191 protein-coding genes, 2 tRNA genes, 2 pseudogenes and 1 riboswitch (1 of these 196 cut by a window edge) are annotated in these 230686 nt (G+C 36.6%); of the genes and pseudogenes, 87 read left to right on the top strand and 108 right to left on the bottom strand.

The features are described from left to right. Positions 1-1793, top strand: the 3' portion of a protein-coding gene (locus Q0983_RS18340) for a hybrid sensor histidine kinase/response regulator transcription factor (RefSeq protein ID WP_299556339.1). Its footprint begins 2266 nt before the window's first position; 1793 of the gene's 4059 nt are visible here — the last part of the coding sequence; its start codon lies beyond the left edge, outside the window; its stop codon occupies positions 1791-1793. Positions 1794-1905: 112 nt separating this feature from the next. Here the strand turns inward: Q0983_RS18340 and Q0983_RS18335 are convergent, their stop codons facing one another. From Q0983_RS18335 to Q0983_RS18165, 35 genes and pseudogenes are all read right to left on the bottom strand, one after another. Continuing rightward, positions 1906-4164 (bottom strand): family 43 glycosylhydrolase, encoded by a 2259-nt coding sequence (locus Q0983_RS18335; RefSeq protein WP_299556337.1) that lies wholly within the window; start codon positions 4162-4164, stop codon positions 1906-1908. 633 nt (positions 4165-4797) lie between these two features. Then, on the bottom strand, positions 4798-7062 hold the full coding sequence (locus Q0983_RS18330; RefSeq protein ID WP_299556335.1) for a prolyl oligopeptidase family serine peptidase: 2265 nt from the start codon (positions 7060-7062) through the stop codon (positions 4798-4800). Between the two features lie 72 nt (positions 7063-7134). Continuing rightward, positions 7135-8868, bottom strand: coding sequence for a DUF885 family protein (locus Q0983_RS18325; RefSeq protein ID WP_299556334.1), 1734 nt, complete (start codon positions 8866-8868; stop codon positions 7135-7137). Positions 8869-8994: 126 nt separating this feature from the next. Beyond that, complete coding sequence (locus tag Q0983_RS18320) at positions 8995-9924, bottom strand: dihydrodipicolinate synthase family protein (RefSeq protein WP_299556333.1); 930 nt, start codon at positions 9922-9924, stop codon at positions 8995-8997. Positions 9925-10359: 435 nt separating this feature from the next. Then, the gene (locus Q0983_RS18315) at positions 10360-11946 is read right to left on the bottom strand and encodes a glycoside hydrolase family 43 protein (RefSeq protein ID WP_299556332.1); all 1587 of its coding nucleotides are present in this window, start codon (positions 11944-11946) and stop codon (positions 10360-10362) included. Beyond that, positions 11946-13493 carry a sugar porter family MFS transporter gene (locus tag Q0983_RS18310; RefSeq protein ID WP_299556331.1) on the bottom strand — a complete coding sequence of 516 codons (1548 nt, stop codon included), beginning with the start codon at positions 13491-13493 and terminating at the stop codon, positions 11946-11948. Before Q0983_RS18310 ends, Q0983_RS18315 begins: the two co-directional genes overlap by 1 nt. Positions 13494-13510: 17 nt before the next feature. Continuing rightward, positions 13511-14935, bottom strand: coding sequence for a D-xylose transporter XylE (xylE, locus tag Q0983_RS18305; protein ID WP_299556330.1), 1425 nt, complete (start codon positions 14933-14935; stop codon positions 13511-13513). 74 nt (positions 14936-15009) lie between these two features. Then, positions 15010-16398 (bottom strand): sialate O-acetylesterase, encoded by a 1389-nt coding sequence (locus Q0983_RS18300; protein ID WP_299556329.1) that lies wholly within the window; start codon positions 16396-16398, stop codon positions 15010-15012. 11 nt (positions 16399-16409) lie between these two features. Further along, complete coding sequence (locus Q0983_RS18295) at positions 16410-18134, bottom strand: family 43 glycosylhydrolase (RefSeq protein WP_299556328.1); 1725 nt, start codon at positions 18132-18134, stop codon at positions 16410-16412. A gap of 44 nt (positions 18135-18178) precedes the next feature. After that, positions 18179-19846 (bottom strand): glucoamylase family protein, encoded by a 1668-nt coding sequence (locus tag Q0983_RS18290; protein WP_299556327.1) that lies wholly within the window; start codon positions 19844-19846, stop codon positions 18179-18181. A gap of 16 nt (positions 19847-19862) precedes the next feature. Next, complete coding sequence (locus Q0983_RS18285) at positions 19863-21893, bottom strand: glucoamylase family protein (protein WP_299556326.1); 2031 nt, start codon at positions 21891-21893, stop codon at positions 19863-19865. A gap of 143 nt (positions 21894-22036) precedes the next feature. Next, on the bottom strand, positions 22037-23323 hold the full coding sequence (locus Q0983_RS18280; RefSeq protein WP_299556325.1) for a LamG-like jellyroll fold domain-containing protein: 1287 nt from the start codon (positions 23321-23323) through the stop codon (positions 22037-22039). Positions 23324-23448: 125 nt separating this feature from the next. Then, a complete protein-coding gene (locus Q0983_RS18275; RefSeq protein WP_299556324.1) occupies positions 23449-24951 on the bottom strand; it encodes a RagB/SusD family nutrient uptake outer membrane protein in 1503 nt (500 codons plus the stop codon). A gap of 10 nt (positions 24952-24961) precedes the next feature. Next, entirely contained in the window at positions 24962-27949 is a 2988-nt protein-coding gene (locus Q0983_RS18270) for a TonB-dependent receptor (RefSeq protein WP_299556323.1), read from the bottom strand. Between the two features lie 175 nt (positions 27950-28124). Beyond that, on the bottom strand, positions 28125-30854 hold the full coding sequence (locus Q0983_RS18265) for a hypothetical protein (protein WP_299556322.1): 2730 nt from the start codon (positions 30852-30854) through the stop codon (positions 28125-28127). A 505-nt stretch (positions 30855-31359) separates the two neighbouring features. Then, positions 31360-31650: pseudogene (locus tag Q0983_RS18260) on the bottom strand (acetyl-coenzyme A synthetase N-terminal domain-containing protein); the annotation flags it as partial. A gap of 169 nt (positions 31651-31819) precedes the next feature. Continuing rightward, entirely contained in the window at positions 31820-33259 is a 1440-nt protein-coding gene (locus Q0983_RS18255; protein ID WP_299556321.1) for a RagB/SusD family nutrient uptake outer membrane protein, read from the bottom strand. 10 nt (positions 33260-33269) lie between these two features. Next, positions 33270-36302: a TonB-dependent receptor gene (locus Q0983_RS18250; protein ID WP_299556320.1), complete on the bottom strand. Its 3033-nt coding sequence runs from the start codon at positions 36300-36302 to the stop codon at positions 33270-33272. A gap of 18 nt (positions 36303-36320) precedes the next feature. Continuing rightward, positions 36321-37817 carry a GEVED domain-containing protein gene (locus Q0983_RS18245; RefSeq protein ID WP_299556319.1) on the bottom strand — a complete coding sequence of 499 codons (1497 nt, stop codon included), beginning with the start codon at positions 37815-37817 and terminating at the stop codon, positions 36321-36323. A 205-nt stretch (positions 37818-38022) separates the two neighbouring features. Beyond that, positions 38023-42081 (bottom strand): two-component regulator propeller domain-containing protein, encoded by a 4059-nt coding sequence (locus Q0983_RS18240; RefSeq protein WP_299556318.1) that lies wholly within the window; start codon positions 42079-42081, stop codon positions 38023-38025. Positions 42082-42161: 80 nt separating this feature from the next. Beyond that, a complete protein-coding gene (gene glmM, locus Q0983_RS18235; RefSeq protein ID WP_299556317.1) occupies positions 42162-43547 on the bottom strand; it encodes a phosphoglucosamine mutase in 1386 nt (461 codons plus the stop codon). A 20-nt stretch (positions 43548-43567) separates the two neighbouring features. Then, entirely contained in the window at positions 43568-43903 is a 336-nt protein-coding gene (locus Q0983_RS18230) for a hypothetical protein (protein ID WP_299556316.1), read from the bottom strand. Between the two features lie 147 nt (positions 43904-44050). After that, positions 44051-45979: a glucosamine-6-phosphate deaminase gene (gene nagB, locus Q0983_RS18225; protein WP_299556315.1), complete on the bottom strand. Its 1929-nt coding sequence runs from the start codon at positions 45977-45979 to the stop codon at positions 44051-44053. Between the two features lie 24 nt (positions 45980-46003). Beyond that, a complete protein-coding gene (locus Q0983_RS18220; RefSeq protein ID WP_299556314.1) occupies positions 46004-47263 on the bottom strand; it encodes a sugar MFS transporter in 1260 nt (419 codons plus the stop codon). Positions 47264-47324: 61 nt separating this feature from the next. Continuing rightward, entirely contained in the window at positions 47325-48263 is a 939-nt protein-coding gene (locus tag Q0983_RS18215; protein ID WP_299556313.1) for an SDR family oxidoreductase, read from the bottom strand. A 4-nt stretch (positions 48264-48267) separates the two neighbouring features. Continuing rightward, entirely contained in the window at positions 48268-49338 is a 1071-nt protein-coding gene (locus Q0983_RS18210; protein ID WP_299556312.1) for an aminoglycoside phosphotransferase family protein, read from the bottom strand. Position 49339: 1 nt separating this feature from the next. Further along, positions 49340-50248: a sugar phosphate nucleotidyltransferase gene (locus Q0983_RS18205; RefSeq protein ID WP_299556311.1), complete on the bottom strand. Its 909-nt coding sequence runs from the start codon at positions 50246-50248 to the stop codon at positions 49340-49342. Positions 50249-50438: 190 nt separating this feature from the next. Beyond that, positions 50439-51089, bottom strand: a complete 651-nt coding sequence (locus Q0983_RS18200) for a sugar-binding protein (protein ID WP_299556310.1) — start codon at positions 51087-51089, stop codon at positions 50439-50441. Between the two features lie 86 nt (positions 51090-51175). After that, positions 51176-54595: a glycoside hydrolase domain-containing protein gene (locus Q0983_RS18195; RefSeq protein ID WP_299556309.1), complete on the bottom strand. Its 3420-nt coding sequence runs from the start codon at positions 54593-54595 to the stop codon at positions 51176-51178. Between the two features lie 127 nt (positions 54596-54722). Then, positions 54723-56717: a DUF4091 domain-containing protein gene (locus Q0983_RS18190; protein ID WP_299556308.1), complete on the bottom strand. Its 1995-nt coding sequence runs from the start codon at positions 56715-56717 to the stop codon at positions 54723-54725. Positions 56718-56868: 151 nt separating this feature from the next. Beyond that, positions 56869-57708: a T9SS type A sorting domain-containing protein gene (locus Q0983_RS18185; RefSeq protein ID WP_299556307.1), complete on the bottom strand. Its 840-nt coding sequence runs from the start codon at positions 57706-57708 to the stop codon at positions 56869-56871. Between the two features lie 142 nt (positions 57709-57850). Continuing rightward, entirely contained in the window at positions 57851-58561 is a 711-nt protein-coding gene (locus Q0983_RS18180) for a GDSL-type esterase/lipase family protein (RefSeq protein WP_299556306.1), read from the bottom strand. Then, positions 58545-60524: a glycoside hydrolase domain-containing protein gene (locus Q0983_RS18175; protein WP_299556305.1), complete on the bottom strand. Its 1980-nt coding sequence runs from the start codon at positions 60522-60524 to the stop codon at positions 58545-58547. The genes Q0983_RS18180 and Q0983_RS18175 overlap by 17 nt, the downstream gene beginning before the upstream one ends. A gap of 20 nt (positions 60525-60544) precedes the next feature. Further along, entirely contained in the window at positions 60545-62473 is a 1929-nt protein-coding gene (locus Q0983_RS18170; RefSeq protein WP_299556304.1) for a glycoside hydrolase domain-containing protein, read from the bottom strand. A 516-nt stretch (positions 62474-62989) separates the two neighbouring features. Then, positions 62990-63063: transfer RNA gene (locus Q0983_RS18165), tRNA-Arg, on the bottom strand. Positions 63064-63145: 82 nt separating this feature from the next. Here Q0983_RS18165 and Q0983_RS18160 point away from each other — a divergent pair. From Q0983_RS18160 to Q0983_RS18140, 5 genes are all read left to right on the top strand, one after another. Next, entirely contained in the window at positions 63146-63781 is a 636-nt protein-coding gene (locus Q0983_RS18160) for a Crp/Fnr family transcriptional regulator (RefSeq protein WP_299556303.1), read from the top strand. 60 nt (positions 63782-63841) lie between these two features. Then, positions 63842-64399: a YeeE/YedE thiosulfate transporter family protein gene (locus tag Q0983_RS18155; RefSeq protein ID WP_299556302.1), complete on the top strand. Its 558-nt coding sequence runs from the start codon at positions 63842-63844 to the stop codon at positions 64397-64399. A 3-nt stretch (positions 64400-64402) separates the two neighbouring features. Next, entirely contained in the window at positions 64403-64816 is a 414-nt protein-coding gene (locus Q0983_RS18150) for a DUF6691 family protein (RefSeq protein ID WP_299556301.1), read from the top strand. Continuing rightward, positions 64817-65611 carry a sulfite exporter TauE/SafE family protein gene (locus Q0983_RS18145; RefSeq protein WP_299556300.1) on the top strand — a complete coding sequence of 265 codons (795 nt, stop codon included), beginning with the start codon at positions 64817-64819 and terminating at the stop codon, positions 65609-65611. Between the two features lie 202 nt (positions 65612-65813). Further along, positions 65814-67223, top strand: a complete 1410-nt coding sequence (locus Q0983_RS18140; protein WP_299556299.1) for a rhodanese-like domain-containing protein — start codon at positions 65814-65816, stop codon at positions 67221-67223. 11 nt (positions 67224-67234) lie between these two features. On the opposite strand, the gene Q0983_RS18135 is transcribed toward Q0983_RS18140, so the two are convergent. After that, positions 67235-70246, bottom strand: a complete 3012-nt coding sequence (locus tag Q0983_RS18135; RefSeq protein ID WP_299556298.1) for a PHP domain-containing protein — start codon at positions 70244-70246, stop codon at positions 67235-67237. A 5-nt stretch (positions 70247-70251) separates the two neighbouring features. Further along, complete coding sequence (dinB, locus tag Q0983_RS18130) at positions 70252-71472, bottom strand: DNA polymerase IV (protein ID WP_299556297.1); 1221 nt, start codon at positions 71470-71472, stop codon at positions 70252-70254. A 122-nt stretch (positions 71473-71594) separates the two neighbouring features. On the opposite strand from dinB, the gene Q0983_RS18125 reads away from it, so the two are divergent. After that, positions 71595-72194: a S24 family peptidase gene (locus Q0983_RS18125; protein WP_299556296.1), complete on the top strand. Its 600-nt coding sequence runs from the start codon at positions 71595-71597 to the stop codon at positions 72192-72194. A gap of 62 nt (positions 72195-72256) precedes the next feature. Further along, positions 72257-72526 carry a heavy metal-associated domain-containing protein gene (locus Q0983_RS18120; RefSeq protein ID WP_299556295.1) on the top strand — a complete coding sequence of 90 codons (270 nt, stop codon included), beginning with the start codon at positions 72257-72259 and terminating at the stop codon, positions 72524-72526. Between the two features lies 1 nt (position 72527). Here the strand turns inward: Q0983_RS18120 and Q0983_RS18115 are convergent, their stop codons facing one another. From Q0983_RS18115 to Q0983_RS18060, 12 genes are all read right to left on the bottom strand, one after another. After that, the gene (locus tag Q0983_RS18115; protein WP_299556576.1) at positions 72528-72803 is read right to left on the bottom strand and encodes an ATP-dependent Clp protease adaptor ClpS; all 276 of its coding nucleotides are present in this window, start codon (positions 72801-72803) and stop codon (positions 72528-72530) included. A 33-nt stretch (positions 72804-72836) separates the two neighbouring features. Then, on the bottom strand, positions 72837-73877 hold the full coding sequence (locus Q0983_RS18110; protein WP_299556294.1) for a lactonase family protein: 1041 nt from the start codon (positions 73875-73877) through the stop codon (positions 72837-72839). Positions 73878-73880: 3 nt separating this feature from the next. Continuing rightward, on the bottom strand, positions 73881-74714 hold the full coding sequence (gene prmA / locus Q0983_RS18105) for a 50S ribosomal protein L11 methyltransferase (RefSeq protein WP_299556293.1): 834 nt from the start codon (positions 74712-74714) through the stop codon (positions 73881-73883). Between the two features lie 37 nt (positions 74715-74751). Beyond that, the gene (locus Q0983_RS18100) at positions 74752-75387 is read right to left on the bottom strand and encodes a response regulator transcription factor (RefSeq protein ID WP_299556292.1); all 636 of its coding nucleotides are present in this window, start codon (positions 75385-75387) and stop codon (positions 74752-74754) included. Then, on the bottom strand, positions 75384-77252 hold the full coding sequence (locus Q0983_RS18095) for a tetratricopeptide repeat protein (protein WP_299556291.1): 1869 nt from the start codon (positions 77250-77252) through the stop codon (positions 75384-75386). The genes Q0983_RS18100 and Q0983_RS18095 overlap by 4 nt, the downstream gene beginning before the upstream one ends. A 108-nt stretch (positions 77253-77360) precedes the next feature. Next, positions 77361-78776 (bottom strand): T9SS type A sorting domain-containing protein, encoded by a 1416-nt coding sequence (locus Q0983_RS18090; RefSeq protein ID WP_299556290.1) that lies wholly within the window; start codon positions 78774-78776, stop codon positions 77361-77363. An 11-nt stretch (positions 78777-78787) separates the two neighbouring features. After that, the gene (locus Q0983_RS18085; protein WP_299556289.1) at positions 78788-79873 is read right to left on the bottom strand and encodes a hypothetical protein; all 1086 of its coding nucleotides are present in this window, start codon (positions 79871-79873) and stop codon (positions 78788-78790) included. A 217-nt stretch (positions 79874-80090) separates the two neighbouring features. Beyond that, positions 80091-80840 carry a triose-phosphate isomerase gene (gene tpiA / locus Q0983_RS18080; RefSeq protein WP_299556288.1) on the bottom strand — a complete coding sequence of 250 codons (750 nt, stop codon included), beginning with the start codon at positions 80838-80840 and terminating at the stop codon, positions 80091-80093. Positions 80841-80890: 50 nt separating this feature from the next. After that, entirely contained in the window at positions 80891-81370 is a 480-nt protein-coding gene (locus Q0983_RS18075) for a TlpA disulfide reductase family protein (RefSeq protein ID WP_299556287.1), read from the bottom strand. Positions 81371-81425: 55 nt separating this feature from the next. After that, positions 81426-82502, bottom strand: a complete 1077-nt coding sequence (locus Q0983_RS18070; protein ID WP_299556286.1) for an ABC transporter permease — start codon at positions 82500-82502, stop codon at positions 81426-81428. 45 nt (positions 82503-82547) lie between these two features. After that, positions 82548-83642, bottom strand: a complete 1095-nt coding sequence (locus Q0983_RS18065; protein WP_299556285.1) for a BT_3928 family protein — start codon at positions 83640-83642, stop codon at positions 82548-82550. A 91-nt stretch (positions 83643-83733) separates the two neighbouring features. Continuing rightward, complete coding sequence (locus Q0983_RS18060) at positions 83734-84273, bottom strand: DUF1599 domain-containing protein (RefSeq protein ID WP_299556284.1); 540 nt, start codon at positions 84271-84273, stop codon at positions 83734-83736. 247 nt (positions 84274-84520) lie between these two features. On the opposite strand from Q0983_RS18060, the gene folP reads away from it, so the two are divergent. Genes folP through Q0983_RS18040 form a run of 4 tightly spaced genes read left to right on the top strand, consistent with a single transcriptional unit; the run spans position 84521 to position 87708 of the window. After that, positions 84521-85300: a dihydropteroate synthase gene (gene folP / locus Q0983_RS18055; RefSeq protein ID WP_299556283.1), complete on the top strand. Its 780-nt coding sequence runs from the start codon at positions 84521-84523 to the stop codon at positions 85298-85300. A gap of 54 nt (positions 85301-85354) precedes the next feature. Next, the gene (locus tag Q0983_RS18050; RefSeq protein WP_299556282.1) at positions 85355-86074 is read left to right on the top strand and encodes a hypothetical protein; all 720 of its coding nucleotides are present in this window, start codon (positions 85355-85357) and stop codon (positions 86072-86074) included. A 36-nt stretch (positions 86075-86110) separates the two neighbouring features. Continuing rightward, complete coding sequence (locus Q0983_RS18045; protein WP_299556281.1) at positions 86111-86896, top strand: diadenylate cyclase; 786 nt, start codon at positions 86111-86113, stop codon at positions 86894-86896. Further along, on the top strand, positions 86896-87708 hold the full coding sequence (locus Q0983_RS18040) for a DUF3667 domain-containing protein (protein WP_299556280.1): 813 nt from the start codon (positions 86896-86898) through the stop codon (positions 87706-87708). Before Q0983_RS18045 ends, Q0983_RS18040 begins: the two co-directional genes overlap by 1 nt. Here the strand turns inward: Q0983_RS18040 and Q0983_RS18035 are convergent. The 3 genes from Q0983_RS18035 to Q0983_RS18025 form a co-directional block, all read right to left on the bottom strand. Next, positions 87705-89474: an ABC transporter ATP-binding protein gene (locus Q0983_RS18035; protein ID WP_299556279.1), complete on the bottom strand. Its 1770-nt coding sequence runs from the start codon at positions 89472-89474 to the stop codon at positions 87705-87707. The genes Q0983_RS18040 and Q0983_RS18035 overlap by 4 nt on opposite strands. Beyond that, positions 89467-90216, bottom strand: a complete 750-nt coding sequence (gene truA, locus Q0983_RS18030; RefSeq protein WP_299556278.1) for a tRNA pseudouridine(38-40) synthase TruA — start codon at positions 90214-90216, stop codon at positions 89467-89469. Before truA ends, Q0983_RS18035 begins: the two co-directional genes overlap by 8 nt. A gap of 186 nt (positions 90217-90402) precedes the next feature. Beyond that, positions 90403-91194 (bottom strand): hypothetical protein, encoded by a 792-nt coding sequence (locus Q0983_RS18025; protein ID WP_299556277.1) that lies wholly within the window; start codon positions 91192-91194, stop codon positions 90403-90405. Positions 91195-91321: 127 nt separating this feature from the next. Between Q0983_RS18025 and Q0983_RS18020 the strand changes: the two genes are divergently transcribed. Then, positions 91322-91816: a metallophosphoesterase family protein gene (locus Q0983_RS18020; protein ID WP_299556276.1), complete on the top strand. Its 495-nt coding sequence runs from the start codon at positions 91322-91324 to the stop codon at positions 91814-91816. A gap of 302 nt (positions 91817-92118) precedes the next feature. On the opposite strand, the gene Q0983_RS18015 is transcribed toward Q0983_RS18020, so the two are convergent. Continuing rightward, on the bottom strand, positions 92119-92529 hold the full coding sequence (locus Q0983_RS18015) for a DUF4293 domain-containing protein (RefSeq protein WP_299556275.1): 411 nt from the start codon (positions 92527-92529) through the stop codon (positions 92119-92121). Positions 92530-92730: 201 nt separating this feature from the next. Here Q0983_RS18015 and rho point away from each other — a divergent pair, with 201 nt between their 5' ends. The 3 genes from rho (at position 92731) to Q0983_RS18000 (ending at position 96556) form a co-directional block, all read left to right on the top strand. Beyond that, positions 92731-94323, top strand: coding sequence for a transcription termination factor Rho (gene rho, locus Q0983_RS18010; protein WP_299556274.1), 1593 nt, complete (start codon positions 92731-92733; stop codon positions 94321-94323). Positions 94324-94620: 297 nt separating this feature from the next. Continuing rightward, positions 94621-95862, top strand: a complete 1242-nt coding sequence (locus Q0983_RS18005; RefSeq protein ID WP_299556273.1) for a DUF481 domain-containing protein — start codon at positions 94621-94623, stop codon at positions 95860-95862. A gap of 163 nt (positions 95863-96025) precedes the next feature. Further along, entirely contained in the window at positions 96026-96556 is a 531-nt protein-coding gene (locus Q0983_RS18000; RefSeq protein ID WP_299556272.1) for a GNAT family N-acetyltransferase, read from the top strand. 60 nt (positions 96557-96616) lie between these two features. Here the strand turns inward: Q0983_RS18000 and rpsT are convergent, their stop codons facing one another. The 3 genes from rpsT to proS form a co-directional block, all read right to left on the bottom strand. Further along, positions 96617-96868 (bottom strand): 30S ribosomal protein S20, encoded by a 252-nt coding sequence (rpsT, locus tag Q0983_RS17995; RefSeq protein WP_299556271.1) that lies wholly within the window; start codon positions 96866-96868, stop codon positions 96617-96619. A gap of 26 nt (positions 96869-96894) precedes the next feature. Continuing rightward, positions 96895-96966 (bottom strand) — tRNA-Glu (locus Q0983_RS17990). Positions 96967-97080: 114 nt separating this feature from the next. Further along, entirely contained in the window at positions 97081-98559 is a 1479-nt protein-coding gene (gene proS / locus Q0983_RS17985) for a proline--tRNA ligase (protein WP_299556270.1), read from the bottom strand. A gap of 99 nt (positions 98560-98658) precedes the next feature. On the opposite strand from proS, the gene Q0983_RS17980 reads away from it, so the two are divergent. The 6 genes from Q0983_RS17980 to Q0983_RS17955 all read left to right on the top strand — a co-directional run bounded on the left by Q0983_RS17980 (position 98659) and on the right by Q0983_RS17955 (position 106025). Beyond that, positions 98659-99888 (top strand): hypothetical protein, encoded by a 1230-nt coding sequence (locus Q0983_RS17980; RefSeq protein ID WP_299556269.1) that lies wholly within the window; start codon positions 98659-98661, stop codon positions 99886-99888. A gap of 131 nt (positions 99889-100019) precedes the next feature. After that, a complete protein-coding gene (locus tag Q0983_RS17975; protein WP_299556268.1) occupies positions 100020-101552 on the top strand; it encodes an outer membrane protein transport protein in 1533 nt (510 codons plus the stop codon). Positions 101553-101727: 175 nt separating this feature from the next. Next, positions 101728-102405: a GTP cyclohydrolase I FolE gene (folE, locus tag Q0983_RS17970; protein WP_299556267.1), complete on the top strand. Its 678-nt coding sequence runs from the start codon at positions 101728-101730 to the stop codon at positions 102403-102405. Between the two features lie 35 nt (positions 102406-102440). Beyond that, the gene (gene cysS / locus Q0983_RS17965) at positions 102441-103922 is read left to right on the top strand and encodes a cysteine--tRNA ligase (protein WP_299556266.1); all 1482 of its coding nucleotides are present in this window, start codon (positions 102441-102443) and stop codon (positions 103920-103922) included. Between the two features lie 89 nt (positions 103923-104011). Further along, positions 104012-104236: a membrane protein insertion efficiency factor YidD gene (gene yidD / locus Q0983_RS17960; protein WP_299556265.1), complete on the top strand. Its 225-nt coding sequence runs from the start codon at positions 104012-104014 to the stop codon at positions 104234-104236. Positions 104237-104297: 61 nt separating this feature from the next. Further along, entirely contained in the window at positions 104298-106025 is a 1728-nt protein-coding gene (locus Q0983_RS17955; protein WP_299556264.1) for an amidohydrolase, read from the top strand. Between the two features lie 2 nt (positions 106026-106027). Here the strand turns inward: Q0983_RS17955 and Q0983_RS17950 are convergent, their stop codons facing one another. Then, on the bottom strand, positions 106028-107488 hold the full coding sequence (locus tag Q0983_RS17950; protein WP_299556263.1) for an aminoacyl-histidine dipeptidase: 1461 nt from the start codon (positions 107486-107488) through the stop codon (positions 106028-106030). A 73-nt stretch (positions 107489-107561) separates the two neighbouring features. Between Q0983_RS17950 and Q0983_RS17945 the strand changes: the two genes are divergently transcribed. The 4 genes and pseudogenes from Q0983_RS17945 (at position 107562) to Q0983_RS17930 (ending at position 111102) form a co-directional block, all read left to right on the top strand. Beyond that, a complete protein-coding gene (locus Q0983_RS17945) occupies positions 107562-108632 on the top strand; it encodes a DUF3810 domain-containing protein (protein WP_299556262.1) in 1071 nt (356 codons plus the stop codon). A gap of 9 nt (positions 108633-108641) precedes the next feature. After that, a pseudogene (locus Q0983_RS17940) lies at positions 108642-109397 on the top strand (RNA methyltransferase); the annotation flags it as partial. A gap of 94 nt (positions 109398-109491) precedes the next feature. Further along, the gene (locus tag Q0983_RS17935) at positions 109492-109830 is read left to right on the top strand and encodes a GIY-YIG nuclease family protein (RefSeq protein WP_299556261.1); all 339 of its coding nucleotides are present in this window, start codon (positions 109492-109494) and stop codon (positions 109828-109830) included. Positions 109831-109869: 39 nt separating this feature from the next. After that, positions 109870-111102: a M48 family metallopeptidase gene (locus tag Q0983_RS17930; protein ID WP_299556260.1), complete on the top strand. Its 1233-nt coding sequence runs from the start codon at positions 109870-109872 to the stop codon at positions 111100-111102. 57 nt (positions 111103-111159) lie between these two features. Here the strand turns inward: Q0983_RS17930 and Q0983_RS17925 are convergent, their stop codons facing one another. Then, positions 111160-111609, bottom strand: a complete 450-nt coding sequence (locus Q0983_RS17925) for an SRPBCC domain-containing protein (RefSeq protein WP_299556259.1) — start codon at positions 111607-111609, stop codon at positions 111160-111162. Beyond that, positions 111602-111934, bottom strand: coding sequence for a metalloregulator ArsR/SmtB family transcription factor (locus Q0983_RS17920; protein ID WP_299556258.1), 333 nt, complete (start codon positions 111932-111934; stop codon positions 111602-111604). Before Q0983_RS17920 ends, Q0983_RS17925 begins: the two co-directional genes overlap by 8 nt. A 330-nt stretch (positions 111935-112264) precedes the next feature. On the opposite strand from Q0983_RS17920, the gene Q0983_RS17915 reads away from it, so the two are divergent. Continuing rightward, positions 112265-114022: a DEAD/DEAH box helicase gene (locus tag Q0983_RS17915; protein WP_299556257.1), complete on the top strand. Its 1758-nt coding sequence runs from the start codon at positions 112265-112267 to the stop codon at positions 114020-114022. A 193-nt stretch (positions 114023-114215) separates the two neighbouring features. Next, complete coding sequence (locus tag Q0983_RS17910; RefSeq protein ID WP_299556256.1) at positions 114216-114989, top strand: carboxypeptidase-like regulatory domain-containing protein; 774 nt, start codon at positions 114216-114218, stop codon at positions 114987-114989. A gap of 4 nt (positions 114990-114993) precedes the next feature. Here the strand turns inward: Q0983_RS17910 and Q0983_RS17905 are convergent, their stop codons facing one another. From Q0983_RS17905 to Q0983_RS17890, 4 genes are all read right to left on the bottom strand, one after another. After that, complete coding sequence (locus Q0983_RS17905; RefSeq protein ID WP_299556255.1) at positions 114994-115416, bottom strand: VOC family protein; 423 nt, start codon at positions 115414-115416, stop codon at positions 114994-114996. Between the two features lie 60 nt (positions 115417-115476). Further along, positions 115477-115851: a VOC family protein gene (locus Q0983_RS17900; protein ID WP_299556254.1), complete on the bottom strand. Its 375-nt coding sequence runs from the start codon at positions 115849-115851 to the stop codon at positions 115477-115479. A gap of 6 nt (positions 115852-115857) precedes the next feature. After that, entirely contained in the window at positions 115858-116385 is a 528-nt protein-coding gene (locus Q0983_RS17895; protein ID WP_299556253.1) for an SRPBCC family protein, read from the bottom strand. A 123-nt stretch (positions 116386-116508) separates the two neighbouring features. Then, positions 116509-117168 carry an RNA methyltransferase gene (locus tag Q0983_RS17890; protein ID WP_299556252.1) on the bottom strand — a complete coding sequence of 220 codons (660 nt, stop codon included), beginning with the start codon at positions 117166-117168 and terminating at the stop codon, positions 116509-116511. Positions 117169-117240: 72 nt separating this feature from the next. On the opposite strand from Q0983_RS17890, the gene Q0983_RS17885 reads away from it, so the two are divergent. Continuing rightward, positions 117241-117918, top strand: coding sequence for an NAD-dependent deacylase (locus Q0983_RS17885; protein WP_299556251.1), 678 nt, complete (start codon positions 117241-117243; stop codon positions 117916-117918). A gap of 12 nt (positions 117919-117930) precedes the next feature. Here the strand turns inward: Q0983_RS17885 and Q0983_RS17880 are convergent, their stop codons facing one another. The 9 genes from Q0983_RS17880 to Q0983_RS17840 form a co-directional block, all read right to left on the bottom strand. Next, a complete protein-coding gene (locus Q0983_RS17880) occupies positions 117931-118680 on the bottom strand; it encodes an alpha/beta hydrolase (protein ID WP_299556250.1) in 750 nt (249 codons plus the stop codon). A gap of 70 nt (positions 118681-118750) precedes the next feature. After that, positions 118751-120217, bottom strand: coding sequence for a sodium:solute symporter family protein (locus Q0983_RS17875; RefSeq protein WP_299556249.1), 1467 nt, complete (start codon positions 120215-120217; stop codon positions 118751-118753). After that, on the bottom strand, positions 120217-120393 hold the full coding sequence (locus Q0983_RS17870; protein ID WP_299556248.1) for a hypothetical protein: 177 nt from the start codon (positions 120391-120393) through the stop codon (positions 120217-120219). The genes Q0983_RS17875 and Q0983_RS17870 overlap by 1 nt, the downstream gene beginning before the upstream one ends. A 68-nt stretch (positions 120394-120461) precedes the next feature. After that, positions 120462-121940, bottom strand: a complete 1479-nt coding sequence (locus Q0983_RS17865) for a sulfatase (RefSeq protein WP_299556247.1) — start codon at positions 121938-121940, stop codon at positions 120462-120464. A gap of 12 nt (positions 121941-121952) precedes the next feature. Then, positions 121953-122372, bottom strand: coding sequence for a cupin domain-containing protein (locus Q0983_RS17860; RefSeq protein WP_299556246.1), 420 nt, complete (start codon positions 122370-122372; stop codon positions 121953-121955). After that, positions 122362-122982, bottom strand: coding sequence for an alpha-ketoglutarate-dependent dioxygenase AlkB (locus Q0983_RS17855; RefSeq protein ID WP_299556245.1), 621 nt, complete (start codon positions 122980-122982; stop codon positions 122362-122364). Before Q0983_RS17855 ends, Q0983_RS17860 begins: the two co-directional genes overlap by 11 nt. Positions 122983-123014: 32 nt before the next feature. Continuing rightward, positions 123015-126323, bottom strand: a complete 3309-nt coding sequence (locus Q0983_RS17850; protein ID WP_299556244.1) for a T9SS type B sorting domain-containing protein — start codon at positions 126321-126323, stop codon at positions 123015-123017. A 72-nt stretch (positions 126324-126395) separates the two neighbouring features. Next, a complete protein-coding gene (locus Q0983_RS17845; RefSeq protein ID WP_299556243.1) occupies positions 126396-127637 on the bottom strand; it encodes a glycosyltransferase in 1242 nt (413 codons plus the stop codon). 72 nt (positions 127638-127709) lie between these two features. After that, positions 127710-128183 (bottom strand): heme-binding domain-containing protein, encoded by a 474-nt coding sequence (locus Q0983_RS17840; protein WP_299556242.1) that lies wholly within the window; start codon positions 128181-128183, stop codon positions 127710-127712. Between the two features lie 38 nt (positions 128184-128221). On the opposite strand from Q0983_RS17840, the gene Q0983_RS17835 reads away from it, so the two are divergent. The 3 genes from Q0983_RS17835 (at position 128222) to Q0983_RS17825 (ending at position 130453) form a co-directional block, all read left to right on the top strand. Beyond that, the gene (locus tag Q0983_RS17835) at positions 128222-128788 is read left to right on the top strand and encodes an adenylosuccinate lyase (RefSeq protein ID WP_299556241.1); all 567 of its coding nucleotides are present in this window, start codon (positions 128222-128224) and stop codon (positions 128786-128788) included. A gap of 122 nt (positions 128789-128910) precedes the next feature. Then, positions 128911-130254 (top strand): adenylosuccinate lyase, encoded by a 1344-nt coding sequence (gene purB / locus Q0983_RS17830; protein WP_299556240.1) that lies wholly within the window; start codon positions 128911-128913, stop codon positions 130252-130254. A 10-nt stretch (positions 130255-130264) separates the two neighbouring features. Continuing rightward, complete coding sequence (locus tag Q0983_RS17825) at positions 130265-130453, top strand: hypothetical protein (protein ID WP_299556239.1); 189 nt, start codon at positions 130265-130267, stop codon at positions 130451-130453. 6 nt (positions 130454-130459) lie between these two features. Here Q0983_RS17825 and Q0983_RS17820 read toward each other — a convergent pair whose 3' ends face one another. From Q0983_RS17820 to Q0983_RS17800, 5 genes are all read right to left on the bottom strand, one after another. After that, complete coding sequence (locus Q0983_RS17820; RefSeq protein WP_299556238.1) at positions 130460-131575, bottom strand: DUF6569 family protein; 1116 nt, start codon at positions 131573-131575, stop codon at positions 130460-130462. Positions 131576-131776: 201 nt separating this feature from the next. After that, positions 131777-132319 (bottom strand): DUF4252 domain-containing protein, encoded by a 543-nt coding sequence (locus Q0983_RS17815; RefSeq protein ID WP_299556237.1) that lies wholly within the window; start codon positions 132317-132319, stop codon positions 131777-131779. A gap of 14 nt (positions 132320-132333) precedes the next feature. Further along, the gene (locus tag Q0983_RS17810; RefSeq protein WP_299556236.1) at positions 132334-132924 is read right to left on the bottom strand and encodes a DUF4252 domain-containing protein; all 591 of its coding nucleotides are present in this window, start codon (positions 132922-132924) and stop codon (positions 132334-132336) included. A 19-nt stretch (positions 132925-132943) separates the two neighbouring features. Continuing rightward, the gene (locus Q0983_RS17805) at positions 132944-133423 is read right to left on the bottom strand and encodes a hypothetical protein (protein WP_299556235.1); all 480 of its coding nucleotides are present in this window, start codon (positions 133421-133423) and stop codon (positions 132944-132946) included. After that, positions 133410-133919, bottom strand: coding sequence for an RNA polymerase sigma factor (locus tag Q0983_RS17800; RefSeq protein WP_299556234.1), 510 nt, complete (start codon positions 133917-133919; stop codon positions 133410-133412). The genes Q0983_RS17805 and Q0983_RS17800 overlap by 14 nt, the downstream gene beginning before the upstream one ends. A 255-nt stretch (positions 133920-134174) precedes the next feature. On the opposite strand from Q0983_RS17800, the gene Q0983_RS17795 reads away from it, so the two are divergent. From Q0983_RS17795 to Q0983_RS17785, 3 genes are all read left to right on the top strand, one after another. After that, positions 134175-135614: a S41 family peptidase gene (locus Q0983_RS17795; RefSeq protein ID WP_299556233.1), complete on the top strand. Its 1440-nt coding sequence runs from the start codon at positions 134175-134177 to the stop codon at positions 135612-135614. Between the two features lie 82 nt (positions 135615-135696). Further along, positions 135697-137013, top strand: coding sequence for a CARDB domain-containing protein (locus tag Q0983_RS17790; protein WP_299556232.1), 1317 nt, complete (start codon positions 135697-135699; stop codon positions 137011-137013). A 56-nt stretch (positions 137014-137069) separates the two neighbouring features. After that, positions 137070-137783 (top strand): adenine nucleotide alpha hydrolase, encoded by a 714-nt coding sequence (locus tag Q0983_RS17785; protein ID WP_299556231.1) that lies wholly within the window; start codon positions 137070-137072, stop codon positions 137781-137783. A 78-nt stretch (positions 137784-137861) separates the two neighbouring features. On the opposite strand, the gene Q0983_RS17780 is transcribed toward Q0983_RS17785, so the two are convergent. After that, positions 137862-139724: a TonB-dependent receptor gene (locus Q0983_RS17780; RefSeq protein WP_299556230.1), complete on the bottom strand. Its 1863-nt coding sequence runs from the start codon at positions 139722-139724 to the stop codon at positions 137862-137864. Positions 139725-139789: 65 nt separating this feature from the next. After that, positions 139790-140006, bottom strand: a riboswitch (cobalamin riboswitch). Between the two features lie 124 nt (positions 140007-140130). Here Q0983_RS17780 and Q0983_RS17775 point away from each other — a divergent pair. The 4 genes from Q0983_RS17775 to cobC all read left to right on the top strand — a co-directional run bounded on the left by Q0983_RS17775 (position 140131) and on the right by cobC (position 143076). Then, positions 140131-140634, top strand: a complete 504-nt coding sequence (locus Q0983_RS17775) for a bifunctional adenosylcobinamide kinase/adenosylcobinamide-phosphate guanylyltransferase (protein WP_299556229.1) — start codon at positions 140131-140133, stop codon at positions 140632-140634. Between the two features lie 5 nt (positions 140635-140639). Further along, positions 140640-141659: a nicotinate-nucleotide--dimethylbenzimidazole phosphoribosyltransferase gene (gene cobT / locus Q0983_RS17770; RefSeq protein ID WP_299556228.1), complete on the top strand. Its 1020-nt coding sequence runs from the start codon at positions 140640-140642 to the stop codon at positions 141657-141659. Between the two features lie 98 nt (positions 141660-141757). After that, complete coding sequence (locus tag Q0983_RS17765) at positions 141758-142519, top strand: adenosylcobinamide-GDP ribazoletransferase (protein WP_299556227.1); 762 nt, start codon at positions 141758-141760, stop codon at positions 142517-142519. Further along, positions 142504-143076, top strand: a complete 573-nt coding sequence (gene cobC / locus Q0983_RS17760; protein ID WP_299556226.1) for an alpha-ribazole phosphatase — start codon at positions 142504-142506, stop codon at positions 143074-143076. Before Q0983_RS17765 ends, cobC begins: the two co-directional genes overlap by 16 nt. 11 nt (positions 143077-143087) lie before the next feature. Here the strand turns inward: cobC and Q0983_RS17755 are convergent, their stop codons facing one another. Together Q0983_RS17755 and Q0983_RS17750 are read right to left on the bottom strand one after the other, a co-directional pair. Beyond that, entirely contained in the window at positions 143088-144572 is a 1485-nt protein-coding gene (locus Q0983_RS17755) for an acyl-CoA synthetase (RefSeq protein WP_299556225.1), read from the bottom strand. Between the two features lies 1 nt (position 144573). Continuing rightward, positions 144574-145224 (bottom strand): diphthine--ammonia ligase, encoded by a 651-nt coding sequence (locus Q0983_RS17750; RefSeq protein WP_299556224.1) that lies wholly within the window; start codon positions 145222-145224, stop codon positions 144574-144576. A gap of 95 nt (positions 145225-145319) precedes the next feature. On the opposite strand from Q0983_RS17750, the gene Q0983_RS17745 reads away from it, so the two are divergent. The 8 genes from Q0983_RS17745 to Q0983_RS17710 all read left to right on the top strand — a co-directional run bounded on the left by Q0983_RS17745 (position 145320) and on the right by Q0983_RS17710 (position 153619). After that, a complete protein-coding gene (locus Q0983_RS17745) occupies positions 145320-146465 on the top strand; it encodes an ABC transporter substrate-binding protein (RefSeq protein WP_299556223.1) in 1146 nt (381 codons plus the stop codon). Beyond that, positions 146466-147497 (top strand): iron ABC transporter permease, encoded by a 1032-nt coding sequence (locus Q0983_RS17740; protein WP_299556222.1) that lies wholly within the window; start codon positions 146466-146468, stop codon positions 147495-147497. Beyond that, complete coding sequence (locus tag Q0983_RS17735) at positions 147497-148291, top strand: ABC transporter ATP-binding protein (protein WP_299556221.1); 795 nt, start codon at positions 147497-147499, stop codon at positions 148289-148291. The genes Q0983_RS17740 and Q0983_RS17735 overlap by 1 nt, the downstream gene beginning before the upstream one ends. Positions 148292-148408: 117 nt before the next feature. Continuing rightward, positions 148409-150139 carry a tetratricopeptide repeat protein gene (locus Q0983_RS17730; RefSeq protein ID WP_299556220.1) on the top strand — a complete coding sequence of 577 codons (1731 nt, stop codon included), beginning with the start codon at positions 148409-148411 and terminating at the stop codon, positions 150137-150139. A gap of 204 nt (positions 150140-150343) precedes the next feature. After that, positions 150344-151663 carry a DNA recombination protein RmuC gene (gene rmuC / locus Q0983_RS17725; protein WP_299556219.1) on the top strand — a complete coding sequence of 440 codons (1320 nt, stop codon included), beginning with the start codon at positions 150344-150346 and terminating at the stop codon, positions 151661-151663. A gap of 105 nt (positions 151664-151768) precedes the next feature. Continuing rightward, entirely contained in the window at positions 151769-152377 is a 609-nt protein-coding gene (locus Q0983_RS17720; RefSeq protein ID WP_299556218.1) for a transcriptional regulator, read from the top strand. Further along, positions 152374-153078 carry a DUF3307 domain-containing protein gene (locus tag Q0983_RS17715; protein WP_299556217.1) on the top strand — a complete coding sequence of 235 codons (705 nt, stop codon included), beginning with the start codon at positions 152374-152376 and terminating at the stop codon, positions 153076-153078. Before Q0983_RS17720 ends, Q0983_RS17715 begins: the two co-directional genes overlap by 4 nt. A 4-nt stretch (positions 153079-153082) precedes the next feature. After that, positions 153083-153619, top strand: a complete 537-nt coding sequence (locus Q0983_RS17710; RefSeq protein WP_299556216.1) for an acyl-CoA thioesterase — start codon at positions 153083-153085, stop codon at positions 153617-153619. Here the strand turns inward: Q0983_RS17710 and Q0983_RS17705 are convergent. The 3 genes from Q0983_RS17705 to Q0983_RS17695 are packed head-to-tail and all read right to left on the bottom strand — an operon-like array spanning position 153616 to position 157605. After that, complete coding sequence (locus Q0983_RS17705; RefSeq protein WP_299556215.1) at positions 153616-156141, bottom strand: TonB-dependent receptor; 2526 nt, start codon at positions 156139-156141, stop codon at positions 153616-153618. The two genes, Q0983_RS17710 and Q0983_RS17705, sit on opposite strands and share 4 nt — an antisense overlap. Next, positions 156125-157033 carry a FecR family protein gene (locus Q0983_RS17700; RefSeq protein WP_299556214.1) on the bottom strand — a complete coding sequence of 303 codons (909 nt, stop codon included), beginning with the start codon at positions 157031-157033 and terminating at the stop codon, positions 156125-156127. The genes Q0983_RS17705 and Q0983_RS17700 overlap by 17 nt, the downstream gene beginning before the upstream one ends. A gap of 47 nt (positions 157034-157080) precedes the next feature. Continuing rightward, positions 157081-157605 (bottom strand): RNA polymerase sigma factor, encoded by a 525-nt coding sequence (locus Q0983_RS17695; protein ID WP_299556213.1) that lies wholly within the window; start codon positions 157603-157605, stop codon positions 157081-157083. Positions 157606-157741: 136 nt separating this feature from the next. Here Q0983_RS17695 and Q0983_RS17690 point away from each other — a divergent pair, with 136 nt between their 5' ends. From Q0983_RS17690 to Q0983_RS17660, 7 genes are all read left to right on the top strand, one after another. Further along, complete coding sequence (locus Q0983_RS17690; protein WP_299556212.1) at positions 157742-158779, top strand: hypothetical protein; 1038 nt, start codon at positions 157742-157744, stop codon at positions 158777-158779. Positions 158780-158919: 140 nt separating this feature from the next. Then, a complete protein-coding gene (locus Q0983_RS17685; protein WP_299556211.1) occupies positions 158920-159306 on the top strand; it encodes a hypothetical protein in 387 nt (128 codons plus the stop codon). Positions 159307-159308: 2 nt separating this feature from the next. Next, positions 159309-159824, top strand: a complete 516-nt coding sequence (locus Q0983_RS17680; RefSeq protein ID WP_299556210.1) for an ankyrin repeat domain-containing protein — start codon at positions 159309-159311, stop codon at positions 159822-159824. A 4-nt stretch (positions 159825-159828) separates the two neighbouring features. Further along, on the top strand, positions 159829-160599 hold the full coding sequence (locus tag Q0983_RS17675; protein ID WP_299556209.1) for a T9SS type A sorting domain-containing protein: 771 nt from the start codon (positions 159829-159831) through the stop codon (positions 160597-160599). 33 nt (positions 160600-160632) lie between these two features. Further along, a complete protein-coding gene (locus Q0983_RS17670) occupies positions 160633-161481 on the top strand; it encodes a DUF5777 family beta-barrel protein (protein WP_299556208.1) in 849 nt (282 codons plus the stop codon). Positions 161482-161506: 25 nt separating this feature from the next. After that, positions 161507-161863: a hypothetical protein gene (locus Q0983_RS17665; RefSeq protein ID WP_299556207.1), complete on the top strand. Its 357-nt coding sequence runs from the start codon at positions 161507-161509 to the stop codon at positions 161861-161863. A 2-nt stretch (positions 161864-161865) separates the two neighbouring features. Beyond that, positions 161866-162408: a YceI family protein gene (locus Q0983_RS17660; protein WP_299556206.1), complete on the top strand. Its 543-nt coding sequence runs from the start codon at positions 161866-161868 to the stop codon at positions 162406-162408. Between the two features lie 50 nt (positions 162409-162458). On the opposite strand, the gene carB is transcribed toward Q0983_RS17660, so the two are convergent. After that, the gene (gene carB / locus Q0983_RS17655; protein ID WP_299556205.1) at positions 162459-165311 is read right to left on the bottom strand and encodes a carbamoyl-phosphate synthase large subunit; all 2853 of its coding nucleotides are present in this window, start codon (positions 165309-165311) and stop codon (positions 162459-162461) included. A gap of 111 nt (positions 165312-165422) precedes the next feature. Next, positions 165423-165584 carry a 50S ribosomal protein L34 gene (rpmH, locus tag Q0983_RS17650; RefSeq protein WP_027878648.1) on the bottom strand — a complete coding sequence of 54 codons (162 nt, stop codon included), beginning with the start codon at positions 165582-165584 and terminating at the stop codon, positions 165423-165425. 209 nt (positions 165585-165793) lie between these two features. On the opposite strand from rpmH, the gene Q0983_RS17645 reads away from it, so the two are divergent. Next, entirely contained in the window at positions 165794-166372 is a 579-nt protein-coding gene (locus tag Q0983_RS17645; RefSeq protein ID WP_299556204.1) for a DUF2892 domain-containing protein, read from the top strand. Positions 166373-166478: 106 nt separating this feature from the next. Here the strand turns inward: Q0983_RS17645 and Q0983_RS17640 are convergent, their stop codons facing one another. Beyond that, on the bottom strand, positions 166479-167408 hold the full coding sequence (locus tag Q0983_RS17640; RefSeq protein WP_299556572.1) for a lytic transglycosylase domain-containing protein: 930 nt from the start codon (positions 167406-167408) through the stop codon (positions 166479-166481). Positions 167409-167443: 35 nt separating this feature from the next. Then, positions 167444-168109, bottom strand: a complete 666-nt coding sequence (locus Q0983_RS17635) for an alpha/beta hydrolase (protein WP_299556203.1) — start codon at positions 168107-168109, stop codon at positions 167444-167446. A 121-nt stretch (positions 168110-168230) separates the two neighbouring features. Here Q0983_RS17635 and Q0983_RS17630 point away from each other — a divergent pair, with 121 nt between their 5' ends. Further along, positions 168231-168527 (top strand): N-acetyltransferase, encoded by a 297-nt coding sequence (locus Q0983_RS17630; protein ID WP_299556202.1) that lies wholly within the window; start codon positions 168231-168233, stop codon positions 168525-168527. 19 nt (positions 168528-168546) lie between these two features. Here Q0983_RS17630 and Q0983_RS17625 read toward each other — a convergent pair whose 3' ends face one another. Then, positions 168547-169065, bottom strand: coding sequence for a hypothetical protein (locus Q0983_RS17625; protein WP_299556201.1), 519 nt, complete (start codon positions 169063-169065; stop codon positions 168547-168549). A 96-nt stretch (positions 169066-169161) separates the two neighbouring features. Next, on the bottom strand, positions 169162-170484 hold the full coding sequence (gene mtaB / locus Q0983_RS17620) for a tRNA (N(6)-L-threonylcarbamoyladenosine(37)-C(2))-methylthiotransferase MtaB (protein ID WP_299556200.1): 1323 nt from the start codon (positions 170482-170484) through the stop codon (positions 169162-169164). Positions 170485-170619: 135 nt separating this feature from the next. Between mtaB and Q0983_RS17615 the strand changes: the two genes are divergently transcribed. Further along, positions 170620-172257, top strand: coding sequence for an ABC transporter substrate-binding protein (locus Q0983_RS17615; protein ID WP_299556199.1), 1638 nt, complete (start codon positions 170620-170622; stop codon positions 172255-172257). Continuing rightward, a complete protein-coding gene (locus Q0983_RS17610; RefSeq protein WP_299556198.1) occupies positions 172247-172789 on the top strand; it encodes a GNAT family N-acetyltransferase in 543 nt (180 codons plus the stop codon). Before Q0983_RS17615 ends, Q0983_RS17610 begins: the two co-directional genes overlap by 11 nt. Positions 172790-172792: 3 nt before the next feature. Here the strand turns inward: Q0983_RS17610 and Q0983_RS17605 are convergent, their stop codons facing one another. From Q0983_RS17605 to Q0983_RS17590, 4 genes are all read right to left on the bottom strand, one after another. Beyond that, positions 172793-173128 carry a hypothetical protein gene (locus Q0983_RS17605; RefSeq protein WP_299556197.1) on the bottom strand — a complete coding sequence of 112 codons (336 nt, stop codon included), beginning with the start codon at positions 173126-173128 and terminating at the stop codon, positions 172793-172795. Positions 173129-173133: 5 nt separating this feature from the next. Then, complete coding sequence (locus Q0983_RS17600; RefSeq protein ID WP_299556196.1) at positions 173134-174048, bottom strand: hypothetical protein; 915 nt, start codon at positions 174046-174048, stop codon at positions 173134-173136. 34 nt (positions 174049-174082) lie between these two features. Beyond that, positions 174083-175258: a GlmU family protein gene (locus tag Q0983_RS17595; protein ID WP_299556195.1), complete on the bottom strand. Its 1176-nt coding sequence runs from the start codon at positions 175256-175258 to the stop codon at positions 174083-174085. A 150-nt stretch (positions 175259-175408) separates the two neighbouring features. Next, a complete protein-coding gene (locus tag Q0983_RS17590) occupies positions 175409-175660 on the bottom strand; it encodes a type B 50S ribosomal protein L31 (protein ID WP_116524757.1) in 252 nt (83 codons plus the stop codon). A 157-nt stretch (positions 175661-175817) separates the two neighbouring features. On the opposite strand from Q0983_RS17590, the gene Q0983_RS17585 reads away from it, so the two are divergent. The 7 genes from Q0983_RS17585 (at position 175818) to Q0983_RS17555 (ending at position 182865) form a co-directional block, all read left to right on the top strand. Next, a complete protein-coding gene (locus tag Q0983_RS17585; RefSeq protein WP_299556194.1) occupies positions 175818-176351 on the top strand; it encodes a DUF4199 domain-containing protein in 534 nt (177 codons plus the stop codon). Positions 176352-176392: 41 nt separating this feature from the next. Next, positions 176393-177340 (top strand): glycosyltransferase family 2 protein, encoded by a 948-nt coding sequence (locus Q0983_RS17580; RefSeq protein ID WP_299556193.1) that lies wholly within the window; start codon positions 176393-176395, stop codon positions 177338-177340. A gap of 113 nt (positions 177341-177453) precedes the next feature. Beyond that, on the top strand, positions 177454-179184 hold the full coding sequence (locus Q0983_RS17575; protein ID WP_299556192.1) for a phospho-sugar mutase: 1731 nt from the start codon (positions 177454-177456) through the stop codon (positions 179182-179184). Beyond that, positions 179184-181025, top strand: coding sequence for an ABC transporter ATP-binding protein (locus Q0983_RS17570; protein WP_299556191.1), 1842 nt, complete (start codon positions 179184-179186; stop codon positions 181023-181025). Before Q0983_RS17575 ends, Q0983_RS17570 begins: the two co-directional genes overlap by 1 nt. 296 nt (positions 181026-181321) lie before the next feature. Beyond that, positions 181322-181864: an RNA polymerase sigma factor gene (locus Q0983_RS17565; RefSeq protein ID WP_299556190.1), complete on the top strand. Its 543-nt coding sequence runs from the start codon at positions 181322-181324 to the stop codon at positions 181862-181864. A gap of 33 nt (positions 181865-181897) precedes the next feature. Then, positions 181898-182392, top strand: coding sequence for a hypothetical protein (locus Q0983_RS17560; protein ID WP_299556189.1), 495 nt, complete (start codon positions 181898-181900; stop codon positions 182390-182392). Positions 182393-182406: 14 nt separating this feature from the next. Next, the gene (locus tag Q0983_RS17555; RefSeq protein WP_299556188.1) at positions 182407-182865 is read left to right on the top strand and encodes a sensor of ECF-type sigma factor; all 459 of its coding nucleotides are present in this window, start codon (positions 182407-182409) and stop codon (positions 182863-182865) included. Positions 182866-182896: 31 nt separating this feature from the next. Here the strand turns inward: Q0983_RS17555 and Q0983_RS17550 are convergent, their stop codons facing one another. The 7 genes from Q0983_RS17550 to Q0983_RS17520 all read right to left on the bottom strand — a co-directional run bounded on the left by Q0983_RS17550 (position 182897) and on the right by Q0983_RS17520 (position 187983). After that, positions 182897-183934 carry an oxidoreductase gene (locus tag Q0983_RS17550; RefSeq protein WP_299556187.1) on the bottom strand — a complete coding sequence of 346 codons (1038 nt, stop codon included), beginning with the start codon at positions 183932-183934 and terminating at the stop codon, positions 182897-182899. An 84-nt stretch (positions 183935-184018) separates the two neighbouring features. Continuing rightward, positions 184019-184648 carry an SCO family protein gene (locus Q0983_RS17545; protein WP_299556186.1) on the bottom strand — a complete coding sequence of 210 codons (630 nt, stop codon included), beginning with the start codon at positions 184646-184648 and terminating at the stop codon, positions 184019-184021. Between the two features lie 68 nt (positions 184649-184716). Next, entirely contained in the window at positions 184717-185271 is a 555-nt protein-coding gene (locus tag Q0983_RS17540) for a hypothetical protein (protein ID WP_299556185.1), read from the bottom strand. A 12-nt stretch (positions 185272-185283) separates the two neighbouring features. Then, positions 185284-186066, bottom strand: coding sequence for a YHYH protein (locus Q0983_RS17535; RefSeq protein ID WP_299556184.1), 783 nt, complete (start codon positions 186064-186066; stop codon positions 185284-185286). Between the two features lie 482 nt (positions 186067-186548). After that, positions 186549-187049: a hypothetical protein gene (locus Q0983_RS17530; protein WP_299556183.1), complete on the bottom strand. Its 501-nt coding sequence runs from the start codon at positions 187047-187049 to the stop codon at positions 186549-186551. A 6-nt stretch (positions 187050-187055) separates the two neighbouring features. Continuing rightward, positions 187056-187364 carry a hypothetical protein gene (locus tag Q0983_RS17525; RefSeq protein ID WP_299556182.1) on the bottom strand — a complete coding sequence of 103 codons (309 nt, stop codon included), beginning with the start codon at positions 187362-187364 and terminating at the stop codon, positions 187056-187058. Between the two features lie 40 nt (positions 187365-187404). Further along, positions 187405-187983, bottom strand: a complete 579-nt coding sequence (locus tag Q0983_RS17520) for an RNA polymerase sigma factor (protein ID WP_299556181.1) — start codon at positions 187981-187983, stop codon at positions 187405-187407. Between the two features lie 77 nt (positions 187984-188060). On the opposite strand from Q0983_RS17520, the gene Q0983_RS17515 reads away from it, so the two are divergent. The 6 genes from Q0983_RS17515 (at position 188061) to purL (ending at position 196308) form a co-directional block, all read left to right on the top strand. Then, on the top strand, positions 188061-189275 hold the full coding sequence (locus Q0983_RS17515; protein ID WP_299556180.1) for an RsmB/NOP family class I SAM-dependent RNA methyltransferase: 1215 nt from the start codon (positions 188061-188063) through the stop codon (positions 189273-189275). Between the two features lie 52 nt (positions 189276-189327). Further along, positions 189328-189867 carry a dihydrofolate reductase family protein gene (locus Q0983_RS17510; RefSeq protein WP_299556179.1) on the top strand — a complete coding sequence of 180 codons (540 nt, stop codon included), beginning with the start codon at positions 189328-189330 and terminating at the stop codon, positions 189865-189867. 10 nt (positions 189868-189877) lie between these two features. Further along, a complete protein-coding gene (locus tag Q0983_RS17505; RefSeq protein WP_299556178.1) occupies positions 189878-190735 on the top strand; it encodes a fructosamine kinase family protein in 858 nt (285 codons plus the stop codon). A 237-nt stretch (positions 190736-190972) separates the two neighbouring features. Next, on the top strand, positions 190973-191542 hold the full coding sequence (locus Q0983_RS17500) for a Crp/Fnr family transcriptional regulator (protein ID WP_299556177.1): 570 nt from the start codon (positions 190973-190975) through the stop codon (positions 191540-191542). Between the two features lie 90 nt (positions 191543-191632). After that, on the top strand, positions 191633-192370 hold the full coding sequence (locus tag Q0983_RS17495) for an SDR family oxidoreductase (protein ID WP_299556176.1): 738 nt from the start codon (positions 191633-191635) through the stop codon (positions 192368-192370). Between the two features lie 212 nt (positions 192371-192582). Continuing rightward, positions 192583-196308, top strand: a complete 3726-nt coding sequence (gene purL, locus Q0983_RS17490) for a phosphoribosylformylglycinamidine synthase (protein WP_299556175.1) — start codon at positions 192583-192585, stop codon at positions 196306-196308. Between the two features lie 288 nt (positions 196309-196596). Here the strand turns inward: purL and ppdK are convergent, their stop codons facing one another. The 4 genes from ppdK to pflB form a co-directional block, all read right to left on the bottom strand. Continuing rightward, positions 196597-199326: a pyruvate, phosphate dikinase gene (ppdK, locus tag Q0983_RS17485; RefSeq protein ID WP_299556174.1), complete on the bottom strand. Its 2730-nt coding sequence runs from the start codon at positions 199324-199326 to the stop codon at positions 196597-196599. Positions 199327-199538: 212 nt separating this feature from the next. Beyond that, a complete protein-coding gene (locus Q0983_RS17480) occupies positions 199539-200795 on the bottom strand; it encodes an OFA family MFS transporter (protein WP_299556173.1) in 1257 nt (418 codons plus the stop codon). Between the two features lie 29 nt (positions 200796-200824). Further along, positions 200825-201538 (bottom strand): pyruvate formate-lyase-activating protein, encoded by a 714-nt coding sequence (pflA, locus tag Q0983_RS17475; RefSeq protein WP_299556570.1) that lies wholly within the window; start codon positions 201536-201538, stop codon positions 200825-200827. Positions 201539-201645: 107 nt separating this feature from the next. Next, entirely contained in the window at positions 201646-203871 is a 2226-nt protein-coding gene (gene pflB / locus Q0983_RS17470) for a formate C-acetyltransferase (RefSeq protein ID WP_299556172.1), read from the bottom strand. Between the two features lie 458 nt (positions 203872-204329). Here pflB and Q0983_RS17465 point away from each other — a divergent pair, with 458 nt between their 5' ends. From Q0983_RS17465 to Q0983_RS17415, 11 genes are all read left to right on the top strand, one after another. Continuing rightward, the gene (locus tag Q0983_RS17465) at positions 204330-206099 is read left to right on the top strand and encodes a long-chain fatty acid--CoA ligase (protein WP_299556568.1); all 1770 of its coding nucleotides are present in this window, start codon (positions 204330-204332) and stop codon (positions 206097-206099) included. A gap of 140 nt (positions 206100-206239) precedes the next feature. Beyond that, the gene (locus Q0983_RS17460) at positions 206240-206632 is read left to right on the top strand and encodes a DUF1761 family protein (RefSeq protein ID WP_299556171.1); all 393 of its coding nucleotides are present in this window, start codon (positions 206240-206242) and stop codon (positions 206630-206632) included. A gap of 140 nt (positions 206633-206772) precedes the next feature. Further along, the gene (locus tag Q0983_RS17455; RefSeq protein ID WP_299556566.1) at positions 206773-207207 is read left to right on the top strand and encodes a MarR family transcriptional regulator; all 435 of its coding nucleotides are present in this window, start codon (positions 206773-206775) and stop codon (positions 207205-207207) included. 21 nt (positions 207208-207228) lie between these two features. Next, complete coding sequence (locus Q0983_RS17450; RefSeq protein ID WP_299556170.1) at positions 207229-209637, top strand: 3-hydroxyacyl-CoA dehydrogenase/enoyl-CoA hydratase family protein; 2409 nt, start codon at positions 207229-207231, stop codon at positions 209635-209637. A 136-nt stretch (positions 209638-209773) separates the two neighbouring features. Then, complete coding sequence (locus tag Q0983_RS17445; protein WP_299556169.1) at positions 209774-210964, top strand: acetyl-CoA C-acyltransferase; 1191 nt, start codon at positions 209774-209776, stop codon at positions 210962-210964. A gap of 37 nt (positions 210965-211001) precedes the next feature. Next, a complete protein-coding gene (locus Q0983_RS17440; RefSeq protein ID WP_299556168.1) occupies positions 211002-211364 on the top strand; it encodes a four helix bundle protein in 363 nt (120 codons plus the stop codon). Between the two features lie 55 nt (positions 211365-211419). Then, entirely contained in the window at positions 211420-213225 is a 1806-nt protein-coding gene (locus tag Q0983_RS17435) for an acyl-CoA dehydrogenase family protein (RefSeq protein WP_299556167.1), read from the top strand. 308 nt (positions 213226-213533) lie between these two features. Next, positions 213534-214016, top strand: coding sequence for a DUF6265 family protein (locus Q0983_RS17430; protein ID WP_299556166.1), 483 nt, complete (start codon positions 213534-213536; stop codon positions 214014-214016). Then, positions 214017-215351 (top strand): M28 family metallopeptidase, encoded by a 1335-nt coding sequence (locus Q0983_RS17425; protein WP_299556165.1) that lies wholly within the window; start codon positions 214017-214019, stop codon positions 215349-215351. A 62-nt stretch (positions 215352-215413) separates the two neighbouring features. Beyond that, positions 215414-217054, top strand: a complete 1641-nt coding sequence (locus tag Q0983_RS17420; RefSeq protein WP_299556164.1) for a M1 family metallopeptidase — start codon at positions 215414-215416, stop codon at positions 217052-217054. A 4-nt stretch (positions 217055-217058) separates the two neighbouring features. Then, the gene (locus Q0983_RS17415) at positions 217059-217634 is read left to right on the top strand and encodes a YdeI/OmpD-associated family protein (RefSeq protein WP_299556163.1); all 576 of its coding nucleotides are present in this window, start codon (positions 217059-217061) and stop codon (positions 217632-217634) included. Here the strand turns inward: Q0983_RS17415 and Q0983_RS17410 are convergent, their stop codons facing one another. From Q0983_RS17410 to Q0983_RS17400, 3 genes are all read right to left on the bottom strand, one after another. Then, complete coding sequence (locus Q0983_RS17410; protein ID WP_299556162.1) at positions 217635-219095, bottom strand: magnesium chelatase; 1461 nt, start codon at positions 219093-219095, stop codon at positions 217635-217637. 218 nt (positions 219096-219313) lie between these two features. Further along, positions 219314-219673: an endonuclease domain-containing protein gene (locus tag Q0983_RS17405; protein ID WP_299556161.1), complete on the bottom strand. Its 360-nt coding sequence runs from the start codon at positions 219671-219673 to the stop codon at positions 219314-219316. A 308-nt stretch (positions 219674-219981) separates the two neighbouring features. Beyond that, the gene (locus Q0983_RS17400; protein ID WP_299556160.1) at positions 219982-221109 is read right to left on the bottom strand and encodes a VWA domain-containing protein; all 1128 of its coding nucleotides are present in this window, start codon (positions 221107-221109) and stop codon (positions 219982-219984) included. 105 nt (positions 221110-221214) lie between these two features. Between Q0983_RS17400 and Q0983_RS17395 the strand changes: the two genes are divergently transcribed. Then, positions 221215-224427 carry a hypothetical protein gene (locus Q0983_RS17395; RefSeq protein WP_299556159.1) on the top strand — a complete coding sequence of 1071 codons (3213 nt, stop codon included), beginning with the start codon at positions 221215-221217 and terminating at the stop codon, positions 224425-224427. Between the two features lie 149 nt (positions 224428-224576). On the opposite strand, the gene Q0983_RS17390 is transcribed toward Q0983_RS17395, so the two are convergent. After that, positions 224577-225254: a Crp/Fnr family transcriptional regulator gene (locus Q0983_RS17390; RefSeq protein WP_299556158.1), complete on the bottom strand. Its 678-nt coding sequence runs from the start codon at positions 225252-225254 to the stop codon at positions 224577-224579. 107 nt (positions 225255-225361) lie between these two features. Here Q0983_RS17390 and Q0983_RS17385 point away from each other — a divergent pair, with 107 nt between their 5' ends. From Q0983_RS17385 to Q0983_RS17370, 4 genes are all read left to right on the top strand, one after another. Beyond that, a complete protein-coding gene (locus Q0983_RS17385; RefSeq protein WP_299556157.1) occupies positions 225362-227737 on the top strand; it encodes a heavy metal translocating P-type ATPase metal-binding domain-containing protein in 2376 nt (791 codons plus the stop codon). Positions 227738-228025: 288 nt separating this feature from the next. After that, entirely contained in the window at positions 228026-228211 is a 186-nt protein-coding gene (ccoS, locus tag Q0983_RS17380; protein WP_299556156.1) for a cbb3-type cytochrome oxidase assembly protein CcoS, read from the top strand. A 9-nt stretch (positions 228212-228220) separates the two neighbouring features. After that, positions 228221-230413 carry a cytochrome-c oxidase, cbb3-type subunit I gene (gene ccoN / locus Q0983_RS17375; protein WP_299556155.1) on the top strand — a complete coding sequence of 731 codons (2193 nt, stop codon included), beginning with the start codon at positions 228221-228223 and terminating at the stop codon, positions 230411-230413. Positions 230414-230431: 18 nt separating this feature from the next. Next, on the top strand, positions 230432-230617 hold the full coding sequence (locus Q0983_RS17370) for a CcoQ/FixQ family Cbb3-type cytochrome c oxidase assembly chaperone (protein WP_299556154.1): 186 nt from the start codon (positions 230432-230434) through the stop codon (positions 230615-230617). The last annotated feature ends 69 nt before the right edge of the window (positions 230618-230686 follow it).

Here is a 230686-nt window from a genome sequence, read left to right as displayed (position 1 = left end):
TTAAAGGAAATGACTATTCCACTGAATCTGCTATTTATCAAAGACAACTTTTTATAACCATTCTGGCTCCTTTTTGGAAAACTAATTGGGCATACACTTTTTATTCAATTTTAATATTAGTTAGCATTTATCTGATCTACAAGGCGAATAAATTCATTCAGAACAAAAACCTCCTCCTGGAACTAGAAAAAGTGGAAAAAGAAAAATTAAAAGAAATAAACAGGCATAAATTAAACTTTTTCACCTTTATCTCTCATGAATTCAAAACACCTCTCACGTTAATAATTGCGTCAATTGAGAGATTATACCAGAATTCCAGGTCTTTAACGGAAATTGAAGAATTAATCCCTATCAAAAAAAATGCCCAAAAACTACATCATCTTGTTCAACAACTGCTTCAGTTTAGAAAGATTGAAACAGATCATGCCAGGTTGAAGTTGAAAAAAGGAGATATTGTTCTTTTTTTAAAAGACACTTTTAATGCTTTTACCCCCCTGTTTAATCATAAAAATCAAAAATCGAAATTTGAATGCGATGTCAGTCATTTATTTTGCTTTTTTGATGCTGAAAAAGTAGAATCCATCATCATGAACTTGCTGTCTAATGCTATCAAAAACACGGATTACAATGGCCGGATAAGTATGACAGTCTCTGCTAATACCAAACACCTAAATGAATTACTCATTATTATAGAAGATGACGGAAAAGGGTTTTCTATGGAAGATCAAAAGAATTTCGCCATTCCTTTTTATCAAAATGAAAACAGCTCAAATTTGGGTTCAGGCATTGGCTTAACCCTAGTTCAGAGCCTGGTGGATTTCCTAAAAGGCTCGTTGACTTTCAACAGCACAAAAGAAGAGGGCTCTACATGCCGTATCACATTGCCTATATTGTTTGATTTAAATTACAAAGCGGAGGTCGTTCAAATTGACGGGAACAAAAATATTGAAATATCCCCCGATTTGGTTATGGAAACGGCACCTAACTTAATTGACGACAACTTGTTGAAGAAAAACCATGATTTATGCATTTTAATAGTTGAAGACAATAAAGAGTTAATTACCTTTCTGCACAGGCACTTTTCATCAAACTTCAAAGTGATGATGGCAAAAGATGGAAAAGATGCCTTAGCCAAAATAGAAAAACGAATACCGGACATGATCATTTCTGACATAAAAATGCCCAAAATGGATGGTTTAAGATTATGTAAGATAATTAAGGAAAAAGACAACACGAAACATATTCCAATACTTTTACTTACCGGACAGAATGATGAGGAAAATAAACTTTATGGCCTGGAAGTTGGTGCCAATGCCATTATGAATAAACCGTTCAATATAAAAGAATTAGATCTCATGGTAAGAAATTTATTAGAATCTAATAAAAGTCTGCAGCAACATTTTACTTATGTTTCCCATAATGACTCTTTAGATTTACCTAATAACAATCAAAAAAGGGACTTTCTAATAAAAATCACATCTTTGATAGAAGCTAACTATAATGATATTGATTTCACCATTGAAAGACTATCAAAACTGGCTGGTATTAGTCGCTCTCTTTTACATTTAAAAATAAAAAGTATAACCGGTAAAAGCACCTCTGAACTTATTAAAGAAATAAAAATGAATAAAGCATTGACTTTACTTGAAGAAGGCTATTCTGTTTCAGAAACTGCTTATAAAGTTGGATACATACCTAGTTACTTTAGTAAAGTATTCAAAAAACACTTTAATGTGCCTCCTTCTAAATATGTTAATACGGAGAAAACACAATTCCAAAAATCAATAACATGAATAATGCCCCTCTTGTTATAAATTTTATTTTCTCAATAGCATGGTATAAACTTACATCAAGCCTAAATCCGTTTAATTCCTTAAGAACTCTCTCTAATAGTATTAATACTGTTTAAAATTTCTGAAATTCATCCGGACCGGGTGTTCCATACTCAGACGGTATAGCTCTAATAATTAATTCGTTTTTTTCATCAACATAAACATCAAGCGGCACTATAGTTGTCCCTCTTTGATTTATGGTATAAGCAGTATAACCCAAGTTTCTGTCTTCTACATTCTTTGAGGAAATTGGGGGAACATTGGCGTTGTAAAATGCTGTACACCACCACTTACCATCTCTTGTTTTAAAGGGTGTCCCGTGCCCCAAAAATCGCCCAACAAATTTCCGTTCGCTGTATGGACCTTCAATTTTGTCTGCTGTTGCATAGTATAGATTATAGGACCCTCTTCTCATTTTTGTTGTGGACCACCCTGTACCAAACAATACATACTTTCCTTTAATTTTCATCATTAAACACCCTTCGTGTCCCATACTTTTTGTTTTTCCACTTGGGCTAATGTCTATTGGTTTTGAATCAAAATCGGTTAAATCCGGTCTAATCTTTGCTATTTGTGTTGCTCCCCAAACCATCCATAAAGTCCCATCATCATCTTTAAACAAAGAAGGGTCATGACGCTTTTTTATTTTTGCTCCCATTGGATTAGTCCAGCCTGATAATTCCATTCCTTTTGAAATGGAAAAGTTAGCACCATTAACAGGAAAAGGGCTTGTATGCACCAATGCCCATTTATCACCTAACCAGTGTAATTCCGGCGCCCAAAGTAGCCATTCATTTTTATCATCTCCTTTAAAGCGCTCAGGCTTAACTTCATCCCAAATACCATCATACAAATCATAAGGAGTACTTAAACTCTCCCAGGATATTAAATCCTTACTTTTCCAAACCTGGACTTTCCACCCAACATAAGATTGCTGCCCCAAACCAAGATTATACGGATCAATCTTTTCTGTGGGTTCATTAGGTAAAGGTGTTGTTCCGGTTAAATAATAATTCCCATCCGGACCTTTAGCAATATAAGGGTCTCTTATCCAACCATCTTTTATATACAAAGCTTTATCTCTAGATTTTAATCCTGCTGCTATATCTTCTTTATTGAAAGGAATTGCAACTTCCGGAACATTTTTGTAAAGTGTATTAGGCCTTGAGCTAAATTCCTGTATTAGTTTGATCTCATTTTCGTTAAAAGGTTCTCCATTTTCCCTAAAAACATCATGAAACCAAAGCTCTGGTTCTTTATCAAACTTTGTTTTCCAGGAACTCCAAGGATAAATTGTTTGGGATTTACCACTAAACAAGCCCCAGTTTATTGCAGCTACTCGATTATCGTAAAAAACGGGCATAATACCTTCAAAAGTTGAACCTGCTGAACGCGCCATGTATTCGGTACAAAATATAGGGCGGTTATACTTCTGTAAACTTTTAATCATCTTAGATGTGCTTTCAGAATCTTTATAGGAATGAAAGGAAATAACATCTGACTCCTGCAGACTTAATGTTTCAATATCATCCGGGTTATCAATCCATGTAGGTTTGCCCCACACACCCGCAGTAAGCGGTTGAATTGGATTAATCTCTCTCACCCATTTAAATGTTTTCTCCAATAATTCCAAAGCTCTTTTTCTCTTCTCATCTCCTTCTAAGTCTGGTTCTTCGCTATCTCCACCAAAATTTCCTGCATTGCCATTATCGGGCTCATTAAATAAGTCCCAAATCAAAACCCTCTTGTCATTCCTATATCTGGAAACCACGGCTTGAACATAGTCTTTCAAGCCATCTTGCTTTTTTGAATCCTCAAGTATTTCCCTACCAGGAGATTGTACCCAACCGGAATTATGAACATGAGGCGCTGGCTCTGGTTGTTTTCCTATTTTTGGGTAGGGGTTCCAAACACCATCAAAAATAACAAACATCGTGTAAATACCATTTTTTGAAGCTATCTCTAAATACTTATCTACATTTTTAAAAAATCCCTCGGGATCTTGTTTCCAGGCTAAATCGTGCAAAAACACACGCATTATATTAAACCCATTTTTAGAAGCGATTTCTAATTCAAAATTAATTCGCTCAGCATCAAACGTATCATTTTGCCACATTTCCAATTGGTTAATGGAAGTAGCAGGCACATAATTAGCTCCAACGGGATAAGGAATGGTATCATACCATGCATTAGCTTGCTTTTCGGCCCAGCGCTCTCCTGTACTTAAAATATAATCACTTGAAACCTTATTTATCTTAGCTTTTTTACAAGAATTATATCCTAAAGTAACTACTAACAATAAAATGAAGATGGGTTTTGATTTTGAAAACATAGCTCTCTATTTAGTTTAACACTTAGCAAGTACGTTTATTTCTTTTTTGGTCGTCAAGTACTTTTATTAAAATAGTAGCATTTTTGTTGAAAACCCCTAAATAGCCTGTCTTATTTCACTCCTAACAGGTAAATATTAATCGTTGTTTATAGTCGTCTATATAATTTTTTGTAACAAACCTCCATTCAGTTTTTGTAATCGAACCAAGGATTTTCTAATCTTATTCCCTATTTGGAATGAATTACCTTAAAAAATTAAAATGTTCTATCCGGGTGAAAGGAGCTAAATTTAAGAACACTTTTTTATCAGATATATTTTCGGAAACTATTTTACCGGTGACAGGTACCAAACGCTACTTTTGTTTCACTAAATTATGTGAAAAAATCATGTCTGAAACAATAAGAAAGCGTTAAGTGTTTAATTACAGGTAACGAGCCTGCAGATATACAGCTGCTATTTATGCTGCAAGAGAAATAAAGTGGCTAAATGTAATATAACCCGCATCGATTTAAGATGCACCTTCTGAAAATTTAGACTTATCCATAACGGTAACCTGACACCCTTTTCTTTATGAAGATTAATAAGCAGACGATAAACCAATAATACCTCCACCTATAAGAATGACGTCTTTGCTCATTTACTATTTAAACTAAAATCCCAAATAGGCTTTTCGCCCAAAAGGTGCTCAACAAAATAATTCCAACGTTTTTTTATGAAATAATCCCGGTGTTTCCCAACATATCCATGACGTTGGCTAGGGAGGATAAGCAAATCAAACTCTTTGTCTGCATTTATTAAAGCTTCTGCAAATTTAAAGGTAGCCGAGGGGTTTACATTATCATCCAACCCGCCATGGACCAAAAGTAACTTTCCCTTTAAGTTTTTGGCATTGGTTATATTTGAAACATTCTCATAGGTTTCATCAATTGGCCAACCCTGATACATTTCCGGCCACCAAGCCTTTTCCATTCTAAAATCATGATCTCCCGAACTGGCTACCCCAACTTTATAAAAGTCCGGGAAAGCGGTCATAGCTCTTCCAGTATCATATCCCCCTGCAGAATGCCCAAATATACCTACCCTATCAATATCAATCCAGCTGTTTTTTTCACCTAAATGTTTAATTGCTAAAACATGGTCTTCCAAATTATTTCCCATGTTTTTATAAGAATGATTATGAAACGCTTTTGAACGGCCTGAAGACCCCAACCCGTCAACCTGCATCACAATAAAACCAAGCTCGGATAAGCTCTGATTGTAAAATGCCACATCAAAAGATTTTGGAAAACGCTGGGTATGTGGCCCCGTATAAGTAGCATCTATTATGGGGTAGGAGTTTGAAGCGTTAAAGTTTGAAGGTTTCCAAATAGCACCATAAATGGTCGTTTTTCCATCTTTGGCTATGAGTTGAAAAGGCTCTGGCGCCAACCACCCTTTTTCTTCTACTTCTGACGCATCAGCCTCTGTTAGATGTACCAAAATCTCACCGTTCTTTGATGCCCTTAAAACTGTTTTAGTAGGGACATTGACTGCAGAAAAATTATCCACAAAATAAGCACCGTCCTTTGAAAACGATACCTGGTGATGCAGCTTCTCTGAAGTAAGCAACGTTGTTTTTCCTTTTAAAGTAACTTTGTACAACTGCTGATGGTATGGATTGTTTTCCTCCTCTTTTCCCGAAGCCAGAAAGTAAACTATACCATCATCTTCATCAATATGACTAATATCGTTTATGTAATAATTCCCGTTGGTGAGTGGTATGATCTCTTCTGTTTTTAAGTCTAAACTATAAAGTTGTCGCCACCCACTTCTTTCCGAGAGAAATATAATTTTCTCTTTGTCTTTGATAGTCCAAAATCTAAAGTTATCAACATTGGTATCACTTATTTCCTGAATTAAAGTGCGCTCTGTAGCCGTATTTAAATCAACTTCTTTAACAAATTCGTTTTTAAAACCACGGGGTCTGTAATTTGCTAAAATAACTCCAGATTTATCTGTCCATTGTATAGAAACCGAATTGATATGCGTGTTTTTAGGAAGTTGAGTTTTTACCTCCTGCTTTTTTTCAATATTATAAAATACAGGTTTTACATGCACCATTGTAGTATCTCCCGGTGAACCACGATAATAGGACAATAATTTTGGTTTATACAGGGAATCAATACTCCAATCCAGTAAATACATTTTTTCAGCATTTTGCAAATCTATCAGATTTGTTGCCAGCCATTTTGAATCCTGGGACCAATTGACAGAAAAATGTTTTGGACGTTCACCTCTTTCGCCTTCCATTTTATCGTACCAACCATAGTAACTGGCATATTCATAATTCTTTTTTCCATCAAAACTTAATTGATGTACTTCACTTGTTACTGTAGATTTTATAAAAAGATTGTAGTCTTTGGTATAAGCAATCCATTTACCGTTTGGTGATTTTATTTCAAATTTTTTGGCATCTGCCTTTTTTTCTTCTTCTCTTAATTGAATTTGATAAGACTCTAAAAGCAGTGTAAATTGTTTTCCAAAAGTGTTGAAAACCAATGTTCTTTCATTTTCGTATTCAATATTAGAAAGCTTCAAATTATTCGGTTCAACTTCTTTATCTAAAAAATCAGCTAAAGCATTTGCTAATTTTTCATGATTGAACAAGGAAACTACTTTTAAGTTATTAAATTTTACTTCCTTATAGACTTTTCCTCTTTTTGAATAATCAATAAACCAAAAGCCTTTACCATTTTCAAACCAATTAGCCTTTGTGTTAAGATTAAAAACTGCTTTGTTGTAGATGTTCCCATGAGTAAAACTCACGGCTCTATTATAATCTTCTAAAGTTAAGTTTTGGGCATTTCCTGTAGAAATGACTAAACACAAAGCACCTATTAAGCAACTTATATATTTCATCTATTTTTTTTAATAAGCGGGAAACAGTGAGCATAAAGATTCTTTTGGTCATCAATACAAACAAAAGTATTTTCACTCATTCTTTGCTCGCCGTATATATTTATTGATTCTTTTTTCTAAAATTGGCAGGGTAACGGTACCATGTTCCAAAATAATTTCATGAAACTGGCGAATATCAAATTTCTGTCCTAATTCCTGTTCGGCTTTTTTACGAAGCTCTCTAATTTTTAATTCGCCCATTTTGTAAGACAAAGCTTGGCCTGGCCATGCAATATAACGGTCTGTTTCGGTGTTTATCTCCAAAATTGACAACGCCGTATTTGAGGCCATATATTCCACTACCTGTTCCCTTGTCCACCCTTTGGCATGAATACCAGTATCGACCACCAAACGGCAAGCACGCCACATTTCGTAAGTGAGCTTTCCGAATTGTTCGTATGGCGTAGTGTACATGCCCATTTCGTCAGCTAAAAACTCAGAATATAGCCCCCAACCTTCACCGTAAGCCGATAGATACAATTTTTTTCTGAATTTTGGAATGCTATCCCCCAACTCATTATTCAAACTACCCTGTAAATGGTGACCGGGGACTGCTTCATGAACAGTTAACGCCGGTAAAGTATACAACTTTCTGCTAGGCAAATCGTAAGTATTAACCCAATAGTAGCCCGGCTCGGTACTGTTTTTTGAAGTGCCCACATAACGGCCACCGGTATACTTAGGTGCAATAGCATCAGGTACGGGAGCTACACCATAAGGTTTCCTTGGTAAAGTTTTAAAAAATTTTGGTAATTGCTCATCGGCACGCTTTGCCATATCCCGGGCAATCATCAATAACTCATTTGGACTTTTGGCATAAAACTGTTCATCGGTTCTTAAAAACTGTAAAAAGTCTGCAAAGCTTCCTTCAAACTTTAAGGATTTAATGATTTTTTGCATTTCTGCTTTTATCCGAGCTACTTCTTTTAAACCAATATGATGAATATCATCAGCAGTATATTTAGTACTTGTTGTATAATAATTGATTCTATTTTGATAAAAAGTTTTACCATTAGGTAAATTTAATGCCCCTAAACTGGTCCTGGTTTTTGGAAGATACTCCGTTTCAAAAAAGTCTTTTATTCTTTTGAATTGAGGTATTACCACATTTTCAATCGTTTTTTTAGCTATCATTAACACCGAGTCTTTTTGGGTCTCGGTTAAAGCTTCAGGTAAGTTTTTAAATGGTGAATAATAATAACTGTCTTTATAATCTTCAACAATGTGGTCCTCATAGGTAGATTCATAACCATTAAAGACTACCCTGGATTGTGATATGCCTTTTTCCAAACCTTCCCGTAAATTAATAACATGTTGATCTACAAACCCCGGAATAGCATTTAACTTATTTAAGTATGTTTTTACCTGATCATAATTCATTAAGGGTTTAACATTATAAGTCAAATTGATATGAAAACCGGCATCTGAAAGCAACGGATTTAAGTAACATTCAAATTTGTAAAAGTCAATTTTATCTTGAAGAATAAACTCTAAAAGTTCTACCGAAATACGTTCGGTTTCACTTAAACCAGAAGTGTCTATTTTTGATAGATCTTTTAACTTTATCTCTGCAAACTCTGCTTCAGCTTTATAATAAGCTTTAGTATATAGCCCTAACGGAAACTGTTCTTCATCATACCCTTTGTGGCTTTGGTAGCTATCAATGATATTTTGTAAAGCATTTGAAGCGGAGTTGGTTTCTTTTTCTTTATCACAACCATATAACAAACAGATAATTATGATGCTCTTGAAATAACGATAATTCATCTTAAATATCAGGCTTTAAGTTTTTATTTGACTTACTTTCTAAATTTCTTATGCTAAGTTAGTGTTACTTACATATAAATACCACTCCGGTATCTACAGTGCCTATTTGAACAATACAAAAACATTTTAAACTAAGGCACTAAGGTTTTTATACTCGGGTAATGTCGGTCTTGTTTTTAGACCTTCCTCAATGATACTAATAATTCTTGCACGTTCCTCACCTTCTAATACCAACCTTGGAGCTCTAACATACTCTGATCCTATCTTTGTATATACAGATGCCATTTTTATATACTGTACCAATTTAGGGTGTATATCTAATTCTAACAATGGCATAAACCATCTGTAAATATTTAAAGCCTCCTGATATCTTCCCACTTTTGTAAGCTCATAAATTGCAACTGTTTCAGCAGGAAATGCATCAACTAACCCTGCCACCCAGCCATCTGCTCCCAGGCATAGACTTTCAAAAGCCAATGTATCGACTCCGCATAATACCGCTAACCTATCACCAAATCTATTTTTAATTCGAATCACATTAGTTGTATCTCTTGTTGATTCTTTTACAGCCTGTATGTTTGAACAAGTATCGATAAGCGCTTCGAACATATCTAAAGTAACGAATAACTTATAGTCAATAGGGTTGTTATAAATCATTATGGGCAGAGTTGTACTTTTAGCTACCGCTTTAAAATATGTTACCATTTCCTCATCAGTGGCACTATAGCGCATAGGAGGTAAAATCATTATTCCTGAAGCACCGTCTTCCTCTGCTATTCTAGCCAATTCTATTGCTTCTTTTGTTGTTTGTGCCGCTATGTTCATGACAACGGGAACCTTACCATCTACAAACTCAACAGTTACTCTGGTTAATAAACGTAATTCATCTATGGACAAAGTACTTGCTTCCCCTAAAGTACCTCCTAAAACAAGTCCATGTATACCCGCATCTAATTGAGCTTGAACATTAACCTTAAACAATTCTAAATCCAGTTCATCATTCTCTGTGAACTGTGTTGTTATTGCAGGCATTACACCCTTCCATTGAATATTCATATTATCAATTTTTAGATTCGTAAAATTAGCGGAGTTATCTTAATTTTAACAGTGCTTTTTTACTCAAAAATAAGACTATATTATCCTCATGAACCGTTTAACCCGGATATACAATATTATTTGCGTACTTGTGAATCTGGAAGTTGATATAATGAATGCCTTACCGAAACCTAAGAAAAACACCCCTTAATTTTCAAAAAGATTTAGGAATATCCTTCCTGGAAGACTTCATTTGCTTGAAGAAATATGAATAAGTTTAATTTTACAACGAGAAGGTTCTTTAATATTAGAGATACTGATAACTATTAACTGAAAGTATTTCAGTGACCACGGTAGGATTAACTATATAAAAAGCGAAAGATTTCTCCACTTTAAACTATACATAATTGCTATAAAAGAAACTGTATATTTCGAAAAGTCAAACGCAACTAACTTTTACTTCTTAATTTCCTTATACTCAAACCAATCAAAATCGGCGTGCAGTGAATTACCCTTCAAGTCTTGGCAACACAATCCAACAAAGGCGCCAGTGAAAGCCGGTCTATATTTATCATTCCCGTTTTGAATGTAATCGTCCGATAGGATACTCATATCTAATGTGTCACCAATTGGATGAAAAGCAACTTCATCAATACTGTAATAAAACTGCAAATCTTCACTTGAAATGATTCCTTTTAAAAATATCCTTTCCTTTCCGGAAATGACAACTTCTTCTTCCTGCACAGATACCTTAAAATTATCACTTGAAATTACCGACAAAGTTTTATCCGTATCATTTCTTGTAATAGCCAAATAGTGAAAGTGCCCAGTATTGTAATAAAACACCAAACCAGCCAATTGTTTAAAAACTTTAGGTTCAAATTCCACACACGTTGTTACCTCAGCTTTAAAATGCTGAATACGCCTGGCAATAAGGGACTGGGAATGGGTAGATGCCAAAGATTCTTTGCCTTTAAGCCTTAAATACCCCGGCCTTTCAGTTAGGGATAACCAATTCTGGTCCACTGGAATGCGCAACGATTGAAAACAAGGGTTTAAAACTTGAGAATCAAAATCGTCTTTTTCCAACAAATACTCAAATTTATACTCTGGGAGTCTAGACATTGGGATATTAGTTCTTGGTTGTTTGCCACCATTCTTTAAATACGGCCAACCATCCTTCCAAACTAATTCTTCTATGGCAGTTTCTCTTCCCAAGGTACATCTTCCTCTTTTACTAAGTGGCCTTCCCACCAAAAAAACCATGTACCAATCTTCATTCTGGGTTTTAACAAATGAGGCATGCCCTGCCTTTTGAAGATTATTTTCCGGGTAATCTTTAGATGTCAGTACAGGGTTGTCTGGATGCTCCTTATAAGGGCCGTTGACAGTCTTTGCCCTAAAAACAGACACTGCATGATTGTACTCCGTTCCTCCTTCCGCAACGACTAAATAATAATATTCCTTATGTTTGTATATATGGGGACCTTCAGTCGAGCCTAAATAAGTTCCTTTTGTAAGCAGTACTTCATTATCAACGAGCCTCTTATTTATTTTATCGTATTCTTGTAACAAAATGCCATTAAAAGGAGGTGTTTTTCTATAATCGGCGCGCATGCTTAAATAATATGTTCTTCCTTTTTCATGAAAGAACGAGCCGTCGAAACCATTGGAATTCAAATACACCGGTTTAGACCATTCCCCTTTAATATCTTCGGTTGTTATGACGTAATTAGGGGTATCCATCCATCCGCCGTCAAAAGATTTTACGTTGGAATACACTAAATAAAAAGTTCCATTATCATAACTTAGGCAAGGTGCCCAAACACCGCAAGAATCCGGAACACCTTTTAAATCCAATTGATCTAACCTGTTTAAAGGTCGCGCAATAACTTGCCAATGCTTTAAATCTTTTGAATGATGGATCTGTACACCAGGAAACCATTCAAAAGTAGAGGTGGCAATATAATAATCATCCCCAACCCTACAGATTGAGGGGTCTGGGTTAAACCCTTTTAATATTGGATTCTGAATATATTCCATTAGCTTTTCACAAATTCGTTTTCTATCTCCTCCAGGGACTTACCTTTTGTTTCGGGCATAATCTTGAGCAATATTAAAAAGCCAATTACAGCCAATATGCCAAAAATGAAAAAGGTTAATGCACTACCTATTTTAGCCAATTCATAAGGAAAGATGAATTGTACAAACCAACTTACCAAGGAATTTACGAAAGCCACCACTGAAATAGCCAAACCTCGAATCCAATTGGGAAACAATTCAGCTAACAACACCCACATAACGGGCCCTAAAGAAATAGCGAAGCTCGCCACAAACCCTAATATTCCAATTAGTACTAAAATCGGATTCATGTGAATTGCTGCTTTCAAAATATCTCCTTCGTGTTTAGCATACATTTGCTCACCAAGTGCCAGTTTTAAATCGTTTTTAAAATCAACATCATTATCATACTTGTTATCAATGATATTTGACAATTTGTATAATTCAATCTCAGGCGCCAACATAGAAATCCTATCTTGGTCCAATTCAAAAGTAGCTTTACCAAAACCATAGGCAGAAATGCACATGCTTACGGCTACCCCTGCGACACCAATAAGCATTAATGGCCGTCGTCCTAGCCTATCAATTAAATACATGGCAATGACCGTAAATACTATATTTATAATACCTACCCAAATTGCCTGAGCAAAGGCCGCATTAGAGCCTATTCCAGATTGTTCAAAAATAGTAGTGGCATAAAAATATACCACATTTACACCGGTAATTTGCTGTAAAATGCCAATGACAAATCCTAATGTTAGTACAAATGCTAACCCAGGATTGAACAAGCTTTTTAAATTTACCCTTTTTGCTTCCTTATTATCTTTTAGACTTTCTTTGATTAATACCACTTCTTCAAACGCTCTCATGTCTCCATAAATACGCCTTAATATATCCCTGGCCTGAGTTTCTTCATTTTTTAACAATAACCAACGGGGGCTTTTTGGTACTAAAAGCAATAAGAAGAAATATATGACTGCCGGTACTAATTCAATTCCCAACATCCATCGCCATGCTGTTTCTTCATTAATAAAATTTGACGCTTCTATTTGTTGCAAAAAAAAGTAATTACAAAAATAAGCAGCCGAAAAGCCTATAACAATATTCAAGTTCTGAATGGTGACCAATTTGCCACGGCTTTCTGCGGGAGAAACCTCGGCTATATATACGGGAGCTAAAATCAAAGCAGCTCCAAAAGCAGCTCCACCAACCATTCTTGCCAAGACTAAAATTTCATAACTGGATGCCAGAGCGGATAACAGTGCTGACAGGGAGTAAAGAACCGCAACTATTAACAACACCTTTTTTCTCCCCAGATAATCGCTCAATCTACCTGAAACCAACATAGCGAACATTGCTGAAAAAGATGGTGAACTTACAACCCAACCCAGTTGCAAGTCAGTCAGATTGAATTCAGGTTTTATGAACTTTATTACACCTGAAATTACCGAGGCATCAAATCCGAAAAGGAAACCACCAATGGATACTACAGAGGCTATAAAGATTATTTTTTTAGGTAATGAATTCATTATAAAAACATCTTATTCTATTTGTTATCCCAAAGTCCCTCCATTTCTTCCAAAGTTTTTCCTTTGGTCTCTGGTACATATTTCCAAACTATAATAGTTGCTATTACCGCCATGACCCCATAAACCCAATAGGCAAAACCATGATTAAACTTCTCTAGTAGGTATGTGTTTTTATCCATCATTGGGAAAGTCCAGGATATTAAATAGTTTGATATCCATTGCACGGCAACAGCTACTGCCATGGCCTTACCCCTAATCTTATTAGGAAATATTTCAGATAGCAATACCCAAACCACAGGGCCCCAACTCAAAGCGAAACTGGCCACATAAACCAACATACATATCAAAGCAAATGTACCTATGGATTGACTGAAAAATGCACCTCCCAACGCAAACATAGCTACAGCCATACCAAGAGCACCTACAATCATCAATGGTTTCCTCCCAAATTTATCCACTGTAGTAATGGCCAGTATGGTAAACAATAGATTTATAGACCCGACAATAATGGTTTGTAATAATGCCGTATCGGTTCCAGACCCCATGCTTTTAAATATTTCCGGAGCGTAGTATAGCACTACATTGATTCCAACGAACTGTTGAAACATGGATAAAAGTATGCCAATAACAATGACTGTAACACCATGGGAAAATAATTTCCCAGAACGTTTTTCCATTGTGTTTTGAATATCTATTAATATCTTTTTAGCTTCAACAAGCCCATTTACTTTGTTTAAGACCCTTAAAGCCTTTTCTGGTTGAGACCTAAGCATCAATGACCTTGGTGTGTCGGGAACAAAGAACAGCATGATCAAAAATAATCCTGCCGGAATGGTTTCTGAGGCAAACATCCAACGCCAACCGATAGTATTCAGCCAAGTATCATTGCCTTGTTTGGCTATAAAGTAGTTTACGAAATAAACAACAAGCATTCCGAATATAATGGCGAATTGATTCATAGACACCAACATACCTCTACTTTTGGCTGGTGCTATTTCAGCAATATAAAGTGGCGAAAGCATGGAAGCCAGGCCTACGCCTATACCTCCTATTATTCTATATACTATAAAAATATAGATATAGCTATGGTCGGCCTGTCCTATCTCCTTTATAAACATTTCAGGCATTGCCGACCCCAGGGCTGACAACAAAAACAAAAACGCCGCCAAAACGAGCCCTTTTTTTCTTCCAAACTTTTTACTAATTATACCACCCGAAAGACCTCCAATGACACATCCTATCAAGGCACTTGAAACCACCAGTCCCAACCTTGAATTTGCCGATAGCTCATCCAGACCAAATGGTATAATGAAAAATTGCTCCAAGGAGCTTACTGTTCCAGAAATGACCGCTGTGTCATATCCAAATAACAGCCCTCCTAAGGTGGCCACTAATGTTAGTTTTAAAAGGTATCTTTTATTAGTTTTATTAGGTATTTTCATTAATTGGATTTGGAATTAAAGATGATTTTTGAAAGTGCTACTTCTAAATTTACTATCTTAACTTTTGCATTTAATTATTCCGTTTTAAACGCAGATGCTGGCAGCCCATATGTATTAAATAAACTAGCTTCGGCTATATTAGAATATGCATACCTTATAAACTGTGGGGCTCTTACTTTAGGACTACACAGTAATATTTCATTTTTTTTAATTTTTGCCCTTGCTGGATAATATTTTTTATCTGCTCCTGCAATCTCAAAACCCATGAGCTTTTCACCTTTTGCTATTAATCCTTCTTCTGCAAATTTGAACTGTACTATAATCTTATTTCCCGTTACATTTGCTGAATGATATACAGGCCCTGAAGGCACAACATCTTTAAATCCGTAAGTTTTGGAGATTGCCCATAATGAAAGTCTTCTGGCTACTTCTTTTTTGTTTCTTGGATGGATATCCTTTAAATCACCAATATCGTTGGTTACCACCATGCCTGTATTAGGAATATTCTTCATTGCGAATAATTGAGCATCTCTAATAATTTCAGATCGCTGCTTCGGATCCCAATACGTAAATGGTGCGATTTGAACGAAATAAAAAGGTAGGTCTCCTCCAAAATGTTGCCTCCAAGATTTTATTAAAAGCGGAAAGGATTTGTAATAAGACTCGGCATTTAGAACATTAGATTCCCCTTGATACCAGATAATCCCTCTAAACCTAAAACCCTTAAGTGGAAAAATCATGGAATTAAATAGCACACCGGGTTTTTCAGGAGCATATACTTCTTCAGGCAACTTTTTAGATTCTGCCAATAAATACTCATTATTTAATGTTAATGATGCTTCTATCCAAGGTTCTATTGGCGTACCTCCCCAGGCGGCTTGAATTAAGCCTACTGGCCCTTTGAGCTTTTTATGAATTTCTTTGCCAAAAAGGTATCCAACGGCACTAAAATCATTCACCGTTTTCGGAGAACATACTACCCATTCTCCTTTTACGTCGTTCAAGGGGTACTTTGATTGTTGATTTTTAATCTTGAAAAAACGTATTTCCGGATAATTGGCTGTTTTTCTTTCTTCTTCAGAATCATCATATCCCAAATTACCGTTCCATTCCATATTGGATTGACCGGATGCCAACCACACCTCGCCGAAAAGAATATTCTCAATTACCAATTGTTCGTGTCCACTTACGGTAATTGTTTGTTTCTTTTTCGAATTGGTAGTAGTAACCAAAATTTTCCAATTGCCTTGATGCACCTTTGTTGAAATAGGAGTTTCCAGCCATGAGCAATTTATGGTAATTGTCTCGTCTGGTACCGTCGACCAACCCCAAATTTTCACGGTATCATTTTTTTGAAGCACCATATTATCCGAGATAATAGATGGCGTCCAAATACTGGCATTACTGTAAACAGTAAAATGTAAACTTATTAATAGCTGTAAGTTGAAAATAGCGTATTTCATCTTATCAAAACTTAATTAAATACTACCGTTCTGTTTTTCACAAGACCATTTTCATTAAAGGCATCCAACCTGAAGCAATAATCCTGATTGGCATTTAATGATCGTATTGTAACCGTATTTTTACCATATACCTTATACGAATGGTAAAGTTTATCTTTGGAAATACCATATTGAATGATATAACCATCGGCATTCTTGGACTCATCCCATGTCAACAATACTTCTCTCCTATCATTTTGATTCCTTATAGCTTCAATATTCTTGGGCATGTTGGGCAACGGCCCCATTCCTTTTCCAAAAACTCTTAAATCGGATAATGCAAAATTGCCATCGGGCACATAATAGCTGGTCAGCCTAATATATCTTGCCTTTACTGGGTTTTCGAGTTGAATATAATCATGGGGCGTATCTAGCATATGGTTTTCTTTATTTATAAGTGACACCCAATTTGCCCCATTTTTCGAGTACTCCAAAACGTACTGATAATAAATATTTTCATCACGTTTAAACAATTGGGTGCCGTGGTCATAAAAATTAACCTGAATAGCCGATATGTCACATTCTTCTAACAAATCAATACTATACCATTCGCCTTTGTCACCCGAAACGGCACTCCAATACGTTCTGACATTTTCATCTACTGCATTTTTAACTGGCAACGAATCTATTTGTGAAGATGCTGACACTTCTTTGTTATAAGATAGGAGCATCCAATTTGTATTCAATTCTTTTACATCAGAAACTTTTTTATTTGGAATATAAAAAGGCGTGTCACCAAATCCGGTATCGGTAACTAGGTTACCTTCGCCGTCAAAATATGTTGGGAATAGCCCCAATCTTCTTTCAAACCAATCTTTTACATAAACGGTCATAGTACCCATATGCCAATAGTTGCCATACCTGTCCTTAAACGTACTTCCATGCCCCGCCCCATTTATAAACCCTTCAGGTTTATATGAAAACGGGTTGTTTTTTGCATAGGTAAACGGCCCCAAGGGCGAGCCTCCCTCATAAACACCATCTGCATAACTTTTAAACTCAGTACCAGGGCCGGCATACTGCAAATAATATTTGCCTTCGTGCTTGGTCATCCAGGGGCCTTCTATCCAAGGTGCCCTATCGATTTCATTATAATCCCCAGGGCGTTCCCAGCCATGTACTTTAAAATTCTGAGCAATACAATCAATGGAATCACTTATTGGATCAAAAGTGATTGGATCTAATTCGATGCCTCTAATGGGGTCCCTATTGGAACATCCCCAATACATATATAATCTTTCATCGTCATCTTGAAAAAATGCCGGATCCCAAACATCAAATGGCATGGCGTTTCTAACCTGGGTCCACTGTCCTGATTTAGGATTCCCAGATTTATATATAGCATTTTCTAGTCTGTCTCGTGAAGAGGCCAAAAAGAAAATCGTATCTCGCATTGTAATAACAGTAGGAGCATATTGCTCAGTTGGAATTTGATCGGTCTCTACAAATTCCCAATCCACCAAATCTGATGAGTACCAGTAACCTCCAGACTTAGAAGCGAACAGGTAATATTCATCCTGAAAGGTTACCACACTAGGATCGGCCGCTTCACGGCGTGAGGCACCATCTGGCATAAAGCGATAACTTAGGTTCAGGGGGTTGCAAATAGAGTTTCTACAGGAATCATTTTTTCCATTCTCAACATTTTTTGAAAAACAGCCCGTGACAATTATTGCTATACATGCAAGAACTATCATTTTTTTAATATGTATCAATCTCATCAAAATTTATAATATGTTAATTAATCGTAATAAAATCCAAGTCGCTTCAAACCATCATTTATTTCAGGGTTTGACATAAACAAGTCCCATAGCAATCCTGTCCTGTAATTCTCTATCATAATTATAATAGGGCCTTGATCGATTGCCAAATACCCATCGGCCACCCAATTTTCAGTTGGATTAATAGCATCGAAAAAGCCGTATTCACCCCACAGGCGATTTCCTAATTTGTAATAAAAGAACCGGATGGCATCCATGGAATAGTCAGGAGTATAAATTATGGACGAAATAGCAGCTGTAGGGGTAATAACACCAGTATCTGCATTAGGGGCATGATTGCCATAACCTTTTCCTCCATTAATATGACTGTCACTTGAAGTCAATCCCCAAAAATTCTGACCATATCCTGTATAATTTTTCGGGTTGTCTATACAATAAGCCCTATTTATTAGCGCATGTGTTTTTCCTTGTTCCCAGTAATCGGCGTACTTGTCTTTTAATCCTTTTGGATTAATTCCCAAAAAGCTATACTGGCTCATAAACAATGGTCCCCCATAACTCCCTTTGGTGTGCGACAATGGTAATGTATAACCATAATACTCCTCACCACTTTTATGTGCTCCTTGTCTAGCCCAACCTTCATGATATACAATTGGATCTATACTATAGAAAGGACATGAAGCTGCTAGGATATAAGTTATCATAGATTCATGATAACCCGAAATAGGAAGGTTAATTTTATATTCATATTGCGGCGACCAATGCCAATAAATGACATTTTCCTTTCCTGATTTCGTAAAAAAATTCCACTCAACAGCTTCCCACATTCTGTTTATTTTGGTGTACAACTCCTTTTCTTTCTTGTCGTTCTGGTTTAAATATTGTCGAACTGTCAGCAGTCCTACTGCCATATAAGATGATTCCGAAAGGTCTGCCCCATTATCCTCTTTACCCCAAAATGAGATTACTTCTCCGGTAGTCCCGTTCATCCAATGGGGCCACGCCCCATGAAATTTTGGGACTTTTTTATCTAAAAAATCGACTATTTTTTGAATTCTCTCTATCCCCTCTTCTCTGGTAATAAACCCTCTTTCTATGGCAACAATAATGGCCATTAGACCAAACCCAGTACCTCCAGAGGTAACTATTTCTCCATCCCTGTTGTAATTATTGTTTCGCTCACGTGCCATACCGCTAACCGGATGCCCATAATCCCAGAAATATTTAAAGGTTTGTTTTTGAATTTTTGTTAATAATGCCTCATCTGAAATGATTGGAAACTTATTTCCATCACCCGCCTGCGTACAAAGTTTAATCTCAAAAGGAAAACCATTTTTGGTAAGCTTACCAGAAACATACAATTTGTAAGTTGCCAATTCTTGCAGTTCAAATGAAGGCTTTAAAAATACTAACCCTTCTTTCTTATCTAATGAGATTTCAAGTGCTATGGATTGCAAGTAATTTCCCAAGTGCGTTTTGGTTAAAAAAATGTTGTTTTTTAATGCATCTAAATCGAAAGTCTTAACATTAAACAACTCTATTTTAGGCATAATACTGATGTCATCAATTGAATCATAGCCAGTCACCTGATTTAAATTAATCTGAATTCCAAATGCCTTGCTTTCTTGAGCGTTTGCTTGAGATGCAAAAAATAGAAAGACTAATATTTTTATATACGAAAATCTCATTTGTATTTTTGTTCTGTTAATAGGTAAACCCTAGTTTATCTAATCCATTACTTACTTCAGGGCAGGACATAAACAAGTCCCATAATAATCCTGTTCTATGATTTTCTATCATTATAATTATTGGGCCTTGATCTATACCTAAGTGGCCATCGGACACCCAATTCTCAGTTGGATTTATGGCGTCATAGAAACCGTAATCACTCCACAAACGATCTCCTAAAACATAGTAGAAATACTTGAGGGCGTCCATAGAATATTCAGGAGTATATGGCATAGATGATATGGCAGCCGTAGGTGTAATAACCCCTAAGTCGTTATCAGGTGCATGCGCGGAATAACCTAAATGGTTATCGCTCGCTGTTAGTCCCCAAAAGTCTTTATTGTAACCAATAAACCCTTTCGGGTTATCAATGCAGTATGCTCTATTAATAGATGTGTGGATCATGCCTTGATCCCAATAGTTAGCATATTGATCTTGTAAATTCCGAGGATCTAAACCTAAATAGGAATAATGACTAAAAAATAATGGCCCTCCATGATTACCGGCTATATTTTTTAACGGAAGTGTATAACCATAGTATGCTTCATTACTAATCATATTCCCGCTTTGTGCAAACCCTTTTTCATACACCTCTTTGGCGATTGAATGAGTTGGAGAAGACGCCGCCATGATATAGGTAATAAGCGTTTCGTTATACCCAGTTAATTGTAAATTGATATCCCAGCCGTAGTCAGGTGACCAATGCCAATACAGCACATCTTCTGCACCATTCTTGGTATACCAGTCCCATTCCATCTCATTCCAAAACGTATTGATTTGACTTATGGCTGCCGCATGCTCCGTTTCATTGTCTCTTTTTAAATACTCACGTATGGTTAGCAACCCCACAATCAAATAAGTGCTTTCTGAAATATCCCCTCCATTATCTTTTTCGTTACCGGCAAAGGGAATGACTTCTGCCGTATCTCCTGTAATCCAATGTGGCCACATACCATGAAACCTAGGTACCTCATCTTTAAGGTAATCTATAATCTTCTTTATACGTTCAATACCTTCAGCCTTGGTAATAAATCCTCTTTCAATGCCAACAATAATTGCCATTAAACCAAAACCTGTTGCCCCAGTAGTTATAACATTATCATGAAAATTATTGCTCCTTTCCCTAATCATGCCACTATTCGGGTGGGCAAAGTCCCAAAAATATTTAAAGGTTTGACTTTGTACCAGGGTAAGCAGTGCCTCATCTGAAATTTCTGGAAATTTAAAAGCCTCATCCACCTTGGTATAAAAAAGCGTTTCATTCCCTTCGAAATCATTGCCGTTAATCGATTTCAACTGACTTGAAATATTCACAACATAGCCTGTTAAGTAATTTAAATCCTGAGACGGTTTGACCTGATAGACTTTATTACTCTCATTATATAGCACTTCAATTTCAATAGAGCTTCCATTCTTTTCTGATAAAGTCATATAATTCTCTATATCTGAAATATCCATGTCATGAGAAAATGACAACTTGATATTTGGTTGAAAGCCTATTTCTTGAATATTCCCAGGGTTTTCAAGTACCGAAACATCATCTATAGTAAATAATTCAATTTCTAAAGGCTCCAATAAGGTTTGGAACAGGGTTTCAAGCCCACTAAAAGTCTCTCCTTCCGCACCTAACAAAGTACTGGATATTGAAATTTTATAGGTAGCGTTTTCACTCAAGATGGCCATCGGGGAAAGCACTACCGATTTGTTATTGTTTAGAAAAGCGTAATCTACTGGAACTGTATTGGAATTACTGTCAAAAAGCGTAATATGACTCTCTATATTGGAAGTACTGACCACTCTAGAAAATGAAATTGTTAAAGACTGATCCAGTGCAATATTGTCATTCCAAGAATCTAAACTAAGATTCTGATTACCGACCCTTATAGATTGAACAACAATTTCCACAACAGGCTCTGGCGCAGGTGTTTCATTGTTACTGCTACAGTTGAAAAAAGTCAATAGAAGTGCACCAAACAATACCATTACGGGTATGTTCCCAATTCTCATTTTTTAAAATATTATGATTAAAAATTTAACTCGAAGTCATTATGCAAAGGGGGTAAAGCTTTTACCCCTTCTACATAATATCTAAAACAACTTAAACTAAATAAACTAACTCAATTTTTTATAATCCTATAGTTATTCTTGTATTAGGGTTTTTCATTGTTATAAACCAATAAAACATCTTCGGGTGAAAGTGCCACATTCCATATTCTGAAATCATCCAATAAACCTTTGAACGTATTGGTTGCGGTTGCGTAGTCAATCCAAACAGTAGCTTTATTAGCTGGTGAACCACCAAATCCAAACGCTAAACCTGCATCTAAACCAGAAGGAGAGTCACCATCCCAAACCCCTATATCTTGATACTGAATATCTATAAAACCACTTACATCAGACCTAAGGTTTCTTTTTATTATTAAGGTACCATCTACATAAAAACTTTGATGGGAAGTACTGGCGTCAAATGTCATCACAATTTGATGCCATTCCCCATCTGCTATTAAATCTGGCATAGAACCTTGATAATCCTGAATAAACTCATGTACCGGCCAACCTGCACTACCTAATTCACCCGTTATAGCAAACCAAGATGTATGATTATTATCATCAGTGGTAACAACGTGTGATGTTCGATAATCTATGGCCATATTTGGATTAATATGCATATGATATCCTCGTTCAGCTGCAAGCCCAAAAACATATCGACTCACATCATAATCTGCGGGATCAATCTTAAACCAAGTAGCAATGGTTATACTTGGTGAAATAAAGGCATCATTAGCTTCAAAAGCCACGACATCTCCGTTACCTGCTTCTGTTGCTCCGCCGAAACTTGCTGCGCCATTGGCATTGCCAAATCTATCCGTATCATAGCCTACTTGTTCATATGCGGTCACAAAATTCCCTATACTAGGGGTTACTTTCTTATCAAAGCGCCACCAGGCTACTAAATTATTAGATTGTGGAAAGGGGTCATATGCCTTTTCAATTGCCTTAAAAAATCTAGCCGTTGAGGTCAATGCCGTGCCTGAAGAAGAGGTTATGCCGTTCTCAAAATTGATATCATAAATAAAACCTTGATCTAAATCTGAAACAGGATCCATTACAATGCTATTACCTGAAACGATTAAATTTGTTGCAACCTCTACGCCGTTTAAAGATAATTTCAAACTTGTACTGGAAACAGAATTTACGTCTACCGCATCGGATAGCTCTATCGTTATTGTAGCATTTAGTGGAACTTCTACCGCTCCAGTCGCTGCATTTAAGTCGAGCGTAACGGCTTGATTTGTATTGATATCTGTTCCTTCTGCACTTATACTGGTTATAATTAAACCTACCGAGTTAGAATCTTCGCTACAATTAAGAAGCGTTAAACTTGTAATCAAAAGCGCAAAAACACTTTTTATGTTGTTTTTAAATATTGTTTTCATGTGTTTATATTTATTGTTTTTAAATGGTCACATGTAACCTTTGATGTTAAAAATAATTATTAGCACACAGCGGAATGATTATTTTTAACATGTCGGTTTCATTGGTATTTTTTTTAGTTAACTAATTAGTAGCCATTATTTTGGGTTATCACTCCCCCACTAACTTCAATTTCCGCATCTGGAATAGGAAATACTTCGTGCACTCCTTGGACAAACCCTAAAGGCCCTAACACTGTGGCTGTTCTACCCGTTCTCACCAAATCCCAGAAACGTATCCCTTCATGGGCTAATTCATATTTTCTTTCATCGTAAATGGCATTACGCAATTCTGTTTGATCTGTGGTAGTAATTTCTGGTAATACAGCATTATTACCTCCCCTTGCTCTGGCCCTAACCATTTCTAAATAAGGCAATGCCTGGGCCGATTTACCATTTTCATTCAAAGCCTCAGCTGCCATCAATAGCACGTCTGCATAGCGAATAATTCTTCTATTGTATGCCCAAACAGCATTATCATCTATATCGGCTACCCAATATTTTTCCATATAAGTCTCAATTTCAATAATTGTGGTTCCTGAAGCATCGTAAGTTATATCGGGTGTGTTGGCTTCGTTACCTACAACGTATCCATCTTTAACTTCTCCCGGATAAAGTATTGAAGCCTCTTTTCTTGGATCATCATTAGACCAATCTTGTATAAAGTTGTATGTAGGTCTTCCAAAGCCCCAACCTCTTCCCGGAGATCCTACGGTGGTTGCCAACTGATAACCAGGTTCTCCATTTCTTAAATCTCCAAAAGCTGCGGAATTTAATGCACCTACTTCAAAAATAGATTCTATTCCAAATTCGCTTTCTGGTGTCCAAATATTGCCAAATACCGGTTCTAAATCGTACTCCCCAGAATTGATTACCTCCAATGCATACTTTTCTGCATTTGCAAAATCCCCTACAAAAAGAGATAATTTTGCATGTAATGATCTTGCAGCTCCCTTAGTGGCTCTTCCCATGTCTACACTATCATATCCCGATTTTTCCGGGAGATTAGCTATGGCATATTCCAGATCAGGGAAAATAACATCATCCCAAATAGTAGCTGCAGCTGTTCTGGGTAAAGCCGTTGCGCTCACCTCTGTAGTTAATTTTAATGGTACATCTCCCCAGATTCTTACTAGATTGGAATAATAATAAGCTCTTAAATACCTAGCCTCTCCAATGATTCTGGATTTTAAATCTTCATCCATAGCGATATTAGGCACCTCATTGATCACAAAATTAGCTCGTCTAACAGCTTCATATAACGAACTCCACCAACCAAGAATCAAACCATCGTTTGTAGGTATTCCTGCGTCATATGAATCGAACAAATCCAAAACTTGAGTATCGCCTGGTCTTGAACCTTTGGAAATATCATCAGCCGCTATATCCAAAAACGGGAAACCACCGTTAATCTGCCAAATTCTGAGCATATGATATACACCATTTACTGCTGCGATTGCATCAGCTTCGGAAGACGGGAATGTCCCTTCTGTTAGCGAGCCAAGTGGTGCTCTATCCAAAAAATCTTTTTCACATGATAAAATTGTTGTTAAACATAGTATTACCGTAATTATATATTTTATATTTTTCATAGTTTAAATTTTAGAATGTAACATTTACTCCAACGGTGTATACTTTCGTAACAGGGTATATCCCTTGGTCTAACACACCATCTACAGCGTTATTCGCCCCAATCTCTGGTGAGTATCCCGAATAATCTGTAATTGTAAATAGATTATTCCCTCTAACATATATTCTTGCCGTACCAATTTTTAGCTTATCCGATAGCAGCTCTGGCAATGAATAACTCAACTCTAAAGTTCTCAATCTTAAGAAAGAAGCATCTTCCACAAAATAATCAGAAGCATTATAATTAACTCCTAAGCTAGATGCTCTTGGGTGTTCGTTAGTAGAACCTTCTCCTGTCCAACGATTTAAAAAGCTGGATTCAAAGTTTTCAAAATTAAATCTGAACAGTTTTTTTGCATTGAAAATCTCATTTCCATATTGACCATCAAAAACAAATGATAATCTGACGTTTTTATAACCCACTGAACCATTAAAACCATATACAAAATCTGGTATGGATTGGCCTATCTCTGTTTGGTCTGCTGTAGTTAGCATAACATCGCCATTAACGTCTTCATAAATAAAGTCTCCTACGCCTTGAGCTGCGAGTCTAGGAAATTGTGATAATTCTGCTGTATTCTGAAAAACACCAGCTACTTTGTATCCGTATAAGAAACCAATGGATTGGCCCACCCTGGTTCTTGACAATTGATACCCTCCAGCTACCAATCTTCCGCCAATGATTTCATCACTGGCTCCAATACCTTCTCCTAAATCAAGAACTTCGTTATCTATTTTGGAAGCATTAAAACCTATCTCATAATTAAAATCTCCTTTCGTTTCTCTCCAATTTACACCTAACTCAATACCTTTATTTTCTACTGAAGCCGTATTAAAGAAAATTGTATTTGTAAATCCGATACCCTCTGTACCAAGAGGTGCTAGAGGCACTAAAATCCCATCGGTTGTTTTTTCGTAATAATCTACTTGTCCTGATAATTTCCCGTTAAAAAAACCGAAATCCAAACCAAAATTTAACTGTTCTGTTTCTTCCCATTTAAGGTTAGGGTTTCCGGCATTACTGAAAGCAGCTCCATTTTGGTAAGTCTCCGAAGTTCCAAAAACAGCACCTATACCGTTCGATATCGTTGAGTATGCCGCCAAATCATTGACTTTATCATTACCGACAATTCCCCAACTTCCTCTCAATTTTAAGCTTGAAATAAAGTTTGCGTTTTGTAAAAAGGGTTCCTTATCAATATTCCATCCTGCGGCTACCGATGGAAATGTTCCCCATTTATTGTTCGGAAATTTTGAAGACCCATCCCTTCTTATTGTGGCTGTCAACAAATATTTCGAATCAAAGGAATAATTAGCTCTTGCGAAAAATGATAACTGGGAGTTTTGTGCACCTCCACTACTTACGGACTCAGGAAGTACGTCACCCGCACTTAAATACCATAAATTTTCATCATCAGACAATAAATCCTGCGCTGAACCTGACCAAAACTCAGATTCGGTTAACTGAGAAGTGAAACCCAACAACCCCGAAACATTATGCTTTCCAAGTTCTTTATTATATGCAAGCGTGTTTTCAACAATAGTTTGTGTTCTCTCCGAATTACCTACAGACAACAAACTGTTTAAATTCTCTTGTTGGTCTGAAATGGAAAATGCCGGCGTAAAGCTTCTGAATTTAGCAAATAAGATATCCTTTTGTAAACTGGTCTTTAAAGTAAAATCCTTTAAGAACTTCAATTCTATATAAACATTGGCCACAGACCTTAATTCTTTTCCTTCCCTATTGTTGTTGGCCAAAGTTGCAAATACATTTGAACTTCCTAAATTAGGAGCAAAAGAACCGTCTGGATTATAAGGCTCATTAACCGGCCATGCCCTATACACTGCTTGCACCAATCCTTCACTTATTCCTGGATTATTCCCTGTTTCATTCTCAGAAGCAGCTATGGAAAAGTTTAGTCCAATCTTTAAGTTCTTATTTAGATTATACACGGTATTTAATCTTGCTGTAACCCTTTCAACTCCGGACTCAGGCACGATGCCTTCCTGCGAATAATACCCCGCACCAACATAATAATTTATGTCATTTGAAGCACCGCTAAAAGACGCATTAATATTTTGTATTGGCGCGAGATCTTGGAAAAGTAGGTCCTGCCAATCTACATTTGGAAGTGCGTCTACATTATTATATGTTCTTGGATTAATTTCGTTTACAAAGGCACCAAACTCTTGACCATTCATTAAATCAATTTTATTGGCAACGGATTCAAAACTGCTCTCCACCGTAATATTGAAACGTGGCTTCCCTTCCTTTCCTTGTTTTGTAGTAACTATTATAACACCATTAGAACCCCTAGAACCGAATATAGCTGTAGCTGAAGCATCCTTCAATACTTCCATAGATTCGATATCATTAGCATTCAAAAAATCCAATGAAATTCCTTCCTGTAAAATAACACCGTCTACAACGTAGGTAGGATTGTTATTGTTAACCGTAGTCACACCACGAACACGAACCACTGGTGCACTCCCCGGTGCACCTGAAGCACTCAATACTTGTACCCCTGAAAGCCTACCTTGCAGTGCCTGTAATGGATTTGAACTACTTGATACCTTTAGTAAATCTTCCGACTTCACAGAGCCAACAGAACCTGTTAAGTCACTCTTTTTCTGGCTTCCATATCCAATAACAACAACTTCATCAATCTGACTCAAATTCTCCTGCAACTCTATTTTATAGGTAGTATCATTGGTCACGATAATTTCTTTGGTTTCAAAACCAATATAGCTTATTACCAATGTATCTCCCACCGATGCTTCCAATGTAAACCCTCCATCAAAATCTGATTGCACTCCCTTTGTTGTCCCCTTAATAACTATAGAGGCTCCAGGAAGCGGACTTTTGTCCGGAGAGGTAATTGTACCGTTTATTGTCTGTTGGGCTACTAAATCATGTACCCCAAACAAACAAAATAGAATTAGTAATAGTTTAATTTTCATATTTAATTAGTTTAGAATTAATGGTTCGATAAAATTAATTCAATTAGATATGTAGTGATATCTTAAAAATACAAAATGAACTTTAAATTACTGTAAAACAGATATTTAAATGATTTTTATTTTTAATAATTTAACACTTTGTAGTGTGTATGAAGTAGTATCTAAATGCAGGTTTTTAGTAAGAGACAAGAAATTCTGACAAACTTTTTCCCGATTCTATATCCATTTTTTTTCTTAATCTGTACCTCTGAATCTCCGTACCTTTTAGAGTAATACCCATTAAAGGGGCAATCTGTTTTGTGGTTAAACCGGTTTTTATGTAAGCGCAGAGCCTCAAATCCTTGGTGGTCAACTTGGGATAATCCTTTGCTAACCGTTTTAAAAAATTGTCATTAAGGGCGTTGAAATTTATTTCAAATAACCTCCAATCATCTTTATTATTAAAAAAGCTATTTGTTAAATCAAGCACTTTATTTGTCCTGGCTTTATTAGGCGAAACTTCCTTAAGCCTTTTTAATTCATTTGTCAAAACCATCAAGGCTTCATTCTTTTGTATAATCGTAGATGTAGAGTTTAATAACTCTCTCTTTTTTGTTCTAATTTCCTTCTCATAATTCTCCTTTTCCAATTTCCTTATCTTGGCTTTAACATCCTCTGCATACTCTTGCTTGAGCTTCATATGCTCCTTTTGGACTTTAATCTTATTCAATTTATAGATTACATAAATTATAGCCAGAAAAAATAACATGTAGATTGACTTCATCGAGCCAGATAAATACCAAGGCGGTAGTATAATCAGCTTTAATTCGGTTGTTTTTATATAATTTCTATCAAATCTGTCATTTTTCAAACTAAGCGAATACTCTCCATAAGACAAATTCTGGAGTATTAAATCTCCTCCTTCTATAACTCCTTGTTGGTTATATTTACCTGAAAGTCTGTAGGCATGCCTATTACCGTACAAATTAGGACTGGAAACCTCTAAAGTAAGTCGCCTCCCATCCTTATAGGGAATTTTCAATATGGAATCATTAATGGGAAAATGATTCTCAAGGGAATATATCTTGGCAATAACAGGCGGGATATCATAGCTTTTCTGCACCCTATTCTTTAGCACATTAACATTAAACACTGCCAGACCATCATTAAGATTCATTATTCTAATGGAGTCATTTTTAACTATGACTTTTTCAAATCCAGAGACCAAACGTCTTTTTACCTCAGGAATGTTTACTATAAATACTTCCTTAAAATCTTTATCCAGATAACTTAAAACCTTATCATCCAAAAACCAATTCTCATATTCGTTCTGACCGATAATTCTTTTATTATTAAATTCTTGAAACCTTTTGTAAGGTCCTAAACTATCTTCCTCTTTATAGTAAGTGAACCATTCTCCTGAATTATTGAACAAAATGTTCTTAGCTCCATCTAATGACGTGATTGTAGATTTAAACCTGCTGAATCCTTTATAATCGTCAAAATCGGTCATGCTTAACGCCTTTGAATACGCTTTGTCCAATTTAACCCTGTAGACGCCTTTATTTGGGTGACTAATCCAAATGATGTCATTTGATTCAAAAACCACATTATTCACCGGAAAAGAAATATTTTTTACTAATTGAGAATACCAATTATCCCCTTTTTTAACAAGTAGGTTAACCCCTAAATAAGTCCCTTGCAAAAAACTATTCTTTTGATTAGGCAATTCTGTATTACTATAGACACCTCCGGATTCAAAATTAATCGGTATCGCTTGATCCTCTCTCACCAGAAAAGTACCTTTATTATGGCCTACAATTAAATCATCTCCAACAACCTCTAAATCCCATGCAACACCTTCAGAATTCCTTATAAATTGTATTTCATCATTTTCAGAAAAAGTATATACCCCAGTATTACTGGCTAAATAATATTGAGAATTGAAATAAACGATATCGTGCACAGTACCTAATGTACCTGAATCATCCGAATAATATAAAAAAGGTGTTTTTAAATCAATTTTACTAATACCATTGTCCAGGGCAACCCACAAATTCCCATTTAGGTACTTTAACCCTAACACAGTATTATTTTGAAGCCCAGATTCTTTATTGAGATATTCAATATTCCCAGAATTTATATTATAAATAAGTATTCCATTTTTTATGGTACCAAACGCTATAGTATCCCTATTTATAAATTCAATTTTATTGATTACAAATTCTTTTAATTGAGCATTAATTTTTTCTGTTAATGGAATACGTTTTTCTAAATTGTACAAAAAAGCACCATTATTAGAATCGTAAAAGAACAGCAACCCTTCAAAAGCTGCAATATTGCCAGTTCCTCTAAGGCCTTCATCTTGACCGGTTGGACTGTAAGCAAGTAGTTTTTCATTTCTCAACTCCTGAAGCCCCATAATTTTATTGGCCAAAAGTATCTTATCTTCATGAGTGGCTATATCATATACAAAACCACTGTTTTCAATATAATCTATCTTGTTTCCTGAATAGACATAAAAGCCCTCAAAGGATCTAAATAATATATCTTCTTTATAATTGGTTATTTTCCAAAATTCCGCACTTTTAAACTCATGTTCTTTATCAAACAAGTGCAACAAGGACGTATAATTATAAGTACCTAAAGCATCTTTTTGCCAATAACCAAATTCTTCATAAGACCCAGTAAAGATTTTGTTTCCATAAACAAAAACCGATCTTACAACAGTTTTATTAGGAAGCTGATATAATTCCCACGACTGACCGTTATATACCAACAAACCTTTGTTGTTTGCAACATAAACTACACCATCGTTACTTACATCGATACCCCAATTTTGGTTATCAGCCTGATACTCCGTTATACCATAATTATCTATTTCTGGATAAAAGACCTGCCCATAACTTAGACACGGTAAAATCAAAAACAAGAAAATATATAATCTATTGTGGAACATAAAACAGATGCATTACCCCTTAAAATTAATTAACAAAAGAGCATTCAGCTATACAAATCTATCAATATAGCTAAGATTATCCTATTTTGGGTTTATTCAATGTCAGTATTATCCTGAATTCCCGTAATCTAAGTTCAGTAAATCAAATTCAAATTTGTATCAATTTATGATGCCTTTTGTTATCGTTGCCATTTCTAAAAGTTAGCTATTGTAAATTGTAGTAATATGTATCGGAAGTCATCTAACTTTTAGTGCTATTTCACCCCTTTCATAATACTTTGAACAACTTCGGGATTCAATAGTGTACTGGTATCTCCTAAATTACTGGTGTTCTTATGGGCTATCTTTCTTAAGATGCGCCTCATGATCTTCCCGGATCGTGTCTTGGGCAACCCACTGGTGAATTGGATCTTATCCAGTTTGGCTATGGGCCCTATATGCTCCGTAATGATCTGATTGATCTTTTTTCTAAGGTTATTGTTTCGGCTTCCTCATTGGGATCGTTAGGCTCAAATAAAATGGCCGTATTATCCCCTCTGGTTGCCAAATGCCTGTCTATACAGTTTTCGGTAATGTTTAACTCAGCCCCTTCAAACCATTTCACTTCAGGTTTTGAAAAATCCCAACTCAATACCTTATCCCACTTCCTGCTCCACATAAAATGCTCCTCGGCGATCTCTTCCCAAAAATGCTCTGGGTCCCGGACCGATTTTCTGTAAACCTGATAATATTCCTCTAAATGTTTTATGTGGTAATTGCTCATGATTGGATAGTATTATATTTTTTTAATTTTCGATTTAAAACTGCATTGTGCTACATGGCAGAAATAGGGCATTAACTTTTAATTCTTAATTGATAAAAAAAGGTTACCAATTAGACTGGCAACCTTTTCCATTTTTAACTTAAAATTAAAAACCAAGATTCACTTTATTTTAATATCCCGTATTTTGCTCCAAGATACTAGGTATCAATTGAGCTCCAGGTTTAGGTAATAATCTATTGTTTTCTGTTACTCCTGTATGAACACCTTGATTAACTTCAACAACCATTTTCTTTCTTACCAAATCAAACCAACGATTCATCTCAAAAGCAAGCTCCCAATTACGTTCTGCAATTACGGCTTCATCAAATTCTAATTGCGATAATCCTGAGGTCAAATCTGCTAAACCTGCTCTTTGCCTTACAGCATTAATTGCATTATAGGCTTCTGTTGAAGGGCTTCCTTCGTCCATATTAGCTGCTTCAGCATATATAAGTAAAACATCTGCATAGCGCAACAGTACATTAAATCCTTCACCTGCCAGACCTCCACTTACCGTTTGGCCGGCATCTCTATATTTAGCTATATATGGCTCAACTCCGGCCTCTTCAAAGGTCATTCCATCCGCGAAAACCGATGTAAACGATGCATCTTTTCTTGGGCCCTCTGGAAATACATTAAAAAAACGAGTTTCGCTATGGAAGTCTCCCCATCCGTTTTCCCCATTACCCCAGTGTCTGGAGGCTGTATGCATGTGACTTGAAACAGCGCCATCATTTTCTATGGAACCATAAAAGCCAAATATAAATTCAGTATTTGTTAACCTATTAGCTTGAACCCATAAGTCAGCAAAATTTGTCTCTAAATCGTATGTTCCAGCATCTATAACCTCTTTGGCCTTATCCCTCGCTAAAGCATAGTTAGACGTATCCTCTAAAGGCCAACCAGCCATTGTCAAATAAACTTTCGCTAATAAGGCTTTCGCAGCTCCTTGTGTAGGACGTCCTCTTTCAGGAAAACTTATTGGAAGTTTTGCCTCAGCATCCTTCAGGTTATCCACGATAGAGGCATAAATATCTGCTACGGAAGATTGCTTAACATTTTCAATATCACCTTGGTTTTCAAAAGTGGTTAACTGAACCTCACCAAACCAACGTACCAAATAAAAGTAACAAAAGGCCCTAATAAACTTAGCCTGCCCTTCAATAGCATTTAGTTTGTCTTCAGCAATTCCCTGAGCATTTTCTAAATTACCAATAATCACGTTGGCATTACCAATAGTTTGATACATTCTTTTCCAAACAGCAATGATTGATTGATCGCTATCGTTAGCACTTAATTGATTAAGGTTTCTATATATTCCGGCATTAGACATAACATCTTCAGCTCCAGAAGTCATAATTAGGGGGTACGCATAATCAAAGCCTTCCCAACCAGAATAAAGAGGTAAAAAGGTACCTGCCAGAGCCGCCTGAAATTCGCTCTCTGTTGTAAAAAAGGATTCTGGACTTAGCAAGGATGGAGGTGTTTCTTCCAGTTCGATATCCGCGCAACTGCCGAATACAAACAAGGCTATAAATAAAAATATGGTATTATATTTTATGTTTTTCATAGTAATAATTTTAAAATTTAATATCTACTCCTAAAGTATATTGTTTTTGCGATGGATAAGATGCCAAGTCAATTCCAGCAAAGGAATCTACAGCATTACGACTATTGGCAATACTTCCAGAATTATTTGACTCAGGGTCAAACCCAGAATAGTCTGTAAACGTAAACAAGTTAGTTCCAGTAGTATAAATTCTGCAAGAATCAATACCAAGCTTTTCTGATAATTTTTCAGGAATGGTGTACCCTAAAGTAATGTTCTGAATTCTTAAGTATGAACCATCCTCTATCCAACGGCTTGAGTTCCTAAAACCGCCTTCAGCATTATGAGCAGGAATGTTTGTGTTTTGGTTATCTGGAGTCCATACATTTAGATTTGCAATACTCAGACCATCTCCACCTTCTATTAAAGAGCGTCCCAAATTATATATATCATTACCTTCAGACCCCACAATAAAAACATTTAAGGAAAGCCCTTTATACGTAAATGTATTATTCCAACTATATGTAAAATCAGGAAGCGCATTTCCAATATTAACAGCATCAGCAATACTGTACAAACCGTCATTATTTTGATCGACATATCTTTCAGATCCTGGTGTCACACCATAAGCTGCTGCCAGAACATCCTCATCTGTACCCCAAATGCCATCAAATTCTAAACCTCTTATTAAACCAATGGGCTGTCCAACTTCTAACCATACAGCATCTGAATGCCCAGGTAATCCGGCTCCACCCAAACGCAATTCTGTTTCTCCATCATTAAGAGCTAGAACTTTATTGGTGTTTTTAGTAAAGATAATATCTGAATCCCACTTAAAATTATCGTTTCTAACCGGAGTTAAGGACAAGGCAAGTTCCACTCCCTTATTTTCAACTTTACCAGCATTTACCAATTGTGTCTGAAAAGCAGATGCCTGAGGCAATGCACGCTCTAATAATAAATCTGAAGTAGTTTTATTGTAATATTCAGCTGTTAAGTTCAAACCACCGTTAAACATGGATAAATCAAGCCCGATATTATAACTTTCTGTAGTTTCCCACTTCAAATCTGGGTTAGGAGCCTGTGTAGATAATGCAATCCCGGTATTTAAATTTGTTCCTCCAAAAGGAAAATCAAATCCGGTATCTAATTTAGCTAAAGATTGATATGGACTAATTGCCGCATTACCGACTTCTCCATAACTTCCCCTTAATTTTAGATTATTAATAACATTTGAATCTTTTAAGAAGTTTTCATTCGAAATAGTCCACGCCAAACCTGCTGAAGCAAAAAATGCACGTTTATTATTTTCTGAGAAAACCGATGCTTCATCGGAACGTCCTGTTAATGTTATGGAGTACTTTTCATCGAAGGCATAGTTTATACGTCCCATGAAAGATTCCAAAGAGGATTTATCCCTCCAAGAAGTAGGTTTTGACGGGAACTCCCCAAGACCTAAATTATTATAAGTCACCGCATTAGTAAGAAACCCCCTAGCTCCTGCCCAATTTTCATTGAACTCTTGGGTTTGCTGTTCAAATACACCTGTTATCTGTAAATTGTGCTTTTCATTAAATTCTTTAGCATATGTTAACCTATTTGTGTTTTGATAAGTAACCCATTTACTATTATATATAGACGCACGTCTATCTCCTTCGGTTCCATTAATTATCTTTTCGTTGATATAAAACCCGTTTTCTCTATCGAACAATTGATAAGACCCCATGATATTTAGACTTAATCCATCAAAGATTTCATATTCTATACTAGGGTTAATTATAGTACTATTAGTATAATTGTCCCTTATTGGCTCATTAGCCAAAGCAACTGGGTTATACTCCGTTACTGGCCCATAAGCACCGTCAGGTCTCGAGTAGGTACCATCTTCTAGAAAAATAGGTCTGGTTGGCCCAAATACTAATGACGCATAAACAGGACTACCTTCTGCATCGCGAGCATTTAGCAAAGTAGGGTTGTCCTTAGAAAAGTTCATAAAAGTATTTAACTTAACTTTTACCCTTTCGCTAAGTTTTGCTTGGATATTGGAACGCATGGAAAATTTCTTAAATAAGGAGTTGATAACAATTCCTTTATTTTCAAGATAGTCTCCTGAAACACTGTAATTAACATTTTCCGTACCGCCACTAACATTTAAACGATGATTCTGTGAAAGTCCTGTTCTATAAATTTCGTCCTGCCAGTCTGTACCACCATTAGCTGCAAAATCCTGTAATTGTTGATCTGTGAACACTAATGGTAAACCTCTTTCCAATCTATTTTGGTTAACCTGCTGAGCATATTGATTGGCATTTAGAAAATCTAATTTCTTCCTTATTTGATGTATTGTTGTGAAGGAATTAATTGTTATAGTTGGTTTTTGAATTCTTCCTTTTTTGGTAGTTATTAAAATAACTCCACTTGCCCCTCTAGAACCATAAATTGCAGTTGCAGAAGCATCTTTGAGAACTTCCATTGATTTAATATCATTGGGGTGCACGTCACTTAAAGACACACCTTGAACACCATCTATAATTACTAAAGGATTACTCCCTCCGTTTATAGAGCTAACCCCTCTAATACGAATAGAAACATTCCCTCCTGGAGAGGCGTCGTTATTGTTAATTCGGACTCCTGCTACCCTACCTTGCAATACCTGATCTGCTCTAGCAATTGGAACATCTTGTAATTCACTTACATTCACAGAGGTAACGGCTCCTGTAATGTCACTTTTCTTTTGAGTACCATATCCTACAACAACAACCTCATCCAACTGAGACACATCTTCTTGCAAACTAATATTAACAACAGTTTTATTGTTAACCGCAACTTCTTTAGTTACAAAACCTACATAACTAAAAACAAGGGTTCCTGTTGAGGGGGCTTCAATTGAATATTTTCCATCAAAGTCAGTTGAGGTTCCTTGTGAAGTTCCCTTTAAAAGAATAGTCACTCCAGGCAAAGGTTGGCTGTCATCTGATGTTACCACACCTGTTATCGTTTGTTGTGCAAACGTAATAGATGTTATTAACAGAAACAGATATAATATCTTTATTTTAAATTTCATATTTAATGTCTTTTATATTTATTGAATATTTACCTTAAAATCTTTAGTGGTTTGATTGGCTACTTCTCCACAAAGCCCATAACCAACCCAAGCGTCTAACGTTAAGACCCGCATTCTAACTGTCTCAACCACTGCTTCTGCCGGCACGTTTATTGTTTGAGAGAATGGCCCATCATTTAATTGATCGTCGGCTCCAAATTCAGCAACTAACTCTCCTGCATCTTCAAAATCTCCATCAGCATTCCAATCTATAAAGACTTTGGACTTTGACCAATTGTTTGATTGGGTCAAAGCCAAATCAAAACTAGATTCTTTAGTAACAGTTAATACTTCATTTGCATAATACATATAATTTCCCGAAGGCTGATCTCCCGCATGATTTATGTTAATATCAGCACCAGTTGTAGTTATTGTATCGGCATTATATGAACCTGTACCAGAAATTGAGCAATACGCAATCCCTCCAATTGTAACAGGGAAATCTTTTATTGTTTGATTCGGTACCGCTCCACAAATTCCATGTTCAACCCAAGCATCAGAAGTAATAATTCGCATTCTAGAATCACCTACTTGAGCCTCGGCCGGTATTACAACCTCTTGTGAAAAGGGGCCATCGTTTAATTGATCATCCAATCCAAACTCAATTACCAATTCACCAGAATCCTCGAAGTCCTTATCTCCGTTCCAATCAATATATACTTTAGATTTAGACCATGTGTTTGATTGTGTTAGTTCTAAAGTAAAAGATCCTTCTGCTGCAATCTCAAGTACTTCACTTTCGTAAAAGCCATAATTATTAGCAGGTTGGCTCTCCGAATGATTTATATTTACGTTGGCTCCTGTTGTGGTTATAATATCGGCATTATATGAACCTGTACCTTCCACAGAGCAGTACTGAAGTCCCAATATAGCCGGGTTTCCACTAGCCACCAACTCTACTGAAGCACTTTTTTGTCCCTGAACTGATGTAACAGTTATTACTGCTACACCTGCTGATACAGCCGTTATATTTCCATTCTGGTCAACCGAAATTACTCCTGGGTCACTTGAGGACCAAATCACATCTTTTATTGTAGCATTTTCCGGAGTAAAAATCACATTATACTTTGTTGTTGAGGGGTCTCCATCAGGTGCTTCCTCCAATTCAATTTTTTCAATTTTGACTATAACGTTAACCTCTATTGTTTTAGTTATGGAGCCTCCTTCACTTTTAGCTGTTAAAATAGCATCACCAAGACTAATCCCTTTAACCCCAGCTACTAATCCGTTTTCCGTATACTGAATTTTGGCAACTTGCTCGTTGCTTGAAGACCAAATTACATTTTCTGTTGGATTCTCAGGAGCGGGAGTCACAACAATCTTTTGAACTTCATCAACATTTAATTGTATAATGCTTTCTCCCAATACTATTTCTTCTAGGCCTACTATGGCTATATCATCTTCTTCACAAGATGAAAACACCATGGCCCCCAAAAATAGTAATGACACAATAATTTTTAGTTTGTTTTTTTTCATAATTAAATTTTTGAGTATTAGCTAATTCGAATTGTTAAACACAAACTTATAGTCAATACTCAAAAACAAAACGTTGAGAACTCGGCATAAAAGGTTGGTATTTTCGTAAAACCCTTATTTTAAAGAGGTTTCCTCCTATAACTCAAACTTATTTCAGTAAATTAAACGGCTATTTTTATTTTCTAAGATTACTTATCTAAAAATGTTAGCCAATAAGATTCTCTTTGGCATAGGTAGTAGGGGTAACACCAAATTTCTTTTTAAACTCCTGACTAAAATGACGCCGGTCAGTATAACCAACTTTAAAGCAAACATCAATAATTGACATTTTGTTTTGCCCCAAAAGTTGAGCAGCCCTTTTTAAACGAAAATCCCTAACAAAGGCCACGGTTGTCATTCCTGTTAATGCTTTAATCTTTTTATATAAGTTGGAATGACTCATTGCCATTTCTGAAGCTAACTCTTCTATATGGAATTCGGAATTATCAATATTTGCTTCAATGATATTATTAAGTTTAGTTAGCAGTTCTTGGTCTGGTGAGGTAAATGACATTTCCCTGGGACTAAGCAAAATATCATTGGTGAATTTTTCTCTTAATTGCCTCCTGCTTTCTAATAAATTCTTAATTCTAGCAACTAATATATCTTCATTGAATGGTTTCACTAAATAATCATCGGCACCAGTTTCAAATCCTTCCATAATATTTTCAACCATAGTTCTGGCAGTAAGTAAAATGACCGGAATATGGCTCGTTAAAATATTCGACTTCAACTTGGAACACAAAGTAATGCCATCCATAATCGGCATCATTATATCACTTACGATAATATCAGGTAACTGTTCCCTTGCTATTTCATATCCCTTTTCACCATTATCTGCAGTCACCACCTCGAAATTCACAGATAAAAGTTCATTGAGATAATCAAGTAAATGAGGGTTGTCTTCAACAATCAATACCTGATAATTATTAAATTCATTACCATCAAATTCCTTTTGTGAGGTGTTCGCATAACGTGTTATCAAATCTTCAGAACTATCAGAACCCGGAACGAGTTGTTCTCTTGTAAAATGGGTATTACCCAATGGCAAGGCTATTGTAAAACAACTCCCTTCGTTCAAAGCACTATTCACTGTTAGCGTTCCTGAGTGTAATTTAACTATGTCCTTAGCAATGGAAAGTCCAATTCCAAATCCTAAATTATCTGTAATTGTATCTTCATTTTGATAGAATCTATCAAAAATGTGGGGCAATTTGTTTTCAGGAATCCCCTTTCCTGTATCTTTTACTGATATTTTCACAAATTCACCTTCTCTCAAAATACTTAAAACTATGCTATCACCACTCGAAGTGAACTTGAATGCATTGGTCAACAAATTATAGATTGTCTTTTCTAACTGAATTTTATCGAACCAAACGTAGACGGAAGTATCTGGTTTCTCAATCTTATAATTAATATTATTTGATATGGCATGTTGAGAAAAAGCCAAGAAAATCTCTTGAATAAAATAGACAATATCATTTTCACTTATGTGCAAGTTTATATTACCTGTTTCTAACTTCCTGATGTTTAGTAATTCACTAACTAAATTCATTAAACGACCAGTACTCCTCTTAAGGTTAGTTAGTTGTTTTTGTTCTTTGGCGCTCACATTGCTCCTCATAAGACTATTGATAGTACCTGTAATCAAAGTCAAGGGGGTTCTAATCTCATGTGAAATATTCGTAAAAAACCTCTGTTTTAGTTGATGAATTTTATCCTCTTGCTCTCGTTGTAATTTTTCAAGTCTTAAATTATTTTTAACCTCAATCCAAGCAAATGTATAATACTTTATAAGCCATAGAATAATGACTAATAGTATAAAATAACAAACATATGCCCACCAAGTTTTCCAATACGGAGGCAATACCTCCAACCTTATTGAAGCTATATTTTCATTATTGGAATTATTAATATGTGAATCACTGGCTTTGACTTTGAAAACATAATCACCTGCGGAAAGATTAGTATATGTAGCGGATCTTAGGTTTCCTATCTTTCTCCAATTAGTTTCGAACCCCTCCATTTTCACACTATAATCAACCTTACTAAAAGGGAATTCTAGCGCTGAAAATTCAAAAGTAATCACTGATTGCTTATGGTTTGTGGTTATTTTTTCGGTAACCGAAATGTTTTTTTCAAGCATTTCACCTTCACCTACTGAAACACTTTTTTCAAACAGTTTTAAATCCGTAAAATATACTTTAGGGTCATTTTTCTCATGTTTGGCTATCATTGGATTAAATGAAGACACTCCTTCCACCCCTCCAAAATATAGAATCCCTTGAGTATCTTTGCACACGGAATTTAAATGAAATTCGCTCCAATTACTTTGAATGCGCTCTATAGATTCTTTGTCCACATTATATTTAAAAATCCCATCTTTAGTCCCCATCCATATATTTCCAAAATCATCATCAATTAATGAAACAACCGTATTAGAGTTAGTTGTTATTCCTACTTCAAATCTTTCAAAAGACTCGTTGTTTTTGTCAAACCTATTCAAACCTTCTTTGGTAGCCAACCAAATATTCCCTTTTTTATCTTGCAACAAATCAAATATATAGTCACTGCTAATAGATTTTGCATTGGTCTCAATATTTTTGAACCGCCTGAATTCTTTTGATTTAGAATCGAACTTGTTCAAACCCCCTCCATGAGTACCTATCCAAATTATACCTTCTGAATCCGGAAGTAGAGAAATAACATTGTCACTGCTTAATGAGTTAAATATGTTTTCTGAGTACCTATAATTTTCAAAGGTTTTTGTTTCATAATTGAGAAAACTTAGTCCACCTCCCCATGTGCCTATCCATAAATCACCAGTCGGTAATTCTATTAAATCCCTAACATCATTATAAGGTAGTGAGGTTTCGACCAAGTTATTTCTTTTGAATTGTTCTATTTTTCCTCTTTGGGAATCGAAAAGAATTAGACCATTAGCGAAAGTTCCCACCCAATATTGACCGGTCGCTTTTTTCTTAATTAGTTGTACATAATCTCCACCTAAAGGCAATTGAGTTTGTGCATGAAAATTTTCAACTTTTCTAGAATTAATATTGTATTTATTCAGGCCCTTCCCGTCCGTTCCAATCCATAAATTTTTGTCATCTTTTAAAACCGACAATATAGGAGAAGCGTCATACCCTGTTCCGTCACTATAATAGAACAAACTGTTATTAACGCGTTTATCCAATATGTTGATTCCCTTCCATGCCGTACCAATCCATATATTTGATTGGTTGTCCTTAAAAATTGTATTTACTGTATTATTTGCCAAGGAAGCTCTTAAGCGATTGTCAAATAAGTATTGTTCAACGCTTTGTTCTAAAGAATGTCCACTGCTTACTTTAATTATTCCGTCCCCGTCGGTCCCAATCCAGATATTATTGTTGTCATTCCAAATAGTTCTAATAATAGGAGCATCAATGCCCCGACCTGATTTGAAAAATTTGGAGGCGACGTTAGTATTTAAATTCAACCGAATGAGTCCATTCCCATTGGTCCCTACCAATAAATCGCCATGGTTATTGTATTCTAAGGCATTGATAAATTCGAACATTAAATTACCATCATAGCTATCTGGTTTTGGCCAGGAAATAAATTTTTTGGATTCCACATCAAACCTGTACAATCCGGTTCCATAAGTACCTATAAACAAATCTCCTTCTAATGTTTCGAGCATCGCCCAAACACTTATAAAATTTTGCGAATTGAAATTGCCTTTATGCTGTTGATAGGTTTTTATTTCATTAGATTCAGGTTCGAAAAGGTCAATTCCCATTTCTGTTCCAATCCAAATGTTTCCATGTTTGTCTTCAAGAATTGTGTGTATATCATTTGATGATATTTTATTGTTTTCTGTGGAGGAATTTCGATGAACTTCAAATTTTTCTTTTATCGGATCATAAATGTTTATTCCTCCTCCAATGGTACCAATCCAAACATTACCCTTTTTATCAATGTGAAGTGAAGAAATATCGTTTGAACTCAGACCACTATTTTTTTGATTGTATTTTTTGAATTGGGTACCATCATATCTATTCAGTCCATTTTTTGTCCCTATCCAAATAAAGCCGAGACTATCCTGAACTATTGCAGTAATTCTATTATTTGACAGTCCATGTTCAATAGAAATTTGTTTAAAAGCCCCTTGGTTCTGTCCTAAGAGTACTTTGAAACAGAAAAGAAAACAAACACTAAATATTCCCCATTTAATTTTCATTTGATTATAAACATAAAAAGCTATCTCCCAGTAATAAATATAATAAGAAGCCCTTACATATAGAATTACAGACCTAAAATTTAAATAATATCTTCGATTTCCTTTATAAATTTCTTAGCCAATTTATCTGATTCCAATTGGGTCAAACTTTCTGTATAAATCCTAATTATTGGCTCAGTATTAGATTTTCTTAAGTGAACCCATTCAGAATCAAAATCGATTTTTACCCCATCAATCAAATTAACATCTTCATTCTGATATTTATTAGCTAGTTTCTTTAATAAACCATCCACATCAATTTCTGGCTTTAGCTCTATCTTACTTTTACTCATGAAATAGTTTGGATAAGAGTTTCTCAATCCTTTACATGACATCTTCGTGTTTGCCAGATGAGACAAAAACAAAGCCACTCCTACTAAAGAATCTCTCCCATAATGTGAGTCAGGGTAGATGATACCTCCATTTCCTTCCCCTCCAATAACCGCATCGGTCCTTTTCATTTCAATAACAACATTTACTTCACCTACTGCACTTGCGGAATATGTACCACCATGTTTTAGGGTAATATCGCATAATGCTCTAGATGAGGATAGGTTAGAAACTGTATGTTTGTTTTTAGATTGACCAAGCACGTAATCAGCACATGCCACCAAGGTATACTCTTCTCCAAACATAGAACCATCTTCACATACAATGGCTAATCTATCTACATCAGGATCTACAACAATACCAAAATCAGCCTTTTCCTTGATAACCAATTCGGATATATCTGTTAAGTGTTCCTTTAACGGTTCGGGGTTATGAGGAAATTTGCCATTAGGTTCGCAATATAACTTTGTACATTCTACTCCTAACTTTTTTAATAATGCAGGTATAGCTATTCCTCCAGTTGAATTTACAGCATCAACTACAACTTTAAATTTTGATTGTTTGATTGCGTGAACATTAACCAAACCCAGTTTCAGAACTTCATCAATATGTCTATCTATATAGCCATTTTCTTCATTGTAACTACCTAAATCATCAAGCTCAGCAAAGATATAGTCATTTTGGTCCGCTATTTTTAGAATTTCTAATCCGTCTTCAGCATTTAAAAACTCACCTTTCTCATTTAAGAGTTTAAGAGCATTCCATTGCTTTGGGTTATGGCTAGCAGTTATGATAATACCTCCATCGGCAGACTCTTTGGGAACGGCTACTTCAACTGTTGGAGTCGTTGACAGCCCAATATCCTTAACATGAATTCCCAAACCCACCAGGGTATTACTTACTAAACTACTTATCATATCTCCAGAGATTCTGGCATCTCTACCTATTACAATAGTAAGGTCTTTTTTAGTATTTCTTCTTTTTATCCAAGTTCCATAAGAGGCGGCGAACTTAACCGCATCTATTGGCGTTAAATTATCATTTACGCTTCCACCAATGGTTCCCCTAATTCCGGAAATCGATTTTATTAATGCCATTCTATATTTTGTTATTATTTTTATTTAGCAATCATTACAGGTTTTTCCATTATTCTCAGTACGTGCCGATATATTTCACAGAGCTCTGAAATAATCTTGTCGGATTCCTTTTTTGATTTATGGTTGACGGTCAACATTAAATTAATTTGGCCACCGGTATCGGGGGCATTGTTTATGCTTACCCAGCCATTGGGACTGAATACAATGAGCCCGTCCGTTTCATCCTGGAGTAACAGGTCGTACTCACCTGAAACCCAGTTGACGAACTTCTCATAGCGTTCAACCGAAATCCCCGGCTCACTATGCTTCCAACTATAATAGGGTGACCTGTATTCTATTTCCCCCTTGAACATCATATTTATTCTCTGTTTCAAGACTAATTACCCTAAATTCTTAAGAAGACCGCCCCTAGTTTGAACAATCATGGTTAACTCATTGGGAAACGGCCTATCAACTAAACTAAACTATTAAGAGCGCTATTAATCTTAATTTAATATTTACAATCAGTATTCCCATCTTACAAAAGCTTCCATAGCCGCATAATGAGATAGCCCAAGCTTATCATAAATTTCGGCAGTCTCACTGTTTCTATCCTCTGCACGTTGCCAAAACTCTCTGCTATCAGTTCCTTGAAACACCACCCCATCCTTTTGCGACTGATGCTTAAAAATCCCGTAACGCTTGTCCAATACTTGGTCTGGCCCCATAGGTACGGCCATCTCTATCTCGTCAATACCCCATTCCTGCCATGCACCTCTGTAAAGCCACAGCCAACATTCCTTCATGAATTTCTTTGGCTTAAGACACTTCATGGCCTCGAATATAACATCCAAACACACCTTATGAGTACCATGTGGATCTGCAAGGTCTCCTGCCGCATAGACTTGATGCGGTTTTATTTGCTCTATCAAATCCACTGTTATCTTTATATCCTCTTCTCCAATAGGTCTCTTCTCAATGGTTCCCGTTTCGTAGAAAGGTAAGTTCATGAAGTGTATTTGTTCCTCCTTAAGTCCCACAAAATAACTAGTGGCTCTAGCCTCCCCTTTACGAATGAGCCCTTTGATGTCCCTAACTTCCGGAATATCGACATCGCCAGATTTCTTTCTTTCAAGGAATTTGGTGGCTTCCTTATATATCTTAATAGCTTCGGGGCTCTCTATACTGAAATGCTCGTTGTAATCACAAACAAAACTGGCAAACCTATGTGCCTCATCATCAGCCACTGCTATATTACCAGAAGTCTGGTATGCCACATGTACCTCATGTCCTTGATCCACAAGCCGTTTGAACGTTCCGCCCATACTGATGATATCGTCATCGGGATGTGGGCTGAATATCAAAACCCGCTTACTCGCCGGTTCGGCACGTTCGGGACGTTTGGAATCGTCTGCCCCGGGTTTACCTCCCGGCCAACCAGTAATGGTGTTCTGAAGCTCGTTGAATATCTTGATGTTGATATCATAGGCCGGGCCAGATGCTGTCAATAGGTCGCTCATCCCATTTTCGATATAGTCCGCATCTGTAAGCATTAAGATTGGCTTATCCAAATGCAGCGCAAGTCCCAAAACCGCTTTTTTTATTAACCTGTCAGTCCAGTTTATTTTCTCAACAAGCCATGGCGTATCAACACGGGTCAACCTAGACCCAGACCCCTTGTCGAGGACAAAGGTTGCATTATGGTGTTCTTGAAGGTAGGACGCCGGCACCTGACTAGTTACCGGGCCTTCTACAGATGATTTCACTATATCTGACTTGCCTTCTCCCCATGCCATTAAAATGACCCTTTTGGCCTCCATGATTTTTTTCACACCCAAGGTTATAGCTGTCCGGGGCGTATTTCCTAATCCAGAAAAATCCTTACTTGCAGCTACCCTAGTGATATGGTCAAGGGCCACCAACCTGGTCCTGGAATTCTGCAAAGAACCCGATTCGTTGAAACCAATGTGACCGTTGCCTCCAATTCCAAGGACCTGAAGGTCTATACCTCCGAGGCGTTCTATTTTCGACTCATAGCGATCACAGTAGTCAGATATATCGGCTTTGGAAAGGGTCCCGTCTGGTATGTGCACATTCTCCGGCAAGATATCCACGTGCTTAAAAAGCAGCTCATTCATGAAATATACATAGCTGTGTATGGAATCCGGTTGCATTGGATAGTATTCGTCTAGGTTAAAGCTTATAACGTTTTTAAAACTTAGGCCTTCTTCCTTGTGCAGGCGAACAAGTTCAGCATACAACCCTTTTGGGGTAGAACCAGTCGCAAGCCCTAGTACACAGGGCTGTTTCTGTGCCTGCTTGACCCTAATAAGGTCGGCAATCTCACTGGCTACGGCCCTTGAGGCTTTTTCTGAATCCTGGAATACCACAGTATCTACATTCTCGAACCTTTTTTCGAATCCAGTGGACTTATCTATAATACTTTGTAACATCTTGATTATCGTTTATGTTTGTTTCTATTTTTTCTTCTTTCCTATTCTGTGGCCCCAAAGGGCGAATAACAATATGATCGTATAGCACGGTAAGAGTATCCAATAGCTGCTGGTTGAGGCTCTTGCCAGAGCCTCTGATTCTAGTACTCCTGAGGTAATCAAGCCATGCTTACTCGCATCTACGAACTTACCGTACAGGGGAGGGATAATAGCCCCTCCAGCTATGGCCATAATCAAAAGGGCGGATCCCGTTTTTGTAAATTTCCCAAGACCGTCTAAAGTCAACGGCCATACTGCAGGCCAGACCAATGCATTTGCTATTCCTAAAGCTGCTACAAACAACACTGAAGTGATACCTGTTGTCAACAAAATACCTATACTGAACACCACCCCTAAGGCAGCACTTATTATCAATGCCTTTTCCTGTTTGATATATTTAGGAATCAAGAATACCCCTAAAGCATACATGGAAATCATAGCTGTTAAAGTAAATGGAGTAAAATATTTTGCATACTCTGCCGGAAAGCCAAGAGACAGACCATAAGCGATAATGGAATCTCCCGCAATCACCTCTGCCCCCACATAGACGAACAGGGTCAATACACCGAACCACAGATGCGGGAACTGGAAGATATGGGTCTTTACAGTGACTTTTTTCGTCGCTTCTTTAGACTCCTCGGCCTCCACCTCAGGCAATGGTGCCTTCCTTATAAGAAGCCCAAATACAAATAGGGCTAAGGCCATAACAATATACGGCGTTACAACGCTATCTGCCATAGTGTCAAGCAATGCTCCCTTTTCAGATTCTGTCGCTGTAAGCAAACGTTCTTTAACATCATCTATCCCAGTCAACAATAGAGCTCCGAATATGATGTTGGCTATGATACCAGCCGCCTTATTAGAAATCCCCATTATGGCTATACGTTTGGCACCGCTCTCTATGGGTCCCAATATGGTAATATATGGATTGGCCGCTGTCTGTAAAATGGTCATCCCAATGCCCTGGATGAAAATAGCCAATAGAAAAATCCAATAAGTCCTAGCATGGGCTGCTGGGATAAACACCAATGCTCCAAGTGCCATGATTAAAAGGCCAACCGACATACCCTTTTTGTAACCTATCTTATTCAATAGATAGGATGCCGGAAGAGCCATTACTACAAAGCTGATATATGAAGCCGATGCAACCAAATAGGACTGTGCCTCTGTGAGTTCGTTAACCGTCTTCATAAAAGGTATTAAAGTGCCGTTAATCCAAGTCACAAAACCGAATATGGCGAACATTGTGCCTATGATAAAAATTGGGATGGTATTACTGTTTTTCTTTGAACCCATATCTTTCTTTTTAGAATTTGTTTGACTTAGTTATTAACTCCTTTTCATAATGATTTATAGTTTCTACCAATGCTTCTTCTATAGTATATTGTGGCTTAAAACCTAATTTGTTGAACTTTGAAGGGTCGGCTTTGGAATGCTTTATGTCCCCAGGGCGCTCTTCTAAAAATTTAATCTCTGATTTTGAATTTGTTATATCAATTATCCTTTCGGCCAATTCCAAAATACTCGTACTATGCCCTAAGGCAACATTATAGGTTTCGTTCCCTTTTTCTGATGCCAAAACATTCGCCCTTACCACATCCTTTACATAAATAAAATCTCTAGTTTGTTTACCATCTCCATAAATTGATACGGGCTCATTTTTTAATGCTTTATCTATAAAAATTGGAACTGCAGCTGCATAAGCTGATTTTGGGTTTTGTCTAGGACCAAAAACGTTAAAGTACCTTAATGAGGCCGTTTGCAAATTGTATTGATCATAATACATCCTTAGGTAATATTCTCCATCTAGTTTGGTGATTGCATATGGTGTCATTGGTTCAGGAATCATACTTTCTACTTTTGGCAAAACTGGATTATCGCCATAATTTGAGGCAGATGAAGAAAGCACCACTTTGCAATTATCATTTTGTCTGGCCGCTTCCAAAATGTTAATGGTCCCCATTGTATTTATTTCAATACACTCATCAATTTTCAATAAAGATTCCGGAACGCTTACAAGTGCGGCTAAATGAAAAACAGCATCTGTGTTGGTAATAATTCTGTTGATAAGATCTTTGTTTCTTATATCCTCTTCAAAAAATCTGGCATTTAAACCTTTAAGGTTCTTTTCAAAGCCTGTTCTTAGGTTATCTATGACAGTAACTTGATGTCCATTCTTCAACAAATACTCTGTGATATGACTTCCAATAAACCCTGCTCCTCCTGTAACTACATATTTCTTCATACTCTTATTCTATTTTTGATAATTGATTTGACAAACTCTGCAAAAGCTTGAATTGGTTTTTGGTCCTATCTAGATTATGATCTGGATACTTGGTTTTATAATATATATCGCCGTTCAAATAATCTGTTAAAAAGCGCAAGGCCATAATGAATATCATGGTTTTGGCACCTAGGGGTAGATACTTAAGTTCCAAGGGAGAAATTGAAGATTTCATATGTTTGAGGAACCCTTTGGTATAGGCCTTATAAAAATCCACATTAAACTCAACCAACTCCAGATTTGTTTCGTCTTCTGCAGCTGTATTACATATGGTCCTAATAGCATCTCCAAAATCATAATGGATTATGCCGGGCATAACGGTATCTGTATCTATAACACAAATCCCTTTGTTATTTTTATTGAAAAGCACATTTGAAATCTTAGTATCATTATGGGTAACCCTGGTTCTTATTGCTCCAGACTCCTTCAAGGACTGCAGAATATGCATCTCTTGCCTAGAGTCATTTATAATCTTTATATATTCTTTTGAAGCCTCCAATCTTTCTTTGGAAGCCTTTGTTACTGCTTCTTCAAACTGAGTATACCTAAAAGACATATCATGAAACTTAGGTATAACCTCTATTAACTTATTAACGTCAAAGTCTTTGGTAAGCATCAGGAATTTACCCATTAGTTTCCCTCCTTCATAAGCTATATCCCCGCTTTTAACGGTTTCGTGAGTAACACTTTTATCAATGAAGTACATTAAATTCCAATAATTTCCTTCATGACCTCTATAGTAGGCCGATCCACCTTTGGTCCTGGCAAAAGCCAATACGCCTCTTTCCTGCTTTTTCTTGGATTTGTTTTCGAGTTTTTTTTGGATATGGCAACTCACTGCTACTTTGTTTTCTATAAGACCAGGTACGTCCTTGAAAACTCCGTGATTTATTCGCTGCAAGACGAAGTATGGCTTCCTCACCGTCTTTATCAAATAAGTGTCGTTAATATGACCTGACGCCAATTCCTTAAACGACTTGTACTCTCCTTTGTGATCAAATTGATTAAATATGTATTTCAATTGTTCCTCTATCATACTACCATAGTTGTTTTGGGTAAACCCCTTTTGATTTCAATTCTTCAATTGCACTCTGCACTATGGGCTTATCTTCTTTATAGGTAACCCCAAACCATTTGGCATCGGACTTCAACACTTCCACCTTTGCCATACGCGATTTTAAAATCTCATTGACTATTGAGGGCAAGTAGAACTCCGCTTTTAGGTTTTCCTTATTTTTTTCAAGAAATGTTTCAAACAATTTTCCGCCAAACTCAAAACACTTAGGCGTGAATCCCCAAAAATTCATGGAAACCACCGTATTCTCATCTATAGGAATAAAATCATCATTATCATCTTTCCTCATCAACTTTCCATTAACTTTTTCAATATGGGTACGTTCAGTTACATCTGTTAAATAACCTTCATTATCAACACTACATTCTCCCCTTGACACAAATCCGTATTCAGATACGGTATTTTTTAAAAGGTATGCCATGGTGCTAAAATCGTACGATTTCTTATCGGTTTCCATTAAATGTTTGGCCATGGTTTCAAATGCCTCCTGGCCATAAAAATCATCTGCGTTGATTATGGCAAAATTCTCCTTTACAGCACCTTTAGCCATTAAAAGGGCATGACCAGTCCCCCATGGTTTGGTACGCTCTGGGTTTATAAACTTCTCTGGCACACTATCGAGCTCTTGATACACATAATCGACCTCTGCCTTCCCTTCAAGTTTCTTATTGAATATTTCCTTGAACTCTTTTTCAAAGCTTTTCCTTATAATGAAGACAAACTTTCCAAAGCCTGCTCTCAATGCATCATATAGTGAAAAATCTATGATAGTATCCCCCTCTGGAGTAAAGGAATCTATCTGTTTTAATCCACCATAGCGGCTACCCATTCCGGCCGCCAGTACTACTAAAGTTGGTTTTTCTTTATTCATTATGGTATTTTATTTAATATGATGTCTATTAATGTTTGTCTTAGACAAAGTAAGAATGAATACCTCTGACCGGCGTGCCATATTTCCGCAAAAAAGGGTATGTGTTTTAAGAAAAAAGTAAGGAGAAGTGTAAAAACGAATTTGCACAACAAGCTGTAGTGAAAACTATCTTGATTCAATAAAAATATGTTTACTCAAAATAATTTTCAAGTTGAAGTACTCCAAAAGAAGTTGCAATATGGAAATTAGGGGATTCTGTTTTGGGGTCAATCCAGCAAATCCAAGTTGGCTCATAAACGCCTTTTTCATTTTTATTATACTTGGCACGATAAATCCCTGTTTCGATTTTTCCATCCTTAATTAAATTAAAGCTTTCCAAGGAATTTATACTTATTGCTATTTCTACAATAAAGTATTGTTTCTCGATAGATGATTTAACCACTATATCCTTACTAGGCCATTCCCAATCAAAATCAAATACTTTTTGAGGATAAGCCTTAAAATCCATTATCCTTGAAGTAGGGTCAATTTCAAGGCAATAATAGGGATTCATAGTATCATCTTTTTTGAAAAACAATTCAACCCTATCTGAATTATTTATACTATCATTTATATTTTTGGAAGGATGAATATGTACTTCGGAATCATATACTTTAAAGCAAAAAAACAACTTGTATTCATCCCAAAGAGCTCTGAAATCAATTTTTTTAATAACCTTTGAATCCCATGGAGAACGGAAGCTCTCAAGTATATTAGCTTGTTGCCAGATATGGCTATCAGCCTTACCGTTTATTTGCAACTCTCCCTTGGTAATTTTATTTACTATATAAATATTATCCATATTCTATATAAATACCTTATTCCAAAATCTCTAGGTTCAACGAATACAATTACTCAAAGTTTTATAATTCTAATAGAGCTTCCGGGCTACCTTCTAAGGATTATTTTTCTTGAGAATGTTTTATCCTTACCCAAATGAATCTTTAAAAAATACAATCCATTTTTTAGCGACTCCGGTAAAACTATATGCTCTATTTTTCCAGAATCATTAGTCTTTTTGTATACCACTTGCCCTAGGGTATTTATAATCTGAACTTTTGTTTTAGTAGTTACCGCATCCTTAGTTTTAATAGTAACACGGCCCGTTGTTGGATTAGGGTATACTTTAACATCAAGTATATTCAAATTGTTATCATTGGTACTTAAAGCTTCGGTGACTTCTATTGCAAAATCCAGAAAAGATGAATTCGCTAAAAATGTTCCACAAGGGCTGTTGGTATTATGCCAAGGACTTCCATAGGTCCACGCATCGCCATTTAAAACTCTCATTTTTAGCGTCGCAATAGTAGCATCTGCTGGTACCGATATGGTTTGTGAATAGGGTGATGCATCATTACCGCCCCCTGGAGGTGTCTCCATTCCAAAGGTAGCTACTTGTTCACCTGAATCATCAAAATCACCATCATAATTCCAATCTATAAATACATCACTTAAAGACCATGGACTGGCTAATGAAACATCCATTGTAAACGACTCTCCTTGTTTCACTATTACTTTTTGAGCACTGGATATATATCCTCCTGCTGGGTAACTAGAACTTGAATAAGCTATGTTGGTAGAACCTCCTGTAGTTGTTACTGCAGAAGTATAGTAATGTGTCACACCATCGGCATGGTCTGTACCAGAAGCATCGCAATAAGTTGGTGGTGGTAGTGGCGCGTCAACAACATTAATATTAAAATCTGCTGCTCCGGTAAAACTAAATGTATTACAAGGCTCCGGTTCTGCAAGCCATGCATCTCTTAGGCGCACGCGCATACGAGTTTCTCCAAATACAGCCGTAGCAGGTACTTGCACATTTATTGTTTTGCTAGTTGTATTTGTACAAGATTGAAAAGTGTCTTCATCATACACCAATTCTCCGGCGTCATCAAAATCTTCATCATTATTCCAGTCTATCCATATTCTTGTTCTTGCACAATTTGATGTTGAAGAATTTTCAAGATTTAGAACCAATGTACTTTCTCTAACTACATCTACACTTGTAGCGGTGTGGTATTGATACCCATCTGCTGGAAAACCAGCTCCGTTAAAGTTTATACTGGTAGCGTTTACTCCCCCTGTTGTAGTTAATCCTTCTACATAATAATCCATATTGGCTCCATCGTTTTTAGGCTTACAATAGGGATTATCAATTATAACTTCTAAATTAAAATCTGCCGTTCCTGTTTTGTCATTTATACCACAAGCCACAGGTTCTGGATCTGAAGCATCTCTTACCTGAATTCTCATTCTTTTATCACCTAAAGCGGTATTTGAAGGCACGGTTACTGGAATATTATAGGACGTGCTATTGGTACAAACATTTGGATTACCTCCACTGAATACTTCTTCTCCTGCATCTTCAAAATCTTCATCGCCATTCCAGTCTATCCATACTTTTGCTCTTGCACAATTAGATGCTGATGAGTTTTCTAAATTAATTGTAAAGTTGCTATCGGCTATTGCCGTTACCTTTGTCGTTGTATGGTGTTCATACCCATTGCTTGGATATTGATTTGTTGAAAAACTTATGTTTTCTGTTCCTCCGGTAGTTGATAATGATTTTACATAGTAATTTGTATCACTCACTCCATTGACTTGACAATAACCAAAGGTTCCTAGTACAATATCCTTTATGGCTTGTTGTCCTTCAATAATCAATTGCTCTGCAGCTGAACCGCTAGTACTATTAAAATCATCAATGATTGTATTCAACCCAGTTAATACAATCTGATCATGTGGGTTTGATGATGCCTGTAATGAGGCTCTCAGTATTTTTAATTTTTCATAATCCTGAATACCGTCTCTCAATAATATACCCCTTAAGCTAGGCAGATATTTTGAAGGGCTGTTATTGGAACTTCTATAAACCATAGCAAAGTCTCCCGCAGTGTGAGCACCATCACGTATATCAAAAGGGTCTGAAGACTGCCAATAGTCAAAAGCCCATCTTAAATAACCATCTAACCCTTCTCTTGTACTATGCCATCCCATCCATACCATTTCTGCTAGACTGGTTTCTGGTGTTACGTAGCTGTTAGGCTTAGCTTGCGTACAACTGGTATAAAATGTAGTTATTTTTCCTGACCTACCGGCTGTAGAGGTTGTACCTAATATACCTGATGCATCATATAATTGGCTGCTATTCGAGGCAGACAACGCTGTTGTATGTGCTATACCAATTTTCCAAGCACTGTTATTATTTTGAACTACAGTAAACACATCATTTAGTTTACTTTGTTGTACTTCGTCTAGATATAAAACGGTTTTATTAAACCAACCTTTAGTATCTAAAAAGATTTTAAAAGCCGTTAAAAAATGGTCCCAACGGGTATTGTATGTTGCTGAACCTATGGCAGCGCTTAAATTTAGCATAGAACTTGTTGCTTCATCCCAATAAGGAATTTCATCTTCATTCCATCCCACAGGTGAAAAACAATTTATTTGTTTATCAATACCCCAAGACATCAAGGCTGTTACATACTTATTAAATGCTGTAAAATCATACTCCCAAGTACCATTGGTTTTTTTAATCCAACGTATCATAGAAGGCATTCCTAAAGCATTTTCCTTTATTTGCGCTGCAATGGCTTTTTGTCCCATATCAGCTAAAATTCTATATCCCGGCTCAAACAAATCAAAATGTTGGTCTGACCAAATGTCTATTTGACTAGCCGGATTTGCCGTATTATAATGATCTAAAACTTTGGCGGGGAACTGCCATAAATCTAAGTGAAAATCCCAATTAGTTATATCTGGCAACGTATAGTCAACCACATTTACTGATATATTAAATACAAGAGGTGTTACTCCTCCATTGACCGTAATGGTACCAGTATAGACACCTATTGGTGTGGTACTTGGTACATCTATGGTTAACCACAATTTCAATGGGTCTGTAGCTGATAAAGATGTGATTGTCACATCTGTTAACGCATCAATTATTTCTACAAATGATGGATGTGTGGGGTAACCAGAACAACTTCTAGCTTCTGGATCTCCCTTGATATATTGTCCAAAACGTAATTCAATATTTGATGTAATTATTTGATCACCCCCCTTAACTAAAGGACTAACACTATAACTTAAGCCATTAATGTTAGACGTACTCCATAAGACTATTTGTTTATGGATACGATCCCCTTTCCATGCCACGGTGTTCCAATCCTGACTTTCCGTTCCTGAAAAACTTTCATTTTTTTGATAACGCTTGAATTTTGATTCAAATGAACCATTAAGGGTTTGCGAGAACGAATTCAAAGAGAAGGAGAGGATTAGCACTAAAAATACTGAAAATCGAAACATACAATTCTTTTAATTACAAAAGAAGCCTATGAATACTAGATTTATGTTGTGTAATATTGTAATTGTAGTAGGGTGAATTCGTATTCTAAGTTTTATGGAAGGAAAGTATTTATGAAACGTACAGCTTTCATTCAAAATATACTACCTCAACAAAAACTTCATTTTTTGAAACAACTCTTATCAAGTAATAATCGGGGACAAGATTAGATAGCTTAATTTCACTACCATTATTTGGCTGTTCAAATTGTTGAAGATAAATTCTTTTGCCTTCATAGGTTAAAATCTCCACCTCAAAAACAGCCTTTTTTGTCGTAATGGTAATTTCATTAATATCTTTATTTACTTTAACCTCCACATTATTTTTAAGCGTTTTAGCTTTATGCTGAATTTCTTTCTTAAGAGAAAGTTGTTCGAGTGTTTTTTGTGCCTTACTGACCAATTCTAATGCCTGAGATCCACTAGATGCTGAAAAAAGGTTGACAACATCATTTATTTTCTTTAATCTTAATGAATCCCCATTTGCCCTAAACGTTCTCCTTAATATTTCAATCTTTTCAAAATCCTGAATTCCTTCTCGAAGCATTTCCGTTCTAATACCCATAATGGGCTTCATTCCCTTTCCGTTTTTGGACCTATAAACCATTGAAAAGTCTCCAGAAGTAAATCCTCCATCACGAGTATCAAATGGGTCCTCTTTAGTCCAATAATCATAGGCCCATCTTAAATACCCATCAAAACCTTCTCTTGCAGCATGCCAAGGCATCCAGGTCATTTCTGCTACATTATTGACAGGGGTAACATAATTGTTGGGAATCGTTTCCGTACAGCTTGTATAAAACGTATTTGTTTTTTCTTTTCTCCCTGTATTGTTCGCAACACCTAAAATACCTGAGGCATCACTAAGTAAATTCATTACCTTTTCACTTTGAACATGCCCATAAGCCATAGCCAAGTTCCAATCTGGGTCAAAGCCTTGCATAAAGTCAATAAGGTCAATCATTTCTTCCTGTCTTAGCTCGTCAAAAAACAATGTTGTTTTATCATACCAGCCTTTTTTTATAAGGTGCGCCTTAAAGTTATTAAGAAAGGATTTCCAAATACTATTATACTCAGGAGACCACTTTTTTAAACTTAAATGCTTTATTTTTTCTTCCCCTTTCGAATAATAAGGTAAATCACTGTGTTTGCTTCCCAGCTTAACGTGGCAGCTAATCTGCTTTCTAATCCCCCATTTTTGCATTTGGGCAACATATGCATCAAATGCCTCGAAATTAAAGCTCCAGTTACCCTTATCATCCCTTATCCATTTAACCAAAGGGGATTTACTATCATTTATCTGAGTAAAAATCACCTTTTGTCCCATGTTGGCTAAAGCTTTATAGAATGGTTTTAATAATTCAAAATGTTCTTTAGACCAAGCCTTTATTTTCTTGTCTTCAGCCATATTATAATATTCTAAAGGCTGCAATGGCCATTGCCAAATATCTAAATGAAAGTTCCAGTCTTTTGGTTTGGGCAATTCATAATCTAAAACCTGAAGATTTATAGTAAATGTCTTTAGTTCTTTTTCACCTTGACTAACCACAAAACTTCCGACATATTTTCCAGAGGTTTGGTTAACAGGAACATCTATGGTAAGCCATATCTTTAATGGCTCATTAATGGGTATTGTATTAACAGGTGTCTCAATTAAAGCATCCGCAATTTCAACAAAAGGCCTTATACTATCAAACCCTTGCCCTTCTGCCACTGTTGTACAACTTCTTGCCTCTGTATCACCTTTTACATATGAAGGAAACCTCCAAGAGATAAACTCTGTGTCAATTGTACTATTACCATCATTTACGCTCTTAAATGACTCTATCCTATATTCAAGGTTTTCATGAGGGCTATCACTCCATAAAACTATCTGCTTGTTGATACGTTCTCCCTTCCAAGCTACAGCCTCCCATTGCAATGTGGATTCACCTTGAAACCTTTCTCCTTTTTGATAGCGTTTGAATTTTGACTCAAAAGAACCATGAATATTTTGAGCTTGTCCAATTAATCCAATTAATAAAACAACAATCAAAAATGGATTTCCCCTCATGATTCCATACTTAAAAATGGCCTTTATATTCATTTTAATTATTTTCTATTTTAGTGTTGACAATATTGTTTTCCATTACTGTAACCATTTTAAATGTTATGCTTTTTTTAGTAAATAGAAGAACCTCAATATATTAATATAATGAGATTCTTCAACAGTCAAATTACTTAAGTGTTATGAAGGATTACTTAATAATTTTCTTTGTAAATGAACCATTATTAGTTTTCACATTCAATAAGTAAACACCACTTACTAATGAAGGAATTTGAATTTCTTCGTGTCCCATAAAAGATTTGTATGTGGTCTTAAAAATCATCTTTCCGGTAATATTATACAGTTTAATATCTACTATTTGATTTTGAGCATTCATACTTAAATTTATAAAATCTCCTTTTAAGGGGTTAGGGTAAACTGAAAATTGCAGGTCATTTGATAAATCATCTACTCCCAAAGAGGCCTCAATTTGCACATCAAAATCTTTAAAAGAGGCATTAGCCAGATCTCCACAAGGCGAAGCAGGTATACCGGGACCATCCGGATCATTTCCACTCATATCATCATTATAAGCCCATGCATCTCCTCCTAAAATACGCATTTTAGTTGCTCCAACTACAGCATTAACAGGTACAGTTACATCCATATTGTCTGTTGGTGCCGGATCTCTCCAAACCTTTTCTGGGCTCATAGCACCTACAAGTTCACCTGAATCCTCAAAATCACCATCTCCATTATAGTCAATATAAATCACTGCACGAACTCCTGGCGCACCAGCGCCCCCAGGTGTTGTTGCTATATTAAAGGTCTCCCCTGCCGGAATGGTCAAAGTCTCAGCCACTGACAAATAGTAATCTGTTCCAGAACCACCCGTATGATTAATGTTCGTTGTACCCCCAGTAGTAACAACTGTTTCCACATAAAGACCATAATTTGCCCCCGTACAAGATGCAGAACAATACTGGGCTTGTGCCTGAAAACTAATAGTAACTATTATTACTGTTAAAACTTTCAATGTAATTTTCTTCATGATTAATTAATTTTAGATTAAGCCTAAAACTAATTATGAAATGAAAAGTAATAGATTGGTAATTTCGTAAAAGAGGGTAGGTATTTTTAAATTTAGGTAAAAAAACCAACAATCCTTAAAAGTAAATAAAAGCTTATTTCATTTATGGCTTATTTAAAATTGTACTTTTCAAGTAATGAGCCCAATGATTGTAACCTATTTCTGTTAGATGAGTACCATCATAGGTAAACTTCTCTTGTATTAAACCATTAGAGTTATCCACAAATATCTCATAAATATCTATTAACTCAAATGCCCCTTTTTTCTCTTTAAGAATTTTATTGGTCTTTAGGATTTTTTCAATCAAATGTTGATTTGAAGTTGGCAAAATAGTTTGAACATAAATGGCTGTTTTAGGAGACTTCCTTACTATAACATCTGTTATTTTAAATATATTATTTGCTATATATTCCGGAGATAATTCCTCATTAAACATGTCGTTTATTCCAATTAAAATGATAACAGCCTTAGGATTATAATGTACTATTTCGTTCAATCTACTTAAAACCCCTTCTGTAACATCACCAGAAATACCTCTATTTTTCACATTCTCAAGTCCCAACCTTTTTCCCCAATCTCCTCCACTTTCAGTAATGCTGTTTCCGATAAAAACAATATCATCATAATTTAAAGGGTTCTTTTTGAAGTGCCTTATTCTTAAGGGATAATGATGCCTTGCCCATTCAGTATGATACGGGATATTGACGTTGGAAGGAGGATACAATCCATTGATTTCTTGTCTATAATTACTAACGGATTTACAATTTGTAAAAACGAAAAATAAAATCAAAATGAACTTATTCCACATTTTCATTTTGTAAAAGCATTTGTCTGGCTTTAATAAAATCATAAATACTTTTAAATTTCCCATTTTCATTTCTAGTTGCCAGTTCTATAACATTTTGAAGGACCTCTTCAGAAACGTTTCCTTGCTCTTCTAGAATCTTATAAAGTTCATAATCTTCTATACCTTCTTTCATCAACTCCCATCTAATTGATGACACCGGACCGTCCTCACCTGGGTAAACATAATAATCATCACCTTGGATAAAATTAAAAACAGGATTGTTAAATGGGTCTTTATCAGACCAACTATTGTAAGCCCATCTTAAATAGCCATCGGTCTTCATTTTTAGAGCTAACCATGGTATCAGTTGAGATTCTATAGCCGGAGAATACGTAAAGGTATTAGGGTATGCCGGCTCTCCACATAAATATACGGTAGTTGTTTTGTCCGATTCTTTTCTTTCCCTTAATAAATCCTCAACTGGTTTTTCTTTATTGAATTCCGATGTAAAATGTAGATAGAAGATTGACAAGGATTGGGCTAAACTAGAAGTATGAGGCTTACCTGCTATTGAAAATCTATTTAAAAAATCTGGCGCTCCTAATTTTACTATTTTAAGAATAGATTCTATAACATCCTTAGGACTTTCATCAAAACTCAAATAGGTCTTTTCAAACCAACCCTTACTTTTAAGATGCACTTCAAAGTCTTTTAAAAAGGCAATCCATAAGGCTTCATATTTTTCATCTGATGGCTCAAAATCTTCTTCTATAATTTCACCTTTTTCTTCATCAAAATAGGTTACGTATCGCTTTCCGCCCCATTCAAAAGGCGTTAATGAAAATACATCTATACGCTCCCTAAGACCAGTATTTAGTGCTAAGGTTACATATTTATCAAATATGGAATAATCATATGTCCATGTATTATCTTTTAACAATTTCCATTGAATCATTGGCGTATATCCGATACCAGTTTGCGAATGCCTTGTATTATCAATCCATTCTATCTTCCAAGGGTCGTGGGTTATGGTGGTGGTTATGGTTTTAGCACCTCTAGACACTAGATCGTCCATGTATTTTTCAACCAAATCCCAGTGCTTTTCTGACCATAGCTCTATGTTATTAGCAACTGCAATAGCATTCGGATTTAACCATAAGTCCAAAAAGAACTTGTAATCTTTTGCATCCGGTATTTCTTTGTCCAAAACTTCTAGGGTAATTGGGATTTCTTTTTTTGGAAATTCCTTTGATACCATGCTGATAGTACCTTTATAAATTCCCGATTTGGCATCTTTTGGAATGGAAACAGTAAACCATACAGGTTGTGCCCGAAACGCTGGCACATAAACTTCAGAAACTTCAACCAATGGGTCTCCTACAATATCTGGTGATCCAAAACCGGACACTTCCGGTCCATATATTTCTTCTGGTTTCAACGTCCAGGACAATTCACTCCGTGCTCTTTGAACTGGGACGTATTTAACATACCTAATTTGAACATTTCTACCAGCAATATGCCCACCGCTTTCCGACAAAAAATCACTAACATCTACCCTTAAATTATTGACATTCTTTTTAGCTGCGATGGCAATCTGAACAGAAATCTGTTCATTTTTAACTCCTGACAGTTTAAGATTAGTGGTTTCATCAATCAAATTAATTTTAAACCGATCTAAACTATAAGGTGTACTTTCAAATCTCTCCTTTGTATACTTTACAGGAAATCTTGGTACCCTAATCATTGAAGAGGTTTGTAGATCGCCAGTTGGAACCCATACATTTAAATCCTCTGATGGTAGATTGTTCTCAATTTCAAACTGTAACCACTCGGGGATTCTATTAATTGGATCCATCGTTTGAGCTATTTCAGCATCTAACTCATCAGTATTATTTTTTTTCTTAGGCTGACAGGAAATAATCAACACTATCAAGACCACCAAAATGCTTTTAGCCACTTTGCCATCCTTCATTTTAATTAATATTTTCATATTTAAATTTTAAAATCCTGTTATTTAATCTGCAATAATTCATTTCTAACTTCCAAAAAGTCAGAGGCATTCTTATATCTACCATCTTGATTTCTAGTAGCCAAATCAATTATATCGGACAAACCTTCCGGTGAAACGAAGCCCTTTTCTCTGATAACATTAAATAATTCATAATCTTCAATTCCTTCTTTTAGCAACTCCCAGCGAATAGAAGAAATAGGCCCATTTTTACCGGGATATATTTGGTAATCATCACCTTGAGCGTGATTAAAAACTGGCTCATTGAAAGGATCCATAGTCCAATCATTAAAAGCCCATCTAAGATATCCATCGATATTATACTTCAATGCCAGCCAAGGAATCAACTGTCCCTCAATAGCAGGTGAATAGGTCATTGTATTAGGGTGAGAAGGCTCTGCACATAAATAAAACGTCGTTAGTTTATCTTGTTTAATCCTTTCTCCAATAGTTGGTAAAACAGGTACTTTTCCCTTTCCTTCCAAAGACTGTCCTGGAAAGAACATATAGGATATTGATAAATTATCGGAATACTTTCCCATTTCAGGGTGTCCTGCAATTGTTATTTTGCCTAAAAACTCTGGGGCTGCGTTCGCAATAATACTGCGCAGAATCTCCATATCTTCTTCCGGTTTTTCATCAAAGGCTAAATAAACTCTGTCAAGTATATTTTTAGCTTTTAAATGCTTTTTGAATTTTATTAAAAAGGCGGTCCATGCATTCTCATATGCAGGTTCGTTCAAACGTAATTTAACAACCTTATTCTGGTTGTCCTCTGTATCTAAATAATGAATAGCCTGGTCTGTCTGGAAAGGAGTCATGGAAAAAGCATTTATAATGCCTGTAATTCCTGCCTTGGTAGCAACTTCCACATATTTATCAAAAACTGAAAAATCAAATTCCCAATTATTATCTGTGGTCTTAATCCACTTGACCATACTTTGGTAACCAAAAGTTACCTGAGAATGGGTGGTATCACCTATCCATGGTTTATGCCAAGGTTCTTGAGTAATTATAGCTGTGATATTTTTTCCGCCTCTTGAAGCATATTCTTTAAGATATTCAGAAATTAAATCCCAATGCTTTTCGGACCAGTGCTCTAATTTATAATAACCTGCAATTGCACTTGGATTAACCCAAAGATCCAAATGAAAACTATAATCAATGGGGTCTGGTATTTCCATATCCAAAACATCCAATTCAAGTACATACGAGGCTACTTCAACCTTATCAATTTTCACGGTTACAACTCCGCTATAAAGTCCGGGATTTGAATTCTTCGGTATAGTAAACGTAAACCAAACAGGTTGCGCCCTATAGGCCGGTATGTCTATTTTGGCTGCCTCCACTAAAGGGTCACCAATCACATTTGGGCTCATGTTTCCAGAAGTCCCCTCACCTACTATACTTTCAAGTTTGGGGGACCACTTGTATTCACTCCTTGATCTTTGAACTGGTAAATATTTAACATATCTTATTTTGATATTCGAAGCTTTAAAAACTTCCCCTTTATCATTCGATAAATCTCCAACCTCAATCTCTAAATTTCTTAATCGAAGTTTTGCTCCTATTGCCAATTGTGCAGACACTTGTTCATTTTTAACGGCTTTTAAATGGAGGATTTCTCCTTGTTGCAATGGAGAAATATTAAAATCGGTTAGCGCATTATTTTTCCTTATTTCTTTATCCGATATCTTTCTAGGAAACCTAGGTACTCTTATCAGTGAAGAAGTCTGAAAATTATTTGTAGGGATCCAAATATTTAAGCTATCGAAAGGTAAAGCTTCATCGACATTCATTCTTAACCATTCAGGCACATTTTTGACATTATCCAAAACCTGCTCATTCTTAGTTTCAATGGTCTTACTGAAACAGCCTGATAATAAGATTAAAACACCTCCTAAAAAGGAAATCTTTTTTATATTAAACATAGTTTTAATTTTGAAACTTTATTGCCATTCAAAGAAAAACCATATCGTCCTAAATGAAAGCTCGGGTTTTCGTAATAAAAGGGTGGTGTTTTTGACTACTAAGTAAAAACTAATTGCAAAAAGTTATAATTGCGACGGGATTTGAACGTAAACCGAAACACCTTATTTAGAGTGGTTTATTAAACTATTGAGCAAATCAAGTGAAGCAATGGTGAAACAACAAAGTAAAATTGCACAAATTGTTTCGAAACCAACTGAAAACAAAAACCCCGTAGTTCCTACAAACTACGGGGTAATGAATTTAATTGAAAGTATTTCAGTGACCACGGCAGGATTAACTACGTTGATCCCAGCCAATCCCACCTTACAATACAAAATCCATGATTTGACATGCTCTAAGTGACCACGGCAGGATTATCTTTGATGTTCCTGACAAAGCTCCGCTTTGAAAATAAAAAAACTCCACTTACAAATTCAAGCGAGCTTGATTTGATGTCGAGTTTTTTTATTTATTCGTGACCACGGCAGGATTCAAACCTGCAACCTTCTGAGCCGTAATCAGATGCGCTATTCAGTTGCGCCACGTGGCCATTTTTGTGGGTGCAAATATACTATTTATTAAAACTATACCAAACTATTTATTTCAAATTTATAAATCCGTATTTTTGGAATATGACAAAAGAAATATTGCACCAAAAGTTTAGTTATATCTTAGATGACGATCTTATTAATGAGATTTTTGATGTTGGTATATTCAGGTCGTTTTCAAAAGATGACATCATAATTGATGTGAACCAACCCATGCTTTATATTCCGCTCTTATTAAGCGGGCACATCAAAATCTTAAGGGAAGATGATGAGGGTAATGATCTGCTTATCTACTTTTTAGAAGCCGGTGAAACCTGTACCATGTCGCTTACCTGCTGTATGGGGACTTCAAAAAGTAAGATCAGAGCTGTTGCAGAACAGGATTCTGAGCTCATCATGATACCTGTGCAAAAAATGCAGGATTGGTTTCACGGTAACGAAAGTTGGCGAAATTTTATCCTGGAAAGTTATCAAACCCGGTTTGATGAAATGCTGGATGCCATTGACAGTATTGCCTTCTTAAAAATGGATGAGCGTTTGTACAAATACCTGGTCAACAAAGCCATGCTTAATGATACGGATACCATCTTAATTAAACACCAGGATATTGCCGAAGACCTGCACACCTCCCGTGTAGTTATTTCAAGGCTTTTAAAGCAGCTTGAGAACGAAAATAAAATAAAACTTGGCAGAAATAAAATTGAGGTACTTTCTGTTTAAGTAACATTGGTTACACGTATCACTTTTCAACATTATATTTTTACACTTAAATTAAGAAAAATGGAAATTATTTTAAATCCGTGGCCCTGGTATGTATCAGGACCCCTAATAGCTATTGTTATGGCTTTGTTGCTGTACTTTGGTAAAACGTTTGGCATGTCGTCAAACCTGAAAACCATGTGTACAGCTTTAGGAGCTGATAGATTTGCAGATTTTTTTAGATTCGACTGGAAAACCCAAAAATGGAATCTAACCATAGTTTTAGGATCTATTATCGGTGGCTTTATTGCTACCCAGTATCTTTCAAATAATGTCCCAACCGATTTAAATCCGGTTACTGTTACGGAGTTACAACAAATGGGCTTTGAAAACTCAGGAGCCACCCTGGTTCCGGATGAACTATTTAGCCTGGATGCTTTGGCTTCGGTTAAAATACTGCTTCTTCTAATCGTTGGAGGCCTGTTGGTAGGGTTTGGTACCCGTTATGCCAGTGGTTGTACATCCGGTCATGCCATTACGGGTTTAAGTAGTTTACAAAAACAGTCTTTAATAGCTGTTATTGGCTTTTTCATTGGTGGTTTGGTCATGGCCAATATTATTTTACCCTTAATCTTTTAAGCTATGAAATATTTAAAATTTTTATTGGTTGGTATTTTCTTCGGAATTGTTTTGGTAAAATCCGAAGCGGTATCCTGGTTTCGTATTTATGAAATGTTCAGGTTTCAGTCCTTTCATATGTACGGTATCATTGGTACGGCCATAGCTTCAGGCATATTGTTCTTACAGGTTTCAAAAAGAAAACATCTAAAAAATACTGAAGGCAGACAAATAGACGCCCCTAAAAAAGATAAAGGCTTTATCAGGTTTATTGTTGGCGGTACCATTTTTGGTTTCGGTTGGGCACTGATTGGTGCCTGCCCCGGCCCCATGTACATTTTATTAGGAACCGGTGTTTACAGCATGATTATTGTAATTATAGCTGCTTTAATAGGTACTTTTCTTTACGGTATTTTAAAAGATAAACTTCCTCACTAAATGGATAACACCCAGATCTTAGGCTATTTTGGCGCTTTAGTAGTTGGCCTGGTTTTAGGACTTATAGGTGGTGGCGGGTCTATACTTACCGTGCCGCTGTTGGTTTATCTTTTGGGTTATAATCCAATTATAGCCACAGCGTATTCCTTATTTGTAGTGGGTACAACGTCATTAGTTGGAACCTTTCAAAAATATAGAGAAGGACTCGTTGACGTTAAAACCGGTCTGGCCTTTTCATTTCCATCATTTGTGGCCGTTTATTTATCCAGAAGGTATTTGGTCCCCAATATTCCCGACAATCTTTTTAGTATAGGTGATTTTACGCTTACCAAAGAAATGGGCATTATGATATTCTTTTCATTTATTATGCTATTGGCAGCCATTTCAATGATAAAAAATAAAAATAATGAGGACGTTCCAAGTACCAAACAAGCTTATTACAAAACGTTTGTTCAAGGCTTAATTATTGGAACCATTACCGGAATTATTGGTGCCGGAGGGGGTTTTTTATATGTTCCTGCTTTAGTACTTTGGGCCAATATTCCTATGAAAAGAGCGGTTGGAACCTCTTTAATTATAGTGACCATAAACTCTTTAATTGGCTTTATGGGTGATATTCAAACTTTAGAAATTGAATGGCGTTTCCTATTATTATTCACCCTGATATCAGTTGTTGGAATACTACTGGGCGTGTTCCTTTCAAAATTCATAAGTAGCAAAAAGTTGAAACGAAGTTTTGGCATTTTTACACTGATCATGGCTATTTATATTGTGTACAGAGAGACCAGCTTATAGGTTATGTTACAAATGTCACAAAGCAACCTGTTTGGGTTTAGTATTTTTGAGAAAAATTAAGATTATTGATAATGAAACGAACATATATTTTATTCATTCTAAATTCACACCAATGAATAATTAAAATTTATGTGAGCAGCTGAATGTATTCTCCCGATAGCTATCGGGATTGAATATTCAGAAATCAAAAAAATTTAAACAGATGAAAATAGAACAAATTTATACGGGATGTTTAGCTCAGGGAGCTTATTATATAGAATCGAATGGTGAAGTAGCCATTATTGACCCTTTACGTGAGACACAGCAATATGTGGATAAAGCCAATAGTGAAAATGCTAAGATCAAGTATATTTTTGAAACCCATTTTCATGCCGATTTTGTTTCGGGTCATGTAGACCTGGCTAAAAAAACAGGGGCGACTATTGTGTTTGGACCTGGGGCTCAGACAAATTACGAAGCTCATGTGGCTGAAGACAATGAAGAATTTAAACTGGGAAATATCACTATTAAAGTACTTCATACACCCGGACATACTCTAGAATCGGCTACCTTTCTTTTAATTGATGAAAATGGAAAAGATCATGCTATTTTCTCTGGTGACACCTTGTTTTTAGGCGATGTTGGAAGACCGGATCTAGCGGTTAAATCTGATTTAACTAAAGAAGATTTGGCAAGCATGCTCTACGATTCGTTACGAAATAAAATCATGACTTTAGCCGATGATGTTATTGTATATCCTGCCCACGGTGCCGGTTCTGCATGTGGAAAGAATCTAAGCAAAGAAACCGTTGGTATTCTGGGTGACCAAAAAGCAACCAATTATGCTTTAAGAGCAGATATGACCAAAGACGAGTTTGTTAAAGAAGTATTGGACGGTATTTTACCACCGCCTCAATATTTTGCTAAAAATGCCATGATGAACAAGTCCGGATATACCGATTTTGAATCTGTCCTTAAAAAAGGGGACGTGGCTTTAAATCCTGACGAATTTGAAAGCATAGCCAATCAGGAAGGTGCTTTGGTTCTGGATGTCAGAACCGAACAGGAATTTGTAAAGGGACACATTCCCAACTCTATTTTCATTGGGATTCATGGCGGATTTGCTCCCTGGGTCGGGGCTTTAATAACCGATCTGCAACAACCTATTTTATTGGTAGTCCCTGAAGGAAAAGAACAAGAAACGGTAACCAGACTATCTCGTGTAGGCTATGATAATACGTTGGGGTATTTAAAAGGGGGCTTAGCATCCTGGAAAGCTGCCGGGAAAGATATTGAAACTATCGAATCTATTTCAGCTGATGCATTAGCCAATAGAAACAAAACCGGCAACATTGAAATTCTCGATGTGAGAAAGGACGGCGAATATAAATCCGAACATTTAGAGGGTGATAACGTACACCACTTTGCTTTAGATTATATAAACGATAACATGAACACCATAGATCAAAAGCAAACCTATTACCTGCACTGTGCCGGTGGTTACAGGTCGGTTATTGCCGCTTCTATTTTAAAAGCCAGGGGGTTTGATGTTATTGATGTGGCCGGCGGATATGCTGCTCTAAAGAAGACCGATTTACCTAAAACAGATTATGTATGCCCGACAACGTTATAAAGTTTGACTGTCTAACCAAATACAGTATTTAATTTAGGAAAGTCTTTTCTATTGTATGTGATATCAAATCTGGGATCGGACACATAAGGCATGCGTTCTTGTTTTATCACTTCAACACTTAAAAAATCAAATTCCTCAACCACTTTCCCGGTAATGCGATAAATGCCTTTACCTCTAAAGGGGTAACGTTTTGCTACCGGGGGAAAATGAACTGTATCCAACCATTGTCCCTCCTGGTCTAAAAAAGTACCAAAATACATACGGTCGCCTTTGTGCGTACTTGTATTCTTAGCTGTGATCAAATAGCCATAAATAGTGATTACTTTACCCTTATAAACTACCAAATCTCTTGTTAAAAGATTACTGGTAGGAGGTGTCTCAAGAAGTGAATACACATCATACATAGTAAAGTTTAACAGTTCCAGTTGATCAAAAGCATTCTCTAGATCCGTTATGGTAAATTGCGGCAACATAAATTCTCTGGCTCCAAGCCTAAATAACTGCGGCTGTAAGTCATCAATAGCTAAATGATTATACTTATAATACGCTTCCCATAACAGCGTACGTTTATCTTTTCCTAAACTCCTAAAAGCATCAATTCTTATTAAAATATCCAATTGCTCAATAGACATCGGAACGCGCTCCATAAAATCGTCCAAAGATTCAAAGTCCCCATGTATTCTGGCTTGCAACAAACTAATCATGTTGCGTTTTTCAAACCCCTGTAAATGTTGAAACCCCAGGTAAATATCAATACCGTGAATAATGGTCTCTATACGACTTCGGTTTACACAAGGCAGATGGATATTGCCCCCCAGCTTTTTGGCTTCATGTAAATAGAGTTCGGTCCTGTAAAAACCACCACCATTATTTACGGTGGCCACCATATATTCCAAAGGGTAATAACATTTTAAAAACAAACTCTGATAAGACTCAACGGCATAAGAGGCCGAATGTCCTTTAGCAAACGCATATCCTGCAAAACTTTCAATTTGACGCCATACTTCAAAAATGACAGCATCCTGTTCACCCCGTTCCCTGCAATTTGAAATAAACTTTTCTTTAACCACCAAAAACTCTTCTCTGGACCGGTATTTTCCACTCATGCCACGACGCAACACATCGGCTTCACCCAAATCCAAACCCGCGAAATGATGCGCCACTTTAATAACATCTTCCTGATATACCATAACACCGTAAGTATCTTCCATAAGATCCCATAAAACAGGATGTGCACGCTTTCGCCGTTCCGGGTTTTTATGGCGTAAAATATACTCACGCATCATACCGCTTTTAGCCACGCCGGGCCTAATAATGGAACTTGCAGCCACCAAGGTCAAGTAATCCCTGACTCCCAATTTTTTAAGGAGCATACGCATGGCCGGAGACTCTACATAGAAACAACCTATACACTCTGCACGTTCTATCATGGCATTAATACGTTCATTAACAAAAAAAGGCTTGGCATTATGTATATCCGGTAAATTGACCCCCGGTCTGTTTTCTTTGATTATAGCTATGGCATCCTTTATTTTGCCCAAACCACGTTGCCCTAAAATATCAAACTTGTACAGGCCTACATCTTCGGCAATATGCATATCAAACTGCACCGTAGGAAACCCTTTGGGAGGCATATTAGTAGCAGAAAAATAATGCATGGGAGCATCCGAAATTAAAATCCCCGCAGCATGGATACTTATATAGTTGGGTCGGCCTTCCAAATACTTAGCATAACGCAATACCAGTTTAGACAATCCGTCAAGCTGATCATAACCGAACTTCCCCGAACATAACTTATCAATCTCATATTTGGGCACCCCAAAAACTTTACCCAATTCCCGTACGGCGCCCCTGTACTGGAACGTCACGTAGGCTCCCAAAAGCGCTACTTGTCCATGGGCTCCAAATTCCTCAAAAATAAAGCGCGTGACATCTTCCCGGTCCCAGGTTGAAAAATCGATATCGAAATCCGGCGGTGTAGCACGATATAAATTCATAAACCGCTCAAAATACAGATCTAATTCTATAGGATCTACATCTGTGATCTGTAACAGGTAAGCCACAATACTATTAGCACCACTACCCCTGCCCACATAGTAGTACCCCTTTGATTTTGCATATTGAATGATCTTCCAGTTAATTAAAAAGAAACTTACATAATCTTGTTGCTTTATAAGGTTCAATTCCTTTTCCAACCGTTGTTTTATAGTTTCTGAAACGGTATCATAACGCTTAGGCAAACCCTGGTAACAAAGCTTCGCTAACACTTCAAAATCCTTTTCTTTGCAGTCGTAAAGTGTCGATAGGTTTTGGTTTTTCCTATTATTGGAAAAATCAAATTGAATGCTACAACGCTCCAATAATTGTTTCGTATTTTTTAAAATACGTGGAAAATCCTGAAAGTGCTTTTCTATTTCGGATATAGGCATTATTTGATGCTCCGGTGCGCCTTGTTGTGTTTTGGAAAGCTTACTTAAAAGCACGTTATTGTCAATAGCCCTTAACAATCGGTGTACATTATAATCGCGTTTATTTCTAAAGCTTACCGTATGTAACAACACGAGTTTATCTTTAAACCGGATGTATTTCGAAAATTGAAGTTTATTAATATCATCAATGGATACCCCTATAAATTCATTTTCGGCAAAAACAGTTTTTTTTATTTCCAACAGCTTCTGAAACGGATAAACAGTTATGGCATTTTGAAACCCGGGTGCCACATCGGGAAACGGTTCATCATTATGCAAATGTTTTGACAGAAAGTTGTTTAACTCTAAAAACCCCTGATTATTAATAGCTAAACACACATAAGATTGTTGCGCTTTATTTCTAAAATCTATACCAACAATGGGCCTTATTCCATACTCCGGTGCCCGCCTGATGAAATTTAAACATCCGGAGGTATTATTAATATCGGTAAGCGGAAATACGTTGCAACCATAGGCCTGTGCTAATGCCAAAAGTTCTTTTTCCGACATGGTGCCGTAACGTAAGCTATAATATGTATGGTTATTCAGAAACATAATGTCTATTGCGTACGATGTGCCAATACAATGGGAGGTTCTCCATTGAAAGGATTGGTAAAATTCCCGACCGACCTTGCGCCTTCCCCTAATGCTGATGCCCTTACAACACTTCGGGAACCGTACCTAAGGCGGATTTTATCCATAGCGTTATACAGGTCAACCGTTCTTTTTTCATCATCAAACAAATTAATCTGGTACGTACCGGACGTAATACCACTAAACCTTACTCCAACCAGTCTAATAAGTACGCGTCTGTCATACAGCTTATCAAATAATTCCTGCACCAGGGGAATTAAATGATGATCTGCCGATGTATAAGGTATTTTTATCTGTTTAGAGTAAGTTTGAAAATCGGAGTACCTAATTTTCACAGTAACCACTGATGCCAGCTTACCTCCACGGCGTAACTGAAATGCCAAATCCTCTGCTATAGCCGCCAGTGTGGTTCTTATTTTTGAAATATCGATAGTATCTCGCCCATAAGTACGTTCGCTGGAAATAGATTTTCGTTCATGATATTCTATAATAGGCGTATTATCAATACCATTGGAACGCTGCCAAATAACACGTCCGTTCTTACCAAAAACCGAGGTCATTATCTCCACAGGCATTTGTTGTACCATATGTACCGTTTTTATTCCCATATTACAGAAAGCCCGAAATGTCTTCTCGCCCACCATGGGTATTTTTTTAATGGAAAGCGGTGCCAAAAATTGTTTTTCTGCTCCAAATTCAATCTTTAGCTGGTTATTAGGCTTGGCTTCATTGGTCGCTATTTTAGAAACGGTTTTATTTTCCGAAAGCCCAAATGATATGGGCAACCCTGACTCTTTAATTATTCTTTGTCTTAATTCTGTGGCATATTTGTAGCATCCGAAAAAACGGTCCATTCCGGAAAGGTCTGCATAAAATTCATCTACACTTGCCTTTTCTAAAACCGGCACTTCACTTTGTATGATCTCTGTAACAAGCTTGGAATATTTTGTATAGGTACCGGCGTTCCCTTTGATAAAAATAGCGTGTGGACATAATTGCCTAGCCATTTTTGCGGGCATCCCGGAATGTATACCATAAGCACGTGTTTCATAACTAGCAGCACTTACCACACCACGATCACCTGTTCCCCCAACAATAACAGGCTTATGATTCAGTCTACTATCTAAGAGCCGTTCGCAAGAGACAAAAAAGGTATCCAAATCGAAATGTAAAATAGTACGTTTCATGGAAAACAAAATAGCAATTAAATATGTTGTTCTACAAAAATATAGAACAAAAACAAATATTCTATATTTGTATGGACTTAAATTATTAAAAAAACCTGTTTTTCATTTAAAATGTATTGTAGATGACTGATTTACATGAAAATCAAATAGCACTTTTAAAACTGCTAAATGAGCAGATTGACAACCCGCTTACCATAAGGCAAATTCAGGAAACATTGAATTTTTCTTCATCAAGTGTGGTGGCTCACCATATTCAAAAACTAGAACAAAAAGGTTATTTAAAACGCAACCCACATAACCCCAGGGATTACCAGGTTTTTCTTAATCCGGAACGTCCCATAATCTATTTGAATCTCTATGGAAATGCACAATGTGGTAAGAACGGTACCATACTGGATGGCAACCCCATAGACAAGATCCCTATTGCATCCAGGTTACTAAAATTTCCAGCTCTTGACGGGTTTATAGTTACAGCAAAAGGCAACTCCATGGAACCTCTTATCAGGGAAGGTGATCTGGTAATTGCCCAAAAGAAGAACGACGCTGAAAATGGTGAAAAGATCGTATGTGTTTATGGTGAAAAAGTACTCATAAAAAAGTTCTTTAAACAAAACGATACCATTACACTAACATCCTTAAACAGCGAACATCATCCACCCATTATTGTAGATGACTATTTTAAGATAGAAGGGATTGTAAAGAATGTTTTGAAATACAGTTAAAGCTAACATTTATCATCTTAAAACAGGGACATTTACGGTAATTTTGCATAAAATGCCTTGTTATGAAAGCAACCCTGGAAATACAAAACTTAAAATGTGGCGGATGTGCCAATACAATCACTACCAGATTATCTGAATTGGAATTTGTTGATGACGTAAAGGTTAACAATGAAGAGGATACCGTGACTTTCTCATATAAAGATGGAGACACTTTAAATACCGTTAAAAACCTACTTGCAAAACTGGGATACCCGGAAGTTGGGAACAAAAACGCCTTTACTACAAAAGCCAAATCTTTTGTGAGTTGCGCTATTGGAAGAATGAACAAATAGTCTAGACAATCTCGGCACTTAAGCCCGCATCCAATAACATGGTACAACGAGGCTCTAAGTCATCATATTCTCCGGTTTTAACCGTACACTTCCCTTTGTAATGTACAATAATGGAACATTGTTCGGCTTGTTCCGGCGTATGATCACAGGCGTGGATCAGTGTTTCTATAACGTGGTCGAATGTATTGACATCATCATTATATAACACAATTTCGTTAAGATGTGCTTCTTGTTCTAAGACATCAAATTCCTCTTGTATTTTTTCTCTGGTATTCATCATAGCTTACTGCCAAAGTAATAAAAATTTATTTTATAACCACCTTAAGCACGAAATAGATTTAGATTCTGCGTTAGAAGATACTTTATTTAACAATCCGGTAACATGATCTATCTTAAAAACCTCAATGGTAAATGAATCCTGGTTTGCCACTAATAACCAATTACCGCAGGGTGATATAGCAAAATCTCTGGGGGTTTTTCCAAACACATCCTGATAGCCAATTAACTCTAACACTTCTGCGTCTTCATTAAATTTGAAAATGGTAATGGTTTCACTCCCGCGGTTGGAACAGTATAGATACTTGCCGTCTTTAGATAGTTTTATTGCTGAACTAGAGGGTATCCCTTTATAACTTTCAGGTAGAGAATTCATGTTTTTAATGACTTCGAATCTTCCATTATTCAATTTTAAGATGGAAACATCCCCCGTAAGTTCATTCATTAAAAATCCATAGTTCCCGTTAGGATGTATATCTAAATGTCTTGGTCCTCCGCCTAATGGCGTATCAATTCGGTAAGCTTCGGTTAATCTACTGTTATCAATATCGTAAACCACAATTTTATCAATCCCTAAATCCGGCACAAAAACCTGATCGTCATGCTTATACACCATATGCGTATGCGCCGCTTCCTGACGGTCTTTATTCACGCTACTTCCTTCATGTTGTAATATTTGCGAATGTGGATCTATTGAACCATCCTCATTAATTGGATATACATGCACATTCCCTGTCCAATAACAAGCAACAACCAGTGTTTTATCATCAACAAAGTTGATGTGACAAGGCAAGCCTCCCAAAATAGGCTGTTTATTAATAAGCGTTAAGCTTTTATCATCATGGATCTTATAGGCCAAAACATGCGGATGCTTTTCCGGCATGACTTCCTGGAAACTATATAAATACTGCCCGTCTTTTGATATGGCTAAATACGCTGTATTTATATCTTCTTCAACCTGCAAACGCTTTAACTCACCCGTTTCTTCATCAAAATTGAAAGCTGAAATGCCTTCACCAAAACCTTCCAGTCCGGGAAGCACTTCATTAGTATAAGAACCCGTATATAAAATCATGTGTTATTGATATTTTAAGGCTACCCAATTATTGCGTTCAAGAGTTTCCTGAATTTTAAGTCCGTATTTAGAAACCTCGGCATCAATCGTTGGTATGTCGCTGTTATAAAATCCGCTTAAAAATAACACACCGTCTTTATTTAAACAAGTCGTATAGGTTTGCATATCCTGAAGCAAAATATTCCGGTTGATATTCGCAATGATGACATCATACAATCTACCTCTCAATAGTGAAGCATCCCCTTCAAAAACTGAAATATGCTTACAATTATTACGCTCCACATTTTCTAAACTGTTCAAATAACACCAATTGTCAATATCGATAGCCTCAATGGGTATGGCCCCTTTTAACTCTGTTAAAATAGCTAAAACACCAGTTCCACAGCCCATATCCAAAACCGATTTACCTTCTAAATCCGCTTTTAAAAGATGCTGGATCATCATATGTGTGGTTTCATGATGCCCTGTACCAAAGCTCATTTTGGGTTCTATAATGATGTCATACCTGGTGTCAAACTTATCGTGAAAAGGCGCTCTTACAGCGCAAATATTGTCCACCACGATGGGATTGAAGTTCTTCTCCCATTCGGCATTCCAATTGGTTTGTTCTATTTCTGAAAAGGTATAAGTGATCTCAAATTCACCGGAGTTTAAAATGTGAATGGCATCTAAAACACTGTCATGCCAATCGTCTTTTTGAATATAAGCGGTAACACCTGCTTCGTTTTCAACAAAACTTTCAAATCCGGCATATCCTAATTCCGCAATTAATATTTCAACTGCCGGTTGTAAAGGTTTTACCTTAAACTCGTAACCTATATAGATGCTATTTGACATAGTCGATTTTATTTCGACCTCAAAGATAGCAGTAAATCTACAACAGCTCCTTCTCTATGGCTATTTTTATAATCCCCACGCTATTTTTTGCTCCCAGTTTGCTCATAATATTCATACGATGGGTTTCAACGGTTTTAGGACTTATAAATAGTTTTTCAGAGATCTCCTGGGTGGTTAATTCCTCTGAAATAGCTACAAGAACTTCATGCTCCCTTCTTGTTAGTTTAGTAATTAACCCGGAATTTGACGGCGTTCTGTTTGTTTGACTTAACAATTTCCTCTGGATATCCTTTTGTAAATACAACTCACCCGAAAGCACAGTTTTTAGAGCTTCTATCAGCTCCATTTTATCTGTGTTCTTTAGCAAATATCCATGTACACCCTGTTTAAGCATACGTTTTACAAACGATACATCTTCAAAATTGGTGAGGGCGATGATCTTTAGATCAGGATATTTTTTCAGGAGCTGTTTACTTAAATCTATGCCATTGATATCGGGTAAGTTAATATCCAGCAACAGCACATCCGGAACTTCCTTTGCAAACCCCTTTAAAGTAGCTTCCGCATTGTTATAAGTTGCTATAACTACGACTTCTCCAGTGTCGGAAAGCATGGTTTCCAGACCTTTTAATACCATTTCATGGTCGTCCGTTATGGCTATTCTGGTTGTCATTCTAATTTCTGCGTATCAATTTCAATGGTAAATGAGGTCCCTTTATCGTTAGAGATCACATCCATTTCGGCCTGTAAAAACTCCACCCTGGATCTTAAATTCATTAAGCCAATGCCTTCAGACTTAACATTGTTAAAATCAAATCCTTTTCCATCATCTTCAACAATAATAAAAATACTTTGCTCCCTATGACTCATTTGCACATTGATCTCAGAGGCTTCAGCATGTTTGATACTATTGGAGACCAATTCCTGGATGATTCTAAAAATATTGACTTCTTCTTTTTTTCTTAAATTAATACTATTTCCAATAAAATGAAAATCTACTTTGATATCGTAACTATTGTTTATGTTCTGGCAAAACATGTCTATAGCCTCTACCAGGCTAAAACTCTCTAACGAAGGCGGAATAAGATTATGTGAAATGGCACGTACCTGCTGACATGATTTATCTATCATCTCTACAGCCTCATTAATTACTCTGTTATTCATTTCCTGTAGAGACACTAACTTAAATTTAATGGCTGAAAGATCACCATTTACGCCATCATGAAGTTCCTTGGCAATGCGTAACCGTTCCTTCTCCTCCCCTTCAATTAAGGTTTCCAGAGTTTTTATCTGGTGCTCTCTTTTAAGCGTTAATATCTCCTGGTCTTTTCGTTTTTGCCGTTGCCGGTATATCAACCAGGTTAATAAGACACTCAAAAGAAAAAAGATGGCGATCCCGGTCATATAATTATATTGTGTTTTTTTCTTCCGTAAAGCATTTTCATTCTGTTCAATCTGCAGCTGTTGCTGTAAGAGGGCCTTATCTTTTTTTTCGGTTTCATATTGCACCTGAAGTGTATTGATGTTCTTAATATTATTCTCATTAAAAATACTATCTTTATATACGGTATATTTTTTATGATGATATAAGGCCTGCCTGGTATTACCGAGTTTATCGTACAAACTGAATGCCTGTAAATGCACATCCTGATGTACCTTCTTAGAAGGTATTTTATGTTGAGACACTTGTTTAATAAGTGATTCACTTTGATCCAGATCGCCCAATTCCATATAGGCTTTGCTTAACTGGGCTAAAGTTTCCGCTATTTCCGAGGAATAATTATGTTGCTTCTGTATCTCTAAGGCATTATTAAGGAACTTTAAGGCCTCGTTATACTTCTTTTTATCAATGTGAATGAGTGCTATATTCTTGCTGACTTTAGCCGTACCCCAATTGTTTTGAATTTCAATATCAATTGCTAAAGTTTTATTATAGTACTCAAGGGCCAGATCGCTTTTATTTTGTTCAGCATATACGGCTCCTATACTATTATACACATTGGCCAAATTGTTAAGGTCTTCATTTTTCTCGTGTATCTTTACCGCTCTCTGATAACTTTCAATGGCTTCGGGATACTTCTTAAGATTCTTATAAACTATGCCCAGACTGTTGAGTGTAAAACCGATCCCTGTGGCATTGTTCTGGGCTTCATAGATATTAAGTGCTTTATGATATTCTTTTAAGGACCTTTCATAATCGCCCTGTAAGCTATATATAACGCCTTTTTGATAATAGCCATTAGCCAGGTTAAACGAATCGCTTTTAATTTCTGCATAGGTCAAATATTTATCCATCGACTCCAGCGCAGAAGCATAATTGCCCGAAACCCGGTTAATGACACCATACCTGTAATCATTAACCGCCATACCATTTTGATCATTTAATTTCTGAAAAAGGGCATATGATGAATCTACATAGGCCTTGGCCCGTTCTACGTCCCTGTTTATAGTTAACCAGCCTAACTTACCATAAGCCGTGGCCTTAATAGAATCGTTGCCGGTAGTTTGTGTTATAATCTTTAAACTATCAATAATCACCTGACGGTTTTGTGCAGCAGTACAAATAGTTAGACACAGACACAAACATGTTAACCTTAGTTTCAAACCTCAATGCTTTAGAATATCAATTTAGTGATTTTTAAGTACTTATTGTTTAATAATTTTTCTTGAAACACTTCCCAGATCGGTCTTTAATTGAAGCAAATAGGTTCCCGGGTTTAAACTACTTAGGTCTATCCTGAAGTTTTCAGGTTTCAGATCGTACACCACCTTTCCGGTAAGATCAATAATTTTAAGTGCTCTGATCGTTTCTTTATTAGTATTCACATTTAAAACATCAACAACGGGATTAGGGTACAATTTAAATGTGTTGTTGAAACTATGCTCATCGGTATCCAAGGATGGTAATATTTCAGACTGCGCGTAGATACTCCAGGTTCCATCCGTATTAAGAACCCGGATATAAAGCACATGATCTCCATCGGGTAAATCATTCGGAACCTGTATGTCAAAATCGGAATCAAAGTTCGTGGCGTCGGTTAAATCTATGGGGCTGGCATTTCCAATTCCCGGATCGATATCAAAGAAATATTCTGCCGCCGTAATTAAAGCTGTATTACTATTGTCAGGACTGGTATAAAATACATTCTTATCGTATAAACTCCAGCTACCGTTGTCATTAATTAACCTGATGTATAGCTTATGAACCCCATCAGATAACCCGGTAGTGGAGATGTTAAACCCCTGGTCTATCACATTACCCGAAACGGTTAGTGCGGTGCCATCACCAACGCCGGGATCGGTATCAATAAAATACTCTGCTGAGGCTATATTGGCCGTGTTTGTATTATTGGGGCTGGCATAGAATACATTCTTATCGTATAAACTCCAGCTACCATCATCATTAATTAACCTGATGTATAGCTTATGAATTCCATCTGAAAGTCCGGTGGTAGGAATATTTAAATCCTGGTCTATGACATTGCCCGAAACCGTCAATGCGGTGCCGTTACCAACGCCCGGATCGGTATCCATAAAATATTCTGCTGAAGCTATATTGGCCGTGTTTGTATTATTCGGACTGGCATAAAACACATTCTTGTCATATAGACTCCAACTGCCGTCATCATTTATTAACCTGATGTATAGCTTGTGAACTCCATCTGAAAGCCCCGTTGTAGGAATGTTTAAATCCTGATCTATGACATTACCCGAAACTGCCAGAGCAGTACCATTACCAACGCCCGGATCGGTGTCCATAAAATATTCTGCTGAGGCTATATTGGCTGTATTTTCAGTATTAGCACTAACATAAAACACATTCTTATCGTATAAACTCCAGGTCCCGTCATTATTGATCAATCTTACATATAGTTTATGAATCCCTTCTGAAAGCCCCGTTGTAGGGATGTTTAAATCCTGATCTATGACATTACCTGAAACGGCTAATACTGTGCCATTACCAACACCCGGATCGGTATCGAAAAAATACTCTCCCGACGCTATTTGAGCCTGTCCAAAAACAAAACATAACCAGCTTAATAAAATTATTGCCCGTTTCATTGTTAAATTTATTAGTTGTTGATATTAGCATTAGCTTTTATGTTGATGTTTAATGGGGTTCCTGCTGTAATGATATTGTTATGAATCACAAAGTCTGTTAAGTAAGGTAACTGTGTTGGGTAGCCCCTAAGGCTAAACGGGTAAGCACCATTAAACACTCCAAGATCGTTACCATCTGTTCCTGCATCTTCAGCCGGTGAACCACCCTGAATATGATAATCGTTAGCCGTGCTATTTAAAGAGGTATTCGGATTAAAGGCAACAAATTGCGGATCGGTATTATTAATATTATTGGTTCCGGATAAAGCATCCAGGGTGGAGTTATAACTATAAGTTAAGTTATGTTGAAAATTCAGGGCACTATTCCCGCCAAGGTTAAAGTTTTCTACATTGTTTCCTGTAAATATGAAAATATTGTTTGTAAGCTGTGTACCACTACAACTATTAAACAACGTAATGGCCCCATTACTATCTCCGGCTTGTCGTGATAAAATGATGTTATTATTAAATATAGTGGAGCTGTTAAGCCTGTAAAAAATATCATAACCCCAATAGCTATTAGGCCTGGAGAAAGTGTTGTTGGAAATGATCCAGTTTTGCGAATTATAATTATCCAGGGCCCTGGAAGAATTATGATAAAAGAAATTCCCTGAGATAATAACGTTATTAGCTCTTCCGGTGTGGCTATTCCCATATACTGTATAGAGGCGATTGTTGGTAATGACAATATCGTGATTACTATAGTTGGTATCGTCTAAATAGATATTTGAAATATAAAGCCCCGATATTTGCGATCCTGATGCGTTGGCGTTTCTGAATAAAACACTGCTTACCCTGGCGTATTGCCCGGCATTAAGCTGGGGGTTATGTCCAATCCCATAGATCTTCAAGGGCTTTTTCATATAAACATCGCCATAACTGTTTGGTGATGGTTGTATATAAATAATATCATCAGGGTTGGCAGCATCTACTGCAGTTTGAAGCGTGGTGTATTGTGCTCCTGAACCCTGGTTATTATCTACTATAAGAACATTTTGTGCCTGTATTGTTGTACATATGCTGAATAGCACAACAAAAAAGAGAGTTGAATTTTTCATAATGATGTATTGTTGGTTTCACATTTTTTCAAGTACAAGGTATCATCAACAAACAGAAAAAAAGTAAGGGCATTCCCTGATTTATAAAAAATCAGGGAATGCCCTTAGGAAGTCTATTCACAAAAAAACGTTCAAATTAAATAATTTGAACGTTTTGATAATTTATATTCTTAAATGAGATGCTTAAACTAGTTCAGCATGACATAAATTTCTTTAATTAAAATGCATTAACAATAGCAAAGAAATCTTCTGCTTTTAAAGAAGCACCTCCAATTAAACCTCCATCAACATCCGGCTTAGAGAAAATCTCTTGTGCATTTGCAGGTTTCACACTACCTCCATAAAGGATAGATACTGAATCCGCAACATCCGCACCATAGTTATCGGCCAATGTTTTTCTGATAAACGCATGCATATCCTGAGCTTGCTCCGGTGTTGCAGTTTCCCCGGTACCAATGGCCCAAACCGGCTCATAGGCTAAAATAATGTTTTTGAAAGCAGAAGCTTCTAAATGAAACAGTGCATTTTTTATTTGACTTTCAACCACAGTTTCTTCGTTACCGGCTTTTCTGTCCGCTAACTCCTCACCAAAGCAGAAAATAACAGTCATATCATTTGCTAAAGCAGCATCTACTTTTTTAGCTAATAATTCATCTGTTTCATTAAAATATTCTCTACGCTCACTATGTCCTAAAATAACGGTTTCCACCCCTACACTCTTTAACATGCTTGCGCTAATTTCACCGGTGTAAGCACCATTTTCCGCAAAGTGCATGTTTTGAGCAGCCACCTCAATATCTGTCGTTCTTAAGGCTTCGTATGCATGATATAAATTCGTAAAGGTAGGTGCCACCATTACGTCTGCATTAGAGGTTTTTGTTTGATTTTTTAAATCGGCCAGTAATGCCTCAGTTTGCGATAAATCATTATTCATCTTCCAGTTTCCTGCAACGATATTCTTTCTCATAAAATCTTGTATTTATGGTTATTTGAGTTTTGTAAACGCTGCTAAAGTACTTATTTTTTTAGAGCCTGAATAAGTTTTTTGTCATTAGCTTTAATAACATCAAATACAACGATTTCGCTAGCTTCATTTATCACCAAATATCTGGGAATCCAGTCTAAATCCAGAAAATTTCCAAATGGTCCTTTCCATCCGGATTGCATATAGTAATGGTCTCCAACCACATGGTGCTTTTTAATACCTTTTTTCCAGGCGTCCTGTCCTCTGTCTAAGGATAGAAACACATAAACCACGTCGTCATACTCCCCTTGTAGTTCTTTAACTTTTGGCATGCCTCTTAAACAATCACCGCACCACGAGGCCCAAACATCAATAAGAATGGTTTTTCCCTTATGTTTTTCCAAAATAGATTGAAATGGGATCTCATCGCCATCCAGGGTAATAAACGTATCATTTAAAGCGGCTTCACTAAACTGTGTTGGCGGCTCAGCACAGCTAAAAAGACTAATCAATAAAACTAAAAGTATATTCATTTTCTTCATTTTATCATTTTGATTATTGAGATTTCCGCCTTTGCGGAAATAAAACTTAACTAAGTTTTACTTTTGGATCTAACCAGGCATAGATTAAGTCGACAAAAATATTAATCATTACAAATAGAGTTGCAATTACCAGTACCGATCCCATAATGACCGGTAAATCTAAAGTATTAAGGGAGTTAACTATTTCTTTACCCAAACCGTTCCAACCGAAAATATATTCCACAAAAACAGCCCCTGCCAGCATAGACGCAAACCAACCTGAAATAGCTGTCACCACCGGATTCATGGCATTTTTTATAGCATGCCTTTTTATAATTTGGAACTCACTCAGACCCTTGGCCCTGGCAGTTCTTATATAATCTTGATTGAATACTTCTAACAAAGAATTTCGCATCAGTTGAATAACTACCGCCAACGGGCGAATTCCCAATACGATTGCCGGCAGGATTAAGTTTTTCCATTTAATATGCATGGCCTCGCCAAAATCATCCAATTCATACAGGCTACCGGTCATTTCCAAATTGGTGTATTTATGCAATACAAAGCCAAATAACCAGGCAAACAGAATAGCACTAAAGAACGACGGTACACTCATTCCGAAAGTACTTACTACCTGGATAACTTTATCCAGCCATGTATCCTTATAAAGCGCCGATACAATCCCCAAAACAACACCTAAAACAATAGCGATCAAAATGGCTGACACTGCTAATACAAAGGTGTTTGGAAGTGTTTCTCCCAAAACTTCAGTGACTCTTTTTCCCTGTTTGGTAAAGGATTCCCTTAAATATGGGAATTTTAAAACTGTGGTTGTATTACCAATGGTAAATAGCCTTGTTGCCGAATACTTTCCGCTTTCTAACGAGGTGTAATCCTCTTTTAAATTTGAGTGAAATGATAAAGGCGACAAATCGTTTAAATAATAGACATACTGAGTAGAAACGGGCTTATCAAATCCGTATTTTTGTTTTACTAATTTTAGTTGCTCGGTATCTTCATTTTGCCCCAGCATCATTTGAGCCGGATCACCGGGAAGTACATTAAATAAAAAGAAAATAACGGTGATCACTCCAAATAAAGTGAGTAAGGCGTAAGTAATTTTATTTAATATGTAACTAATCAATAATGTTTATTTGTTTAACTGAAAACTGCAGCTGCCTACTGCCAACTATAATTCCAAATCCTCAATATCATTCCAATGTACTTTTTGCTTCACGGTGCCTTTATCCAGTTCTAAAATTCCCGGATTAGAGCGCACCACTGTCTTAAGGGCTTTTTCATCACACAAATACCACTCGAAATTTAAACCGTAAGTGTTGTTGATAGTTTGTTTCGCTTCTTCTCCCGAAGCTGTCAAACCAATAACCTGATATCCCTTTTTGACTGCTGCCTCAGATAGCGTTCTCAGTTTTTTAGCACCATCCTTTTCAAGCTTTTCCAAACTATAGGATACTATGACAATAAGGTTTTCCTGATTTAAATAGTATTCGGTTAAATCTTCAGCATCGCTTTCAATAGAGAAATCATAAATGGGAGGCTCATAACCTTTTTCAATTTCTTTGGTTTCAACACCTATAAACTCACCTTCAACAGAGGGATAGGATCCGTTTGTTTTAATTATCTTTTCTTCGCCGTTAACGTTGAACTTCCAGGAATATTCAACAATCGGTTTTGGTGCATCCTCCGGAATGGTCATGCCTTCAGTAATGTTTTTTCCAATCTTATAGGCCCTAAAATCTATAGCAGGCAAATGCATTAACACATGGTATCCAAACCATAAGCTAACCACAAAACTCAATAAGGCTAAAACAGTGGTAGGCAGTTTGCCAAAAAGTGGTTTGATTTGTTTTAAACCAAAAAACAAGACCAAAATAAGCACCAATAACACCAGATCTTTAGTAAAGCTTTCCCAGGGGGTCAACTTTAAAGCATCACCAAAACAGCCACAGTCTTTAACTTTATCAAAATAAGCCGAATAAAAAGTTAAAAAGGTAAAAAAGACAATCATTAAGAGTAAACTCCAAATGGTAAACCTGGGTTTATAACCTATTAGTAAAAACACCCCCAAAACCACTTCAAAAACAACTACAAATATGGATATCCCCAGAGCATAAGGTTCTAAAAAAGGAAGATTCAAGACATCTGCTCCAAAGTATTCCTGTAGCTTATATGAAAAGCCAAGCGGGTCATTCAGTTTTATAAAACCTGAAATGATGAATAGAATTCCAACAAATAATCTGGATGCGTTAACTAATATTTTCATAAAAATGATGTCCGGTGACTGAGGCCCTCGAAGTCATCCGGGGTTTTTATATTTAAACAGTCGCTTCGAGAGCCTCAGCGACCTGTATAAGCTATTCCTCGTTTAAATGAATCATGGCAAAAACAGCATAATTGATCATATCCTGATAGTTGGCATCAATACCTTCACTCACAATGGTTTTCCCCTTGTTATTCTCAATCGTCTTTACACGTAATAGTTTTTGCAAGATCAAATCGGTTAAGCTGCTCACTCTCATGTCACGCCACGCTTCACCATAATCATGGTTTTTGTCTTCCATTAATTTTTTGGTGATGGCTACATGTTTTTCATATAACTCAACGGCTTCATCGGTCGATAAATCCGGTTGCTCAACAATACCTTTTTCAATTTGAATCAATGCCATGATACAATAGTTTATGATGCCTATAAACTCACTCACTTCATCTTCATCAACCTTTCTAACATCATTTTCCTGGAGACTTCTGATACGCTGTGCTTTTATAAAGATCTGATCAGTTAAAGAAGGCAAGCGTAATATCCTCCAGGCACTGCCATAATCGGTCATCTTCTTTTTAAATAAACTTTTACAGGTATCAATTACGGCATTGTATTGTTTTGAAGTATCTTGCATGTATTAAATTGAATTTTGCGTAAATTTCGCTTAAATAGTTCAAAGTTCAAAGTTGAACGTTTTAAAAGTTACCACTAATACACGAATAACTTTTTTATTTGTTTAGCTGCTACTTAAAACTGTACAAACAGCGATTAAAATTTTATTTTAGCACACAATAAATTCTATTAAAATTAGTGAATTCGTGGCCCATACATATACTATAAATTGCAAAGGAAAACTAATAGATTTATCATCACCCAGGATAATGGGAATTTTAAATATTACACCGGATTCTTTTTACGACGGTGGTAAGTACAATGACGAAAAAGAGATTTTAAAACAAGTAGACCGCATGCTTAATGAAGGTGCCACTTTTATTGATGTTGGTGCTTACAGTTCACGTCCCGGTGCTGATTTTGTAAGTGAAGCCGATGAACTAAAACGCATAGTTCCCATTGTAACTTTAATTCTGAAACATTTTCCTGAAACCTTGCTTTCCATAGATACCTTTAGAAGCGAAGTTGCTAAACAATGCATGGATGCCGGTGCCGCTCTGATTAATGATATTTCCGCAGGAAAACTGGATGATCATATGCTACAGACCATTGCCGATTTACAGGTGCCTTATATCATGATGCATATGCGAGGAAATCCACAAACGATGCAACAACAAACAGATTATAATGACTTGGTTAAAGACCTTCTATTTTATTTTTCGGAACGTCTGGCAGCCGCAAAATCATTAGGTATTATTGATATGATTGTTGATCCCGGATTTGGTTTTTCAAAAACATTAGAACAGAATTATGAACTCCTGAATAAGTTAGAACTTTTTGATATGCTTGACAAACCCGTATTGGTTGGCATATCCAGAAAATCCATGATCTACAAATTATTAGATACTAAACCCGGTAATGCTTTAAATGCTACTACAGTATTAAATACAGTAGCCTTACAAAAAGGGGCTTCTATTTTGAGGGTGCACGATGTAAAAGAAGCTGTGGAGTGCATTAAATTGGTTCAGAAGTTAGAAGTTAGAAGTTAGAAGTTAGAAGTTAGAAGTTAGAAGTTAGAAGTTAGAAGTTAGAAGTTAGAAGTTATGAAATATTATATTTTATTGATCTCCATAGTGTGTTTATTGTCTTGCGGTGAAAAAAAAGTGATTGAATTGCCGGAGATCAGTTATTCAGATATCACAGAGATTCAGGATGTATCGGCAGCTTATTTATTTTATAACGAAGCGCAACCGGACAGTGTGGAATTAAACCGAAAGAATTTAATTAGTACCACCAATTGGTTGGTTAATGTGGATAAACGATTAACCTTAAAACAAGTCATTCCACATATTAAGTTTCTACAAGAGAAGAAAGCAAACGGAGCTCATAAAAACGAAAAGGCTAAAAACTATTTTACCTGCCACGATACCGGTAGAAATAATTTGGGGTTTGTGGAATTTACCAATATTTATTATGAAGGAAGAAGAGATGTGGAAGATTCAATTAACAACATTTTTCGGTTACTCTATAAAAAAAACCAGCTCCATGATTCTGACACTATTAAGTTCAATATCTTCCTTAAAATTAACGAAGATAAACTCATAGAGTTTGAAAATCAGAAGACACAAATTAGTGAATTGCGAAAAGCCATTAATTCAGCCTTAGAATCAAGAATTGAAACTAAACAAAATTTTCTAGGGGATATAATTTTATATTTCGACAAAGACTTAACTTTTCAAGACTATATATTTTTCAAAAGTGAAATTTCTAATATTAATATTCCGAATTTCAAAGTATGGAATGAAGAATTCATTTTGTTTTAAACGTAATTTCTTAAATTTACCAAAACCTATTTCCTATTGGACATCTTTGACGACATTTTAAACCTACGTTTTATAGATTATCTGGATGTTGTCCTGGTGGCACTACTACTCTACTACCTTTATAAACTGGTTAAAGGCACGGTGGCAATTAACATTTTTCTGGGTATTATCATTATTTACGGTGCCTGGAAATTGACCGAGTTCCTTGATATGGAATTACTTTCAGGAATTTTTGGTGGTTTTATGAAGGTTGGATTGATTGCATTAATAGTGGTTTTTCAACCGGAGATCAGGAAGTTTTTATTAATGGTTGGTTCTACCAATTTTGGGAAACGCATCAAGTTTTTACAACGTTTTAAATTTCTAAAAACTGATGCTACCAACACTACTGATGTTGATGCCATTGTTTCGGCATGTAATAAAATGTCCATGTCAAAAACGGGCGCATTGATTGTATTTGAACGTAATAACAATCTGGATTTTTTAACATCATCCGGTGATGAAATGAATATAAAGGTCACGCAACCTATTATTGAAAGTATCTTTTTTAAGAACAGTCCGTTACACGATGGGGCCATTATAGTTAGTAATAATATTGTAAAAGCCACTCGTGTTATTCTGCCGGTTAACAACGAAAAGAAAATACCGCAACGCTTTGGTTTACGTCATCGGGCTGCAATTGGCGTTACCGAAAAAACCGATGCTCTGGCATTGGCTGTGAGTGAAGAGACCGGCCATGTCTCCTATTTTAAAGATGGTGAATTTGTGGCTTTTGAAGACACCAATCAACTAGCGTTAATGATTAAAAAAGATCTGGTGTAATGCCATGTAAAAACTGCCGTACCATATTAGCCGATGGAAGTGATTACTGCCACAACTGCGGGGCAAAGGTGATACGAAACCGGTTAACCGTTAAAAATCTATTTGAGCATTTTACAGTAACCTTTCTTAATTACGACAATAAATTTCTTCAAACTTTTTTAGCACTTTTTAGAAAGCCTGAAGATGTTATAGATACCTATATCAATGGCACCAGGAAAAAGTATGTAAATGTCATAAGTTATTTTGCAATTGCCCTTACTTTTACCGGTTTATATCTATTTGTCATAAAAAAGTTTTTTCCTGAAAGTATAGATTATTCGTTTACAATTCCTGGTCAGGATGAAGCTCAAAGAGAAATTCAAAGTGAACTTCAAAAAAAGAATGTAAGTTTTGTGCAAGAATACATGTCATTATTCACCATGTTGTACGTTCCTTTATATGCTTTAATGGCCAGAGTTTCGTTTATCGGAATTAAAAAATTTAATTACACAGAATTATTAGTAGTTTTTTTGTATTTACAAGCTCAAATGTCAATTGTTACTGCCGTTGCGGGAGTTCTGTGTGCTTTTTTGAGCTTTAGTCAGGGAACAATGAGTATCATATTCATTCCCTTAATGATACTTTATTGTGCTTATACCCTTAAAAGATTATATCAACTTAATTTTTCCGGTATGCTTCTAAGGACCATCTTATTCCTGGCCGTTTTAGGTGTGGCATTTATTATTATCTCAATCATTATGGGGGTTATCATGTATTTTGACGGAACTTTTGATAAAATGATTGAAGCTAAAAGAGCAGCCTCAGGAAGTTAAACCATAGCTTCTTCCTGTAAAAACTGTACTTCGTAAAGGTTTTTATAATACCCCGCTTTCTTTTTAAGAAGTTCATCATGGGTCCCTTGTTCTACAATAGTTCCGGCATCCATAACAATAATTTTATCCGCTTTTTTAACCGTAGCTAAACGATGTGCTATAACAATAGAGGTTCTTCCCTTGGTAATTTTATCGGTAGCATTTTGAATGAGTTGTTCCGAATATGAATCCACAGACGAAGTAGCTTCATCCAACACCAAAATACTCGGGTTGGTGACATAAGCCCTTAAAAATGAAATTAACTGCCTTTGACCGGATGATAACATGACACCCCGTTCTTTTACGTTATAGTGATATCCGTTAGGTAAGCTCATAATAAACTCATGAATACCAATATCTTTTGCCGCCTGTTGCACTTGTTCCTCGGTAATTTCGGGATGATTGAGGGTTATGTTGCTTAAAATAGTATCGGCAAATAAAAACACATCCTGTAATACAATGGCAATTTGAGTTCTTAAGGACGCTAAAGTCACTTCTCTGATATCAATATCATCCACTAAAATAGCACCGTCCTTAATTTCGTAAAAACGATTTAACAAGTTAATTATCGTAGATTTTCCAGCTCCGGTAGCTCCAACAATAGCCACGGTTTCTCCTGCATTTACCTTAAACGAAATGCCTTTTAAAACTTCTTCATCTTCTACATAGCTAAAGTGTACATTATCAAACCTGATGTTCCCCTTAAAATGTTCTGCCACCATAGTCCCTTTATCATCAATTTGAGAGGTAGTATCCAAGACATTAAACACACGATTTGCAGCCACCATGCCCATTTGCAGTGTATTAAACTTATCCGCTATCTGACGCAACGGCCTGAACAACATGGGTATGTACATAATGAAGGCTATTAAAACCCCTTGTGTAACAGTGCCTTCAATGACATTAAGTCCACCGTACCAGGCCACCAAACCTATGGTAACCGATGATGCCAGATCTGCTATTGGGAAGAAAAACGAGTTATACCATACCGTTTTTAACCAACCTTTCTTATGGCGTTCATTTATGGTTTTGAAATTTTCCTGCTCAATTTTTTCACGCGTAAAAAGTTGCAGGATCTTCATACCTGTTAACCGCTCCTGTACAAACGAGTTCAGGTTAGACACTTCCGTTCTAACTTCTTCAAACGCTTTCTTCATATATTTTTGAAAAAGCCGGGTGGCATATAACAAAATTGGAAGCATGATAAACACGATCAAACTAAGCTTCCAATTGGTATAGATCATCACCCCGAAAACAACGGTCATGGTCAAAATATCCCTAAAGATCATGAACAAACCCTGTCCAAAAATATCCGCAATACGCTCCATATCCGTAACAGACCTGGTAATTAAAACCCCAACGGAAGAATTATCATAATACTTCATTTTAAAGCGAAGCAGATGATTGAATAACTTTATCCTGACATCCTTTACCAGGTTTTGCCCTAACCAGGCGGCGTAGTAAATAAAGGTCAGTTGAAAAGCAGTTTGCAGAATTAATACTCCAAACATGAGGGTTACGTAAAACAAAAACGTATCGGCCTCATTGGCTCCAATACCTTGATCAATTGCTAACTCAGTAATTTTAGGTGTGGCAGCACTTAAACCGGCTAAAAAAATAACCAGAGCAAATAGCCCTACAAATATGGCTTTATAAGGTTTGATATACTGAAACAGGCGTTTGAATAGTACAAAATCAAATATGTTCTCTTTTTTCTTTTTACTCATCTAGTTGTATACTGTCCGGGTATTCTACTTTAGTTAAATATAAGGCGTGTGCGGGCACTGAATATCCGGCCTCACTCCTGTTTTTTGATTGAATTATGGTATGTAAATCTTCTACCTTCATTTTTCCTAAACCAATATTAATCATGGTTCCAACGATAGCTCTTACCATATTTCTTAAAAACCTGTCAGCTTTAATAACAAAGTGCAACTCATCCTCATTAAAAGACCAATCGGCTTTCATAATATCACAATAATACGTTTTTACATCCGTATTACTTTTTGAAAAGCATTGAAAATCTTTATACTGAAATAAAATTTTTGAGGCTTTTTTCATTTTGTCCACATCCAGATCTTGTTTCATGTATAACGTGTTATCAAATGTAAACACATTTTTCTTTAAGGTAATTTTATATAAATATGTTCTGCTTAAAGCGTCAAAACGGGCATGAGCCTCATTGTTCACCTCAAAAATATCGTGAATAGCAATATCTTTTGGCAAAAATGAATTCAATTTATACGCTAGCTGATCTTCATCAAACTTAACATCAGTATCAAAATGCGCAAACATTTGGGAGGCATGCACACCGGTATCTGTACGCCCGGCACCCACAATAGCAATGGGGTCTTTTAAAAGTGCGGTTAACGCTTTCTCTATAACTTCCTGTACAGAAATATCGGTGGGCTGATTCTGCCAACCGTGGTAAGCACTACCATTATAAGAGAGTTCTATAAAATACCTCAAAGCCTTAATCTATAATTTAAAAACCTAAAGACCTTGTCAAACTGAACTTGTTTCAGTTTCTCATAAGATTCTGAAATGAATTCAGAATGACAAAAGGTGGATAGATTATTGAAACAGCAAAGATAGATAGTTTTGGCTTTCAGTCGACAGTCGAAAATCTTAATTATATATTAAATTGATTAAACACTATTCTATTTTTTCTTTTAATAATTTCTTGACTAGCTTTTCAAATTCCCTTTCATATTTCACTTCGAATTCAAAACGTTCATCTTCTCCTTTAAAGCCAAAATTTTCTGGCTCATCAACATTAAAATTTTCTAAATCTTTAAAATAAGAATCTCCTTTTCCAAAATACGGTCTCACCACCATTTTATTATTACCTAAAAATGTAATTCGTAGATAAGGAGCATTGAGAGTTAGCCCATGTCTTCTTGATCTAGAAAGAAAACAATGCCATAAGGATTGTCCAGCTCTTAATTGCTCATCTAGCCCCACACCCCTCATTTCTTTAATTAATTTGAGCGCATCTTCTCCCGAACGATGCCACTCCTCATTTAAAAACTGTTTATAAAATGCTTCAATCTTATCCCAACTATCAATAAATTCACCTTTAACACCTTCTCCTTTTTCATAATAACCTGCTACCTTACCCGTATTAATCCAATTATATTTCTTTTCAAGTTCAGATGGTTTTATATTGGAGATTAACCAATCGTAAATAACATTAGACATTATGGGCAAGCTATTTTTTATTTCAAAAAGCTTACAGCCATCCCAAAAGAAACTAAACTCAGCCTCAGAATTGGAATTTACATTATGAAATCGACAAGACCTGTTGTTATAGGAAATGAATAAATCATAAATACCTGGAAGTTCAGGGTCAAAAGGCTCCACTAAAAATTCAGCTTTTGTTAATTCAGGTCTATTAGTAATTAATTTTTCCTCAATATCTTTAAACTCCTTAATCAAATCCTCCAAAGTTATACTCTTTAAAAATTGAATAAACTAATTTAGTCGAAATTTTGTACAAATTCCAAAATTCATAAGCTTGAAAACATTAAGACAATTATCAATATTTTTATAACATAATTTCAGTTAAACAAACATGACCAAAATACTCTTGCTTTCAGATACACACAGTTATATTGACAACGATATTCTTAAATATGTAAAACAAGCCGATGAAGTTTGGCATGCCGGCGATATTGGTGATTTAAAAGTGACCGATGCTATTAAAGCCTTAAAACCACTAAAAGGGGTTTATGGTAATATTGATGATGCTAAAGTTAGAGTAGAATTCCCGGAACACAACCGGTTTATGTGTGAGGGTGTTGATGTTTGGATCACCCATATTGGTGGTTACCCGGGAGCCTATAACCTACGCATTAGGGAGGCTATTAAAATAAACCCGCCCAGGTTATTTATTTGTGGGCATTCACATATACTAAAAGTTATGCCCGATAAAAATTTGAATCTGATTCATATGAACCCAGGTGCTGTGGGGAAACACGGCTTTCATAAAACACGTACCATGTTGCGGTTTACTATTGATGGTAATAAGATTGATAATTTAGAAGTCATAGAATTCAATAAACGGTAATAATGTCCCCTTGAGGGGACTACAGGGGTGTTTGTATTGATGACTTTAGCGGATGGCTGCGATAGGGATTGCAGCGGCAGCTTTTGGTGAGGCGAGCATCGAACCAAAACTATTAGCGGAAAGCCCGACCCGAAAGGGGAACGCCCTAAATAAGACAAAAAATATGAGATCCCGATTTTCATCGGGATTAGTTCAACTAGTTATTTTAAATGCGCCTTTGGCTTTTCAAAACAGCATTTCACTAAAAAAGCCCAAGGTCTTCACCTTGGGCTTACGCACTAATACTACTAAGATATTAGGTTTTATCGTAATCGATCTACAGATTTTACAAGATCCTCATCCTTTTTAATGGCTTTATTGGCTAACGCCAAAAACACGATAGAAATAATAGGAATGAGCATCCCAATACCTTTCTCAGAAATGTTAGTTTCTCCAGATAAATTTAGAGATTGATATACAAAAAATCCTAGTAAAATAAAGTTTAATATGATGTTCAGACGCCCCAACATAAACTGAGACTTCCTGTTTTTGTATCTAAAAATGGTAACTACAGAAAAAAAAGCCGAGGTGATAAATCCGGCAAACACGTAATTAATATCTTTTGCAAACACTTTCACTTCTTCCGGCAATGTCCATAATTCAAAGACATAAATGAGTCCACCGGAAACCGCAGCTGCAAGTATTAAATAAACGGTTTGTATTCGCTGTAGCATGTAAGTTTTTTAAAACTGGACAGCAAAAATAACAGTTTCTTGTAGAAATAAGTACTAAAACTTAAAATAAAGTTGTATAATTGCAGTAATAATTCTCAACTATCGCTGTTACAAGCGATAAATTCTCCAGAATAAAATCATTTTTTTCTCAGAATTACTCAAAATTTATACTCAAAAAAAATATATTCAATATAAACGTCAATGTTTGAAATTTCGCAATTAAAAGAAAAGAAACTCTCTGATTTACAAGAGATTGCAAAAGAACTAAGTATTTCTAAGTACCGTTCTCTAAAAAAATTAGACTTGGTTTATCAAATACTGGATCATCAAGCTGCTAATCCAAAAACGGTTACGGAATCTTCAGAAAAGAAAACTGCAACACAAGAAAACAAGCCAAAGCCCAGAAGACAAAGGCAACGCATACAAAAGCCTCAAACCAATCAGGAAAAACCAGCTGCTGCAGAAACTACTGAAAAAAAGGAAGCTACTCCTGCTCCTGCTCCTGAGCAAAAGCAGGATGTTCAGGAAAAAAAGCAAGACAATCCTAAACCTCAAAGTAATCAGCAAAAACATCAACATAAAAGCCAGCAAAAGAATCAACATAAGAGTCAAAAAAATGGTAACGTTGACAGTGGCAATAAGGACAATAGAAACCGCTATCGCGAACCTGATTATGAATTTGATGCCATTATTGAAAGTGAAGGCGTACTAGATATCATGCAGGATGGGTACGGGTTTTTACGATCTTCAGATTATAACTATCTGTCTTCACCGGATGATATTTATGTGTCGCAATCACAAATAAGATTATTTGGATTAAAGAAAGGTGATACGGTTCTTGGTAATGTAAGGCCGCCTAAAGAAGGTGAAAAATACTTCCCTTTAATTAAGGTTAATAAAATTAACGGGCAAAAACCTGAAGTGGTTAGAGACCGTGTATCTTTTGAGCACCTGACACCATTATTCCCAAAAGACAAGTTCAATATTGCAGAAAAGCAAAGCACTATCTCTACCAGGATTATGGATCTGTTTGCTCCTATTGGTAAAGGGCAACGTGGTATGATTGTATCGCAACCAAAAACCGGTAAAACTATGTTGCTTAAAGATGTTGCCAATGCCATTGCTGCAAACCACCCGGAAGTGTATTTAATGATTCTGCTAATAGACGAGCGCCCTGAGGAGGTAACCGATATGCAACGTAGCGTAAGAGGTGAAGTTATTTCATCCACTTTTGACAAAGAAGCGCATGAGCATGTCAAAATTGCCGACATTGTTTTAGAAAAAGCAAAACGTTTGGTAGAATGCGGACACGATGTAGTGATCCTGTTAGATTCTATCACCCGTTTAGCAAGAGCATATAACACGGTTCAACCGGCATCAGGTAAGATATTAAGTGGTGGTGTAGATGCCAATGCACTGCATAAACCAAAGCGGTTCTTTGGCGCTGCCAGAAATATTGAAAATGGCGGGTCATTAACTATTATAGCCACAGCACTTACAGAAACCGGGTCTAAAATGGACGAGGTGATCTTTGAAGAATTTAAAGGAACCGGTAATATGGAACTTCAATTGGATAGAAAAATATCTAATCGTAGAATTTTCCCTGCTATCGACCTTACGTCATCAAGTACACGTAGAGATGATCTGTTACTTGATGAAAACACCATTCAGCGCATGTGGGTATTACGTAAATACCTTGCGGATATGAATCCGGTGGAGGCCATGGAATTCACAAACGAACGCTTTAAACAAACCAGAAATAACGAAGAATTTTTAATATCCATGAATGGATAGTTTATACTAACTAAACTAACTAAATGAAGCCTTAACAGTAATGTCAAGGCTTTTTTTAGTGAAATACTTTTTGAAAAATTACGGAGTAATGCATTCAAAATTATCAGTTGAACTAACCCTGATGCATATCAGGGTCTCAGTTTTGAATATGCTTTAGGCTATGCAAATCTTGTACAAACCTTATGCAAACTTCATTAATTGTGTACAAAACCATAATTACCTATCAATTCACACAAGTGCACTTTACTTTTATTCCTTATTAAATGTATATTTGCTGCTTATCTAACAAATTCACTAATGCCATCGATCTTGATAAGAAGTCTCTTCATTTTTGTCCTTTTACTCCCGTTATTTTCCAACGCGCAATCAAAAGAAAATCAAGAAAAAGAAGGCATTAAATTATTTGTAGATTGCAATTGTGACAAAGCCTACATCCGTCAGGAAATAAAGCATATAGACCATGTACGCGATCAGGGCTTAGCTAATGTCATCCTTTTTATTTATGATATTGCTAACGGCAGTGGTGGTAGAACCTACAAACTGGAATTTACAGGTGCTTCATCTTTTGAAGGCATTACCAGAACACTTACTTTCGACTCCAATGCTAACATGACCGCAGATGATGTGCGCAAAAGGCTAACATGGCGCATTGGCCGAGGTCTGTTGCCTTATATCATTGAATCAAATTTAGAAAACAGAGTGACCTATAAAATAAAAGGAGCTCCAAAAAACGAAGAGGTTGAAATTAATGACCCCTGGAGAAATTGGATCTTTGAGGTGTACGGAGAAGGGAAATTCAATAAAGAGTCCAGCCGAAAGCGGTTTGATTATAAAGTAGGTCTGGAGAGTGATAAAGTGACCGAAAACTGGCGCGTAAGAGCCGATGCACAATTAAGTCACTCCAACAGCAAGTTTATTAGAAACGATGAAGAATTCACAAGTACAAGAGACCGCTATTGGGGATCTGCCAGTATAGTTCGCAGTATATCAGATCATTGGTCCACCGGTATTTTTGGCAACCTGAGCCATGATACCTATACTAATATGGACTTATCTCTGGGGTTTTCTCCCGCCATAGAGTATAACATTTTTCCCTATAGCGAAGTTTTAAAGAGAGAAATTGTATTTGCTTATAAAATTGGCTACCGGTACAATAATTATATAGAAAGAACCATTTTTGGTGTAGAAGATGAGTCTATCTGGAACCACTCTTTCGATATCCAGGTACGATACCGTCAGCCATGGGGAAATGTTTTTTCCAGAATCCGGGCTTCCAGTTTTTTAGAAGACTTTTCAAAGAACAGGCTTCAAATGAATAGCAGTGTGTCGGTAAGGGTTATTAAAGGGTTCTCAGTCAGGTTTTCCGGTAACCTCGAGTTTATTCATGACCAGGTTAACCTCCCGGCTGGTGATGCCTCGTTAGAAGATGTATTACTACAACAAAAGCAAATTGCCACCGATTTTGATTTAGGCTTTTCAGTTGGTATGTCCTATACCTTTGGGTCAGCATTCAACAACATAATCAATACAAGGCTTTAGATCTTAATGTCTGAGGCAGTCAAAATGCCCATCACTAACGAGGATTATCAAAACCTTTAAGTATATTTGATGTACTTAAAAAATTTGGAGTACCGCAAAGGCTGTGATGTATCAAGGCCCAATGGTTACTACTTGAAATTCTCTTCCTATTAATTTATGTATAATGAACCTGCAACCAACATTAGAAAACGAATTAATTATGCTCAGGCCGCTTACTGAAGCGGATTATGATGCCTTATATGAAGTAGCAAAAGATCCGTTAATTTGGGAACAACATCCAATTTCAGACAGATATAAGAAAGCTGTCTATTCTGATTTTTTCACAGACTCCATAAATTCTAACGGTGCTTTTATAATCATTGACAGATCAACCAAAAAAGTTATAGGAAGCACAAGATTCAAACAAATATCTAATTCAAAAAATGCTATTGAAATAGGATGGTCGTTTTTATCTAGAGATAAATGGGGTGGAAAATACAATAAGGCAATGAAGCAATTAATGATGGACTACGCCTTTCAATATGTAGACCATGTTATCTTCTACATTGGTAAAAACAATAAGCGCTCCCAAAGCGCTGTAGAAAAATTAGGAGGAAAAAAAATTACTGATCCCCATTTAAAACACCTTGTAAAAGAAAATGAATCAGATTGGACCTATGGAATAAGTAAAAAAAATTGGTCTAAATCAACCTAAACCCACAAAAAAAGCCTTTCAGAAATGAAAGGCTTTTTAAATATTCTTTAAAGCTTATCTTTATAAAGCAGCAACATGTTTAGCTAAACCAGATTTAAGGTTAGCCGCTTTGTTAGCATGAATAACATTTTTCTTAGCTAATTTATCTAACATAGAAACCACCTGCGGAAATAAAGCCTCGGCTTCTTTCTTATCAGTAAGCTCACGTAACTTCTTAATAGCATTACGTGTAGTTTTGTGCTGGTATCTGTTTAACACGCGTTTAGCTTCGTTACTTCTAATTCTTTTTAATGCTGACTTATGATTTGCCATTTTGTTTTTTTCTTATTAAAAAATTGTAGCCCGTAGGGGAATCGAACCCCTCTTACCAGGATGAAAACCTGGCGTCCTAGCCGATAGACGAACGGGCCATTTAGGTTACTTCAATTATTTAATGAACCTGCAATTCTTGATTGCGGATGCAAAAATACAACTATTTTTAAATGTTGCAATACTTATCCAATGTTTTTTAAAAAAAAATTGAATTAATAGGCTTTAGCAAATAATACCCTTCCTTTTGAAGGATTTCCGGAGTATATACAAACCCCTTCTTCCGCTTCTGCATCTAAAGGAATACATCTGATAGTAGCCTTTGTAAGTCCCTTTATTTTATCTTCGGTTTCATTGGTACCATCCCAATGCGCCGAAATAAAACCACCTTTGTTTTCTAAAACGTCTTTAAATTCATCAAACGTTTCAACTTTGGTAATATGAGTATTTCTAAATTCTAAGGCTTTGTTGTAAAGGTTTTCCTGGATGTCTTCCAACAAATCTTCTATCACCACTGTTATTCTGTCTAAAATCACCGTTTGCTTGGTTAAAGTATCTCTTCTGGCTACTTCAACCGTTTCATCTTCCAGGTCTTTAGGCCCAATGGCAATACGCAACGGCACGCCCTGCAGTTCATATTGTGCAAATTTTGCTCCCGGACGAAGCGTATCGCGTTTATCAAACTTTACTGAAATACCTCTTTCGTTAAGATCACTTATAATATCCTCGGCAACCTTGCTTATAGCTTCAAACTGTTCTTCATTTTTATAAATAGGCACAATAACAACCTGATACGGCGCCAGGTTTGGTGGTAATACCAATCCGTTATCATCACTATGGGTCATGATAAGCGCTCCCATCAGCCTTGTGGAAACACCCCATGAGGTTGCCCAAACATAATCCTGTTTACCTTCTTTATTCGCAAACTTTACATCAAAGGCTTTTGCAAAATTCTGCCCTAAAAAGTGTGACGTACCGGCTTGCAAAGCTTTTCCATCTTGCATTAAGGCTTCAATACAATAAGTGTCTTCCGCTCCGGCAAAACGCTCACTTTCGGTTTTAACACCCTGTATTACCGGAATAGCCATAAAATTTTCAACAAACCTGGCATATACGTCGTTCATTAGTTTGGTCTCTTCAATAGCTTCTTCTTTGGTGGCATGTGCGGTATGGCCTTCCTGCCATAAAAACTCAGCAGTACGCAAAAACAAACGGGTCCGCATTTCCCAGCGCACCACATTAGCCCATTGGTTTACTAAAATTGGTAAATCTCTGTAGGATTGTATCCAGTTTCTATAAGTATTCCAAATAATAGCCTCACTGGTTGGCCTTACTACCAGCTCCTCTTCCAATCGGGCTTCCGGGTCAACTCGAAGCTTACCAGGTTTATCAGGATCATTTTGTAATCTGTAGTGGGTAACAACCGCACATTCCTTTGCAAAACCTTCGGCATTTTTCTCTTCGGCTTCAAACAAACTTTTAGGCACAAAAAGCGGAAAATACGCGTTTTGATGTCCTGTTTCTTTGAACATTCGATCCAATTCTGCCTGCATTTTTTCCCAAATAGCATATCCGTAAGGCTTAATCACCATACATCCTCTAACCGCCGAATTCTCCGCCAGGTCAGCTTTTACAACCAATTCGTTATACCATTTGGAATAATCTTCTGCTCTACTGGTAAGTTTTTTACTCATAACTTTTTTTTGGCACAAATATTGTGACTATGTTAAATAAAAAAATAGTTCAGCAAAACTAACTATTTTTGTTATGTCCAACAATAAAATTCTAGAGATATGCGCTTTAATAACTACTCCAAAAGAAAAGTGTCATTCATTGCCCTGGTTGGTTTAATGTTTGGCTTAGTGTCATGTGGTTCTTATCAATATGTTGGTGGCGATGATGATGGTATTTATGGTGATTCACAGGTAATAGTAACAAATACACCTACTGAAACAGTTGTTGAAGTGCCCAATCAATCTAATAGTGAGTATTACAAAAACTATTTTAGGGATAAAGGTCTGGAATATGATCATCTCATGCAAAATGACTCTATTTTCACTGATATAGATTCTTATTATTCGGATAATTATGTTGCAAACGACACCATATATAATGACTATCAAGGCTATGCCGGTTGGGGTCAAAACAGTAATTCTGTAACCATAAACTATATTGACAACGGTTGGAACAACTGGGGTTGGAATGTAGGATTTGGCTGGGGCTGGAATAACTGGCGCTGGAACCGATGGAACCGATGGGGCTGGGGTTGGAATGACTGGGGCTGGGGCTGGAATAATTGGGGCTGGGGCTGGAACAATTGGGGCTGGGGCTTCTATGATCCATTTTGGTGCCCTCCTTATTACGGTGGCTGGGCCTTCAATAGTCCATGGAGATTTGGAAACAGGTTTTACAGTAATCGTGGTTTAGCATATAATACCGGCCGAAGAGGCAGTTATTACGCCAATAATAGTTCAAGAAATAATTTAAGTAGCAGAAATTACACATCAAGAAGAAGTAGTGTATCCAACATCAATAGAAACACCACATCAAAGTACAATACGGCTCGCAGAAGTAGTGTTTCTACAACTTCCAGTAGAGCTACCAGGTACTCTAACAGAACAACGACCGCTTCAAATAATGGTAACAGAAGAACATCTCGTATTAGCAGTATTAATAGAAATCCTTCTAATAATTACAGTGTTAGACGGTCTACTAGTCCTAATACTGTGAGCAGATACAGAAATTCTCAGGGAAGAACAACAACAATGTCCAGAACACCTTCATCAAACTCTACCAGTAGATCATCATCTACGGCGAGAAGAAGTTCCACTTACAGACAACCTACAAGTACCTATAGCGGTTCTTCAAGGAGATCTTCATATTCATCACCTTCATCATCTTCTTCAAGAAGTTCTTACGGTTCTTCAAGCAGTAGAGGCTCGAGTTCTATGTCCAGAGGTTCATCAGGCGGTGGTGGAAGTAGCAGAGGTTCATCAGGTGGTGGTGGAGGAAGACGCCGATAATCTTTATAAACAAATAAAAATTCACAGATGAAACCCGACATATTTAAAATCATTATTCCTTGTATGTTTAATAATGATTTTAAATATCAAAGGTTACATGTGACCATTTAAAAACAATAAAAAATTATCACATGAAAAAGTTATATTTACTATTCATAGGTTTGCTATCTATGTCCTCAATTTACGCTCAGGATTTAACTGATGCCCTACGATATTCTCAAGATAACATTCAGGGAACAGCTCGTTTTAGAGCCCTTAGCGGAGCCTTTGGAGCTTTAGGTGGTGATATGAGTGCAGTTAGTTTAAACCCGGCAAGTTCTGCAGTTTTTAGCAGAAGTCATGCCTCCATATCCGGCTCAAATATAGATGTAGAGAATAATTCTAACTATTTTGGTGGTTTAAGAACTACGGATAGGTCTAATTTCGACATCAATCAAGCCGGTGCTACTTTTGTTTTTGCAACCAATAGCAATTCGCCCTGGAGAAAATTTTCATTAGCTGTGGCTTACGAAAGAACAAATAATCATGAGGACAACTGGTTTGCAGTTGGCACCAACACTACTAATGATCCCAACTTCAGTAATTCCATAGCCAGTTATTTTTATGATTTTGCCGATGGAAAAAGACTGGACGAGATTTCGGCTTTGCCGGGGGAATCGTTAGCAGATGCTTATCGAGACATTGGGAGCGTTTATGGGTTTGCACATCAACAAGCATTTTTAGGCTTTGAATCTTTTATTTTAGAACCAGACGACATTAATGATGATGCCAATACGTTATACACATCAAATATTGCTCCGGGTAGTTTTATGCACGATTACTCTTATCTGGCAACCGGATTTAATGGTAAAGTATCTTTTAATCTGGCCACTCAATATGAAGACAATTTATACCTGGGAATAAATTTAAACTCGCACTTTATAGACTATCAACGTACTACCTTATTATTTGAAGACAATAACAATACAGGTTCTACAGTAAATTTTGTTGAATTTGAAAACACCTTATCTACTTCTGGTAATGGTTTCTCTTTTCAAGTAGGTGGTATCATGAAATTAAGCCAGGAGTTTAGAGTTGGCATTACTTACGATTCGCCTATATGGTATATCATTGAAGAAGAAACATCACAATACTTAGCGACGGATGGTGATAATGGCTTTATGGAAATTTTTCCACAGGTAATAAATGTCTATCCTCGATACAGATTACAAACCCCTTCGCAAATTACAGGTAGTATAGCTTATGTTTTTGCAAAACAAGGTTTAATCAGTTTTGATTATGCAAGAAAAGATTACGGCAGTACTAAATTCAAACCGGAAAATGACGCCTATTATCAGGATTTGAATGCCAATATTAGTGATATGCTTACCGACGCCTCAACCTATAGAATTGGTGGCGAATATAAGCACAAACAATTTAGCTTTAGAGGTGGTTACAGGTTTGAAGAAAGTCCATACGCCGATGGCGTTACTGTAGGTGACTTAAATGGCTTCTCATTAGGTTTAGGTTATAACTTTGGAAATACAAAACTGGATGTTACCTATGACCAGGCTGAAAGATCATTTAATAATAATCTGTACAATTTAGACCTTGGCAATGCCCCTCAGGCTACTGTAGACAGAAAAAATGCAAATATTACCGTGTCTTTAAGCTTCAATATTTAAAAAATAAGCCGATCTATTTTGAAAGCTTGAATAACGCGTTATTCAAGCTTTATTTTTTTCTGTAATTATATTATTAAAACTGAGACTAAGCCTGAAATATTAATTATTTGCTAACATTAAGCATAAGAAAAGTATAATGCTTATCTTTGCAAACTCAATTATTGACTCAATAAAGATGAAATTTGATAAAGATTTTGAAGATTTTGATGCCATAGGAAATGAGCACATTGGAACATCACAAAATACACCTATGCGTAGTGATGCTTTTAAATTGACAAAAGAGGAAAAGATAGATATCATTAAAGACGATGTCCGCCATATTATGGAAACGCTTGGTTTAGACTTAACTGATGATAGTTTAAGAGGTACTCCGAGTCGTGTTGCAAAAATGTTTGTCAAAGAAATTTTTGGAGGCTTAGACCCCAAAAAAAAGCCCAGTGCGTCAACCTTTGAAAACAAATACAAATACGGTGAGATGTTGGTTGAAAAAAACATTACTGTATATTCAACCTGTGAGCATCATTTACTTCCTATAGTAGGGAAAGCTCATATTGCCTACATTTCTAACGGTACGGTTGTAGGTTTGTCAAAAATGAACCGTATTGTTGATTATTATGCTAAACGTCCGCAGGTTCAGGAGCGTTTAACCATTCAAATTGTAAAAGAACTTCAGGAAGTTTTAGAAACTAAAGATGTAGCTTGTGTTATAGATGCTAAACATTTATGTGTTAACTCCAGAGGTATTAGAGATATTGAAAGCAGTACGGTTACTTCGGAATTTGGAGGTCGATTTAAAGACAAAGCAACACGTCGTGAATTTCTGGACTATATTAAGTTGGACACCAAATTTTAGTTAAATTTCATAAACTGATTTCCCATTTACTAACCATGCAATTGTACAAAAATCAGGAATTAAAAATATACAATTCACTTACCGGAGAAAAAGAAATATTCAAACCTATTAACGATGGCCATGTAGGGATGTATGTATGCGGACCAACCGTTTACAGCAATGTGCATTTGGGTAATGTGAGAACTTTTATGTCTTTTGATGTTATTTTCAGATACCTGAAACATTTAGGCTATAAAGTTAGGTATGTTAGAAATATCACAGATGCCGGTCACTTAGAAAACGATGCTGATGTTGGGGAAGATAAAATCACTAAAAAAGCGCGTTTAGAGCAAATTGAACCTATGGAAGTAGTACAACGCTATACCGTAGATTTTCACAACGTTTTAAGCATACTAAACTTTTTACCGCCTAGTATTGAACCCACAGCTACAGGACATATTATTGAGCAAATTGAGCTGGTAAAGGCTATAATTGATAACGGATTTGCTTATGAGGTCAATGGCTCTGTATATTTTGATGTTCACAAATTTAATGAAACCAGTATATATGGTAAGCTGAGTAAAAGAGTACTTGAAGATTTAATTCACAACACACGTACTTTGGATGGACAAAGCGACAAAAAGAATCCTCAGGATTTTGCCCTTTGGAAAAAAGCTGAACCGCAACACATTATGCGTTGGCCTTCTCCCTGGGGTGACGGCTTTCCGGGTTGGCACTTAGAGTGCACCGCTATGAGCACCAAGTATCTAGGAGAAACTTTTGATATTCACGGTGGCGGTATGGATTTAAAATTTCCGCACCACGAATGTGAAATAGCTCAAAACGAAGCCGCCCTTGGTAAATCACCGGTAAATTACTGGATGCATGCTAACATGCTGGAGATGAACGGACAACGCATGGCTAAATCTACCGGAAACACCATTACTCCTCATGAATTATTATCTGGAGATAATGACAAAATGAGCAAGGCCTATTCACCAAGTGTGATTCGTTTCTTTATGGCGCAATCGTCTTACAGAAGTGTACTGGATTTAACAGATGACGGTTTAAAAGCCAGTGAAAAAGGCTATAACAGGCTTGTGGAAGCTATGGCATTAATGTCTAATTTGAAAACATCCGACACATCATCAATTAACATTAGCGAATGGCTTCAAAAGTGTTATGATGCCATGAACGATGATTTTAACACCCCCATTTTAATAGCCAATTTATTTGAAGGGGCTAAATATATCAATCAAATAAAAGAGGGTAGCGAAACGTTAACTGCAGAAGACCTGGAACTATTAAAAAACAGCTTAAACACCTTTGTTTTTGATGTTTTAGGGCTTTTAAAGGAATCCGAAAGCCAATCGGACAGTGATAAATTATCAGGTGCTGTAGAGATATTGATCAAGCTAAGACAAGAAGCCAGAGCCAATAAAGATTTTGCGTTATCTGATAAGATCAGGGATGAATTAGTAAAAGTTGGTATCCAGCTTAAAGATGGGAAAGACGGCACTACCTATTCTGTGAATTAAATTATATGTCATTCCTGCGAAAGCAGGGATCTTTTTAATGACGCTTAATACTCTAATGTGGATTCCCGCCTTCGCGGGAATGACAAAAAATGATTAAACGACTACTCATAGCACCGTTTTTGTTTTTGATAAAAGTGTACCAAACCCTTATATCTCCGTTAACGCCTGCCACATGCAGGTATACCCCAACGTGCTCGCAATATAGTAAAGAAGCATTAAGGAAACACGGCCTTTTAAAAGGTGGCTGGCTGGCTTTAAAACGTATTTTTAGTTGCCATCCCTGGGGTGGTTCGGGGCATGATCCGGTGCCGTAATATCCTCTCATCACCTCAATTTATATAATTATTGTAAATTCAGAGTCCTAATTCAACTGACATGAAATTACGCTGTTTTCTTTTCTCCGGTATAACTTTGGTTTTACTTTTTGTTTTCTCTTGTTCCAGCCCTAAAAAGGATTTCGCAACAATGCTTATTTATGGCGGCACCATTTATACGGTGGATGCCAATCAACCTATGGCTGAAGCAGTGGCTATTAAAAACAATAAGATTGTGTTTGTCGGGAGTCTAAAAGAAGCTGAGCCCTATAAAAATGACAAAACAAAACTTATCGATCTAAAAGGAAAAACCATGACACCCGGTTTAATTGAAGGGCATGGTCATTTCATGGGCTTAGGTTATAATGAATTAAACCTTGATCTATCAAATACTAAAAGCTATGAGGATATAGTAAATGCTGTTGGAGAACGTGTTAAAACAATTAAGCCCGGAGAATGGGTTATTGGCAGAGGTTGGCATCAAAGCAAATGGGACTCCTTACCCTCTAAAATGGTAAAAGGATTTCAAACCCACCATAAGTTAAGTGCAGTGTCTCCTGAAAACCCGGTTTATTTAAGTCATGCCAGCGGTCATGCAGGGTTTGCTAATGCAAAGGCTATGGAAGTAGCGGGGTTACATGGTTTGGCTAAGGAAGGTATTAAATCTTTTAAAGTCGAAGGCGGCGAAGTTATTTTAGATGCATTTGGAAGGCCTACCGGTATTTTTAACGAACGCGCACAATCCATTATTTACAAACATATTCCGGATAAGACACCCGAATCTGATATTGAAGCCTTTGAGCTAGCTATAAAAGCATGTCAAAAAAACGGTATTACAAGTTTTCATGATGCAGGTATCCCAAAAGAAACCATCGCTTTGTATGAAAAAATGAGGCAAGATGGAAAAATGAATACGCGTATATACGCCATGTTAACAGGATGGGATGAGGCATTATTAAATGAGTGGTACTTAAAAGGGCCCTCTATTGATTCCAGTCACTTATTGACTATCAGATCTGTAAAACTAAACTGTGACGGTGCTTTAGGATCCAGAGGAGCCTGGTTATTAGAACCTTATTCCGATAGGAAAGACCATTTTGGTCATGAAACATTACCTATGGAATTTGTAGAAAAAACGGCATTAAACGGGCTTAAAAATGGTTTTCAGGTTTGCTCTCATGCTATAGGGGACAGAGCTAACAGAGAAATACTGGACCGTTATGAATCCGCCTTTAAGAAGTTACCGGAAAAAGCCCTGGATCACAGGTTCAGGATAGAACACGCGCAACACTTACATCCGGAAGACATCCCACGTTTTGCCCAACTAAAGGTTATACCGGCTATGCAAGCGATACATATGTCATCAGACCGGCCATGGGCCATAGATCGCCTAGGTGAAAAACGTATAAAAGAAGGTGCGTATATGTGGCAGACCTTACTTAAAACCGGAATTCCAATTGTGAACGGAACCGATGTTCCTGTAGAGCCAATAAATCCAATTGCAAGCTTTTATGCCAGTGTTAGTCGAAAAACATTAAATGGCACACCGGAAGGTGGTTATGAGCCCGAACAAAAAATGACAAGAGAACAGGCATTAAAATCTTACACAATAGATGCTGCTTACGGAGCCTTTGAAGAAGCCATTAAAGGCTCTATCAGTGTTGGAAAATTAGCTGATTTCACAATTTATAATCAAGACCTGATGACAGTGGAAGAAAATAAAATCCTGGAAACAAAAATAGAAATGACCATCTTTAATGGAACCATTGTTTATTCCCGAGCTGAATAATTTCACTTCTCCGGAATCTGCTTTAAAATCTCCAACACAAACTTCCAATATTTTTGCACTGAGGAAATTTGAGTACGCTCATCCGGTGAATGGGCCCCTTTAATATTAGGTCCAAAACTGATCATATCCATATCCGGGTAATTAGTTCCCAGAATACCGCATTCCAAACCGGCATGACAGGCAGCCACATGTGGCTTTTCACCATTCAGTTCTTCATAAAGTCTGGTCATAACCTTTAAGATAGCCGAATCCATATTGGGTGTCCACCCCGGATAATCTCCTGAGAACTCTACTTCACAACCTGTTAATTCAAAAGCAGCCCGCAAGGTATTGGCTAAATCCATTTTAGCGCTTTCAACTGACGAACGTGTTAAACACAACACTTTTATTTCACCATCTTTGATGAGTACCCTGGCCATATTGTTAGACGTTTCCACTAAATCGGGAATGTCGGCACTCATGCTGTAAACCCCGTTTTGAGCTGCATAAAGTGCTCTGGTAACTCCCTCCTGAACGCCTAAATCCATGATCATTTTTGGAGTTTCGCATTTGGTAACGGCAATATTCAAATCGGGTTCCGTAGTCCTCAATTCTTTTTTAATGTTATTGGAAATCAAAGCCATTTCCAACAAAAAAGCGTCTTCATGAATAGCATCAATAGCCACTACGGCGCTGCTTTCACGTGGAATAGCATTGCGCAAACCACCGCCATCAATTTCAGAGATCCGTAACCCGAAATTCTCAAAACCATCAAATAACAAACGGTTCATTATTTTATTGGCATTCCCCAACCCTTCATGAATTTGCATCCCGGAATGTCCGCCTTGTAAGCCTTTCACTTCTATAGTGAACCCAATTTTAAACTCAGGTGTTTCTTCTTCATCATAAGTTCTGATAGCTGTTATATCTATCCCTCCGGCACACCCCACACCAATCTCATCATCTTCTTCAGTATCCAAATTCAGTAAAATACCGCCTTCTAACAAACCACCTTTTAAGCCCATGGCTCCTGTCATACCGGTTTCCTCGTCAATAGTAAACAACGCTTCAATAGCAGGATGTGGAATATCAGTACTTTCTAAAATGGCCATAATAGTAGCCACACCTAAACCGTTATCGGTACCAAGTGTTGTTCCTTTGGCCCTTACCCAATCGCCGTCAACATACATATCAATACCTTGCGTATCAAAATCAAAAACCGTATCGCTATTCTTTTGGTGTACCATATCTAAATGCGACTGCATTACAACAGTGATTCTGTGTTCCATACCGGCAGTAGCCGGTTTTTTAATGATCACATTGCCCACGTCATCCACTAAAGTTTCCAAACCAAGGTTTTCACCAAAAGCTTTCATAAAAGCAATCACACGTTCTTCTTTTTTTGAAGCTCTTGGCACAGCATTTAAATCGGCAAATTTATTCCATAGTTGTTGGGGTTGAAGTTGTCTTATTTCGGTACTCATAGTTTTAAAATCAAGTCATGCAAAGATACGTTTTACCAATGAGCATTAATAAACATTTACGTACTTTTGAATCATGTTAAAGCATAAAAAACTCATTCTGGCACTTAGCCTGATTCCCCAGTATTTTCTGGTAACGGTATTATCAAATTACCCTGATTTTGTTGAATCCTACTATAGTAACGGTTTGTATGTTTATATATCGAAACTGCTGCGATATACTTTGGGTTGGCTACCCTTTTCTTTTGGCGATCTGGTTTATGCTTTAGGTATTTTATATGCGTTAAGGTGGCTTTATAAAAACCGAAAAAGAATTTTAAAAGACACCCGAAAGTGGTTAATAGATGTAGCTTCGGCTTTAGCCGTTTTATACTTTGCTTTTCACTTTTTTTGGGGACTGAATTATTACAGGTTACCGCTTCATAAAAGCTTAAACCTGGAATCTGATTACACTACTGAACAACTGATTATTGTTACCAAAAAACTTATAGAAAAGTCAAATAAGTTACATTTAGAGATCGCGAAAAATGATACTATTAAAGTTGATTTACCATATTCTAAAAGGGATATTTTTAAAATAACACCAACCGGTTATGATAACTTAAAAACTGTTTTTCCGCATTTGGAATACCATCCGAAAAGTATAAAAAAGTCGTTGTTTAGTTACCCGTTAACGTATATGGGTTTTAGTGGTTATTTAAACCCGCTAACCAACGAAGCTCAGGTTGACGGGCTAATACCAACCATAAAGTTCCCAACAACGTCTGCACATGAAATGGCACATCAATTGGGGTATGCCGCTGAAAATGAAGCCAATTTTATTGGCTGTTTGGCTTCTATTAGCAATGATGATATTTATTTTAGATATTGTGGTTATTCCTTTGGATTAAAATATTGCCTTAATGAAATTCACAGACGTGATGAAGCCTTATTTGAGGATATAGTTGAAACAGTTAACAAAGGCATACTAAAAAACTATGAGGAAGTCCGTGAATTTTGGGAAGCACACCAGAACCCGTTAGAGCCTGTTTTTAAAGGGTTTTATGGTGGTTACTTAAAAGCCAACAACCAAAGTAAAGGTATGAACAGTTATAATTATGTAGTGGCCCTTATGGTTAATTATTTTGAAACTAAAGATTTAAATTAGTACCCCTTTATGATTAAAGAAATCACCAGCTTACAAAATCCGTTTATTAAGCAACTCGTTCAATTAAAGGATAAATCACGTGAACGCAAAAAAAGCGGCACATTTTTAATTGAAGGGGAACGCGAGGTGTCTTTAGCTCTAAAAGGTAATTATGAGATAGAGACTATCTTATTTAATCCTGAATTATTTTCACCGGAACAACTTGACGACCTAACAGCCAAACCACCAAACCTTATAGAGATTTCTACCGAAGTTTATCAAAAATTGGCGTATCGGGATACAACCGAAGGTGTTTTAGCTGTTGCAAAATCTAAGAACCATACTATTACTGATTTAGTCTTTGATACCGATAATCCTTTAATTTTAGTAGCCGAAGCTCCTGAAAAACCGGGAAATATCGGTGCCATTCTAAGAACTGCCGATGCTGCCAATGTAGATGCCGTCATAATAGCCAACCCTAAAACCGATTTATACAACCCCAATATTATTCGCTCCAGTGTAGGCTGTGTATTTACCAATCAAATTGCTACCGGTTCAACTTCTGAAATTATTGCGTTTTTAAAATCTGAGAACATCAACATTTATTGTGCGGCTTTACAAGCTTCAACAGAATATATTACCCAGGATTATACCAAACCATCTGCCATTGTGGTTGGAACCGAAGCCACCGGACTAAGTGATGAATGGCTGGAAAATGCTACCCAAAACATCATTATTCCCATGCAAGGAGAAATAGACTCTATGAATGTGTCCGTTGCAGCAGGAATTCTTATTTTTGAAGCCAAAAGACAACGAAATTTTACATAAAATTCCTAATGTCAGTCTGAGCGCAGTCGAAGACCTTTGAAAGTCCTAAAGTATGAATTCATATTATGTATATATTCTAAAATGTGCGGATGGCTCATATTACATCGGAATTACGAATAACTTAGATCAGCGTCTGACTTATCATCAATTGGGTAAAAACATAAATTGTTACACTTACAGACGGAGACCATTGGAAATGAAATTTTATCAGGTTTTCAATGATGTTTTACAAGCTATCTATTTCGAGAAAAAGTTAAAGAAATGGACGCGGGCCAAAAAAGAAGCTTTAATCAATGGCGATTTTGATATGCTTCAAATTTTGGCAGAATGTAGAAATGCTACTCATTATAAATATAATAGCAGATGGGCACTTCGACTGCGCTCAGTGTGACATGAAAACTAATTTTAATTTAGAACAAACGAAAAAATAATGACATCAACAATACTTTTCTATATCATAGTAGGCATCATAATTTTAAATTTTGTCATTGATAAAATTCTTGACGCTCTAAATGCGAAACATTTTAAAGATGAACTTCCTGAAGATCTACAGGATGTTTATGATGACAGCGAATACAAAAAGTCACAAAACTATAAAGCTACCAACTATAAATTCGGGATTTTAACGTCTACATTCTCCATACTTTTAACCCTTGGTTTTTTGTTTCTTGATGGCTTTGAGTTTGTTGATAATATTGCCAGAGGTTATAGCACGAATCCTATTGTTATTGCTTTAATCTTCTTTGGCATTATCATGATAGCCAGTGATATATTGACGACACCATTTTCGTATTACAGTACCTTTGTCATTGAAGAAAAATTCGGTTTTAATAAAACCACCAAAAAGACCTTCTTTTTAGATAAGGTAAAAGGTTGGTTGATGATGGTTATTTTAGGCGGTGGTATACTGGCTTTAATCATTTGGTTTTACCAGGTAACAGGAAAACACTTCTGGTTATATGCCTGGGGCTTAATTGCTGTTTTTACCGTTTTCATGAACATGTTTTACTCTAAACTTATTGTACCTCTATTCAACAAGCAAACTCCATTAGAAGCAGGTGATTTACGTAATAAAATATCAGCTTATGCGCAAACCGTTGGTTTTAAACTGAACAAAATTTTTGTCATTGACGGCTCTAAACGCAGTACCAAAGCCAACGCTTATTTCTCCGGTTTTGGAAGTGAAAAACGTGTCACACTTTATGATACATTGATCAATGATTTAGAGGATGAAGAAATTGTAGCGGTGTTGGCTCATGAAGTCGGTCATTACAAAAAGAAGCATATCATTTTTAACCTGTTTGCATCTATATTACTTACGGGCATTACTCTTTATATTTTATCTTTATTTATTTCAAATCCGTTATTATCACATGCCTTAGGTGCTGAAACTGCCAGTTTCCATATTGGACTCATCGCCTTTATGCTGCTCTATTCTCCTATTTCTGAGGTTACCGGGTTAATTATGAACGTGTTCTCAAGAAAGTTTGAATATCAAGCCGATGACTACGCTAAAAACACCTATAAAGGCGAACCTTTAATAACTAGCCTTAAAAAGCTATCTAAAAACAGCTTAAGTAATTTAACACCGCATCCCGCCTATGTGTTTATGCATTACTCGCATCCTACATTATTACAACGCATCAAGAATTTGCGGAAGTAATTTCTTTACGGCAAAAGCTCAAGAAAATACGCTTGAGCTTTTAAACTTATTCATTATTTATTGAACCTCTACAAGCTGTTGTAATCTCTCAAAAGCAGACCCCCAACCATTATAGAATCCCATTTCTTCCTGTTGCTTACAGTATTCCTCTGTTGGATGCACTACACTAAAAGTAAACTTTGTCTGTGCTCCATGTGCGTCAAATAAAGCTATTAATTCAACGTTGCTGGTCATGGGTTTAAAGTCTGCTGAAGACACTATCTTTTTGTAATCAATAATTTCTTTATAAACCCCTTCCGAAACAAATTCGCTTCCATCAGGCATGGGCATGACATACTTCCATTTTCCACCAACCTCAAAATTATGTTCGCTAACTTTCATTTCCATACCGCTGGGAGCCCACCATTTCACAATTTGCTCTGATTGTGTCCATGCGTCCCAAACCACTTTCAACGGCGCATTAAATGTTTTTTCAATGGTTAAAGTTCTACTTTCTAAATTACTCATGATCTTTATCGTTTTTGGTTTGTATTTTATTAATGTAATTTTCAAATGCATCTATTCTGTCTTCCCATAGTTTATTGTATTGTTTAATCCATAAGAACGCCGGAATTAATTGGGCAGGTTGAATAATACAAAAGCGTTCTCTCCCCTTTTTATTAAAGCTTATTATACCACATTCGTTCAAAATCCTTAAGTGCTTTGAAATGGCCGGCCTGCTAACTTGAAATTGTTGCGCAACGTCATTGACACTTAAAGCATTATCTGCTAACAACTCAATAATATCCCTTCTTATGGGGTCTGCAATGGCTTGAAAAACATCTCGTCTCATAACAAATTAAGTAACCGATTGGTTACAAATATAAATGTAACCATTCAGTTACGCAAATAAAATCAAGATTTTTTTTGTTTACTTCATGCTTCTAACCTCTAACTTCCAACTTTTACTTATCTTTGCCAGCTGAAACCAAAAAGATGAGATCCCGATATACATCGGGATTAATTCAACTAAAAAATTTGAATACGCTTTTAGACTCTTCAAATTTAAGTTTCATTAAAATGCCTCAGGGTGAGGCTGTGTTACCGGGAGTTTTAGGTTTAAGTATGTCGATTCGCTTCTTTATGTAACACTACATAATATAATCGAATACTTATTAAAGTAATGAACACATTCCAGGATCTAGGTTTGCAAGACAACCTATTACAGGCTATTAATGATCTGGGGTTTACAAAACCCAGTGAAGTACAGGACAAAGCCATCCCCATTTTATTAAATTCTGAAACCGACTTGGTGGCTTTAGCCCAAACCGGAACAGGGAAAACCGCAGCTTTTGGTTTTCCAATGCTTCAAAAAATCAACATGGATAGCAGAACAACCCAAGGGTTAATTTTATCACCTACCCGAGAGCTTTGTTTGCAAATAACCAACGAAATGAAGCTTTACGGCAAATACTGTAAAGGCTTAAATGTAGTGGCTATTTACGGTGGTGCCAGCATTACGGAGCAAGCCAGGGAAGTGAAACGCGGTGCTCAAATTATTGTGGCTACTCCGGGGCGCATGAAGGATATGATCAGCAGACGTTTGGTTGATATTTCTAAAATTGAATACAGTGTTTTAGACGAAGCCGATGAAATGCTTAACATGGGGTTTTATGAGGACATCACCAGTATTTTATCTCATACACCGGATGATAAAAGCACGTGGTTATTCTCGGCAACAATGCCTAAAGAGGTTGCGGCTATTGCAAAAAAATTCATGTATGATCCGGAGGAAATTACAGTTGGCCAAAAAAATGTAGGTAGTAAAAATGTATCGCATGAGTATTATTTAGTGAATTCAAGGGATCGTTATCAGGCTTTAAAACGATTAGCTGATGCTAATCCTGATATTTTCTCGGTAGTGTTTTGCAGAACAAAGCGTGATACCCAAAAAGTGGCAGAGCAACTTATTGAAGATGGTTACAATGCCGGAGCTTTACATGGTGATCTCAGTCAGAATCAGCGTGATCTGGTGATGAAATCGTTCAGAAATAAACAGATACAGATGTTGGTAGCTACCGATGTGGCTGCACGAGGTATTGATGTTGATGATATTACCCATGTCATTAACTACCAATTACCAGATGAAATTGAAACCTATACACACCGTTCCGGAAGAACGGGTAGAGCAGGAAAAACAGGGGTTTCCATGGTCATTGTTTCTAAAAGTGAGGTTAGAAAAATAAAGAGCATTGAACGCATCATTAAAAAGCAATTTGTAAAGAAAGACATTCCGGATGGCACCATGATCTGTGAAATACAATTGATGTCACTTGCCAATAAAGTTCACAATACGGAGATTAACCACGAAATAGACAAGCATTTAATCAGCATCAATGAACTGTTTGAGGATACCAGTAAAGATGAACTCATTAAAAAATTCTTTTCGGTAGAATTTACCCGGTTCTATAATTACTATCAAAAAGCCAGAAACTTAAATGTTTCTGATAATGGCAGAGACGAAAGCAGTTCCTCTTCTACGCGTTATTTTATTAACGTTGGAAGAAAAGATGGCTATGACTGGATGAGTTTAAAAGACTTTTTAAGAGAAGTTTTAGAACTTGGAAAAGACGATGTTTTTAAAGTAGAAACCAAGGATAGTTTCTCATTTTTTAACACCGAACCGGAACATCAACAAAAAGTTTTAGACTTTTTTACCGACTTTAAATACAATGGACGCTACGTTAATGTTGAAATTTCTGAAAACAGAAGCCGAAACAGAAAACGTGATGGCCGAAGAGGTGGTGGAAAACGTGATGACAAACGCAGTGATAAGCACTCAGGTTCCAGACGAAACAGCTCAAAACGATCTAATAAAAAAGTAAAACGTTCAAATTCAGGGAACTTTGGAGCTTCAAGACCAAGACGTTCCAGGCGGTAATAATTATGTCATTTTGAATGTTCCCTTTCAGGAACGGGCAAATGCTCAGAATGTCAATATCAGGAACGATACACCGGTGAACGGTTTGCAATTAAACGCTTTTGTTAATTTTTAGTCAAAATATGGAACAAAAAGCACCGTTACTATTTAGTTTAGTACTTTTATACCTAAATTAGAGTTATATTTAAATTATATGAAACACTACCTACTGGTTATTTGCCTTCTTTTTTCATCTGTCGCCCTTATGGCACAAGATGGTAAGACGGCTATTGGAGTAGTTTTAAATGCAGCTAACGATAAACCTTTGGAAAGTGTAAATATTGTTAATCTTAACGCTGTTAAGGGAACTACAACCAATAGTAAAGGCGAGTTTCAAATTGAGGCCAAAGTCAATGATACACTTCATTTTTCGTATTTAGGGTTTAAATCTATTAAAGTGCGTGTTACCAATGACTGGTTAAAGTTTGGAAGTTCTGATATTAAACTTACTGAATTGGCCCTGGCTTTGGAGGAGGTTGTAGTTAACCAGCTTAGACTCACCGGTTATTTAGAAGTTGACATCAAGCAAGTACCGGAACCAAATACTAATTACCGCTATCAAATTTCAGGTTTACCGAGTGGTTATGAAGCGTCTAAACCCTCTGCCATAAATAAGATCATAGGTTCTATTTTTAATCCTGCCGATTTTCTACACCGGATGTTTGGCAAAAAACCCAATGAATTGCGAAAGCTAAAAAAGATGAAGCAGGATGATGAAATCAGAAACCTGTTGGCATCGCGTTTTGACAGGGAAATGCTTACGGCGCTGTTGAAAGTTGAAAAAGTTGACCTTGATGAAATAGTTAGTCAGTGTAACTACTCAAAAGGGTTTATTCAAACCGCTAACGATTTGCAGATCCTTGATGCTATAAGCGAATGTTACGAGGAATACAAATTATTAAGCAGAGGGAGAAATAACAGGCTTTAGCCGGTTACACCTTATCTATATCGCAACTTACCATCCAGTGGACACCAAATTTATCCTGTAACATTCCAAATTTCCCACCCCAAAAGGCGTCCATAAACGGCATCATTAATTTTCCTCCTTCAGCGAGCGAATCACAAATAGCTTGTCCTTGCGCTTCATCATCAACACTTATGCTTACAGCAAAGTTGCTCCCGGAAACAAAATCCTGATCCTGGCTTAAATAATCTGAAGCCATCAGTAACGTGCCTCCAAATTCTAAGGTACAATGCATCACCCAATTTTGTGCAAAATCAGGTGCTTTAAAGGCCTCTTCCGGTGCTTCTCCAAACCTCATAAAAGTAGTCATAGTGCCATCTAATACATCTTTATAAAAGTTCATGGCCGTTTCACAATTCCCGTTAAAATGTAAATAAGTGTGTGCTTTCATTTTATATTATTTATTGTTGTAGTTTTCAAACCATCATATATTCCCTATAAGAATATCCTTTTATACTCTTGAATGAAGTGCTACCCGGTTACCCTCACAGTCAATGAATGCTGCCATATAACCATGTTCCGGTGAGATTTGAGTTTTAGGTTGGTAAATTTTCCCTCCTGCTTTTTCTACTCTGTCCAATTCATTTTGAATATCGTCACTCATAAAATATATCAAGGTTCCTTCCTGACTTGGTATATAGGATTCCTGCTTAATTAATGTCCCGGCAGCACCTTCTTTTCCCTCGGCAAACGGGAACCATCCCATTAATAAACCGCCAAAATTCTGAACATCAATTTTAAGCTGAAAAACATGTTCGTAAAACGCTTTAGCTCTATCCATATCTGATACCGGAATTTCAAACCAGCCAACCATATTTCTGTCCATAACTATCTATTTTTCTAATATATATTTTAAAGACGACAAGCCATCATCAAAATCTTTACCAACCGCTTTATCCATGTTAAAGAACAGCATAAAAATACTGAACGGGAATTTGTTCTTACCCGAAAACCCCCAAATCACTTTGGTTCTTTCATCTCCTAAATACTCCACCCGTAAATAGGCGTCGGACTGTGATTTCCAGGGCTTAAAAAACCGTAATTCAGATTCAATAACATCATCTTTATAAATACGCTTAATTTCCTGTTCACCGGAGCCAACATCTTTATTGCCTACCCATCTTGAAATAAAGCCAACCTCACCGTCGGTTCCAATAAACTCCTGAGTCATATCGGGGTCTTTTTTCTTCCAGGGAGACCATTCGTTCTGATTCTTTATATGCTTTAAATATTGAAAAACTTCTGAAATAGGTTTGTTTATTTCTATGCTTCTATAAACATGATATTTTTTAGGAGCAATAAGAGCCAGTATAATAAAAATTGCTATAAATCCCAGTAGGATGTAAAGGATAATATACATAATGCTATTGTTTTAGTTTAGAGCTATTAAATTTACAAAAATTATATTACACACTGAGTAAGATTATAACACTTTGATTTAGTTTTAAAAACAAACTGAGCTTTGAACTAAAAGACCAAATTACTACTCAGACAGTTTATTAAAACGCTCTACAATATCATCATAACTTTTAATGGTTTTGGCAATCCAATCCAGTTTTTTTTCTTGTATTTCCGTTTCGGTTAGTTGCCAATTGATATCTGTTAGCCTCAGTTTTGCTGTAACATGTTGCAGTATAATGGCTGCAGATACTGAAATATTTAAACTCTCTGTAAAACCAACCATAGGTATTTTCAAAAAACAATCTGCTTCCTCTAAAACCTCATCAGACAATCCTTCGGTTTCTCTTCCAAAGAAAAAGCAAGATCTTTTAGTAACATCAAAATCGTTTAAAACACAATCATTTTTATGTGGTGTAGTAGCTACAATTTGATAGCCTTTTTGCTTTAAGTCCATAATGCAATCCTTTACGGAACAATAGCGGTTTAAATCTACCCATTTTTGAGCACCCATAGCAATTTCTCTGTCAATACGCCTGGTATTTTGCTCTTCAACAATATTAACCTCTTGAATTCCGAACACATCACAACTTCTTATAACCGCACTGGTATTATGAAGTTGGTACACATCTTCCGTAGCAACTGTAAAATGTTTAGTACGTTGTTGTAGCACCTCATTAAAACGCCTTTTGCGGTTTTCGGTTAAATAGGTTTCTAAATATTGTAATAAATTCAAATCGATCATATCTCAAATTTAATAAAGTTGTTCGAGAATCTTCACTTTGTTTAGAATGACAAAATGGTTAGTTTTATACTTATGAAAAAACATATTGTTGTACTTACAGGTGCGGGCGTGAGTGCCGAAAGTGGCGTAAAAACCTTTAGAGATGCCGGAGGGCTTTGGGAAGGACATGACGTCATGGAGGTGGCATCACCTCAAGGTTATGCTGCAAACCCCGAACTGGTTTTAGATTTTTATAACCAGAGACGCCGCCAATTATTCGAGGTTAAACCTAATAGCGCTCATGTTGATTTGGCCAAATTGGAAACCGATTTCAAAGTCACTATTGTCACCCAAAATATAGATGATTTGCACGAACGCGCTGGAAGTACCCATGTGATCCATTTACATGGTGAACTCCTGAAAGCGAGAAGTACTTATGATAAAAACGATATACAAGAATGGAAAACAGATCTGGTATTAGGGGATTTATGTCGTAAAGGGTATCAATTACGCCCACATATTGTTTGGTTTGGTGAAGATGTACCTATGATTACCAAAGCTATGGAAATCTGTGAAACTGCTGATATTTTAGTGATTATTGGTACGTCTATGCAAGTATATCCTGCCGCCGGATTAATGTATTATGTCCCGGAAGGCACCCCGGTATATTATATTGACCCGAATCCGGCGCTTTCAGGTAATGACCATGTTACGGTTATTGCCAAACCTGCTACTGCCGGTGTAAAGGAAATGGTTGAAACCTATTTTTAAAGGCGGCAAGTCCTATTTAGCTTCAATGTCTTTTAACATTTTAACAAAGGCTTCCGGTGCAGACCATTGTGCATTATGGTCTGCTTCTAATTGAAGCATGGTCCACCCTTTTTTTTCGGCTCTTTTTGCCTGCCGTGCAAACCCGTCCTTTTCAGGGTCCTGTCCTTTATCTACAGTAAGTATATAGGTTGTTGCCAGCTCTAATCTTTTAGGGTTTTTCAGGGAAATTCTATCAGTCCATGTTTTCAGGGGATGTGGTACGTCTTTTGGAGGTAATGTTCCTTCTTTAACCCATGGAGGAACAATATGTCCGTTTACCGCTTTAAAGTTCCTGTTTCCTGTAATGGAACCAACACTTTCATTATTTTCAGGAACAAAAGCATCAATATATATGAGTTTAGATATCCGCTCCGGTATGCTGTCGGCAACGCCCGTTATCACCATACCACCATAACTGTGCCCAACCAAAATAATATTGTCAAGTTCTTCATAAAGAACAGTATTTACAATATCCGTTATATGCGTATCCAGGCCTACTTCCAGGCTAGCCAGATGCACCCGCTCTCCCTGGCCTGTCAATGTAGGACGGTAAACCATACTTCCTGTTGCTGTTAATAACGAATCGACCTTTTTAAAAGCCCATCCGCCTCCCCATGCGCCGTGCACAATAACATAGGTTGCTTCAGATGTTGACTGTGGCCATGCCATTTGAAACGACATCATAGAGATCATAAAAATCAGAATAACTCTAAACTTTTTCATCTGTTTAAATTTTATTGTTCTACATAGGTCAGATGTAATTCGCCATTAAACATTTTAGTGGGTATTCCGTTTAGTTATTATGGCTCATTTCATATACTTTTCGTTTAGGATTAGAAAATATATAACAACACAATATGTTCAACACAAAACCGATCAAACCAACGTGAACATTATATATGGTTTTAATTCCCAGGAAGAACGCTCCTGTGGCAAATACAAATCCAATGCATAAACCAACAAACATACCCTTAGATGTCACTTTTTGAGAATGTATTCCCAACAAGAATAACGGAGCAGTCTGTACCAATATCTGCATTTTTAGCTCAATCAAGCCCCAAAGCGTTATCTTGGGTTGTAAAGCGACCAAAACCATTAAAAACATGATGGCCCATGAAAACAGTTTGCCAATTTTGGTCAAACGTTCACTTGACGCATTTTTAAACCTGAACTTCCCCAAAATATCTTTGGCTACTATAGATGATAAGCTTAATAATACCGAATCTGCCGTAGACATAATGGCCGCTATTAACCCAACAACTACCATGACCATCAACCCAAAATTGAGAGCCGAATCACCACCCCAAACATTTAGCATTATGGGCAGTACGGTATCCTTAGAGACATCCTGAGCATCTACAAAATGGGGAATACTAATGACTCCCAATAGGAATAAGATCAGAACTGTTACCAGTGGCATAACGACCATAGCTCCAAGTGACTGCCGCAATGATTTTATCGATTTTGCAGCGTAAATACGTTGAATAACCTGTGGGTAAACAGCGCCTCCTAATCCGATCATGAGCAGTATACTAGCCCAATACACTCTAAAACTAACTTCGGGAACCCCTATTTTTTGAGGCTCATTTTTAATAAGCCAGGCACTTATTTTTGTTAATTCGTCTGTATCGGGCATCACTATAAGAAATAGTCCCACCAAACCGGCAAATAACATAACGCCTTGAATAACATCGGTCCAGGCAACAGCTCTCATACCTCCAAGTGATTCGTAAATAATCACCACAAAGGCCAAGGAAACCACGCCTGCCCAATACGGTACTTGCCCATCGGTTACACCATTTACAACATGCCCCATAGCCATAAGCTGGGATAATAAAAAGTTAACTGATACCAGAACAAGAATAACGTTTGCCAATAAGGTTAGCTTTGGCAAATTGAACCGATAGTCGAACCAATCTCCCGGCGTAATAAAATTGAACTTCTTTGAAATGTTATATAACTGCGGCGCAAAAGTGAGATAAAATATCACCACAGCAGTCATGTATCCCAATATCAGGATCATCCCCATACCTTTATTAACCACCTCGGCCGGCGTTACCAGCATGGTATTGGCACTATATTGCGTAGCATATAAAGTGAAAAGTAATACAAAGGACCCTAATCCGCTTCCGGCTAAATAAAACTCTTTTAGTGAATTGGACTTTCTACGTTTGTTGGCCAGAAATCCAAGCCCTAACAAGGCTATTAAATAAAGCCCTATACAGGCTATAATAATAGTGTTTGTATTAGTTGTATCCATTAAACTATGCTTTCCAGAATTTTCCAATAACCCAAATGGTGAACACCGCCATCACTACTATGGCTGCTATACACAGCACAAGCCACAATGGTAAACCAAAGGTAAGGTGCATAGTCTGCTCTTCCGGTAGATACCATGGAATGGAAAGGGAAAACAATACGGTATATATCATCCATACCCAATTTGGAAACACTTTTTTTGTTTGCATATTTTAAAAACTTACAATGACAACCAATATACTATACTATTCTTTTAATTTTCCAATTGCTCTGTTTTCAGAACCCTTAGCAATACCAACATTTAAATCACCTAATTCAGTTCTTGCATTTTCCACAACATCCATGAGCTCTTCAACTTTTTCAGGGTAATAATCATAAACGTTATATTGTTCACCGGGGTCACGCATCATATTATAGAGTTCAGGTTCATCAATGGTCTTTTTAATCCGCTTGCCTCCATGACCATCATTTCCCGGTATGGTATCATATGAAGCCCAGGTATGCGGTAACACTAATTTCCAATGGCCTTTACGCACACCATTTAAGTGGTTTTTATGGAAATAATACAAAATAGTTTCTCTGGGATTCGATTCAAGGTCGCCTTTAAAAAGCGATGAAATATCCACACCATCAATCTTATTATCAGATAACCTTCCTCCAGTTATACTTGCCAACGTTGGTAACAAATCAATGGCGCAAGCCAGCTTATTACAAACAGTTCCTTCAGGAACATTATTTGGCCAATTAATAATGAAAGGCACGCGTTGCCCGCCTTCCCAACTGGTTGTTTTACCTTCTCTAAGCCCACCTGAAGAACCGGCATGATTTCCAAAATTAAGCCATGGTCCGTTATCTGTTGTGAAAATGACAATGGTATTATCCGCGATATTATTTTGCTTTAAAGCTTTAGTAATTTCACCTACGGACCAATCTATTTCCATCATCACATCACCATAAAATCCTTGTTCACTTTTACCCCTGAACTTATCAGAGACCCCCAAAGGAATATGCCCCATAGTATGTGGCACATACAAAAAGAATGGTTCATCGGCATTTCTGTTTATAAAATCGACTGCTTTTTCAGTATAAAGTGTTGTTAGCATATCCTGATCCTTTAAACTTGAAATGGTATCAATCACTTTGTTCCCTTCAATTAATGGAAGTGGTGGCATATTAGCCCTACTAACTCCTGCTGCCAGGTGCTCTCCCGTTACATTACTATGAGGCCACATATCATTTGAATACGGTAACCCAACATATTCATCAAACCCGTGTTGCAGCGGTAGAAACGCTTTTTGCCAGCCCAAATGCCATTTGCCAAAACAAGCCGTGGCATAACCTTGCTCTTTAAACATTTCTGCTATCGTAAACTCATCCGGGTTTAAACCGATTTTATGATGTGGAAAAAGCGCTCCGGAAAAGCCAATTCTGTTGGGATAACAACCCGTTAGAAGCCCTGCTCTGGAAGCGCTGCATACCGGTTGGGCCGCATAAAAATTGGTAAAGCGCATACCTTTACTTGCCATCTTGTCAAGATTGGGCGTTTCAAAGCCTGTTGCGCCATAACATCCAACATCTCCATAACCCATGTCATCAATAAAAACAAGCACCACATTGGGTTTTGTATTACGCTTGTTATGCTCTTTATCAGAATTACAGCCTGTAAACAAGCTAACTATTAAAAACAAACTACTTATCTGCTTAAAGTTTTTAAATAAATGCATTGTGTATATTGGTTAATCTTTTTCTACAACTGTAATAGGCAAATCTTCGGTACCTGCATAAAACACTATAATCTGAGCCGGTTTATTGGTTTCATTAATACCATAATGAATTTTATAGACCAACTCCACTATGGCATCACCTTCTTTTAGAATTAAAACCTTATTATCAACATCAACCACTTTTAGTTCACCCTTAAGTAAAACGCCGGAGTTAATTACCGGATGATAATGTTTATGAAGTTTGGTTTTAGGTGGAATGGTTATTTTTAAAACGGTAACTTTTGGTTGCCCTTCAGGATAAGCCGGAAGGGTATCTCCGTTCCAGCTTTTAGTGGTCTCAGCTAATTTAACCACTTCAATATGGCTGGTTTTTCTTGCTGCACAGGAAACTACCAAAAGAGCCAGTATGCCTAAAGTTAATTTAATTTTCATTTTTAATGATTCTAAATGTAAGATTTATTCTTGGATTTATCGCTCTGCTCGTTTTAGGGATTTTATGTTTCCAAAAATGCTGGGTTTTACCCCGCATTATTAAAAAACTACCGTGCGTCAATGGTATATCAACCCTCTTTAAGTCAGTTCTTTTTATATGTCTCAATTGAAACGGGCGGGTTTCTCCAAACGATACAGAAGCAATAACAGGGTTTTCTCCTAACTCTTTTTCATTGTCCTGATGCCAATCGTTACTGTCCTTCCCATCCCGATAGTAATTAAGTAAACAAGAAGTAAATTCAACTTTTGCCACACTTTCGATGCTACTTTTAATAAACAACAAATCTTGAGTCCATGCATGCGGATGCATGGTTATTCCGGAATATGAATAGTCTTTATTGGTATCACCATATAAAGCGGAGAGCCTGGGAACATTAAATACCTTTCCATAAAAGGTAATTTGATCTTGCTGCCATTTAATGGTCTCTTTTAAACGCTTGAAAAGTCTATCTGATGTTTCTTCAGAAAAAAAGTGGTCGTATAAAACAATATCGGCATCGGGTAAATCAAATATTGTTTTTTGAATGTCTTTACCAAATACGTGTTTCAAATCAACCATCCTAATTTAACCAATTTAGCATATCATCTAACCAAACTAAAATGGCCTTTATATATTTTTGATTCTCCGGAAGTATGTACCAGGTTAGCAACAAACCAATAATCTGAACCAGGTAATGCCTGTCCGTTAAACGTTCCGTTCCAACCGGAAACACCAGGTATTAGTTGCTTTATCAACTTACCATACCTGTCAAAGATATGAATCGTAGAACTCGAGGTGTATTCATTGCCTAATCCTCGTATATTCCAGGTGTCATTATAATTATCGCCGTTTGGAGTGAAAAATTTTGGAAATCCTAAAATAAAAACCGGTAAAGGCGTGGTACCGCAACCATTTTTATCTCTTACATAAAGCACGTGGTCCCCTGATATAATACGATCAAAGAACGGGGCATCCTGAAAAGGCCCAAATTCATTATCCAAAGCAAACTCATAATCCCCAATGCCAATATCAGATATATCAATAGTGATGGAGTTATTATCTGATAACTCTACAATAGTTACATCATCAATGGTTATATCTGATACTCCGGATTCTACTACATTAAATGATACAGGGAAAGATTCACAATTATAAACAGACGTTGCTACTACTGTATATAAACCGCCACTGTTAACCTCAGCAGTAGATAAATTACTTATAACATCGCCATTTTCATTCATCCATTCATAAGTATAATTCCCATTAGGATTAAAGGTTCTCAATGTTATCGGATTACCATTTAAACAAAAAATATTGTCTTGATCTACTTCAAACTCAGGTCTTGGATAAACGGTCAATTGCAAATGCGGACCAATACCAAAACATTCACCGTTATCATCGCTTTCAACTCTTACGAATAAGGTTTCTGAAAACGGCGTTTGATTTACATAATCGGTGGCATTTGTAATCTCATTGGTCTCTAATTGAGCATCGGTTAAGGTATGGTAATAATACACCCTTAAATTCTGACCCGTTGGAAATTGATTAATAAAATTAGTGGAAGCACTTGTTAGATCAAATGTATTTAACCCATCAATAATGGCGTCATCATCGCATAATTCCATTGAACGGACATATCCCACTGGAAAAGAGGTTGTTGACACTTCCAAAGTAATGGTTGAAATTCTATAGCACCCCGTATTTATATTTTCAACACGGGCATACACCGTATTAGCTGTTTGATTATTAAACGGGGACGGATTAATGTCACCATTTTCTTGTTCCGCATCTGCTAATGACAAATAAAAGGTCACATCCATATCGGTTAAAACACCATTCGTTATAACCGAACTAACTTCGTTTAAATTAAAATCTGTGAACCCATCCGGATTGCCATCTTCATCACAATTTTTAAATACCACTGATGGCATGACAACAGGACGTGGATTAACCCGGATATCAAATGCTGTGTCTGTAAAACAGTTTGTATCTGAACTGTTCATCATCCTTACATAGATGGTTTGATTATCAGCAATGGTATTTTCAAATGCCTGGGGATTACCAATTAGGTTAGTATAACCGGCATCTAAATAATAAGCAAAACTAAAATCTGCACTTGATTTACCGTTTAACAAAATAGGTTCACGAAGTGTTAGATCAAATTCGGCAATGCCATTGGTATCATTACCATCAGCATCAGTATCACAGGTCTCTAATACTGGAATATCTGCAGATGCTAACGGAATAATAGTTTCATAGATTATTACGTCTACTGCTACTCTCGACAAACTTTCGCAAGTATTTATCGTTTGTGTTGCGTAATAGGTCCCATTAGCTAATAATTCGGTGGTATTTAACGGTGTGGTGTCTGTATTAGATGCATACCACAAAATATCTGTTCCTGTTACTGCTAAATCGCCAACGGCTGCATTCTCTATATCGCAAAATGTCTGGGTTGCAATAGCTGCCGGTGCCGGTGTTTTTTGAACCGTTAATGTTACCGGCGTTCTTGCAGTTGTTGTACAACCATTATTAGTGGCATCTACATAATAGATTGTAGTTGCAGTAATAATTGGAGTAGTGAAAGAATTGCCTGTTGCTAATAATGTGCCTCCCATTGGCGCATCATACCAATTAATAACGCCTTCCGAAGCGGTGGCTGATACGGTTCCTGATCCATCATCACAAATAATAGCATCCGTTACTGAGGTTATAGTAGGGATTGCTTTTACCGTTGCCGTAACCTGGGTTCTTGCACCATCTAAACAACCATTTACCGATGCCAGCACATAATAATTGGTAGTAGATGTTAGCGATGGCGTTGTGAAGGTTGCCCCTGTATGTACTTGACTCCCTCCTGTTAAAGCATCAAACCAAATTACATTTCCCATAGAGGCTGTGGCTTCCAAAGTCACACTACCTGGTCCACACCTCTCAGCATCCACAGTATTCGTAATGGATGGCACCGAAATTTTAGTACTTGCAGAAATATTAACTATCGGATCTCCCGGCATCCCACCATATTCTACAACATAACCTTGTGGATGATAATCGCTCGCCGGATTCAAATCACCAGCATTAGGAAGATCATTCCATGAGCCGGGTGTTCCAACATTAGGAGCTGTAACATGGGCATAATTCTCTTCACCATTAATATTGCTGCAACAGTCATTTGGTTCATTGATATTCCAATTGGCATAATTAGGTGTTGTTCCATTAATGCCACCATTCCAAAAAACGGTCCCGGCTTCGGGACCTGTAACCCATTCCCAAACACCTTCTGTAGTAGCATCACTGCCTCCAATCCAACCGGTACCGGCAACCTGTTCTCCCGTTAATTGTGCCTCTTCCGGCGATGTAACAGTAGCTAAATAGCCCTGTAAGCCAAAGTATGTTCTGGCTTCTGCTGCCGCTTTAGCAGCCGTCCATGTTATTCCTACACTAGGCACATATTCGTAATAGTGGTCTGTTGACGGCAAATAATTAGCATCTCCCACAGTAAAGGAAAAAAACTTGTCTCCCGAAACGTTAGCAGAACTACTTCGAAAAACAACATCATTTACAGCTGCAATCAAATCCGCATAACTCACATTAGCACCTCCAATACCGAATAAGGATAATTTTCCTTCCAAATTGTTCCAGGAACTAAGCACGTTAGGGTGGTTTCCGGTTAATTGCAATTGATCTTCACCATTAACATAACCCGTTGAAATTTGAATATACAAGGCTTCTATCTCCGTATCATCCGGATCTACGATATTAAAGCTTGAAACGACATTTATCTGACTTAATGGACAATACACCTGATCTCCCGTAGCTATAAGATTAGGGGGTACATTGGCTTGTGACCAACTACTATTGAAAGCACTGAGACACAAAGTAATTATAAACAGGTTTAAAACAGACCTCACAATGTTTGCTATTCTTTTTTTTGGGAACTTTAAAAATAAGATAAATAGATCACAAATAAATAATTAGATGGATTAAAGGCTGGTTTTATTCTTTGTCTCGATCCATTTACTCATAAACTTAGTACTTTGAAGCATATGATGTTGCAACATCTGACCGGTAAAATTGTTAAGTCGCCTGTCGTTAAGTTGTTGCGTTATTAATTCTATTTGTTCCATCAATGCTTTGTGAAAATGCACTTTGTCAAATCTACTGTTAATTACTTTTAAACCGTTCTTTTGTTTTTCTTCCCAAAGACTCTTAGTAGAATACAATTCAACCGCTCTATAAGCAAACGCTTCTGAGTTATTCTCCACAAAACCGTTTGGCAGAAGGTTTCCAAAGATGCCTTCGGCTCCAATACTTGTAGTAACACAGGGCGTACCATTTTTCATGGCATCAAATAGTTTTCCTTTCAAACCGGCACCAAATTGTAATGGTGCCAGGCAAACTCTGGACTGTTGCAAAATAGTACTGGCACTTTCTGCAAATCCGTTAATGATAAAGCCTTCTTTTGAATTGTGGAGTTGATTGACCTTTAGTGAGGCATAAGCGCCATATACGTGCATTTGAGCATCCGGCAATTGGCTCCTTATTAAGGACCAAATACTCCGTTTTAAATGTAAAACCGCATCGTAATTAGGCTCATGCAAAAAATTTCCAATGGTAATAAAATGATTTCTTTCTTGAAACGTTGGTAACTTTTTTGTGACATCTAACGGCATACTGTCCAGCATAAAAGGCAAATAGAGCAATAATGATCTATCTATTTTAAAATCATTTATCAAAATTCCCATTTCTACCTCAGATATGATCAAACTTAAATCGCATCTGTAAATACTGGCTATCTCACGTTTTGCTATATCATTGAATAAGTAAGCTTTATCAAATTCAACATCATCTTTTAGTGCTTGATGTCTTCCTTTCCTTAAACAATGCAGGTCTTCTGTATCTAAAATTCTTAAAGCATCCGGGCATTTTTCTGCTACCCGCCATCCAAACTGCTCTTCAATCATAAAACGGTCAAAAATCACCACACCCGGCTGTAACGCTTCGATAAAATCATCAAAACCGGAATCGTTAATTTTTATAGAGACCTTAGAAATCCCTATACTTTCAAGATCAAAAGCATTTTCAGATTTTGCACAGGAACTTGCAAAAGTAATTTTGTAGTTTGCCAATTGAAAACTTTCAATTAACTGCATCATTCTGCTACCGGCTGCAGAGCTTTTAGGTTCCGGCCATACAAAACCAATAATCAATAATTTTTTATTCATAAAAAATGAAATCTCAATACTCAAATCCCAAATTCCATATTTTGATTTTTTGATTTTTTGGAATTTGGTCTTTTATTCCGGTTTGGGTTTCATATCATACATTAAACGTACTTTCTTTGCCCAGTCAACAATAGATTCTATTTGAGCATCTGTTAATCTGGCTTCAGTATGCGTCCAGGTATAAGAGTTTAAAGGCATACTTTTATCTTCAACCATTTCAATGAGTTCTTCAAACTTGTGGTCTTTTCTTTTTACAGAATTACCTTCCCATTTAGACACATTAAAATGCTCTTTTCCATGATCAATATGGCCTTTCAGCCAGTAGTTAACCGGGGTGATATTATTATACCAGGGATATCTTGTAAAGTCACTGTGACAATCAAAACAAGACTCTTTTAAAATCAATTTCACATCCTCAGGAGGATTTGTTTCTGTTAAAAATGGTTTTATAGTAGCCAGGTCTCCATTATTCTTTTCGGGCCTAAAAAATTGCGCTACAATGAATACAATTAATAGAAATAATAACAGCTTTTTTATGATCTTCATTTTTAATACTTTTAGGTTATAAAAATAAAAAAAACAATTTGACTACCACCGAACTTTACGACGAATTAAGCTATGTTAATCATTCGCGTGAAAAACGCACCTATTATGCCAATTTGGTAATCAATAATCCTGATTTGGTTCCCGGATTATTGGACATCTTATTTAAAGTTGACGATAAAATATCACCTCGTGCCGCCTGGGTTTTTGAGTTTATGTGTACCGACAATATTGAAGCTATTATTCCGTATTTAGATCAATTCACAGAACATATGCATAAGGTTCATTTAGATTCTGCCGTAAGGCCCGTTGCCAAGATCTGTGAACTTTTGGCCAAAGCGTATACTTCCAGACATGATAATAGAATTAAAAGCGTTTTAACTGCCATTCATAAAGAACGTATTATTGAAACCTGTTTTGATTATATGATCAATGATGAAAAAATTGCGCCTAAAGCCTATTCTATGAATACGTTATTCCTGCTTGGGAAGGAATATGATTGGGTACACCCCGAGTTGGTCCTTATTTTAGAGCGTGATTTTCAAATGCAAAGTTCCGGATTTAAAGCCCGGGCAAAACATATTCTTAAAAAAATGAAAAGCGCCTGAAGACTGATGACAACAGACAATTAAAAAAATATGGAAGTAATACTTAAAACTTCGGTCTTCCAGCTTCGGTCTTCAGTCTAAAAAACTTATCTTTGCACCTTTCTTAAAGACACACATAAAATATGTCATTATCCGTATTAAATGCCATCTCACCTATTGATGGGCGCTATAGGAGTAAAGCCAACGAACTAGCACCTTTTTTCTCTGAAGAGGCCCTCATAAAATATCGCGTTTTAGTTGAAATAGAATATTTTATTGCACTTTGCGAATTGCCTTTACCGCAACTTACAGATGTTGACGCCACAATTTTTGATGATTTAAGAACTATTTACAAAGATTTTTCCGCAGATGACGCTTTGGCTATCAAAAAGATTGAAAGTGTTACCAACCATGACGTTAAAGCGGTGGAATACTTTATAAAAGAAAAATTTGATGCCTTAGGCCTATCGCAATACAAAGAGTTTATCCATTTTGGATTAACCTCACAAGATATTAACAATACTGCTATTCCTTTAAGTATTAAGGAAGCTATGAACAGTGTTTACGTTCCTGAATATTTTACTGTTTTAAATAAGCTAAAAGAATTGGTTCAGGAATGGGCTAATGTTCCTATGTTGGCAAGGACCCATGGTCAACCGGCATCACCGACACGTTTAGGCAAAGAAATTGCTGTTTTTGTAACGCGTTTGGAAGAACAGTTCAATTTATTGAACGACATACCAAGTGCCGCTAAATTTGGCGGTGCTACCGGTAATTTTAATGCGCACCATGTGGCTTATCCCAACATTGACTGGAAGGCCTTTGGAGATGCTTTTGTTCAGGAAAAATTAGGATTACACCATTCGTTCCCAACCACGCAGATTGAGCATTACGACCATATGGCGGCCCTGTTTGATTGCTTAAAACGTATCAATACCATTTTAATTGATCTGGACCGGGATATCTGGACTTATGTTTCCATGGACTACTTTAAACAAAAGATCAAAAAAGGTGAAGTCGGTAGTTCAGCCATGCCACATAAAGTAAACCCTATTGATTTTGAAAATAGCGAAGGGAATTTGGGGATCGCCAATGCTGTTTTTGAACATCTGTCAGCCAAATTACCTATTTCAAGATTACAACGCGACTTAACCGACAGTACTGTTTTACGTAATGTTGGCGTACCGTTTGGGCATACCATCATCGGTTTTAAAGCTACACTGAAAGGATTAAATAAATTACTTTTAAACGAAAGTAAATTTGCTGATGATCTGGAAAACAATTGGGCTGTTGTAGCAGAAGCCATTCAGACTATTTTACGCAGAGAAGGCTATCCTAATCCCTACGAAGCTTTAAAAGGATTGACCAGAACCAATGAACGAATAAATCAGGATTCTATTTCTAATTTTATTGATACTTTAGAGGTATCTGATACAATAAAATCAGAATTAAAACGTATTACACCTAGTAATTATACAGGAATCTAATTATTTATTTATGCTAACCGACAAACAATCTTTAATACTTTGTGGCTTTTTAGCCGGTGGTATTTTTGTTGCCGGTTTATTGGAAGCCCTCGATAATTTTGTAGTGTTAACCATACTCACCATCATTTTTCTGGCGATTGTTGTTAATCTTATTTCAGCTAAATCTTTTGAGACTAAAGAAGAAGAGCTTGAGGAATAAATAAGGCTATTCCTGGTTTATTAATTCAATGGCATCTCTTCTTTTATTCAGCTCTGCAGGATCCATTTTCATAAAACTTTTGTGCACCCAATCTTGTTTTACTAAATCTTCAGTAGTAAAAACCAAATGTCCGTTTTTATTTTCAAGCGTTTCAAAATTTGTTACTTCATTAAGTTTTTTAACCGTTTTCTTATCATTTGATTTCACTAATTCCATATAAGTTAAAATGTCCGCTTGCGTTTTATGCGGCTTTAAATCTTCCCCTTCTTTACTAATAGCCTCTACTACTACGGATTCTAATATTTTTTCCCACAGATCTTTAAAAAGATGTTCATTATTATAAACCTCTACACCGTATATCTCGCCGTTTATAGTATAAGCATAACCAATAGCATCAGGGGTATCGATTAAACCTTTCAACGTTTCAAAATAATCTTCTCTTACTTTTTCCAATTCTTCACTTTCCAAAGCTAATTGTAAACTTGTGTCAGATTCATTATCGGTTACATCTACGGCATATCCATTCTTTCTGGAGAGTTTTTCATTTAAAAAACCCTTTTGTTCGGAAACTTTACTCCAAACTTTCCTTTGATTTCTTTCATGTTTTGCAGCAAGTTTTAAGTCCTTGGAAGATATCATTTTTGAATTGGAACTAAAAGCACTTACCGTTTCATTAGCCCTTTGCCGCCACCTACCTTCTTCTACACAAAAACTTTCTAATGGAATATCTTTTGTGTTGGGAGCTATAATAACATCATAAGCAATGGTTCTATCTTGTTTTCCTCCTTTTACAATATCCCCCGAATGAATAAAAACATAGGCATTGCTTTTATTATTTATTGAAAGCTGGTTAACAGTACCCGTTTCTTTTACTGTTACCTGTTTATTATTCATGGCTTCCGATAACGTACTGTAACTTTTGCCTGTTATTTTTTCTTTTCCGGTAAGCATGAAAAGGCTAAGGTTTTCTATAGTCTCGGGGGCATTAATGGTAATCCCCTCTAAAGTATAAGACGTTTGCGGGGTATTAACGGCAATTTTCTGTTGTGAATCCCCTTTATTGCAGGCAACGGTTAAGATGCTGAAAAAAAGGAGTAAGCTAATTTTTGTGATTGTTTTCATGGTGTTGTTTTCTTAAATGTAGTTTGACTGATGATTTATATAAATGAACAATGAGGGAACGCCTCATCTCATTGAGTGAAACCCTTTTTCCATTTAGAAAAAAGGAGCAACCCTGATTACCTTATTATCCACAAAAATGATTCCAAAAAAAACCTCTGATTAAGTTTAATCAGAGGTTTTCAATATTAACATTACTATAAATTACTTAAAGAAATTCATAATATCTTGTACTTGATTTTCATCAACGTTGGCATTTTGTAAACTGCGTAATAATACGGCCATTTTTTCCGGGTTCATATCATTGCCCAACACGCGAACAATAGCAAAGCCCATATCCTGGGCACTTCCAAACACCACTACTTCGTCAGCTTCCTCATCGGTTCCAATATACTTCACAATAATCTTTCTACCTCTATCACTTACTTCCATTAGATCATTGTACTTGTCATCACTTAGAATAGTCTTAACTTTAGCTAATTCGGCATTATAGGTTTCCATATCGGCCTCTGAGGTTTTATACCCTAAAAAGTTAAGCCTCTTTACAGAATTGTAAGCTTCCTGTTGTTCTTCGGTGAAACCGGATTTATCAATTTCTACCATAGATATTGGGATATCCTGGGTGATAAAGTTTTTAGTTTCCTGGTTATCCACGTAATAGCGTTGTAAGCTAACACCATCACCGCAGCTTATTAAAAAAGCTGCGGTAAATACGGTGTATAATATATATATGATTGTTCGTTGCATGATTGATGATGTCTTTATTTCTTCTCTAAATGTTCTCCTGCCGGAATATTCATTTTTTCTGTCAGCTTAGATATTTCATTTAAATCTATATCGCCCGTAAATGAGACTACAACAGTTTCTATTTTTCGTTCTTTACCATTGATTTGAATTTTTTCATCCATCACCTTATCTATGCCATTTACAAAGATTAAAAGCTCTTTTACATGGTCTTCATCTTTTCCTTCCTTTACATAGAATTTTACTTCACTGCCGTCATCTCTAACTTCCATTAATTCTTCTAAAGAACTAGAGCGAGATTTCACCCATTTTGCAATATCTGCCGAAATATCCTTACTATCTGTCACTATGGTTTTAAAACTGGTAATGCTTTTCACCATATCCATAAATGCTTTGGCCTCCGGATCACTGGTGTCAACCCCCACTTTGGCAATCATTTGAAACATTTTAGGTTTTATGTTTACATAGGTTACATTGGGGTCATCACTATATTTATCAAAAATGTTCTTTTGCGCCATCCCTGTTAATGGCACCAGCATTACGGCCATTATAAATACTATCAATCTTTTACTCATTTTTTCTTTATTTAATTTTAATATTGATTTCATTTCGTTCGTTTTTTAATTGTTAATTCTTAAAAATAATATTGGTTGTATTCTCTATTTCATTTAAGTATCCCAATGTAGCGGTTCCTTTGTCAACTTCACCTAAATAGCCTACGGCCTGTGTGCCTTTGTTAAAGTGACTTGAGATCATAGCTAATTGTTTTGATACTTCTTCCAGAGCTTGTTCGGGTTCACAATAGGTGCCTAAATCATTGCAATTATCGTCAATAATTGGCGTAAAATAAAACCCTAACATAAGAACCGCTACGGCTGCGACAGAAATCCATTTGTAATTAAATCTTCTCTTAGTTTTTAATGGAACGTCTTTAGTAAACTGTTCTTGTTGGTTTCCCAAAAAATAGTCAAACATGGGTTTATACATTTCCAAATGTGGCGCTACAGTTTCCTGAGAAAAATAGTGTTTTAACTGCTGCTCTTCTTTTAGAGTGGTTTCCCCGTTCTCGTACTTTTCAAGTAATTTTTCTATATTATTTAATACCATAATTATGTGTATTAGTTAATTTTTCTCTTATTGTTTTTCTGGCTCTTGATAAGGTCACCCGTACTGCCGTATTATTCATACCAAGCATTTCAGCAATCTCATCATAATCGTATTCCTCAATATCCCTTAATTGAATGATCATACGTTGTTGTTCCGGTAATTCTTCTATAATGCGCCCTACCCAACTTACACTGTCATTTAACTCTACCTGCTTCTGTAATGGCGTATTATTTTCTTCATAATTACTATGTACAATCTTCAAATTTTGAGACTGTTTAGATTTTAACTTATCAAAGCAAAAATTCTTGGTCATGGTCATAGAAAACGCTTCTACGTTTTTATACTCCTGAATTTTGGCTTTATTATTCCATAATTTCAACAGAACCTCCTGAGTGGCATCTTCAGCCTCTTCGGTCGATACAAGCAATCGTTTAGCCAAGCGAAATACTTTATCTTTAAAAGGCATTACAATATTTAAAAACTCTGTTTGAGTCATTCCCGGTTTGGTTTAGTTTATAGCTTTTTTTGCTATTTGATATTACGACGAACCACTTTCTATTTTGTTACATGGAACATAATTTTTTTAAAAATCACAGTTTATTCACGTTCAATAGATTCCCACTTTCGAGGGAATAACAGGTTTAACGCCTACTTAAATTATTCAATTTAAGAGTACTTTTTATTTTTTATTACACAATAATGTAAGTAAATTTAGGGTTTTAAAGACTAAAACGTTATTAAAAAATTAGCTATGAAATTATATAAAGCCCTAATATTCTCGCTTGCTGTATCATTTCTGTTTACGGGTTGTTTTGAGGATAATGACGACAACCTGATTTCTGCCAGTGAGATAAATGACTTTGTCTATAAAGGTATGAGTATCTTTTATTTATATAAAGATAACATGCCCGTGCTTGCCAATGACCGCTTTACCAGTGATGCCGAGTATGCCGATTATTTAAACTCATTTTCATCACCTGAAGCACTATTTGAAAGCTTGATTTATGACCGACAAAATGTGGACAGATTCAGTTGGATAGTTGATGATTATTTTGAACTGGAGCGTCAGTTTCAAGGTATTACAGGAACCAACGGTATGGAATTTACATTATTCCCGGAACCCAATACCAGTAATGGTGTTTTCGGAGTGGTTAGATTGGTGTTGCCTAATAGCGATGCCGATATTAAAGGTATTAAACGAGGGGATATTTTTTATGCTATAGATGGTATAGAACTGTTTTTTGATGCAGGAACCGGTGCTAATAATTTCGATCTGTTTGATTCTGAAACTTACACGTTAAACCTTGGATCTTATGATGATAAAGGCACCCAGGACGACGCTGATGATACTGTGGAACCTTTAAGCGTAGATATTTCTCTTACTAAATCTGAATACATTGAAAACCCCATTTATGAAACCGGTGTTTTTGATGTTAACGGACAAAATGTGGGTTACTTAATGTTTAATGGGTTCACTTCCGGCTATGATGACGAGTTAAACGATGTATTTGCCAATTTTAAAGCTAACAACGTGCAACACCTGATTTTAGATTTGAGGTATAACCCGGGCGGACGTGTTTCCATCGAAACTTATTTAGCCAGTATGATCACAGGGCAATTCACAGGACAATTATTTACTAAACTTATCCGTAATAGTAACCTTGAGAATACTGATTATGATTTTACAGATGAAATTGAAAATGGAGGCACAATCAATAGTTTAGGCCTGAACAAAGTTTATGTACTCACAACCCAAAGGTCGGCTTCAGCCAGCGAGGGCCTCATAAACGGATTAGAACCTTATATTGAGGTGGTTCAAATAGGGACAACGACTACCGGTAAAACGCAGGCCTCCATAACACTTTATGACTCTCCTGATTTCACAAGAGAAGGCGTTAATCCCAATCATACCTATGCCATGCAACCTTTAATTGCTGATGGCGTCAATAAGGATGGTACTAAAGTGCCAAGCACCGGTTTAATACCTGATTTAGAATTTAGAGAAAGTGGTTTGAATTACGGTGTTATAGGGGACGAAAACGAACCTTTTCTAGCCTTTGCTTTGGCAGAAATTGAAAATGCCACAACTAAACTAATGACTATTAAAGAAGCCTCAAAATTCAATTTAAAAGCACTTAAAGACAGTAATGATTTTATGCCTAATAAAGGAGGTCTGATAGCCGACCGATGAGTTTTCATCTTAAAAGTTTAATTTAAAATATTTTTGTAATATTTTTTTTCATATTTTTGACGTAAATTAAAACTTTCGTTAAATGAAAAAACTTACATTTATTCTTTTGCTATTATTATGTGTAAACTCAATTTCTTCACAGTCTTCTCCTTTGGACACCACATTTGAAAATTTTCCAGGCTTAGTGAAGACTTTTTATAATGGAGCCTATTATGATGGTTTTTCCATTTCACCTCCAAACTCTTCCTCTGAATGCGCAACTAGAGGCGAGATTATAGTAAAATTTGACCATAAAATTGATCATACCAAGGATTTTACCTTTAACGATACTTACCACACTCTCAATATGGAAGTGTATGGTTCTGATGATAATTTTAAAACTTCAACGCTCATAAAAACAGTAGAGATTGATTTAAGTAAATTCGATGAAAACCCTAATTATCCTCCAGGTAATGGAGCCATATACACTTATGAATCAGGTTATTTTGATTTACCAGAGCCGTATTTTAAAGAATATGGTGTTGTACCAACAATGAAAAGATATTTTTTAATTGGTTACCCTAACAATATGTTTTATGGAATGGCAACTACTTATAAGGATGATTTTATTTCAAATCACAATGATAGATGTGAAGACGAGAATAGCAATCCTAATCCTGATCCTGATCCCGATCCTAATGCAAAACCCAATCTAACACTTTCTGGTCTAACAATTAAAGTGGACTCTAAAACTTATGACGAATATGGCAAACATGAAACTCCTGAATTTGTACATGGTAAAGAGCATACGTTTAATATTAAAATAAAAAACGAAGATAATGGCTCTGCCTCCTCATCTGAATATGCCTTATTAGTTTCAGAAGAAAATAAATATCCCAACTTTGGCACGACACCTGTTTATACTTTTAGAACAGATAATGCCGGAGCTATCAACGGAAACTCTGAAAAAGAAGATAGTTTTTCTGAATACATTTATGATTATATTTCTTTATTAAAACTGGAAAATGGTAAAACATATTATATGTTCGTTGATATTGATCCTGGTGGTAATATTGCTGAATCCGATGAAACGGATAATATTTATTATTTTGATTTTAAGTATAAAAAGCCTAATACCGGTAAAATTTCCTTAAAGATATCATCAACAAGTAATACTTATATCTCAGTTGGATTTGAGTATCTTCCTGGTAATACTAATTTAAAAATTTACAATTTAAGCAGTGGTTTACTAATGCTTGATTATAATGTTTTAAGTTCCAAAGGTATACTTGATATTTCTAATTATCCTGACGGTTTATATGCTGTATATATTAACGACTCATACATTAAAAAATTTGCTATTGGAGATGCCCCACCAGATAGTGGTGATGTTCCAATTGAAGTTCCTGATCAGCCATAAAAATTTAAAACCTTACTTTCGTAAGGTTTTTTATTTCTTTTAATTAAAATAAAAATATGTTTAAACACAAAACCTACTTTAACTGGAGCTCCGGTAAAGATTCGGCACTGGCACTTTATCACTTATTGCGGGACGAAAACTTTTCCGTAGATGAACTGATCACCACAGTAAATAGTCATTATAACCGGGTGTCCATGCACGGGCTCAGGAATGAATTGTTAGTAGCTCAAACGGATGCCATGGATATAAAATCAAGCTTTATAGAATTACCCGAAATGCCAAGTATGGAAGTCTATGAGCAGAAAATGAGTGAAACGGTTTCCAGGTTAAAGGCTGAAGGGTTTACGCATTCCGCTTTCGGAGATATATTTTTGGAAGATTTACGAACCTACCGGGAAGCACAATTGGCAAAACAAGGTTTTAAAGCAGTGTTCCCTATTTGGAAACGTGACACTAAAGCACTTTTAACGGAATTTCTTGACTTAGGGTTTAAAACCATAGTAGTTTGTGCCAACTCAAAATACTTTAATGAAGATTTTGTAGGAACGGTTATAGATAAACATTTTATTGATAATCTACCTGAAGGGGTAGATCCTTGCGGTGAAAATGGTGAGTTCCACACGTTTTGTTTTGACGGGCCTATTTTTAAAAACCCTATTGATTTTAAAACAGGAGAAAAAGTGTATCGGGAATATGATAATCCGAACAACGATAACTCCGTCTGTAAAAGTGATAAATACGGGGTTTGGTATTGTGATCTGATCCCATAAAAAATGCCACCAAATAGCCGAATGGTGGCATTTAATAATTTTGGCACAAGTGCCAAATACATTGACTTCATTCTCTCACTATAAAGTCAACTGAAAACCCAGTCTTATATTTCTTCCTTTGGTAACATAACCCGGTACGTCCTCATAGGCTTCATTTAAGATATTGTCTACCCCTGCAAAGCATTTTATTTTGTTCTTTAAAGCTGTATGGCTAGCATAAAAATTCACCAGGCTAAAACTGTCTAAAAGCGGCACAAAACTACTCTCAAACCTGTCATGAACATATTGATACGATAAGGATGCAAATGTCTTCTGAGAGAAATCATAGCCTAAAAGCAAATTCGCTTTATGCTTTGGAATTCTCCGTGCCGGACTTTCCTTGTATTCGGTAAAAGCATAATTGGCAGTAACAGATAACCTTTCAACAGGCGTAGTATTAAGTTCAACTTCGGCACCTCTTGCATTTAATTCATCTTCAGCATTTTGATACCCGCCATTGATCCACAATACCGAGTTAGTTTCCTCTCGGCTAAAGAAAAGGCCACTAATTCTAAAATGCTTGTTCAATTTAAACTCTGCACCGGCTTCAATAGTCCTGTTTTCTTCAGGCTCTAAATCCGGATTCGGTCCAAAATTTCCAAATAACTGAGATAAAGACGGTGCTATAAAAGACGTACTAAACGACCCAAAAACTTTGGTATATCCATCACCATTGGATTTAATAGTATACGATGGATTCAAATTATAAATAAGATGGGATCCGTATTCACTGTGATTGTTTAAACGAGCTCCGGCATTAATGTTTAATCCAAAATCTGACACATAAACGAAATTGGCATACGGATCTACAATAGTAAATGCCTGTTCTTCAGCAAATGTAGCTTTGTTATCTGTTGCATTTAAACCTACAATGGTATAAAACGTTTTGTCGAACACATACTTATTGAATACATCCACCACATAATTCTTAGATTTAAATAATGATGGAAAATCCGAAACAAATTCCCTTTCGTATTCGCTATAAGCCGCATTCAGGTTAATACTTCCCTTACCATATTTAAATTTAGAAGAAAGCCCCACCCTATGTTGTGTGTTGTTAAATTCATCCGGTGTATCCGTTAAATTAAAACTGGAATCATAACCATCTATTTCAGCATTTGTATCCGTGTAATTTCCGTAAACGTTTAAAGAAAATGCTTTACTAAACTGGTACCCCAGGTTGACATCTACACCATACTTTGAAAAGGCATCTTTTTCATTAGCCTCACTAATAGCCGCAGAAAGACCATTTGTAAACTGATTATTAAAGGCAGCCCGATATGTAAACTTATCTAAAGTACCGCCAATGGCAACACTATTATTGAAATCGGCTATATTGTAATTTTGATCAGATTCGGATTGATTGGTTCCTATGCTTGAAGTAAAAACACCACTGATCTTTTTATCACCGGCTTTTTTTGTGGTGATATTAACTACGGCTGATGCTGCCCCACTTCCGTATAAAGTACTGGCCGCCCCTTTAATAATTTCAATGGATTCAATTTGACTTAAGTTCAACAACCTGAAATCATATTCGCCGTTAATTTGTGAAGGGTCATTAACCTGAATGCCATCAATCAATACCAATACCTGACGGTTTCTGCCACCACGCACATAAACCCCTAAATTTTGTCCGGCATTACTTCTGCTTCCATTGATCTCTATGCCCGATTGCGCACTAATTAGTTCCGAAACCGTTCTTCCCTGGTTTCTTTCAATGTCCTGCCCGGAAATTTTGATCACGGTTTTACCGGAATTTTCACGTTTCAATGCAAAACGTGAATCTGTAATGACAACTTCATTCAGTTGTTCTACTTTTGTTGAATCGACTTGCTGTTCCTGTGCCAACCCAAACATGGATATACCTAAACATAGTATACCAAACACATGTGTTTTTTTCATTTTAATGAATAATTACTCGAGAATCGCATGGATTATCATACGCAAACTTTTATCCCGAAAGTTTAACTTAATGGTTTGAATCCGGCAGGTCTCCTGACTTGTCTAATGTTGTTTTACCTTCCCAGCCTGACGCCAGTGGTTTTGTAGTAAACAACATCCTCTTTTTAAGGTGCTGAACCAGTTCAGCATAAACTTACAGTTGCGGGAACAGTTCCGGATTTACACCGGATTCCCTTTTAATCAACATCATCATTCCCTGAAAGCTTTTCAGGTGCTCATAGAATGACTTTGTTGAACCAAAATTCGCTGCAAATGTACTATCTATTTTTAAAATCAAAAATTATTTTATTAGGTATTTCTTAAAAAAAGATGTCATCTTTGTACTTCAATTTATGATTTCCAATTCATGATTTACTACATCACAGGAGGCGAACGCTCCGGAAAAAGCAGTTATGCTCAAAACCTGGCATTATCGCTTTCTAATACACCCAAATATGTTGCCACTTCCAGAGTTTGGGGAGACGACCACAGAAAGCGCATTGACAGGCATATTGCAGACAGGGATGACCGCTGGACTTCCATTGAAGAAGAAAAAGCTATTTCTACTGTTATAAATTCTAAAGATATTGTGGTTATTGACTGTGTAACCTTATGGCTTACAAACTATTATTTTGACACAAAAAACGATGTTGAAACCTGTTTGGAACTTGCCAAAGAAGAGTTTAATAAACTTTTAAATATAGATGCTACTATCATCATAATTTCCAATGAAATAGGTATGGGTGTTCATGCCCAAACCGAGATTGGCAGAAAATTTACGGAACTACAAGGCTGGATGAATCAACATATTGCAAAACATGCCGATAAAGCCATTTTTATGGTATCCGGAATTCCCATCAATATAAAATAATCTAAATGATCAAGACAGAATTAAAGCAGGCACTTCAACATAAAATTGACCTTAAAACAAAACCTATAGGTGCCCTGGGACAGCTGGAAGACTTAGCGTTGAAAATAGGTAGTATTCAGAGCACTGAAAGCCCTCAAATTTCCAAACCTACCATTGTGGTTTTTGCCGGTGACCACGGTATAGCAACCAAAGGCGAAGTAAATCCGTTTCCGCAAGAGGTTACAGCTCAAATGGTTTACAATTTTGTTAATGGCGGTGCCGCTATTAATGTATTCAGTAACACAAACGATGTTGCCCTTAAAATTGTTGATGCCGGTGTAAACCATAAATTTGACAGTGACCTGAATATTATTAATGCTAAAATAGATTATGGTACCAAAAATTATCAGGATCAACCTGCCATGACACAAGAGCAGTGTCAGGAAGCCATTCGGAGATCGGGCGATATAGTTGCTAAGATCTACAATGAAGGCTGTAATACCATTGGTTTTGGTGAAATGGGTATAAGTAACACCTCTTCAGCGGCATTGCTTATGGCCCATTTTACCCAAACACCTATTGAACATTGTGTGGGATCGGGCACGGGATTAAACGCTGAAGGCATTAACAAAAAAGCTCAAATTCTTTCAGAAGTATTTGAAAAGTATAGTCCGCAGACCCCTTTGGAAACACTGGCTACTTTTGGCGGATTTGAAGTAGCTATGTTATGCGGCTCTATTTTAAAAGCCGCCGAATTAAAAATGATCATCGTCATTGATGGTTTTATAGTGACCGCTGCTCTTTTAACTGCTTATGCCCTAAACCCGGAGATTTTAGATAATTGTGTTTTTGCCCATAGTTCTGATGAACAAGGCCATAAAAAAATGTTGGAATACCTAAATGCAAAACCATTGTTAAATCTGAGTTTACGCTTGGGTGAAGGTACAGGTGCAGCCTTGGCCATACCTTTACTTAAAGCAGCTGTTAATTTTTTAAATGATATGGCAAGTTTTGAAAGTGCCGGGGTTAGCGGAGAAACAGAATAAAGTTAGAAGTTAGAAGTTAGAAGTTAGAAGTTAGAAGTTAGAAGTTAGAAGTTAGAAGTTAGAAGTTAGAAGTTAGAAAGTTTAAAAATTGTTTTTTAATGAAAAAAGAACTCCGGATATTCCTCACAGCCATCATGTTCTTCACAAGAATTCCTTGCCCTAAATGGGTAAACCATGATGCCGAATATTTACGCCTGAGTTCTAAATATTTTTCACTGGTTGGAATCCTAGTTGGAGGCATTGGAGCCCTTGTTTTTTATGGTTCATCTTTTATTTTTTCTACTGAAATAGCCATACTATTGAGTATGGTTTCAACTATTTATATAACGGGTGCCTTCCATGAAGATGGATTCGCCGATGTTTGTGACGGACTCGGTGGCGGGTGGACCAAAGAAAAGATTCTGCTCATTATGAAAGATTCCCGTGTTGGAACCTACGGCACCGTTGGACTAATATTAATTCTTGCTTTAAAATTTACCGGTCTTAGGGAAATACCAATGCAATATATTCCGCTGACATTAATTTCAGGCCATAGTTTAAGCAGATTTATAGCAACTACTTTAATTTATACACATCCCTATGTGAGAGATACGGAGGATAGCAAAGCAAAACCTGCCGCTAAAAACATTAGTTTAAGCATGCTTATAATTAGTGCCATTTTTGGGATACTTCCTTTGTTCTTTTTTAAAACACCCTGGATCTTTTTAACCATTATTCCTATGTATTTAGGAAAAATGTATTTAGGTGCCAAGTTCAGAAAATGGTTGGGAGGCCAAACCGGTGATTGCGCAGGTGCCGTGCAACAATTAACTGAAGTTGTATTTTATTTAAGTGCTGTTGTGGTATGGACATTTATATAATCAGACATACTACCCCTGATGTTGAAAAAGGTATTTGCTATGGGCAAACCGATTTGGGTTTGACTGAAAATTACAAAGAAGAATTTAGAGCCATTGCTCAAAAACTGCCTAATATTGATACTTATAAAATCATTAGCAGCCCTTTAAAACGGTGTGCCCTACTGGCTCAGTACCTCGGACAGCAGGTGCATTATGATAACCGCTTAAAAGAATTAAATTTTGGAGACTGGGAACTAAAAGCCTGGAATGAAATTCCCGAAGAAGTAATTAATCCGTGGATGAATGATTTTGTAAATGTTAGAGTTCCTAATGGAGAATCTTATACAGATTTAGCATCCAGAGTACAGACTTTTTTTGAAGAGTTGCGACTTTCCAAAGACAATCAAAACGTAATTGTAACCACCCATGCCGGCCCTATTCGGAGCCTTTTAGCAATGCTCTTAAATATCCCTTTAGAAAAATCATTTGGTATTAAAATTAATTATGGCGACGTATTTCAACTTAGAAAAGAAGGAACCCAATTAAAATTAATTTCCGAAAATGACGTATTCAATTGACATAAGACTTCTTAGCCTTTAATAAATAGTTCTGCTAACTTTTTCTTGGTTACTTTCCCCATGACATTGCGTGGTAAATCGTCCTGAAAAATATAGCGTCTGGGCGCTTTATAAGCCGGAAGTTTATCCTGAAGCCATACCTTTAACTGTTCCATATCAATAGTTCCCGACTCCAAAATCAGGCTCGCTCCTATAACCTCTCCCCATTCTAAATCAGGAATGCCTACAACACCACAATCTTTAATTTCCGGATGGGTCCGCAACACCTCTTCAATCTCTAATGCCGATATTTTATAGCCCCCGGATTTGATAATATCAATAGAATTTCTTCCCAATATTTTATAACTGCCATCTTTATAAAGTCCGATATCGCCTGTTTTAAACCATCCGTCCGCCGTAAAAGCATCTTTTGTTTCTTTGGGCCGTTTCCAGTATTCCTTAAATACATTAGCTCCTTTTACCTGGATTTCACCCGCTACTCCTTCAACAACCGGCTCATCGTTTTCGTTACGAAGCCTTACGTCTACTCCCTGAAGTGCCTGCCCGATATGGCCGGGTTTCCGTTCTCCCCTATATGGATTACTAATGGCCATCCCTATTTCAGTCATGCCGTAACGTTCCAACAAAGTTTGGCCGCTAATATCTCGCCATGCTTTGAGCACACTAACAGGAAGTGCCGCTGATCCCGAAACCATTAAACGAAATTTTTTTAAATGTTCCGTTATATTCTTTTGCTCGGAAGCCTTTAATGTCTTCCAATGGGCAATTAATTTAAAATAGATGGTAGGAACGGCCATAAAGACATTTACCTGCTTGTTACAAAATATGGAAAAGACCGCTCCGGCATCAAATTTGGGAAGAAATTCGCAACAGGCACCACTCCATAATGCACAGCTTGTAACATTAAGGATCCCATGAAGATGATGCATGGGAAGCACATTCAATATATGGTCATTTTTATCCCACTCCCAGGAGGTCGTTAATGAGGTAATTTGGTGTTGAATATTACGATGTGTTGTTACAACACCTTTGGGATTACCTGTTGTCCCGCTGGTATAAAGAATCATAGCGCTTCTTACTGGATCTATGTCCGGCAAATGTCCATCTTGAACATCGAAATGTTCTGATGGTATAAACCTTATTTCAAAAGCATTTGACAATGGTGCCAAAAAGGATTCAAATGCTTTGGAAAATATAATAGCAGAAGCCCGGGTATCGTTAATAACATATTCAATGGAAGGAAGCGGATGTTTTTCACAAAGCGGAACGGCAATCCCTCCGGCTCTCCAAATACCCCATTGTATACATACGTATTCAAACCCGGAAGGGACAAGAAATGCTATACGGGCACCTTCTAAGTCCTTTTGCCCATTCAATAATGTAAGCGCTACATTCTTAGATGCTTCTAAAAGCTGACTATAAGTATAGGTCTGGCCATTGCTTTTTACGGCAGCTCTATTCTTGAAAGTTGTAGCACGTTCTATTAGGTTTATCATTCTAATTCAGCAAAACCAATTCCGCAAAGTTATAGTTACTTGACACCGCTTTATTCTTGATTTCTACAGCAATGCCATGTTTAAAAAAAGGAGCATTCACCACCAGGGTATGAAACTCTCCGTTTTCTCCACAGGCATCCACCCCCATAGATTCGAATGTGTCTATTAAAGACGCATCTATAATTTTTCCTAAAAAATCAGGTCCCAATTCCTGGTTACAGGAAACGATCATAGCCTCCAGGCCGGCGTCAATCATATCCAGAACCAATTGTTTCCTGTTACCTTGCCATAAAGGTAAAACAGCTTCTAAGTTAGCTGCTTTTGATACTTTTTCCTCCCAGGCCCGATGCGACTCAATATCAATATCCCCGAAAATGGCGTGTGTTATGGGGTAGTCCAAAGCAAGTTGTTTTAAATTTTCTATGTAGTTGACTTCGTAATCGGTCCATGTACTGCTAAAAAAATGAATAGGCAAATTCAATGCGTCAGCCTGCGCTTGCAAAATGGCTTTTGGAATACCATGCGAACGAGAGCGGTCTCCAAACTCATTCATCACATTTAAAAGTACGGTTGGTTTATAACCTGATGTCATGGCTTTGTAAAAAGCATAACAACTATCTTTTCCTCCACTCCAGGAGCACATAAAATTCATTGACATACATTTAAAAATCCAAAAATAGTTTTAATTACCGTATAGAGTATAGTTTTACAAAAAAAATAAAGACCTTTGAACATCAATTTATTTTTATGCGTTTTTTAGTTGTTTTAGTGTGTTATTTTCTTTGTTTGGTATCATGTAAGCAGGAAAAAGAAAATAAAGTAATTGATTCCGGCACACAAACTGAAGGTATTGTTGAACATATAAAATATGCCAAAGGGTTTACTGTTAAGAGTTTTGAAGGGTACAAGGAGATAAAAGTGATTGCGCCGTGGCCGGGAAGCGTAAAATCGTTTAATTATTTATTGGTCAAGAAAGGAACGCCGGTTCCTGAGCATGAAGCGAACACAGTTATTATTCAGGTTCCTGTAGAAACAGTCATCCCAATGTCCACAACTAATATTCCCGTACTGGAATATTTGGAAGCGGATAAGGCCATTGTTGGCTTTCCAAATACGAAATTCATTTCCTCCGAAAAAACAAGAAAACGTATTGACGAAGGTGACATTACAGATTTAGGCAATGATCTGGAACTCAATATGGAACTTCTTTTGGAATTAAAACCGGAATTAGTCATTGGATTTTCGGTAAACGGCAATAATAAATCATTAGATCGTATTGAAAAGTTCGGAATTCCGGTAGTGTTAGACGGTGCATGGACAGAACAGCATCCTTTGGGGCGCGCCGAATGGATTAAGTTTATTGCGGCTTTTTTTGACAAAGATGAGGAAGCCAAAACTCTTTTTAAAACCATAGAAACCAATTATTTAAAAGCAAAAGAAATGGCCGCAACAGTAGCCAATAAGCCTGTAGTGCTATCAGGTTCTATGTTTAAGGAGGTGTGGAATATCCCGGGAGGTAAAAGCTTCGTAGCCAAATACCTGGAAGATGCCAATACTGATTATCTTTGGAAATTGAATGAAAACAATGGTAGTTTGCAATTAAATTTTGAAAGTGTCCTTGAAAAAGCACAAAACGCCGAATTATGGATTGGTGCCGGTAATTTTGACAGCAAGTCTCAAATGACAGAGAAACATAAAGGCTATGCCTTTTTTAAGGCTTTCAAAAACAATAACATCTATACCTATACTAAAAAAAAGGGAGCTGAAGGCGGCTTATATTATTACGAATTGGGCCCCATGCGCCCAGATCTAATTTTAAAGGATATCATTAAAATTGCCCACCCGGAATTATTAACAGATTATGAAACCTATTTTTTCAAACGTTTAGAATAATTGCCTGACTCAAAAACATACAAACTCTCTTTTTTAGTATTGATACTGATACTCTTAGGCTGTTTTTTTATAAACATTAGTTTCGGCTCGGTTTATATTCCATTTAAAGATGTGTTCAACAGCCTTATTGATGGTAAAATTGAGCAGGAATCATGGCAATATATAGTTCAAAACTATCGGCTTCCAAAGGCATTCACTGCCATGATCGTAGGCTCCGGATTAGGCATTTCAGGCTTACTTATGCAAACCTTATTCAGGAATCCTTTGGCCGGCCCTTTTGTGCTGGGTTTAAGTTCCGGTGCCAGTTTAGGTGTTGCATTGGTAATTTTAGGTTCTGGCGTGTTCGGAGGTGTATTTGCAGCGTTTTTTGTTTCTAAATGGAGTATTGTTATTGCTGCCAGTTTGGGAAGCTTTTTGGTGTTACTGGCCGTTTTAATGGTTTCCATAAAAGTCCGGGACACTATGGCCATCCTAATTATAGGCCTTATGTTTGCCAGCATGACAGCTGCCATAGTAAGTGTACTCTCTTATTTTGGTTCTGCAGAACAATTACAGCAATATATCTTTTGGGGTTTTGGCAGCCTGGGTAATTTATCATGGCATGAACTTTTTATTTTGTTTCTTATCTATAGCATGGGGATGGTCATAAGCATTGTATGCATAAAAAGTTTAAATACGCTCCTGTTGGGTGAAAACTATGCAAAAAGTTTGGGACTAAATATCAAGCGAAGTCGTTTAAGCATCATTGTTGCCACAAGCCTACTGGCAGGAACTATTACGGCTTTTGCCGGCCCTATTGCATTTATAGGTTTAGCCATTCCACATATGACGCGGCAAATTTTTAATACTTCAAATAATAAAATTTTATTACCTGCGGTATTTCTGTTTGGTGCCATTATAATGCTTATTTGCGATACCATTGCGCAACTTCCTAATAGCGATTATACCTTACCTATTAATGCGATCACCTCCTTAATTGGTGCCCCGGTTGTGATTTGGCTGTTAGTCAGAAAACGAAAAATGATGTTTTAATGAGTAGCGAAAACCAACATATCGTTCTTAAAACTGAAGCTTTATCAATAGGATACGTTTCAAAAAAGGCACAAACCATTGTGGCTTCTAACATCAATATTGAACTTAAAAAAGGAGAATTGGTTGGTTTAATAGGCGCCAACGGTATTGGTAAATCCACTTTATTAAGAACCTTAACCAGGGTTCAACCGGAACTAAATGGCAACATTGCCATAAACGAAAAGCGTTTACAAGACTATTCCAATTTAGAATTGGCCAAAGCACTAAGTATTGTTCTTACGGAATCTTTGGTTTCTAAAAATCTGACTGTTTTTGAACTGGTAGCTTTAGGCAGACAGCCTTATACCAATTGGGTTGGTAATTTATCTGAAGATGACGTACAAATGGTCAATAAAGCGCTGGAACAGACCAATATCTCAGATCTAAAGAACAAAAAATGCTTTGAGTTAAGTGATGGGCAGTTTCAAAAGGTTATGATTTCCCGTGCTTTAGCTCAAGATACGGACATCATTATTTTAGATGAACCCACTACGCATTTAGACATGTATCACAAAGCCTATGTTTTAAAGCTTCTTCAAAAGTTAGCCAAAGACACTAACAAAACCATTCTGTTTTCCTCTCATGAAATAGATCTGGCCATTCAATTATGCGATAAATTGGTAGTCATGACCGATAATCAAGTGGTTTCTGATGAACCTTGTAATTTGATATTAAAAGGCACTTTTGATAAGCTCTTCCCAAAAGACTTAATTTCATTTGATGATGAAACCGGGAGTTTTAGGGTAAACAAATAAGCTTTTATTTCTCGTCAAAATTCGCTAAATTCACTTACCTGAAATTCAACTCTTTAGCGCCAACCATTAAAATCTAACTACTTGTGGGATGTTTTATAAATTTAAAACCTTCCAGTCATGAAAACGAAATTAAGTATCATCCTTTCCGGAGCAATAATAGCCACCTTAATCTTTTTCATTGGTAACAACTCGAATAATAATGAATTAGAAAGTAGTCCTAAACTTGTTGCTAGCAATATTAAATGTACACCGCCAGCATTTTTATTGGAAGCCATAGATACTACAAAACAGGTTTCTCCTTTGTTTGAAAATTTAGGGGATCTTACTTATAAAATCAGCACAGATAATAAAAAAGCGCAACAGTTCTTTGATCAGGGTTTAAAACTTACTTATGCCTTTAATCATGCCGAGGCACATCGCTCATTTTTAGAAGCTTCTAGGTTAGACTCCAATGCTGCCATGGCCTATTGGGGACAAGCTTATGTTCTGGGCCCTAATATCAATGACCCGATGCCGGATGATGAACGCAAAGTAAAATGCCATGAAGCTATTCATAAGGCTAACAATTTTCTCAGTACCGCTACGACAAAAGAACGTCATTTAATACAGGCGTTGTCTCACAGGTACTCTAAAGATGTAACAAAAGATATTTCAGAATTGAATACGGCATATATGGAAGCCATGAAACAGGTTGCAGAAAAATATCCAAACGATGCCGATATTCAAACTTTGTACGCTGCTTCTGTAATGAACACAACACCCTGGAACTACTGGGATAAAGACGGCAATGCACAACCAAATATAAAAGAAGCCAAAGCCGCTCTTGAAAAAGCTATTGAATTGGATCCTCATCATCCCGGAGCCCATCATTATTACATTCACATGGTGGAGCTGCCAAAACCTGATCTTGGGGTCCCTTCGGCCGAGAAGCTCGGACAATTAATGCCTGCAGCCGGACATTTAGTACATATGCCATCGCATATTTACATTAGGGTTGGCAGATATAAAGATGCCGTGACTGCCAATCAAAAGGCCATTTTAGCCGATGAAGACTATATCTCACAATGCTTCGCTCAGGGTATGTACCCCTTGGGCTATTATCCGCATAACATTCATTTTCTATGGTCTGCTTCCAGTTTACTGGGCGCTAGTGATATTGCTATCGACGCCGCTAAAAAGACTGCAGAAAAGGTTCCGGTTGGCGAAATGAAAGACCTCCACTTTTTGCAAAATTTTGCAGCGACACCTTTATTAGCTTATACCCGTTTTGGCAAATGGAATGATATTCTAACCTACCCAAAACCAAACGATGATATAAAACATTTAAAATTAATATGGCATTATGCCAGAGGTATTGCTTTTATTAAAAAGAACAATTTAAAAGAAGCTGAAGAAGAACTGGAATTTATTAAAGCATTTATCACAGATGCTGATATGGAAACCAATATGGCCACCGGATTTGATCCCGGTACAACCATAGCCGAATTGGCTTTTGAAATAGTTTCCGGAGAAATAGCCGCTGCGAATGGTAACCTGGATTTAGCGATCGAACATCTTGAAAAAGCTATAGAAATTGAGGACGGATTAACTTATAACGAGCCTTCGGCCTGGCATATTCCACCAAGGCAAAACCTGGGAGCTGTTTTAATCAAAGCCAAAAAGTATGAGGTTGCGGAAAACATCTATAAAGAAGATTTAGAAGTTCTTAGACGAAACGGCTGGTCCTTAATAGGGCTTTACCATTGCTTAAAGGCTCAAAATAAAATGGATGAAGCTGCTAAAATTAAACAAGAATTTGACAAAGCATGGAAGGATGCGGACATCAATATAAACACCTCAGTTTTGTAATTTGTCCGCCATTTATTGGTTAAAACCTTTCCTTTAACACCTACTGCCTTCAGGAGGAAAACGTTTATATTCCTTCTATAAAAAACAGAAAATTTAGTTTCACATGAGTAACCGCTATGTTAATCCATGATACTTTTTCATTTAGTTTTTGTGAATTTGTAAATGAAAAAATTCATGTACTTTTGATAAAAATCAAAACGTTTAATGAACGATAACCTAATTCTTATTCTTGCCATCATTATTTCCGCTGGTATTGGTGCCTATCTGGGTATGCTTTTCACTAAACTTAAGAGTAAAAGTGAACAAAGTACGCTTGAAGAACGCCAAAACCAATTAAATAGCACTATCAATGAATTAAAGGCTTCTATTGATAATCTGGAAAGAGAGCGTGATCAATTTCGCGATGAACGTGAAGGCCTGAATATTGAATTGGCTCAAAAAAACATTGCGTTTGAAAACCTTCAACAGGAAAACCTGAAACGTGATAAAGAATTAGAAGAACGTCAGGAACAATTACGTAAAGATTTTGAATTGTTGGCTACCAAAATTTTGGACGAAAAATCTAAAAAATTCACCGATCAGAATAAAGAGAATATCAAGAATATTTTAAATCCGCTTCAGGAAAAGATCCAGGGGTTTGAAAAAAAAGTAGAAGCCTCCCAAAAAGAAAGTATCAGCATGCACTCGGCTTTAAAGGAACAGCTTTTAGGCTTAAAAGACCTGAATCAGCAAATGACCAAAGAAGCTACCAATTTAACTCGTGCATTAAAAGGCGATAGTAAAATGCAGGGGAATTGGGGCGAACTGGTATTAGAGCGTGTACTGGAAAAATCGGGATTAGAAAAGGATCGTGAGTATTTTATGCAACAAAGCTTTACAAGAGAAGACGGATCTCGTGTCATGCCCGATGTGGTCCTGCACCTTCCGGATAGTAAAAAAATGATCATAGATAGTAAAGTGTCCTTAACGGATTACGAGCGTTTGGTAAATGCTGATGAATCGCAAAAAGATACGTTTTTAAAAGCTCATATCAATTCGGTTAAAAAACATGTGGATCAGCTTTCGGATAAAAACTACCAGGATCTGTACGATATAGAATCACCGGACTTTGTGCTTATGTTCATTCCTATTGAACCCGCTTTTGCCGTGGTTATTAACGAAGACAACAGTATTTATAACAAAGCTTTTGAAAAGAACATTGTCATTGTAACACCTTCTACGCTATTGGCTACATTACGTACCATTGACACCATGTGGAACAATGAAAAGCAGCAACGCAATGCTATGGAAATCGCACGCCAAGCCGGAGCCCTATACGATAAATTTGAGGGATTGGTAAAAGATCTTACCGGTGTCGGTAAGAGAATTGACGACGCGAAAAAGGATTATTCGGCTGCCATGAACAAACTCGTTGATGGGCGCGGCAACCTTATTACCAGTGTAGAAAAGCTTAAAAAAATGGGAGCTAAGGCTAAAAAATCACTTCCGGAAGCTATTTTAAAACGTGCCGAAGAAGATCAATAATACTACCCGAAGTAATGATGAATTTGCATATTCCCTAAAAAAGGAATATATTTGATTATTCCCTAAAAAAGGAATATTTTAAATTATTCCTTAAAAAGAGCATATATGACTAGTGTTATTACAGGAGATATCATTAAGTCCCGCGACCAAAATCCGGAGGTTTGGACAGGTATACTCAAATCGGCCCTATCTGAGCTTAACCCAAACAATTCCTACTGGGAAATTTATCGTGGTGACAGCTTCCAAATTGAGATAGTCGATGTTTCCAAGTCCTTTTTAGCAGCTGTATATATCAAAGCCTGTATTAAAATGGAAAAGGGTTTGGATGTAAGACTCGCTATTGGTATAGGTAACAAAACTTATCAAGGTAAAGAGGTGTCTTTATCACATGGTGAAGCTTTTATTTTTTCGGGTGAAACTTTAGATCTTTTAAAAAAGAACAAGCAAAACCTACAGATTAAAACCAGCAATAATACAATCAATGAAGAGCTCAATCTTTATTTTAAACTGGCCCTGACCAATATGGATCATTGGACCGTGAACTCAGCCGAAATTGTCAAACTTAGTATAGAAAATCCTTATGCGCTTCAGGAAACCTTGGCTAAACAGCTAGGCACTAAACAAGATGCCATTAGCAAGCGTCAAAAACGTGCCGGACTGGAAAACATTTTAGCGTTAAACCAAATGTACCAACAAAAAATCAGTGAACTATGACCTTATTTTTAAAGCTATTCTTAGCACACATTATAGGTGACTTTTTTCTGCAACCTGCCAAATGGGTAAAAGAAAAGGAAAAGAAGAAACTAAGATCACCAAAGCTGTATTTCCACGTATTAATCCATATAGCGGTTACCGCCTTATTGATTTGGGATATAACCTTATGGTTTATTCCTTTGATAATTGGAGTGTCGCATTTCATAATCGATGCCATTAAACTTTCAATTCAAAAGAAAAAAACAAAACGATTATTGTTTTTTATCGATCAACTTTGCCATATAGTAGTCATTTCAATATGTTATTTTATGGTTTCAAAAGAAGCATCGACCATTGAAATAGTGGTGACCGAAGACACCGTCTTGCTCATTACCTGTTTATTATTTTTAACAATTCCGGTGTCTATTATTATGAAAACCATTTTTTTAAAGTGGAATATTTCAGAACTCACTAAAAGTAACGAATCCCTTGAGGATGCCGGCAAATATATTGGTATTTTAGAGCGCATTTTAGTGTTCATTTTCATTGTATTGGGGCATTGGGAAGCTGTGGGCTTTTTAATTACAGCTAAATCGGTTTTTCGTTTTGGTGATCTGCGGGAATCTAAAGACAGGCAACTTACCGAATACATCTTAATAGGTACACTAATAAGTTTTGGCATTGCCATTATAACCGGAGTGCTATACAATTTAATTGTTTAAAACTATGTTTAAAAGCGCAAAAGAATCCCAGGTAACTATTACAGAATTAATGTTGCCCGCACATTCCAATTTTAGTGGAAAAATTCACGGTGGCTATATTTTAAATTTAATGGACCAAATTGCTTTTGCCTGTGCTTCAAAACATTCCAGGCATTATTGTGTTACGGCTTCTGTAAACCGCGTTGATTTTTTAAATCCCATTGATGTTGGTGAACTGGTAACTTTAAAAGCTTCGGTTAATTACACGGGTAGGACCTCTATGGTTATAGGTGTTAGAGTTGAAGCCGAGAATGTTCAGACCGGTGCAAAGAAACACTGTAACTCTTCTTATTTTACCATGGTTGCCAAAGACAAAAACGGCCATAATGTTCCGGTTCCCGGGCTTATTTTAGACAGTGAACAAAGTGCCAGACGCTTTTCCAGAAGTATTGCCAGGCAGGAACAGTCTAAAAAAAGAACAACCTTATTTAAATCTTCAGAATTTAAGATCGAAGACCATATAGATACCTTAAAGCAGCATAATGTAAGAATTGAACTTTAAAATTGAACCCTTACAACGGCATTTGGTGTAAACCCCAATGACTGTTGCACGGTTTCATTAAGCATGCCGCTGGTGACGCTATAAAAATTGTTAAGCGCGTTCTTTCTATTCAATACATTCCAAAGAGATATTCCCACTTCCGTTTTAGCTTTTCTTAACCTAAAATTGTATAGCGCAGACATATCTAACCTTAAATAGTCTTGTAGCGTTGCTTCATTAGTAGCTCCAAAATTAATGTTGCCATTTATGATTTCATTGTTACTTATTGGGCTGGTTACCGGTTTGCCTGAATGCCAATTTAATCCTCCGGAGAGTTTGACTTTTTTATTGGCATAGGTGGTTCCAAAAGTTAAAGCATGAGATATACTATAATTACTTGGAAACGCACGAGGCTCTAAATCTTTAAAATGATAATCGCTATTTAAACAGAAATAACTTAACCATAAATTAAAATGGCTTATCTGCTTTCTAAATAACATATCCAAACCGTAGGCGTCATAACTTCCCTTACTTTTAACGAACTCGTACTGATTTTGAAAACCCTGACTTTGTGCGGTAATACCATTAACTTTTTTTACATACCCCTTAACACTTAACAGCCAATTATTATGATTATAATTCAGGCCTGCAGAAAACTGTTTACTGGTTATTACAGGAATATCCTGATCATTGGATAGTTGCCACCTACGCTTTTCAATTCCTAAAAAATCACTTTGAAAATTTATAATTTGAGAGGTATTCTGATGCTTAAACTCACCTAACAACTCAAAAGTAAAATGGTTTGCAAAACGCTTCATAAAGCTGAATCTGGGCTCCAAAAGTGTTTTTTTAAACTTACTAATGTAATTATATCTTAATCCGAAGTTGACATTAGTTGTTCCAGATTTAGATTTATAATAAAATTGAGAAAAAATACCATGTGTTCTCAATACTTCTGAAACCAATAACCTGTAAACAGGATTGTCTACATCATCTAAATTAGACACTTCTGTTTCAACAAAATGATACCCGAATAAAAGGTTTAGGTCATTGTTTGGAAAATAGTTCAGTTTTAACTTGGTACTGGTTTCCGAAACCACATTTTCCTGCAAAAAACGCTGAAACTCCAATACATTTGAATTCAAAGACTTAAGCTTATAATCTGTCTCATAAATCTCAAAAGTGGTGTTTAGTTTATTATTCCAGTACCTCTTATACTGCAAACCACCGGCAATACTATTTTGAGTTAATGTACTTGTTTTAGATTCAGCCTGATTACGAACTATGGCATTTTCATTAAACTGAAGCTTATTATGGGCATTAATAAAATTTAAACGCAATTCTTCGTTATCATTAATTTTAAATATCCATCGCAATGAAATATCATAAAAATCAAACGCTTCATCCGTGTTTGAAATGGCCGTTGCATTACCCGCCACTTCTGTGTTCTGTGAAATTCTATCAAAAAATGAATTATACGTTGGAGTTTCAAAAAAATCACTAATAGACTTTCTGGTCGCTATTTGAAAAGAAGACCTGTTACCAACAGGCACATCAGCAAAGGCGTTAATATTGGTTAAATTAACATCTACAACACCTTTAAAAACATCATTAACCCTATTTTCGGTTTCCATTATAATGGTACCAGAAACACCATCGGTATAACTTACGTCGCTACCATTTTTTCTTAAAAATCCCTTTTGGGTAATATGAGGATTGTACATGGATATAAGGCCAAAAAAATGACCGGATTGATACATTTTAATACCATCCCAGAGTATTAGGTTCTGATCGTGTGTCCCGCCTCTAATATTGATATTTGAAACCGTTTCGTTAGCACTAATGATACCCGGGAACGCCTGTACGGAATGTAAAATATCATGATCTATCAAACCCGGCAAAATATCGAACTTAGAAAAATCCACTTCATAAGAGCCGTCACTTATTTTGTTGATTCCTGTAGCTATGTAATTGGATATAACGACCTCTGACAACGGTTGAAAGTCCTGTGTTAAGTATATATCTGCGCAGGTACTTAAAACAAATTGATCGTATGGTTTCTCAATTGTTTTATACCCCAAATGGGTAATTTTAACGAGCGTTTCAAGGTTTGATATCTGGATTTGAAAGTAGCCGTCTTCATCTGTGGTGGTTCGGTTATCGCCTGATTGCACTATAGCTAATGATATAGGTTGTAACTTGTTCTTATCCTTTAAATAACCACAAATTTCTATTACTTCTTCCTTTTTGGACTTAGGCCTAATTAATACTATATCATTATTAAGTTTGGTGTACAGTAAAGTGGTTTTACTTTCAAGATATATTAAAACTTTCGACAGTGTTAGATTTTCTTCCGGTGGCGTTAAAAAAATATGCTCTACGATATCTTCCGCATAATTAAACTTGATCTTAAACTTATTCTGAAGGTCAGCAAGAACAGATGCTAGCGGCTTTGGTTTACTGGCATCTTGAGCATTAATACTAAATGAAACAAGAAGTAAAAAACTAAAGGAAATGATTATTTTACTAGTTTTCCTTATCATGAATTATTACCATGTTTGAAGTATTTAACTCATACGATAAGTTCATTGGTTGGGTAATCGCTATTAAAGCATTTTCAAGATCATCATGCGGAAAGCCTCCCGTAAATAACCTGTTAATATTAATATTTTTATAGACAATCTGTAAATTATACTGTCTCTCAATTTCAGCAAGCACCTCCTTAAAAGGTATGGCATTAAACGCGCTCATATTTTCTGTCCATACGGGCACTTTACTATCTATCTTTCCTTGGATCAATTTTCCGTTCAAAACCAAAAAAGTATCCCCTTGAAATAGTGTTTTATTAAACTCATTAAAATTAACTTTGACCGTACCCTCAAAACATGTAACCTCAAAGTAATTATCCCGTTGTTTAACATTAAATTCCGTCCCCAGAACAGCCACTAAACCATGGCTTGTTTTAACCTTAAATGAACTACCTTCTTCAACCTTAAAAAAGGCTTCTCCCTCCAGCAACAAGGTCCTGTCATCCTTCCATTTCCCGACATGGTATGTAACCGATGATAACGCATTTAATTCTACTTTGGAATTATCCGGCAATGCAATAACCATTTTCTCTCCGGCCAGGGTTTCAATACAGGTTTGAGCATTGAAAAAGAACGCATAATATAACCCCAAACCAATTATTACAACACTGGCTACTTTTAACAAAGTATTAAACCGGATTAACTTTTTTGTCGGTTTTTGTTGTTTATAAGACTTCTTAAACGAATCAAAAGTAGAGGTATCATAAAAGTTAGAGGCTTTAAAATGGTGAGCACTACTAACAATATATTCATTGAATTCATGATCACCTGACTTACTGAGCTGCTTTTTTTCAGCATCGGTAAGTTCTTCATTAAGCCATTTTTTTACTAAATCTTCTTTATCCATAATCACGTAAGCTATATATATAACAACTCCAGCTTAAATTCTCCTGATTATTTTATTTTAAATCCTTCCAGTTTTTCTTTTAAAGTATTGAAAGCCGTATAAATCCTGTACTCTACTACTTTTTGAGTCACCCCCATAATCTGTGCTATTTCACGGTGTTTTTTTCCTTCAACCTTACTCAATAAAAAAGCAACGCGTTGTTCTTCCTTTAAATTTTCCAGAATACTTTGGTATTGTTTTAAAAATTGATCTTTTTCCAGGAGAAACTCCGGGGACTCATTAGTATAATCTTTTTTATGAGCCTGATTATATTTTAAAACTACCTTTTCATGCTTTACAACATTTAACGCCATATTATTAGCAACCCTGTATAAAAAAGACTTTGCCTTTGACAAACTTACATCCTTACAATTATCCCATAACTTAATAAATGCTTCCTGAGCTAAATCATTGGGATTAGATTTATCTCCGTATTTATAAAACAAAAAACTTTGTAAATCTTGCACATACTTATTGTATATATGCTCAAACACCCTTTCTTTACAAATATCTTCGTTAAGCTCTTCTGACAATTTTTTTGTCTAAAGTTATGTAAAAAAATATTTATTTTTTTCAGGAGTTTTTAAAAACCGGTTGTTATAATATTAGATGGCTTAAGTTAGCCTTACTGATTATATGAGAATTAATACTTTAAATTTCCTTTTAACCATGCTTTGTCTGCTCTTATTTATAAGTTGTAGAAAAGAAGATATGGAGTTTATTGAAGCTCCCGAAGAGGAAAAACTGGTTAAAAACTCAGTTATTACCAATTTAATTCAAAAGATTGCAATCAATGACGGGTCTGAGGATAACATTCTAGATTATTCAAACTGTTTTAATATTAAATTACCTGTAGAAGTTACAGTAAATGGCTTAAAAATAGATGTTAACTCTAAAGAGGATTACAAAATTGTTGAATATATTTTTGACGACTCCGATGATGATACCGACATACTTGATATTGCATACCCTGTTACAATCATTCTTGGAGATTTCACTGAAGTAACTGTTACTAATGCTGAAGAATTGGCTAACTATTCTAAAAACTGCAATGGAGAAAACGAATTGGATGACGATATTGAGTGTTTGGATTTTCAATACCCGATAAGCGCTTCCTTATTTAATACCGATAGCGAAACCCTTGATATTATTACTATTCATTCAGATGAAGATTTATATGGCTTTATTGATAATTTAAGTGCCTCAGACTTTGTAACCATAAATTTCCCTATCTCTATCACGCTTTTCAATAATACCGTGCTAAACATTAGCAACCTTAATGAATTAAAAAGTGCCATTGATACCTATGGAAATGCCTGTGATGAAGATGATGATTATAACTATAATGATGATGATTGTGATGACTGTGACACCGAAACACTGGCGTCTATTCTAACCGGTTGTGGAAGTTGGACCATTGATAAGTTAGAGCGATATGGTAACGACCTGGATGATTATTACGAAGGCTACACATTTAATTTTCGCAAAAATGGTAGTGTTGGTGCTTACTGGGATGGGCAGAGAGCCTATGGCACCTGGGTTGCCACTGGAGAAGGGAATAATATAACAGTGGCTATTAATATACCAGGTTTAGATTACTGTAACGAAGACTGGATATTACATGAAATATCTGAGTATTCTGAAACTAAAATAGACCTAAGGGTAGGATACAATAACAGACTAAGATATAATAACATTTGTGATTAAAATTAAAAACATTAAGCTAGTATAACTTACTCTTCTATGAAAAAGAAAGTTTTTTTATAATCAAGTTCTATTGAGCACTTGATTTCTAGCTAAAACTGCTTCAGTAGTCCCTACTGAAGCAGTATTTTAAGAATGCTGAAATGAGAAAAAGATTAATAATCTTATTACTATTGATAATTATTGCAGGTGTAATTACATATAATTACATATACCAGGCGCATAGAAATATAGAAAGAGAAAAAGCCGAATTTACAGTGACCTCGGTAGCCCTTTCAAATGAATTTTTAATAGCACCGGCTGATTCTGAAAAACAATATTTAAATAAAGTCATTGAAGTTTCCGGGTCAATATCAGTAGTTAATGACCAAAACATAGTTTTAGATGAAAAGATATTTTGCCAGTTACAAAAACCGGTTAATGCCTCTATCTCAAAAGGTAATTCTATAAAAATAAAAGGACGGTGTATTGGTTATGATGACCTTTTGGAAGAAATTAAATTAGATCAGTGTATTATTATTAATCCATAATTATGAAAAGTACCTTACTATCACTAGCTTTTTTCATTTCCATGCTTGCTTATTGCCAAAACAATATTTTCGACATTTGTCGTAGTGGAAATGTCCATGACATTGAAAAAGTTTTTAATGAAGACCCTTCAATGATTAATGCAAAGAATGATGCCGGTTATACCCCGCTAATTTTGGCCTGCTACCATGGTAACGAATCTATCGTAAAATTTTTACTGGACAAAAATTGTGATGTTAATTCCAATAGTGATAATGGTACACCTTTAATGGCTGCCGTTGTAAAACAAAATTTAAACATTACTAACATGCTTTTAGAAAAAAAAGCTGATCCTAATATTGCCGATACTAATGGTACAACGGCGTTACATTATGCCACATTATTTAAACAAAATGAAATAGCTGAACTTTTAGTTAGGGCAGGTGCCAATTATGATTTAAAAGACGGAAATGGTAAGTCGGCTTACGACTATGCACTAATCAACAACAACAAAGAATTACTTTCACTATTTAAAAATTAAGGTCATGAAAAAAATTACACTAACTATCGCAACACTACTTGCTTTGAATGTATGTTTAAACGCTCAAACTTATTCTACCGGTACCGTAACACTATCCACCACATCTGGTTTGGAATACTCCGCTCAAATTGATATTACAAGTACAGTGGTTACATTAACATTAATAGGGCCTGATGACCGTTGGCTTGGCCTTGGACTTGGAGTACAGTCTATGACAAACAATGGAGATGTAGTAGTTTTTGATGGTACTAATCTTACCGACAGAACCTTTCAAGGAATAGGTAGTATGCCGGTTTTAGACACTAATCAGGACTGGTCTATATCTTCAAACAACACTTCATTGGGTGTACGTACTTTAGTTGCTACCAGAGCTTTAAACACAGGTGAAGGCAATGATTATGTATTTAGTACATCAGATACCTCAATTAATCTGGTTTGGGCAAGAGGCAATGGTTCAACGTTTAACCTAGGTAATCACGGAGGGAGTAATAGAGGAATTACATCAAGCGGAATTACCCTGGGAATTGATGACCTGGTAGTAGACAGCTTCAAAATATTCCCTAACCCGGTATCTTCTTTATTGAATATTAAATTATTTGATAATTATCATAATAGTCATGCCGACATCTATTCTAGCTTAGGTAAAAAAGTTTATAGTAACAAGCTTTCCTATCTACAGTCCTTTATCGATGTTTCAACCTTAAATACAGGAATTTATATATTAAAAATAACCTCTAATGAAAATACGCAAACTAGACGCTTTGTAAAATATTAAACCTTTTTCTAAAACTATTTGACACGTTTAAATATGAAACATTTGTTTTCCCTACTAGTATTCGTTCCCATCTTTACTTTTTCGCAAAATGATTTATTAGCAGAAATAGATTCAGATTCAACCGGTACTCAATACGAATCTGCCACATTTAAAGGTTTAAAAATTGTAAACTTCGAATCTACCAAACTCGTAGCAGATAATCAGTTTACCCTTGTGGTTTCACACCGCTTTGGTAGTCTCAAAAATGGCATCGACACCTTTTTTGGTTTGGATGATGCCGTTACGCGTATCAATTTTATTTTCGGAATTTCCGATGGGTTAAACATTGGAATTTCAAGAAGTTCATTTCTTAAAATTTATGAAAGTTCTATAAAATACCGGTTATTCAGACAAGAAAAAAACGGGTTCCCTTTTACTATCGTAGGGTATAATTCCATTTTAATTAATACTGCTTTGGACAAGGCTAATTATCCCCTTTTGGAGTTTAAACATAGAGTTGGTTATACCACTCAAATTCTAATTGCCAGAAAAATGAGCACTAATTTGTCTGTTGAATTGGCTCCAACGGTATTTCATGACAACTTTGTGGTTCTGGATGAACAGGATAATACCCAATACGCCCTGGGCGTTGGCGGTCGCTATAAACTAAGTAAAAGATGGTCAGTAAACGCCGATTACGGGCTTCATTTTAACAGGGCAGACAATTCTCCTTTTAAAAATCCGTTCTCTATTGGTATAGATTTGGAAACCGGCGGGCATGTGTTTCAAATGCACTTTACCAATGCCGAAGGTATGAATACCAATTCATTTTTAGGCCAGGCCTCTGGAGATTGGAGTGATGGTAACGTCTATTTTGGGTTTAATTTAAGTAGAAGATTTTAATAATTATACACTAAAACAATTTGCTATGAAAACGAATCATTTAATTTATTTACTAGGCATCTCAATGCTATTTTTTACCTGCTCAAGCAGCAGCAGTGACGACGTGAATCCGGATCCGGATCCAGGTCCAACTACAGAAGTAACTTATGATGATGACGTTAAAGCCATTATCAATAGTAATTGTACTTCATGTCACGGGGCTACGCCAACAAATGGAGCGCCTACTTCGTATACTACTTATAATCAGGTAAAGAATGACGCTGATAAAATTATTAGCCGTATTAATAATGCCGGCAGCCCAATGCCTCCAACCGGCCTTATGGCCCAATCTTTGAGAGATAAAATTCAACAATGGAAAGATGATGGTCTATTAGAAAATTAACAATGAAAAATCTCCTATACATTTTAGCATTTTTAAGTATAAATGCTTTTGGGCAAACCAAATACCTAACAAAAACGGGAACTGTAAGTTTTGAGGCTTCGGTTCCTTCGTTTGAAGAAGTAAAAGCTACAAACAAATCTGTAACAGCAATTATTAATACTGATAATGGCGAATTTGCAGCTTTAGTTTTGGTTAAAGGATTCCGATTCAAAAATGCCTTAATGGAAGAGCATTTTAATGAGAATTATGCAGAGTCTGACACCTATCCCAAAGCTACTTTTAAAGGAACCATTAAAGACTTTGACGTTACAACTTTAAATAAAGAATCAAAGTTAAGTGTGAATGGAACACTTACGTTCCATGGCGAATCAAAAGAACTTAATGATGTTTCGGTAGTGCTTTCAAAGGAACAAGATAACATTTCTATGTCCGGAGCCTTTAAAGCACTCGCTTCGGATTTTAATATTAAAATTCCCAAAATTATAAGGAATAAAATAGCTGAAGATATTGAAGTTCACTTTAATTTTAACTTGTTGAAGAAATAAAAAAAGCCGCTGGTTACTGAGGTTACTCGAAGTACAGCGGCTTTTTTTTATTACTTACTTAAGTACATTTTACGCCTGGAATAGAGGTCGTAGAATTCATCATCTTTTAAGCTATCTATAAATAAGATACTTTCCCCGGTACTCTTCATCTCAGGACCTAAAGTTTTGTCCACATTCGGGAATTTATTGAATGAGAACACAGGTTGTTTAATAGCATACCCCTCCAATTCAGGTTTAAAATTGAAATCTTTTATCTTGTTTTTTCCTAACATCAGCTTAGTAGCATAATTTACATAAGGCTCCCCGTAAGCTTTGGCTATAAAAGGAACCGTACGTGATGCTCTCGGGTTAGCTTCAATGATATAAACCATATCGTCTTTAATGGCAAACTGAATGTTTATTAATCCAACCGTATTAAGCGCTAAAGCTATCTTTTTCGTATGGTCTTTTATTTGCTGCATTACAAACTCTCCCAGGTTAAACGGAGGGAGCGTGGAATTACTGTCTCCCGAGTGAATACCGCAAGGTTCAATATGCTCCATGATACCGATGATATAAATCTCTTCACCATCGCAAATAGCATCAGCTTCAGCTTCAATCGCACCTTCTAAATAATGGTCTAATAATAATTTATTATTTGGAATTTTATTTAGTAAGCCCACCACGTGCTCTTCTAATTCCTTCTCATTGATCACAATTTTCATGCCCTGTCCACCTAATACATAAGATGGTCTTACAAGAATTGGAAAATCTAATTCTTTAGCTACTGCCAGTGCTTCATCGGCCGTTTCGGCAGTATCAAATTTTGGATAAGGAATACCATTGTCTTTTAATAGTGTAGAGAAACTTCCTCTGTCCTCTGCTAAATCTAATGACTGGAAGCTGGTACCAATAATCTTAATACCATATCTATCAAGTTTTTCAGCCAGTTTTAAAGCGGTTTGCCCACCTAACTGCACAATAACCCCTTCAGGTTTTTCATGTTTGATGATATCGTAAATGTGCTCCCAGAAAACCGGTTCAAAATATAGCTTATCGGCCGTATCAAAATCTGTTGAAACAGTTTCAGGATTACAGTTAATCATGATGGTTTCATAACCACATTCTTTTGCCGCATATACCCCATGAACACAGCAGTAATCAAACTCAATACCCTGTCCGATCCGGTTTGGTCCGGAACCTAATACAATGACCTTCTTCTTATCAGTAACAACACTTTCATTATCCGCATAACGATTGCCGTCTGCCGTTTGCATATCACTCTCAAAGGTTGAGTAATAATATGGTGTTTGTGCCTTAAACTCGGCAGCACAGGTGTCTACTAATTTATACACCCTGTTAACACCCATTTCCTCACGCTTATTGTATACCTGGCTCTCTAAACAACCTAACATGTGGGCTATTTGTCTGTCGCCATATCCCTTTTGCTTTGCCTCAAGCATTAATGGTTTTTCAATAGTGTCTATATTGAAAGTAGAAATCTCTTTTTCTAAGAAATACAGTTCTTCATATTGCTTTAAGAACCACATATCAATCTTGGTGATTTCAAAAATTCTACTCAGAGGGATCCCCATTTTAATGGCATCATAGATGGTAAATACCCGATCCCATGATGCATATGTAAGTTTTTCTATAACCTTATCATAGTTGGTGTTTTCTTTACCATCAGCCCCTAATCCGTTACGTTTAATTTCAAGAGACTGTGTTGCTTTATGTAAGGCTTCCTGGAACGAACGTCCAATTCCCATCACCTCTCCCACGGCTTTCATTTGAAGCCCTAATGTTCTGTCAGACCCTTCAAACTTATCAAAATTCCAACGTGGTATCTTTACAATGACATAATCTAACGTTGGTTCGAATAATGCTGATGTTGACTTAGTAATTTGGTTACTCAATTCATCCAAATGATATCCCAAAGCCAGTTTCGTAGCTATTTTAGCAATCGGATAACCTGTTGCTTTACTCGCCAATGCCGAAGATCGCGATACACGAGGATTAATTTCAATGGCTATAATCTCTTCTTCTTCGTCCGGACTTACTGCAAATTGTACGTTACATCCCCCGGCAAAATCACCTATACTTCGCATCATATGAATGGCCATATCACGCATTCTTTGATAGGTTCTGTCACTTAAGGTCATAGCCGGAGCCACCGTAATAGAATCTCCGGTATGGATCCCCATAGGGTCCATATTTTCAATAGAACAGATAATAACAACATTATCATTGGAATCTCTGAGCAACTCTAACTCATACTCTTTCCATCCAAGTAGTGCTTTATCTATCATAACCTCATGGATAGGAGAAATTTCCAAACCACGACGTAACAACTTGTCAAAATCTTCTTCTTCATAAACAATCGCCGCACCGGCACCTCCTAAGGTAAATGAGGAACGAATACATAATGGAAATCCAAACTCCTGGGCAATCTCTTTTCCTTTAAGGAATGAAGACGCCGTAGCCTGAGGCGCCATTCCAACGCCTATTTTTTCCATTAACTCTCTAAACTGCTCTCTATCTTCAGTAATATTGATAGCATCAATGTTTACACCTATGAGTTCCACCCCAAAATCTTCCCATATACCTTTTTCATCAGCTTCAATACAAAGGTTTAATGCGGTTTGCCCTCCCATGGTTGGTAAAACGGCATCAATTTGAGGATGCTCCTTTAAAATCTTAACGATCGACTTGGTATTTAACGGTAACAAATAAACGTGATCTGCCATGGACGGATCAGTCATAATTGTTGCCGGATTCGAATTAATTAAAATAGTTTCAATTCCATCTTCTCTTAATGATCGTAATGATTGTGACCCAGAATAATCGAACTCACATGCTTGCCCGATAATGATAGGGCCCGAACCAATAATTAGTATAGATTTTAAATTTGGATTTTTTGGCATTTTTTAAGTATTCTAGTGTAAATAAATTAGTTGCAAAAATAGTAATTAGAAAACATAAAAAAAGGCGTTACAGTCAAGCAACACCTTTAAATTATAAACAATTGTTAATCATTATTTTTTATGTCTTGTTTCAGATGATACAGACAATTTTTTTCTTCCTTTGGCTCTTCTTCGGGCAAGTACTTTTCTTCCATTAGCAGAAGCCATTCTTTCTCTGAAACCATGCTTGTTTCTTCTCTTTCTTTTTGATGGTTGAAACGTTCTTTTACTCATTGTCTTATATCTTTAAATATCTGAAATGTAATTTTTAAACTCGAATTTTGACCCTTGCTCAAAACTGAGCGCAAATATACAACAGTTTTTTATATCACAAACCTATTTTAATAATATTTTTTATAGAAAAATTTAGTTTCTTTGCATTTCAAAACAAAATTGCTATAAATACAGGCCAAGTAGCCTGTAAATAATATTCAAAACCAGATATGTACAATAAAATTATAAAACTTATTATAGCTGTCGGAATTATTGCTTATGCCGTATATCAATTTACAGAAGGCGAAATTGGAAATGGTATTGCCCTGATATTACTGGCCGGTGTATTTGTATTTCTTTATTTTAAAAATGAATTTATATTGCTTGCCTTTTTAAGATTGCGCAAGCAAGATTTTGTTGGTGCTAAAAAGTGGTTAGATAGGATAAAACATCCTGAGGGTGCTTTAGTAAAAAAACAACAAGGCTACTATAACTATTTACACGGGTTAATGGTCATGCAGGGTAATATGAATGAGGCCGAAAAGTACTTTAAAAAGGCGGTTAGTTTAGGATTATCCATGAAACATGATTTGGCCATGGCCAAATTAAACCTGGCCGGTATTGCTTTTTCAAAACGACGAAAGCAGGAAGCACAAAAATTATTGACCGAGGCACAGCAACTTGATAAACATGGGATGCTTACTGACCAAATTAAAATGATGAAGCAAAACATGAAACGTGCTGTAGGCCCTAACCAACACTTTGGTGCCGGTGGCTCCTTAAGATCTCAAAAAAGAAGGAGTAGATAAAAACTCTTTGTCATGCTGTCCTGATAGCTATCGGGATCGTTTTAGCATCTGATTTAGATTTATAAGTAATAGACCCTGAAACAAGTTCAGGGTGACATAAATATTTCTACTGTGCTAAATTATAATACCCTTCTTTAGGTATTTCTATTTCGTAAAGCTTTTTGGATTTATTATTAAGATGCCTTTCTCGTAACCAGGGATTATGCAATTTTAATATCTTATAATTAATTCCAAATTTTTCGGCAAACTTGGAAAAGTCCGTTACTGCAGTGTCAACCTCAACTTTAAAGGTTGGAATGTTGGTATATAGATCTTTATCTCTAAAATTGAATCCGTATTTGTCTGGATTAGACAATATTTCCTTTAACGCTACAATTCTAAATACATAACGTCCGGTTTCTTCACCTAAAAGTAAATCGTAATAATCAGAGACATTTTGTTCTTTTAACCTGCGGGAAATTCCGGACTTGCCGGCATTATATGCAGCAGCTGCTAAAGTCCAGGATCCTAAACTCTCTCTGGCTTCTAACAAATATTTACAAGCCACCTCGGTAGCTTTTTCTAAATGGTAACGTTCGTCAACATTTGTATTCACCTCTAATCCATTTTCCCTGCCAGTAGCTTTCATGATTTGCCATACACCCCGGGCTCCTGCAGGCGACACGGCGTTTGTTAACCCGCTTTCAATAACTGCCAGGTATTTAAAATCATCCGGAATGCCATGTTTAGCTAAAATAGGTTCTATAATAGGGAAATATTTTTTAGAACGCTTGAACATCAGCAAACCGTTAGACTGCCAATAGGTATTTACCAACAGCTCTCTGTCCATACGTTCTAAAATATCAGGGTTGCTTAAAGGCAATGATTCTCCTGCAAATTCTAGATCATCGGGAACTTGCAGTGCATAAACGTTATAATCGTTTATTAATTTCTTTTCAAAATTTTCATCCGTAGGTGCGTCTTGGAGGGCATAAATAAATACAATACACAAACTTAACAATCCAACGCACGCTAAAAGGCGTTCTACTATCTTCATCATTAAAAGTTTTGCCTAAAATTAATAAAAACGGACTAATTTTCAAGAATAATATCGGTTAAATGCTCATTAAACCACTTGTATTTATTGATAATCATGATATGAGACCCTTTTGATATGGTCATACAGCCATGAATACTTTTAATTGGAAAAACAGCATCATTATCGCCATGAATATGAACAATGCCTTCAGGTGGCTCTTTTTGATCCCAGTTAACCATTTGCTTTATAGCCCAACTCAAATAACGATTATCGTTAACAGACAGGTATCGTTTATAAAGCTTCAGCCGTTTAGTAAAGTTTTTTCCAAAAGCATATTTTTCCAGTAAATCCACCTTACTTGCCAATTGTGTTGGTAGCAGTTTATAGATACCTGTAGATCCGGCCAATTGCATATGCTTTGGTATTTCATTTTTAGATTTTACACTGGAAACAATAATTAACTTTCTAACATTAAGATGTTTACTCATTTCCTGAACCAACACACCACCAAATGACACGCCCAATAAAACGATGTTATCATATTTTATATGGTCCGTCATTCTTAATGCATAGTCGGTTAACGATTCATCTTCCAAAGGAACCATCCATTCTAAATAATGAAGTTTAAATCTGTCTTCCGGAAGTTTTATATTTTCAAAAATTAATGGGCTGGCAGCCATTCCCGGCATTAAATACACATGGATTAGTTCTTGACTCATAGGGTATTAACTTAACTTTTTCTTTACATTAAGGTTTTTTTTTAGTAATTTTGCATCGCAAATCGAAACAAGCATCGTTTGCTTATTTTAATTCTCCGCTTAAATTAAAAAATTTATACAAATGGTTGATGTAGCTGAACTAATAGATAATGATTTTTTACGCCAATTTGAAATTAAAGTTGATAATCATTTAGCAAAAATTGAATACTCACTACAAGAGCGCAAGATCTTTTTAACAAAGCTTATTATTCCTGAGGAAATTAAAAGCGAAGACTTTAGAAAAGAGTTTATTGCAGCCGTTTTTGAACAAATTGAAGGACGCAACCTAAGCGTGGTTCCAACCAGCCCTGAAATAGCCAAATTTGTAAGAAGCAACAGAAAATATAAACGTATGTTACCTGTTGGGGTAAGAATATAAGTTTCTTTCCAAATAATAATTACACTTTAGTATAAACTACACGCAACGCTTTAGTATCAATTATATTGGTAAAGCTTTCATCATAGATATTAATGGTAGCCGCTCCAATTAGCTTATCATCATTAATAGTATAGTTTCTGCTGGAATTTCCATCTATTATAATGATATCTCCTTTTTGAGAATAATGCAACGTTGTTCCTATGGTTCCATTGTCAGGATCACACCAGACGTCGTAAATATACTCATTGGTAGTTCCTTCAACCAGTGCAATTTTCACACTGGATGGAGATGCTACAAAATATCCAATATAACCATCTTCAAAATGCATTGTATGCTTTGAAGTGGCAGTACAATTAAGTTCATCATACATATTTTGGCTAATAATCCCATCCTTATTAACATCAATTCCTTCGCCTTTAACCTTGTATTCCGTTAAAACCCAAAGCCCTTCAACAGGTGGTGTTATATCATCCTTAGAACAAGATGATACTAAAATTATAAGAAGAAAAACAAATGAAGTTCTTAATAAATGTTTCATGATTAGGGGCTTAACATGCAACTCCAAATATAATATCATGATAAACTTTCGAGCAATTAAATCGACCAAGTGTAAGAAAATCAGTCTAGTAAGAATTTAAGCTAATATTTCAGCAAAATCAAATCTAACCAATCCGTCATCATCAATTTTGGTAAGCTCTACTGGATGTAGTGTATTCACCAATTCCGGATTCCATGGTGCCTTTACTTTGACATAATTCTCTGTAAACCCATGAATATAACCGTCCTTATTTTCGCTTTCAAATAAAACGGTTCTGGCACTTCCCAACTGGCTTTCATAAAATGCCCGACGTTTTTTAACCGATAATCCACGCAACATTTTACTACGTTTGCTTCTTATATTATTAGGAACGACAACCTCCATGGCTGCTGCTTCGGTATTATCGCGCTCAGAATAAGTAAACACATGTAAGTACGAAATGTCCAATTCATTTAAAAAGTTGTAGGTCTCCAGAAAATGCGCATCGGTTTCACCCGGAAAGCCAACGATAACATCTACTCCAATACAGGCATGGGGCATCACTTCCTTTATTTTAGAAACCCTGTCTACATACAACTCTTTCATGTAACGCCGTTTCATTTTTTTCAAAATCTCGTTACTCCCACTTTGCAAAGGCACATGAAAATGCGGTACAAATGCTCTGGATTGCGATACCAAATCAATGGTTTCGTTCTTTAATAAATTAGGCTCAATAGACGAAATACGTAAGCGCTCAATACCTTCAACCTGATCCAATTCGGTCACTAAATCTAAGAAGGTATGTTCGTGTTTTTTATTACCAAATTCGCCTTTTCCATAATCCCCAATATTGACTCCTGTCAACACAATTTCCTTTATGTTTTGAGCAGAAATCTCCCGGGCATTTTTAAGCACATTCTCCATAGTATCACTTCTCGAAATACCTCGTGCTAAAGGAATGGTACAATATGTACATTTATAATCACAACCATCCTGAACTTTTAAAAAAGCCCTGGTTCTGTCGCCTATAGAATAAGACCCGACATAAAAATCAGCGTCCTCAATCTCACAAGAATGCACTTCACCGAAATCGTTTTTTGTAAGATCATTTAAGTAATCGGTTATCTTAAATTTTTCGGTAGCTCCAAGAACCAAATCCACTCCGTCAACCTCAGCCAATTGCTGTGGCTTCAATTGTGCATAACAGCCAACAGCGGCAATAAATGCTTTATCATTTGCTTTTTGAGCTTGCTTTACAATGGTTTTAAAACGCTTATCGGCATTCTCCGTAACGGAGCAGGTATTAATCACATAAATATCTGCTTTTTCAGAAAAATCTACACGGTCAAAGCCTTCGTTTACAAAGCTTCTTGCAATGGTAGAGGTTTCTGAAAAATTAAGCTTACAGCCTAATGTATAAAATGCGACTTTTTTTCTCATTATTAGTTTTGTGTCATCATTAGAGATGGAAAACTGTTTATATTTGTCATATTGAGCACCGTTGCAATATCAAAAGAGAGCCTTCGTTTCTCTCAAAATGACAATTAGCGTGCAAATTTACAACTAATAAGTTACATGATAAAACCTATAGCGAATCAAATAACAAACTACCTATCAATTAGTTGTATTGTAATTTTACTTTTTTCCTGCGAGGACCATTCCGGTTCCAACAAAGACCATTTGGTTTTTCGTTATAATGAATACGCCAATATAAACACCCTGGATCCGGCTTTTTCAAGAACGCTACAGGATAATTCCATTAACAACCAGCTTTTTAATGGCCTGGTGCAATTAGACAGTGCTTTAAATATTAAGCCGTGTATAGCAAAATCGTGGACTATTTCCGAGGATGCCATCACCTATACTTTCAATTTACGCAGTGACGTTTATTTTCACAAGCACCATTTATTCGGGACAGATTCTACAAGAGTTGTTGTTGCTAAAGATTTCGAATACAGTTTAAACCGATTAAGAGATAAAAAAGTAGCTGCTCCCGGAAGTTGGGTTTTAAATAAAGTAGATGACTTTAAAGCCATAAACGACACCATTTTTCAAATAGAATTAAGGCAACCCTTTCCGGCTTTTATAGGCTTACTAACCATGAAATACTGCTCGGTGGTTCCAAAAGAAATAGTGGAACATTATGGTATTGATTTCAGATCAAATCCTATTGGAACCGGCCCATTTAAATTTAAGCGCTGGGAAGAAAATATTAAACTGGTTCTTAGAAAAAACGAACATTATTTTGAAAAAGATTCGGAAGGAAACAGGTTACCCTATCTGGAAGCTGTTGCGCTTACCTTTTTACCGGATAAGCAAAGTGAATTTTTACAGTTTGCCCAGGGCAATATCGATTTTGTTTCAGGCTTGGATGCTTCGTATAAAGATGAACTTTTAACCAGTGCCGGAACTTTACGAGACAAGTACGCTGAAACAGTAAATATGATTCGCGGCCCTTATCTAAACACTGAATACCTTGGATTTTATTTAGACTCCGAAACACCTGAGATCCAATCCAAACTCATCAGAAAAGCCATTAATTATGGTTTCGACCGCAAAAAGATGATGCTTTATTTAAATAATGGCGTTGGTAATCCTGCTAACGGTGGGTTTATCCCAATTGGGCTTGCCGGTTATAATGAGTCCAGCGGTTTTACCTATCAACCCGAAAAAGCCAAACAACTGGTAGAACAATTTAAAAAAGAAAGTAACATCACGAATCCGGAAATTACTTTGGTTACAACAAGTAATTATTTGAGTTTTTGCGAATTTATTCAGCGTGAACTTGAAAAAGCAGGTTTAACCATTAATGTTGATGTGATGCCCGAAGCCTCGTTAAGAAGTGCCCGTTCTAATGGTAAAGTTGATATGTTCAGAAGCTCCTGGATTGCTGATTATCTGGACGCTGAGAACTACTTATCTATTTTCTACAGTAGGAATTTTGCACCTAATGGCTCTAACTATTTTCATTTTAAAAATGATATGGTTGACAGTTTATACAACAAAGCCTTTACCATTACTGATATTGAGGAACGCAAACATTTATATACGGCTATAGATTCTTTAGCAATGGATCATGCTATCATGGTACCGCTTTACTATGATGAAGTAATACGTTTTACCAGAAAAAATGTAACAGGTTTAGGCATTAACCCCATTAATTTGCTGGATTTCAGACGCGTAAAAAAACAGGAACATCACATTGAAGAATAGGTTATTACTTGAAAACGAAGAAACTAAAAGGCTTAGATTCAGGAAAGTACAATGGTCTGATTTTGATGCCTGGCTAAAGTTTCACGAAAACCCGGAGACCTCAAAATATTGGGAAGCTGCATTAGAAGCCCCGGAAATTGAATGCCAAAAATGGTACGACAAACAATTTTATCGGTATAACAATAACCTTGGAGGCATGAACGCCCTTATTGAAAAAGATTCCGAAAATTTAATCGGACACTGTGGCCTGTTGGTTCAAACTGTTGACCAAATCCGGGAAATTGAAATTGGTTATTCATTGCTTCCTGAATTCTGGAATAAAGGGTATGCTACCGAAGCTGCTAAAAAATGCAGGGACTATGCGTTTTCAAATCATTTGACAGATTCTATAATCTCTATAATCAGCCTGACCAATAAACCTTCTGAAAATGTAGCATTAAAAAACGGGATGTCTTTAGAAAAACGTACGATCTACAATGGAAATGAAGTAAACATCTTTAGAATTAAAAAAACGGATTGGCTTCCTGAATAAACACTAAATATTTTCCTCGGGATTCCTGCCAATATCCTGAATTTCGTCTTTGATCTCTATTTTTGCTTTTTTCCAATTTCTTCTCAAGAGGAAATAGAATAAACCTGATGCCCCAATACCAAAAGGTAAAGCAATAAAGGTCATCAATAACGTATTGTCCCAATTGATATTCAGACCAAACAATTCATTCATAACCCCTAAAACAACTCCTCCAACACCAGTTCCTGCATAGTACACAACAATTCCTAATATAGCATATAACCACCTGTGTTTGTAATAATCCTGAGCAAGTTCATAAAAATATTTTCCGATAAAAATGATTAATATAATTCCTAACATAAGTTTTACTTCTTTTTGAAATAGTAAATATCATCATCGCCTTTTCCTTTTAATCTTTTAGACGACAAATACCCGGATGCACCATTATCATTTGTGATCAATGAAAAATCATCTTTATTACTATTTAAGGGTTTGGGTAATTTTTCAGCTTTTGTAAATACACCATGTTCATCCATAACACTTTTATAAACATCATAGCCACCAAAACCACCGGGCCTGTTTGATGCGAAATACAAGGTATTATCATTGGCAATGACAGGAAACATTTCCCTACTGTAAGAGTTTACTTTGCTTCCTAAATTTTTGGGTTCACCATAAGTGTTGTTCCCTAAAACATCCACCTTAAAAATATCCGAACCGCCTCTGGTAGTTTCCCTTCCGCCTCTAACATTCGCAGTAAAGTAAAGGATCTTTCCATCTTTACTTAATGCCGGATGCGCATAAGAATATTTTAGTTTGCAAAACGGAAGCACTTTAAAATTGGTCCAACCAACACCTGCTTTGTATTCTCCAATTTCTATATGAAAATTATCCATATTGAAATTACCCTGGGGCTTATTTTTATAGGAGTATCTGGTGGTTATAAAGAGGTTTTTTCCGTTGGGAGATATAGTAGCACTGGTAATATTCACAATATTTTGTTTTGGATCGATTTGAACCGGAACCTCATTAGTTATATGTCCCTCACTTGAAATAGCCGCTTGAAAAACGGTTAAAACCGGTACGCCTTGTTTTTTTTTGGGGCGTTCTTTTTTATCTAATAAGTATGACGTGAAAAGTATTTTATTTTCACCTATAGGCATCAGTCCAAAATGGGGGTGTTCTGAGTTTAATTCAACATTAACTACTTTATAGGCATCCGTTTGCGAAACTGTAAGAAAGGTAGATAAAAATATAAGTAAACAGCAAAAATGCTTCATAACTTAGTTTTGTTGGAACTAAAGTTACTAATTTTTACTCACGTCGGTATTTTTTAGTTTCTTCAAAAATGTGCTCTAAAATTTGTTTATCCTGATCTGTGAATTCTTCTTTACGCCTGGCCATCACCACTTTGGCTACTTCAAACACTTTTTTAGTCAAATAAGTTGTAAAACCGGCACTGCCACCCCAGCTGAAACTAGGCACAAAATTTCTGGGAAAACCACTGCCAAAAACATTAGCACTAACACCTACCACAGTCCCCGTATTAAACATGGTATTGATACCCGCTTTACTATGGTCTCCCATCATTAAACCACAAAACTGTAACCCGGTTTTGGCGAAGCCTTCTGATTGATAATCCCACAGCCTTACCTCAGCATAATTATTTTTTAAGTTAGAGGTGTTGGTATCTGCGCCCAAATTACACCATTCGCCTAAAACAGAATTCCCCAAAAAGCCATCATGTCCTTTACTTGAATATCCGAAAATAACAACATTGTCAACTTCACCTCCAATTTTGCTGTACGGGCCTATAGTTGTTGGTCCGTAAATTTTAGCCGCCATTTTTACAATGGCATTCTCGCATAGGGCGAATGGCCCCCGAATCATGGATCCCTCCATAATTTCAGTGTTCTTCCCTATATAAATAGGGCCTTTTTCTGCATTTAAGGAACATAATGGTAATTTGGCGCCTTCTTCGATAAAGATATTTTCCGAATGAAATGCTACCGTAGTTTCAGGAATAGAATGCGATTTTCTATTTTTTGTAATTAGGTCAAAATCCTCTTGAATGGCCACACCGTTCTTAGAAAAAATATCCCAGGTATACTCAATCTTAATGCAGCTATCATCAAACTCAAGAGCCTCGTAAGAATCAAAATCAATATCTTCCTGACCTTCTTTTGAATAGAACGCTATGACATCTTCACCCTTAAAAATGGCCTGGCTTTCCTGAAGGCTTTTTATCATTTCCACCAACTCTAAATTAGGTAAATAAGACGCATTTATCATAATATTCTCATCCATTTCCACCATGGGAAACTTGTCCGATAAATAATCTTCGGTTACCGTTGTTGTGGTAGTATCCAGATAGGTTTCCCATTTTTCACGAATGGTTAAAATACCTATTCTGATATCAGCTACCGGTCTTGTATAAGTAAATGGCAATAAATTATTTCGAGAGGGTCCGTCAAACAGGATATAATTCATAAGTAGCTAAAAGTTAAAAGTAAAAAGTTAAAAGTTTACCACTTTTCAACTTTAAACCATGGTTGCGATATCAAAAGTAGCTTAAAAGCATAAAATAAAAAAGCCTTTCCGGTATAGAAAGGCTTCACATGTATTATAATAACGTTAAGCTTACTTTTTAAACTTAGCGTATTTAGTTTTGAACTTATCAATACGTCCGGCAGTATCTACTAATTTAGATTTACCGGTATAGTAAGGGTGCGATGTTCTTGAAATCTCCATTTTTACAAGCGGATACTCAACACCATCAACCTCAATAGTTTCATTAGTCTCTGCAGTAGATTTAGTTAAAAATACATCATCATTAGACATATCTTTAAATGCTACTAATCTGTAATTTTCTGGGTGTATACCTTTTTTCATCGCTTTACGCTTTAAATAATCTTTAATTTTTCGAGGTGCAAATTTAAGTATTTTTTACAAATCCACAATACTTTTTAGCATTTTTTATTTTAACTTTTTGTGTAACTATTTGGTATCTTTGGATACTAACCAGTCAACTAACAAATAAACAAATATTATGGAAAAATCTTTTAAATCTTCTGCCAAAGAGTATGGGTTGTATTTAGGAGCTGCCCTAACACTGTGGACCGTTATAGGCTATGCTTTAAATTTAGAATTATTAGTTAACTTTTGGGTCAATTTATTGATTCTTCCCGTAGCAATTGTCATCTTTGGGGTAGTTTCCACTGCCAAATCCAAAGGGATTTTAGGTGGTTATATGACTTTCAAACAAGCGTTTACATCTTATTTTATAACAGTTGCTTTGGGGATTGTGATCAGCTCTGTTGTAAGCATTATTTTGTTCAATGTTATTGACCCTGAAGCGGCAAATACATTGAAAGAAATAGCAACAGAAAAGACCATACTGATGATGGAAAGATTTGGTGCCCCTCCTGAGAAGATAGCCGAACAGGTTGAAGCTATGGAAAACCAAAACATTTTTTCTTTGAAAACGCAATTATTGCAGATAGCTCAAAGCTTGGTATTTTTCACCATAATTGGTTTAATCGTAGCTTTAATTATGAAAAAAAGTAAACCGGAGACAGAATAAATTCATTATTTTTGAAATTATCAAATTTTGAAAATCCTTAAATGAACATATCTGTAGTTATACCACTACTTAACGAACAAGACTCTTTAAAAGAATTACATGATTGGATTGCAGGTGTTATGCAATCCAATCATTTTTCTTATGAAATCATTTTTATTGATGACGGTAGTACAGATGATTCATGGCATGTTATAACTGACCTGTCCGCCAAAAATGACCATGTAAAAGGCATTCGGTTTCTGAAAAACTTTGGAAAATCGCAGGCATTACACGCCGGATTTGAAAAAACAAGTGGCGATGTGGTTATTACTATGGATGCCGATTTACAGGATAGTCCTGAAGAAATACCGGCGCTTTACGACATGATTGTAAATGACGGTTTCGATCTGGTTTCCGGTTGGAAAAAGAAACGCTATGACTCCGTAATTTCTAAAAACCTGCCTTCTAAATTATTCAATTGGGCTGCAAGAAGAACCTCTGGTGTTAAATTACATGATTTCAACTGCGGTTTAAAAGCTTACAAAAGTGAAGTTGTAAAAAACATTGATGTCAACGGTGAAATGCATCGTTATATTCCTGTTCTTTCAAAGAACGCCGGATTTGCAAAAATTGGTGAAAAGGTTGTTCAGCATCAAGCCAGAAAATACGGTGTCACCAAATTTGGGATGAACCGCTTTTTACATGGTTTTTTAGACCTTATAACCATTTGGTTCATTTCTCGTTTTGGTAAACGTCCCATGCATTTATTCGGTGCTTTAGGAGTCATTATGTTTATAATTGGTTTTGGCTTTTCACTTTATTTAGGGATTGATAAGTTGTACTTAAATCCCGGTGGCAGACTTATTACACAGCGACCACAATTTTACATTGCACTTACTACTATGATTATTGGTACACAGTTTTTTGTTGCCGGATTTTTGGGTGAAATTGTTTTACGCACCAAACAAGGCAAAAAACGGTATACTATTAAAGATAATTTGAATTTATAGAAAATAAGAAAACAGCTATTTCGTTTTCGTAACAAATACTTCAAAATAGTAACTTTTTAAACTTAGTTTTTAATCATTTGATTACTTTTGTACTGTAATTATTTAACCACGCTATGATTTACATTGAACCAAAAATTTTAGACAGAATAAATACCTGGCTAACGCCAACTTTTGATGAAGAAACACAGCAATTTATTAAAGATAGTATTGCTAATGATCCTGAAGACATTCAAGAAAGTTTTTATAAAGATTTGGAATTTGGTACCGGCGGTATGCGTGGTATCATGGGTGTGGGGACCAACAGAATAAATAAATACACCTTAGGTAAAAGCACCCAGGGTTTAAGTAATTATTTAAAAGCATCTTTCCCCGGTGAAAACATCAAAACGGTCATTGCCTATGACTGCAGACACAATAGTAAGACTTTGGCAAAAGTGGTAGCCGATGTGTTTTCAGCCAATGGTATTGAAGTGTATTTGTTCGAGGATTTACGTCCCACTCCGGAATTGTCGTTTGCGGTAAGACATTTAAATTGTCACTGTGGAATCGTTTTAACGGCATCTCACAATCCACCGGAATATAACGGCTACAAAGTATATTGGCAAGATGGCGGGCAATTGGTACCTCCGCATGACGGCGCTGTTATTGACACCATTAACGCTTTGGATTATGCTGATATTAAATTTGAAGCCAATGAAGCCCTTATTAACTATATAAGTACTGATATTGATAATACTTTTATGGAAGCATCGGTCCAAAACGGAAGTTTAGGATTAAGCCAGGAAGCAAAGGATAATGTGACCATTGTATTTACCTCGCTTCACGGAACCTCAATTACGGCAGTTCCTGAAACTTTAAAACGTGCCGGTTATAAAAATGTTCATATTGTAAAAGAACAGGAAGTTCCTGATGGCGATTTTCCAACGGTAGAATCGCCAAACCCTGAAGAACCGGCGGCTTTAAAAATGGCCCTGGAATTGGCTGATGAAGTGAATGCCGATATTGTAATTGGTACCGACCCTGATTGTGACAGGCTTGGTGTTGCCGTTAGAAATTTGAATAATGAACTGGTACTTTTAAACGGAAATCAAACCATGGTCATGATGACCGATTTCCTTTTAAAACTATGGAAATCCGAGGGGAAAATTCAAGGAAAAGAATTTATCGCATCCACTATAGTTTCTACACCCATGCTTACTAAAATGGCGAATGCCTATGGTGTTGAAAGTAAAATTGTGCTGACCGGATTTAAATGGATCGCTAAACTAATTTACGATCATCCTGAGTTAGACTTTATTGGAGGTGGTGAAGAAAGTTTCGGTTATATGGTTGGTGATTTTGTACGCGATAAAGATGCCGTTACTTCTACCCTTTTAGCCATTGAAATTGCTGCTCAGGCCAAAGCCAGTGGAAGTTCAGTCTATGAAGAGCTTATTAAACTTTATGTAGAGCATGGTTACTATAAGGAAAAATTAGTATCACTGACCAAAAAAGGTATTGAAGGGGCTGAAGCCATCAAACAAATGATGGTAGATGCCAGGGAAAATCCTTTAACAGAAGTTAATGGTGCTAAAGTTATAAAGGTTGAAGATTATCAGTTATCGGTTTCTAAAAATATGGTTACCGGTGAAGAAAGCCCGATAGACATTCCAAAATCTAACGTATTGATTTATTATACAGAGGATGGCAGCCAGGTAGCCCTTAGACCCAGCGGCACGGAACCAAAAATAAAATTCTATGTGAGTGCCAACACAACTCTGGACAATTTGGCAGCATTTAAAACTACGGAACAGGAATTGGACACTAAAATTGACACCATATTGAAAGACATGAAACTCATTTAATGGATCAATTTTTTAAAATATTAAGGTACGCCACCCCTTATAAACGTTTTGCTATAGGACACATTATTTCTAATGTGTTCTTTGCGTTATTTGGTACCCTTTCTTTCGTGGCACTTATGCCTATGTTGGATGTGATTTTTGAAAAAGAAAAAGTCATACCCACAACTAAACCTGTTTATAACGGACTATTTGAAATTGGACATTTTGCTGAAGACTCTTTGGCTTTTTATATGAATGAGTTTACAGGTGGCGATAAATCTAAAGCCTTAATATTTGTCATCATTTTAATTGTTATAACTTTTTTTCTTAAAAACATCTCCGGCTATTTAGCTAACTATTTCATGGTTTTTTTAAGAAATGGGGTCATTAGAGACATCCGAAATGCCGTTTATAAAAAAGTTCTGGATTTACCTTTATCTTTCTTTTCCGAAAAAAGAAAAGGTGATATCATTGCCAGAGTAACAGGCGATGTCAATGACCTGCAGTACTCCATGCTCCCCGTATTAGAGCTCATTGTTAGAGAACCTTTAACAATTCTATTCACTTTGGCAGCTATGCTTATTATAAGTACAAAACTAACGTTATTTGTCTTTGTGTTTATACCAATAATGGGCTTTATAATTTCTAAAATTGGAAAAAGTTTAAAGCGAAAATCAGACAGGGTTCAAAAAGAACAAGGATTGTTTTTATCTACTTTAGAAGAGACGCTTACGGGCCTTAGAATTATAAAAGGGTTTAATGCCGAAGCAAAGTTTGATAGCCAATTTCAAGAATCGACCAGTCGCTACTATATTTTTTCCAATAAGCTATTGAACAGGCAAAATTTGGCCTCACCAACCAGTGAATTTTTAGGTATTTGTATGATCTCTATCATTTTATGGTATGGTGGTAACCTAATCATTGGCGGGGATTCCAAGTTGTTTCTGGACGGTAGTAAATTCATTGTTTACATTGGTTTGGCTTATAATATTTTAACACCCGCAAAAGCCATCTCAAGAGGCTTGGTTAATGTTAAAAAAGGAGGTGCCGCAGCCGAAAGGATTCAGGAAATAATGGACACTGAAAACCCATTAATGGACAAAGAAAATGCCATTGAAAAAGATGGGTTCAACTCTGAAATTGAATTCAAAAACGTTTGGTTTAAATATAAGGACGACTATGTTTTAAAGGACTTTTCGTTAACTATTCCAAAAGGAAAAACAGTTGCTTTGGTTGGTCAATCCGGTGGTGGGAAATCAACCATAGCTAACCTAATCACGCGTTTTTATGATGTCAATAAAGGACAAATTTTAATTGATGGTATAGATATCCGGGATTTATCTACCGGTTCTTTAAGGAGTCTCCTGGGAATTGTAACTCAGGACGCGATTCTTTTTAATGAAAGTATTAAAGAGAACCTGCTTTTAGGAAAAGTAGATGCTACGGATGAAGACATCATTGAAGCTTTAAAAATAGCCAATGCCTGGGAGTTTGTTAAAGACTTGGAGGGCGGTAATGCTATTAATACAAATATTGGTGATTCGGGAGGCAAACTTTCCGGAGGACAAAAACAACGTTTAAGTATTGCAAGGGCCATTATTAAAGACCCTCCAATTATGCTACTGGATGAAGCTACTTCTGCTCTGGATACAGAAAGTGAACGTGTTGTTCAAGTAGCTCTTGAAAACATGATGAAAAATAGAACCTCCATCGTTATTGCGCACCGCCTTTCCACCATTCAAAATGCCGATGAAATTATAGTACTGAAAAAAGGTAAAATTGTTGAACAGGGCAAACATAATGAGTTAATTGCTAAAAAAGGCACCTACAAAAAACTTGTAGACATGCAAAGCCTGGATTAAGTTTTAAACCCCTATAAAAAGTAAAAAAGGATAGAGATTTGGGCTACTATCCTTTTTTTTGTTCATTGCTAGACTTGGGGACGACTAACAACATAAGTAGGTTTCTGATACAAACATAAAACAAATAAGAATATTCACCAAGAAAAAAATGTATTTTGTCGTTTTAAAATGCATTTCATCGATGTTTTGAATTATAAACCTCACATAATCAAACATTTAAAATTTCAATAAAAAATTAAAATTTTCACGGTTAAACTTTTACTATATTTATTTAGTCTAACGACTAAATTTTGTTTGTGACAAACGAAGAAGACTTATTACAACAACTAAAATCTGACACCCATAAAGAACAGGCTTTTAGAGCATTAATAACGCTTTACAAAGAACGACTTTACTGGCATATTCGGAATATAGTCAAGTCACATGATGATACCGACGATGTATTACAAAACACCTTTATTAAAATTTTTAAAAATATTAATAACTTTAAAGGTGATAGCAAGTTGTATTCCTGGATGTATCGCATAGCCACCAATGAATCCATTACATTCATAAATAAAAATGCTAAACGATTACAAATCACCAGTGAGGAAGCTCAACAATTGGCCATTAATAATTTAACATCTGACACGTATTTTGAAGGGGATACCATTCAGTTAAAATTACAGAATGCTATTGCGACCTTACCGGAAAAGCAACAATTGGTATTTAATATGAAGTATTTTCAGGACTTGAAGTATAAAGAAATATCCGAGATACTGGAAACCAGTGAAGGTGCTTTAAAAGCGTCGTATCATATTGCTGTTAAAAAAATTGAAGCCTATTTGACTCAGGATTAAACCTTTAAAAAAAACATTAGTCTTATAGATAAGATGAACAAGAATAAATTAGATCATATAAAAGAAAGCGGTTTTAAAGTTCCTAAAGGCTATTTTGACTCACTGGAAGATCATATTATGAGTGAGTTAAAACTTAAGGAGCTTACAAACAGTACGTCTGGTTTTAAAACACCGGATACTTATTTTGATGCCCTGGAAGATACCATTCTAAATAAAGTTTCTGAAGAAAGAGAAACCAAAGTCATAAGGCTGTTTAGTAGAAAAACTATGGTTTATGCCTCGGGTATTGCGGCAGCGGTGTTGTTGTTATTTGGCTTGTTATTTTTTGAAAGCAAACCTTCTTTTGACGACTTAGATAACGAAACTGTTGAAAACTATATTTTAAACGAAAACATTGATTCTTATGAAATTGCTTCTTTGTTAAATGAGGAAGATTTAATTGAAGAAAATTTTGTTGAGTTCACTATTGATGAAGACGTTGTTGAAGATTACATCTTTGATAATTTAGACGTTGAAGATTTATATTAAAAAAACCTTGTAAAATGAAAACATATTTACTCCCCATTATAATAGTTTTATTTTCATTAAATCTCTCTGCGCAACAACATGACAGAGACAAGATAGAGGCGCTTAAAGTGTCATTCATTACAGAAAAATTGGATCTAACTAAAGCAGAAGCCCAAAAGTTCTGGCCGCTTTATAATGAATTTGACAAAACCAACGGCAGGCTCCGGTTTCACGAAATGCGAAATATCCGAAAGGAAATTAAAGACAATCTCGATACGCTTTCAGAAGAAAGAGCCGTTGAACTATTAAAAAAATTAAATAATATTGAATCCAGATTAAACAAAAACAGAATGGAGTTTGCGGCTAAGGTTAGAGCTATTCTACCTGCTAAAAAAATAATCAAGTTGAAAATTGCCGAGGACGATTTTAAAAGAAAAATGTTTAACCAATGGAAAAACCGCAAAGGTGGCGGAAAACAAGGAAACAAACCATAAAACATTAAGGAGAAGCAAAAGCTTCTCTTTTTTATTCGCTAAATATCAATTTCGAAATTCTTCCGGCTCCGGCAGCATAGGCCACAGAATCATTCAAGAACCTAATAGTATAAAAACCTTCATCGCTTAAATGTTTCCAGGATGCTCCGGCATCATTACTATAATCAATACCCTTAAAACCAATAGCTACCAACTCCTGCCCTTTTCTACCAGGCATATATTGCACACAACTTCTGAATCCCGGATTTTTATTTTCAGCTACCAATTGCCAGGTTTTACCGCCATCTGTGGTTCTAATTTTATTAGCCACATTATCATCCGGCCTGGTATAATCGCCTCCAATGGCAAAACCGTTTAGTTCATCATAAAAATCAATTGAAAATATGCCTGTAGTCTCTGCTCCCTGAACAATAGGCGTTTCAAACATTTCCCAGGTGTTTCCTTTATCCGGAGAATATAAAACCCTACTGGCCTTGCCTCCTGTGGCTACCCAGGCATGATCGTCCACAATAGCAATATTGGTATCACTGGCTGCGAATGCCCCTTCACCGGTTTTGGCTTTTGGTAGATCATCACAGGATAGTTTTGTCCAGGTGGCTCCGCCATCTCGTGTGATAATTATACTCATACAATCACCGGTTGGATCCCCTATAGCAATACCTTCCTTATCATTCCAAAAATCCATGGAATCATAAAAGGCTTTCGGGTGGTTTTCCTGGTAAACTAATTTGTGGTCAGCAAATAAACGTGCTGGACTTTCTATACTCAAAGCAAACGAACCTTCATTAGTTCTTGCCGCCGCTCTAAAATGAAGTTTTTTATGTTCTCCAAAATCATTATCAACAAAAATTGTATCCTTATAAGGGGCATATACACCCCAAAACGAATTATTTCCAGCAATAAATAATGCTTCCTTATTCATTATCTCAATGGCCCTTAGGCTTAGTAAAGAATCTTTGAAAACCGTTTCAATTTCAACGTCGACAATATTTCTGGGAATAAATACCTCTTCTCTTTTACAAGAAAAACATAATACGGCAACAACTATAAACAAAAATAATTTCTTCATAACATGTAATTTCCATAAAAATAGGAAAGCTCCATAAACTAATTACGGAGCTTTCAAAAAAAAAACTAGATTTAACCAACCAATCTAACTTTCACCCTTCAAAATATCTATATGCCTGTAGAGCCGTTCTACATCGATCGGCAACGTACCGTTATAAACCCCGCGAATATGTCCTTTTTTATCCACCAAAATAAAATTTTCGGTGTGGATAAAATCACTTTCGTCCTGGGTTTTCACAAAATCTTCATCGGCGAAATAACCGCTTCTGGCCATAGTATATAGCTTATCTTTATCTCCGGTCACCAAATGCCACTTGTTCGCATCCACATGATTTCTTTCGGCGTATTCTTTTAATAATGGCACAGAATCCCGCCACGGCATTACGGTGTGCGACAACAACATAACACCATCATCATTTTTATAAGTTTCCTGTATTTTACCCATGTTTTTTGTTAGTTTTGGACAGATTCCCGGGCAGCTTGTAAAAAAGAAATCAGCTATATAAATTTTGCCCTCAAAAGTTTGATTAGTCACCGTTTCTCCGTTTTGATTCGTAAAAGCAAACTCCGGAATTTTATGGGTCCCCCGATCCCAATCCGGTGTAAAATCAGCCGAATTAAAATAAGGTAATTTAGAAACCCTTTCAGGTTCTTTAATCTCTTTTTTACAAGAGCATAAGACTAAAAATGATAGTATTAATGTGATGTATTTCATCTTTGTACTTTTGTTATGGGATCCTGAAACGATCCCGATAGCTATCGGGACAGGATCACGATGAACTGTCATTTAATTTCATCCTTATTAGCGGTTACGGTGTAGCATTTCTTTAACCCTATTAAACCAAAACGTTCTCCGTTTATCACTTCATAATTGGACTTTATACTACCATCTTGTTTCCACAATCGTTGGCTACCTGATTCTTTACCATTCTCATAGTTAAAATCCCGAAACAACAGCCCTGTTCTGTCCCATTCTTTTACATTGCCATGAAATGCTCCCTTATCATTAAAATGGTACTGAAACTTAAGTTGCCCATTGTCCCACCAGGCTTTATGAATTCCAATCTTCATGCCTTTAGTATAATAACGCTCAACAGCCAACACCCCATCTTCAAACCATTGTTTTTCACTGCCTTCCTTCTTACCATCAGCATAGAACATTTCGCTTTGCAACACACCATTAGAAAAATGGCTCACTAAGGTCCCTGTAAACGGTTTGTCATTAAACTCTAAAACGCCATTATTCAGGCTTAAATTTTCATTTGAAACATCCAACACAAGCGGCTCCTGCTTATCACAAGCAATAAGCATTAAAGAAATACAAATGATATGTAACACTGAAAATTTCAACTATTGCGAGATGTTTCCGGGTGTTCCAAAATACCCGTTCCCATTTAAGTAAGGGTCTTCACTGGTAATGTGATAATGATAAATACCATCAGGGAAATCTTCATTGCTATGAGTATGCCCGTGATAATCATCCAAATCAGCATTAGTAATAATTTCTCCGTCCTCAACCGGACCATACACAGGAAACCCATCAGCCAATAACCCTAAAAATGCATCTTCTCCAAATTCCTGGGTTAAAAATGTAGGTTCAATATGATAATGGTACTGTCCCGTTCTTTGCGGATGCCCTAACCATTGGTCAAAAGAATTGATCTCATTGGTTAGCGGTTGATCAGGGCCTGCATACTGATTGAAAAACACCACCCCGTTTCTTGCTATACCAATAGGCCCCAGGCCTGTAGCTTGTTTATTAGTGGCCTCCTGTGGGTTTAAGGTTATGGTAAACACAATATTTTGTGCCGAAATCCTATTTGGATTAATATTCCAGTTAGGGTTTGTACCATTATAAGCCTCATACAAGGCATTTGTTGTTGGCCAATACGGACTTGTATGGTTTGGCAGATCATCAGTTGTGAACGTCACCGTATTCCCGTTTACTTCATAAGATAATCCGGTTCCGGAAAACTTTGAAAGTATGCCGCTTATATCATAATCGGTCTCAGCAGGTTGCTGTGTATTATTATCATCATCTTGAGTAACATCAGAATCATCTCCACTGGAACATGCAATAAAGATAATGGCTGCCAATAACGGTAGAATTAATAATTGTTTTACCTTTTTCATAATTTTTCTTTTTTTAAATTCATAATACTTTTATGGTCAGGCGCTTTTTACATAAAAGTTAACTTAAAAGCTAAAGGGTATAATAGAAGTTTAAATTAGCAGATGGTATTTATAAGTATAATGTTTAAAATCAATAAAATTACTACTACAACTCCAATGCAAATTGCCAAAGCTTTTTTGTTAATCTTCATCGTTTCGATTTGTGTTATATTCCTTTAGATGCCATAATTTTAAAAATCTTGTGCCGGAATCCATTTTTTCAAAAAAAAAGACTCCCATAATTCTGAGAGTCCAATAAAAAATTTCTTGAAACGAACTATCCCGGAGGCAGAGCCATAGGGGTATTTCGCTCGTTTCATTTTGACCTAAAGGTCAAAAACCGAAATTTTTATTTAGATTCCCGTCTTCACGGGAATGACAATTTCAGCGGAAACCCCGACGCAAAGCGTCGAGGAATTCTTTTCGATTAAATCCAAATAAAATCAATGCATTGGCGGTGGTGGATGATCAGGCCTTTTCCTATCCGGCCTTGGGCCTTTTGCAGCTTTATGCAACGCATCACTTAAGATCTTTTTAAATCTTCTTTTCTGTTTTTCATCACATATACCCTGAATGTCACGTAAATGATAAAACGTTAGTTTTTCACGTGCTTTCTCTTGTTCTGCAATTAAATTCATTAAAGAATCTATAGCTTCATCCGGTACATTTTCATTAGTAACAAGCTTAAAAACCTCATCTTTTAATTTTTTAGTAGCTTCTAAAGTCGCTCTCATATTTTTATGATGTACTCTACTTAATTCGTCAAACTTTGCCATCTGATCATCAGAAAAGTGCAATTCTTTGGCTATAAAATTCCCAGGACCCTTTGGACCTCTTCTAATTTCTTTCCCTTTAGACTGACCTCCCAAATGATTGAATAGAAAAAAGCCATTTACAGCTATCAAAAAAACTAACAAAACGTATAATAGTAAATTTTTCTTCATCTGTAATTAATTAAATATTGACGTTTCAGAATCAGAAAACAATCCGTAAGAATCGGCAAACTCACTGATATTAGTATCGTATTCGGTTGAGTCCAACCTAACAAATGCCAGTACATTTAAAACTACAAAACAAACTAAGATTGCCAGTTGTAGTTTAGGTGTAAACCATGACCAGGCCATAGCCTCTTCCTTTTCTTCAAACAAACGCTGCATGGCTTTGTCTTTAAAAAACGGTGATACTTTTACTTCACCAATAGCGTCAAATGCACTCAGCGTACCATCAACTTTTTCTTGTATGTCATTAGTTTTTTTCATGTTACATGTCTTTAGATGCAATATTTTTTAAAAACTTGCGTTAATTGTCATTTTTATAAAAGTTTTCTAAAAGTGTTTGTAAATTCTTCTTCGCTCTAAACATTAGCGATTCTACCGAAGACACACTTTTATTAATTATTTCACTAATTTCTTTGTTACTCATGCCGTCAATTTTGCTTAGTGTGAACACCACGCGTTGGTGATCAGACAGTTGATTGATTGCTTTAAAAAGAACCTCACTTTTTTCTTTGTGCTCCAATATAATTCCCGGATGGTTCATTTCTGTGAAATACCTGGCTTTGTCAACCGGTATCTCGTTACCAAAAATAGATTGCAAAAAAGCAAAGCGTTTTTTAGCATTCTTTTTTCTAATAAACTCAAGGCATTTGTTGGTAGTAATTCTGTAGATCCAGGTAGATAGTTTTGAGTTGCCCTTAAACTTGTTAATGGAGTTGAATACTTCCAAAAAAACTTCCTGGGCAATGTCCTCGGCATCTTCTTTATTAGGCACAAAAGATATACAGGTAGTAAAAACTTTTTGTTCAAAACGGTCTATCAAATGACTATAGGCAATCCTTTTGCCTTCCTTTAATTCCTGTATAAATTTTTCTTCTTCCAACAAGCGGGTTTATGCTTCTAAAATAGTTAAAATTAATATACTAATTAACCTTACCTTTGCACGCAGATTTAGTAAAAATGCGATTACACAGAAATTTATGCTTTGCGGTTATTGACGGATTGACTTCTATTTTTAATGAAGCACACTATGCCGACAAAGTCATTCAACAACTTTTAAAAAGAGATAAACGCTGGGGAAGCAGAGACCGGGCTTTTGTTGCTGAAACTACCTATGACATAGTGCGTTGGAAACGTTTATATGCCGAAATTGCCGAAGTGAAAGAACCTTTTAATCGTGATAATTTATGGCGGTTATTTGCAGTCTGGGCAACTTTAAAAGGTATTAGATTACCAGACTGGAAATATTTTGAAGGTACCCCAAGCAGAAAAATCAAAGGCCGTTTTGATGAACTCTCAAAAATCAGGGTGTTCAGAGAATCCATCCCGGACTGGATTGACACCATAGGCGTAGAAGAATTAGGCGAAGATAAATGGTCCAAAGAAATGGCAGCTCAAAACCAACAAGCTGATGTCATTTTAAGAGTGAACACCCTTAAAACATCAAAAGATAAATTACAAAACCTGTTATTTGATCAAAACATTGAAACCGAATTCATTAAAGGCTACCCTTCGGCATTAAAACTAAAAGCACGCGCCAATGTGTTTGTAACCGATGCTTTTAAGAACGGACTTTTTGAAGTTCAGGATGCTTCGTCACAGTTAGTTGCCGAATTGCTCGATGTAAAACCGGGTATGAAAGTGGTGGATACCTGTGCCGGTGCTGGTGGCAAAACACTTCATCTCGCTTCCTTAATGCAAAATAAAGGGCAAATTGTGGCCATGGATATTTACGAGAGTAAACTCAAAAAATTAAAGATCAGGGCCAGGCGTAACGGTGTCCATAACATAGATCTAAAAGTTATTGATTCTACCAAACCTATTAAAAAATTACACAATAAAGCAGATCGTGTTTTAATTGATGCCCCTTGTTCCGGGTTAGGTGTTTTAAGACGAAATCCGGATGCCAAATGGAAATTGGAACCTGAGTTTTTAGACAGGATCAAAGGTGTACAACAAGATGTTTTGCAGCAATATTCTAAAATGGTAAAACCCGGAGGCAAACTGGTTTATGCGACCTGTTCGGTATTACCATCTGAAAATCAAAACCAGGTGAGTGCTTTCTTAAAATCTGATGCCGGGACAAACTTTGAATTTATAAAAGAGAAAAAAGTGCTGGCTCATGAATCGGGATTCGATGGATTTTATATGGCTTTATTAGAGCGCAAAACCTAAACTGCGTCATTCTGAACTTGTTTCAGAATCGTATCTTCCTTATCTTGGTTTCATGCAACGAAAGAATATAGTATTCCTGGGTAAAAGTATAGACAACTACATTGCCGGAAAAAATGGTGAACTGGAATGGTTGGATATGATACCAAATCCGGATCAACTGGATATGGGCTATTATGATCTTATGGATGAAGTTGATGCCCTTGTCATGGGGAAGAACACTTTTGAAACCGTTTTAGGTTTTGATATGGAGTGGCCTTATAAAAAACATGTTTTTGTTCTGAGTAATTCGTTGAAAGGCATTCCTGAAAATCTTACAGGCAAGGTTACCCTGATCAAAGGCGATGAAAAAGAGGTTTTAGACATTATTCACAACAAAGGGTATCACAACTTATATATTGATGGCGGAAAGGTGGTTCAAAACTTTTTAAGACAGGATTTAATTGATGAATTGCGACTAACCACCATTCCTATTGTTTTAGGTGATGGTATCCCGTTGTTTGATGTCTTACCAAAATCTTTGGAGTTTGAGCATGTTAAAACAGACCTATTCTATAACCAGATTGTCCAGAGTCATTATAAACGAAAAAGATAAGTTTTAAATTATGGTTCATGGCTTAAAACCGCACCTCTCCAGCCTCTTAAATGAAACTATTTCAGAAGTATCACCAGTAAGTGGTGGCGATATCTCTCAGGCCTATCGTATTAGCACAACAAATAAGGCTTATTTTTTAAAGCTGAACAGTGCTAATAAGCTAAATATGTTTCAAACCGAAGCTTACGGGTTGGAATTGATCGCTAAAACCAATACCATAAAGACGCCAAAAGTTTTAGCTTTTGACAGCTTTGAAAATTCAGCATTTCTGTTAATGGAATTTGTGGAATCTAAATCGGCTTCTACTAAAAATTTTGAAATTTTAGGAGCACAATTGGCTGCTTTACATCAATGCACTTCTGAAAATTTTGGTTTGGATAAGGATAATTACATTGGGAGTTTACCACAAAGCAATACCACACACGATAATTGGACTGATTTTTATATTGAAGAACGCCTATTGCCTCAACTCAATTTAGCTAAAACCAAAGGCCTTTTGAACTCAAAAGAAGTGCCTTCTACTTCAATAATGAAAGCAGTTTTACAACCATTATTTCAAAACGTAAAACCATCATTACTCCATGGCGATCTATGGGGTGGCAATTATCTCATTTCTTCGGATGGCATACCCTATCTCATTGATCCGGCAGTTTATTACGGACACAGGGAAGTGGATATAGCCATGACCAAATTGTTTGGCGGATTTTCAAACCACTTTTACGACGCTTACTTTGATATTTTACCTCCAGACACCAATACAAATCAAAGAATTGAAATTTATCAATTGTATTATTTGTTAGTGCATTTAAACCTGTTTGGCAGGAGTTATTATGGTTCTGTAAATAATATTATTCAAAAGTTCTTTTAACATTTCTGTCATTCCTGCGAAGGCAGGAATCCATTTTGTTTTTTTGTTTGTGGATTCCGCATCAAATACGGAATGACAAAAGCTTTGATTTTTTAGAAATTTTCGAACGCCTATTTTTAACGCCTGATATAGGTTATCAATAGGATGCATGTCTTTAAGTTATGGACAAAAAAAACGCTGCAAAGTTTTTTGCCAAATGACAAATCCTGAAAAGACAATTTCGATTAAATTGCATCTATGGAAAAACTTATAGAATACATATTACAATTTGGTAGCTTAAACCATCAACAAATCGACCTACTTAAAAAGAAAGTAACCAAGTTAGAACTTTATAAGGGGGAATACTTTTCGGAAGCTGGAAAAATACCAAGACGAATTGGTTTTATCTTAGAAGGCGTACTACGAGTTTGTTATTATAACAATAAAGGAGAAGAAATAACCAAATACTTTGTTGATGAAAACCATTTGATAGTGGACTACCAACATTTTGAAGCCAAAATAGCGGCTTCTGATTATGTACAGGCCGTGACAGATTGCAAACTCCTGGTCTTTTCTAAAAAAGATTGGGAAGATTTATCTAAAACCATCCTTGTTTGGGATGCTATTGTAAATAAGATTGTTCAGAAAGCTCTAACTGAAAAATTAGAAAGAAGAAGTCCGTTGGTAGACCAAGATGCTACTACCAGATATCTCATTTTTTTGGAAAAATTCCCCAAAATAGCTAATCGTGTTCCTCTTTCCTATTTAGCTTCATATCTGGGAATTACACAATCATCATTAAGCCGGATCCGAAGGAATATTAACTAAAATTGCTTTTTGTCAAATGACAAATGATTTCATTTTTCTAGATATGATCTTTGTATTGTTAATTTATTTATCAATATAAAACATATAGAAATGAAAACAGCATTAATAACAGGAGCCAATAAAAGCATTGGCTTTGAGGCAACAAGACTGCTTTTAAAAGAAGGGTTTTTCGTTTACTTGGGAAGTAGAAATTTAGAAAATGGATTAGAAGCAGCTAATAACCTCAAAAAGGAAGGATATGAGAATGTTCAAGCCATACAAATTGATGTATGCAACCAGAACTCAATCGACACTGCACGGGAAGAAATAGAAAAACATTCGGAAATTTTGGATGTTTTGATTAACAACGCCGGAATAAGTGGAGGAATGCCTCAATCGGCGCTCGAATCAAACGTAGATGTATTTAATAAGGTTTATGACACAAATGTTTATGGTGTAATTAGAGTCACACAGGCTTTTATAAAATTATTAAAAAAATCTTCTGAACCACGAATAGTGAATGTAAGTTCAAGTCAAGGTTCACTTACTCTAGCGACTGATGAATCAAACAAATATTATCACTTTAAGGGAGCCGTATATCAATCTTCAAAATCAGCTTTAAACATGTATTCAGTTGTCCTAGCTTATGAATTACGAGAAACCCTAATTAAAGTAAATATGGTTGACCCTGGTTTTACTAAAACTGACTTCAATCATCACAGAGGAACAGGAACGGTTGAAGATGCAGCAAAAAGAATCACGAAATATGCTCTTATCAGCAACGATGGACCAACTGGAAAATTCTTTAGTGAGGAGTTTTATCCAGAGACAGGAGAATGCCCTTGGTAAAAAAAATGTTAAGTGCACATAGGGGTTATAGGCCCCTACGGCATTTAGCCAGACCGTAAAACAAATATTCCAATAATATCGATATTTACTTTCATACTCACCTGTTAAAAACCCTGTTAACATCAACCCATCCTTTCCTTAAAAAACCTTAAATGAATCGTTAAAAAAAGTGTATTTTTGCATTTTCAAATTATTCTTATAAATAGCACATAATGATTCATTTCTTTGGAAACACAAGCAGCAAGGTTTTTGCTGTTCAAACAACAAAAGAATTATCAACTGAAACCATCTCAAAATTAACCTGGTTATTCGGCAACCAGCCTAAAATAGAACAAGCATCACTAGATGCTTTTTTTGTTGGCCCACGTGCCGCTATGATCACACCCTGGAGCACTAATGCCGTGGAAATCACCCAAAACATGGGAATTACAGGCATAATGAGAATTGAGGAGTTTCAGGCGGTTTCCGAAGATTTTAAGGATTATGACCCCATGATCTCTGAGAAATTTAACGGATTGAACCAGGAATCATTTACTATTGATATTGAACCGGATCCTATTTTAGACATTGAAGATATTGCCGCCTACAACGTGCAGGAAGGCCTGTCTTTAAGTGATGAAGAAGTAGTGTATTTGGAAGGTGTCTCTAAGAAAATTGGCAGACCGTTAACTGATTCTGAAGTGTTTGGTTTTTCACAGGTGAACAGTGAACACTGTCGTCATAAAATTTTCAACGGAACCTTTGTGATCGATGGTGAAGAAAAACCAACCTCTTTGTTCAAGTTGATCAAAGAAACGTCAAAGCAAAACCCAAACGATATTGTTTCAGCTTATAAGGATAATGTGGCTTTTATTGAAGGGCCTAAAGTGGAGCAGTTTGCTCCCAAACGAGCGGATATTCCGGATTACTACACAACCGAGGATTTTGAGTCGGTAATTTCACTGAAAGCAGAAACACATAACTTCCCTACCACGGTAGAGCCTTTTAATGGGGCCGCCACCGGCTCCGGAGGGGAAATTAGAGATAGGTTAGCCGGTGGCAAAGGGTCTATTCCTTTGGCGGGAACCGCTGTTTATATGACCTCATATTCAAGATTAGAAGAAAACCGTCCCTGGGAACAGGCTTTTGAAGCACGCAAATGGTTATACCAAACACCCATGGATATTTTAATAAAAGCCTCTAACGGCGCGTCAGACTTTGGTAATAAGTTCGGGCAACCGCTTATCTGTGGTTCGGTTTTAACTTTTGAACATAAAGAGGATGCTAGAAAACTTGGTTTTGACAAAGTCATTATGCTTGCCGGTGGTATTGGCTATGGAAAAAAAGATCAGGCTTTAAAAGACACGCCTAAAACCGGGGATAAAATAGTCATTCTTGGCGGTGAAAACTACCGTATTGGTATGGGCGGTGCAGCCGTATCAAGTGCAGACACAGGGGAATTTGCTTCCGGCATTGAGTTAAATGCGGTACAACGTTCTAACCCGGAAATGCAAAAACGTGCAGCCAATGCGGTTCGCGGTATGGTGGAAAGCGAAGAAAATTTCATTGTGTCCATCCATGATCACGGTGCCGGTGGACACCTAAACTGTTTGTCTGAATTAGTTGAAGACACCGGCGGAAACATAGATCTGGATGCCTTACCTGTTGGTGACCCTACCCTATCCGACAAAGAAATTATTGGTAACGAATCCCAGGAACGTATGGGATTGGTCATTTCAGAAGAGTATATTGAAACACTAAATAAAATTGCCGACAGAGAGCGTTCGCCAATGTACACCGTTGGTGATGTTACAGGTGATGACAGATTTACATTCCAATCTAAAACCAAAGGCAACAAACCCATGGATCTAGCCATGGAAGATATGTTCGGAAGCTCGCCAAAAACTATCATGACCGATACTACGGTTGAAAGACATTATGCTGAAGTGAGTTATAATTCAGACGATTTTTACACTTATTTAGACCAGGTGTTACAATTAGAAGCTGTCGCCTGTAAGGATTGGTTAACTAATAAAGTGGATCGTTGTGTAGGGGGTAAAGTAGCCAAACAACAATGTGTTGGTCCGTTACAAATACCGTTAAATAACGTTGGTGTTATGGCGTTGGATTATAAAAGTTCCGAAGGTATTGCTACTTCGATTGGGCACTCACCGGTATCTGCATTAATTGATCCGGCTGCGGGAAGCAGAAACTCGATCACTGAGGCCCTGACTAATATTATTTGGGCACCTTTAAAAGATGGTTTGAAAAATATTTCATTATCCGCCAACTGGATGTGGCCTTGTAAAAATGAGGGCGAAGATGCCCGATTATATGAAGCCGTGGAAGCGGTTTCTAAGTTTTCTATTGATTTAGGTATCAACGTTCCAACAGGGAAAGACTCGCTATCCATGAAGCAAAAATATCCTGACGGAGATGTCATTTCTCCGGGTACGGTTATTATTTCGGCAGCCGCTAACTGTAATGATATCAATAAAATTGTGGAGCCTGTTCTTAAGAAAAATGGCGGCGATATCTACTATATCAATATCTCACAAGACGACTTTAAATTAGGTGGAAGTTCCTTCTCCCAGGTGGTTAACAAAATAGGTAATGACACCCCAAGTGTTAAAAGTGCCGCCTATGTGAAAACGGTTTTCAATACCATTCAGGATTTAATCAGAAACGAGCAAATTGTTGCCGGTCATGATGTGGCATCCGGTGGATTAATCACAACCCTTTTAGAGCTGTGTTTTGCTGATAATAATTTAGGGGCTGAATTAGACCTGTCCGGTTTAAATGAAAAGGAGTCTTTTAAACTATTATTTGCTGAAAATGCAGGTATTGTTATTCAATCCAGAGACCATTCCATTGAAACCGTATTGAGCAATGCAGGTATTGCATATCACAATATTGGGAAAGTAACTGAAAGTGACACGCTTAGTGTGATCAATAACACAGATGTATTTACCATGACCGTTTCCCGTTTAAGAGACGTGTGGTATAAAACATCCTACTTGTTAGATCAAAAACAAACCGCGAATGGTTTGGCTGAAGAGCGATATAATAATTATAAAGATCAACCTTTACAATATGCGTTCCCTGAACATTTCACCGGAAAACTAGTAGACGTCATTGCGAGTGAAACGAAGCAATCTGTAACAAATAATGAGATTACCGCGTCGCAAGCTCCTCGTAATGACAAAAAACCAAGGCCTAAAGCTGCCATACTTCGTGAAAAAGGCAGTAACTCGGAACGTGAAATGGCTAACGCCATGTATTTAGCCGGTTTTGATGTGAAGGATGTTCATATGACCGACTTAATTTCCGGTCGTGAAACTTTAGAAGACATTCAGTTCTTAGGCGCTGTAGGTGGCTTTAGTAACTCGGACGTTTTGGGGTCGGCTAAAGGTTGGGCAGGCGCCATTAAATACAACGAAAAAGCAAAACAAGTCATTAAGGATTTCTTTGCCAGAGAGGACACGCTTTCTGTGGGAATCTGTAATGGTTGTCAGCTTTGGATGGAATTAGACCTCATCAATCCGGACCATGAGATCCATGGTAAAATGCATCATAATGATTCGCATAAACACGAAAGTGCTTTTACGTCGGTTAAAATTCAGGAGAATAATTCCGTGATGTTATCGTCATTGGCGGGAAGTACTTTAGGGGTTTGGATCTCTCATGGTGAAGGGAAGTTCAGTTTACCATATGATGAAGACCGATACAATATTGTTGCGAAATACGGTTACGAAGGGTATCCACATAATCCTAACGGCTCTGACTTTAACACGGCCATGATGAGTGATAAAACAGGTCGTCATTTGGTAACTATGCCACACATTGAGCGCTCTACGTTCCAATGGAATTGGGCTCATTATCCTGATGGACGCAAAGACCAGGTTTCTCCCTGGTTGGAAGCTTTTGTAAATGCCAGAAAGTGGGTTGAAAAACATTAATCAATTCTTGTCACCCTGAACTCTTTTCAGGGTCCTGAGGCACTTATACAATGCATAATTGAGATGCTGAAACAAGTTCAGCATGACACAAAATTTGAGCTGTCATTCCAAATTCGTTTCGGAATCTATAATTGTTCATTGCAAATCCTAAATCTTGAAATGAGATGCTGAAATAAATTCAGCATGACAGAGATCGGGTCTAGCAAGACAAGATGTACTAAAAAGAAAACCCTCAAAGGTCACATATACCTTGAGGGTTTCCAATCAAAAAAAGAAAAACGGAAAACACTATCTGGTTGCTTTAATAGCAGCTTGTGCTGCAGCAACTCTGGCGATAGGAACTCTAAATGGAGAACAACTTACGTAGTTCATCCCTGCATTATAGCAGAACTCAACAGAGTTTGGTTCACCACCGTGTTCACCACATATACCTACTTTCAGATCTTTTTTAGTTGAACGCCCTTTGGCAGTTCCCATTTCTACTAATTGTCCAACACCTTCCTGATCTAAAACTTCAAAAGGATCAACTTTTAATATGCCTTTTTCAATGTATACCGGTAAGAATTTACCAGCATCATCTCGGGAATATCCAAATGCCATTTGCGTTAAATCATTGGTTCCAAATGAGAAGAAATCAGCTTTTTCAGCGATTAAATCTGCCGTTAAAGCAGCACGAGGAATTTCAATCATAGTTCCTACCAAATACTCAACGGTATCATTTCTTTCTTCAAACACTTTATCGGCAGTAGCCCTAATGACAGCCTCCTGACTTTCAAATTCGGCTATAGTACCAATTAAAGGAATCATGATCTCAGGTTTAGCTTCAATGCCTCTTTCCTTAAGGTTTAATGCTGCCTCTATAATGGCTCTTGCTTGCATTTCAGTTATTTCGGGATAAGTAATTCCTAACCTACAACCTCTGTGTCCTAACATGGGGTTAAACTCCTCAAGTTCAGCTACCTTATTTTTAACCTCCTGCAACGTAATATGCATATCTTCGGCTAAATTTCTTTGAGTTTCTAACTGATGTGGTACAAATTCATGCAAAGGCGGGTCTAACAACCTTACCGTAACAGGAAGTCCTTCCATGGCTTCAAAAATGCCTTCAAAATCTGAACGCTGCATGGGCAATAACTCTTTTAAAGCTTCTTTTCTACCTTTTACAGTACCGGCAAGAATCATTTCACGCATAGCTTTAATTCTGTCTACTTCAAAGAACATATGCTCTGTACGTGTTAATCCAATACCTTGAGCTCCAAAATTACGTGCTACTTTGGCATCTTTTGGCGTGTCTGCATTGGTTCTAACCTGCATCTTGGTGAATTTCTCTGCCAAATCCATTATTTCAGCAAACTCACCACCTAATTCCGGTTCAATTGTAGGCACTTTACCTTCAAAAATATTACCTGTAGAACCGTTTAAAGAAATCCAGTCTCCTTCATGATATTCATGACCGTCAACTGTTAAGGTACGTGACTTGTAGTCAATTTTTAATGCCCCTGCACCAGACACACAACATTTACCCATACCACGTGCTACAACAGCCGCGTGAGATGTCATACCACCACGAGCGGTTAATATACCTTTGGCAATGTTCATACCTTCCAGATCTTCGGGAGACGTTTCAATTCTAACTAAAATACTACTCTTGTATTTATCTGCTTCATCTGCGAAGAAAACTATTTTACCGGTAGCTGCTCCGGGAGATGCAGGAAGCCCTTGCGCTATTGCCTGAGCACTTTCTAATGCTTTCGGATCAAAAACAGGGTGCAACAATTCGTCTAATTTGTTAGGTTCTATTTGCAGTAGTGCTTCTTCTTCAGTAATTAAACCTTCTTTACAGGCATCCATAGCAATCTTAACCATGGCCGCACCGGTACGTTTACCATTACGTGTTTGAAGTATCCAAAGTTTACCTTGCTGAATGGTGAACTCCATATCCTGCATATCGCGATAATGCTTTTCAAGAATATCCTGATATTCGTTTAACTCCTGATATATTTCAGGCATTAACTCTTCTAAAGAAGGGTAGTTTTTAATTCTGTCTTCTTCTTCTACCTGAGCTAATTCTGCCCAACGTTGGGACCCTATTTTTGTGATTTGCTGAGGCGTTCTTACACCGGCAACCACATCTTCTCCCTGTGCATCAATTAAGTACTCTCCATTAAAGATATTCTCTCCGGTTGCAGCATCTCTTGTAAAACAAACACCGGTTCCTGAATCCAGTCCCATATTACCATACACCATAGCCTGAACATTAACCGCTGTTCCCCACTCTGATGGATAACCATTCATATTTCTATAATATACTGCTCTATCACCGTTCCAACTGTTAAATACGGCTATAATGGCCCCTGTTAACTGCTCCCATGGATCTGTTGGAAAATCATGACCCGTACGTTTTTTTACAGCTTCTTTAAAGTCATATACAAGGTCCTTTAAATCCTGAATGGTGAATTCTGTATCTAATTCAATTTCTCTCTTATTTTTGAGAGCTTCCATGATTTCTTCAAACGGATCAATATCTTCTTTGGATTCCGGTTTCATTCCTAAAACCACACCACCATACATTTGGATAAAGCGTCTGTATGAATCCCAGGCAAAACGCTCATTATTCGTTTGTTTTGCAATTCCTAATACGGCATCATCATTAAGACCTAAGTTTAATACGGTATCCATCATACCTGGCATAGAAACCCTGGCTCCGGAACGCACAGAAATAAGTAATGGATTTTCTTTATCTCCAAACTTGGTTCCCATAATGTCCTCTATATTAGCTATTGCGGCCTCCACCTCATCTCTAATAAAGTCCATGGCGGCTTCTTCACCTAATTCATTGTATTCCGTACAAACTTCAGTAGTAATTGTAAATCCAGGTGGAACCGGAATTCCAATTGAGCTCATTTCAGCTAAATTGGCACCTTTACCTCCTAAGAGATTTTTCATTTCGCGATTCCCATCGGCCTCTTTATTACCAAATTTATAGACCCGTGTTTTCACATTTTCTAGTAATTCCATAATATTTATTTTTGATTACATTTTTTTTAAAAATTCCATATAAAAGTACGTCTAAATGGAAGACATTTTCATGATATAAATCATATAATCCCTTTAAAATCAAGAGTTTTTCAGAAATTTTTATGTGATAGCAAAAAACCCCGAAGCAACAATGATCTGCCTCGGGGTTTTTCAATAAAAAAAGAAAAAATGGAAGTTGCTAAAATTTGGTTTTAAGCAAATTTTAAACCTTTATTTATTTTTCTGTAGGCCATTGTGACCGTTCGTTTCATTAATAGCGATACCACAAATGCTACTACAAATAATCCTGCAAATACTGCCAAAGTAGCATCTAATGATCCGGTGGCATTTTTAACCACATCGTAAATGGTTGGTCCCACTACACCGGCTAATGCCCAGGCCGTTAAAACCATACCATGAATAGCACCTAACTGTTTCGTTCCGAATAAGTCACCTAAGAAAGCTGGTAAAGTTGCAAAACCACCACCGTACATAGTAATTACAGTAAATAATACTACTAGGAATGCCAATTCCATGGATATCTGAGGTAAGAACCAGAAGGCCATGATCTGGAAAGCGAAAAATATAATATACGTATTTGCCCGTCCCAGATAGTCTGATAAACTAGACCACATGATTCTACCTATGCCATTAAACACACCTATTAAACCAACTACCGCTGCTGCCTCCATTGGAGAATAATTTAACTTCTCCTGCATCATTGGACTGGCAGCCGAAATCACGGCGATACCACAGGCGATGTTTACAAACATCATAATCCAGATATAGTAAAAACGTGATGTCTTTAAGGCTTCATTAGCCGTGATATTGGAAATATCTGCTTTAATAGTTTTTCCTTCTCCGGGTTTGAAACCATCAGGCATATACCCTTCGGGTGGTCTTTCAATATATCTTGCTGAAGCTAAGATTAAAATCATATAAATAGCTCCCAGAATATAGAAGGCATTCGATACTCCCACAGCATCAAACAATGATTGCATTACCGGACCAAAAATCAGAGCGGCAAAACCAAAGCCCATAATGGCCATACCTGTTGCCAAGCCACGTCTGTCCGGGAACCATTTTACTAAGGTGCTTACCGGTGTAATGTACCCTAAACCTAGTCCAATACCACCAATAACACCGTAGCACAGATAGAACATCCAAAGCGATTCTAATTGTACTGCAAGCCCGGAACCTAAAATACCAAATCCGTAAAATAAGCCCGCAGTAGTACCGCTAATTCTAGGGCCTACTTTTTCAACCCAGCGTCCTAAAAAAGCCGCGGATAATCCTAATAATAATATGGCAATTTTAAAGGCCCATTTAATGACGCTTCCATCTACGTCGAAAATATCTTTTACCGGATTGGTCATAACCGAATAGGCATAAACCGACCCAATGGAAATATGTATCCCCACTGCCGATGCTGCTATTAACCAACGATTCTTTAACTTTTGTGTTTTCATGATTCTTCTTTTGTTGTTGATAACATCAACTAATTTATTTTTACTTCTTTGAAATATTGCTCTAAAATTTTAACAGCGTCATTGATTTCTTCTTCTGTGTTTTCGCGAGCATCTTTTAATTTATATTCCCAACCTAATTTTTCCCATTTATGGACACCAAGCATGTGGTAAGGTTGAATTTCAATTTTTTCAATAGTCTTATAATCCTTAAAGTAGTTCCCCATCTCGTGAAGTAACTCGGGTTTGTTTGTTATTCCCGGAATAAGCACATAACGTAGCCACATGGGCTTTCCTGAAGCTTCTCTGTGTTTGGCAAAATTGAATGTGGTTTCTTTATTTTTCTGACCGGTTATCATTTGGTATCCGTCTTCACGCATATGTTTGATATCAAGCATTACTAAATCGGTATACTTATCTAATAACTCTTCAATAAAATGATTTAACAATCTGCCATTAGTATCAATATTGGTATGAATGCCTTCTTCCTTCAGCCTTTGAAAAAAATGGATTAATTCTTTAGACTGAAGTAACGGTTCTCCACCGGATACCGTAACGCCACCAAACTCCCCAAAATAAGATTTCATATTGATGGCTCTTTTAACCAAGCTTTCAATAGGATGCTCTTCTCCTCCATGTGTATCGATGGTATCAGGGTTATGGCAATACAAACACTTTAGTTTACAACCTTGTAAAAATACGACCATACGAATTCCGGGCCCGTCATGCGTACCAAACGATTCTATTGAATGGACTCTTAATGTATAATCTGAAGTTTTGATAAGGCTTTCGTTTAAATTAGAACTTCCGAAAATTTTGGGTTTTCGGAAGTTCTTACTTGACTAATTTATAATTACATTGAATCATGGAATGATCTGGTAATCACTTCTAATTGCTGTTCTTTTGTCAATCTGATAAAGTTTACAGCATATCCTGAAACCCTGATGGTTAACTGTGGGTATTCTTCAGGATGTTCCATAGCATCCAGCAATGTTTCCTTGTTTAAAACATTTACATTCAAATGCTGTGCATTTCTTGAGAAATAACCATCGAGCGTCGTTGACAAGTTTAATATTCTATCTTCTTCCGTAGCTCCTAATGATTTAGGAACAATTGAGAAGGTGTTAGAAATACCGTCCTGAGAATCGCAATAATCAATCTTAGCAACTGAGTTTAATGATGCAATGGCTCCGTGAGTGTCACGTCCGTGCATTGGGTTAGCACCCGGTGCAAATGGAACGCCTTTGGCTCTACCATCAGGTGTGGCTCCGGTTTTCTTACCGTAAACCACGTTAGAGGTGATTGTTAATACAGACATGGTTGGTTCTGCATTTTTATAAACCGGTAAGGCCTTTAATTCGTTATTGAAATCTGCAACCGCATCATGAGCAAAAATATCTACTCGGTCATCATCATTTCCATATTTAGGGAAGTCACCTTCAATTTCAAAATCAATAGTTAAACCGTCTTCATTTCTTATTGGTTTCACTTTAGCATACTTGATAGCCGACAATGAATCTGCTACAATTGATAAACCTGCCACACCGTAAGCAATGTTAATTTCAGGATTGGTATCAATTAATGCCATTTGGGCTTTTTCGTAGTAATATTTGTCGTGCATGTAGTGAATAATATTCATAGAATCGTTATACACACGTGCCACTTCTTTCATAGCTATTTTAAAGTTAGCCATTACTTTATCAAAGTCTAAGTAATCACCGGCCATTGGTTCAATACCTTCAACCATCTGAGTTCCGGTATTCTCGCAACGTCCACCATTAATTGCTAATAACAATGTTTTAGCTAAGTTAGTACGTGCTCCAAAGAATTGAATTTGTTTACCTAAGGCCTGGTAAGATACGCAACAAGCAATGCCGTAGTCATCAGAACCTCTCATTTCACGCATCATATCATCATTTTCAAACTGAATTGAAGAGGTATCAATCGCTACTTTAGAACAGTAATTTTTAAAGTTCTTAGGTAAGTTGTTAGACCAAAGAATTGTAATATTTGGTTCTGGTGATGGCCCTAAGTTATATAATGTATTTAAGAAACGGAATGATGTTTTGGTAACCTTGGTTCTTCCGTCTGCAAACATACCTCCGATGGCTTCGGTTACCCAGGTTGGGTCACCGGCAAAAATCTCATCGTAAGCTCCCATTCTTAAGTGACGTACCATACGTAATTTCATTACGAACTGGTCTATATATTCCTGAGCTTCAATTTCGGTAATTAATCCTTTTTCTAAATCTTTCTCGATATAAATATCTAAGAAAGAAGATACATTACCTAAAGACATGGCAGCACCGTCTTGTTCTTTTACGGCTGCTAAATATCCCATATAAGTCCATTGTACGGCCTCCTGGGCATTTTCTGCAGGACGGGATAGATCAAGGCCATAGGCTTTACCCATTTCTATCATGTCCTTTAAAGCCTTAATCTGGTCAGTCACTTCCTCGCGTAAACGAATTACAGCATCCGTCATTGGCCCGGTAATGGCATTATGGTCTGCTTTTTTAGCTTCAATTAACTTATCAATACCATATAAAGCAACGCGACGGTAATCTCCAATAATTCTACCACGGGCATAGTTATCAGGTAAACCCGTTAAAAGTCCTAAAGAACGGAATCTTCTGATTTCCTCATTATAAGCAGAAAATACGCCGTCGTTATGAGATTTCACATACTTGGTGAATAATTCTGAAACCGTGTCGCTGGCAACTAACCCATGCTCTTCCAAAGCTTTTTGCACCACTTTGAATCCACCAAAAGGCTTCATGGCACGCTTAAGTAATTCATCGGTCTGTAAACCAACAATAACTTCATTCTCCTTATCTATATATCCTGCCCCAAAGTTACTGATACCGGAAATGGTTTCCGTGTCTACAGAACGAACGCCATTGTTTTGACGTTCTTCTTTTGATGCTTCCAAACAAACATCCCAAAGTTTTTTAGTACGCTCACTTGGTCCTACTAAAAACTCTTCGCTTCCGTAATAAGGTGTTACATTATTAACGACGAAATTTCTAACATCAATCGTGTCATTCCAAACACCATTTTTAAACGCTTTTACTTCCATTTTTATATAATTTTATTGTATTCTGATTTGTTATACCAAAGTTACGCTACCACCCCAAATATTAAACTGACTTTTGTCATAAAACCTTGATATAACAGGGTTTTACGATTAAAACAGTTTACGAAAACGTTTGAGTTTTCGTTTAATTTTAACGAATTTTTGAAAGTTTTAAGACTAAGATCTATAAATACTTAAAGTGGATTAACTTTTTTATAATTTTTAGCAGTTTTTATTACTTAAAATTGCAGTTTTCATAAAAATTCAAAAAAATAAGCTGACAAATTCAAAGAAAAAACAAAAATCCGGAATAATTATTAAAGAATATGACTAATTAATATTAAAAACAAAATGGCCTGGTCTTTCAGGTTATTATAATCTGTAATTATTATTTCATCCTTTGAATGCAATTTGAAAATCCTATTTATTTTCATATTTTGGTTGCATCACATTTAGAACGCATGAAAGAGATTACCAGAATTTTTGATTTTCCGCAATACCAACTTGAGAAGTTTAACTTAGACAAAGCATTTACTTCAAAATATAATGGTAAATGGGTTAGTATTTCTTCCCGGGAGTACATCGATCAGGCTAATCAAGTTAGTAGGGGTCTATTGCGTTTAGGTGTTAAGGCCAACGATAAAATCGCGGTAATATCCACAACCAATAGAACAGAATGGAATGTTTTGGATATAGGCGTGCTACAAATTGGTGCACAAAATGTACCTATATACCCAACTATTTCCAAAGAAGAATACGAATATGTTTTAAATCATTCTGAAGCGACTTACTGTTTTGTTTCAGACGATACTATTTTAGAAAAACTAAATCAAATAAAAGGGAATACTAAACTCAAAGAAGTTTATACGTTTAACGAGATTGAAGGTGAAAAAAACTGGAAAGACGTTTTAGATTTAGGTGAAGATCTTGCAAATCAAAAAGAGGTTGAAGAACGAAAGAATACTGTAAAACCGGAAGATTTAGCGACCCTTATTTACACTTCGGGAACTACCGGAACACCAAAAGGGGTTATGCTGTCTCATAATAACCTGGTTTCTAATGTTATTGATAGTTCATCCCGTGTTCCTATGGAGCATGGCAAATCTTCGGCTTTAAGTTTTTTACCGGTTTGTCACGTGTTTGAACGTATGATTCTTTACCTCTATCAATATTGTGGCATTGAGATCTATTTTGCTGAAAGTATTGAAACCATAAGTGACAATTTAAAAGAAGTCAAACCTTCTATAATGACAGCTGTTCCAAGGCTTTACGAAAAAGTTTATGATAAAATTATTGCTAAAGGCACGGACCTGAAGGGCATTAAAAAAATGTTGTTCTTTTGGGCCGTTAATTTGGGCTTAAAGTACGAGCCTTATGGTAAAAACGGACGGTGGTATGAATATAAACTGAAAGTTGCCAGAAAGTTGATTTTTAGCAAATGGAAAGAAGGTCTAGGTGGGAATCTTAATACTTTGGTGTCTGGAAGTGCCGCTTTACAACCCAGGTTGATCAGAATATTTTCTGCAGCAGAAATGCCCATTTTAGAAGGCTATGGACTTACAGAAACCTCTCCTGTTATATCAGTAAATTGCCCGTTTAATATGGGTATTAAAATAGGAACGGTTGGCAGGATAATTGACAATGTTGATGTTAAAATTGCTGATGATGGCGAAATATTGGTAAAGGGCCCGAATGTGATGATGGGCTACTATAAGGACCCTGAAAGAACTTCTCAGGTTATGACCGGAGATTATTTTCACACCGGTGATATTGGAGAATTATGTGATGACAATTTCTTGAAAATTACAGACCGGAAAAAAGACATGTTTAAAACCTCAGGAGGTAAATATGTAGTGCCTGCACTGTTAGAAAATCAATTCAAACAATCCCGCTTTATAGAACAGATCATGGTCATTGGTGAAGGTCAGAAAATGCCTGCTGCTCTAATTCAGATTAATTATGAATTTGTTGAAGAATGGGCAAGAAGACATGATATTACTTTTACTTCTAAAGAGGATACTATTTCTAACCCCATATTAATAGAACGTATTCAGGAAGAAATTGATGAAGCTAACACCAATTTTGGAAAATGGGAACAAATTAAAAGGTTTGAAATCACTCCGGATGTTTGGACTATTGATGATGGCCACCTCACCCCTACTATGAAAATGAAACGCAGAGCCATCAAAGAAAAATACAAAGGCCTGATAGAGAAGATCTACAGTAATTAGCCCGGAAAATCTTCAAATTATTTAATTCTTAACCGAATCTAATATATTTTGTGATTTTAATAAAAATACAAACACATATTTAACGATTTATCATTTTTTATGTATTTTTAGTGCCATCTAACTAATAAACATATTAAAAAATGAAAACAAAAAATTTCTTAGTTGCCGGTATTGCTGGCGGAATTGTAGATTACCTTTTAGGATGGTTATTTTACGGAATAGTATTTAAAGATTCCTTTCCTCAACCGGAAGAAAGTTCTCAAACCATGATATTTATTTTGTTGGGATGTTTAACTTTTGGCCTATTTATATCCTATATATATAATCAATGGGCCCAAATCTCTACTTTAGCCACCGGTGCAAAAGCGGGTATTGTTATCGGGATATTCATGGGGTTAATAACTAACTTTTTTAGAATAGCCATGACCCCGGAAACTACTTTTCAATTAGCAGCACTGGATGTTGGAATATCTATTGTATTGGCTACTGTTGTAGGTGCAGTTGTTGGTTTGATCAATGGTAAAATGGGATAAATCACACATATATTATATATAAAAAAATAACACCTTACAGTGCTGTAAGGTGTTATTTTTTTTACAACGAAATTATATTTTCCTTACTATATTATGCATGCATAATAAATTTTTTTATATTTGGATATTAACTACTAATGATGAAGGACAAAACTATTGATTATGTACTAAGAACCACCTGGCTTACGGTTCAAAAAATGTACAATGAAGAGGCCGCTAAATTTGAGAGCACCATGGCAACGGGGTTTACCTTGTTAAGTATTGACCCGGAAAAAGGCACGCCATCAACGGCCCTGGGCCCGAAAATGGGTATGGAAGCAACAAGTTTATCAAGAATATTAAAAACTATGGAAAAAAGAGGATTGATAGAAAGACAACCTAATCCTAAAGATGGCAGAGGTGTATTAATTCATTTAACGGAATTCGGTCAGGAAAAAAGAGCCCTTTCAAGAGAAAAAGTCCTCACCTTTAATGAAACTATCAGAAACAATATTTCGGAAGAAAAAATGGACCATTTTTACGAAGTTGCCGAACTCATTGTAGACATGGTTTCCAAAAAAAAAAATTTACAATAAAAATAATTAGTTTTAACAGTAATGGGTAAACGGATTATAAAAAAAATTGCAGTTATCGGATCTGGAATTATGGGAAGCGGCATTGCTTGTCATTTTGCCAACATTGGTGTAGAGGTCTTATTATTAGACATTGTTCCCAGAGAGTTAAATGACATTGAAAAAGCTAAGGGGCTAACTTTAGAAGATAAAGTCGTTAGAAACCGTTTGGTAAATGATGCCCTAAAAAAGGCTTTAAAGTCTAAGCCCTCACCTATTTACCATCAAAAATTTGCCGGTAGGATCATTACCGGTAACTTAGAAGATGATATTTCCATGGTAAAAGATGTTGATTGGATTATTGAAGTGGTCGTTGAACGCTTAGATATTAAAAAACAGGTTTTTGAAAACCTGGATAAGCATAGAACTCCCGGAACGCTTATTACATCTAATACCTCAGGAATTCCTATTAAGTTCATGAGTGAAGACAGAAGTGACGATTTTCAAGAACATTTCTGCGGCACACATTTCTTTAATCCCGCCAGATACTTAAAACTATTTGAAATTATTCCAGGTCCAAAAACCTCTCAGGACGTTTTGGATTTCCTTAATAATTATGGTGAGCAATACCTGGGAAAAACTTCAGTAGTAGCCAAAGATACCCCCGCCTTTATAGGCAACCGTATTGGGATTTTTGGTATTCAGTCTTTATTCCATCAGGTAAAAGAACTAGGACTAACTATTGAAGAAGTGGATAAACTTACCGGTCCGGTTATAGGACGACCAAAATCAGCCACTTTTAGAACAGTGGATGTGGTTGGTTTAGACACCCTGGTTCATGTAGCTAATGGTATTCATGAGAATTGTCCTGATGATGAGGCACATGAGTTATTTAAACTACCGGATTTTGTTGACACCATGATGGAAAATAAGTGGTTAGGTAGTAAAACAGGGCAAGGTTTCTACAAAAAAGTTAAAGGTGATAATGGTAAAAGTGACATCCTATCCTTAGACCTGGACACTTTAGAATACCGTAGTAAAAAGAAAGCAAAATTTGCCACTTTAGAACTCACAAAACCTGTTGAAAAAGTCATTGACAGATTCAAAATATTAGTTTCGGGAAAAGATAAAGCCGGCGCATTTTACAGAAAAAACTTTGCCGCTATGTTTGCTTATGTTTCAAACAGAATTCCTGAAATATCCGATGAGCTTTTTAAGATTGACGATGCTATGAAAGCCGGTTTTGGATGGGAACACGGTCCGTTTCAAATCTGGGATGCCATCGGGGTTGAAAAAGGGATAGAAATTATGAAGGCCGAAGGCCTGGAACCGGCTTCCTGGGTAAATGATATGTTGGCTTCAGGTAGTTCGTCGTTCTATACCGTTGAAAATGGAGCTACTTATTATTATGACATTCCAACTAAATCCCAAACTAAAAAACCGGGACAAGATGCTTTTATTATTCTGGATAATATTAGAAAAAGCAACGAAGTATTTAAAAATTCCGGCGTTGTTATTGAAGATCTAGGAGACGGTATTATAAACTGCGAATTCCAGTCTAAAATGAACACTATTGGTGGTGACGTTTTAGCCGGATTAAATAAAGCCATAGATTTGGCCGAAAAGGATTTCGAGGGATTAATTATTGGCAATCAGGGCGCTAATTTCTCAGTTGGTGCCAATATTGGTATGATCTTCATGATGGCGGTAGAACAGGAATACGATGAACTTAACGGAGCAATCAAGTATTTTCAGGATACTATGATGCGTATGCGTTATTCATCCATCCCAACTATTTCTGCGCCTCATGGATTATCATTAGGCGGGGCATGTGAACTCTCATTGCATGCCGATAAAGTTGTGGCTGCGGCCGAAACTTATATAGGTTTAGTTGAATTTGGGGTAGGCGTCATTCCCGGTGGCGCCGGTTCCAAAGAAATGGCCCTTAGAGCTTCTGATACTTTTAGAAAGGGGGATGTGGAACTGAATATTCTCCAGGAATACTTCCTGACTATTGGTATGGCAAAAGTAGCTACATCGGCTTATGAAGCGTTTGATATGGGGCTGCTTCAAAAGGGGAAAGATATCGTTGTTGTTAATAAAGACCGACAAATTGCCACAGCTAAAGCCCATGCCAGAATCATGGCTGATGCCGGTTATACCCAACCCATCAGACGTAAAGATGTAAAAGTTCTTGGTAAACAGGCGTTAGGTATGTTTTTAGTAGGAACCGATGCCATGGAAGCTTCAAATTATATAAGTGAACATGACCAGAAAATTGCTAACAAACTGGCATATGTGATGGCAGGCGGTGATCTATCCGAACCCACCTTAGTAAGTGAACAATATTTGTTAGACCTTGAACGAGAAGCTTTCTTAAGCTTGTGCACGGAACGTAAAACTTTAGAGCGCATTCAGCACATGTTAAAAACAGGAAAACCACTTAGGAATTAAGAAAAGCCCCTCCTAGCCTTCCCAAAAGGGGAGGAAGCTAAAGGTGGCGTTTTATAATTTAAATTAAAAATGTATAATAATTAAAAATATATCCCTTAAAACTCCCTTTCCTTAGGAGAGGGCTGGGGAGAGGCTTATGAAAACCGCATATATAGTCAAAGCATATAGAACCGCTGTCGGTAAAGCACCAAAAGGCTTATTCCGTTTTAAACGAACGGATGAGTTGGCTGCCGAGACCATACAGCATATGATGAAAGAACTTCCTCAATTAGATAAAACCAGGATTGATGATGTGATTGTTGGTAACGCCATGCCAGAGGGGTCACAAGGCCTGAATATGGCGCGTTTAATTTCTTTAATGGGGTTAAATAGTGTTGATGTTCCCGGTGTAACGGTAAACAGGTTTTGTTCTTCCGGAGTTGAAACTATTGCCATTGCAGTAGCCAAAATTCAATCGGGAATGGCAGAATGTATTATTGCGGGAGGTGCAGAAAGCATGAGTGCGGTTCCTATGACCGGTTTTAAACCTGAGTTAAACTATGACATTGTAAATGCCGGTCACGAAGATTATTACTGGGGCATGGGAAATACAGCCGAAGCTGTTGCAAATCAATTCAATGTATCCCGGGAAGATCAGGATGCGTTTGCATACAACTCACACATGAAAGCCTTAAAGGCCCAGGCAGAAGACCGCTTCCAGGATCAAATAGTTCCTATTGAAGTAAATCAAACCTATATTGATACCAACGGAAAGAAAGCTACTAAAACCTATACGGTAACAAAAGATGAAGGTCCAAGAAAAGGAACTAGTTTAGAAGCGCTTGCCAAATTGCGTCCGGTATTTGCTCAGGGCGGCAGTGTAACGGCCGGTAATTCATCGCAAATGAGTGACGGTGCTGCTTTTGTTTTGGTAATGAGTGAAGGCATGGTAAAGGAACTAAACCTGGAGCCCATTGCCAGATTAGTAAATTACGCTGCTGCCGGTGTTGAACCTCGAATCATGGGGATTGGCCCGGTAAAAGCTATTCCAAAAGCTCTGAAACTGGCCGGATTAAAACAAGACGATTTGGAACTTATTGAATTAAACGAAGCCTTTGCGTCTCAATCCTTAGCCGTCATTAGAGAGTTGAACTTAAACCCGGATATTATTAATGTAAATGGTGGTGCCATTGCTTTAGGACATCCTTTAGGTTGCACAGGAACAAAACTTTCAGTACAACTATTTGATGAAATGCGAAAACGCGATATGACAGGAAAATACGGTGCCGTGACCATGTGTGTTGGAACCGGTCAAGGGGCATGCGGAATTTTTGAATTTATTTCATAGATAAAAGAATATAGAGAAAAGAGAAAAGACTTACATAATGACTAAAAAGAGGCATAACTATAAAAATCTTAAAATATGGCAATTGGGGTTAGAAATTGCAAATGATGTTTCTGACTTACTAGTAGATTTCCCCAGGCATGAACGTTTTGATTTAAGCTCTCAAATAAGCAATTGTTCTGTATCAATGCTAAGCAACATTGCGGAAGGTTCCTCCAGAACAGACAAATCTTTCAGTCATTTTTTAGATATTTCATTAGGTTCATCTTTTGAGTTAGGCACGCAATTATTGGTTGCAAAACACAGAAATTATATAAATAACGATACTTTAAAAAAACTTGAAGAAAAAATAGAAGAATTTCAACGAATGACCATGGGTTTTCAAAATGGCTTAAGTGGTTAGAAACCCATATCTTTTTTCTATTCTCTATTTTCTCTATTCAAATAAAGAAAAAGCTATGGAAGAAAAAAACATATTAAGAGGCGGACAATTTCTTGTAAAAGAAACGAATTGCGAAGATATCTTTACACCCGAAGACTTCAATGAAGACCAGCTTATGATGAAAGAAGCTGTTACCGAATTTGTTGACAGAGAGATTTGGGCCAAAAAAGCACAATTTGAAAAGAAAGATTATGACTTAACCGAGTCCTGCATGCGTAAAGCCGGCGAACTTGGGTTCTTAAGTATTGCTGTCCCCGTGGAATACGGAGGTATGGGCATGGGGTTTGTTGACACCATGTTGGTATGTGATTATATTTCCGGAGCTACAGGTTCTTTTAGTACCGCTTTTGGTGCGCATACAGGTATTGGAACCATGCCGATTACTTTATACGGCACGGAAGAACAAAAACAAAAATATGTTCCAAAATTAGCCAGCGGAGAATGGTTTGGTTCTTATTGTTTAACCGAACCCAGTGCAGGTAGTGATGCCAATTCAGGAAAAACAAAGGCAGTACTATCAGAAGACGGTAAATCGTATAAAATTACCGGTCAGAAAATGTGGATCTCCAATGCCGGCTTCTGTAGCCTGATGATTGTATTTGCCAGAATTGAAGACGACAAATACATCACCGGATTTATTGTTGAATACGATCCTGAAAACCCGAATGGTATCACCATGGGTGAAGAAGAACATAAATTAGGAATTCGGGCTTCTTCCACACGTCAGGTGTTCTTTAACGATACTGTTGTTCCGGTAGAAAATATGCTGTCTGTTCGGGGTAATGGCTTTAAAATAGCTATGAATGCACTTAATGTAGGGAGAATAAAATTGGCTGTGGCATGTATAGATGCCCAACGTAGAACGATTTCAGAATCCATTAAATACGCTAACGAACGTATTCAGTTTAAAACACCCATTTCCAGCTTTGGGGCTATAAGGCAAAAAATAGCTGAAATGGCTACCAACTGTTGGGTTGGGGAAGCCGGGTGCTATAGGGCTGCAAAAAATATTCAGGACCGAATAGAACTCAGGCGTCAAAATGGAAAAGACTCGCATCAGGAAGCCGAATTAAAAGGGGTTGAAGAGTACGCTATTGAATGTTCTATTCTTAAAGTAGCTATTTCAGAATTTGTACAAAGATGCACCGATGAAGGCATTCAAATCTTAGGTGGTATGGGATTCTCTGAAGAAACGCCCATGGAATCCGCCTGGAGAGACGCCCGTATTTCCAGAATTTACGAAGGCACCAATGAGATTAACAGGATGCTAAGCATTGGCATGCTTATTAAAAAAGCCATGAAAGGCCATGTGGATGTATTAACACCGGCTATGGCTGTAAAAGATGAATTGATGGGAATACCATCGTTTGATACACCGGACTTCTCAGAACTATTTTCAGAAGAAAAAAGCATTATTAAAAATCTTAAAAAATTATTCTTAATGGTTGCCGGTGCGGCATTGGAGAAATACGGTGAAAAAATTGAAGAACAGCAACAACTCATGTTAGCGGCCTCCGATATTTTAATTCAAATATATTTAGCAGAATCGGCTATTCTAAGGGCAGAAAAAATGGCTAATAAAGAGGGGGAAGATAAAGCTAAGGAGCAAATAGCTATGGCTAAATTAAACTTATTCCATGCTATTGATGTCATTGAAACAGCTGGAAAGCATTCTATAATCTCCTTCTCTAGTGGAGATGAACAGCGTATGATGCTTATGGGCTTAAAACGTTATATTAAATACGTGAATATGCCTAATATTATTGAGTTGAGAAATATCATTGCCAATAAAGTAACTAAAGAAAACAAATATTGTTTTTAATATAAAGTAGGTGACTAATTCAAATCTAAAAACGTTTCATTTTACTTCTTGAAACGTTTTTATTGTTTCATGTGCTTATTTTATTGTTTTATCGGTCATACTTCGGCTAAGCTCAGTACAGGCATGTAACCCTGGATGATTAAAATAATTGTTTCCTTGTATGTTAATAATTATTTTAATCATGTCGGTTTCATTATCTTTAGTTTTTAAAGTATAAACTCAACATATTAAAAATTAAGATTTTAAATGTGTCCGCGTCTTGAGCATATCAAACGTCATAATAATATATAACCTTAAAATATAGTATTATGAAACATTTTCTTGCGATTGCAATAACAGCAGTTACTTTTTTTTACGGCCTGCCCTGTAAAGCACAAACCGAAAAAACATTAGAACCAAAATTAGAAAATATTGCCTGGATTTCCGGTAACTGGAAGGGGGAGGCTTTTGGAGGCATTACTGAAGAAAACTGGAGTGAACCTTCTGGCGGGTCCATGATGGCAACTTTCAAATTAATACATAATAACAACGTCTCTTTCTATGAAATTGAGATCATCAGACAACTTGAAAATACGTTAATACTTCAATTGAAACACTTCCACAACGACCTAAAAGGTTGGGAAACCAAAGATGAAACCGTCGATTTTCCGTTAAAGTATATCACTAAAAACAAAGTCGTTTTTGAAGGTATGACCTTTGAAAAGGTAAATGATAATGAAATGAACGTATTTGTTGACATGCATGAAAAGGACGGGACAGTAAATACTATAAAATTTAATTATACCAAATAGATGAAATATTATTTTCTAATCGTTGTTATGACCACTACGATTTCATTTTATGGTCAATCAAACACTCAACTTTATGAAATCATTGATGCCGTTTCGGCCCAAAGCATTGAAAAAGACATTCAAACTTTGGCTGATTTTGGTACTAGAAACACTTTTAGCGACACCATATCCGAAACCAGGGGCATTGGTGCCGCAAGGCGCTGGATAAAACAAGAGTTTGAAACCATATCAAAAAACTGCAATAATTGTTTGGACGTTTTTTATCAAAAAGATTTTGTTACCAAAGAAGGTAATGACAGAGTCCCTCATGACGCCTGGGTAGTAAATGTTGTGGCTGTCCAGCGTGGTACTAAATATCCTAACAGGTATGTCATTATGAGTGGTGATATTGATTCCAGGGCCAGTAATACAATGGATTTCACCATAGATGCTCCGGGTGCTAACGATAACGCCTCGGGTATGGCAGGGACAATGGAGGCAGCCCGTGTTTTAACGAATTACAAATTTGAAAGCAGTATTGTTTACGTTGGTTTATCAGGTGAAGAACAAGGCTTATTCGGTGGTGCCGGCTTAGCCAATTACGCCAAAGAAAATAACTGGGATATTATTGGGGTTTTGAACAATGATATGATTGGAAATATTAAAGGCGTCGATGGTGTGATTGACAACCGGACCTTTAGGATTTTCTCTGAACCGGTGCCTCCTACTGAAACGGAGCGCCAACGAAAAATGCGCCGCTTCTTTGGCGGTGAAGTGGATGGTATTTCGCGTCAGTTAGCACGTTACATTCATAAAACCACACGAACCTATATGCCTGAAATGAATCCTATGATGGTATACCGATTAGACAGGTTTGGCCGTGGCGGGCACCATCGCCCGTTTAATGACTTGGGATATGCCGGCGTGCGAATTATGGAGGCTCATGAGAATTACAACCAGCAACACCAGGATATCCGTGAAGAAAACGGGATTAAATACGGGGACGTTATTGAACATGTCAATTTTGACTATGCTAAAAAACTAACCGCTGTCAATGCCATCAATTTAGCAAGTTTAGCCTCTGCGCCTCCGGCGCCGGATAAAGTTGCCATTGGAGGTATTGTGCAACCATCGGCCAAATTTAAATGGGACAAGGTTGACGGTGCTACTGGTTATAAAATCTACTGGAGAGACACCACCTCTCCCACCTGGGACCATAGCAAATATGTTGGTAACGTTTCAGAATATACTTTAGATGGCATTGTTATTGACAATTATTTTTTCGGTATTGCATCGGTTGGAGAAAACGGATATGAAAGTGTGGTAGCCTTTCCCAATGCTGTTTTCAGGGATTAAACATTAAGTAAATATTAACTAAAAACTTTTGGCTTTTAGGTAATTTTGAGAAAATTCATTGTATGAAGACTTTTTTACTTTCCTTCCTCTTAGCGCTATTGTCATTTGGTTTTACCAATGCTCAATTACTATCCGAAAAGGAAAATTTCACAAGACAAGACACTTTAAGAGGTTCCGTTACTCCGGAGCGTGCCTGGTGGGATTTAACCTATTATCATTTGGATATTAAAGTTGATCCGGATAAAAAATTCATTTCCGGCAAAAATACGATTCAGTATAAAGTTTTAAAGCATCATTCGGTTATACAGATAGACTTGCAACCACCTTTAAAACTGACTAAAGCTATTCAAAATGGCGAAGCATTAGCAATTGAACACGATGGCAATGCTCATTTTATAACATTGAATAAACCTCAGGATGTGGGAACCGTCAATGCATTAGATGTATACTATGAAGGTAACCCCAGAGAAGCCGTTAGAGCACCATGGGATGGTGGTATATCCTGGGATAAAGATGATAACGGCAACCATTTTGTGGCATCGTCATGTCAGGGTTTGGGCGCCAGTGTTTGGTGGCCCTGTAAAGATCATATGTCCGATGAAGTTGATAGCATGCTCATTAGTGTAAACGTCCCAAAAGACCTAACGAATGTTTCTAACGGAAGATTGAGAAGTGTTGAACAATATGGAGATACTAAAACTTACCGCTGGATAGTTAAAAATCCCATTAATAACTATGGCGTCAATATCAATATAGGAGATTATGTGAATTTCTCCGAAGTCTATGATGGCATGGCGGGACCTCTTGATATGGACTATTATGTTTTAAGAGATAACCTTGAAAAAGCTAAAGAACATTTTAAAGATGCCCCTAAAATGATGAAAGCTTTTGAGCACTGGTTTGGCCAATATCCGTTTTATGCCGATAGTTTTAAACTGGTAGAAGTGCCTTACCTGGGAATGGAACACCAAAGTTCTGTGACCTATGGTAACCAGTATAAAAAAGGCTATTTGGGAAATGATCTATCAGGAACGGGCTGGGGTTTAAAATTCGATTTCATTATCATTCACGAAGCCGGTCATGAGTGGTTTGCCAACAACATCACCAATAAAGACATTGCCGATATGTGGATACATGAAAGCTTTACGGCCTACTCTGAAAATCTGTTTTTAGATTATTACTACGGTAAACAAGCTTCAGCTGAATATGTTATCGGAACCCGAAGAGCTATTAGAAATGACCGCCCTATTATTGGGCATTACGACGTTAATCATGAAGGCTCCGGAGACATGTACTATAAAGGTGCTAATATGTTACACACATTAAGACAGCTCATTGAAGACGATGAAAAATGGCGTAAAATATTAATTGGGTTGAATACAACGTTTTATCACCAAACAGTAACTACCCGGCAAATAGAAGATTATATAAGCGAACAAACAGGTTATGACTTAACCGAATTTTTCAACCAGTATTTAAGAACAACTAAAATTCCAACTCTGGAATACCAAATTGATGGTAAAAACCTAAAATACCGCTGGACCAACATTATTGAAAAATTTGATATGCCTGTTCAGATTAAGGTCAATGATAAAGAACAGTGGTTATATCCTAAAGCAAAATGGCATACACTTGCTATTGAAAACCCAATTGAATCTTTTGAAGTTGACCCTGATTTTTATGTAGAATCTAAAAAACTTTAAACGTGTGAAAGATTTACCGGAACTTTATTTTGAACGCGATACCGATTGGTATGACTGGCTTTTAAAAAATCATGATAAACATGATGCTATCTACCTCATCTTTTACAAGCTCGAAGTGAATATTCCCACCATGCGATGGGAAGAAGCCGTTAAAGTGGCACTTTGTTTTGGCTGGATAGATTCCACTGTAAAAAGCTTAGGTAATGGTAAGCGCCGGCAATATTTCTGCAAAAGAAACCCGAAAAGCAATTGGAGTGCCCTTAATAAACGTTATATACAAGAACTTGAACAAACAGGGTTAATTCATGAGTCCGGTTATAGATCTATTGAAATTGCAAAACAGAATGGTAGTTGGACAGCTGCTGATGCCATTGAAAATGAGATCATACCGGAAGCCTTACAGGAAGCTTTTGACAAAAATCCTGAAGCCTTTGAAAACTATAAAAACTTTTCAAAAGGCTACAGAAAAGGGTATCTATCCTGGGTGTATAGTGCCAAACGGCAAGAAACCAAACAAAAACGAATTTCAGAAATTATCAGGCTTTGCAAAGCCAATGTTAAAAGCAGAGGCAACTATTAGTTAAATCCTGCTAATAAAACTCCCATACGGATCTTTAAACTTCATACCTTTTGAAAATCTATGTTTACTCAACTGCTTGTATTCTGCCAGGGCCCAAAGCACAAATTCTTTAACAAAAAAGCTGTCCTCTCTTTTTAAATTAGGTTGATATTTCCCCAGCAGATCATCGAGAGGTGTAATATTTTCCAGGAGCCCCTGGTATTCTTTATCCCTTAAATCATCCAGCAATTCAAACCCCTCTTTTTGATTAAAAAACCACGATATAATATCATCATATGGTGTTTCTTCGTCCTGCTTTTTCAGTTTTTCAATTTTTGGAAAGTACTCCGAAAACAAACTTTTTACCGCTTCACCAATTAAATTATAAGCAATTACAGCTGCACCCTCCTGCTCGCCTTCATATACCAATTCTACTTTTCCCGTAATGGAAGGAATCACACCAACAAAATCACTCAACCGCAATATGGTATTTTCATCTCCTGCCAATAAGGCTCTGCGTTCTGCCGTACTCAATAAATTTTCAAAAGCTGTTATACTCAATCTCACACTGACGCCACTCTTGATATCTATATAGTCACTTTCTCGAGCTTCAAATACGATTTGCTCTAACAGGTCCTTGGCCAAATCGGGAACCATAACATGGGCTTTCTGACTTTCCACTAAATTGGCTTCCTGCGCTGTAATTAAACGTGCTGTTTCTATATCCTCCGGGTAATGCGTTAATATTTGTGACCCAATTCTATCTTTTAATGGGGTGACTATACTACCCCGGTTGGTATAATCTTCGGGGTTTGCTGTAAATAAAAATTGAATATCCAAAGGTAACCTGACTTTAAACCCTCTTATTTGAATGTCACCTTCCTGCAGAATATTAAATAAGGCTACCTGAATTCTGGCCTGTAGATCGGGTAATTCGTTGATCACAAAGATACATCGGTTTGCTCTCGGGATCATACCGTAATGAATCACGCGGTCATCAGCATAACTTAATTTTAAATTTGCTGCTTTAATAGGGTCCACATCTCCAATAATATCGGCTACCGTAACATCAGGAGTAGCTAGTTTTTCCGCAAAACGTTCGCTTCTATGTAGCCAGGAAATCGGGGTATCATCTCCTTTTTCTTTAATTAATTCAATGGCATATCTGGATATTGGGTTAAAAGGGTCATCATTCACTTCAGAGCCCCCTACAAAAGGGATATATTCATCCAGTAAATTCAACATCAAGCGTGCCAGGCGTGTTTTTGCCTGCCCCCGTAATCCAAGTAAGTTAATATTGTGCCGTGACAAAATAGCGCGCTCTAACTCGGGTATTACGGTATTTTCATAACCGTGAACACCTTCAAAAGCGGTTTCTTTATTTTTTATTTTTTCAATAAGGTTATCCCGTAATTCGTCTTTGATTGACTTTGATTGATATCCCTCTTTTTTTAATGCTCCTAGTGTTTTGATGTGTTTCATATGTCGCTCCCTTTTTAAAAGCTTGATTTTTCTGCTGTATCTTCTTTATTTTTCAACCCTCCGAATTCCGATCACTATCGGAATCCACCTCCCTTAAAAATAAGGGAGGAGCCGAAACTATTTCAAGTTTAAGCCTTTTGATTACTCTTTGGCTCTCCTCTTAAATTTAAGAGGAGAATGAATTTCGATTTTCATTAAAATCGGAAGAAAGAGGAGTTTTATTTAAAATTATCCCTTATTTCCATAAACACCGATGCTAAATTTTCAAATATCATTTTATTTTCAAATCTAATCACTGTATATCCGAGCTCTTCTAAAACTCTTGTCCTTTCCCTGTCCCTTTCCTCTGCCAAGGTATTAGTATGCCCCTCTCCGTCCAGTTCTATTATTAATTTTTCTTTTGCACAATAAAAATCAACAATATAATTCTTAATACTATGCTGTCTATTAAATCTTCTTCCCTCAAACTGTCTGGCTTTTAAATGTTTCCATAAAAAAGCCTCTGCAGGAGTTAGGGTCTTTCTTAAGTCAGCTCGTTTTTCTTTTAAATGTTTTAATGTGTGTATCTTTTTCTTCATTTATTTTAAACCCTCCGAATCCCGATTATCATCGGGATCCACCTCCCTTTTAAAAAGGGAGGAACTGGTGTTATTACAATTTTACCTCTTTTAACGACTCACCCCTTTTTTTGCTCTCCTCTTAAATCTAAGAGAAGAATGAATTCCGATTTTCTTCTAAAATCGGAAGAAAGAGGAGTTTTATTTAAAACTACCCTTTATTTCCATAAATACCAATGCCAAGTTTTCAAATACTATTTCATAAACCCTCCGAATCCCGATTGCCATCGGGATCCACCTCCCTTTCAAAAAGGGAGGAGCTTTAACTACTAGCCTTTTATTCTCTTTTTTCTATTAGTTTCATAATCTTCAAAGATCATTTCTCCAAGCCCTTTTATGCCAGTATAAAAAGCTTTCCCCTGATTTGCATAAGTAAACTCCCTAACAAACTGCATTAGGTATTCGTCTCTTGCAATCATAAAAGTAGTTATGGGAATATGTAGTTTTCGTGCCTGTTGCGCCATCATATAACATTTATTAACTATATGTGTGTCTAAGCCCATGCTGTTTTTATAATACTGCCCATCCGGTAAACGCAAACAGCTTGGTTTACCATCGGTAATCATAAAGATTTGTTTATTGGTGTTTCGTTTTCGTCGCAGCAAATCCATAGCCAATTGTAATCCGGCCACTGTGTTCGTATGATAAGGACCTACTTTTAAATAAGGCAGATCTTTAATGTCTATCCGCCAGGCATCATTGCCAAAAACCAGAATATCTAAAGTATCTTTAGGATAACGTGTTGTAATTAACTCTGCCAATGCCATTGCTACTTTTTTTGCAGGCGTAATCCGATCCTCGCCATACAAAATCATGCTGTGGCTGATATCTATCATTAATACCGTACTCATTTGAGACTTGTGCAACGTTTCTTCAACCACTAAATCGTCTTCAGAAAGTGTAAAATCTGAAATACCATGATTAATTTGAGCATTTTTCAGGCTTTCGGTCATAGAAACCTTATCCAAAGCATCCCCGAATTGGTAACTCCTAAAATCCCCGGTATGCTCATCACCTATTCCAGGACTTTTACTTTTATGATTACCCTGCCCGCTACGTTTTATTTTTCCAAAAATCTGATCTAAGGCCTGTTGACGAATGGCCCGTTCGGTTTTTGCGGTAATGGCAAGTGTACCATTTCCATCCGGGTCAATCTCTTCTCTTAAATATCCTTTCCTTTTTAAATCTTCTATAAAATCTTCAATGGTATAATCAGGCGTAGTTAATTCGTATTCCTTATCCAATTCTCTTAACCAGCTAATGGCTTCCTCAAAATCACCGGAAGTGTGGGTTATTAATTCCTTAAAAATCTCAAAAAGTGTATCAAAAGGTGATTTATGAGGTGCTTCATAAGTTTTAAAAACGAACCCTTTTCTAAAAGTTTTATTAGTATTCATAGCCCTATAAAAATACCACTTTTATACCATAAGTGTTTAACATTAACATCTATTTAGATTATCTTGTTATAAGTTTTCATTATTTTCGAAAAAAAATTAACAAAAATGAATAAAACACCTTTTTTCGCCTTACTGTTTGTTTCTTTTTCGCTCTTTAGTCAAACACTTTCCATGGAGTTATTAAAAAATATGACCCCTCGAAATATAGGTCCTGGTGGTATGTCCGGCAGAGTTACAGCCATAGACGTGGTAAACTCAAACCCCGATATCATTTATGCCGGAACGGCTTCAGGCGGTTTATGGAAATCTACTTCCGGAGGTATCAAATGGGAACCCATTTTTGACCGGGAGGTAACGGCATCCATTGGAGCTGTTGCTATCCAGCAATCCAATCCAAGCGTGATTTGGGTGGGTACCGGTGAAGGCAATCCAAGAAACAGTCTGAATGGTGGTTATGGTCTTTACAAATCACTTGATGGCGGAAAAAACTGGATACTGATGGGATTAGAAAAAACACGTCATATCCACAGGGTTGTAATAGATCCAACAAACCCAAATACTGTTTATGTTGCTGCTATTGGTTCGCCCTGGGGAGCCCATCCGGAACGCGGTATTTATAAAACTACCGATGGTGGCAAAACCTGGAATAACGTTTTATTTATAAATACCAAAACAGGCGCTGCCGATTTGGTTATGGATCCCACCAACCCAAACAAATTAATTGCCGCCATGTGGGAACATAAGCGAGACCCCTGGTTTTTTAATTCCGGGGGGAAAGGCTCCGGTTTGCACATAACTCATGATGGCGGACAAACCTGGAAAAAAGTAACGGATGAAGACGGCTTTCCAAAGGGTGACCTGGGGCGTATCGGTATTGCCATTGCTCCTAATAAGCCGGACATCATTTACGCTTTGGTTGAAGCCAAAAAGAACGCTTTATATAAAAGTGAAGACGGTGGTTTTAAATGGAAAAAAATTAATGATAAAAAGGATATAGGAAATCGTCCGTTTTATTATTCCGATATTTTTGTGGACCCTCAAAATGAAAATCGGGTGTATTCAGTTTTCACATACGTTAATGTAAGTGAAGATGGTGGCAAAAATTTCAGGCAACTTATGCCCGCCTATAATGTTGATAATGGTATACACCCGGACCATCATGCCTGGTGGATTCATCCAACCAATGGTAATTATATGATTGATGGTAATGATGGTGGCCTGAACATCACCAAAGATGGTGGCAAAACCTGGCGATTTATCGGAAACCTTCCTTTGGCTCAATTTTATCACATCAGTGTAGATAACGATATTCCCTATAATGTTTATGGAGGCATGCAGGATAACGGCTCCTGGAAAGGGCCCGCTTATGTATGGAAACAACAGGGTATTAGAAATTCATACTGGCAGGAAATTAGTTTTGGTGATGGTTTTGACGTAGTACCCGATAAAGAAGACTCCAGGTTTGGCTGGTCCATGAGCCAACAAGGTTCCGTGGTTAGATATGATTCTGAAACCGGTAATAACTATACAGTAAAGCCAACCCATCCGGATGGAAAAACTAACCTGAGATTCAATTGGAACGCCGCTATCAGTATGGACCCATTTGATTCTAACACCATTTATTTTGGGAGTCAGTTTGTTCATAAATCTACTGATAAAGGGCTTACCTGGACCATCATTTCAGATGATCTAACCACCAACGATCCAGAAAAACAAAAGCAAAGCGAAAGTGGAGGCCTGACCATGGATGCTACCGGTGCAGAAAATCATTGTACCATTCTGGTAATAGAACCTGCTCCACTGGAAAAAGGCCTGCTTTGGGTTAGTACGGATGACGGACGTGTACACATAACCAGAAACGGTGGCGAAAGTTATACGGAAGTCACTAATAACATTAAAGGCTTACCAGCAGGAAGTTGGATTCCTCAAATAAGGGCCTCCAATAAAAATAAAGGAGAAGCTCTCTTAATTGCTAATGACTACAGACGTTTTAATTATACACCTTACGCCTATAGAACCAAAGATTATGGAAAAACCTGGACACGGATTGTAGACGGCAATGATGTTAAAAGTTTTACGCTTTCCATAGTTGAAGATCTGGAAGACCCTAATCTATTATTCTTGGGAACAGATGACGGTTTATACCTGTCTTTAAATGCCGGTGAAACCTGGACAAAATGGACCGAAGGGTTCCCTACCGTATCGGTAAAAGATTTAGTCATACATCCCAGAGAACATGACCTGATTATTGGAACTTTTGGTAGAGCCGCCTGGGTTTTAGATGATATCAGACCTCTAAGAGCTATAGCTAAAAACAAACAAATTCTCAATCAAAATCTAGAGTTATGCGAACCGCCCACAGCCTATTTAGCAGCTTATCAACAACCTACAGGAAGTAGGTTTGGAGGTGATGCCCTATATAATGGTAACAACAGAAAACAGGGTGTTCAAATATCTTATTATGTAAAAATTGATAAAAAGGAAAAACCGGAAGAAGAACAGGATGAGGAAGGAGAGAAAGAAGAGGAAGATGATGAGAACCTGAAACAAGCTCAGGTGAAATGGGATTCCTTAACCATGAAAATTTATAACGATGACCGGTTGATCAGGACTTTAAAACAAAAAGCGCCTAAAGAAAGTGGTATCCAAAAATGGATCTGGCTTTTAAACGAGAAAGGTTCAAACAAAGCATCCAGAACAATTAACAAAAACGCTAAAGAACCCAGCGGCGTCAAAGTTAAACCGGGAACATATAAGATTGTCTTACATTTTGGAGATCAGACTTCGGAAGAAATGATTACCGTTAAACCTGATCCGCGCTTAAATAAATCTGAACGTGCTATTAATGACGTTTACAATGCGCTTAAAGATGTGGAAAAAATGTCTCAAACCGTTGCAGATGCTGTTAAGCAATTGGTTGAGAGCAAACAAATTGCCGAGACCTACCAATCTGAGTTAAACAAATTGGATAAAGATAAATACAAAGAGCGTATCAATGCTTCAAAAGAGATCATTAAAAGTATTGATAAGTTATTGGACATGTATTTAGGTAAAGTTGATAAAAGACAAGGCATCACCAGAAATCCGGAAATGACCGTTACCAGGAGCATTAATATTGCCAATAGTTATATCAAATCAAGACAAAACGGATTAACGAATACGGAAACAACATTAATCGATCATGCAGAAAAAGCTGTTAAGGAAGGTTTAGAAAAAACTAATGCATTTTTTATTGGTGAATGGAATCCATATAAAAACGCCATGGAAAATATAAATGCATCACCATTTAAAAAGGTCAAAACTTTTACATTAGATTAAAGAAAAGGTCTAAAAAGTATAAAAATCTGTCATTCTGTCCCGATAGCTATCGGGATCAGAATCTAAAAGCATTGATTTTCAACACACGTTTAGAATCTGAAACTAGTTCAGATTGACAAAAATGTGACTTTTTAGACCTTTTTCCAGGTTTATTCAACCCGCTTAAGCGCCTCTATGTCTTTAATCTTTATATGTTTTCCAACAGTAGAAATTAATCCTTCTTTTTTAAACTGCGACAACACCCTAATAGCAGACTCAGTAGCTGTACCTACAATATTGGCAAAGTCCTCTCTGGAAAGTAATACACTCAATGTTCCGTCAGGATTGACACCAAAGCTATCATGAATGTAGATTAAAGTTTCTGCCAAACGCTGTCTCACAGACTTTTGTGCCATATTCACAATAACATCATCGGCTTCCTTTAAGTCTCTGGCCATATCCTTAAGTACATCAAAAGTAAAATCAGGATTCTTATGAAGGTCGGCTAAAATTTCGTTCTTCGGTATAAAACAAACCTCCATATCATTTAAGGCCGTAGCCTGCAGATTGGATCGTTCTTCACTAACAATTGAACGTTGTCCTAACAAATCACCTTTCACAACCATTTTTACAATCTGGTCTTTTCCGTTCGCACTCAATTTTGTGAGTTTACAAATACCATCTTTAACACAATAAACGCCATTTAACATGTCTCCTTCTTCAAAAATGACCTCGCCTTTTTTTATCGTTCTGGAAGTTTTACAAGCTGAAATTCGCACTAATTCCTCTTTAGTCAATGCTTTAAGAGAATTGAACTGTTTAATAATACACTGTTCACATTTACCCATACCTAATATTATTCAAGTTGTGTAAAAATACATAAAACATGACAAATATCATATTTAAACATTAGTCAATTTATGACTTTTGTCATAGGTAAAAATGAGCAAATATTATGGAGCATAGATCATGTTTCCACTGTGGGTTAGATGCTACATCTTCCGAGATTATTTATGATAATAAATCGTTTTGTTGTAATGGTTGTAAAACCGTTTATGAGATTTTTTCTGAAAACGATCTGACTTGTTATTACGACTTACAAGAAGCCCCGGGAGCAACCCCTAAGGAAGTTGCCGGGAAATACAATTTCCTGGAAAACGATAAAATTGTTGAGCAGCTTTTAGAGTTCAATAGTGATGACACTAAAATAGTCAACCTGTACATTCCGCATGTTCATTGTAGTTCCTGTATATGGATTTTAGAAAATCTAAATAAACTAAATGCAGCTGTTGGTTCCTCCATAGTAAACTTTGGAAAGAAAACCGTTAGAATTACTTATAATCCCCAAAAAATAACCTTAAAAGAATTAGTTATTTTACTAAGCAGTATTGGTTATGAACCTTATATAAGTTTAGAAGATTACAGTGTTGGCAAAAAGAAAACAGACCGGTCTTTAATTTACAAATTAGGAGTTGCAGGCTTTGCTTTCGGAAATGTCATGTTCTTATCCTTTCCGGAATATTTTGAAGTGGGCGAATATTGGTTGGAACAATATAAACACCTATTTAGATGGCTTATGTTCGCTTATAGTTTACCTGTAGTTTTCTATTCAGCGCAAGATTATTTTATTTCGGCATATAAAGGACTCAAATCTAAAATTTTGAATATTGACGTGCCTATTGCTTTAGGTGCTGCTGTCTTATTCATCAGAAGTAGTATTGAGATCATGCTCGATACCGGTTCCGGTTTCTTTGACAGCTTAACTGGTTTGATCTTCTTTTTATTAGTTGGTAAATTTTTCCAGCAAAAAACCTATTCATTTTTGTCATTTGAACGCGATTACAAATCGTATTTCCCCATTGGGATCACCAAAATCACTTCTGAAGGCAAAGAAGCATCCATTCAGGTTTACGATATTAAAAAAGGCGATAGATTACTCATTAGGAATGAAGAACTTATTCCTGTTGACTGCATTTTAATTAAAGGAAATGCCAGAATAGATTACAGCTTTGTTACCGGGGAATCCAAAACCGTTGCCAAACAATCCGGTGATAAACTTTTTGCCGGCGGAAAGCAGGTTGAAGGGAATATTGAAGTAGATGTTTTAAAATCTGTGGAGCAGAGTTACCTCACTCAACTTTGGAGTAACGATGTGTTTAAAAAAGATAAAGCATCCTCCTTTACCACGCTTACCAACCGTATTAGTAAAAATTTTACCATTACCATTTTACTTATTGCATTGATAGCAACAGGTTATTGGCTTTTAAATGACTCCAGTAAAGCCATAAACGTGTTTACCGCTGTGTTGATCATTGCCTGCCCATGTGCCATAGCCCTGTCTGCTCCGTTTACTTTCGGTAATATTTTGCGTATTTTGGGCAAAAAGAAATTCTACCTGAAAAATGCCAGTGTTATTGAGCAACTGGCTAAAATAAACACCATAATTTTTGATAAAACCGGGACTATTACATCCAATAAAGAGTCGTCTATTAGCTATGATGGTAAAACACTTTCTGATTCCGAAGAAACACTGTTAAAAAGTACATTGCGCGGTTCTAACCATCCGTTGAGCAGATCTCTGTATGAACTTTTAAACGGCCATGATATTGTCACACTTGATGATTACCGGGAACACACCGGTAAAGGTATTGAAGCTCAATACAATGATGAATACATTAAAGTTGGGTCGGCACCTTTTGTGGGACATACTTCTGATACTGCAACTTTAAACACCACGGTACATGTAAGCACCAACAACCAATATAAAGGCAAGTTCACATTTTACAATGCCTACAGAAAAGGCTTATCACAACTTTTCAATACACTCAAAAAAGATTATGATCTGGCCATTTTATCGGGTGACAATGAAGGAGAAAAAGAGAACTTAACCAAGTTGTTGCCATCTAAAACCAAGTTATTATTCAATCAGAAACCGGAAGATAAACTGGAGTACATAGAATACCATCAAAGTGAGGGTGCTAATGTGTTAATGATCGGAGATGGGTTGAATGACGCCGGAGCTTTGGCGCAAAGTAATGTTGGTATTGCTATTTCTGAAAATGTGAATGTGTTTTCACCAGCCTGTGATGCCATTTTGGATGCTTCAAAGTTCAATGAACTGACCAATTATTTAAAAATATCAAAATCGGCGATAAAAATTATAAAATGGAGTTTTGCGCTCTCATTCATCTATAATATTATCGGGCTTTATTTTGCAGTTACCGGGCAACTAGCACCGGTGGTGGCTGCTATTCTAATGCCTTTAAGTTCTATTAGTATTGTAGTGTTTACAACTATTTGTACTAACAGTATTGGTAGAAAGTTGGAATGAACTGAAAACGGTTTTAGCAGATAGTTGCGTTAGGGATTGCAGTGGTATCCTTTTTTGAGATTACAAAAGTCCGTCATTACGAGGAGGTACGACGAAGTAATCTCTTTCCTTTTAAGAGATTGCCACAGGTAATTAGAAATTACCTTCGCAATGACAAACAAAAAAGATATAGCGGAAAGCCCGACCAGAAGGGGAACGCCCAAGTAAATATTAAATAAGTAAACATGATAATTGTCATGTTTTAAGAATGTATATGAAAGTACTTTTGACCCGTAACTTCAATTAGGTATGAGTGTTATATATATTTTATTAGCTATAAGCATTATTGTAGCTGTAGGTTTCTTTATAGCTTTCATTTTGGCCGTTAAAAGCGGGCAATATGATGATAGTTATACACCTTCGGTACGGATGCTTTTTGAGGACGAAATCATAAAAGAAGAATCAGATAAATCAATACTAACCAAAAAAGATTAACAACTAATTATGGAGATGCAACAATTTCATTACGATAATAAAATCGTTACAAAGTTCATTTACGCCACAATAATTTTTGGGGTAGTTGGTATGCTGGTAGGGTTACTACTGGCATTTATGTTTTTATTCCCCAACCTTACGGATGGTATTTCGTGGCTTAGTTTTGGTAGAATAAGACCATTGCACACCAATGCTGTTATTTTTGCCTTTGTGGGTAATGCTATGTTTGCCGGGGTTTATTACTCCCTGCAGCGTTTACTAAAAACCCGTATGGCAAGTGACCTCTTAAGTAATATAAACTTCTGGGGGTGGCAAATAATAATTCTGGCCGCAGCAATTACCCTGCCTTTAGGTATTACGACTTCTAAGGAATACGCCGAACTGGAATGGCCCATAGACATTGCCATTGCATTGGTTTGGGTGGTTTTTGGTGTGAACATGATCTGGACCATTTTAAAACGTAGACAACGTCACTTATACGTTGCCGTTTGGTTCTACATTGCCACCTTTGTTACCGTTGCGGTACTCCATATTTTTAACAGTTTAGAATTACCGGTAAGTGCCTTAAAAAGTTATTCGGTTTATGCCGGTGTTCAAGATGCCTTAGTACAATGGTGGTACGGACATAATGCCGTGGCATTCTTCCTGACAACACCATTCTTAGGGTTGATGTACTACTTTGTACCAAAAGCAGCTAACAGACCGGTGTACTCCTATAGATTGTCTATTGTACACTTCTGGTCATTGATCTTTATATATATATGGGCCGGACCTCACCACTTATTATACACGGCTTTACCGGAATGGGCTCAAAACTTGGGTGTTACATTCTCTGTGATGTTATTAATGCCTTCCTGGGGTGGTATGATCAACGGTTTATTAACCTTACGCGGTGCCTGGGATAAAGTTAGAACAGATCCTGTTTTAAAATTCATGGTCGTAGCCATTACCGGTTATGGTATGGCAACCTTTGAAGGTCCCACCTTATCACTTAAAAACGTCAATGCCATTGCACACTTTACCGACTGGATCATTGCTCACGTACATGTTGGAGCACTAGCCTGGAACGGATTTATGGCCTTTGGTATGATTTATTATTTAGTGCCAAGATTATTTAAAACAAAACTACACTCGATACCATTGGCTAACCTGCATTTCTGGTTAGGAACTTTAGGTATTATTATATACGCCTTACCTATGTACGTTGCCGGTTTCACGCAAGCAAGTATGTGGAAACAGTTTAATCCTGACGGCACATTGGTTTACGGTAACTTCTTAGAAACGGTTACTGAGATTATCCCAATGTACTGGATGCGTGCTATTGGAGGTACCTTATTTGTGATTGGTTTACTTATTTTAGTTTATAATATATGGGTAACCATTGCCAATGGTAGCAAAGTTGAAGATGAATTAGCTGAAGCACCTGCTTTAGAACGTGTTACCAAAAGACGTACGGCTGGAGAAGGATGGCATACCTGGTTAGAAAGAAGACCCGTCCAATTAACATTATTGGCAACCGTAGCTATTTTAATTGGTGGTATTATTCAGATCGTACCGACTATTATGGTGAAGTCAAATATTCCGACAATTGCCAGCGTGCAACCCTATACACCACTTGAATTGGAAGGTAGGGATATATACATACGGGAAGGTTGTGTGAGTTGCCACTCGCAGATGATCCGACCATTTAGAAGTGAGGTTGAGCGCTACGGCGAGTACTCTAAAGCCGGTGAATTTGTTTATGACCACCCGTTCCTTTGGGGAAGTAAACGTACCGGTCCTGATTTACACAGGATAGGTGGCAAATATAATGACAACTGGCACTTTAATCATATGTACGATCCACAAAGTACTTCCTCCGGTTCTATCATGCCGCGCTACCCGTGGTTAATAACCGGTAAGAGCAGTACTCTGGATAAATCTCAGACCGAAGCAAAAATGCGTACCATGGTATCTTTAGGGGTGCCTTATACAGATGATGACATTGCCAATGCACAGCAAAGTATGTTGGACCAAGGAGCACAAATAGAAGAGAACTTAAAAACAGACCCGGACTTTGCCACAAACTATGAAGCGGATAAAAAATATGCTTCTGATAATGGTGAGGAGTTTGTAGAAATGAGAAACAGGGAGATTGTAGCGCTAATAGCTTATTTACAGCGCCTGGGAACTGATATTAAAGTTGAAACCGCGCAGAAATAATCATCAAAACCAGAAACTATGTTAAAATTTGTAAAAAATCATATGGAGAGTATCACGGGGGTGGAGATTTATCCAATCATCTCGTTACTTATCTTTTTTATCTTTTTTGTAGTACTGTTTTGGTGGGTATTTACCGCAAAAAAAGACTACATAAAAACTGTTAGTAATATTCCTTTAGACAACCAAAACGACGACACATTATGAGAAAGTTAGTTCCATCTTGGGTAAGAGTACCCGTAGTATTCTTCATCATCTTCGGAGTTGTAGAATTCT

Origin of the sequence: Seonamhaeicola sp. (assembly GCF_028281565.1) — a bacterium.
Taxonomy (GTDB): domain Bacteria; phylum Bacteroidota; class Bacteroidia; order Flavobacteriales; family Flavobacteriaceae; genus Seonamhaeicola.
This window is presented reverse-complemented; position numbering and strand designations above follow the sequence as displayed.

What these genes read in the sequence shown, in the direction of transcription:
- Q0983_RS18335 (WP_299556337.1), bottom strand. Translation starts at nt 4,164, where the DNA reads ATGTTTTCAAAATCAAAACCCATCTTCATTTTATTGTTAGTAGTTACT.
- Q0983_RS18050 (WP_299556282.1), top strand. Translation starts at nt 85,355, where the DNA reads ATGAAATATTATATTTTATTGATCTCCATAGTGTGTTTATTGTCTTGC.
- Q0983_RS18275 (WP_299556324.1), bottom strand. Translation starts at nt 24,951, where the DNA reads ATGAAAAATATAAAATATATAATTACGGTAATACTATGTTTAACAACA.
- Q0983_RS17910 (WP_299556256.1), top strand. Translation starts at nt 114,216, where the DNA reads ATGAAACACTACCTACTGGTTATTTGCCTTCTTTTTTCATCTGTCGCC.
- Q0983_RS18205 (WP_299556311.1), bottom strand. Translation starts at nt 50,248, where the DNA reads ATGAATAAAGAAAAACCAACTTTAGTAGTACTGGCGGCCGGAATGGGT.
- mtaB (WP_299556200.1), bottom strand. Translation starts at nt 170,484, where the DNA reads ATGAGAAAAAAAGTCGCATTTTATACATTAGGCTGTAAGCTTAATTTT.
- Q0983_RS18280 (WP_299556325.1), bottom strand. Translation starts at nt 23,323, where the DNA reads ATGAAAACAATATTTAAAAACAACATAAAAAGTGTTTTTGCGCTTTTG.
- Q0983_RS17555 (WP_299556188.1), top strand. Translation starts at nt 182,407, where the DNA reads ATGAAAACATATTTACTCCCCATTATAATAGTTTTATTTTCATTAAAT.
- Q0983_RS18005 (WP_299556273.1), top strand. Translation starts at nt 94,621, where the DNA reads ATGCCATCGATCTTGATAAGAAGTCTCTTCATTTTTGTCCTTTTACTC.
- Q0983_RS17430 (WP_299556166.1), top strand. Translation starts at nt 213,534, where the DNA reads ATGAAACATTTTCTTGCGATTGCAATAACAGCAGTTACTTTTTTTTAC.
- Q0983_RS17825 (WP_299556239.1), top strand. Translation starts at nt 130,265, where the DNA reads ATGCTAACCGACAAACAATCTTTAATACTTTGTGGCTTTTTAGCCGGT.
- Q0983_RS18125 (WP_299556296.1), top strand. Translation starts at nt 71,595, where the DNA reads ATGACTGATTTACATGAAAATCAAATAGCACTTTTAAAACTGCTAAAT.
- yidD (WP_299556265.1), top strand. Translation starts at nt 104,012, where the DNA reads ATGATTAAACGACTACTCATAGCACCGTTTTTGTTTTTGATAAAAGTG.
- purB (WP_299556240.1), top strand. Translation starts at nt 128,911, where the DNA reads ATGTCATTATCCGTATTAAATGCCATCTCACCTATTGATGGGCGCTAT.
- Q0983_RS17615 (WP_299556199.1), top strand. Translation starts at nt 170,620, where the DNA reads ATGATAAAACCTATAGCGAATCAAATAACAAACTACCTATCAATTAGT.
- Q0983_RS17925 (WP_299556259.1), bottom strand. Translation starts at nt 111,609, where the DNA reads ATGAGTAATTTAGAAAGTAGAACTTTAACCATTGAAAAAACATTTAAT.
- Q0983_RS17900 (WP_299556254.1), bottom strand. Translation starts at nt 115,851, where the DNA reads ATGGACAGAAATATGGTTGGCTGGTTTGAAATTCCGGTATCAGATATG.
- Q0983_RS17395 (WP_299556159.1), top strand. Translation starts at nt 221,215, where the DNA reads ATGAATAAAACACCTTTTTTCGCCTTACTGTTTGTTTCTTTTTCGCTC.
- Q0983_RS18240 (WP_299556318.1), bottom strand. Translation starts at nt 42,081, where the DNA reads ATGAAAATTAAATGGGGAATATTTAGTGTTTGTTTTCTTTTCTGTTTC.
- Q0983_RS17480 (WP_299556173.1), bottom strand. Translation starts at nt 200,795, where the DNA reads ATGAAAACACAAAAGTTAAAGAATCGTTGGTTAATAGCAGCATCGGCA.
- xylE (WP_299556330.1), bottom strand. Translation starts at nt 14,935, where the DNA reads ATGAAAATACCTAATAAAACTAATAAAAGATACCTTTTAAAACTAACA.
- Q0983_RS17580 (WP_299556193.1), top strand. Translation starts at nt 176,393, where the DNA reads ATGAACATATCTGTAGTTATACCACTACTTAACGAACAAGACTCTTTA.
- Q0983_RS17775 (WP_299556229.1), top strand. Translation starts at nt 140,131, where the DNA reads ATGATTTACTACATCACAGGAGGCGAACGCTCCGGAAAAAGCAGTTAT.
- Q0983_RS17870 (WP_299556248.1), bottom strand. Translation starts at nt 120,393, where the DNA reads ATGGATGATATATACCGTATTGTTTTCCCTTTCCATTCCATGGTATCT.
- Q0983_RS17860 (WP_299556246.1), bottom strand. Translation starts at nt 122,372, where the DNA reads ATGAAAATTAAATTAACTTTAGGCATACTGGCTCTTTTGGTAGTTTCC.
- Q0983_RS17605 (WP_299556197.1), bottom strand. Translation starts at nt 173,128, where the DNA reads ATGTTAGGAATTATATTAATCATTTTTATCGGAAAATATTTTTATGAA.
- Q0983_RS17500 (WP_299556177.1), top strand. Translation starts at nt 190,973, where the DNA reads ATGGAAAAACTTATAGAATACATATTACAATTTGGTAGCTTAAACCAT.
- Q0983_RS17505 (WP_299556178.1), top strand. Translation starts at nt 189,878, where the DNA reads ATGGTTCATGGCTTAAAACCGCACCTCTCCAGCCTCTTAAATGAAACT.
- Q0983_RS18270 (WP_299556323.1), bottom strand. Translation starts at nt 27,949, where the DNA reads ATGAAAATTAAACTATTACTAATTCTATTTTGTTTGTTTGGGGTACAT.
- Q0983_RS17815 (WP_299556237.1), bottom strand. Translation starts at nt 132,319, where the DNA reads ATGCAACGAACAATCATATATATATTATACACCGTATTTACCGCAGCT.
- Q0983_RS18245 (WP_299556319.1), bottom strand. Translation starts at nt 37,817, where the DNA reads ATGAAAAAAAACAAACTAAAAATTATTGTGTCATTACTATTTTTGGGG.
- Q0983_RS18315 (WP_299556332.1), bottom strand. Translation starts at nt 11,946, where the DNA reads ATGGAATATATTCAGAATCCAATATTAAAAGGGTTTAACCCAGACCCC.
- Q0983_RS17665 (WP_299556207.1), top strand. Translation starts at nt 161,507, where the DNA reads ATGAAAACGAATCATTTAATTTATTTACTAGGCATCTCAATGCTATTT.
- Q0983_RS17805 (WP_299556235.1), bottom strand. Translation starts at nt 133,423, where the DNA reads ATGGTATTAAATAATATAGAAAAATTACTTGAAAAGTACGAGAACGGG.
- Q0983_RS17800 (WP_299556234.1), bottom strand. Translation starts at nt 133,919, where the DNA reads ATGACTCAAACAGAGTTTTTAAATATTGTAATGCCTTTTAAAGATAAA.
- Q0983_RS17750 (WP_299556224.1), bottom strand. Translation starts at nt 145,224, where the DNA reads ATGAATTTTATGTGCTCCTGGAGTGGAGGAAAAGATAGTTGTTATGCT.
- Q0983_RS17495 (WP_299556176.1), top strand. Translation starts at nt 191,633, where the DNA reads ATGAAAACAGCATTAATAACAGGAGCCAATAAAAGCATTGGCTTTGAG.
- Q0983_RS18175 (WP_299556305.1), bottom strand. Translation starts at nt 60,524, where the DNA reads ATGAAAATATTAATTAAAATGAAGGATGGCAAAGTGGCTAAAAGCATT.
- Q0983_RS17930 (WP_299556260.1), top strand. Translation starts at nt 109,870, where the DNA reads ATGACATCAACAATACTTTTCTATATCATAGTAGGCATCATAATTTTA.
- Q0983_RS17945 (WP_299556262.1), top strand. Translation starts at nt 107,562, where the DNA reads ATGTTAAAGCATAAAAAACTCATTCTGGCACTTAGCCTGATTCCCCAG.
- Q0983_RS17530 (WP_299556183.1), bottom strand. Translation starts at nt 187,049, where the DNA reads ATGAAGAAAAATTTACTATTATACGTTTTGTTAGTTTTTTTGATAGCT.
- Q0983_RS18210 (WP_299556312.1), bottom strand. Translation starts at nt 49,338, where the DNA reads ATGATAGAGGAACAATTGAAATACATATTTAATCAATTTGATCACAAA.
- Q0983_RS17880 (WP_299556250.1), bottom strand. Translation starts at nt 118,680, where the DNA reads ATGAAAAAGTTTAGAGTTATTCTGATTTTTATGATCTCTATGATGTCG.
- Q0983_RS17420 (WP_299556164.1), top strand. Translation starts at nt 215,414, where the DNA reads ATGAAGACTTTTTTACTTTCCTTCCTCTTAGCGCTATTGTCATTTGGT.
- Q0983_RS17460 (WP_299556171.1), top strand. Translation starts at nt 206,240, where the DNA reads ATGAAAACAAAAAATTTCTTAGTTGCCGGTATTGCTGGCGGAATTGTA.
- Q0983_RS17645 (WP_299556204.1), top strand. Translation starts at nt 165,794, where the DNA reads ATGTACAATAAAATTATAAAACTTATTATAGCTGTCGGAATTATTGCT.
- Q0983_RS17410 (WP_299556162.1), bottom strand. Translation starts at nt 219,095, where the DNA reads ATGAAACACATCAAAACACTAGGAGCATTAAAAAAAGAGGGATATCAA.
- rpmH (WP_027878648.1), bottom strand. Translation starts at nt 165,584, where the DNA reads ATGAGTAAAAGAACGTTTCAACCATCAAAAAGAAAGAGAAGAAACAAG.
- Q0983_RS17370 (WP_299556154.1), top strand. Translation starts at nt 230,432, where the DNA reads ATGTTAAAATTTGTAAAAAATCATATGGAGAGTATCACGGGGGTGGAG.
- Q0983_RS17515 (WP_299556180.1), top strand. Translation starts at nt 188,061, where the DNA reads ATGCGATTACACAGAAATTTATGCTTTGCGGTTATTGACGGATTGACT.
- Q0983_RS17955 (WP_299556264.1), top strand. Translation starts at nt 104,298, where the DNA reads ATGAAATTACGCTGTTTTCTTTTCTCCGGTATAACTTTGGTTTTACTT.
- Q0983_RS17585 (WP_299556194.1), top strand. Translation starts at nt 175,818, where the DNA reads ATGGAAAAATCTTTTAAATCTTCTGCCAAAGAGTATGGGTTGTATTTA.
- ccoN (WP_299556155.1), top strand. Translation starts at nt 228,221, where the DNA reads ATGGAGATGCAACAATTTCATTACGATAATAAAATCGTTACAAAGTTC.
- Q0983_RS17795 (WP_299556233.1), top strand. Translation starts at nt 134,175, where the DNA reads ATGAAATTATATAAAGCCCTAATATTCTCGCTTGCTGTATCATTTCTG.
- Q0983_RS17765 (WP_299556227.1), top strand. Translation starts at nt 141,758, where the DNA reads ATGAAAAAAGAACTCCGGATATTCCTCACAGCCATCATGTTCTTCACA.
- Q0983_RS17810 (WP_299556236.1), bottom strand. Translation starts at nt 132,924, where the DNA reads ATGAAATCAATATTAAAATTAAATAAAGAAAAAATGAGTAAAAGATTG.
- Q0983_RS18155 (WP_299556302.1), top strand. Translation starts at nt 63,842, where the DNA reads ATGGAAATTATTTTAAATCCGTGGCCCTGGTATGTATCAGGACCCCTA.
- Q0983_RS17680 (WP_299556210.1), top strand. Translation starts at nt 159,309, where the DNA reads ATGAAAAGTACCTTACTATCACTAGCTTTTTTCATTTCCATGCTTGCT.
- rpsT (WP_299556271.1), bottom strand. Translation starts at nt 96,868, where the DNA reads ATGGCAAATCATAAGTCAGCATTAAAAAGAATTAGAAGTAACGAAGCT.
- folP (WP_299556283.1), top strand. Translation starts at nt 84,521, where the DNA reads ATGGGAATTTTAAATATTACACCGGATTCTTTTTACGACGGTGGTAAG.
- Q0983_RS17535 (WP_299556184.1), bottom strand. Translation starts at nt 186,066, where the DNA reads ATGAAAAAGGTAAAACAATTATTAATTCTACCGTTATTGGCAGCCATT.
- nagB (WP_299556315.1), bottom strand. Translation starts at nt 45,979, where the DNA reads ATGTTACAAAGTATTATAGATAAGTCCACTGGATTCGAAAAAAGGTTC.
- Q0983_RS18310 (WP_299556331.1), bottom strand. Translation starts at nt 13,493, where the DNA reads ATGAATTCATTACCTAAAAAAATAATCTTTATAGCCTCTGTAGTATCC.
- ppdK (WP_299556174.1), bottom strand. Translation starts at nt 199,326, where the DNA reads ATGGAATTACTAGAAAATGTGAAAACACGGGTCTATAAATTTGGTAAT.
- Q0983_RS18110 (WP_299556294.1), bottom strand. Translation starts at nt 73,877, where the DNA reads ATGATTTTATATACGGGTTCTTATACTAATGAAGTGCTTCCCGGACTG.
- Q0983_RS18215 (WP_299556313.1), bottom strand. Translation starts at nt 48,263, where the DNA reads ATGAAGAAATATGTAGTTACAGGAGGAGCAGGGTTTATTGGAAGTCAT.
- Q0983_RS18040 (WP_299556280.1), top strand. Translation starts at nt 86,896, where the DNA reads ATGCCATGTAAAAACTGCCGTACCATATTAGCCGATGGAAGTGATTAC.
- Q0983_RS17690 (WP_299556212.1), top strand. Translation starts at nt 157,742, where the DNA reads ATGCTTTGTCTGCTCTTATTTATAAGTTGTAGAAAAGAAGATATGGAG.
- Q0983_RS18150 (WP_299556301.1), top strand. Translation starts at nt 64,403, where the DNA reads ATGAAATATTTAAAATTTTTATTGGTTGGTATTTTCTTCGGAATTGTT.
- Q0983_RS18135 (WP_299556298.1), bottom strand. Translation starts at nt 70,246, where the DNA reads ATGTTTCTGAATAACCATACATATTATAGCTTACGTTACGGCACCATG.
- rmuC (WP_299556219.1), top strand. Translation starts at nt 150,344, where the DNA reads ATGAACGATAACCTAATTCTTATTCTTGCCATCATTATTTCCGCTGGT.
- Q0983_RS17525 (WP_299556182.1), bottom strand. Translation starts at nt 187,364, where the DNA reads ATGAAAAAAACTAATGACATACAAGAAAAAGTTGATGGTACGCTGAGT.
- Q0983_RS18330 (WP_299556335.1), bottom strand. Translation starts at nt 7,062, where the DNA reads ATGAAATATATAAGTTGCTTAATAGGTGCTTTGTGTTTAGTCATTTCT.
- prmA (WP_299556293.1), bottom strand. Translation starts at nt 74,714, where the DNA reads ATGTCAAATAGCATCTATATAGGTTACGAGTTTAAGGTAAAACCTTTA.
- Q0983_RS17660 (WP_299556206.1), top strand. Translation starts at nt 161,866, where the DNA reads ATGAAAAATCTCCTATACATTTTAGCATTTTTAAGTATAAATGCTTTT.
- Q0983_RS18200 (WP_299556310.1), bottom strand. Translation starts at nt 51,089, where the DNA reads ATGGATAATATTTATATAGTAAATAAAATTACCAAGGGAGAGTTGCAA.
- Q0983_RS17630 (WP_299556202.1), top strand. Translation starts at nt 168,231, where the DNA reads ATGGTTGATGTAGCTGAACTAATAGATAATGATTTTTTACGCCAATTT.
- Q0983_RS17730 (WP_299556220.1), top strand. Translation starts at nt 148,409, where the DNA reads ATGAAAACGAAATTAAGTATCATCCTTTCCGGAGCAATAATAGCCACC.
- Q0983_RS17885 (WP_299556251.1), top strand. Translation starts at nt 117,241, where the DNA reads ATGAAAAAACATATTGTTGTACTTACAGGTGCGGGCGTGAGTGCCGAA.
- Q0983_RS18015 (WP_299556275.1), bottom strand. Translation starts at nt 92,529, where the DNA reads ATGCTACAGCGAATACAAACCGTTTATTTAATACTTGCAGCTGCGGTT.
- Q0983_RS17875 (WP_299556249.1), bottom strand. Translation starts at nt 120,217, where the DNA reads ATGGATACAACTAATACAAACACTATTATTATAGCCTGTATAGGGCTT.
- Q0983_RS18230 (WP_299556316.1), bottom strand. Translation starts at nt 43,903, where the DNA reads ATGATGTTCAAGGGGGAAATAGAATACAGGTCACCCTATTATAGTTGG.
- Q0983_RS17455 (WP_299556566.1), top strand. Translation starts at nt 206,773, where the DNA reads ATGAAGGACAAAACTATTGATTATGTACTAAGAACCACCTGGCTTACG.
- Q0983_RS17980 (WP_299556269.1), top strand. Translation starts at nt 98,659, where the DNA reads ATGCGCTTTAATAACTACTCCAAAAGAAAAGTGTCATTCATTGCCCTG.
- Q0983_RS18180 (WP_299556306.1), bottom strand. Translation starts at nt 58,561, where the DNA reads ATGAAAATGTGGAATAAGTTCATTTTGATTTTATTTTTCGTTTTTACA.
- dinB (WP_299556297.1), bottom strand. Translation starts at nt 71,472, where the DNA reads ATGAAACGTACTATTTTACATTTCGATTTGGATACCTTTTTTGTCTCT.
- Q0983_RS17905 (WP_299556255.1), bottom strand. Translation starts at nt 115,416, where the DNA reads ATGAAAGCACACACTTATTTACATTTTAACGGGAATTGTGAAACGGCC.
- Q0983_RS18020 (WP_299556276.1), top strand. Translation starts at nt 91,322, where the DNA reads ATGACCAAAATACTCTTGCTTTCAGATACACACAGTTATATTGACAAC.
- Q0983_RS17915 (WP_299556257.1), top strand. Translation starts at nt 112,265, where the DNA reads ATGAACACATTCCAGGATCTAGGTTTGCAAGACAACCTATTACAGGCT.
- Q0983_RS18160 (WP_299556303.1), top strand. Translation starts at nt 63,146, where the DNA reads ATGACAAAAGAAATATTGCACCAAAAGTTTAGTTATATCTTAGATGAC.
- Q0983_RS18320 (WP_299556333.1), bottom strand. Translation starts at nt 9,924, where the DNA reads ATGAATATTCAATGGAAGGGTGTAATGCCTGCAATAACAACACAGTTC.
- cobC (WP_299556226.1), top strand. Translation starts at nt 142,504, where the DNA reads ATGGACATTTATATAATCAGACATACTACCCCTGATGTTGAAAAAGGT.
- Q0983_RS18290 (WP_299556327.1), bottom strand. Translation starts at nt 19,846, where the DNA reads ATGAGATTTTCGTATATAAAAATATTAGTCTTTCTATTTTTTGCATCT.
- Q0983_RS17545 (WP_299556186.1), bottom strand. Translation starts at nt 184,648, where the DNA reads ATGAAATACATCACATTAATACTATCATTTTTAGTCTTATGCTCTTGT.
- Q0983_RS17550 (WP_299556187.1), bottom strand. Translation starts at nt 183,934, where the DNA reads ATGAAGAAATTATTTTTGTTTATAGTTGTTGCCGTATTATGTTTTTCT.
- Q0983_RS17440 (WP_299556168.1), top strand. Translation starts at nt 211,002, where the DNA reads ATGACTAAAAAGAGGCATAACTATAAAAATCTTAAAATATGGCAATTG.
- Q0983_RS18185 (WP_299556307.1), bottom strand. Translation starts at nt 57,708, where the DNA reads ATGAAGAAAATTACATTGAAAGTTTTAACAGTAATAATAGTTACTATT.
- Q0983_RS17975 (WP_299556268.1), top strand. Translation starts at nt 100,020, where the DNA reads ATGAAAAAGTTATATTTACTATTCATAGGTTTGCTATCTATGTCCTCA.
- Q0983_RS18195 (WP_299556309.1), bottom strand. Translation starts at nt 54,595, where the DNA reads ATGTTTCGATTTTCAGTATTTTTAGTGCTAATCCTCTCCTTCTCTTTG.
- Q0983_RS18035 (WP_299556279.1), bottom strand. Translation starts at nt 89,474, where the DNA reads ATGAGTAAAAAGAAAAAAGAGAACATATTTGATTTTGTACTATTCAAA.
- Q0983_RS18145 (WP_299556300.1), top strand. Translation starts at nt 64,817, where the DNA reads ATGGATAACACCCAGATCTTAGGCTATTTTGGCGCTTTAGTAGTTGGC.
- Q0983_RS18120 (WP_299556295.1), top strand. Translation starts at nt 72,257, where the DNA reads ATGAAAGCAACCCTGGAAATACAAAACTTAAAATGTGGCGGATGTGCC.
- Q0983_RS18325 (WP_299556334.1), bottom strand. Translation starts at nt 8,868, where the DNA reads ATGAATTATCGTTATTTCAAGAGCATCATAATTATCTGTTTGTTATAT.
- Q0983_RS17745 (WP_299556223.1), top strand. Translation starts at nt 145,320, where the DNA reads ATGCGTTTTTTAGTTGTTTTAGTGTGTTATTTTCTTTGTTTGGTATCA.
- Q0983_RS17385 (WP_299556157.1), top strand. Translation starts at nt 225,362, where the DNA reads ATGGAGCATAGATCATGTTTCCACTGTGGGTTAGATGCTACATCTTCC.
- Q0983_RS17465 (WP_299556568.1), top strand. Translation starts at nt 204,330, where the DNA reads ATGAAAGAGATTACCAGAATTTTTGATTTTCCGCAATACCAACTTGAG.
- Q0983_RS17635 (WP_299556203.1), bottom strand. Translation starts at nt 168,109, where the DNA reads ATGAGTCAAGAACTAATCCATGTGTATTTAATGCCGGGAATGGCTGCC.
- Q0983_RS17715 (WP_299556217.1), top strand. Translation starts at nt 152,374, where the DNA reads ATGACCTTATTTTTAAAGCTATTCTTAGCACACATTATAGGTGACTTT.
- cobT (WP_299556228.1), top strand. Translation starts at nt 140,640, where the DNA reads ATGATCAAGACAGAATTAAAGCAGGCACTTCAACATAAAATTGACCTT.
- Q0983_RS17710 (WP_299556216.1), top strand. Translation starts at nt 153,083, where the DNA reads ATGTTTAAAAGCGCAAAAGAATCCCAGGTAACTATTACAGAATTAATG.
- Q0983_RS18000 (WP_299556272.1), top strand. Translation starts at nt 96,026, where the DNA reads ATGAACCTGCAACCAACATTAGAAAACGAATTAATTATGCTCAGGCCG.
- Q0983_RS17435 (WP_299556167.1), top strand. Translation starts at nt 211,420, where the DNA reads ATGGAAGAAAAAAACATATTAAGAGGCGGACAATTTCTTGTAAAAGAA.
- Q0983_RS17840 (WP_299556242.1), bottom strand. Translation starts at nt 128,183, where the DNA reads ATGAAGATCATAAAAAAGCTGTTATTATTTCTATTAATTGTATTCATT.
- glmM (WP_299556317.1), bottom strand. Translation starts at nt 43,547, where the DNA reads ATGGCATTAATAAAATCGATTTCCGGAATTAGGGGAACCATTGGTGGA.
- Q0983_RS17675 (WP_299556209.1), top strand. Translation starts at nt 159,829, where the DNA reads ATGAAAAAAATTACACTAACTATCGCAACACTACTTGCTTTGAATGTA.
- Q0983_RS17400 (WP_299556160.1), bottom strand. Translation starts at nt 221,109, where the DNA reads ATGAATACTAATAAAACTTTTAGAAAAGGGTTCGTTTTTAAAACTTAT.
- Q0983_RS17895 (WP_299556253.1), bottom strand. Translation starts at nt 116,385, where the DNA reads ATGTATATTATCCTTTACATCCTACTGGGATTTATAGCAATTTTTATT.
- Q0983_RS17890 (WP_299556252.1), bottom strand. Translation starts at nt 117,168, where the DNA reads ATGATCGATTTGAATTTATTACAATATTTAGAAACCTATTTAACCGAA.
- Q0983_RS17570 (WP_299556191.1), top strand. Translation starts at nt 179,184, where the DNA reads ATGGATCAATTTTTTAAAATATTAAGGTACGCCACCCCTTATAAACGT.
- Q0983_RS18085 (WP_299556289.1), bottom strand. Translation starts at nt 79,873, where the DNA reads ATGAAAAATTCAACTCTCTTTTTTGTTGTGCTATTCAGCATATGTACA.
- ccoS (WP_299556156.1), top strand. Translation starts at nt 228,026, where the DNA reads ATGAGTGTTATATATATTTTATTAGCTATAAGCATTATTGTAGCTGTA.
- purL (WP_299556175.1), top strand. Translation starts at nt 192,583, where the DNA reads ATGATTCATTTCTTTGGAAACACAAGCAGCAAGGTTTTTGCTGTTCAA.
- tpiA (WP_299556288.1), bottom strand. Translation starts at nt 80,840, where the DNA reads ATGAGAAAGAATATCGTTGCAGGAAACTGGAAGATGAATAATGATTTA.
- Q0983_RS18065 (WP_299556285.1), bottom strand. Translation starts at nt 83,642, where the DNA reads ATGAAAATATTAGTTAACGCATCCAGATTATTTGTTGGAATTCTATTC.
- Q0983_RS18140 (WP_299556299.1), top strand. Translation starts at nt 65,814, where the DNA reads ATGAAAATAGAACAAATTTATACGGGATGTTTAGCTCAGGGAGCTTAT.
- Q0983_RS18090 (WP_299556290.1), bottom strand. Translation starts at nt 78,776, where the DNA reads ATGAAACGGGCAATAATTTTATTAAGCTGGTTATGTTTTGTTTTTGGA.
- Q0983_RS17600 (WP_299556196.1), bottom strand. Translation starts at nt 174,048, where the DNA reads ATGAAGCATTTTTGCTGTTTACTTATATTTTTATCTACCTTTCTTACA.
- proS (WP_299556270.1), bottom strand. Translation starts at nt 98,559, where the DNA reads ATGAGTAAAAAACTTACCAGTAGAGCAGAAGATTATTCCAAATGGTAT.
- rho (WP_299556274.1), top strand. Translation starts at nt 92,731, where the DNA reads ATGTTTGAAATTTCGCAATTAAAAGAAAAGAAACTCTCTGATTTACAA.
- Q0983_RS17735 (WP_299556221.1), top strand. Translation starts at nt 147,497, where the DNA reads ATGAGTAGCGAAAACCAACATATCGTTCTTAAAACTGAAGCTTTATCA.
- Q0983_RS18075 (WP_299556287.1), bottom strand. Translation starts at nt 81,370, where the DNA reads ATGAATATACTTTTAGTTTTATTGATTAGTCTTTTTAGCTGTGCTGAG.
- Q0983_RS18170 (WP_299556304.1), bottom strand. Translation starts at nt 62,473, where the DNA reads ATGTTTAATATAAAAAAGATTTCCTTTTTAGGAGGTGTTTTAATCTTA.
- Q0983_RS17595 (WP_299556195.1), bottom strand. Translation starts at nt 175,258, where the DNA reads ATGAATTATATCCTGTTTGACGGACCCTCTCGAAATAATTTATTGCCA.
- Q0983_RS18255 (WP_299556321.1), bottom strand. Translation starts at nt 33,259, where the DNA reads ATGAAAAACATAAAATATAATACCATATTTTTATTTATAGCCTTGTTT.
- Q0983_RS17510 (WP_299556179.1), top strand. Translation starts at nt 189,328, where the DNA reads ATGCAACGAAAGAATATAGTATTCCTGGGTAAAAGTATAGACAACTAC.
- Q0983_RS18300 (WP_299556329.1), bottom strand. Translation starts at nt 16,398, where the DNA reads ATGAAATACGCTATTTTCAACTTACAGCTATTAATAAGTTTACATTTT.
- Q0983_RS17780 (WP_299556230.1), bottom strand. Translation starts at nt 139,724, where the DNA reads ATGAAAAAAACACATGTGTTTGGTATACTATGTTTAGGTATATCCATG.
- Q0983_RS17755 (WP_299556225.1), bottom strand. Translation starts at nt 144,572, where the DNA reads ATGATAAACCTAATAGAACGTGCTACAACTTTCAAGAATAGAGCTGCC.
- Q0983_RS17390 (WP_299556158.1), bottom strand. Translation starts at nt 225,254, where the DNA reads ATGGGTAAATGTGAACAGTGTATTATTAAACAGTTCAATTCTCTTAAA.
- Q0983_RS17705 (WP_299556215.1), bottom strand. Translation starts at nt 156,141, where the DNA reads ATGATAAGGAAAACTAGTAAAATAATCATTTCCTTTAGTTTTTTACTT.
- cysS (WP_299556266.1), top strand. Translation starts at nt 102,441, where the DNA reads ATGCAATTGTACAAAAATCAGGAATTAAAAATATACAATTCACTTACC.
- Q0983_RS17720 (WP_299556218.1), top strand. Translation starts at nt 151,769, where the DNA reads ATGACTAGTGTTATTACAGGAGATATCATTAAGTCCCGCGACCAAAAT.
- Q0983_RS17700 (WP_299556214.1), bottom strand. Translation starts at nt 157,033, where the DNA reads ATGGATAAAGAAGATTTAGTAAAAAAATGGCTTAATGAAGAACTTACC.
- Q0983_RS18250 (WP_299556320.1), bottom strand. Translation starts at nt 36,302, where the DNA reads ATGAAATTTAAAATAAAGATATTATATCTGTTTCTGTTAATAACATCT.
- Q0983_RS18285 (WP_299556326.1), bottom strand. Translation starts at nt 21,893, where the DNA reads ATGAGAATTGGGAACATACCCGTAATGGTATTGTTTGGTGCACTTCTA.
- Q0983_RS17640 (WP_299556572.1), bottom strand. Translation starts at nt 167,408, where the DNA reads ATGAAGATAGTAGAACGCCTTTTAGCGTGCGTTGGATTGTTAAGTTTG.
- Q0983_RS17935 (WP_299556261.1), top strand. Translation starts at nt 109,492, where the DNA reads ATGAATTCATATTATGTATATATTCTAAAATGTGCGGATGGCTCATAT.
- Q0983_RS17625 (WP_299556201.1), bottom strand. Translation starts at nt 169,065, where the DNA reads ATGAAACATTTATTAAGAACTTCATTTGTTTTTCTTCTTATAATTTTA.
- Q0983_RS18100 (WP_299556292.1), bottom strand. Translation starts at nt 75,387, where the DNA reads ATGACAACCAGAATAGCCATAACGGACGACCATGAAATGGTATTAAAA.
- Q0983_RS17785 (WP_299556231.1), top strand. Translation starts at nt 137,070, where the DNA reads ATGTTTAAACACAAAACCTACTTTAACTGGAGCTCCGGTAAAGATTCG.
- Q0983_RS17560 (WP_299556189.1), top strand. Translation starts at nt 181,898, where the DNA reads ATGAACAAGAATAAATTAGATCATATAAAAGAAAGCGGTTTTAAAGTT.
- carB (WP_299556205.1), bottom strand. Translation starts at nt 165,311, where the DNA reads ATGCCAAAAAATCCAAATTTAAAATCTATACTAATTATTGGTTCGGGC.
- Q0983_RS17670 (WP_299556208.1), top strand. Translation starts at nt 160,633, where the DNA reads ATGAAACATTTGTTTTCCCTACTAGTATTCGTTCCCATCTTTACTTTT.
- Q0983_RS17445 (WP_299556169.1), top strand. Translation starts at nt 209,774, where the DNA reads ATGAAAACCGCATATATAGTCAAAGCATATAGAACCGCTGTCGGTAAA.
- Q0983_RS17425 (WP_299556165.1), top strand. Translation starts at nt 214,017, where the DNA reads ATGAAATATTATTTTCTAATCGTTGTTATGACCACTACGATTTCATTT.
- pflB (WP_299556172.1), bottom strand. Translation starts at nt 203,871, where the DNA reads ATGGAAGTAAAAGCGTTTAAAAATGGTGTTTGGAATGACACGATTGAT.
- Q0983_RS18060 (WP_299556284.1), bottom strand. Translation starts at nt 84,273, where the DNA reads ATGCAAGATACTTCAAAACAATACAATGCCGTAATTGATACCTGTAAA.
- Q0983_RS17450 (WP_299556170.1), top strand. Translation starts at nt 207,229, where the DNA reads ATGGGTAAACGGATTATAAAAAAAATTGCAGTTATCGGATCTGGAATT.
- Q0983_RS18115 (WP_299556576.1), bottom strand. Translation starts at nt 72,803, where the DNA reads ATGAATACCAGAGAAAAAATACAAGAGGAATTTGATGTCTTAGAACAA.
- Q0983_RS17845 (WP_299556243.1), bottom strand. Translation starts at nt 127,637, where the DNA reads ATGAATAAAAAATTATTGATTATTGGTTTTGTATGGCCGGAACCTAAA.
- Q0983_RS18295 (WP_299556328.1), bottom strand. Translation starts at nt 18,134, where the DNA reads ATGATAGTTCTTGCATGTATAGCAATAATTGTCACGGGCTGTTTTTCA.
- Q0983_RS17575 (WP_299556192.1), top strand. Translation starts at nt 177,454, where the DNA reads ATGATTTACATTGAACCAAAAATTTTAGACAGAATAAATACCTGGCTA.
- Q0983_RS17790 (WP_299556232.1), top strand. Translation starts at nt 135,697, where the DNA reads ATGAAAAAACTTACATTTATTCTTTTGCTATTATTATGTGTAAACTCA.
- Q0983_RS17590 (WP_116524757.1), bottom strand. Translation starts at nt 175,660, where the DNA reads ATGAAAAAAGGTATACACCCAGAAAATTACAGATTAGTAGCATTTAAA.
- Q0983_RS17920 (WP_299556258.1), bottom strand. Translation starts at nt 111,934, where the DNA reads ATGAGACGAGATGTTTTTCAAGCCATTGCAGACCCCATAAGAAGGGAT.
- Q0983_RS17950 (WP_299556263.1), bottom strand. Translation starts at nt 107,488, where the DNA reads ATGAGTACCGAAATAAGACAACTTCAACCCCAACAACTATGGAATAAA.
- Q0983_RS17405 (WP_299556161.1), bottom strand. Translation starts at nt 219,673, where the DNA reads ATGAAGAAAAAGATACACACATTAAAACATTTAAAAGAAAAACGAGCT.
- Q0983_RS18220 (WP_299556314.1), bottom strand. Translation starts at nt 47,263, where the DNA reads ATGTTCGCCATATTCGGTTTTGTGACTTGGATTAACGGCACTTTAATA.
- Q0983_RS17820 (WP_299556238.1), bottom strand. Translation starts at nt 131,575, where the DNA reads ATGAAAACAATCACAAAAATTAGCTTACTCCTTTTTTTCAGCATCTTA.
- Q0983_RS18190 (WP_299556308.1), bottom strand. Translation starts at nt 56,717, where the DNA reads ATGAATATAAAGGCCATTTTTAAGTATGGAATCATGAGGGGAAATCCA.
- folE (WP_299556267.1), top strand. Translation starts at nt 101,728, where the DNA reads ATGAAATTTGATAAAGATTTTGAAGATTTTGATGCCATAGGAAATGAG.
- Q0983_RS17865 (WP_299556247.1), bottom strand. Translation starts at nt 121,940, where the DNA reads ATGCATTTATTTAAAAACTTTAAGCAGATAAGTAGTTTGTTTTTAATA.
- Q0983_RS17685 (WP_299556211.1), top strand. Translation starts at nt 158,920, where the DNA reads ATGAGAAAAAGATTAATAATCTTATTACTATTGATAATTATTGCAGGT.